Origin of the sequence: Lysobacter capsici, assembly GCF_018732085.1 — a bacterium.
GTDB lineage: Bacteria > Pseudomonadota > Gammaproteobacteria > Xanthomonadales > Xanthomonadaceae > Lysobacter > Lysobacter capsici_A.
This window is the reverse complement of sequence record NZ_CP076103.1, coordinates 1,952,247-2,182,932: the sequence shown is the minus strand read 5'-3', so window position 1 is coordinate 2,182,932 and position 230,686 is coordinate 1,952,247. Positions and strand designations below refer to the sequence as shown.

General features: G+C 66.2%; 209 protein-coding genes, 5 tRNA genes and 6 pseudogenes (2 of these 220 only partly in view). 135 read left to right on the top strand and 85 right to left on the bottom strand.

The window, feature by feature from the left end; genetic code table 11:
- Positions 1-2,339: the 3' portion of a DNA mismatch repair protein MutS gene (gene mutS / locus KME82_RS09095; RefSeq protein ID WP_215498215.1), read on the top strand. 280 nt of this gene lie to the left of the window's left edge; the window shows 2,339 of its 2,619 coding nt (coding positions 281-2,619); the start codon falls outside the window, past its left edge; the stop codon is at positions 2,337-2,339.
- Between the two features lie 362 nt (positions 2,340-2,701).
- On the opposite strand, the pseudogene KME82_RS27085 reads toward mutS, so the two are convergent.
- Positions 2,702-2,791, bottom strand: a pseudogene (locus KME82_RS27085) (DUF6053 domain-containing protein); the annotation flags it as partial.
- 125 nt (positions 2,792-2,916) lie between these two features.
- Between KME82_RS27085 and KME82_RS09090 the strand changes: the two are divergent.
- Complete coding sequence (locus KME82_RS09090; protein WP_252255672.1) at positions 2,917-6,282, top strand: AAA family ATPase; 3,366 nt, start codon at positions 2,917-2,919, stop codon at positions 6,280-6,282.
- A 181-nt stretch (positions 6,283-6,463) separates the two neighbouring features.
- Here the strand turns inward: KME82_RS09090 and KME82_RS09085 are convergent, their stop codons facing one another.
- Both KME82_RS09085 and KME82_RS09080 read right to left on the bottom strand, forming a co-directional pair.
- Positions 6,464-6,685: a hypothetical protein gene (locus KME82_RS09085; protein ID WP_215498213.1), complete on the bottom strand. Its 222-nt coding sequence runs from the start codon at positions 6,683-6,685 to the stop codon at positions 6,464-6,466.
- A gap of 215 nt (positions 6,686-6,900) precedes the next feature.
- A complete protein-coding gene (locus KME82_RS09080) occupies positions 6,901-7,116 on the bottom strand; it encodes a hypothetical protein (RefSeq protein ID WP_215498212.1) in 216 nt (71 codons plus the stop codon).
- Positions 7,117-7,654: 538 nt separating this feature from the next.
- Between KME82_RS09080 and katG the strand changes: the two genes are divergently transcribed.
- Together katG and KME82_RS09070 are read left to right on the top strand one after the other, a co-directional pair.
- On the top strand, positions 7,655-9,835 hold the full coding sequence (gene katG / locus KME82_RS09075) for a catalase/peroxidase HPI (RefSeq protein ID WP_215498211.1): 2,181 nt from the start codon (positions 7,655-7,657) through the stop codon (positions 9,833-9,835).
- A 581-nt stretch (positions 9,836-10,416) separates the two neighbouring features.
- A pseudogene (locus tag KME82_RS09070) lies at positions 10,417-11,109 on the top strand (DUF937 domain-containing protein).
- A 308-nt stretch (positions 11,110-11,417) separates the two neighbouring features.
- Here the strand turns inward: KME82_RS09070 and KME82_RS09065 are convergent.
- The gene (locus KME82_RS09065; protein ID WP_215498210.1) at positions 11,418-12,653 is read right to left on the bottom strand and encodes a trans-sulfuration enzyme family protein; all 1,236 of its coding nucleotides are present in this window, start codon (positions 12,651-12,653) and stop codon (positions 11,418-11,420) included.
- A 90-nt stretch (positions 12,654-12,743) separates the two neighbouring features.
- On the opposite strand from KME82_RS09065, the gene KME82_RS09060 reads away from it, so the two are divergent.
- On the top strand, positions 12,744-13,223 hold the full coding sequence (locus tag KME82_RS09060; protein ID WP_215498209.1) for an Lrp/AsnC family transcriptional regulator: 480 nt from the start codon (positions 12,744-12,746) through the stop codon (positions 13,221-13,223).
- A gap of 12 nt (positions 13,224-13,235) precedes the next feature.
- Here the strand turns inward: KME82_RS09060 and KME82_RS09055 are convergent, their stop codons facing one another.
- The gene (locus KME82_RS09055) at positions 13,236-13,658 is read right to left on the bottom strand and encodes an RNA-binding S4 domain-containing protein (protein ID WP_215498208.1); all 423 of its coding nucleotides are present in this window, start codon (positions 13,656-13,658) and stop codon (positions 13,236-13,238) included.
- Between the two features lie 530 nt (positions 13,659-14,188).
- On the opposite strand from KME82_RS09055, the gene KME82_RS09050 reads away from it, so the two are divergent.
- Positions 14,189-15,733, top strand: a complete 1,545-nt coding sequence (locus KME82_RS09050) for an MATE family efflux transporter (protein WP_215498207.1) — start codon at positions 14,189-14,191, stop codon at positions 15,731-15,733.
- 58 nt (positions 15,734-15,791) lie between these two features.
- On the opposite strand, the gene KME82_RS09045 is transcribed toward KME82_RS09050, so the two are convergent.
- From KME82_RS09045 to ffh, 8 genes are all read right to left on the bottom strand, one after another.
- Positions 15,792-16,157 carry a hypothetical protein gene (locus KME82_RS09045; protein WP_215498206.1) on the bottom strand — a complete coding sequence of 122 codons (366 nt, stop codon included), beginning with the start codon at positions 16,155-16,157 and terminating at the stop codon, positions 15,792-15,794.
- Positions 16,158-16,317: 160 nt separating this feature from the next.
- Complete coding sequence (locus KME82_RS09040; RefSeq protein WP_215498205.1) at positions 16,318-16,722, bottom strand: hypothetical protein; 405 nt, start codon at positions 16,720-16,722, stop codon at positions 16,318-16,320.
- A gap of 196 nt (positions 16,723-16,918) precedes the next feature.
- The gene (rplS, locus tag KME82_RS09035; protein WP_036111591.1) at positions 16,919-17,323 is read right to left on the bottom strand and encodes a 50S ribosomal protein L19; all 405 of its coding nucleotides are present in this window, start codon (positions 17,321-17,323) and stop codon (positions 16,919-16,921) included.
- Positions 17,324-17,448: 125 nt separating this feature from the next.
- Positions 17,449-18,285: a tRNA (guanosine(37)-N1)-methyltransferase TrmD gene (gene trmD / locus KME82_RS09030; protein ID WP_215498204.1), complete on the bottom strand. Its 837-nt coding sequence runs from the start codon at positions 18,283-18,285 to the stop codon at positions 17,449-17,451.
- Positions 18,286-18,351: 66 nt separating this feature from the next.
- Positions 18,352-18,594 (bottom strand): hypothetical protein, encoded by a 243-nt coding sequence (locus KME82_RS09025; RefSeq protein ID WP_215498203.1) that lies wholly within the window; start codon positions 18,592-18,594, stop codon positions 18,352-18,354.
- A 62-nt stretch (positions 18,595-18,656) separates the two neighbouring features.
- On the bottom strand, positions 18,657-19,172 hold the full coding sequence (rimM, locus tag KME82_RS09020; protein ID WP_036111597.1) for a ribosome maturation factor RimM: 516 nt from the start codon (positions 19,170-19,172) through the stop codon (positions 18,657-18,659).
- Between the two features lie 47 nt (positions 19,173-19,219).
- Positions 19,220-19,477 carry a 30S ribosomal protein S16 gene (rpsP, locus tag KME82_RS09015; protein WP_215498202.1) on the bottom strand — a complete coding sequence of 86 codons (258 nt, stop codon included), beginning with the start codon at positions 19,475-19,477 and terminating at the stop codon, positions 19,220-19,222.
- 1,113 nt (positions 19,478-20,590) lie between these two features.
- The gene (gene ffh, locus KME82_RS09010) at positions 20,591-21,958 is read right to left on the bottom strand and encodes a signal recognition particle protein (RefSeq protein WP_046656199.1); all 1,368 of its coding nucleotides are present in this window, start codon (positions 21,956-21,958) and stop codon (positions 20,591-20,593) included.
- 216 nt (positions 21,959-22,174) lie between these two features.
- On the opposite strand from ffh, the gene KME82_RS09005 reads away from it, so the two are divergent.
- The 6 genes from KME82_RS09005 (at position 22,175) to KME82_RS08980 (ending at position 28,930) form a co-directional block, all read left to right on the top strand.
- Positions 22,175-22,966, top strand: coding sequence for a cytochrome C assembly family protein (locus KME82_RS09005; protein ID WP_215498201.1), 792 nt, complete (start codon positions 22,175-22,177; stop codon positions 22,964-22,966).
- Positions 22,967-23,252: 286 nt separating this feature from the next.
- Entirely contained in the window at positions 23,253-23,711 is a 459-nt protein-coding gene (locus KME82_RS09000; protein ID WP_036111610.1) for a MarR family winged helix-turn-helix transcriptional regulator, read from the top strand.
- Between the two features lie 3 nt (positions 23,712-23,714).
- Positions 23,715-25,229 carry an efflux transporter outer membrane subunit gene (locus KME82_RS08995; protein WP_215498200.1) on the top strand — a complete coding sequence of 505 codons (1,515 nt, stop codon included), beginning with the start codon at positions 23,715-23,717 and terminating at the stop codon, positions 25,227-25,229.
- Positions 25,226-26,419, top strand: coding sequence for an efflux RND transporter periplasmic adaptor subunit (locus KME82_RS08990; RefSeq protein WP_215498199.1), 1,194 nt, complete (start codon positions 25,226-25,228; stop codon positions 26,417-26,419). Before KME82_RS08995 ends, KME82_RS08990 begins: the two co-directional genes overlap by 4 nt.
- Before the next feature lie 432 nt (positions 26,420-26,851).
- Positions 26,852-28,426, top strand: coding sequence for a DHA2 family efflux MFS transporter permease subunit (locus KME82_RS08985; protein ID WP_215498198.1), 1,575 nt, complete (start codon positions 26,852-26,854; stop codon positions 28,424-28,426).
- A gap of 285 nt (positions 28,427-28,711) precedes the next feature.
- On the top strand, positions 28,712-28,930 hold the full coding sequence (locus tag KME82_RS08980; protein ID WP_215498197.1) for a hypothetical protein: 219 nt from the start codon (positions 28,712-28,714) through the stop codon (positions 28,928-28,930).
- A 1,091-nt stretch (positions 28,931-30,021) separates the two neighbouring features.
- On the opposite strand, the gene KME82_RS08975 is transcribed toward KME82_RS08980, so the two are convergent.
- A complete protein-coding gene (locus KME82_RS08975; RefSeq protein WP_215498196.1) occupies positions 30,022-31,746 on the bottom strand; it encodes a hydrogenase maturation protein in 1,725 nt (574 codons plus the stop codon).
- 348 nt (positions 31,747-32,094) lie between these two features.
- Between KME82_RS08975 and KME82_RS08970 the strand changes: the two genes are divergently transcribed.
- The 4 genes from KME82_RS08970 (at position 32,095) to KME82_RS08955 (ending at position 33,575) form a co-directional block, all read left to right on the top strand.
- Entirely contained in the window at positions 32,095-32,307 is a 213-nt protein-coding gene (locus KME82_RS08970; protein ID WP_215498195.1) for a hypothetical protein, read from the top strand.
- A 59-nt stretch (positions 32,308-32,366) separates the two neighbouring features.
- Positions 32,367-32,576, top strand: a complete 210-nt coding sequence (locus KME82_RS08965; protein WP_215498194.1) for a hypothetical protein — start codon at positions 32,367-32,369, stop codon at positions 32,574-32,576.
- Positions 32,577-32,847: 271 nt separating this feature from the next.
- Entirely contained in the window at positions 32,848-33,069 is a 222-nt protein-coding gene (locus KME82_RS08960; protein WP_215498193.1) for a hypothetical protein, read from the top strand.
- Between the two features lie 77 nt (positions 33,070-33,146).
- Positions 33,147-33,575, top strand: coding sequence for a glutaredoxin family protein (locus KME82_RS08955; RefSeq protein ID WP_215498192.1), 429 nt, complete (start codon positions 33,147-33,149; stop codon positions 33,573-33,575).
- A gap of 64 nt (positions 33,576-33,639) precedes the next feature.
- Here the strand turns inward: KME82_RS08955 and KME82_RS27080 are convergent, their stop codons facing one another.
- From KME82_RS27080 to KME82_RS08940, 4 genes are all read right to left on the bottom strand, one after another.
- Positions 33,640-33,816, bottom strand: coding sequence for a DUF6053 domain-containing protein (locus KME82_RS27080; RefSeq protein WP_430538810.1), 177 nt, complete (start codon positions 33,814-33,816; stop codon positions 33,640-33,642).
- A 60-nt stretch (positions 33,817-33,876) separates the two neighbouring features.
- On the bottom strand, positions 33,877-34,485 hold the full coding sequence (locus KME82_RS08950) for a hypothetical protein (protein WP_215498191.1): 609 nt from the start codon (positions 34,483-34,485) through the stop codon (positions 33,877-33,879).
- Between the two features lie 125 nt (positions 34,486-34,610).
- A complete protein-coding gene (gene radA, locus KME82_RS08945; RefSeq protein WP_215499023.1) occupies positions 34,611-36,023 on the bottom strand; it encodes a DNA repair protein RadA in 1,413 nt (470 codons plus the stop codon).
- A gap of 1,072 nt (positions 36,024-37,095) precedes the next feature.
- Positions 37,096-37,383, bottom strand: coding sequence for a hypothetical protein (locus KME82_RS08940; protein ID WP_148650303.1), 288 nt, complete (start codon positions 37,381-37,383; stop codon positions 37,096-37,098).
- Positions 37,384-37,723: 340 nt separating this feature from the next.
- Here KME82_RS08940 and KME82_RS08935 point away from each other — a divergent pair, with 340 nt between their 5' ends.
- On the top strand, positions 37,724-38,497 hold the full coding sequence (locus KME82_RS08935; protein WP_215498190.1) for a hypothetical protein: 774 nt from the start codon (positions 37,724-37,726) through the stop codon (positions 38,495-38,497).
- A gap of 69 nt (positions 38,498-38,566) precedes the next feature.
- A complete protein-coding gene (locus KME82_RS26815) occupies positions 38,567-38,692 on the top strand; it encodes a hypothetical protein (protein ID WP_286673209.1) in 126 nt (41 codons plus the stop codon).
- A 286-nt stretch (positions 38,693-38,978) separates the two neighbouring features.
- On the opposite strand, the pseudogene KME82_RS26875 reads toward KME82_RS26815, so the two are convergent.
- Positions 38,979-39,263: pseudogene (locus KME82_RS26875) on the bottom strand (RebB family R body protein); the annotation flags it as partial.
- Between the two features lie 331 nt (positions 39,264-39,594).
- On the opposite strand from KME82_RS26875, the gene KME82_RS08925 reads away from it, so the two are divergent.
- Positions 39,595-40,110 (top strand): hypothetical protein, encoded by a 516-nt coding sequence (locus tag KME82_RS08925; RefSeq protein ID WP_215498189.1) that lies wholly within the window; start codon positions 39,595-39,597, stop codon positions 40,108-40,110.
- Between the two features lie 774 nt (positions 40,111-40,884).
- Here KME82_RS08925 and KME82_RS08920 read toward each other — a convergent pair.
- Positions 40,885-41,169: a hypothetical protein gene (locus KME82_RS08920; protein ID WP_215498188.1), complete on the bottom strand. Its 285-nt coding sequence runs from the start codon at positions 41,167-41,169 to the stop codon at positions 40,885-40,887.
- Between the two features lie 604 nt (positions 41,170-41,773).
- On the opposite strand from KME82_RS08920, the gene KME82_RS08915 reads away from it, so the two are divergent.
- Positions 41,774-42,331 (top strand): hypothetical protein, encoded by a 558-nt coding sequence (locus KME82_RS08915; protein WP_215498187.1) that lies wholly within the window; start codon positions 41,774-41,776, stop codon positions 42,329-42,331.
- A gap of 257 nt (positions 42,332-42,588) precedes the next feature.
- Here KME82_RS08915 and KME82_RS08910 read toward each other — a convergent pair.
- Positions 42,589-42,662, bottom strand: a tRNA-Thr gene (locus KME82_RS08910).
- Here KME82_RS08910 and KME82_RS08905 point away from each other — a divergent pair.
- Both KME82_RS08905 and KME82_RS08900 read left to right on the top strand, forming a co-directional pair.
- The gene (locus tag KME82_RS08905; protein ID WP_215498186.1) at positions 42,648-42,977 is read left to right on the top strand and encodes a hypothetical protein; all 330 of its coding nucleotides are present in this window, start codon (positions 42,648-42,650) and stop codon (positions 42,975-42,977) included. The genes KME82_RS08910 and KME82_RS08905 overlap by 15 nt on opposite strands.
- Positions 42,978-43,178: 201 nt before the next feature.
- On the top strand, positions 43,179-46,025 hold the full coding sequence (locus tag KME82_RS08900; RefSeq protein ID WP_215498185.1) for an autotransporter outer membrane beta-barrel domain-containing protein: 2,847 nt from the start codon (positions 43,179-43,181) through the stop codon (positions 46,023-46,025).
- A gap of 161 nt (positions 46,026-46,186) precedes the next feature.
- Here KME82_RS08900 and KME82_RS08895 read toward each other — a convergent pair.
- The 6 genes from KME82_RS08895 to murJ form a co-directional block, all read right to left on the bottom strand.
- Positions 46,187-46,262 (bottom strand) — tRNA-Thr (locus KME82_RS08895).
- 82 nt (positions 46,263-46,344) lie between these two features.
- Entirely contained in the window at positions 46,345-47,295 is a 951-nt protein-coding gene (gene ispH / locus KME82_RS08890; protein ID WP_215498184.1) for a 4-hydroxy-3-methylbut-2-enyl diphosphate reductase, read from the bottom strand.
- A 102-nt stretch (positions 47,296-47,397) separates the two neighbouring features.
- Complete coding sequence (lspA, locus tag KME82_RS08885; protein ID WP_215498183.1) at positions 47,398-47,925, bottom strand: signal peptidase II; 528 nt, start codon at positions 47,923-47,925, stop codon at positions 47,398-47,400.
- Positions 47,926-48,015: 90 nt separating this feature from the next.
- Positions 48,016-50,829, bottom strand: a complete 2,814-nt coding sequence (gene ileS, locus KME82_RS08880) for an isoleucine--tRNA ligase (protein ID WP_215499021.1) — start codon at positions 50,827-50,829, stop codon at positions 48,016-48,018.
- An 86-nt stretch (positions 50,830-50,915) separates the two neighbouring features.
- On the bottom strand, positions 50,916-51,902 hold the full coding sequence (locus KME82_RS08875; RefSeq protein WP_215498182.1) for a bifunctional riboflavin kinase/FAD synthetase: 987 nt from the start codon (positions 51,900-51,902) through the stop codon (positions 50,916-50,918).
- Between the two features lie 164 nt (positions 51,903-52,066).
- Entirely contained in the window at positions 52,067-53,695 is a 1,629-nt protein-coding gene (gene murJ, locus KME82_RS08870) for a murein biosynthesis integral membrane protein MurJ (RefSeq protein WP_215498181.1), read from the bottom strand.
- A 137-nt stretch (positions 53,696-53,832) separates the two neighbouring features.
- Here murJ and rpsT point away from each other — a divergent pair, with 137 nt between their 5' ends.
- Entirely contained in the window at positions 53,833-54,102 is a 270-nt protein-coding gene (rpsT, locus tag KME82_RS08865) for a 30S ribosomal protein S20 (protein ID WP_036113822.1), read from the top strand.
- A 304-nt stretch (positions 54,103-54,406) separates the two neighbouring features.
- Here rpsT and KME82_RS08860 read toward each other — a convergent pair whose 3' ends face one another.
- The 5 genes and pseudogenes from KME82_RS08860 to KME82_RS08840 all read right to left on the bottom strand — a co-directional run bounded on the left by KME82_RS08860 (position 54,407) and on the right by KME82_RS08840 (position 56,768).
- Entirely contained in the window at positions 54,407-54,622 is a 216-nt protein-coding gene (locus tag KME82_RS08860; protein ID WP_215498180.1) for a hypothetical protein, read from the bottom strand.
- A 539-nt stretch (positions 54,623-55,161) separates the two neighbouring features.
- A pseudogene (obgE, locus tag KME82_RS27075) lies at positions 55,162-55,425 on the bottom strand (GTPase ObgE); the annotation flags it as partial.
- A gap of 188 nt (positions 55,426-55,613) precedes the next feature.
- Positions 55,614-55,874, bottom strand: a complete 261-nt coding sequence (gene rpmA, locus KME82_RS08850; protein ID WP_036113826.1) for a 50S ribosomal protein L27 — start codon at positions 55,872-55,874, stop codon at positions 55,614-55,616.
- Between the two features lie 12 nt (positions 55,875-55,886).
- Entirely contained in the window at positions 55,887-56,207 is a 321-nt protein-coding gene (gene rplU / locus KME82_RS08845; RefSeq protein ID WP_036113830.1) for a 50S ribosomal protein L21, read from the bottom strand.
- Between the two features lie 366 nt (positions 56,208-56,573).
- Complete coding sequence (locus tag KME82_RS08840) at positions 56,574-56,768, bottom strand: hypothetical protein (protein WP_215498179.1); 195 nt, start codon at positions 56,766-56,768, stop codon at positions 56,574-56,576.
- A 751-nt stretch (positions 56,769-57,519) separates the two neighbouring features.
- Between KME82_RS08840 and KME82_RS08835 the strand changes: the two genes are divergently transcribed.
- Positions 57,520-59,598, top strand: a complete 2,079-nt coding sequence (locus KME82_RS08835) for a S8 family peptidase (RefSeq protein WP_215498178.1) — start codon at positions 57,520-57,522, stop codon at positions 59,596-59,598.
- A gap of 223 nt (positions 59,599-59,821) precedes the next feature.
- Here the strand turns inward: KME82_RS08835 and KME82_RS08830 are convergent, their stop codons facing one another.
- Complete coding sequence (locus KME82_RS08830) at positions 59,822-60,274, bottom strand: hypothetical protein (protein ID WP_215498177.1); 453 nt, start codon at positions 60,272-60,274, stop codon at positions 59,822-59,824.
- On the opposite strand from KME82_RS08830, the gene KME82_RS08825 reads away from it, so the two are divergent.
- The 3 genes from KME82_RS08825 (at position 60,273) to KME82_RS26555 (ending at position 65,392) form a co-directional block, all read left to right on the top strand.
- A complete protein-coding gene (locus KME82_RS08825) occupies positions 60,273-61,196 on the top strand; it encodes an OmpA family protein (RefSeq protein WP_215498176.1) in 924 nt (307 codons plus the stop codon). The two genes, KME82_RS08830 and KME82_RS08825, sit on opposite strands and share 2 nt — an antisense overlap.
- Positions 61,197-61,712: 516 nt before the next feature.
- Positions 61,713-64,640, top strand: a complete 2,928-nt coding sequence (gene uvrA, locus KME82_RS08820; RefSeq protein ID WP_215498175.1) for an excinuclease ABC subunit UvrA — start codon at positions 61,713-61,715, stop codon at positions 64,638-64,640.
- 359 nt (positions 64,641-64,999) lie between these two features.
- Positions 65,000-65,392, top strand: a complete 393-nt coding sequence (locus tag KME82_RS26555; protein ID WP_252255781.1) for an acyl-CoA thioesterase — start codon at positions 65,000-65,002, stop codon at positions 65,390-65,392.
- Positions 65,393-65,662: 270 nt separating this feature from the next.
- Here KME82_RS26555 and KME82_RS08810 read toward each other — a convergent pair whose 3' ends face one another.
- Positions 65,663-66,163, bottom strand: a complete 501-nt coding sequence (locus KME82_RS08810) for a copper chaperone PCu(A)C (RefSeq protein ID WP_252255669.1) — start codon at positions 66,161-66,163, stop codon at positions 65,663-65,665.
- 37 nt (positions 66,164-66,200) lie between these two features.
- Between KME82_RS08810 and KME82_RS08805 the strand changes: the two genes are divergently transcribed.
- Together KME82_RS08805 and KME82_RS08800 are read left to right on the top strand one after the other, a co-directional pair.
- On the top strand, positions 66,201-67,754 hold the full coding sequence (locus KME82_RS08805; protein ID WP_215498174.1) for a DUF4139 domain-containing protein: 1,554 nt from the start codon (positions 66,201-66,203) through the stop codon (positions 67,752-67,754).
- On the top strand, positions 67,751-68,509 hold the full coding sequence (locus KME82_RS08800) for an enoyl-CoA hydratase/isomerase family protein (protein ID WP_215498173.1): 759 nt from the start codon (positions 67,751-67,753) through the stop codon (positions 68,507-68,509). Before KME82_RS08805 ends, KME82_RS08800 begins: the two co-directional genes overlap by 4 nt.
- Positions 68,510-68,667: 158 nt before the next feature.
- Here KME82_RS08800 and KME82_RS08795 read toward each other — a convergent pair whose 3' ends face one another.
- From KME82_RS08795 to KME82_RS08780, 4 genes and pseudogenes are all read right to left on the bottom strand, one after another.
- Positions 68,668-69,963: a substrate-binding domain-containing protein gene (locus tag KME82_RS08795; protein WP_215498172.1), complete on the bottom strand. Its 1,296-nt coding sequence runs from the start codon at positions 69,961-69,963 to the stop codon at positions 68,668-68,670.
- 538 nt (positions 69,964-70,501) lie between these two features.
- Positions 70,502-71,353: a sulfurtransferase gene (locus tag KME82_RS08790; protein ID WP_215498171.1), complete on the bottom strand. Its 852-nt coding sequence runs from the start codon at positions 71,351-71,353 to the stop codon at positions 70,502-70,504.
- Positions 71,350-72,206, bottom strand: a pseudogene (locus tag KME82_RS08785) (NUDIX hydrolase). Before KME82_RS08785 ends, KME82_RS08790 begins: the two are co-directional and overlap by 4 nt.
- 193 nt (positions 72,207-72,399) lie before the next feature.
- On the bottom strand, positions 72,400-73,086 hold the full coding sequence (locus tag KME82_RS08780) for an FKBP-type peptidyl-prolyl cis-trans isomerase N-terminal domain-containing protein (RefSeq protein WP_215498170.1): 687 nt from the start codon (positions 73,084-73,086) through the stop codon (positions 72,400-72,402).
- A gap of 234 nt (positions 73,087-73,320) precedes the next feature.
- Here KME82_RS08780 and KME82_RS08775 point away from each other — a divergent pair, with 234 nt between their 5' ends.
- The 18 genes from KME82_RS08775 to KME82_RS08690 all read left to right on the top strand — a co-directional run bounded on the left by KME82_RS08775 (position 73,321) and on the right by KME82_RS08690 (position 90,077).
- Positions 73,321-74,103 carry an enoyl-CoA hydratase/isomerase family protein gene (locus tag KME82_RS08775; protein ID WP_215498169.1) on the top strand — a complete coding sequence of 261 codons (783 nt, stop codon included), beginning with the start codon at positions 73,321-73,323 and terminating at the stop codon, positions 74,101-74,103.
- Positions 74,104-74,153: 50 nt separating this feature from the next.
- Positions 74,154-74,558, top strand: coding sequence for a hypothetical protein (locus tag KME82_RS08770; protein ID WP_215499018.1), 405 nt, complete (start codon positions 74,154-74,156; stop codon positions 74,556-74,558).
- Between the two features lie 320 nt (positions 74,559-74,878).
- On the top strand, positions 74,879-75,511 hold the full coding sequence (gene nth / locus KME82_RS08765) for an endonuclease III (protein WP_215498168.1): 633 nt from the start codon (positions 74,879-74,881) through the stop codon (positions 75,509-75,511).
- 145 nt (positions 75,512-75,656) lie between these two features.
- Positions 75,657-76,949, top strand: coding sequence for an OprO/OprP family phosphate-selective porin (locus KME82_RS08760; protein ID WP_215498167.1), 1,293 nt, complete (start codon positions 75,657-75,659; stop codon positions 76,947-76,949).
- A 267-nt stretch (positions 76,950-77,216) separates the two neighbouring features.
- Positions 77,217-78,236, top strand: a complete 1,020-nt coding sequence (gene pstS, locus KME82_RS08755; protein ID WP_430538807.1) for a phosphate ABC transporter substrate-binding protein PstS — start codon at positions 77,217-77,219, stop codon at positions 78,234-78,236.
- A 522-nt stretch (positions 78,237-78,758) separates the two neighbouring features.
- Positions 78,759-79,847, top strand: a complete 1,089-nt coding sequence (gene pstS, locus KME82_RS08750) for a phosphate ABC transporter substrate-binding protein PstS (RefSeq protein ID WP_215498165.1) — start codon at positions 78,759-78,761, stop codon at positions 79,845-79,847.
- A gap of 184 nt (positions 79,848-80,031) precedes the next feature.
- Positions 80,032-80,355 (top strand): hypothetical protein, encoded by a 324-nt coding sequence (locus KME82_RS08745; protein ID WP_215498164.1) that lies wholly within the window; start codon positions 80,032-80,034, stop codon positions 80,353-80,355.
- A complete protein-coding gene (gene pstC, locus KME82_RS08740) occupies positions 80,352-81,323 on the top strand; it encodes a phosphate ABC transporter permease subunit PstC (RefSeq protein ID WP_215498163.1) in 972 nt (323 codons plus the stop codon). Before KME82_RS08745 ends, pstC begins: the two co-directional genes overlap by 4 nt.
- The gene (pstA, locus tag KME82_RS08735) at positions 81,323-82,228 is read left to right on the top strand and encodes a phosphate ABC transporter permease PstA (RefSeq protein WP_215498162.1); all 906 of its coding nucleotides are present in this window, start codon (positions 81,323-81,325) and stop codon (positions 82,226-82,228) included. The genes pstC and pstA overlap by 1 nt, the downstream gene beginning before the upstream one ends.
- 34 nt (positions 82,229-82,262) lie before the next feature.
- Positions 82,263-83,078 carry a phosphate ABC transporter ATP-binding protein PstB gene (gene pstB, locus KME82_RS08730; RefSeq protein ID WP_252255668.1) on the top strand — a complete coding sequence of 272 codons (816 nt, stop codon included), beginning with the start codon at positions 82,263-82,265 and terminating at the stop codon, positions 83,076-83,078.
- Between the two features lie 148 nt (positions 83,079-83,226).
- Entirely contained in the window at positions 83,227-83,937 is a 711-nt protein-coding gene (phoU, locus tag KME82_RS08725; RefSeq protein ID WP_215498160.1) for a phosphate signaling complex protein PhoU, read from the top strand.
- Between the two features lie 584 nt (positions 83,938-84,521).
- Entirely contained in the window at positions 84,522-85,037 is a 516-nt protein-coding gene (locus KME82_RS08720) for an RNA polymerase sigma factor (protein ID WP_215498159.1), read from the top strand.
- 182 nt (positions 85,038-85,219) lie between these two features.
- Positions 85,220-85,657 (top strand): HvfA family oxazolone/thioamide-modified RiPP metallophore, encoded by a 438-nt coding sequence (locus KME82_RS08715; RefSeq protein ID WP_215498158.1) that lies wholly within the window; start codon positions 85,220-85,222, stop codon positions 85,655-85,657.
- A gap of 39 nt (positions 85,658-85,696) precedes the next feature.
- Positions 85,697-86,581: an HvfB family MNIO-type RiPP peptide maturase gene (locus tag KME82_RS08710; RefSeq protein WP_252255667.1), complete on the top strand. Its 885-nt coding sequence runs from the start codon at positions 85,697-85,699 to the stop codon at positions 86,579-86,581.
- Positions 86,582-86,584: 3 nt separating this feature from the next.
- The gene (locus KME82_RS08705) at positions 86,585-87,379 is read left to right on the top strand and encodes an HvfC family RiPP maturation protein (RefSeq protein ID WP_215498156.1); all 795 of its coding nucleotides are present in this window, start codon (positions 86,585-86,587) and stop codon (positions 87,377-87,379) included.
- A 209-nt stretch (positions 87,380-87,588) separates the two neighbouring features.
- Complete coding sequence (gene rnt, locus KME82_RS08700) at positions 87,589-88,236, top strand: ribonuclease T (RefSeq protein WP_215498155.1); 648 nt, start codon at positions 87,589-87,591, stop codon at positions 88,234-88,236.
- Between the two features lie 54 nt (positions 88,237-88,290).
- Complete coding sequence (locus KME82_RS08695) at positions 88,291-89,292, top strand: hypothetical protein (protein ID WP_215498154.1); 1,002 nt, start codon at positions 88,291-88,293, stop codon at positions 89,290-89,292.
- A 173-nt stretch (positions 89,293-89,465) separates the two neighbouring features.
- Complete coding sequence (locus KME82_RS08690; RefSeq protein ID WP_215498153.1) at positions 89,466-90,077, top strand: glycoside hydrolase family 19 protein; 612 nt, start codon at positions 89,466-89,468, stop codon at positions 90,075-90,077.
- Between the two features lie 82 nt (positions 90,078-90,159).
- Here the strand turns inward: KME82_RS08690 and KME82_RS08685 are convergent, their stop codons facing one another.
- From KME82_RS08685 to rnr, 5 genes are all read right to left on the bottom strand, one after another.
- Entirely contained in the window at positions 90,160-90,603 is a 444-nt protein-coding gene (locus KME82_RS08685) for an acetyltransferase (RefSeq protein WP_215498152.1), read from the bottom strand.
- Positions 90,604-90,801: 198 nt separating this feature from the next.
- Positions 90,802-91,113, bottom strand: coding sequence for a quaternary ammonium compound efflux SMR transporter SugE (gene sugE, locus KME82_RS08680; RefSeq protein ID WP_215498151.1), 312 nt, complete (start codon positions 91,111-91,113; stop codon positions 90,802-90,804).
- 154 nt (positions 91,114-91,267) lie between these two features.
- On the bottom strand, positions 91,268-91,927 hold the full coding sequence (locus KME82_RS08675) for a DUF3592 domain-containing protein (RefSeq protein WP_215498150.1): 660 nt from the start codon (positions 91,925-91,927) through the stop codon (positions 91,268-91,270).
- A gap of 62 nt (positions 91,928-91,989) precedes the next feature.
- Positions 91,990-92,757, bottom strand: a complete 768-nt coding sequence (gene rlmB / locus KME82_RS08670) for a 23S rRNA (guanosine(2251)-2'-O)-methyltransferase RlmB (protein ID WP_215498149.1) — start codon at positions 92,755-92,757, stop codon at positions 91,990-91,992.
- Between the two features lie 670 nt (positions 92,758-93,427).
- Positions 93,428-95,914 (bottom strand): ribonuclease R, encoded by a 2,487-nt coding sequence (gene rnr / locus KME82_RS08665; RefSeq protein ID WP_215498148.1) that lies wholly within the window; start codon positions 95,912-95,914, stop codon positions 93,428-93,430.
- A 421-nt stretch (positions 95,915-96,335) separates the two neighbouring features.
- On the opposite strand from rnr, the gene KME82_RS08660 reads away from it, so the two are divergent.
- Entirely contained in the window at positions 96,336-97,712 is a 1,377-nt protein-coding gene (locus KME82_RS08660) for a trypsin-like serine peptidase (RefSeq protein WP_215498147.1), read from the top strand.
- A gap of 83 nt (positions 97,713-97,795) precedes the next feature.
- On the opposite strand, the gene KME82_RS08655 is transcribed toward KME82_RS08660, so the two are convergent.
- Positions 97,796-98,722: an MBL fold metallo-hydrolase gene (locus KME82_RS08655; RefSeq protein WP_215498146.1), complete on the bottom strand. Its 927-nt coding sequence runs from the start codon at positions 98,720-98,722 to the stop codon at positions 97,796-97,798.
- Positions 98,723-98,932: 210 nt separating this feature from the next.
- On the opposite strand from KME82_RS08655, the gene KME82_RS08650 reads away from it, so the two are divergent.
- Entirely contained in the window at positions 98,933-99,553 is a 621-nt protein-coding gene (locus KME82_RS08650; RefSeq protein WP_215498145.1) for a CGNR zinc finger domain-containing protein, read from the top strand.
- Between the two features lie 23 nt (positions 99,554-99,576).
- Positions 99,577-100,512 carry a TolB family protein gene (locus KME82_RS08645; RefSeq protein ID WP_215498144.1) on the top strand — a complete coding sequence of 312 codons (936 nt, stop codon included), beginning with the start codon at positions 99,577-99,579 and terminating at the stop codon, positions 100,510-100,512.
- 20 nt (positions 100,513-100,532) lie between these two features.
- Here KME82_RS08645 and KME82_RS08640 read toward each other — a convergent pair whose 3' ends face one another.
- Both KME82_RS08640 and KME82_RS08635 read right to left on the bottom strand, forming a co-directional pair.
- A complete protein-coding gene (locus tag KME82_RS08640; RefSeq protein WP_215498143.1) occupies positions 100,533-100,787 on the bottom strand; it encodes a hypothetical protein in 255 nt (84 codons plus the stop codon).
- A complete protein-coding gene (locus tag KME82_RS08635; RefSeq protein ID WP_215498142.1) occupies positions 100,788-102,605 on the bottom strand; it encodes a monovalent cation:proton antiporter-2 (CPA2) family protein in 1,818 nt (605 codons plus the stop codon). It lies immediately after the preceding gene.
- Between the two features lie 249 nt (positions 102,606-102,854).
- Between KME82_RS08635 and KME82_RS08630 the strand changes: the two genes are divergently transcribed.
- From KME82_RS08630 to KME82_RS08615, 4 genes are all read left to right on the top strand, one after another.
- The gene (locus tag KME82_RS08630) at positions 102,855-104,021 is read left to right on the top strand and encodes a tetratricopeptide repeat protein (RefSeq protein WP_215498141.1); all 1,167 of its coding nucleotides are present in this window, start codon (positions 102,855-102,857) and stop codon (positions 104,019-104,021) included.
- Entirely contained in the window at positions 104,011-105,192 is a 1,182-nt protein-coding gene (locus KME82_RS08625) for a polysaccharide deacetylase family protein (RefSeq protein WP_215498140.1), read from the top strand. Before KME82_RS08630 ends, KME82_RS08625 begins: the two co-directional genes overlap by 11 nt.
- A gap of 234 nt (positions 105,193-105,426) precedes the next feature.
- Positions 105,427-105,903: a hypothetical protein gene (locus tag KME82_RS08620; RefSeq protein ID WP_215498139.1), complete on the top strand. Its 477-nt coding sequence runs from the start codon at positions 105,427-105,429 to the stop codon at positions 105,901-105,903.
- Between the two features lie 542 nt (positions 105,904-106,445).
- Positions 106,446-106,913, top strand: coding sequence for a hypothetical protein (locus KME82_RS08615; protein WP_215498138.1), 468 nt, complete (start codon positions 106,446-106,448; stop codon positions 106,911-106,913).
- A gap of 85 nt (positions 106,914-106,998) precedes the next feature.
- Here KME82_RS08615 and asnB read toward each other — a convergent pair whose 3' ends face one another.
- The gene (asnB, locus tag KME82_RS08610) at positions 106,999-108,684 is read right to left on the bottom strand and encodes an asparagine synthase B (protein WP_215498137.1); all 1,686 of its coding nucleotides are present in this window, start codon (positions 108,682-108,684) and stop codon (positions 106,999-107,001) included.
- A 167-nt stretch (positions 108,685-108,851) separates the two neighbouring features.
- Positions 108,852-108,977 (bottom strand): hypothetical protein, encoded by a 126-nt coding sequence (locus tag KME82_RS26805; RefSeq protein WP_286673207.1) that lies wholly within the window; start codon positions 108,975-108,977, stop codon positions 108,852-108,854.
- A gap of 330 nt (positions 108,978-109,307) precedes the next feature.
- Here KME82_RS26805 and KME82_RS08605 point away from each other — a divergent pair, with 330 nt between their 5' ends.
- On the top strand, positions 109,308-111,725 hold the full coding sequence (locus tag KME82_RS08605) for a penicillin acylase family protein (RefSeq protein ID WP_215498136.1): 2,418 nt from the start codon (positions 109,308-109,310) through the stop codon (positions 111,723-111,725).
- Here the strand turns inward: KME82_RS08605 and KME82_RS08600 are convergent.
- From KME82_RS08600 to map, 9 genes and pseudogenes are all read right to left on the bottom strand, one after another.
- Complete coding sequence (locus KME82_RS08600) at positions 111,701-112,303, bottom strand: hypothetical protein (RefSeq protein WP_215498135.1); 603 nt, start codon at positions 112,301-112,303, stop codon at positions 111,701-111,703. The genes KME82_RS08605 and KME82_RS08600 overlap by 25 nt on opposite strands.
- A gap of 223 nt (positions 112,304-112,526) precedes the next feature.
- Positions 112,527-113,687, bottom strand: a complete 1,161-nt coding sequence (gene dapE, locus KME82_RS08595; protein WP_252255665.1) for a succinyl-diaminopimelate desuccinylase — start codon at positions 113,685-113,687, stop codon at positions 112,527-112,529.
- A gap of 1,118 nt (positions 113,688-114,805) precedes the next feature.
- A pseudogene (locus KME82_RS26550) lies at positions 114,806-115,147 on the bottom strand (Spx/MgsR family RNA polymerase-binding regulatory protein); the annotation flags it as partial.
- A gap of 55 nt (positions 115,148-115,202) precedes the next feature.
- On the bottom strand, positions 115,203-115,691 hold the full coding sequence (locus tag KME82_RS08585) for a hypothetical protein (protein ID WP_215498134.1): 489 nt from the start codon (positions 115,689-115,691) through the stop codon (positions 115,203-115,205).
- Between the two features lie 194 nt (positions 115,692-115,885).
- The gene (locus KME82_RS08580) at positions 115,886-116,200 is read right to left on the bottom strand and encodes a hypothetical protein (protein ID WP_215498133.1); all 315 of its coding nucleotides are present in this window, start codon (positions 116,198-116,200) and stop codon (positions 115,886-115,888) included.
- Positions 116,193-116,663, bottom strand: coding sequence for a hypothetical protein (locus KME82_RS08575; RefSeq protein WP_215498132.1), 471 nt, complete (start codon positions 116,661-116,663; stop codon positions 116,193-116,195). The genes KME82_RS08580 and KME82_RS08575 overlap by 8 nt, the downstream gene beginning before the upstream one ends.
- Positions 116,664-116,676: 13 nt before the next feature.
- Positions 116,677-117,591 carry a 2,3,4,5-tetrahydropyridine-2,6-dicarboxylate N-succinyltransferase gene (dapD, locus tag KME82_RS08570; RefSeq protein WP_232526340.1) on the bottom strand — a complete coding sequence of 305 codons (915 nt, stop codon included), beginning with the start codon at positions 117,589-117,591 and terminating at the stop codon, positions 116,677-116,679.
- Entirely contained in the window at positions 117,567-120,287 is a 2,721-nt protein-coding gene (glnD, locus tag KME82_RS08565; RefSeq protein ID WP_215498131.1) for a [protein-PII] uridylyltransferase, read from the bottom strand. Before glnD ends, dapD begins: the two co-directional genes overlap by 25 nt.
- Positions 120,284-121,060, bottom strand: coding sequence for a type I methionyl aminopeptidase (map, locus tag KME82_RS08560; RefSeq protein ID WP_056108818.1), 777 nt, complete (start codon positions 121,058-121,060; stop codon positions 120,284-120,286). The genes glnD and map overlap by 4 nt, the downstream gene beginning before the upstream one ends.
- Before the next feature lie 99 nt (positions 121,061-121,159).
- Here map and KME82_RS08555 point away from each other — a divergent pair, with 99 nt between their 5' ends.
- Complete coding sequence (locus tag KME82_RS08555) at positions 121,160-122,083, top strand: MBL fold metallo-hydrolase (protein ID WP_215498130.1); 924 nt, start codon at positions 121,160-121,162, stop codon at positions 122,081-122,083.
- Here the strand turns inward: KME82_RS08555 and KME82_RS27070 are convergent.
- Positions 122,028-122,198 (bottom strand): DUF6053 domain-containing protein, encoded by a 171-nt coding sequence (locus tag KME82_RS27070; protein WP_430538835.1) that lies wholly within the window; start codon positions 122,196-122,198, stop codon positions 122,028-122,030. The two genes, KME82_RS08555 and KME82_RS27070, sit on opposite strands and share 56 nt — an antisense overlap.
- Positions 122,199-122,565: 367 nt before the next feature.
- Here KME82_RS27070 and rpsB point away from each other — a divergent pair, with 367 nt between their 5' ends.
- Complete coding sequence (gene rpsB / locus KME82_RS08550) at positions 122,566-123,417, top strand: 30S ribosomal protein S2 (protein WP_036113735.1); 852 nt, start codon at positions 122,566-122,568, stop codon at positions 123,415-123,417.
- A 173-nt stretch (positions 123,418-123,590) separates the two neighbouring features.
- Positions 123,591-124,472, top strand: coding sequence for a translation elongation factor Ts (gene tsf, locus KME82_RS08545; RefSeq protein ID WP_215498129.1), 882 nt, complete (start codon positions 123,591-123,593; stop codon positions 124,470-124,472).
- Positions 124,473-124,995: 523 nt separating this feature from the next.
- Here tsf and KME82_RS08540 read toward each other — a convergent pair.
- The 4 genes from KME82_RS08540 to KME82_RS08525 form a co-directional block, all read right to left on the bottom strand.
- Positions 124,996-125,403 (bottom strand): hypothetical protein, encoded by a 408-nt coding sequence (locus KME82_RS08540; RefSeq protein ID WP_215498128.1) that lies wholly within the window; start codon positions 125,401-125,403, stop codon positions 124,996-124,998.
- 42 nt (positions 125,404-125,445) lie between these two features.
- Positions 125,446-125,859 carry a hypothetical protein gene (locus KME82_RS08535; protein WP_215498127.1) on the bottom strand — a complete coding sequence of 138 codons (414 nt, stop codon included), beginning with the start codon at positions 125,857-125,859 and terminating at the stop codon, positions 125,446-125,448.
- A gap of 87 nt (positions 125,860-125,946) precedes the next feature.
- Positions 125,947-126,342, bottom strand: a complete 396-nt coding sequence (locus KME82_RS08530; RefSeq protein ID WP_215498126.1) for a hypothetical protein — start codon at positions 126,340-126,342, stop codon at positions 125,947-125,949.
- 87 nt (positions 126,343-126,429) lie between these two features.
- On the bottom strand, positions 126,430-127,122 hold the full coding sequence (locus KME82_RS08525; RefSeq protein ID WP_215498125.1) for an AIM24 family protein: 693 nt from the start codon (positions 127,120-127,122) through the stop codon (positions 126,430-126,432).
- Between the two features lie 347 nt (positions 127,123-127,469).
- Here KME82_RS08525 and pyrH point away from each other — a divergent pair, with 347 nt between their 5' ends.
- Positions 127,470-128,192, top strand: coding sequence for a UMP kinase (gene pyrH, locus KME82_RS08520; protein ID WP_036113722.1), 723 nt, complete (start codon positions 127,470-127,472; stop codon positions 128,190-128,192).
- Between the two features lie 226 nt (positions 128,193-128,418).
- On the opposite strand, the gene KME82_RS08515 is transcribed toward pyrH, so the two are convergent.
- Together KME82_RS08515 and KME82_RS08510 are read right to left on the bottom strand one after the other, a co-directional pair.
- On the bottom strand, positions 128,419-130,653 hold the full coding sequence (locus tag KME82_RS08515; protein WP_215498124.1) for a M56 family metallopeptidase: 2,235 nt from the start codon (positions 130,651-130,653) through the stop codon (positions 128,419-128,421).
- A 1-nt stretch (position 130,654) separates the two neighbouring features.
- Positions 130,655-131,041, bottom strand: coding sequence for a BlaI/MecI/CopY family transcriptional regulator (locus KME82_RS08510; RefSeq protein WP_036113719.1), 387 nt, complete (start codon positions 131,039-131,041; stop codon positions 130,655-130,657).
- Between the two features lie 191 nt (positions 131,042-131,232).
- On the opposite strand from KME82_RS08510, the gene KME82_RS08505 reads away from it, so the two are divergent.
- The 17 genes from KME82_RS08505 to KME82_RS08425 all read left to right on the top strand — a co-directional run bounded on the left by KME82_RS08505 (position 131,233) and on the right by KME82_RS08425 (position 152,659).
- A complete protein-coding gene (locus KME82_RS08505) occupies positions 131,233-132,372 on the top strand; it encodes a cation diffusion facilitator family transporter (RefSeq protein ID WP_215498123.1) in 1,140 nt (379 codons plus the stop codon).
- A 286-nt stretch (positions 132,373-132,658) separates the two neighbouring features.
- Complete coding sequence (frr, locus tag KME82_RS08500; protein WP_215498122.1) at positions 132,659-133,216, top strand: ribosome recycling factor; 558 nt, start codon at positions 132,659-132,661, stop codon at positions 133,214-133,216.
- A gap of 174 nt (positions 133,217-133,390) precedes the next feature.
- A complete protein-coding gene (gene uppS / locus KME82_RS08495; protein WP_215498121.1) occupies positions 133,391-134,161 on the top strand; it encodes a polyprenyl diphosphate synthase in 771 nt (256 codons plus the stop codon).
- A complete protein-coding gene (locus KME82_RS08490; RefSeq protein WP_215498120.1) occupies positions 134,158-135,030 on the top strand; it encodes a phosphatidate cytidylyltransferase in 873 nt (290 codons plus the stop codon). The genes uppS and KME82_RS08490 overlap by 4 nt, the downstream gene beginning before the upstream one ends.
- Positions 135,031-135,094: 64 nt before the next feature.
- Complete coding sequence (gene dxr, locus KME82_RS08485; protein WP_215498119.1) at positions 135,095-136,333, top strand: 1-deoxy-D-xylulose-5-phosphate reductoisomerase; 1,239 nt, start codon at positions 135,095-135,097, stop codon at positions 136,331-136,333.
- 7 nt (positions 136,334-136,340) lie between these two features.
- Entirely contained in the window at positions 136,341-137,702 is a 1,362-nt protein-coding gene (gene rseP / locus KME82_RS08480; protein ID WP_215498118.1) for an RIP metalloprotease RseP, read from the top strand.
- 128 nt (positions 137,703-137,830) lie between these two features.
- Positions 137,831-140,305, top strand: coding sequence for an outer membrane protein assembly factor BamA (gene bamA, locus KME82_RS08475; protein WP_215498117.1), 2,475 nt, complete (start codon positions 137,831-137,833; stop codon positions 140,303-140,305).
- Between the two features lie 26 nt (positions 140,306-140,331).
- Positions 140,332-141,360 carry a UDP-3-O-(3-hydroxymyristoyl)glucosamine N-acyltransferase gene (lpxD, locus tag KME82_RS08470; RefSeq protein WP_215498116.1) on the top strand — a complete coding sequence of 343 codons (1,029 nt, stop codon included), beginning with the start codon at positions 140,332-140,334 and terminating at the stop codon, positions 141,358-141,360.
- Positions 141,361-141,552: 192 nt separating this feature from the next.
- Positions 141,553-142,008 carry a 3-hydroxyacyl-ACP dehydratase FabZ gene (fabZ, locus tag KME82_RS08465; protein ID WP_036113701.1) on the top strand — a complete coding sequence of 152 codons (456 nt, stop codon included), beginning with the start codon at positions 141,553-141,555 and terminating at the stop codon, positions 142,006-142,008.
- Positions 142,009-142,027: 19 nt separating this feature from the next.
- A complete protein-coding gene (lpxA, locus tag KME82_RS08460) occupies positions 142,028-142,816 on the top strand; it encodes an acyl-ACP--UDP-N-acetylglucosamine O-acyltransferase (RefSeq protein WP_215499015.1) in 789 nt (262 codons plus the stop codon).
- 10 nt (positions 142,817-142,826) lie between these two features.
- Positions 142,827-143,321, top strand: coding sequence for a hypothetical protein (locus KME82_RS08455; protein WP_215498115.1), 495 nt, complete (start codon positions 142,827-142,829; stop codon positions 143,319-143,321).
- 8 nt (positions 143,322-143,329) lie between these two features.
- Positions 143,330-144,562, top strand: a complete 1,233-nt coding sequence (gene lpxB, locus KME82_RS08450; protein WP_252255662.1) for a lipid-A-disaccharide synthase — start codon at positions 143,330-143,332, stop codon at positions 144,560-144,562.
- Between the two features lie 106 nt (positions 144,563-144,668).
- Positions 144,669-145,244, top strand: a complete 576-nt coding sequence (rnhB, locus tag KME82_RS08445) for a ribonuclease HII (protein ID WP_252255778.1) — start codon at positions 144,669-144,671, stop codon at positions 145,242-145,244.
- Positions 145,245-145,536: 292 nt separating this feature from the next.
- Positions 145,537-146,166, top strand: a complete 630-nt coding sequence (locus KME82_RS08440; RefSeq protein WP_215498112.1) for a hypothetical protein — start codon at positions 145,537-145,539, stop codon at positions 146,164-146,166.
- Positions 146,167-147,066: 900 nt separating this feature from the next.
- Positions 147,067-150,588 (top strand): DNA polymerase III subunit alpha, encoded by a 3,522-nt coding sequence (dnaE, locus tag KME82_RS08435; protein WP_215498111.1) that lies wholly within the window; start codon positions 147,067-147,069, stop codon positions 150,586-150,588.
- A gap of 299 nt (positions 150,589-150,887) precedes the next feature.
- Positions 150,888-151,847 (top strand): acetyl-CoA carboxylase carboxyltransferase subunit alpha, encoded by a 960-nt coding sequence (locus KME82_RS08430; RefSeq protein WP_215498110.1) that lies wholly within the window; start codon positions 150,888-150,890, stop codon positions 151,845-151,847.
- Between the two features lie 20 nt (positions 151,848-151,867).
- Complete coding sequence (locus KME82_RS08425; RefSeq protein WP_215498109.1) at positions 151,868-152,659, top strand: transglycosylase domain-containing protein; 792 nt, start codon at positions 151,868-151,870, stop codon at positions 152,657-152,659.
- Positions 152,660-152,680: 21 nt separating this feature from the next.
- Here KME82_RS08425 and KME82_RS08420 read toward each other — a convergent pair whose 3' ends face one another.
- Positions 152,681-153,742, bottom strand: coding sequence for an NADH:flavin oxidoreductase/NADH oxidase (locus KME82_RS08420; RefSeq protein WP_215498108.1), 1,062 nt, complete (start codon positions 153,740-153,742; stop codon positions 152,681-152,683).
- 108 nt (positions 153,743-153,850) lie between these two features.
- On the opposite strand from KME82_RS08420, the gene tilS reads away from it, so the two are divergent.
- The 3 genes from tilS (at position 153,851) to ispA (ending at position 157,216) form a co-directional block, all read left to right on the top strand.
- Complete coding sequence (gene tilS / locus KME82_RS08415; RefSeq protein WP_215498107.1) at positions 153,851-155,155, top strand: tRNA lysidine(34) synthetase TilS; 1,305 nt, start codon at positions 153,851-153,853, stop codon at positions 155,153-155,155.
- 896 nt (positions 155,156-156,051) lie between these two features.
- Positions 156,052-156,327 carry an exodeoxyribonuclease VII small subunit gene (locus tag KME82_RS08410; protein ID WP_036113678.1) on the top strand — a complete coding sequence of 92 codons (276 nt, stop codon included), beginning with the start codon at positions 156,052-156,054 and terminating at the stop codon, positions 156,325-156,327.
- Complete coding sequence (gene ispA / locus KME82_RS08405; RefSeq protein WP_215498106.1) at positions 156,320-157,216, top strand: (2E,6E)-farnesyl diphosphate synthase; 897 nt, start codon at positions 156,320-156,322, stop codon at positions 157,214-157,216. Before KME82_RS08410 ends, ispA begins: the two co-directional genes overlap by 8 nt.
- Before the next feature lie 516 nt (positions 157,217-157,732).
- Here ispA and KME82_RS08400 read toward each other — a convergent pair.
- From KME82_RS08400 to pmbA, 4 genes are all read right to left on the bottom strand, one after another.
- Positions 157,733-158,092 (bottom strand): DUF4870 domain-containing protein, encoded by a 360-nt coding sequence (locus tag KME82_RS08400; RefSeq protein WP_215498105.1) that lies wholly within the window; start codon positions 158,090-158,092, stop codon positions 157,733-157,735.
- A gap of 334 nt (positions 158,093-158,426) precedes the next feature.
- Positions 158,427-159,563 (bottom strand): DUF1501 domain-containing protein, encoded by a 1,137-nt coding sequence (locus KME82_RS08395; RefSeq protein WP_215498104.1) that lies wholly within the window; start codon positions 159,561-159,563, stop codon positions 158,427-158,429.
- A 1-nt stretch (position 159,564) separates the two neighbouring features.
- Positions 159,565-161,118: a DUF1800 domain-containing protein gene (locus KME82_RS08390; RefSeq protein WP_215498103.1), complete on the bottom strand. Its 1,554-nt coding sequence runs from the start codon at positions 161,116-161,118 to the stop codon at positions 159,565-159,567.
- A gap of 587 nt (positions 161,119-161,705) precedes the next feature.
- On the bottom strand, positions 161,706-163,103 hold the full coding sequence (gene pmbA / locus KME82_RS08385) for a metalloprotease PmbA (protein WP_430538806.1): 1,398 nt from the start codon (positions 163,101-163,103) through the stop codon (positions 161,706-161,708).
- Between the two features lie 131 nt (positions 163,104-163,234).
- Between pmbA and yjgA the strand changes: the two genes are divergently transcribed.
- Entirely contained in the window at positions 163,235-163,807 is a 573-nt protein-coding gene (yjgA, locus tag KME82_RS08380; RefSeq protein ID WP_215498101.1) for a ribosome biogenesis factor YjgA, read from the top strand.
- 233 nt (positions 163,808-164,040) lie between these two features.
- On the opposite strand, the gene tldD is transcribed toward yjgA, so the two are convergent.
- The 4 genes from tldD to KME82_RS08360 form a co-directional block, all read right to left on the bottom strand.
- Positions 164,041-165,483: a metalloprotease TldD gene (gene tldD / locus KME82_RS08375; RefSeq protein ID WP_215498100.1), complete on the bottom strand. Its 1,443-nt coding sequence runs from the start codon at positions 165,481-165,483 to the stop codon at positions 164,041-164,043.
- Between the two features lie 718 nt (positions 165,484-166,201).
- Positions 166,202-170,302, bottom strand: a complete 4,101-nt coding sequence (locus KME82_RS08370) for a YhdP family protein (RefSeq protein ID WP_215498099.1) — start codon at positions 170,300-170,302, stop codon at positions 166,202-166,204.
- 210 nt (positions 170,303-170,512) lie between these two features.
- Positions 170,513-172,006 (bottom strand): ribonuclease G, encoded by a 1,494-nt coding sequence (gene rng / locus KME82_RS08365; protein ID WP_215498098.1) that lies wholly within the window; start codon positions 172,004-172,006, stop codon positions 170,513-170,515.
- A 126-nt stretch (positions 172,007-172,132) separates the two neighbouring features.
- Positions 172,133-172,702 (bottom strand): Maf family protein, encoded by a 570-nt coding sequence (locus KME82_RS08360; protein WP_215498097.1) that lies wholly within the window; start codon positions 172,700-172,702, stop codon positions 172,133-172,135.
- Between the two features lie 184 nt (positions 172,703-172,886).
- Between KME82_RS08360 and KME82_RS08355 the strand changes: the two genes are divergently transcribed.
- The 3 genes from KME82_RS08355 (at position 172,887) to KME82_RS08345 (ending at position 174,927) form a co-directional block, all read left to right on the top strand.
- On the top strand, positions 172,887-173,633 hold the full coding sequence (locus KME82_RS08355) for an SIMPL domain-containing protein (RefSeq protein ID WP_215499014.1): 747 nt from the start codon (positions 172,887-172,889) through the stop codon (positions 173,631-173,633).
- A gap of 2 nt (positions 173,634-173,635) precedes the next feature.
- Positions 173,636-173,824 carry a hypothetical protein gene (locus KME82_RS08350; protein WP_215498096.1) on the top strand — a complete coding sequence of 63 codons (189 nt, stop codon included), beginning with the start codon at positions 173,636-173,638 and terminating at the stop codon, positions 173,822-173,824.
- A gap of 437 nt (positions 173,825-174,261) precedes the next feature.
- Complete coding sequence (locus tag KME82_RS08345) at positions 174,262-174,927, top strand: energy transducer TonB (RefSeq protein ID WP_215498095.1); 666 nt, start codon at positions 174,262-174,264, stop codon at positions 174,925-174,927.
- Positions 174,928-175,448: 521 nt separating this feature from the next.
- On the opposite strand, the gene rlmH is transcribed toward KME82_RS08345, so the two are convergent.
- The 10 genes from rlmH to tig form a co-directional block, all read right to left on the bottom strand.
- A complete protein-coding gene (rlmH, locus tag KME82_RS08340) occupies positions 175,449-175,919 on the bottom strand; it encodes a 23S rRNA (pseudouridine(1915)-N(3))-methyltransferase RlmH (protein ID WP_215498094.1) in 471 nt (156 codons plus the stop codon).
- Between the two features lie 468 nt (positions 175,920-176,387).
- The gene (locus tag KME82_RS08335; RefSeq protein WP_215498093.1) at positions 176,388-178,379 is read right to left on the bottom strand and encodes a SurA N-terminal domain-containing protein; all 1,992 of its coding nucleotides are present in this window, start codon (positions 178,377-178,379) and stop codon (positions 176,388-176,390) included.
- A 338-nt stretch (positions 178,380-178,717) separates the two neighbouring features.
- A tRNA-Asp gene (locus tag KME82_RS08330) sits at positions 178,718-178,794 on the bottom strand.
- A gap of 115 nt (positions 178,795-178,909) precedes the next feature.
- Positions 178,910-178,986, bottom strand: a tRNA-Asp gene (locus tag KME82_RS08325).
- A 90-nt stretch (positions 178,987-179,076) separates the two neighbouring features.
- Positions 179,077-179,151: transfer RNA gene (locus KME82_RS08320), tRNA-Val, on the bottom strand.
- A gap of 61 nt (positions 179,152-179,212) precedes the next feature.
- Positions 179,213-179,485: an HU family DNA-binding protein gene (locus KME82_RS08315; RefSeq protein ID WP_036110003.1), complete on the bottom strand. Its 273-nt coding sequence runs from the start codon at positions 179,483-179,485 to the stop codon at positions 179,213-179,215.
- Positions 179,486-179,724: 239 nt separating this feature from the next.
- On the bottom strand, positions 179,725-182,157 hold the full coding sequence (lon, locus tag KME82_RS08310) for an endopeptidase La (protein WP_215498092.1): 2,433 nt from the start codon (positions 182,155-182,157) through the stop codon (positions 179,725-179,727).
- Positions 182,158-183,075: 918 nt separating this feature from the next.
- Positions 183,076-184,365, bottom strand: a complete 1,290-nt coding sequence (clpX, locus tag KME82_RS08305; RefSeq protein ID WP_036109996.1) for an ATP-dependent Clp protease ATP-binding subunit ClpX — start codon at positions 184,363-184,365, stop codon at positions 183,076-183,078.
- Positions 184,366-184,569: 204 nt separating this feature from the next.
- Positions 184,570-185,196, bottom strand: a complete 627-nt coding sequence (clpP, locus tag KME82_RS08300; protein WP_056108935.1) for an ATP-dependent Clp endopeptidase proteolytic subunit ClpP — start codon at positions 185,194-185,196, stop codon at positions 184,570-184,572.
- Between the two features lie 209 nt (positions 185,197-185,405).
- A complete protein-coding gene (gene tig / locus KME82_RS08295) occupies positions 185,406-186,707 on the bottom strand; it encodes a trigger factor (protein ID WP_215498091.1) in 1,302 nt (433 codons plus the stop codon).
- A gap of 818 nt (positions 186,708-187,525) precedes the next feature.
- Between tig and KME82_RS08290 the strand changes: the two genes are divergently transcribed.
- From KME82_RS08290 to KME82_RS08195, 20 genes are all read left to right on the top strand, one after another.
- The gene (locus KME82_RS08290; protein WP_215498090.1) at positions 187,526-189,994 is read left to right on the top strand and encodes a DNA-directed RNA polymerase; all 2,469 of its coding nucleotides are present in this window, start codon (positions 187,526-187,528) and stop codon (positions 189,992-189,994) included.
- A 39-nt stretch (positions 189,995-190,033) separates the two neighbouring features.
- Positions 190,034-190,171, top strand: coding sequence for a hypothetical protein (locus KME82_RS08285; RefSeq protein ID WP_215498089.1), 138 nt, complete (start codon positions 190,034-190,036; stop codon positions 190,169-190,171).
- Positions 190,172-190,258: 87 nt separating this feature from the next.
- Positions 190,259-190,552, top strand: coding sequence for a hypothetical protein (locus tag KME82_RS08280; RefSeq protein WP_036109988.1), 294 nt, complete (start codon positions 190,259-190,261; stop codon positions 190,550-190,552).
- A complete protein-coding gene (locus tag KME82_RS08275) occupies positions 190,549-190,707 on the top strand; it encodes a hypothetical protein (protein ID WP_215498088.1) in 159 nt (52 codons plus the stop codon). Before KME82_RS08280 ends, KME82_RS08275 begins: the two co-directional genes overlap by 4 nt.
- Complete coding sequence (locus tag KME82_RS08270; protein ID WP_215498087.1) at positions 190,682-191,350, top strand: DUF2815 family protein; 669 nt, start codon at positions 190,682-190,684, stop codon at positions 191,348-191,350. The genes KME82_RS08275 and KME82_RS08270 overlap by 26 nt, the downstream gene beginning before the upstream one ends.
- Positions 191,319-191,801 (top strand): RusA family crossover junction endodeoxyribonuclease, encoded by a 483-nt coding sequence (locus KME82_RS08265; protein ID WP_215498086.1) that lies wholly within the window; start codon positions 191,319-191,321, stop codon positions 191,799-191,801. Before KME82_RS08270 ends, KME82_RS08265 begins: the two co-directional genes overlap by 32 nt.
- A complete protein-coding gene (locus KME82_RS08260) occupies positions 191,801-192,178 on the top strand; it encodes an N-acetylmuramoyl-L-alanine amidase (RefSeq protein ID WP_215498085.1) in 378 nt (125 codons plus the stop codon). Before KME82_RS08265 ends, KME82_RS08260 begins: the two co-directional genes overlap by 1 nt.
- The gene (locus KME82_RS08255) at positions 192,175-192,558 is read left to right on the top strand and encodes a helix-turn-helix domain-containing protein (RefSeq protein WP_215498084.1); all 384 of its coding nucleotides are present in this window, start codon (positions 192,175-192,177) and stop codon (positions 192,556-192,558) included. The genes KME82_RS08260 and KME82_RS08255 overlap by 4 nt, the downstream gene beginning before the upstream one ends.
- Positions 192,555-192,719, top strand: coding sequence for a hypothetical protein (locus KME82_RS08250; protein WP_215498083.1), 165 nt, complete (start codon positions 192,555-192,557; stop codon positions 192,717-192,719). The genes KME82_RS08255 and KME82_RS08250 overlap by 4 nt, the downstream gene beginning before the upstream one ends.
- Before the next feature lie 154 nt (positions 192,720-192,873).
- Positions 192,874-194,337 carry a DnaB-like helicase C-terminal domain-containing protein gene (locus tag KME82_RS08245; protein WP_215498082.1) on the top strand — a complete coding sequence of 488 codons (1,464 nt, stop codon included), beginning with the start codon at positions 192,874-192,876 and terminating at the stop codon, positions 194,335-194,337.
- 162 nt (positions 194,338-194,499) lie between these two features.
- Positions 194,500-194,766 (top strand): hypothetical protein, encoded by a 267-nt coding sequence (locus KME82_RS08240; RefSeq protein ID WP_215498081.1) that lies wholly within the window; start codon positions 194,500-194,502, stop codon positions 194,764-194,766.
- The gene (locus KME82_RS08235) at positions 194,763-195,356 is read left to right on the top strand and encodes a hypothetical protein (protein ID WP_215498080.1); all 594 of its coding nucleotides are present in this window, start codon (positions 194,763-194,765) and stop codon (positions 195,354-195,356) included. Before KME82_RS08240 ends, KME82_RS08235 begins: the two co-directional genes overlap by 4 nt.
- Positions 195,357-197,279: a DNA polymerase gene (locus KME82_RS08230; protein ID WP_252255659.1), complete on the top strand. Its 1,923-nt coding sequence runs from the start codon at positions 195,357-195,359 to the stop codon at positions 197,277-197,279. It begins immediately after the preceding gene.
- Positions 197,280-197,598: 319 nt separating this feature from the next.
- Positions 197,599-198,000, top strand: a complete 402-nt coding sequence (locus KME82_RS08225) for a hypothetical protein (RefSeq protein ID WP_215498079.1) — start codon at positions 197,599-197,601, stop codon at positions 197,998-198,000.
- Positions 197,997-198,314 (top strand): hypothetical protein, encoded by a 318-nt coding sequence (locus KME82_RS08220; protein ID WP_215498078.1) that lies wholly within the window; start codon positions 197,997-197,999, stop codon positions 198,312-198,314. Before KME82_RS08225 ends, KME82_RS08220 begins: the two co-directional genes overlap by 4 nt.
- Positions 198,311-198,643, top strand: coding sequence for a hypothetical protein (locus KME82_RS08215; protein ID WP_215498077.1), 333 nt, complete (start codon positions 198,311-198,313; stop codon positions 198,641-198,643). The genes KME82_RS08220 and KME82_RS08215 overlap by 4 nt, the downstream gene beginning before the upstream one ends.
- Positions 198,570-198,818: a hypothetical protein gene (locus KME82_RS08210; protein WP_215498076.1), complete on the top strand. Its 249-nt coding sequence runs from the start codon at positions 198,570-198,572 to the stop codon at positions 198,816-198,818. The genes KME82_RS08215 and KME82_RS08210 overlap by 74 nt, the downstream gene beginning before the upstream one ends.
- Positions 198,815-199,636: a phage exonuclease gene (locus KME82_RS08205; RefSeq protein ID WP_215498075.1), complete on the top strand. Its 822-nt coding sequence runs from the start codon at positions 198,815-198,817 to the stop codon at positions 199,634-199,636. The genes KME82_RS08210 and KME82_RS08205 overlap by 4 nt, the downstream gene beginning before the upstream one ends.
- Positions 199,612-199,809 (top strand): hypothetical protein, encoded by a 198-nt coding sequence (locus KME82_RS08200; RefSeq protein WP_215498074.1) that lies wholly within the window; start codon positions 199,612-199,614, stop codon positions 199,807-199,809. Before KME82_RS08205 ends, KME82_RS08200 begins: the two co-directional genes overlap by 25 nt.
- Complete coding sequence (locus tag KME82_RS08195; RefSeq protein ID WP_215498073.1) at positions 199,806-199,988, top strand: hypothetical protein; 183 nt, start codon at positions 199,806-199,808, stop codon at positions 199,986-199,988. Before KME82_RS08200 ends, KME82_RS08195 begins: the two co-directional genes overlap by 4 nt.
- Before the next feature lie 44 nt (positions 199,989-200,032).
- Here KME82_RS08195 and KME82_RS08190 read toward each other — a convergent pair whose 3' ends face one another.
- A complete protein-coding gene (locus tag KME82_RS08190; protein WP_153018929.1) occupies positions 200,033-200,239 on the bottom strand; it encodes a hypothetical protein in 207 nt (68 codons plus the stop codon).
- Between the two features lie 74 nt (positions 200,240-200,313).
- Here KME82_RS08190 and KME82_RS08185 point away from each other — a divergent pair, with 74 nt between their 5' ends.
- The 7 genes from KME82_RS08185 to KME82_RS08155 all read left to right on the top strand — a co-directional run bounded on the left by KME82_RS08185 (position 200,314) and on the right by KME82_RS08155 (position 204,913).
- Positions 200,314-200,904 (top strand): adenylate kinase, encoded by a 591-nt coding sequence (locus KME82_RS08185; RefSeq protein ID WP_345777990.1) that lies wholly within the window; start codon positions 200,314-200,316, stop codon positions 200,902-200,904.
- A 166-nt stretch (positions 200,905-201,070) separates the two neighbouring features.
- A complete protein-coding gene (locus tag KME82_RS08180; RefSeq protein WP_215498072.1) occupies positions 201,071-201,259 on the top strand; it encodes a hypothetical protein in 189 nt (62 codons plus the stop codon).
- Entirely contained in the window at positions 201,259-201,426 is a 168-nt protein-coding gene (locus KME82_RS08175; protein ID WP_215498071.1) for a hypothetical protein, read from the top strand. Before KME82_RS08180 ends, KME82_RS08175 begins: the two co-directional genes overlap by 1 nt.
- Positions 201,419-202,987 (top strand): portal protein, encoded by a 1,569-nt coding sequence (locus tag KME82_RS08170; RefSeq protein WP_215498070.1) that lies wholly within the window; start codon positions 201,419-201,421, stop codon positions 202,985-202,987. The genes KME82_RS08175 and KME82_RS08170 overlap by 8 nt, the downstream gene beginning before the upstream one ends.
- On the top strand, positions 202,984-203,139 hold the full coding sequence (locus tag KME82_RS08165; RefSeq protein WP_215498069.1) for a hypothetical protein: 156 nt from the start codon (positions 202,984-202,986) through the stop codon (positions 203,137-203,139). The genes KME82_RS08170 and KME82_RS08165 overlap by 4 nt, the downstream gene beginning before the upstream one ends.
- A complete protein-coding gene (locus tag KME82_RS08160) occupies positions 203,139-203,852 on the top strand; it encodes a capsid assembly protein (protein WP_215498068.1) in 714 nt (237 codons plus the stop codon). The genes KME82_RS08165 and KME82_RS08160 overlap by 1 nt, the downstream gene beginning before the upstream one ends.
- Before the next feature lie 107 nt (positions 203,853-203,959).
- Complete coding sequence (locus KME82_RS08155; protein ID WP_215498067.1) at positions 203,960-204,913, top strand: hypothetical protein; 954 nt, start codon at positions 203,960-203,962, stop codon at positions 204,911-204,913.
- A gap of 352 nt (positions 204,914-205,265) precedes the next feature.
- Here the strand turns inward: KME82_RS08155 and KME82_RS08150 are convergent, their stop codons facing one another.
- Positions 205,266-205,736, bottom strand: a complete 471-nt coding sequence (locus tag KME82_RS08150) for a hypothetical protein (RefSeq protein WP_215498066.1) — start codon at positions 205,734-205,736, stop codon at positions 205,266-205,268.
- A gap of 169 nt (positions 205,737-205,905) precedes the next feature.
- Here KME82_RS08150 and KME82_RS08145 point away from each other — a divergent pair, with 169 nt between their 5' ends.
- From KME82_RS08145 to KME82_RS08025, 25 genes are all read left to right on the top strand, one after another.
- Entirely contained in the window at positions 205,906-206,505 is a 600-nt protein-coding gene (locus tag KME82_RS08145) for a hypothetical protein (RefSeq protein ID WP_215498065.1), read from the top strand.
- A 3-nt stretch (positions 206,506-206,508) separates the two neighbouring features.
- Positions 206,509-208,635, top strand: a complete 2,127-nt coding sequence (locus KME82_RS08140; RefSeq protein ID WP_215498064.1) for a hypothetical protein — start codon at positions 206,509-206,511, stop codon at positions 208,633-208,635.
- Complete coding sequence (locus tag KME82_RS08135) at positions 208,632-209,096, top strand: hypothetical protein (RefSeq protein WP_215498063.1); 465 nt, start codon at positions 208,632-208,634, stop codon at positions 209,094-209,096. Before KME82_RS08140 ends, KME82_RS08135 begins: the two co-directional genes overlap by 4 nt.
- Positions 209,097-209,124: 28 nt before the next feature.
- Positions 209,125-209,532: a virion core protein, T7 gp14 family gene (locus tag KME82_RS08130; RefSeq protein WP_215498062.1), complete on the top strand. Its 408-nt coding sequence runs from the start codon at positions 209,125-209,127 to the stop codon at positions 209,530-209,532.
- 39 nt (positions 209,533-209,571) lie between these two features.
- Entirely contained in the window at positions 209,572-211,761 is a 2,190-nt protein-coding gene (locus KME82_RS08125; RefSeq protein WP_215498061.1) for a hypothetical protein, read from the top strand.
- Complete coding sequence (locus KME82_RS08120) at positions 211,761-215,402, top strand: hypothetical protein (protein ID WP_215498060.1); 3,642 nt, start codon at positions 211,761-211,763, stop codon at positions 215,400-215,402. Before KME82_RS08125 ends, KME82_RS08120 begins: the two co-directional genes overlap by 1 nt.
- A 9-nt stretch (positions 215,403-215,411) precedes the next feature.
- On the top strand, positions 215,412-217,568 hold the full coding sequence (locus KME82_RS08115) for a phage tail fiber protein (protein ID WP_215498059.1): 2,157 nt from the start codon (positions 215,412-215,414) through the stop codon (positions 217,566-217,568).
- Between the two features lie 16 nt (positions 217,569-217,584).
- The gene (locus tag KME82_RS08110; RefSeq protein ID WP_215498058.1) at positions 217,585-219,609 is read left to right on the top strand and encodes a hypothetical protein; all 2,025 of its coding nucleotides are present in this window, start codon (positions 217,585-217,587) and stop codon (positions 219,607-219,609) included.
- Positions 219,610-220,071 (top strand): hypothetical protein, encoded by a 462-nt coding sequence (locus KME82_RS08105; RefSeq protein WP_215498057.1) that lies wholly within the window; start codon positions 219,610-219,612, stop codon positions 220,069-220,071. It abuts the gene before it with no gap.
- Positions 220,072-220,341 (top strand): hypothetical protein, encoded by a 270-nt coding sequence (locus KME82_RS08100; protein ID WP_051547564.1) that lies wholly within the window; start codon positions 220,072-220,074, stop codon positions 220,339-220,341. It begins immediately after the preceding gene.
- Entirely contained in the window at positions 220,338-220,586 is a 249-nt protein-coding gene (locus KME82_RS08095; protein WP_215498056.1) for a hypothetical protein, read from the top strand. Before KME82_RS08100 ends, KME82_RS08095 begins: the two co-directional genes overlap by 4 nt.
- Entirely contained in the window at positions 220,586-222,328 is a 1,743-nt protein-coding gene (gene terL / locus KME82_RS08090) for a phage terminase large subunit (RefSeq protein ID WP_215498055.1), read from the top strand. The genes KME82_RS08095 and terL overlap by 1 nt, the downstream gene beginning before the upstream one ends.
- Before the next feature lie 7 nt (positions 222,329-222,335).
- Entirely contained in the window at positions 222,336-222,542 is a 207-nt protein-coding gene (locus KME82_RS08085) for a hypothetical protein (protein WP_215498054.1), read from the top strand.
- Positions 222,539-222,976 (top strand): N-acetylmuramoyl-L-alanine amidase, encoded by a 438-nt coding sequence (locus tag KME82_RS08080; RefSeq protein ID WP_215498053.1) that lies wholly within the window; start codon positions 222,539-222,541, stop codon positions 222,974-222,976. Before KME82_RS08085 ends, KME82_RS08080 begins: the two co-directional genes overlap by 4 nt.
- Before the next feature lie 339 nt (positions 222,977-223,315).
- Entirely contained in the window at positions 223,316-223,756 is a 441-nt protein-coding gene (locus tag KME82_RS08075; RefSeq protein WP_215498052.1) for a hypothetical protein, read from the top strand.
- 2,712 nt (positions 223,757-226,468) lie between these two features.
- A complete protein-coding gene (locus KME82_RS08070; RefSeq protein WP_215498051.1) occupies positions 226,469-227,104 on the top strand; it encodes a hypothetical protein in 636 nt (211 codons plus the stop codon).
- Between the two features lie 9 nt (positions 227,105-227,113).
- Positions 227,114-227,302 carry a hypothetical protein gene (locus KME82_RS08065; protein ID WP_215498050.1) on the top strand — a complete coding sequence of 63 codons (189 nt, stop codon included), beginning with the start codon at positions 227,114-227,116 and terminating at the stop codon, positions 227,300-227,302.
- A gap of 7 nt (positions 227,303-227,309) precedes the next feature.
- Complete coding sequence (locus KME82_RS08060) at positions 227,310-227,501, top strand: hypothetical protein (RefSeq protein ID WP_215498049.1); 192 nt, start codon at positions 227,310-227,312, stop codon at positions 227,499-227,501.
- Positions 227,498-227,800, top strand: a complete 303-nt coding sequence (locus KME82_RS08055; protein WP_215498048.1) for a hypothetical protein — start codon at positions 227,498-227,500, stop codon at positions 227,798-227,800. The genes KME82_RS08060 and KME82_RS08055 overlap by 4 nt, the downstream gene beginning before the upstream one ends.
- On the top strand, positions 227,797-228,045 hold the full coding sequence (locus KME82_RS08050) for a hypothetical protein (protein WP_215498047.1): 249 nt from the start codon (positions 227,797-227,799) through the stop codon (positions 228,043-228,045). Before KME82_RS08055 ends, KME82_RS08050 begins: the two co-directional genes overlap by 4 nt.
- A 57-nt stretch (positions 228,046-228,102) precedes the next feature.
- The gene (locus KME82_RS08045) at positions 228,103-228,405 is read left to right on the top strand and encodes a hypothetical protein (protein WP_215498046.1); all 303 of its coding nucleotides are present in this window, start codon (positions 228,103-228,105) and stop codon (positions 228,403-228,405) included.
- A gap of 69 nt (positions 228,406-228,474) precedes the next feature.
- Positions 228,475-228,939 (top strand): hypothetical protein, encoded by a 465-nt coding sequence (locus KME82_RS08040; RefSeq protein WP_215498045.1) that lies wholly within the window; start codon positions 228,475-228,477, stop codon positions 228,937-228,939.
- Positions 228,936-229,331 carry a hypothetical protein gene (locus KME82_RS08035; RefSeq protein WP_215498044.1) on the top strand — a complete coding sequence of 132 codons (396 nt, stop codon included), beginning with the start codon at positions 228,936-228,938 and terminating at the stop codon, positions 229,329-229,331. Before KME82_RS08040 ends, KME82_RS08035 begins: the two co-directional genes overlap by 4 nt.
- Before the next feature lie 651 nt (positions 229,332-229,982).
- A complete protein-coding gene (locus tag KME82_RS08030; protein ID WP_215498043.1) occupies positions 229,983-230,354 on the top strand; it encodes a hypothetical protein in 372 nt (123 codons plus the stop codon).
- A gap of 17 nt (positions 230,355-230,371) precedes the next feature.
- Positions 230,372-230,686, top strand: partial view of a tyrosine-type recombinase/integrase gene (locus KME82_RS08025; RefSeq protein ID WP_215498042.1) — the beginning only. The gene runs 975 nt beyond the window's last position; only the first 315 of its 1,290 coding nucleotides appear in the window; its start codon is at positions 230,372-230,374; its stop codon lies beyond the right edge, outside the window.

Here is a 230,686-nt window from a genome sequence, read left to right as displayed (position 1 = left end):
AATCGGTGGCGATCTGCGAACAGATCGGCGACCCGGCCCTGGCCAAGGGCATCGTCGAACGCAAGGTGGTGCGCGTGATCACCCCGGGCACGGTCACCGACGAGGCCCTGCTCAACGAACGCCGCGACACCCTGCTGCTGGCGATCTCGCGCGGCAAGCACGGTTATGGCGTGGCCTGGGCCGATCTGGCCGCCGGCCGTTTCCTGGTCAACGAAGTCGCCACCGAAGACGCGCTCGAAGCCGAGATCGCGCGGCTGGAACCGGCCGAGGTGCTGGTCGCCGACGAAGACGGCTGGGCGCCGTTCGTGGCCGAACGCAACGGCATGCGCCGGCGTCCGCCGTGGCTGTTCGATGTCGACAGCGGCCGGCGCCAGTTGCTGCGTTTCTTCGCCGTGCACGACCTGAGCGGTTTCGGCCTGGAAGACAAGCCGCTGGCGATCGCCGCGGCCGCCGCGTTGCTGGGTTATGTGGAAGAAACCCAGAAGCAGCGCCTGCCGCACCTGACCTCGATCGCGGTCGAATCCGGCGACGGCGCGATCGCGATGAACGCGGCCACGCGCCGGCATCTGGAACTCGACAGCCGCGTCGACGGCGACAGCCGCACCACCTTGCTCGGCGTGCTCGACAGCACGGTCACGCCGATGGGCGGACGCCTGCTGCGGCGCTGGCTGCACCGGCCGCTGCGCGACCGCGACGTGCTGCGCCATCGCCACCACGCCGTATCGACCTTGATCGACAGCGGCGCCGGCGACGAGGTGCGCGAACGCTTCCGCGCGCTCGGCGATCTCGAACGCATCCTCTCGCGCATCGCCCTGCGCAGCGCGCGTCCGCGCGACCTGTCGACCTTGCGCGACGGCCTGGGCCTGTTGCCCGACCTCGGCACGATCCTGCGCCCGCTGGATTCGCCGCGGCTCAACGCGCTGTGCGCCTCGCTCGGCGAACACGACGAACATGCGCATTTGCTCGCCCAGGCCATCGTCACCCAGCCGCCGGTGCTGGCGCGCGACGGCGGCGTGTTCGCGCCGGGCTTCGACGCCGAGCTCGACGAACTGCGCACGCTGTCGACCAACGCCGATCAGTTCCTGGTCGACCTGGAAGCGCGCGAACGCGCCAGCAGCGGCATCGCCACGCTCAAGGTCGGCTACAACCGCGTCCACGGCTATTACCTGGAAATCAGCAAGGGACAAGCGCAGAAGGCACCGACCCATTACACCCGCCGGCAGACCCTGAGCAACGCCGAGCGCTACATCACCGAAGAACTCAAGCAGTTCGAAGACAAGGTGCTGTCGGCGCGCGAACGCTCGCTGGCGCGCGAGCGGCTGCTGTACGAGCAATTGCTCGACGCGCTCAACGAACGCCTGGAACCGCTCAAGCGCTGCGCCGCGGCGCTGTCCGAACTCGACGTGCTGTGCGGCTTCGCCGAACGCGCCGCCTCGCTGGACTGGTCGCGACCGGAACTGACGGACGCGCCGGGGCTGCGGATCGAACGCGGCCGCCATCCGGTGGTCGAGGCGGTGCGCAAGGAACCGTTCGAACCCAACGACCTGATCCTCGACGAAGACAACGGCCGCCGCATGCTGGTCATCACCGGCCCGAACATGGGCGGTAAATCGACCTACATGCGCCAGAACGCGCTGATCGTGCTGCTCGCGCACATCGGCAGCTTCGTGCCGGCGTCGCGCGCGCTGATCGGCCCGATCGACCGCATCCTGACCCGCATCGGCGCCGGCGACGACCTCGCCCGCGGCCAGTCGACCTTCATGGTCGAGATGAGCGAGACCAGCTACATCCTGCATCACGCCACCCACCAGTCGCTGGTGCTGATGGACGAAATCGGCCGCGGCACCTCGACCTACGACGGCCTGGCCCTGGCCGAGGCCTGCGCGCGCCACCTCGCCCACGGCAACCGCGCCTACACCTTGTTCGCGACGCATTATTTCGAACTGACCGCGTTGGCCGAACCGGGCAACGGCATCGCCAACGTGCATCTGGACGCGGTCGAGCATCACGACAAGAACGGCGGCGAGCAGTTGGTGTTCATGCACGCGGTCAAGGACGGCCCGGCCGATCGCAGCTTCGGCCTGCAGGTGGCCGCGCTGGCCGGCCTGCCCAAGTCGGTGGTCAAGCAGGCGCGCGGGCGGCTGATCGAACTCGAACAACAAGGCCGCGACACGCCCAAGCCCTCGTTCGCGAAGGCCGCGCTGGACGCGCCGCAGCAGTTCGGCCTGTTCGCCGCGCCGTCCTCGGCGGCCCTGGATGCGCTGGCCGAGGTCGACCCGGACGAGTTGACGCCGAAGCAGGCGCTGGAGGCGTTGTATCGGATCAAGGCTTTGGTCTGATAGGAAGGTTTGATACGAAACAGGGTTTCGACGGTCGGGTTTCGCGAAGTCCGCGCAAGCCGCCAGCGGGCGCGAAACCTCCGCTCGTATCCGCTTTGCTTTTGCTCGTCATCCCCGCGAAGGCGGGGATCCAGAGACTTCGCAGTCCTGCCGCGGTGAAGCCCTGGATCCCCGCCTGCGCGGGGATAACGGCCAGCGAGACGACGGCCTCGGATAGGGCATCTGCAAGATGACCCTTGCTGGAACCCTGGCATCGGCTCAAGGCGCAGGCCCGATCCGAAGCTGCTATCGGGCTGCCACGCCAAGCCGACCGCAGCCCCAGCAAGTGCCCGCGCGCACCCGAGGTCTATTGTGGGAGGGGCTTCAGCCCCGACGCTCTTGTCTCCGATCGCGGCGGAACCGCACTGCATCGCGACCTGAGCGAAAAGCGTCGGGGCTGAAGCCCCTCCCACAACAGACCTCGCGGTTCGTACGCCTCGCCGCAAAGCCGCCCCGGGTCGCAGTGCACTACACCCATCGCACTGCCCACAGCGAGCGACCCGCTAAACTGTCGCCCGGAATGGACACCGGAGCCCCTGTGGAAGCCTTGCTATTCGTCGTCGGCGTGGTCGCCGGTCTGATCCTCGCCCGCCTTTATCGGGCCACGCCCGCGGCCGCGGCCGCCGTTGCCGATGCGTCCCCGCCGCAAGTCGATTCGGCGGCCGATGTCGAGGACAGGAGCGAGGCCAAGGCGCCGATCGAAACCTCTTCGGGCGGCAACGAAACGCCCGCCGATCAACTTCTGCGCTTGATCCGCGCGATCGACGCGGTCGACGAACGCATCCAGCGCCCGCAGGACCTGCTGGCCCTGCCCGAGTTCCACCAGGGCGTCGACCTGCTCGCCGGCGACGCCTTCAGCGCCGAGGAACTGGTTCGCCAGCTCGGCGGCAGCGGCTACGTGCAGCAATCGATGATCACCCGGGTGCTGCCGCGACGCGGCGACATCGCGCTCGATCCGGTGCTCGAACACGTTGGCCAGTTCGGCGGCTACCCGCTGCATTTCCTGATCGAACACCTGCGCACCCGCGGCGATGCGCAAGCGCTGCCGCAGCTGATGCGGCACGCGCAGCCGTGGTGGTGGGACTTCGCGCCGGTGCGCCAGCAACTGCGCGACTACCTGCAGTGGGCGCAGCAGTTCGGCGATGCGCCGGCCGCGCCGGCGCTGGACGAACTCGAAGAAGCCCAGGCCAGCCAGTTGCGCGAGACCCTCAAGCGCTTCGCCTCGCCGCTGCTCGATCCATTGCTGGCGCAGGTCGAACGCGCCGCCAACGCGCGCCGCGAAGGCCGCGTGCTCGGCGCGTTCGGCCGGGTCAACGCGGCGATCAAGCCGCAGACGCGGATCGTGCACGAGGCCCTGGCGCGGCAGCTCGAGCGCGTGCATGAGTTGCTGAGCAACGAGGCGACGACCTCGATCTTGGTCGCCGGCGAACACGGCGTCGGCAAGAGCGTGCTGATCGACCTGCTCAGCCAGCGCCTGCAAAGCGAAGGCTGGCTGGTGTTCGAGGCCAGCGCCGCGGAAATCCTGTCCGGGCAGAGTTACATCGGCGAACTCGAGGAGCGCGTGCGCGAGATGCTCGCCGTGCTCGATCGCAAGCAGGCGCTGTGGCGCGCGCCGGACTTCTTCGACCTGCTGGCCAAGGGCTCGCACTCGCGCGATCCGCGCGGCCTGCTCGACCTGATGCTGCCGGCGATCGAACGCGGCCAGTTGCGGGTGATCGGCGAAATCACCCCGCGTCAGCTCGCTCAGTTGCTGATCGCGCGGCCGGTGATCAAGCACCATTTCGAAATCCTCAATCTCGCCCCGGTCGAACCGCTCGCGCTGGAACCGATCGCGGCCGAATGGGCGCGGATCGAAGCCGAACGTCTCGGCCGCCCGGTCGCCGACGCGCGCGTGCTGGCCGAGGCCGCGCGCATGGCCGCGCAGTACTTTCCCGAACAGCACGAACCCGGCCGCCTGCTGCGATTGCTCGGCGACAGTCTGCAAAGCGCGAGCGCGCAAGAGCCGCCGGCCTTGCCGCTGGACGCCGAAGGTCTGCTGGCGACCATCGCCCAGCGCAGCGGTTTGCCGCTGGACGTGATCGACGATCGACAGAGCCTGGACCTCGACCGTCTGCGCGCGTTCTTCCGCCAGCGCGTGATCGGCCAGGACGAAGCCGTCGACGCCCTGCTCGACCGCATCGCCATGCTCAAGGCCGGCCTGACCGACAACGGCCGGCCGATCGGCGTGTTCCTGTTCGCCGGTCCCACCGGCACCGGCAAGACCGAACTGGCCAAGGCGCTGGGCGAGTTGCTGTTCGGCAGCGACGAACGCCTGCTGCGCCTGGACATGAGCGAGTTCCAGTCGGAAGACTCTGCCTGGCGCCTGACCGCCGACGAAGGCGGTCAGGGCGGCGTGCGTTCGCTGACCTCGCGCATCCGCGAGCAGCCGTTCTCGGTGGTGCTGCTGGACGAATTCGAAAAGGCGCATCCGAAGGTGTGGGACTTGTTCCTGCAGGTGTTCGACGACGCGCGCCTGAGCGATCGCAGCGGCCACACCGCCGACTTCCGCCACAGCATCATCATCCTGACCAGCAACGTCGGCTCGACCATTTCGCGCACGGCCGGGCCGGGTTTCAACTCGGTCAGCGGCGGCTATTCGCGCAGCGCGGTCGAGAAGGCCTTGTACGAAACCTTCCGCCGCGAATTCATCAATCGCCTCGACCGGGTGGTGCTGTTCAATCCGCTCGACCGCAACCTGATGCGCGAGATCCTGCACAAGGAACTGGGCCGCGTGCTGACCCGGCGCGGCCTGCGAAACCGCGACTGGGCGGTGGAATGGGAGCCCTCGGCGATCGAGTTCCTGCTCGACCGCGGCTTCACCCCGGACCTGGGCGCGCGTCCGCTGCGCCGCGCGATCGAGCACTACCTGCTCGCGCCGCTGGCGCGCAGCATCGTCGAACACCGCGCGCCGCGCGGCGATCAGTTCCTGTTCGTGCGCAGCGCCGGCGACAAGCTCGACGTGGTGTTCATCGATCCCGATGCGAACCAGGCACGCGAGGTCACACCGACCGATGAAGCCGCGACTGCCGCCGCCGCCGCGCCGGCGGTGGCCGGCGATCTGCGCGACCTCGTTTATGCGCCCTCCGCCGACGCCGAGGCGATCGCGCGCCTGGACGCGCGCCTGCGCGAACTCGACGCGGCGATCGAATCGGCCGACTGGGTGCGGGCGCGCGAGGACGATTACGCACGCATGAACGAATCCGATTTCTGGTCGGCCGGCGACCGTCACGGCGTGCTCGACCGGATCGAACGTCGCGACCGCATCGAGAGCGCGCTCGACACCGCCCAGCGCATGCAGCAACGCTTGCGCCAGGAGCGCGGCAACGGCGAGTTCGCCGGCCGTATCGCGCAGTTGCTGTTCCTGCTCGGGCTGGCGATCGACGCGGTGCGCGAGCAGCGGCCGCAGGACGCGCTGATCCAGATCGATGCCGGCGACGCCGATCCGCTGCGTTCGGGCGCCGACCTGCGCCTGTGGTGGCAGCAGTTGCTGGCGATGTACCTGGCCTGGGCGCAACGCCGCAACATGCGCGTCGACGTGCTGCGCCAGGATCCGGAACACTGCAAGGCGTGGCTGGCGGTGAGCGGCTTCGGCGCGCTGGACCTGCTGCAGGGCGAATCGGGCCTGCATGTGTTCGAAGAACTCGACGACGGCGTCACCCGGCGCGCGTCGCTGTCGGTGCAGGTCGCCGCCGACCTGCCCGGCCGCGCGCGCGTGGCCCAGGCCGCGCCGGATGGTGAACGCCGGATCTGCCGGCGCTACCGGCAATCGCCGTCGCCGCTGGTGCGCGACGGCGTGCGCGGCTGGCGCAGCGGGCGCCTGGATCGCGTGCTCGGCGGCGAGTTCGACGTGATCCAGGGCGGTTGATTTCAGCTGCCGGCCGGCGTTGCCGGTCGATCGCCGCGGGCACGCTGCGGCGCGATGCTTCACCCACGCGTGCCTTGCCGTCTCCGGCCAGGCGCGCTGTGCGAAGCGAGCGCGCGCCAAGCGAACGCCGCATGAAAACGACAGGCGCCACGCGGGCGCCTGTCGCGTCGCAACGCTTCGCTTAGAACTCGCAGCCGGCCGCGCACTCGCGGTAGGCGCGATTGCAGTGCTGGGTCGAACCGCCGCCGGCCTGGGCGATGCAATCGCGCTTGATCTCCAGGCAGCTGTTGATGCAATCCGGGTCGGCCGCGAACGCCGAGGCGCCCAGGCCCAGACCGAACACCAACGCCGCCGCCGCCGCGATCCGCAGGCCCGCGCTCTTCCCCATCGTGTCTGTCTTCATCGTGTTTCCCTCCGTGGTCGATTGAATGAGCCGTTCGGCCACACGGCCGACGCTCGCGGCGAGTATGGGCCGGCATCGATATGCACAAACGCTGCTGCAAAGCAGCATCCGCGCGCGGATCGGCAAGCCGCGACGCCCGACCGGCGCGTTTGCCACCGCGATCACGAATCGAGCGCGGGCATGCTGCCGCGCGACCCGGGTCGCGACGGCTCGGCTCAATTCACTTCGCAACCCGCCAGACAATCGCGATACAGACGATTGCAATGCTGGGTATTGCCCGGATTGCCCGGAGGCGCCTGAGCGCGACAGTCGTTCATGAGCTCCTGGCAGGTACTCAGGCAGCCCGGGTCCGAAGCCGCCGCCGAAGCGCCGAAGCCCAGGCCGAACACCAACGCGGCCATCGCCGCCCAACGTAGATCGATCCGTTTCATTCCATCTCTCCCTGATAGTGCGCGGACAACTCGTGCATCGTCGTATGAGCGGCGGCCATGCGGCCGGCACTCGCCGTGAGTATAAAAAAGCGACTCGCATGCGCTGCGCCGTGCTGCAAAGCAACAACACGCGCGCAACGTCGACTCGGTCACGGCACGGCCGCATCACCGCCCGCGGGCCGCTGCCATGATCCGCGCGGCCCGCATCGCGACGAGGCCGTATCCATAGTCCAATCCTATCGGTTATGTCGAAAGGATCGATTTAACTTGCGGATCGATCCGACATATCGTCCTTGGGTACCGATGCCACAGCCGATGCGCCCTCAACAACACTCGATCGCAAGGACCGACCCGCCGCCCTCGCCACCTGCCTCCATCGCCCTCGCCGACGGCGTCATGCGTGGTCAGTGCGGGCACTGCGTCACGTCACCGCCAACGTTCCGCGCGACAGTATCGCCACCGTGCCTCCATCGATCCGCGCACCTATCCGCATACCCAGTCGTTGAATCCGTACCGTCAACAACAAGGCAAAGAACCCATGTCAAACACCGAATCGAAGTGTCCGTTCAACCACACCGCCGGCGGCGGCACGTCGAACCGCGACTGGTGGCCGAACCAGCTCAACCTCAAGGTCCTGCACCAGCAGGCGCCGCCGTCCAATCCCGATCCGGACTTCGACTACGCACAAGCGTTCAAGACCCTCGACCTCGCCGCGGTGAAGCAAGACCTGCACGCGCTGATGACCGACTCGCAGGAGTGGTGGCCGGCCGACTTCGGCCACTACGGCCCGCTCTTCATCCGCATGGCCTGGCATAGCGCCGGCACCTATCGCACCTTCGACGGCCGCGGCGGCGCCGGCGCCGGGCAGCAACGCTTCGCTCCGCTCAACAGCTGGCCGGACAACGGCAACCTCGACAAGGCGCGCCGCCTGCTGTGGCCGATCAAGCAAAAGTACGGCAACAAGATTTCCTGGGCCGACCTGATGATCCTCACCGGCAACGTCGCGCTGGAATCGATGGGCTTCAAGACCTTCGGCTTCGCCGGCGGCCGCGCCGACGTGTGGGAACCCGAGGAAGACGTGTACTGGGGCAGCGAAACCACCTGGCTCGGCGACAAGCGCTACAGCGGCGACCGGGTGCTGGAAAATCCGCTCGGCGCGGTGCAGATGGGCCTGATCTACGTCAATCCGCAAGGCCCCAACGGCAACCCCGACCCGGTCGCCGCGGCGCGCGACATCCGCGAAACGTTCGCCCGCATGGCCATGAACGACGAAGAGACCGTGGCGCTGATCGCCGGCGGCCACACCTTCGGCAAGACCCACGGCGCCGGCCCCGAATCGCACGTCGGCCGCGAACCCGAAGGCGCCGACATCGCCGAACAGGGCCTGGGCTGGGGCAACAGCTTCGGCAGCGGCAAGGGCGGCGACGCGATCACCAGCGGCCTGGAAGTCACCTGGACCAGCACGCCGACCCAGTGGAGCAATCAGTTCTTCACCAACCTGTTCGGCTTCGAATGGGAACTGAGCAAGAGCCCGGCCGGCGCGCACCAGTGGATCGCGAAGGACGGCGCGGGCGCGGGCAGCATTCCCGACGCGCACGACCCGAACAAGCGCCACGCACCGACCATGCTCACCACCGACCTGTCGCTGCGCTTCGATCCGGCCTACGAAAAGATCTCGCGCCGTTTCTTCGAAAACCCCGACCAGTTCGCCGATGCCTTCGCCCGCGCCTGGTTCAAGCTGACCCACCGCGACATGGGCCCGCGCGCGCGCTACCTCGGCCCGGAAGTCCCGGCCGAAGTGCTGATCTGGCAAGACCCGGTGCCGGCCGTCGACCACGCGCTGATCGACGAGCAGGACGTCGCCGCGCTCAAGGCCAAGATCCTGGCCTCGGGCCTGCCGGTGTCGCAACTGGTATCCACCGCCTGGGCCTCGGCCTCGACCTTCCGCGGCTCCGACAAGCGCGGCGGCGCCAACGGCGCGCGCATCCGTCTGGCGCCGCAGAAGGACTGGGAGGTCAACCAGCCCGACCAGTTGGCCAAGGTGCTGTCCACGCTCGAAGCCATCCAGAACGAATTCAACGGCGCGCAAACCGGCGGCAAGAAGGTATCGCTGGCCGACCTGATCGTGCTGGCCGGCGCCGCCGGCGTCGAACAGGCGGCGAAGAACGCCGGCTTCCCGGTCAAGGTGCCCTTCGTTGCCGGCCGCACCGACGCGACGGCCGAACAGACCGACGTGGACTCGTTCGCGGTGCTCGAACCGATCGCCGACGGCTTCCGCAATTACGCCAAGGGCAAGTTCGACGTGACCGCCGAATCGCTGCTGATCGACCGCGCGCAATTGTTGAACCTCAGCGCGCCGGAACTGACCGTGCTGGTCGGCGGCCTGCGCGTGCTCGGCGCCAACGCCGGTCAAAGCAAGCACGGCGTGTTCACCCGCAAGGCCGACGCGCTGAGCAACGATTTCTTCGTCAACCTGCTCGACATGGGCACGGTGTGGAAGGCGAACTCCGATGCGAAGGACGTGTTCGAAGGGCGCGACCGCAAGACCGGCGAACTCAAGTGGACCGGCACCCGCGCCGATCTGATCTTCGGCTCGCACTCGCAGTTGCGCGCGCTGGCCGAGGTCTACGCCAGCTCCGACGCGCAGCAGAAGTTCGTCGACGACTTCGTCGCGGCCTGGAACAAGGTGATGAACGCCGACCGCTTCGATCTGAACTGATCCATCGGCGACCCGTTCGCCGACATCGACCGACCCTGTGTGACCTTTATGCCCGGCCCACCTCGGCCGGGCTTTTTTTGTCCGGCGTTCGTGGCCGCAACGGCGGCTAAAAAATCCAAGCCCTGAAAGTATTGCCAGACGAAGACTTCATGACCCATGGCCCGGCGCGACCCACTGTTTGCGGGAGGGTGCTTTTCTTTGTGGGAGGGAGCTTCAGCCCCGATGCTTTCGGCTCAGATCGCGGCGAACTTGCGGCTCGACACAACCCACTCTTTGCGGGAGGGCGCTTTTCTTTGTGGGAGGGAGCTTTAGCCCCGATGCTTTCGGCTCAGATCGCGGCGAGCCTGCAGCTCGACGGCGCTCATCGGACGGATGCCGCGATGGGGCCGAACAGCGTCGGGGCTAAAGCTCCCTCCCACAAAGGCTCCAAGTGCCCAAGTGGCTCAAGTGCCCAATCGCACCGCACCCCCACATCGCATGCACGATCGCGATGCCACCCCGAAAACCGTGACCGCCAGCATCACCCGGCACTCACGATTCGGCGCTAGCATCTGCTTTCCTCGCACCCCGGAACCCCCGCCATGAGCGCCTCGCTGACCGACGATCTTCTCAACCAACTTCAGGGCCAGCCGCTGGCGCAATTGGGCAGCCAGCTCGGCCTGTCGCAGCCGCAGACGCAGAGCGCGGTGAGCGCGGCGCTGGGGGGGGGGGGGGGGGGGGGGGGGGGCCAAAAAGCTCCGCAGATCGCTGAGCAGAGCGAGCGGTGAGCGCGGCGCTGATGCCGTTACGCCAGCCAGCCGCAGGGCGCGCAGGCGCTGTTCGGCGCATTGCAGCGCGACCATGCCGCGCCCGCGGCCAGCAGCGGCCTGGACCTGGGCAGCGTGCTCGGCGCGGTGCTCGGCGGCGGTGGCGGCAGTCCGCAGACCGACGGCGCCGGCATCCTCGGCCACATCTTCGGCGGCCGCCAGGACACCGCCGCGCAGGGCCTGGGCCAGGCGACCGGCCTGGAAGGCGGTCAGGCCAACGCCTTGCTGAAAATGCTCGCGCCCATCGTGCTGTCGTATCTGGCCCAGCGCATGTTCTCCGGCGGCGGCCAGGCCGCGGCCTCGCCGCAGCAGCTCGGCGACGTGCTCGGCCAGGAACATCAGCGCATCCAGCAACAAGGCTCGGCCGGCGGCCTGCTCAGCTCGGTGCTCGACCAGGACGGCGACGGCCAGCTCGGCCTGGGCGACCTGCTCAAGATCGGCGGCGGCCTGCTCGGCGGTCAACGCTGAAATCGCACGGCGCATTCGTCCGACGAACGCGCCGACCCGCAACGATCACGACAACGGCTGCGCTTCGGCGCGGCCGTTGCCGTTTTTGGCGCCTGCAGGAGCGGCGTGAGCCGCGACCGCGACCTCTCGCCCACGACGCAAGCCTGTTTCGCGGTCGCGGCTCACGCCGCTCGTACAGGCGGCTACGACACAACCCGATTTCGTGCGAGGCGCGAGCGTCGGATCGGGGCGAAGCCAATACGCGTCGCAACCGCTATCCGCGCAACGTGCGTGGCGCGGATAGCGCCGACGGCGCAGGCCGACACGACTTACGCCGCCTCGGCCCGTTCCGGCGTCGCCGCCATCGCCCGATCCAACGCCTGCGCCAGATCGGCCCACAAATCCTCGGCATGCTCGATCCCCGCCGACAGCCGCAGCAGTCCCGGGGTAATGCCGTTGGCGCGCCGATCGGCCTCGCTCACCACCCGATGGGTCAACCCGGCCGGATGCTGGATCAGCGTATCGACCGAGCCCAGGCTCACCGCCGGCGTGATCAAGCGCACCGCCGCCATCGCCGCCGCCGCCGCGCCGTGGCCGCCGTGCAATTCGAACGCGATCAGACAGCCGGGCCCACGCATCTGGCTGGACAGCAGATGCGCATTGCGCACCGTGCCCAGCCCCGGGTAATGCACCCGCTTCACCGCCGGGTGCCTCGCCAGGCGCTCGGCCAGGGTCTGCGCATTCGCCTGGGCGCGCTCCACCCGCAGCGCCAGCGTCGGCAGGCCGCGATGCAGCAGATACGCCGCCAGCGGATGCAGCAGCGCGCCGGTGGCCGCGCGCACCGTTCGCAGCGGCTGCGCGCGCGCTTCGTCGCAGCACACCACCCCGGCGATCACGTCGCCGTGGCCGCCGAGGAACTTGGTCGCGCTGTGCAGCACGTAACTCGCGCCCAGTTCGGCCGGGCTTTGCAACAAGGGCGTGGCGAAGGTCGAATCCACCAACACCGGCACCGCCGCGGCCGCGGCGACGACGGCGCGGATATCGACCAGATCCAGGGTCGGGTTGGCCGGGGTTTCGATCACGATCAACGCGGTGTCCGCGCGCAGCCGCGCGCCGATCTGTTCGGCCTCGACGAATTCGGCTTCGAGTCCGCACAGACCGCTGGCGAGCAGATGATCCGCGGTGCCGTACAGCGGCCGCACCACCAATACGTGCGCGCCGTGCTGGCGGCGTTCGAGCAGCACCGCGGTCAACGCCGCCATGCCCGAGCCGAAGGCGACGCAGGCCTGGGTGCCTTCGAGCTGGGCCAGGGCGGCCTCGGTGCGGGCCACGGTCGGGTTGTGCAGGCGCGCATAGATCGGATTGGCGGCCTGCGCCTGGCCGGCGACGAGCGCGTCGAAACTCGCGGTGCCGGCATCCAGGTCGGCGACCGGGTAGGTGGTCGACAGGTCCAGCGGCGGCGCGTGGACGCACAACCGGGCGAAATCCTCGCGTCCGGCATGCACGGCGCGGGTCTCGAAGCGGGTCTGCGGGCGGCTTTCGGGGTGAGCGTCGAAACGGGGCATGCCGGCGATCCTGTCGGAAATTACGCACGATTGTGAAACAGGATTTCCAACGGGATACCCTGACCGAACATTATTTCGAATAACGCCCTAATGAGCGCCCTGGACCGAATCGACTTCGCCCTGCTGCGACTGCTGCGAAAGAATGCGCGGCTGCCGAACAAGGACCTCGCCGAAAAGGTCGGGGTGGCGCCGTCGACCGCGCTGGAACGGATCCGGCGCCTGCGCGAATCGCGCGCCTTGCTCGGCTTCCATGCCGAGGTCGCGCCGGCCGCGGTCGGGATCGGCCTGCAGGCGATGATCGCGGTGCGCCTGACCCGGCATTCGCGCGAGCTGGTCGACAGCTTCCACGAGCACCTGCTGCGACTGGAGGAAGTGCTGGCCTTCTATCACGTGGCCGGCGCCGACGATTTCCTGGTCCATGTCGGCGTGCGCGACAGCGCGCACCTGCGCGACTTCGCCCTGAGCGCGTTCACCGAACGCACCGAGGTGGCGCATATCGAAACCCGCCTGATCTTCGAATTCCGCCGCAATCCCGAACTGCCGGTGTACGCGCGCGAAAGCGACGACTGACCTGGCCTGAGGCTATAGCGCGTCGATATCGCCCAGGGCCTTGATCAGGCGCCGCGCGCGCTTGTCCGGCTTGCCTTCCGGCGCGCGGTAACCGTTGCGCTCGGCGATGCGCGTGGCGCGCAGCTGTTCGCGCGCCAGGCGCGAGGCTTCGGTTTCGGCGTACAGCGCCTGCGCCACGCTGGCCGGACCGCGGTCATTGCTGAGCGCCAGCACCGCGACTTCGAACACTTCCTCGCCGCGCACGATGCGCAGGCCGTCGCCGACCCGCACCGCGCGCGACGCCTTGGCGTGCTGACCGCCGACTTCGACCTTGCCGGTCTCGACCGCCTGCCGGGCGAGACTGCGGGTCTTGAAAAAGCGCGCGGCCCACAGCCACAGGTCCAGGCGGACCGAAGCGGCCGGCGGCGCGGCGGGTGTTTCGGCTTGCTTGCTCATTGCTGCGGACGATAGCGGTGCATTGCCGAAGGATACGACGGGAAGCGCGAACGGTTGGCATGCTTTGGGGGCAGAAGCGAATTCCCCGGTTCCTCTTTTCAAAAGAGACGAAAAGCATCGCAATGCAACACGCCGCGGCGCCACGCCACGCCACGCCACACCACGCGAAAATCATGCCCACTTTGAAAAAGGGGGCAAGCGCCCCGCGCAACCATGCCTTCACCGCGTTGCGCTCGCGCGGGGGATTCGCTTTTGTGCGCAGATCGCCATGCACTGAAAGCAAAAGCCAATCCCCCTGCCCCGTTTTCCAACGGGGGAAAGCGGCATGCCGCGTTCAATAGGTTCATCAGTATTTCCGGGAATACGTCGCGCGATCTCGACCGTCTTCTTCAGCGCCAATCCTCATCCCCACGCCCGCTCGACCAACCCCAAGCAATAATTGACCTCTCCCGCCAAACCCAACACCACCCGCCCACGGTCCGCTCACCCCGCGCGGCGGCATACTGCGCCATCCCTGTCCGGACCCCGCCATGGCCCCCAGCACCCCGCGCGGCAGCCATCTGCTGACCGAAGGCCCGATCGGCCGCACCATGATTTCCTTCGCCCTGCCGATCATGGCCGGCAACGCCGCGCAATCGCTCAACGGCTCGATCAATTCGATCTGGGTCGGCCGCTACCTCGGCGAGGCGGCGCTGACCGCGACGGCCAACGCCAACAACATCATGTTCTTCCTGATCGGCTCGATCTTCGGCATCGGCATGGCCGCGACGATCCTGATCGGCCAGGCGATCGGCGCGCGCGACACCGCCCGCGCACGCCGGGTCATGGGCACCAGCGCGACCTTCTTCGTCGCCCTGTCGGTGCTGATCGCGATCGCCGGCTGGTTCATGGCCGACACCGTGCTGCGCGCGATGGGCACGCCGGCGCCCGCGCTCGCCCTGGCCGAGAGCTACCTGCGGGTAATCTTCCTGTCGATGCCGTTCCTGTACGCGTTCGCATTCTTCTCCGCGGCGCTGCGCGGCGCCGGCGATTCGCGCACGCCGTTCCGGTTCTTGTTGATGTCGGTGGCGCTCGACATCGTGCTCAATCCGCTGCTGATCTTCGGCTGGGGCCCGGTGCCGGCGATGGGCATCGCCGGTTCGGCCGCGTCGACCTTCTTCGCCCAGGGCCTGAGCCTGCTGGCGATGCTGCTGTACCTGCGGCGCAAGCGCCACGTGCTGTGGCTCGGCCGGCAGGACGCGCATCTGCTCAAGATCGACCCGGCGGTGCTGCGCGCGCTGATCGTCAAGGGCGTGCCGATGGGCCTGCAGATGGTGCTGATCTCGCTGGCGATGATCGCCATGATCAGCCTGGTCAACGCGCACGGCACCGGCACCGCCGCCGGCTACGGCGCGGCGCTGCAACTGTGGACCTATGTACAGATGCCAGCGATGGCGATCGGCGCGGCGTGTTCCTCGATCGCTGCGCAGAGCGTCGGCGCCGGGCGCTGGGACCGGGTCGACGCGACCGCGCGCACCGGCACCGGCTTCAATTTCCTGATGACCGGCGCCTTGATCGCGCCGCTGATTTTTTTCGATCGCTACACGCTCGCATTGTTCCTGCCCGAAGGCAGCGCGTCGTTCGAAATCGCCCGCCACCTCAACCACATTTCGATCTGGTCGTTCCTGTTCTTCGGGGTGACGTTCGTGATCTCCGGCGTGGTCCGCGCGACCGGCGCGGTGGTGCCGCCGCTGCTGATCCTGGGCTTCGCGCTGTGGGGCATCCGGGTGCCGTTCGCGACCTTGCTGCAACCGGTGATCGGCACCGACGCGCTGTGGTGGAGTTTCCCGGTCAGCGCGTTCTGCGCGATGCTGATGTCGCTGGCGTATTACCGCTGGGGCGGTTGGCGCCGCTCGCGGATGATGAGCCCGGCCGAACGCTCGGTCGCGCCGATCGCCACCCAGACCATCGCCACGCCGGCGGAAATCGGTGCGCAGCCGCCGGCGCCGGTGGCCGATGCGAGTCCGGAGGAACTCGTCAACGTGGCGCGCGACATTGACGACTCAAAGGCCGAGACCGAGCGCCCCTCGCGCTGACCCGTCGCGCGGCTCGATGCAGGCAACCCGTGGCCGCGTCGCGCGGCCATCGGCGCGCTCAGATGTCCTGCAGCGCCAGGGTGAACACGCCGGCCTCGCCCTTGTCGAACGCCTCGCGCCAGATCCGGTAGCCCTCCAGGTCGGCGTCGCGCACCGGCATGTGGCCGATCACGCGCGGCTCGACCTCGGCCACGCGGGTGCCGACGATCGGGAAGTGGCCGAGCAGGCGCAGCGCCTTGAGTTCGTTGACGTCGGCGACATGCTCGCGCAGCACTTCCTCGGCGGTATGGGTGTCGAACTTGCGCAGCGACAGGGCGTCGCGTCCGTCGGGCAAGGCGTCGATGCGCTGGACCCAGAAGAAGCCCCACGCGCCGTCGCTGCGCTGATAGGTGCAGATATCGCCTTCGGACAAACCCGGATTCACGTTGCGCTCTCCTGCCGCGGGGGCGGCACTGCCGACGGCCGACGCCGCGTCGGGAATCTAGCGCGAACCGGGCGCGGCGCACAGCGCCGGATGCGGCCAGATCGCGGGGCAATCGCGGTCATGCCCGCGTCGCTGCGGACCGATGCGCGCCGATGCGCATCTAGGCCGGCGCGTAGATATCGAAACGTCCGTCCTCGCCGACCTGCACGACGGGGTTCGGGTTCGGCTCGCCGTCCTCGCGCTCGGCGGCGATCAGCATTTCGCGCAAGTCGCCGCTGTCGATCGCGCCGGCGAGAAATTCGATCAACTCGGGCTTGCGCGCGATCGCGAACGCACCGGCGAAGCGGCGCGTGCGGCCCTTGGCGACGACCCGTTTTTGCGCGAGCCAGTAACGCCCGTCGGCAAGTTCGGCCGCGAGCGCATCGAGCGTTCGAGGCGAATGGGTTCTGCTTGGGTTGTGGACGACCGCGAGCATGGCGAAGAAACGCGCGCTCGCCAGTTCGCTGGATACGAGCGCGCTGTCGGCGCAGGCGCGCAGCGCGGCGAATCGGTAGAGATTGCGCATGCCGGGTTCTCCGCGCGGGTATGGGTCGAGGTCGGCGCAATCAACGAATTCGGCGAGGCGGATTCTACGAATCGATTGCAATGCCCCGGGCTCGACTCATCCGGCCGATGCGGCCGCAATCGCCACCGTAGAAACGCAAACGGCCGCCTCGCGGCGGCCGTTCGTGGCATTGCGCGCCGGGCGCGCGATGCGCGAATTACTCGGCGGCGGCGCCCGAAGCGTTCTTGGCGCGCGCGTACGCGGCCAGATCTTCCTTGATGCGCGCCTTCTTGCCCTGCAGACCACGCAGGTAGTACAGCTTGCCGGCGCGGACCTTGCCGCGGCGCTTGACGTCGACCGAGTCGATGATCGCGCTGTGGGTCTGGAACACGCGTTCGACGCCGAAGCCGTGCGAGATCTTGCGCACGGTGAACGAGGAGTTCAGGCCGCCGTTCTTGATCGCGATGACCACGCCTTCATAGGCCTGGACGCGCTCGCGCGTGCCTTCCTTGACCTTGACGTTGACGACGATGGTGTCGCCGGGGCTGAAGTCGGGCAGCTTGCGGGTGATCTGCTCGGCTTCGAAATTCTGCAGCAGCGTGTGGAGCGAGGGCTTGTTCATGGTTACGGCCTGTTGGATTAGTTGTTGCGCGAGTGCACGTGGACCCGCGTCATGGCATCGGTACAGCAAAGGGGTACAGCTAAGCGACTAATTATAACGAGCTTTTTTCCCGCGGCGCTAGAGGCTCAGGGCGTTTCGCCAGCCTGCGGGCCTGGCTGAACGGGCGATTGCGGGCTGGAAACGCTTCCAGCCGCCGCCTGGGCATCTTGCTCAGCTGCCTGGGCCGCGGCCAATTCGGCCCGGTAGGCCGCGATCAGCTTGCGGTCGGCCTTGGACAGCGCGGCCTCGTCGAACAGGTCCGGGCGCCGCTGCCAGGTCCGTCCCAGCGACTGCTGGCGGCGCCATTTGGCAATTTCGGCGTGGTTGCCCGACATCAGCACCGGCGGCACCGAACCCAGTTCGTGTTCGACCGGGCGGGTGTAATGCGGGCAGTCGAGCAGGCCGTCCTCGAAACTGTCCTGGACCGCCGATTCGGCGTCGCCGAGCGCGCCGTCCTGCAGCCGCGCGACCGCGTCGACAATCACCGCCGCGGCCAGTTCGCCGCCGGACAGCACGTAGTCGCCGATCGAGATTTCCTCGTCGACCTCGGCCTGGATCAGCCGCTCATCGACGCCTTCGTAGCGGCCGCACAGCAGGATCAGACGTTCGTGCCCGGCCAGTTCGCGGACCTTGGCCTGATCCAGACGCGCGCCCTGCGGGCTCATGTAGATCACCCGGGCCGGCGCCGGATCGGCCTGGCGCGCGGCGCGGATCGCCGCACGCAGAGGGTCGATCAACATCACCATGCCAGGCCCGCCGCCGAACGGACGCTCGTCCACGCGGCGGTAATTGCCTTCGGCGTAATCGCGCGGATTGAAGCCGTGCAGCGACAACAGCCCGCGCTCGCCGGCCCGGCCGACCACGCCGAACGCCGCGCATTGCGCGACGAATTCGGGGAACAGGCTGATCAGGTCGATACGCATGAGGCGGCTGGAACCGTTGAATTGAGCGGACTGAACAGGAAAGCGAACGCTTGCGCCAAACCGTGCTCAGGCCAAATGCTGAAGAAAATCGTCCACTTCCCGGTCGGACGCCTGCCAAGCCTCACCGCGTATTTCGATCATCGCGATCAAGCCCAACACTTCCACCGGATTATCGGCAAGAAACGAATATCCGTTCTTGCTTGCCAGACAGCAGCCCGGCAACTCGGGATGGCGCTCGACCGTATAGCCTTTCTGCAACAACGCCGAATAAGCGGGAGCCCGGGTATTGCCGGCCATTGCGATGCGCATGTCGACCTCGCGAAGTATCCGGTGGAAGCCGGCGCAGTCGCGCGCGGATCGGACGAACGCGCTTAAAAATCCGGATCCCAATCGACCGTCACGAGGTTGGCCTCGAAGTCGACCGACAGCACGTACTGCGGAATCACGAACGGAATCATGCGCTCGCGTTCGTCGTCGCGGGCGACCAGCACGTCGTTGGCGCCGGTGGAGAACAGGTGCGAGACCGTGCCCAGCGATACGCCATCGACGGTGGCCACGCGCAGGCCTTCCAGGTCGACCCAGTAGTATTCGCCGTCTTTCGGCGGCGGCAGGGCCGAACGCGGAACGTAGATTTCGGTGCCGCGCATGGCTTCGACCGTGTCGCGGTCGCTGACATCGGGAAACGTGGCGATCAGGAATTTGCCGCTTTCGCGGCCACGCACGCCCGACAGCTCGCGCTCGCGGCCCTGCGGGTCGCGGACGATCCAGGGCTGGTAGCGGAAGATCGAGGCGCGCGGCTGAGTCCAGGACTCGAGCTTGGCTTCGCCGCGAATGCCGAAAGCGCCGAGCACCCTGCCCAGCAGGAGGCGGCGCGAGGAGTCGCTCATGGGTGCGTTGGAAGGGCCGCGCGGGCTGACCTGCGCGGCCCGCCGGCTCAGGCGGCCGGAGCGGCCTTGACGGCCTGCTTGTACAGGTCGGCGACCTTGTCGGTGAGCTGCGCGCCCTGGCCGACCCAATGCTTCACGCGATCGAGGTCGAGCTCGACGCGCTTCTCGGCGCCGGCGGCGACCGGGTTGTAGAAACCGACGCGCTCGATGTTGCGGCCATCGCGGGCGCTACGGCTGTCGGTGACGATGATGTGGTAGAACGGACGCTTCTTGGCGCCGCCGCGGGTCAGTCGAATCTTGACCATGGGGTCTGTTTTCCTGTGTTGCCCAGCCGTCGGAATGACGGGGTAAGCCGGAAAGTTTAACCGATTCCGTGGCTTGGGCAAACCCGGGCCCCTGACGGGCCCGGATCCCCGCGCTTCCCTGCCCTGCCGCGCCGTCCCTGGCGCCGACACCCGCTTCCCTCGGATGCCGCCCGGCGGGCGCCGCCGTCCTGTCGCCGCCCGCCTTTGCGCCGGTTCCGCCCCCCGGAACCGGTCTTCCCCGAACCTTCGTTGCCCGCGGCCTGGTGCTCGCGGGTTGCTGCTGTTTGCGGCCCTGCGGATGGCGGCAGGTCGGTCCTGATGGCCCCGGCCTGCTTGAGGCTCTGCGCTTGGATCGGATCGCCCCCTTTTCGTCTATCCGCCCCGTGCCTCGCCGTTCCGTGAGCCCCGCCGTTCCGTGAACACAGAATCGCCCGTCGCCGTCTCTCAGCCCGAGAACGCGCGACGCCGTTTGTCGGCGAGTGGCGGTGCTTGAAAACCGATGCGCCCGGGGGCCGGAGTTGGCTGCTGATTGCGCCGGTTTCGCGCGGCGCTTTTATCGTTGGGCGTGCTTTGCTTTTGCTTTGCCTTTGCCGTGAAAAATGGCTGCGCAATTGGCGAAGTTGCGCGGTCGCGACTCGCGTCGCTCCTACAGGGGGCGATTGGGGGCGCGCGATGATCGGGAGCGCGCGATAGATGGCGAGGTGATGTGCGACTGCGAGAGAAGACGCTTTTGCCTTTCGCTCGTCATCCCCGCGAAAGCGGGGATCCAGGGCTTCACCTGGGTGCGGCATGAAGTCTGTGCGATCTGTTGAATCCACACGATGTTCGAACGTTCGACGATGCAAATGCAAATAAGGTTCGGCGGTGTACGCGGCATCGCGAGGCATGCGCCGGTTCGAAAATGCGCCGACGTGCCTGCGGGTTCGTGCGTTGGGACGGGACGATTCGCCAGGAAAGATCGCGGCGCAATCGGCGTGCTTGCGCGGTCGCGACTTGCGTCGCTCCTACAGGGAGTAATCGGGCATCGCGATGCGGGAAGAATCCGCCTGCGCCCACAACGAAAACGGCGGCCAATGGCCGCCGTTTTTGGTTCCCCCGCAATGCCTGCGAAACTCAGCGGAACGGCATGCCGCCGCGTCCGCCCATCATGCCCTTCATGCCGCGCATCAGGCCCTTCATGCCGCCGCCGGAAAGCTTGCTCATCATCTTTTCCATCTGCTGATACTGCTTCATCAGCTTGTTGACGTCGGCCGGCGTGAGGCCCGAGCCCTTGGCGATGCGCGCGCGGCGCGAGCCATTGAGCAACGCCGGGTTGCGGCGCTCTTTCTTGGTCATCGAATTGATGATCGCGACCATGCGCGGCACTTCCTTGCCGGTGACCTGGTTCTTGACCGCGTCGGGGATCTGGCCCATGCCCGGCAGCTTGTCCATGAGGCCGTGCAGGCCGCCCATGTTCTGCATCTGCTCGAGCTGGTCCTTCATGTCGTTGAGATCGAACTTCTTGCCCTTGGCGACCTTCTCGGCGAGCTTTTGCGCCTTGTCCTTGTCGACCTGCTGCTCGACCTGCTCGACCAGCGACAGCACGTCGCCCATGTCGAGGATGCGGCTGGCGACGCGGTCGGGGTGGAACACGTCCAGGCCGTCGGGTTTTTCGCCGACGCCGATGAACTTGATCGGCCGGCCAGTGACGTAACGCACCGACAACGCGGCGCCGCCGCGCGCGTCGCCGTCGGTCTTGGTCAGCACCACGCCGGTCAGCGGCAACGCTTCGCTGAAGGCCTTGGCGGTGGTCGCCGCGTCCTGGCCGGTCATCGAGTCGACCACGAACAAGGTTTCGACCGGCGAGACCGCGGCGTGCAGCGCCTTGATCTCGCTCATCATCGCTTCGTCGATGGCGAGGCGGCCGGCGGTATCGATCAGCAGCACGTCGACGTAGGACTTGCGCGCATCGGCGATCGCGGCGCGGGCGATGTCGACCGGCTTTTGCGAGGCGTCGGAGGCGAAGAACAGCACGTCGACCTGTTCGGCCAGTTGCTTGAGCTGTTCGATCGCGGCCGGACGGTAGACGTCGGCCGAGACCACCATCACCTTCTTCTTGCGGCGTTCTTTCAGGTGCTTGGCGAGCTTGCCGACCGTGGTGGTCTTGCCGGCGCCCTGCAGGCCGGCCATCAGGATCACCGCCGGCGCCGGCACGTTGAGGTTCAGGTCGGTGGCCTGCGAGCCCATGACCGTGGTCAGTTCGTCGCGCACCACCTTGATCAGGGCCTGGCCCGGGGTCAGCGACTTGAGCACTTCCTGGCCGACCGCGCGCACCTTGATGCGTTCGATCAGCGCCTGCACCACCGGCAAGGCCACGTCGGCCTCGAGCAGGGCGATGCGCACTTCGCGCAGCGACTCGCGGATGTTCTCTTCGGTCAGACGGCCGCGGCCGCGCAGGCGCTCGATGGTGCCGGACAGGCGTTGGGTCAGGGATTCGAACATGGCGTGGTCGGCAGGGCGAAACGACAGGGGCGGCAAGTATAGCCGCAGCCGTCGAACCCCGATCGACCGCGCGCCCTTCCCGATTCCCGATTCCCGATTCCCGATTCCCGATTCCCAATTCCCGATTCCCAATTCCCGATTCCCGATTCCCGAATCCCGAATCCCGATTCCCGAATCCCGAATCCCGAATCCCAACGCTTGTGCCACACTTCGTCGATGACAATCGTTCTCATCGCCGTCGTTCTCTACCTGACCGCGACCGGTCTGCTGATCGCCGCGGTGCGCCGCGAGCGCGGACGCGAGGCGCGTTTGTGGCTGTTGCCGGCCAATCTGGCGGTGCTGCTGCACGGTGCGGCGCACTTCATCGCCTGGCGTATCGCCGGCGGCGCCGACCTGCATTTCTTCGCCGCCCTGTCCCTGGTCGGGCTGGGTATGGCGGTGCTGACCGCGATCTTCGGCGCGGCCGGGCGCATGGCCGCGCTGGGCGTGGTGGTGTTCCCGCTGGCCGCGCTGATGCTGGTGTCGTACCAGTTGTACGGCCACGTCCAGCACCCCGAGCCGCTGGACTGGCGCCTGCAGTTGCACGCCTGGTTCGCACTGCTCGCCTACGCCACGCTGGCGGTGGCGGCGCTGTTCGCGCTGATGCTGTGGCTGCAGGAGCGCGCACTGCGGCGGCGCGAATTCCACGGCTGGCTGCGCGCGCTGCCGCCGCTGGTCGAGCTGGAAAGCCTGCTGTTCCGGACCATCGCGGTCGGTTTCATCCTGTTGACCGCGACCTTGCTGACCGGCGTGCTGTTCGTCGAGAACCTGCTCGCCCAGCACCTGATGCACAAGACCGTGCTCAGCGTGCTGTCGTGGCTGGCCTTCGGCGGCCTGCTGCTGGGCCGCTGGCGCTACGGCTGGCGCGGCGTGGTCGCGGTGCGCTGGACCCTGGCGGCGATGGCCTTGCTGATCCTGGCCTTTTTCGGCAGCAAGTTCGTGCTCGAAGTGATCCTGCGGCGGGTCTGAACGGCGCACCGAAGCGTCTCTGCCCGGGCAACGCAGCTGTCGTCCAGGCACCCAAAAGCCGACCCTGAATCCGGGGAAACACCCGCACCGGCCGCTTTTGGCCGCAAGTGCGGGCGCACGCCGTGCCCGACGCCCGCGCCTCGACGTTCCGGCCCGATCACCTGCAACCCAGGCCAGGCAACGGTCTACACACGTTCCACACGTGGCTGGCGGCTGCCTGAATAGGTGCTTGTTAGAACAATATTTGCATTGACAACTATTGCGCGGGCGAGCAACATGCCGCGCCATGACGACCTCGACCCCCAACCAGCCCTGCTCGACCTCCAACCTCGGCCTGCTGTTCCGCCAGGTGCGCGACGCGATGTGGGCGCAGATGGAACGCGAGCTGGCGCAGGCCGGCCACGACCTCACCTTCAGCCAGTTCATCACCCTCAAGGAACTGGCGATCGGTACCGCCGGGGTCACCGAACTGGCGCGCGCCGCGCAGCTCAATCCCGGCGCCATGACCCGTTTGCTCGACAAGCTGGAAAGCCGCGGCTTCGTCGTGCGCGTGGCCGATCCCGACGATCGCCGCGCGCTCAACATCCACCTGACCGAAACCGGCACCGCGATCTGGGAAGACATCGACCAGTGCGGCAAGCGCGTACGCGAGCGCGCCATGGCCGGCCTGAGCGACAGCGATCGCGATCAGCTGTATCGCCTGCTCGAACAAGTTCGCGACAACCTCTCACTCTCCGGTTCCTGAGCCATGTCCTCTCTCGACCCTCGCCCGCGCCGCGGGCTGCTTTACGTGCTCACGCCGCTGGCCGCCGCGCTGATCCTGGCCGGCTGCGCCAGCACCCGCGGCCTGGAGCCGTCCGGCCACGCGCTCGACGCCGACAGCCTGCAGGCCACCCGCAGCCTCGCCCAGGTGTCGGCGGCCGAATTTCCCAAGCGCGACTGGTGGACCTCGCTCGGCGACGCCCAGCTCAACGCGCTGATCGACGAAGCCCTGACCGGCACGCCCAGCCTCGACGCCGCCGACGCGCGCGTGCGCCAGGCGGTCGCCCAGGCCGGGCTGGCCGATGCCGCGCGCAAGCCGACCGTCGGCGCCGCCGCCCAGTACTCCGGGGTCGAACTGCCTTCGACCCTCGCTCCCGATCCGATCGGCGGCAAGTACCTCGGCGCGCACGTGCTGATGCTCGAATTCAAGTACAGCCCCGACCTGTGGGGCGGCAAGCGCGCGCGCTGGCAGGCCGCGCTCGGCCAGACCCGCGCGGCCGAAGTCGAAGCGCAGGCAGCGCGCCTGACCCTGTCGTCGAACATCGCCCGCGCCTATGTGTCGCTGGCGCAGTCGTTCGAAGCGCTGGATGTGGCGACTTCGGAAAAGCAGCGCTCTGATCGCCTGCTCGGCCTCGGCCAGCAACGGGTCAAGGCCGGCCTGGACAATCAACTGCAGATCCGCAACGCGCAGAGCGCCAGCGCCAGCGCCGATCAGCAGATCCAAGCCGCGCAACAACAGATCGACGCCACCCGCAACGCGCTCGCCGCGCTGCTGGGCAAAGGCCCCGATCGCGGCCTGGAGATCGCCCGCCCGACCCTGCTCGCGGCGAAGAACCCGGCGGTGCCGTCGGTGCTGCCAAGCGAATTGCTCGGCCATCGTCCCGACGTGGTCGCCGCGCGCTGGCGGGTCGAAGCCAGTTCGCACGGGATCAAGGCGGCCAAGGCCGACTTCTATCCGACCGTGAACCTCAGCGCGATCGTCGGCCTCGCTACCGGCCACCTGTCGGACCTGTTCACCAGCGAAGCCAAACTGCTGCAAGGCGGACCGGCCTTCAGCATGCCGATCTTCGACGGCGGCCGTCTGCGCAACAACCTCGCCGACACCGACGCCGAGTACGACCTCGCGGTCGCGAACTACAACCAGAGCCTGATCGGCGCGCTGCGCGAAGTCGCCGACGCGGTGCAGAGCTCGCGTTCGCTCGACGGCCAGATCGTCTCGGCGCAGCAGGCGCGCGACGCTGCGCAGCAGGCCTGGCAGATCGCCAGCAGCCGCTACCGCGCCGGCCTGGGCACCCAGCTCGACGTGCTCTCGGCGCAGCGCCCGCTGCTGCAACTCGACCAACAACTCGCCGGCCTGCGCGCACAGCGCTACGCCGCGCAGATCGACCTGGACCGCGCGCTCGGCGGCGGGCTCGAACTCAGTTCGCCCGACCCGGTCGCGTCCACCGTTCCCAACGAATCCTCCAATACCCAAGTTATCGCGAAGGCCCCGACGCCATGACCACCGAAGTGAACCCTCAAGCCGCGGTCGCGCCGGCCGCGCCGCCGAAGAACAACAACCGCCGCAAGGCGCTGACGATCCTGCTGGCGGTGGTCGTGATCGCCGCGATCTCGTGGACGCTGTACTACATGCTCGTGCTGCGCTGGCATCAGGACACCGACGACGCCTACGTGCAGGGCAACGTGGTCAACATCACCCCGCAGGTGATCGGCACCGTGGTCAGCATCGGCGCCGACGACGGCATGAAGGTCAGCGCCGGCCAGGTGCTGGTGCAGCTCGATCCGAACGACGCGCAGGTCGCCTACGACCAGGCCACCGCGAATCTGGCGAACACCGTGCGCCAGGTGCGCGGTCTGTTCAGCGCGGTCGACGCCGGCCAGGCCGATCTGTCGGCGCGCGAAGTCGCGGTGCAGAAGGCCCGCTCCGACGTCAAGCGTCGCGAAGGCCTGGTCGCCAGCGGCGCGGTCTCGGCCGAGGAACTGGCGCATGCGCGCGACGAACTGGCCTCGGCCGAAGCGGCGATGTCGTCCTCGCGCGGCTCGCTGGCGCGCAATCGCGCGCTGGTCGACGCGACCACCGTCGCCAAGCAGCCGCAGGTCGCCGCGGCCGCCGCGCAACTGCGTCAGGCGTACTTGAACCTGCAACGCTCGGCCATCGTCGCGCCGGTCAGCGGTTATGTCGGCAAGCGCAACGTGCAGCTCGGCCAGCGCGTGCAGCCGGGCACCGCGCTGATGACGATCATCCCGCTCGATCAGGTCTGGGTCGAAGCCAACTTCAAGGAAACCCAGCTCGCCAAGATGCGCATCGGCCAGCCGGTCGACGTGCATTCGGATCTGTACGGCGGCGACGTGACCTACCAGGGCAAGGTCGTCAGCCTCGGCATGGGCACCGGCAGCGCGTTCTCGCTGCTGCCGGCGCAGAACGCCAGCGGCAACTGGATCAAGATCATCCAGCGCGTGCCGGTGCGGATCGAGATCGAACCCAAGCAACTGGTCGAACACCCGCTGCGCCTGGGCCTGAGCATGCACGTCGATGTCGGCATCCGCGAGCAGACCGGCGCGGTGCTGGCCGCGGCGCCGCCGGCCAAGCCGGTGCTGGTCACCGACGCCTACGCTAAGCAACTGCACGAGGCCGACGCGATGATCGAGAAGATCGTGCGCGACAACCTGCCGGGCATGCAGCACGGCTGATCGCTGTTGTTGCGTGCCGCGTTGTGCTGGAGCGCTTCGGCTGTTGTGGGAGGGTCTTTAGCCCCGACGCTTTTCGATCCGACTGCGCGACCTGAGCGGAAAGCGCCGGGGCTCAAGCCCCTCCCACAACAGCCGAAGCCTCTGCCACGGAAAGCGCAAGGCGCTCGCGCAAACGCTCCGACGTTCCACGAGAAAGATTTCAACCCGCAGCAAAGACGAAGCGCCTCCCCCACGTCGTTCTTCGTCTGTCGTTCGCGATGCATCGTTTCGAAGTTGCTGCGCCCGCGCGCGGCTTCGACCTCCCCCCACGATGCAGCGCGAACTCCGAAACCGTCATTGCGGCGCAAGCCGCAATGACGGGGACCGGAGCGCTCCACCTCCGCTCTTGGTTCCGCGCCCACGCGCGGCTCACCCGAACCGACAGGCCGATCGATGTCCGCCACCACCGCCAATGCCGCCGCCGCGCCCGCGCCGCAAGCCGGCTTCCGGCCACCCAATCTCGCATTGACCACGCTGGGCCTCGCGCTCGCCTCGTTCATGCAGGTGCTCGACACCACCATCGCCAACGTGTCCTTGCCGACCATCTCCGGCAACCTCGGCGGCAGCAGCAGCCAGGCGACCTGGGTGATCACCTCGTTCGCGGTCAGCAACGCCATCGCGCTGCCGCTGACGGGTTTCTTCACCCGCAAGTTCGGCGAACGCAAGTTGTTCATGTGGGCGACGATGCTGTTCGTGATCGCCTCGTTCCTGTGCGGCCTGGCCAACTCCATGGGCCTGTTGGTGACCGCACGCGCGCTGCAGGGCTTCGTCGCCGGACCGATGTACCCGGTCACCCAGGCGCTGCTGATCTCGATCTACCCACCGCATAAACGCGGGCAGGCCATCGCCTTGCTGGCGATGGTGACCGTGGTCGCGCCGATCGCCGGCCCGATCCTCGGCGGCTGGATCACCGACAACTACAGCTGGGAATGGATTTTCTTCATCAACATTCCCATCGGCATCTTCGCCTGCCTGGTGGTCGCCAACCAGCTGCGCGGCCGGCCGGAGCGGCTGGAAAACCCGAAGATGGACTACATGGGCCTGGCGATGCTGGTGCTCGGCGTGGCCGCGCTGCAGATCATGCTCGACCTGGGCAACGACGAAGACTGGTTCAACTCGACCAAGATCGTGGTGCTGACCCTCGTCGCGGTGGTCGCGCTGACCGTGTTCGTGATCTGGGAACTGACCGAGCGCGATCCGATCGTCAACCTGCGCCTGTTCCGCCACCGCAACTTCGCCGCCGGCACCGCGGCGATGGTGCTTGCGTATGCGGCGTTCTTTTCGATCAGCCTGCTGGTGCCGCTGTGGCTGCAACGCAACCTGGGCTACACCTCGATCTGGGCGGGCCTGGCGACCGCGCCGATCGGCATCCTGCCGGTATTGCTGACGCCGTTCGTGGGCTTGTACGCGGCGCGTTTCGATCTGCGTCTGGTCGCCAGCGCCGCCTTCATCGTGATGGCCTTCACCAGCTTCATACGCTCGGGCTTCAACCTGGACGTCGACTTCAACCACGTCGCCATGGTGCAGTTGTGGCAAGGTCTGGGCGTGGCGTTGTTCTTCATGCCGGTGTTGACGATCCTGCTATCGGACCTGGAGCCGCACGAGATCGCCGCGGGCTCGGGGCTGGCGACCTTCGTGCGAACGCTCGGCGGCAGCTTCGCCGCCTCGCTGACCACCTGGGCCTGGAGCCAGCGCAGCACCATCCACCACGCGCAGTTGACCGAACACATCGCCGCCAACGATCCGGTCATCCAGCAGACCGTCAACACGCTCGGCAACGGCGATCCCACCCGCGGCGCGTTGGCCTTGAACCAGATGATCTCGCAACAGGCCGCGCAGATCGGCTTCAACGAAATGCTGCATCTGATCGGCATCCTGTTCCTGGTGGTGACCGTGTTCGTGTGGTTCGCCAAACCGCCGTTCAGCGCCAAGGCCGGCGGCGGCGCGGCGGCGGCGGGCGGGCACTGATCCGCGCATCGCATTCGATCCGGGTCTGATCGGACCGGGATCGAGTGCGGCATTCATCGCATCGGATCGAAAAGCGTCGGGCCTGGAAGGCCCTCCCACAAGAGACCTCGCAGGCGGCGAAGTGTCTTGTGGGAGGGCCTTCCAGGCCCGACGCCTTTCGCTCGGACGCCTCGCCCCTGCGAGCGAGCGCGTACTCGTCACACTCTTCAACTTCGTACATTGACCGGCGTTCGCGAAGCTTCGCATGATGCACGCGCCCCGCTCCGGGGCGAGGAGGACGGCATCATGAGCAAGAAATCAAGGAAGCTCGGCATCGGCGCGCTGGTCGCGGTGTGCTTCGGCTTTGCCCTGTCGCTGAGCGCCACGGCCGGCGGTTCGTGCGACCAGTGCTGGCGCACCTGCGAGATCGAGTATGCCGAGTGCATGCAGGTGGTCGGCGATGACTACAAGTGCGGCGTCAACTATCGGTCCTGCGGTATCGCCTGTGGTTGCGAAATTCCGTGATCGCGACGGGATGATCGAGGGCGTGGCTAGCGCGTAGGGCGCTGGCCACGTTTTGGTTTTGGTTTTGACTTTGGCAGTTTCGCCTCAGCCAAATGCAGGCATCACCGCCGATGCCGTAAAGCCCATGAATCGCGCTACCGCGCGCACCTGAAGCACGATGCAGCGCGGCGTCATGGCCTGCCTGTAGGAGCGACGCAAGTCGCGACCGCGTCATCGCGACAACATCGAGATTTACGCGGTAGTCGTGTTTTCGCGGTCGCGGCTTGCGCCGCTCCTACAAGGAGGCCATGTGGCTTTCGCCTGAAGTCAGATTTCACTCCCAGCGCTGCGAGGCATGTAACTCGCGTTAGCAAAAGCACACCCGGAGGGCGGTGTGCAGGATGCACGCCGTGCGCCACCGGGACATGGATGTCCCGTGTGGCGCATGCCTGCGTATGCTCCGCACTTGCGGGCCCTTGATCCACAAAAAAGCGTTTTTCTTTGGTTACCTTTCTTTTGTCGCTTTTGACAAAAGAAAGTAACTCGGCCGCTTGCGGACGAAAGCCGTTGCCTTTGCCTCAAAGGCTCTAGAGCTTCAAAGCTCTAAAGCTTTAGGAGCTACAAGCAGGATCAAAAGCTTCCGCCACTAAAGCGGCGGGTCACTTTCTTTTGTCAAAAGCGACAAAAGAAAGGTAACCAAAGAAAAACGCTTTTCTGTGAATCAAGAGCCCGCAAGTGCGGAGCATACGCAGGCATGCGCCACACGAGACATCCTGTCTCGGTGGCGCACGGCGCACATCCATGTGCGCCGCCCTCCGGGTGTGCTGTTGTTCGCGCGAGTGAGCTGCCTCTCAGCGCTGGATGAACTGCAAGACTTCAAGCTAAAGCCGAATGGCCTCCCTGTGGGAGCGGCGCAAGCCGCGACCGCGAATTACGGCTACGGCGCAGGCCATGTGCGCCGCCCTCCGGATATGTTTTCGTTCTAGCGAGTGAGTCGCCTCGCGGCGCTGGATGAACTACGCGAATTTTGGCTTGGGCTTGGGCTTGGGCAAGGCAAGGCGACACTGTGCTCGGCCATATGGCCGCGCCCCCCAAGAATCAACCCATTCGACCTAAGCCGTAGCCCGATCCCGATCGACCACCACCTCAACCGGCGCAACCTCGCAACCCGGCGCCACGCAACACTTATGCACGAACCGATGCCGCGCCTCGTGATAACTCCGGTCACTGCCGAAGAAGTTGCGATACATATGCGCCAACTCCTCCGCCCCATAACTCTCCAGCGGCTTGCGGCGCTCGTCGATCGCGCGGCGCCGGCGCTTGCTCGCCAGCGCCTTGCGCACGCTGGCCGGATCGGTGGCGCGCTCGGCGCGCTGTTCGACGTGGGCGACGAAATCCGCGCCGCTGGCGCCGAACGTCGCGTCGATCAGGCCGATGCGCTCGGCGCCGGCCGTGCCGATCGGGCGCAGGCCTTCGGTCAGTTCCTGCGCCAGCGTCTCGCCGACCCGGCGCGGCAGCAGGTAGGTCCAATACTCCGAACCGTACAAGCCGCCCATGCCCTTGTAATGCGGGTTCATGACCGCGCCGCGCCGCGCCCACACCTGATCGGCCGCGAGCGCGAGGATCACCCCGCCCGCGCCCGAATTGCCCTGCATCGCCGAGATCACCAGGTGCGAATCGGTCAGCACGATCTCGCGCACCAAGGCATTCATCGCCAGGATGTTGCGCCACGATTCCAGCGCCGGATCGGCCGCGGCCTGGATGGTGTTGAGGTGGATGCCGTTGGACCAGATATCGCTGCCGCCCATCAACACGATCGTGCGGGTCGGCCGCCGGCGCGCCTGCAAAAACGCGGTACGCAGTCGGTCGCATTGCGCGGTCGACATCGCGCCGTTGTAGAAATCGAAATGCAGATAACCCACCGCGCCGATTTCGCGGTAACGGATCTGGCGATAACCGTGATCGCGCCGCCCGGCCACCGAAGTCGCGGGTTTCGACGCTCGCGCCACGATGCCGTGCAGGCGCTGTTCGCCCAGCACCCGCGTCGCCGGCAGCTTGATGCCGTCTTTCTCGCGCAGATGACTGAGCCATAGCGCACCGTCGCCGGTGGCGATGCAGACCGCGCCGTCGCGCTGTCCCAGCAATTCGCCCGGTCGGCCGCGCAGCGAGGGTTCGACATGCGCGCCGAACACATGGCAGCGCAGGCCGGCGATCTCGCCGCGCGCGCCGGGCGAACTGTCGCCGCTGCGGATGCGCGCAAGCAGCGTCGCGTCGTCCATCGCCCAGTCCAGGCTGCGATCGGCCGGACGCATGCTCGCGCGCAGGCGGCCGCGCACGTCGGCGCGCGTGTAGTCCAGCGGTTGCGGCCGATAATCGCCGGATTCGAAGCGCTCCACCGCCTGCAACAACGCGCGCACCGCCGCGTCGGTGACTTCGTGCCGGTACAACTGGCTCTTGGACGCGCCGCGCATGGCGAAGCCCGCGCTGGCCCAGATGTCGCCGGCGTCCATCTCGGCCGCCGCCTGCAGCACGGTCACGCCCCAATCGGGTTCGCCTTCGACGATCGCCCAGTCCAACGACGACGGGCCGCGATCGCCGACGATGCCCGGATGCACGATCAGGCAGGTATGCCGGGTCCAGATGTCGTCCGGGATCGCCGACTTCAGCATCGGCGCGACGATCAGCTGCGGCCGTTCGCGCGCGACCGCGGCGCGCATGGTGTCCGGATCGGACGCGACCTGCACCGCGATCTGGTGGCCCAGTTCGCTCAACTCGGCCCAGGCGCGTTGCGCCAGTCCGTTGTAGGCGGTGCACAGGAACAGGATACGCAGCGCCATCGCACGCTCCTTGTCACGAGGGTTGTTACGGCCAAGGGCTCGAATGTGTGCCAAGGCGTGTTCATAAACCTGAGCGGAGATCACAAATTCCTGCTGCACCGCAGCGGAATTGCGTTTTTTCGACGGCTATCGCCGTTCCGTCAACGCAGCCGATTCCGGCCCGATTTCGGTGGCCGTTGAGTGCGCTGTACTGCGTTGGATCGAGCCGCCGACGCAAGCCGGGCATGCTCGCCACACGATGCATCGCTCTACGCGACGCCCCTGGACGCAGGCTTCGCGCATCGCATCGGCGTCCATCGCCACACGCTCACGACGAGCGTGGGTTTCACCAGACCAAGGAGACGTTAGATGTCGATCAGCAAGAGCAACCGAGTGATGGCCGCCTGTGCGTTCTGTTTCGGCCTCGCATTTTCGATGAGCGCGTTCGCCGCCACCTGCGAGGAATGCTGGCAAGGCTGCTTCGCCCAACGCCAGGCCTGCCGCGCGGCGGGCAGTCCCGCTTCGGTCTGCACGGCGAACTACAACGCCTGCGGCCGTCGCTGCGGCTGCCAGATCCCGTGATACCGCCGACAACCCACCGTGCACCGATCGTCACCGATCCATCAAAGGAGAGCATCGCCATGTTCGACAAGCGCAACCGCATTTCCGCCACCATCGCCTTCTGCTTCGGCCTGGCCTTTTCGATGAACGCATTCGCCGCCAGCTGCGCGGACTGCTGGGACGGCTGCTTCGCCGAGCGCCGCGCCTGCCGCGCGTCGGGACAACCGGCCAGCGTGTGCCAGGAAAATTTCAACTACTGCGGCAATATCTGCGGCTGCCCGATTCCCTGATCCGATCGAGCCCATCCGGAGGAGCTCACGCTCCTCCGGAACTCGCGCCATCGCGCGCAGATTCGTGCCGCAGTGCAGCGAATCGGCGGCCTGCACGCGTCGCCATGGCGCGGTCGGCCCTCGGGCGAATCCACGAGCGGCATCGCAACGACCCGTGGCACCGGATTTCCGCAACGCCGGTCACATCCGCCATGACTTCACCGCGGTGGCTCGGCACCGCGCCGGTGATATAACCCTAGCGGCCCAGTGACGGGCACAAGGAGGAACAGTGATGTTGAGACTTACCACGCGCCGGCTGTCGATCGGCGCCGCGTTCTGCTTCGGCCTGGCGATGTCGCTCAGCGCCTTCTCCAGCGGCAGCACGCCCGAACAATGCGCCCGCTGCTGGGACGATTGCATCGCCGCTTACGACCTGTGCCGCGCCGAAGGCGGCGGAGCCACTTGCTTCCGCGAACGTCAGGCCTGCGTCAACCGCTGCGGCTGCCGGGGCTGAGCTCGCTCTCATTGTCGCGACCGCTTGGCACGAGCGGTCGCGACGCTTCATGACGCACCACTCAAAGAGGACAAGGAATGAATTTCAAGTCGATCCTGACCACCATCCTGGTCGTGGCCCTGGCCCTGGGCCTGGGCGTAGGCGCGGGCTATCTGGTCCGTAACAGCGGATTGATCGGTGGCGGCGGTGGCGGCGCGCAAGTGACCCAAGGCGACTACTCGGCGGTCTACGCCAACGCCAAGGCCAGCGGCGGGGAAGTGGTGATGTACACCTTGTCGACCTGCCCGTTCTGCGTGAAGGCCAAGGCGCTGCTGGAAAAACAGAACGTGCGTTTCGTCGAGCGCGTGATCGACAAGGACCAGACCGCGCGCAAGGAAGCCGACGGTTTGAAGATCAACAGCGTCCCGGTGATCTACATCGGCGACAAGAGCATGCAGGGCTTTGATGAAGCCAAGCTGGTCGAGCTGCTCAATGCGCATGCCAAGGCGGCCAAGCCGGCGGCGTAACGCGGGGCTTCCGGGGCTTTCAGGCGCTCCCGGATTTGCGGGTATTGCCGGATCCGTGTGGTTTCTAGCGGCCTTTACGATCCGGTCTTGTTGCATCCAACAAGGCCGGATCAGATACCGTCTGATCGAGCCCCACGAAGTCTTTTGTGGGAGGGGCTTCAGCCCCGACGCTGTTCGCTCCGGCGCGGTTGAACTGCCAAGCGATCTGATCGGAAAGCATCGGGGCTGAAGCCCCTCCCACAAAAGACCTCCTGCAGCACAAAGACTTACTGCAACGAAATACAGTCGAAGTCCGCGCGACTCACCCTGCCCACACCCGCAACGCCAACGCGAACACCGCCCCCAACACCGTGCCGCCGATCACCTCGGCCGGCGAATGCCGCGCCATGCGCAAGCGCGCCCAAGCCAGCAGCGGCAATGCGCACGCGGCCGCGATCCCGGCCACCCGCCACAGCGCCAGCAGCGACACCGCCGCGAACGCCAGGCTGGCCATGTGCAGCGACAACTTGATCCAGCGATTGAGCACCGCCGCCGCGACCAGCATCGCCGCGACCGCGACGATGCCCTGCGCCAGCGGTGCCGCCTGCCCGCGCATCCACCACCAGCACACCGCGAGAATCGCCAGCAACACCGCGTACAACACCGGCCGCTCGCTGGCGTGAGAGGCATCGACCGTCGACCAATGCCCCGCGCGCCGCCGCTGCAACACGAACGCCCAGCACGCCAGCACCGCCGCCGATACGCCGATCAGCGCATGCCCCAAGGCCTGCGGCGCGAGCACCCGCACGCTGACGAGGGTCAATGCGATAAACACCGCGAACGGATGCAACGCGATCGACACCCAGCGCGCGAACGCACGCCCCGCCGTCGTCGGCGCGGCGCCCGGCTCCTGCTGCGACTGAAGCGGCATTCGCGATTACTGCCTTATGCCGGCCGACGACCGTCGCGGCAGCGACATCGCCCTTTCGCCGGCGCGCGCAGCATCGACCATGCCGCGCCGATTCCGGCATTGCGCATGCCGTGCATCCACCCCGATCACGCCGCTTCCAGCGCTTCCGACAAGCGCTCGACCGCGATCACTTCCATCTCGCCGATCTTGCCGCCGCGCGGCGCGTTGCCCTTGGGCACGATGGCGCGCTTGAAGCCGTGCGTCGCCGCCTCCTTCAAGCGGTCCTCGCCATTGGGCACCGGACGGATCTCGCCCGACAGCCCGACCTCGCCGAAGGCCACGGTCTGCTCGGCCAACGGCTGATCGCGCAACGACGACAGCACCGCCAGCAGCAGCGGCAGATCGACCGCGGTTTCCTGCACGCGGATGCCGCCGACCACGTTGACGAACACGTCCTGGTCGCCGACCGAGATGCCGCCGTGCCGGTGCAGCACCGCCAGCAGCATCGCCAGGCGATTTTGTTCCATGCCGACCGCGACCCGGCGCGGGTTCGACAGCGGCGAGGAATCGACCAGCGCCTGCACTTCGACCAACAGCGGCCGGGTGCCTTCGCGGGTCACCATCACGCAGCTGCCCGGCTGCGGGGTGCGGCTGCCGGACAGGAAGATCGCCGACGGGTTGGGCACTTCGCGCAGGCCCTTGTCGCTCATCGCGAACACGCCGAGCTCGTTGACCGCGCCGAAGCGGTTCTTGAACGCGCGCAGCACGCGGAAGCGGCTGCCGCTCTCGCCTTCGAAATACAGCACCGCGTCGACCATGTGCTCGAGCACGCGCGGGCCGGCGATGCCGCCTTCCTTGGTGACGTGGCCGACCAGGAACACGGCCGTGCCGGTCTCCTTGGCGTAACGCACCAGCCGCGCCGCGCTCTCGCGCACCTGGCTGACCGAGCCCGGCGCGGCGGCGAGTTGTTCGGTCCACAGGGTCTGCACCGAGTCGGCGACGATCAGCGCCGGCTTCATCCGTGAGGCGTGTTCGAGAATGCGTTCGACCCCGGTCTCGGCCAGCGCATGCACGCCGTCCAGCGGCAGGCCCAGGCGCGAGGCGCGGCCGGCGACCTGCGACAGCGATTCCTCGCCGGTCACGTACAGCCCGGGCAGGGTCTGGGCCATGCGCGTGATCGCCTGCAAGAGCAGGGTCGACTTGCCGATGCCCGGGTCGCCGCCGACCAGCACCACCGCGCCGTGCACGAGGCCGCCGCCGAGCACCCGGTCGAACTCGCCGATCCCGGTGCTGACCCGCGATTCCTCGCTGTGGCTGACGTCCTTGAGCGCGGTCACCGCCGGCGCGTCGGCGCGCCCGGCCCAACTGCTGCGTCGGCTCGCCGCGACCCCGCCCGCGCCGGCCTTGACCGCCGGCTCGACCACGAACTCGCTGAGCGTGTTCCAGGCCCCGCATTCGCCACACTGCCCTTGCCACTTGGTGTAGTCGGCGCCGCATTCGGAGCAGACGTAGGCGGTGCGGGCCTTGGAGGCGGCGGATTTGCTGGACGACTTGGACAGGCTGGACACGGGCGAGAGCACTGCGAACGGAGCGGAACCGCACTGTAGCGGCTGCCGGTCGCATCGTGCGAGACGGCAGGGCCGGTCGCGGCAAAGTCCTACCGCGGGCCGGGCCGCCCCCTCGCCCGAGCCTGACCGTGCGCTCGGCTCCGGCTGTAGGAGCGGCGTGAGCCGCGACCGCGACCTCCTGCATACGACGCAAGCGTGTTTCGCGGTCGCGGCTCGCGCCGCTCCTACAGGAGGCTGCCCATCACCTAAGCGTCGTGCGCGATAGCAACACGCTGTCGCTGCACCGTCCTGCGACCGGCCGCGACCAATCCAACCCAAGCTACCTGTAGGGGCGGCGCAAGCCGCGACCGCGACCTCCCGCATACGACGCAAGCGTGGTTCGCGGTCGCGGCTCGCGCCGCTCCTACAGGGGGCTGCCCATCAGCTAAGCATCGTGTGCGATGGCAACACGCTGTCGCTGCACCGTCCTGCGACCGGCCGCGACCAATCCAACCCAAGCTGCCTGTAGGAGCGGCGCAAGCCGCGACCGCGACCTCCCGCATACGACGCAAGCGTGGTTCGCGGTCGCGGCTCACGCCGCTCCTACAGGGGCTGCCCATCAGCTAAGCATCGTTTGCGATGGCAACACGCTGTCGCTGCACCGTCCCGTGACCAGCCGCGACCGATCCAACCCGTGCTACCTGTAGGAGCGGCGCAAGCCGCGACCGCGACCTCTCGCATACGACGCAAGCGTGTTTCGCAGTCGCGGCTCGCGCCGCTCCTACAGGGGCTGCCCATCGCCTAAGCGTCGGGTACGGCGGCAACACGCCACCGCTGCACCGCCCTGCGACCGGCCGCGACCAACCCAACCCAAGCTACCTGCAGGCGCGGCGCAAGCCGCGACCGCGAAACACGCCTGCCATGCAGGCCGAGTCCGCCATCGCGGCTTACGCCGCGCCTACCTGTTGTCGAGGTTAAATCGACGCATCCGACCCACCGCGTTCATCAACGCCCCACAGCTCGAAGCCGCGCCAGGCCAGGATTGACCAGCCAGCGGCCGCCGCACGCACCCGCCCCCGCCGCTTCACGCCGCAATCGGCCGATGCTGTTCGGGGTAGATCGCATACAGCGTCTGCTGCGGCTGCGCCAACAGCCCGCCGACATCGTCGCTGGCCACGATGCTGTAGCCGCGCGCATCGATGTCCTTGGCGATCGCATGCCAATCCAGCTTAGGCATGGCCATCGCGGTGTCGATGGTCCAGCCGAAGCGCAGCGCGCCGAGCGCCTTCATTTCGTCCAGCGGCAGCCAGCTGTCCGCCGGCGCCACCACATACCCTTCCTCGTTGCCTACCACGAATACGTCTACGCGCATTTTCGTCAGTGCCTTCGCTGTTGATGCGTTTGCTGTTGATCCGCAAGCCGGCGCATGGTGTCGATCGGCCCGATAAAAAATAGTGAAGAAGGAATGGCGAATTGGTGAAGACGCCGCCGATGCGCAGTGTGGGTTCACGTTCTATGCACGCAGATGACAAGCGCCGCGGGCACAGGACATAGTGATCCGACCACGTCGCATCGAATGCGACTGATACCCTGCCCGCCGGCTCACGCCCGGGAAACGCCCCCGCCTGACACGAAGCGGCAACACACATGACGCCCTCCCAGGCAGCGCACGGCCCCACCCGACAATCGAGCTACATTCTCGACCCGCACACTTGGTCTCCAAGCAGATGCCCGCCCCTCCCTCGATCGGCAAGCAACAACTGGAAACATTGACGAACGTCATCCTGGCGTTTCGCCATGCACCGTTCCTGGCGCCCGCCACCGCCGTTCCGTTGGACGAGCGCAAGCAAATCGCCGGCAATCTGCTGTCGTTGGCCGATCTCACTTCACCCGCGTTCGCGATCCATTCCGCCCCCTGGATCGTCGCCCGCTACGCCACGCTGCGTTTCGCCCAAAGCGCCAAGAACGGGGCGTTCCGGATCACCACCGAACAACTGCGCAGGGACCTCGCCAAGTTGCGCAATGCCGACACGCGCGACGCTTGCACCATCGAGGAAATACTCGCCGCGATATCGCCGCAGGCCAGGGATCGGCTTGCACAGAGCCTGCTCAAGGCCAGCGTGGCGATCCCTGGGTCGAGCGCCCAGGACCTGGCCAGGGTCGATCCACGGCTGTTGGCGCAAGCCGCAGCCGATGCACTGGAGCATCCACATCTGCAAAAGCACGCGCGCGGGCGCAAACCCGACCGGGCCGGCGATGCGCTGATCGACAGCGTACGCAGCGCATTCAAAACCTTGTTCGATGAGCCGATCACCATCTGGGCCGATGGCGTATCGGTCAGTCGCTTCGTCAGCATCGTGCAGTTGTTGTTCGCCCTGGCCGGAGACCCGCGTTCGGAGGCTACCTTGCGCGACCGATGCCGCACGGCTTTGAAGCGTCCACCGCCGCGACCGCCATGGGAAGGCGTGATCTTCGGGCGGAACTGAAAATTTCCCCTCCGGGCATCCGGCCAGCGGCCTGCTCTAATCCACCCAACGTCCAACCTGGAGCAGCCCATGCAAGCCCTTATCGACGCCGTGCTCGACGCAGGCGCACTCGGAGCGGTCACCCTGATCGCGCTGGCCGCCTTGTCGGTGGCCTATAAGGCGCTCGACTCGACCGGAAAGAGCAGCCGCAAATAGTCCGGTCAACGCGCCGGTCCACGACATCGATCCGAAGCCGCGGCCGCCCTCCGCACCGCGCCGCTCAGGCCAGGGTCTTGATCGTGTCCAGCAATTCGCCATAGACCTGCGCGTTCTCCGGCGAGCGCAGTGCGCCCTCGACGCAAGCGGCCATGGCGGCCAGCTTCAGCGCCTGCAAGCGCTTATCGTGGCCGGCGGCGTCGGCTTGATCGCCTGTTTCGCTCAATGCCTGCGCGAAACGGCTGATCGCGGTGGTCGCATCGATCCGCGCGGCGGCGGGATCCGGCGCCGTCGCGCCGGCCGCGAACGTCTGGATCGGCGCGCCCGCGGAGGCGGTGAATCTGCCGCCCATGTCGCCGACCTGCATCACGCTGCGCTGCACGGCCGCAAGTCCGAGGGTGTTCTGCTGTTGCTGCGCCGCGACCGCATTGTGGAACATCAAGCCGATCGCATGGGCCTGGGTCTGGTACACCACCCCCAATGCGAATGCGGGCGATTGCCCGAGCACGGTGATGTTGGATTGGGTGATCGCGTCGGTGATCTGGCTGTTGACGGCGGTGGGCTCGGCCATGGAACGGCTCCTGGAAAATTTCGCTGCGCGGATACGAGCAAAGCGAGCGGCATGCATCGGCATGGGCGATGCTCAGTGCTCGGCCGATGGACTGAGCGTCGAGACACGACCGTTCCTCCCGAGCATTACGTGGTTCAAGCCGCGACTCGGCCAAATACGGCACCGCTGCAAGATGACCACCGAAAACAGGCTCCTGTGCCCGTGCTGCCGCGCGCGGCGCCAGTTGGCAAACGCAGCCACGCGCCCTACCCGATGTGCGCAACAATCTGCCGAACGGCGCTACATTACGACGCTACCGTTGCACGCATACCGACCGATCGGAGCTGGGTTCATGGGCGAAATTCCTCTGCATGCAAGCAATCGCGACCGTGCTTGGCGCGGTGATCGCCCACGGCCCGGCGCGCGGGTGTTTGTCGCTCGGGCCGCAACGCTCGTTTGGACTCTCGCCGTGGGCGCCGCGCAAGCCAGCGGCCACCTGCCCGGCATGCCGGTCCCGCCGCGCGATTTCGCCGACTACGCCGCCTGCAAGGCGCACCTGCAGGACTTGCACCGCACCGACCTGGCCTCCGCCACCGACACACCCGAGGAAATCCGCCCCGGCGTGACGCGGCAGATGCTGGTGGACACCGACGGCGTGGTCGAAGCCGGCCCCGAGCAGGCGACGTATTCCTCGCGCGTCGGCGCGCAGATCCGCAGTCGCGACGAGGAGCGCGGCTACATCCAGACCAATTACTCGTACAACGAGAAACAGTACACGTGCAAAGGCCGGACGCTGACGGGCACCGATGGCGGCGGCGGGTATTACTTGCCGGGGTACGAGAAGATCGAGACGAAGCCGACGCCTTGAGCCGGGTGTGATGCGACGCGGCCGTCGCTTGCCGTGGTCGCCGGTCGCCTCGCGCAAAGCAGAGTTGCGTGGCAAGACGCGGACGGCCCGAATGCCTGGGTCGGATACTGGACAACGACGCCACCGGCCTGAGGAGACCTCGCAGCCCCTGCGAACCCCGACGACGCAGCTCGGAGGTTCGCGCGCAAGGCTCAAAGCCCCGGCGGCCACCCTTTCGGCTTGCGCGCAAGCCTTTCAGCGTTGCGATCGCAAGCCTATTTGCCTTGCGTGCCAGGCGAATGGCTTCGCGCGCAAAGCGCAACGCCCGGCGAGCGAGGCCGCGGGACCGCACGCAAGGCATTTTGCTTTGCGAACGCAAGCCTCGGAGGCTTGCGACCGGAACAATGCCGCTTGCGCGCAAGCCTTGGAGGCTTGCGAGCGGAGCAATGCCGCTTGCGCACGGGCCTCACAGGCTTGCGAGGCGAGCCTCGCGGCTTGAGCGCAAGGCTCCGAGCCGTTCGAACCGGCCTCGACCCTGGGCGGCCGAAGCTCAAAGGCGTGCGGCGGGACCTCCACGGCCCACATCCCACTGGCATAGGCTCAAGACCGGGGCACGAAACACGCCCCCTCGCGATCGCGACCCTGCGCGCCCCGTATCGAACCCATCGTCTGCCCCGCGGCACCTGCCCGGCCGGACTCAACGCATAGCGCGTGCATCGCCCCGATCCCCCGCCGCCGCAGTCGACACCGCCCGCGTCGGCGACCGCCCTCCCCCCACGGTCTGCCCGCACCGACTCAATGCAGACGAGGCGTACCGGCCAGCCCACCGTGATCGTCGCCGTCCGGCGTCCACACGCAGGCCGCCACCACCGGCGCCAGCGATGTTGCGAGCGCGGTGAAAATGTCGCGCAAGACTTGTTCGTCCATCGAATTGCGATAGCCGATGGCCAACAACACCTCGGGCTGCAGCGTGCGCACGATGCCGTGCAACTGCTGCTGGAACGCATGAAGCTGTTCGAACGCTTCCACGGGCATCACCACCCCTTCGCGGGGGATAGCGGCTTCGGTCTTGCGGGGCATGCGCAGCACTCCTGTCCATGAGCGGTAACCCGCGCTGCGTCGGTTGACGCAGGCGGGGTGTCGGGAGGCTCTAAACCGCACAAAGCCGGCGGGCGTATTCCCCTTTCGGGTGTTGTATTAGCCGCCCTCCCGACGCAAGACGCTGCGTCGGCATGCCTATGCAACAGGCAAGAAAAACCCACCTAGTTATCGGAGGTGGGCACCGCTTTGTGCGGAGTTTAGAGGCTCCTTGAGCGCGACTTTGCTATTCGTCAAAGCAGTCGTCAACGAAAAAACGGCGCGCGATAAAAATAAAAAGGAAAGTCCGTATTCCTTGCACCCACGCATGCACAAAACGCGCGTATCAACGCGTATGTCATCGCAATGCGCGCGCAAACCGGCGCGTTCGGCCGCAGTCACGATGACGATCAACGATCGTTATCCACGATGAAAAGCCATCTGCAAGGCATCGTGCGATGCGGCAAATGTCGGCCACGCACCAACCACTCGCGTCTATTCCTGACAGGCCGTTCGGTGGTCGTCGGGTCGTAATCGCGCACCGCCTCATCGCCGTGTCGGCGCCGGTTGCCGGGCCGGCCGGCACCCAGCAGAATCCACTCACCACATGAACAAGGGAGGTTCTATGGAGTTCTGTCCGCAGGCGGTTGAGTGGGGAAACGTCGCCGATTGGGCCACCGTGGGGGCTACGATCTTTGTCGGCATCGTTGCGGCGGCATTGACCCGGGCCGCCAATCGAATCGCCACCGAAACCCACGCTCTCAACACCACCCGGGAAACAAACGCGCGCCGGCAACTCGAGTTCGAGCTGCTCAAGGTTTTCAGCGACCTTGGACACGCCGCGAACAAGGCCGTACATGCACTGAGTAACCGTGGGGCGTTCACTGGCGCGGTTTACCGTGAGTACGCCCTGACCGATCTCGCGAAGTTCAGCACCGAGGGCGTTTTGCGTCTCTCCGAAAAATTCCCCATCCTCACTACCGAAGCCAGCAGAGCGGCGCAGCTTGTTCAAATGCACATGGAGTACGCGATGGATTCCGCCAATAGGGTGCTAGGCAAGGACGATCCGTCGCAGATGCATCTCGACTTGCTCGAATTCAACTGCAACAACCTGATCGATTCGGTGAAAACCTCTCTGGAAAGCATGGGGTATCGAGGGCTGTGAGCCGGTCGCCGGCCGATGTCTGTGCGATCGCGCTGCGATCGATCGGCGAATAAAAAAGGCCTCGCGGATGCGAGGCCTTTTCTTTCCGGAAGATTGCCGGCCGTTGGATCGTTGGCCGGGCGGTTGTTTCTTCTCGGGGTGAAGTTGCGATTGATCCGAAAACAAAAAAGGCCTCGCGGGTGGCGAGGCCTTTTCTTTCCGGAAGATTGCCGGCCGTTGGATCGTTGGCCGGGCGGTTGTTTCTTCTCGGAGTTACGTGGTACCGGAAATAGGAATCGAACCTACGACCTACGCATTACGAATGCGCCGCTCTGCCATGGACTATTCCAACGGGGACGGCAAACCCAGGCAGGGGAACCTGGACGGCCGGGTAGAACGCATCCAGTTTTCAAGCTTGGCACGCCGTGCCGTTTTGGTCGGCCAGGGCTGCGTGACGGATGCCATGGCCGCGCGCGGAGCAGTTGCGAATTCGCTGTACCGCGCCCAGTTTCCTCAAAGTCTTCGAACATTTTCTGTTGCCCTGCAGTCGATGCGCGGCCTGGCTGATCCAAAGAAAAAAACGAATAGCGAACTCGTAAAAGCGAACCCATCCAGTGGCGCGGTCCGCGCCAATCTCATCGATCGCGATCCGCCGCGGGTATCTTGAACTTCGTGGCGAACCGCAAGGAAGCCGACCATCAAATGCGGCTTCATACGATCGTCGCGGTAAGCGTTGCGGACATAAGGTTCGTGCGTTTCATGGCGGCCTGCTGGTCCATGGAAATACATTGCACATAAGTTACAATAATGAAAAATTAACGTCGCCCACGTCCGTGAGGCGACTGCGTGTGAACTAAGGAAGGTCATCATGCCCAGAGTTATCGCTTCGCTTTCCCACCCCAGCGATCGTCCACACCACGGACTCGGCGCGTGCATCGCCTCGATCCTGCGGATCGGACCCAACCCGAGTCGTCAGGCCATTTGCGCCGCGGCATTGCTACCACTGCTGTTCGTCGTCCCCATGACCGGACGCAGCCAGACTTCGCTTTATTGGGACGGCGGCAACCCGGCCTTGCATGACAACGGCAGCGTCGACACGGGCCCGGGCACCTGGGACAGCCTCAGTCGCAGTTGGACGCAAGCCGATGGCGCGGTCAATAGCTCATGGACGCCCGGTGCGATCGCGGTGTTCAGTCCCTTCCAGAGCGCCGACATCAACGGCGAACAGATCGTCGCAGGCTTGCGTTTCATCGGCCCTCAAAGCGACGCGACCAGTCAGTTTCTTCGGTCCAATCCCGGCGGTTCGCTGCGCTTCGACTCGCCGGGCTCCACGCTGGAGCTCAACGGCAGGTCCGTGGAGATCAGCGCGACACTCACCGGCAATGGCGATGTGACTATCTCAAACGGTACGCTCGCCCTGTATGGAATCAACACCCTCAGCGGTGGCATGACGGTTCGCAACACGACTTTGTCGATCAGCAACGGCGCCAGCCTGGGCGCCGCATCCAATGTCGTCACGTTCGACGGATCGATCCTCAGAGCGCCGATCGGTGCTGACATCGCCGCGGTGAGGAGCGATCAGCGCCTGGTTCTGGCCTCGTCACTTTTCGTCGATGGCAACCTGGTACTCAACGGCGATATCTCGGGCCCAGGCGGTCTGGTGAAAGGCGGAACCTTCCCGCTCAGCACCGTCACGCTCAATGGCCATAACACCTATACAGGCGGAACCATCGTCGCGAGCGGCACGCTCATCGGCAATGCGTCGTCGATTCGTGGGCCGCTGGAGGTGCGGGATTTGCCGAGGAGCCCGGCACGCGTGATCTTCGATCAAGCCGAAGACGGCGTTTACGATGCGGAAATCGTCTCCTCCAATAACATGTCCGGTCCCGACGCCAGCCTCAATAAGCAAGGCGCCGGCAAGCTTACGTTGACCGCACGCAGCACCGGCTTTTGGGGGATATCTGCAGGTACGCTCGTGGCCGATCCGGAAAAAATGAAAGGTGGCGCCCGCATCGATCCGCAAGGCACGCTGCGTTTGGAAAAAAATGGCGACGGTGTCTTCTCTGGAAGCGCGCTGATCGGCAGCGGCCGGCTCGAACTCGCCAGCACCGGCATCATTACCCTGGCCTCGAATCTATCTCGATTCGGAGGAACCGCCTACGTCGAAAAGGGCGAGACCCGGCTGGGCGGCACCCAGGTTTTCGGTGGCAATCTGCTCGTCGGCCCCGGCGCGAAGTTCGCCGGCCCTGGACTCATTCTGGGCAGCATCGAGAACCGCGGCGTGATCGCTGTCGGTCAGGATGGCCGTGCTTTGACCATCAACAACGACTACACCCACCTCGACGGCGCGAGCTTCGATGTGACCATCGCGGCCGAAGGCGCCGGAAGCCCGGAAAGCGTGATGAAAGTGTTCGGCAAAGCCGTGGTGCAAGGCGGTGATGTCCGCGTCACCAAGGTTCCCGGCCAATACGCCGATAGCGCTCGCTACATCCTGATCGAGGCCAACGGCGGGCTCCAAGGCCAGTTCAAGACGCTCGCTCAGGACATGCCTTTTCTTAATCTGCAACTGGCGTACGACAGTCATTACGCCTATCTCGATATCGTACGCAATACGACCGATTTCAGCGACGTTTGCAGCACCTTCAATCAATGCGAAATGTCTCGCAGCATAGACGCCATCAGCCGCAGCTCGGCGCCCGGATCCGATCTGAAGACCGTGCTTCGTGAGTTCACGACACTTAGCGTGCCCGCGGCATTGGCCGGCCTGAATTCTATCTCCGGTGAAACGCATGCCAGCGCGGCGAGTCTTGCGCTGGAGAACGAAAGTTCGATCGCGATGACGATGAGCAATCGCATCATCGCGGCGCACCGCGCACCTGTATCCCGGGACAAAAATCTGTGGGTACACAGTTTCGACGTCGACTCCAAGATCGACGGCGATGCCAACGCGAGTGGCGCCGACAACCGGCTGCATGGCCTCGGCATCGGCGTGGACACTTGGCTGGGGGAGCGCTGGTTCGTGGGTGCCAGCCTGAGCACCAGCCGAGCCAAGACCGATATGTCCAATGGAGACGACGGCAAAGTCGACAGTAAAGCGCTATCGCTCTACACGGGTGGACGCGCTGACCTGGCTTACTGGTACGGCGGCCTGAGCTATTCGCGTAGCGACAACAAATTCGAACGACGCATCCAGGTGGGCGATATCCGACGCCGGGCGGATTCCGATTACGATGGCGATCGGATCGGTATTTACCTGGAAGGTGGTCTCGACTTCCGTGTCGGCAATTCATTCTTGACGCCGCTGATCAGTATCGAACGCGCCCGCGTCAAAACCGATGGGTTCCGCGAAGTCGGCGCTGACGATTTGAATCTGGTTGTGAGTTCGCATCACACCCGTCGCACGACAGTGTCCGCGGGGCTCGCGTGGACCGGTAGCTTTGCGCGCGGCGGCTGGACCTTCGAACCAAACGCACAACTTCGCTGGTTACACGGAATAGGCGATCTGCACGCTCAGACCGAGGTCGCGCTCGCCGGCGCGCCCGACTTCCCGAGCCGGGCGAGAGGCGTGAGTTGGCCGAAGAATCGGGGCATGGCCGGTCTTGGCATCACTGCACGCCAAAACGAAAAGCTCGATGTGTCTCTTGAGTATGGCTATCAGCACTCCGATCGGCTCGAGTCAAATAACTGGAACGCGAGCTTGCAGTATCGCTGGTGACTGCGGAACGGCTGGAGGTCGATGCTGCGCTGAAAGGTACGCGGCGGTTGATCGGCAAACAAAAAAAAGGCCCAGCCGCGAGGCTGAGCCTTTTGTTTTTTCCGGGAAGCTTGCCGGCCGTTGGATCGGTGGCCGGGCGGTTGTTTCTTCTCGGAGTTACGTGGTGCCGGAAATAGGAATCGAACCTACGACCTACGCATTACGAATGCGCCGCTCTACCAACTGAGCTATTCCGGCGAGGACGGCAATTCTAGGCGGGACGGGGCCGGGCGGTCAATTCGATCCGGTCCGGTCCTCCATCAACTCAGCCGACCCGTTCTCAGCCGACCAGCTGCAGGCGCAGTTCCTTGGGCAGGGCGAAGACCATGTCCTCGCGCTCGCCGTCGAGTTCGCGCACGCCCTGGGCGCCCAGTTCGTGCAGGCGGTCGATCACCCCGCGCACCAGCACTTCCGGCGCGGAGGCGCCGGCGGTGACGCCGATGCGCTTGCGGCCGCGCACCCATTCGGGGTCGATTTCGACCGCGCCGTCGATCAGGTGGGCTTCCACGCCCTCGCGCTCGGACAGCTCGCGCAGGCGGTTGGAGTTGGAGCTGTTGACCGAGCCCACCACCAGCACCAGGTCGCACTGCGCGGCCAGTTCGCGCACGGCGTCCTGGCGGTTCTGGGTGGCGTAGCAGATGTCGTCGTGGCGCGGGCCCTGGATCGCCGGGAACTTGGCGCGCATGGCTTCGATCACGCTGCGGGTGTCGTCCACCGACAGGGTGGTCTGGGTGGTGTAGGCCAGGTTTTCGGGCTGGTCGACCTGCAGGGCGGCGACGTCGGCGGCGTCCTCGACCAGGTAGATGCGGCCGGTGCCGGCTTCGCGCCGCCACTGGCCCATGGTGCCTTCGACCTCGGGGTGGCCTTCGTGGCCGATCAGGATCACGTCGCGGCCGGCGCGGCAGTGGCGCGAGACTTCCAGATGCACCTTGGTGACCAGCGGACAGGTCGCGTCGAACACCTTGAGCGCGCGTCGTTCGGCTTCCTGGCGCACCGCCTTGGACACGCCGTGGGCGCTGAAGATCACGGTGGCGCCGTCGGGGACTTCGTCGAGTTCTTCGACGAAGATCGCGCCGCGGCGCTTGAGGTCGTCGACGACGAAGCGGTTATGCACGACTTCGTGGCGCACGTAGATCGGTGCGCCGAGGGTTTCGATCGCGCGCTTGACGATTTCGATCGCGCGATCGACGCCGGCGCAGAAGCCGCGGGGGTTGGCGAGCAGGACGTCCATGGGACGCGATTGTACTCCTGTGGCGGTGGCGGCTTGGTGTGACGCAGGGCGGCCCGGATCTGGCTGAATACCGCGCCCCGACCGGTGGAAACCGTGGTGGGCCTAGGCTTTGCCCTGCCCCGGCTTGGGCTCGGCCGGCTTGCCGCTGAACAGCCCGTACACCGCGATCCCGATCGCCCCGGCCACGATCGCCGAATCGGCGATGTTGAACGAGGGCCAGTGGTAGTCGCGCCAGTACCACTGGATGAAGTCGACCACGTGGCCGTGGACCATGCGGTCGATGACGTTGCCGATCGCCCCGCCGATCACCAGCGCGTACGGCAGCGCGGTCTTCCAGTCGCCGCGCTCGGTGCGCGCCAGCCAGGTGGCGAGCAGGCCGCTGATCCCGACCGCGAGGATCAGGAAGAAATACTTCTGCCAGCCGCCGGCGTCGCTGAGGAAGCTGAAGGCCGCACCAGTGTTGTAGCTGCGATACCAGTTCCACACGCCGTCGATCACCGGCACCGCGGTGTACTCGGGCAACGAGGCCAGCACCCAAGCCTTGCTGAGCTGATCGAGCGCGATCACCACGATCGAGACGATCAGCCAGGGCAATGCGTTGCGGCCGGGTTTGCTTGCGTTATCGGTCATCGTGGCTCGGATCAGTACTTGCGAAAGGGATGGCGCGAAGAAAACCGGATCGATGCGCGCGGCGCGATACCGCGCGCATCGATCGGAGCATCAGAACCAGCGACGGTCCTCGCCGTCGCCGGCGATGTTGTCGACGCAGCGGCCGCACAGGTCCGGATGCTCGGCGCTCACGCCGATGTCGGCGCGGTAATGCCAGCAGCGCACGCACTTGCGCTTGCCGGTCTTGACCGCGAGCACGGCGATGTCCTGGATCGCGTCGTCGGCGACGACTTCGACATCGCCGCTGATGAACAAGAAGCGCAGTTCATCGGCCAGCGGCGCCAGCCAGTTCTGATCGGCGACGCCGCAACGCAGCGAGATCTCGGCTTCGAGCGCGGCGCCGATCTGGCCGGCGGCGCGCATCGGTTCCAGGGTCTTGGCCACGTCGTCGCGCAGCGCCAGCAGGCGCTTGAAGTCTTCCGACGACAAGGCCGCGTCGGGCGGCAACAGGGCCAGGCCGTCGTACCAGGTCGCGAACAGCACGTTGTCCTCGCGCGGGCCGCTTTCGGTGGTGACGGGCAGATGCCGCCACATTTCGTCGGCGGTGTAGCTCAGGATCGGCGCGATCCAGCGCACGAACGCCTCGGCGATGCGGTACATCGCGCTCTGCGCCGAACGCCGGCCGCGCGAGTTCTCCTGCATCGTGTACAGGCGATCCTTGGTCACGTCGAGGTACAACGAGCCCAGGTCGACGCTGCAGAAGTTGGTCAGCAGCTGCACGATCTCGGCGAAATCGTAGCGCTCATACGCCGAGGCGATGCGGTCCTGCAACTCGGCGGCGCGATGCACGATGCAGCGATCGAGCGCGACCATGTCGTCCAGCGCGACCAGATCGCGCGCCGGATCGAACCCGCTCAGGTTGCCGAGCAGGAAGCGCGCGGTGTTGCGGATGCGGCGGTAGCCTTCGCCGTTTTGCTTGAGGATCTTGTCGGACACCGACATTTCGGCGCTGAAGTCGGTCGAGGCGACCCACAGGCGCAGCACGTCGGCGCCCATCGCGTCGATCACGGTCTGCGGCACGACCACGTTGCCGAGCGACTTGGATTGCTTCTTGCCGTTTTCATCGACGGTGAAGCCGTGGGTCAGCACCTGCCGGTACGGCGCCGCGCCGTCCATCGCCACGCCGCTGAGCAGCGCGCTGTGGAACCAGCCGCGATGCTGGTCGGAGCCTTCCAGGTAGAGGTCGGCCGGCTTGCGCAGGCCGTCCTGCGGGCGCTGCGCGAGCACGCATTCGTGGCTGACGCCCGAGTCGAACCAGACATCGAGAATGTCGGTGGCCTTCTCGTACTGCGCGGCTTCCTCGCCGAGCAGTTGTTCGGCGGTCATCGCGTACCAGGCATCGACGCCCTCGCGTTCGACCACGTCGGCGACCTGGCGCATGATCTCGACCGAGCGCGGATGCGGCTCGCCGGTTTCGCGGCTGAAGAACAGCGCGATCGGCACGCCCCAGTAGCGCTGGCGCGAGATCGTCCAGTCCGGGCGGCTCTCGATCATGTTGTAGATGCGCGCTTCGCCCCAGCCCGGGATCCAGGTGACGCCGCCGATCGCGGCCAGCGCGTCGCGGCGCAGGCCGGCCTTCTCCATCGAGATGAACCACTGCGGCGTGGCGCGGAACACCACCGGCGACTTGTGCCGCCAGCAATGCGGATAGCTGTGCTTGAGCCGGCCCGAGGCCAGCAGCACGTCGTGCGCCTTCAACACTTCGAGGATGATCGGATCGACCTTGAAGATATGCACGCCGGCCAGCGTGTGCTGATCGGCCGGCGGCGTCGACGGCAGGTACAGGCCGCGGCCGTCGACCGGGTTGATCTGCGCGGCGGTGTACTGATCGAGCAGGCCGTACTTCAGGCCGACCGCATAGTCTTCCTGGCCGTGGCCCGGCGCGTTGTGGACGATGCCGGTGCCGTCCTCGGCCGACACGTAGCTGTCGACCAGCACCGGCAGTTCGCGCTCGGCGTAGAACGGATGCTGCAGGCGCTGGCCTTCGAGTTCGACGCCGCGCGCGCGGCCATGCACCACCACCTCGTCGACGCCGTAGCGCTTGAGCGCTTTCTCGGCCAGCGATTCGGCGATCACCAGCAGGCGACGGCCGCCGTCGGCGCGCTTGGGGCCTTCGACCAGCACGTAATCGAGTTCGGGACCGACCGTCACCGACAGGCTGGCCGGCAGCGTCCACGGCGTGGTGGTCCAGATCGGCATCGCGACGATCGTGTCGTCGTCGATCGCCGCGCCGAACAGCGCCGCGAGCCCGCGCGCATGCTTGGCGACATAGCCTACGTCGATCTGGGTCGATTCCTTGTCCTGGTATTCGATCTCCGCCTCGGCCAGCGCCGAGCCGCAGTCGAAGCACCAGTGCACCGGCTTGGAGCCGCGCACCAGATGGCCGCGCTCGACGATCTTCGCCAGCGAACGGATGATGTCCGCCTCGTAGCGGAAATCCATGGTGAGGTAGGGATTTTCCCAATCGCCGATCACGCCCAGACGCTTGAAATCGCGGCGTTGCAGGTCGACCTGGCTGGCAGCGTATTCGCGGCACTTGGCGCGGAACTGGGCGGCGTCGAGCTTGTCGCCGACCTTGCCGTAGGCCTTCTCGACCTTGGTCTCGATCGGCAGGCCGTGACAATCCCAGCCCGGCACGTAGGGCGCGTCGAAGCCGGCCAGCAGCTTGGACTTGACCACGATGTCCTTGAGCACCTTGTTGAGCGCATGGCCGATGTGGATCTCGCCGTTCGCATACGGCGGGCCGTCGTGCAGGATGAAGCTGCGCTCGCGCTGCCCGACCTTCTCGCGAATTCGCTGATACAGGCCCTCGCTCTCCCAGCGCGCCAGGGTTTCCGGCTCGCGCTTGGGCAGATCGCCGCGCATCGGGAAATCGGTGGCCGGCAGCAGCAGGGTGGCCTTGTACGGATTGGCGGGTGCGGATTGGCTCGAATCGTTGGTCACAGCGGGTCTCAGGCAGTTTGGGTCGCGTCGGCGCCCAGGGCTGGCGACGCGGTCGGGCGTCGCGGATCGAGTTGCAGCAGTTCGCGCGCCTGTTCGGCGTCGCGGTGCATTTGCACGGTCAGTGAATCCAGATCGGGGAACTTGAGTTCGGCGCGCAGGTGGGCGACGAATTCGACCTCGATGCGACGACCGTACAGGTCGCCGTCGAAATCGAACAGGTGCGCTTCGAGCAGCGGTTCCACCCCGGCGACGGTTGGGCGCGTGCCCAGGCTCGACACCGAGGCGCGCGGCTGATCGCCGATGCCGTGGACCCAGGTCGCGTAGATCCCGGACAGGGCCGGGGTCTTGCCGCCGAAGCGCAGGTTGGCGGTCGGAAAGCCCAGGGTGCGGCCGAGTTGCTTGCCATGCACGACATGGCCGCCGATCGCGTAGCGCCGCCCAAGCAAACGCCCGGCGCTGGTGAAATCGCCAGCCAGCAGCGCTTCGCGGATGCGCGTGCTGGATACGCGCTGCCCGTCCAGATGCACCGGTTCGATTTCGTGCGCGCTGAAACCGGCCTGTTCGCCGAGCCGGCGCAGCAGCGCGATGTCGCCGCCGCGCGCCTTGCCGAAGCGGAATTCCGGGCCGACCCAGACTTCGCGCGCGGCCAGCCGGTCGACCAGCACGCGCTGCACGAACTCTTCCGCGCTCAGCCCGCTGAGCCGGCCGTTGAAACGCAGCAGCCCGACCTGGTCGGCCTCCAGCGCCAGCAGCCCTTCGGCCTTGGCCCGCGGCAACAGCAGCCGCGGCGGCGGCGCCTGCGGGGCGAAGAATTCGCGCGGCAAGGGCTCGAAACTCAGCGCCACCGCGGACAGATCCAGCGCGCGCGCACGCGCCACCGTATGGCGCACCAGCGCGCGATGCCCGAGATGCAGGCCATCGAAGGCGCCGATGCAGACCACACTGCCGTGCGGGCACCGCGGCCCGCCCTCGACGTCACGAAACAGCCTGCTCATTGGGTCGGTAATGGAAACCCGGACGGGCCGGGCCTGCTGAAAGGATGAATAAGGAAGTATAGCCGCCGCACGCGAGTCTCAACGGCATCCAACCCCGCCGGTTCGATGCCGTTGCGATGGCGATGGCGACCGCCGGGCCTCGCGTTTACCGCGAAGCCTCGCCGTCAATGCCCGCGCAGATCGCGCGGACGGATGCCCTGCAGCCACAGCGCCGCACCGTAGACCGCGCCGCCGGCGCCGACCACCACCGCCAGCTTGAGCAGGCGCTCCCACCACGGCCAGCCGGTCCAGCCCTGCCATAGCCACAGCAGGCTCAGCACCACCGCCGCCATCGCCACGCTGGCGACCGCGATCTGGCGCAGGAACCGACCCCAGCCCGGCTGGCGCCGGTAGACCTTGGCCCGGCGCAGATACCAGGCCAGTTGCAGGGCATTGGTCCAGCCGGCGATCGCGATCGCCAGCGCCAGGCAGGCGTGCGCACCGGGCACTTCGCCGAGCGCCTCGCGCAGGTCGCCGGTGCGGGCCAGCGCGGCCTGGCCGACGTCGGTGAGGTATACCGCCGCCAGCAGCAAGGTCAGCGTCGCGACCAGATTGACCACCACCGACACCACCGCCGACTTGACCGGGGTCTTGGTGTCCTGGCGCGAATAGAACGCCGGCGCCAGCACTTTCACCAGCAGGAAGGCCGGCACCGCGGTCGACTGCGCCATCAGGCTCAGGCGGATCATCGCGGTGTCGTTGGGCGTGAGCTTGCCGTACTGGAACAAGGCCGCGATCAGCGCCTCGGCGCACAGCACCAACCCCAGGCAGGCCGGAATACCGATCAGCAGGCACAGGCGGAAGCCCCAATCCAGGCCCTTGGAATAGCCGTCGACATCGGTCGCGGCATGGCGCTTGGACAGATGCGGCAGGATCACCGTGCCGATCGCCACCCCAAACATGCCCAGCGGGAATTCGAGCAGGCGGTCGGTCAGGTACAGCCAGCTCACGCTGCCGACGATCAGGAACGAGGCCAGCGCGGTGTTGAGCAGCAGATTGACCTGGGCCACCGAGGAGCCGAACAAGGTCGGCACCATCAGCCGCAGAATCTTGCGCACGCCCGGATGCGCCCCGCCCCAGCGCGGCCGCGGCAACAGGCCGAGCTTCTTCAACGCAGGCAACTGGAACGCCAGTTGCAGGATGCCGGCGAAGAACACGCCCCAGGCCAGGGCCAGCACCGGGTTCAACCCCAGCGGCTTCATCAGCGAGCTGCCGCACACCGCCGCGGCGATCATCGAAATATTCAGCAGCACCGGCGACAAGGCCGGGATCGCGAATTTCTCGTAGCTGTTGAGCACGCCGCCGGCCAGCGAGGCCAGGGAGATGAACAAGGCATACGGGAAGGTGATCTGCAGCATCTCCACCGCCAGCGCGAACTGCTCGCCGTTGGGGTCGAACCCCGGCGCGAACAGGCGCATGACCGGCTCGGCGGCCAGGATCACCGCGGTGGTCAGCACCAGCAGCGCGGCGGTCAGGGTGCCGGTGACCCGGTCGATCAGGTCCTTGACCGCGGCGTGGTCGTGACGCTCCTTGTACTCGGCCAGCACCGGCACGAAGGCCATCGAGAACGAGCCCTCGGCCGACAACCGGCGCATGAAGTTCGGGATCCTGAACGCGACGAAGAACGCGTCCATCCACGGACTGGCGCCGAAATGCCAAGCATAGACCTGGTCGCGCAGCAGCCCGGTGACCCGCGAGATGAAGGTCATGGAGCTGAAAATCACCGATGAACGCAGCAAACCGCCCTTGCTCATCGGCGCGTCTCCGGCCAGTTGACGCAACCCACTGAATCGGCCATACTTTTCGGTCTGATTTTCCGTAATTTCGTTTCTAGCAGCATCTCTTCGTCCAGTTCCATTAACGCTTTCAACCAAAATTCCAGGAATCCACCGTGGCAAACATCAAGTCCGCCAAGAAGCGCGCCAAGCAGACTGTCGTGCGTAACGCCCGCAACGCCAGCCAGCGTTCGATGCTGCGTACCGCCGTCAAGAAGGTGCTGAAGGCCCTCGGCGAGAACGACGCCGCGAGTGCCAAGTCCGCGTTCGACGTCGCTCAGCCGATCCTCGACCGTTTCAGCTCCCGTGGCCTGATCCACAAGAACAAGGCCGCCCGTCACAAGAGCCGCCTGTCGGCCCGCATCAAGGCCCTGGCCGCGGCCTGAGTCTTGCGACGACCTACCGTCGCGCACGATCGAAAGATCGCTCGCGACGGCATGCAAAAGCCCGGCTTCGGCCGGGCTTTTGTTTGGGCGCAAGGAAATGTCGCCCAAGGCATGGCCGCGAAGGACATCGGCGGACGCATGGTCGCTGGCGCATACGCAGGGCATGCCGCGCATCATCGAGGCGACCGGTGAAGTCAGCTTGAAGTCGGCGCGCGAATAGGCGCGAGAGTTGGCGCGCACACGCCGGCCGCGCCGCATCGCGCGGCGCCCGGGGATTGCATTCGAATACCGGTGAGCCCGCGGCTCAGGGCACATGGTCGCCGGCGGCATGCGCGGCTTCCAGCGCCTCGGCGCGCTGACGATCGAAGAAGGCCATCACGTCCCATGCGATCGGAAGGTGCCAGTCGCGGCTGAGGTAAGCGATCCTTGCTTCGTCGATTCGCTGCTGCTTTTGCGGCTGGCCTGAGATCGCCAGCAGCACGGCCTCGAATTCCGGCGCACCACCCCAGCGCGGCGGCATGGCGAGGATCAGTGCCCTCGATCGGGCAGGATGTGAGGAGCTGCTTTTCCGCTGACCACGCGGTTTCCAGCGAGAAGTTGCGACGCTTCGGCGTGGCTGCGAGTTGCCGCGCAGAAGGCGCGTCCGCGGCGTTTGCTTGAGCTGAGCGATGTTCGGATGGTGGAGATAGCGCGACCAGCAGGCGGTCGCCGTGCGCGAAGGCTGTGACGTCGGTTTTACGTGGTCGGTTGAGGTACGATGAGGATGTTTTGAGCGGGATTGGCGGGCGCGGATTCTGCGTGGCGGGTGGTATGACGTTTTCGTTGGCGACCAGCACACACTGCCGCGCCCTTGCGCCGCCGCCGCGCGGAATGACCGCCGCGCGACCGAGCAGTCGCCGTTGCGTCGGCCACATTGCCGGCGATCACTTTGATTTCTGCTTCGTCTACGAGTTTCGACGATGGGATTCGGGGGTGGGATTGGCAAAAGCTGAAACGCCGGTTGCCGCCGTGGCGAAAGGGTCGCCGTGGCGACCATCCCGAATTCGTCGGTTTTCTTGGCACCATCCCCGGCCCACTGCCGCCCGCCGCCGCCGTGGCGGTGCCGCTCGGCCCGCGCTGACGGGCGCGGAACTGCTTCTGGTGGCGGAAGTCGACCAGGGTATTGACGTTTTCGTTGGCGACCAGCCACACACTGCCGCCCGCGCCGCCATCGCCGCCGTCCGGCCCGCCGAGCGGAATGAACTTCTCGCGACGGAAGCCGATGCAGCCGTTGCCGCCATTGCCGGCGATCACTTTGATTTCTGCTTCGTCTACGAGTTTCATAAGAGCCGGGATTTGGGATTCGGGATTTGGGATTGGCAAAAGCTGAAAAACGGGGCCACCGAGGATTGTAGCGGGAGTGGCGAATCGGGTTTTCGCTGTTGCGAATCCCGAATCACCAATCCCGAATCCCGGCCCCCAAACGAAAAGCCCCGCCGAAGCGGGGCTCCTCGTACAGCGTGGCGGCGCGATTACTCGGCGACGACGACGCTGACGGTGCGACGCTTCTTCAGGCCCTTGGTCGAGAACTCGACCTTGCCGTCGACCAGCGCGAACAGGGTGTGGTCGCGGCCGAGGCCGACGCCGGCGCCCGGATGGAACTGGGTGCCGCGCTGACGCACGATGATGTTGCCGGCTTCGATCGACTGGCCGCCGTAGATCTTCACGCCCAGGTACTTCGGGTTGGAGTCGCGGCCGTTGCGGGTGGAACCTACGCCCTTTTTATGTGCCATGGCTGCTGCTCCTTACTTGTTGTCACCACCGGCGATGCCGGTGATTTCGATTTCGGTGTAGTGCTGACGGTGACCCATCTGCTTGCGGTGGTGCTTGCGGCGGCGGAACTTGACGATGCGCACCTTGTCGGCGCGGCCGTGGCCGACGACCTTGGCGGTGACGCTGGCGCCCTTGAGCGCGTCGCCGAGCTTCACACCTTCGCCGTCGCCGAGCATCAGGACGGTGTCAAACTTGATTTCGCTGCCGGCTTCGACATCGAGCAGCTCGACGCGAAGCGTCTCGCCTTGCATCACGCGGTATTGCTTACCGCCGGTGACCAGTACTGCGTACATGACCAGATTCCTCTGTAGTTATTTTTGGTCCTGCCGCACCCGAACCGGGCGGACAGAAGCGGAATTTTAGGGGATTCAGCGGGTTACGGCAACTATGCCCCCTGGCCGGACCGGCTTGGGGGCCGCGGCGATGGTGAAGCGTCCCGGTCGAATCCGCAGCCACCGGGTCATTTTTCCATAAAAATTAATAATTTAGGCGAATCTTGCCCCGCCGCGCCGTCCCGTATCCCCCCTGTAGGAGCGGCGCGAGCCGCGACCGCGACCTCGCGGGGGCGACGTTGGCGTGAGGTCGCGGTCGCGGCTCGCGCCGCTCCTACAGGGGCCAGCCCGGGGCCCACGCCGGACGGCGTCGCACCGCGCCATCGTTCAATCGCTTTCCGACGCCGCCTCGCCCTCGCCGCCCTCATCGGATCGGCGAGAAAATTTCAAACGAGCGATCGCTGCGCGACGCGACTCGAATACGCCGCGAATCAAAACGATTTGCGCGAACGGAAATATCGCCGCGCATTTGCGCAACCAGGTCGCGAACACGCGGCGCGACCCGATGTTGCGAACCTGCAACAGCGAAAATCGCCGAAAACGATCGAGCCTGCATCGGCGCGAAGTCGCACCGCGTCGCATGCACGGCGAAGAATCGTGCGGCAGTTCATGCAAATCGCGCGCGACGCAGCGAAATATAGATCGACCCAGTTCACAGTTCCGAAAGAAACTTGGTTCGAAGCGAAAATAGTCGCGGTGTCTTCGACGATCGCGCCGGAGCCTGAAAATCCCTGCATTCGCGGGCGCTGACGCCAACCTCCCTACCCTCGCCGCCGAGCTGCATCGCGCGTGTTTGTGCGCTCAGTCGCATTCATGTCGATATCACAGCTTTGATGACACTTGCATGCGATGGGTGCGCTCATTTAGCTTCGGTTATGAGCGACTTGCAGGGGGTCGCGCGACAAGGAACGGCGACATCGAGGCGCAACGCGTGCGACGCAGGCGCGCAACGATGAAGCGGTCGCGTTGTATCCGGGGGCTCCGTGCATGTGGTTCGCAGTCGTCAGTTCACACCGTTTTTCCGCGCAGAGGGTTCGCCTTCGCGCATCAGCCGCATTCCTCTCCTCGTCCGTGCAGCGCTTCGCGCACGGAGACGGCGGTGTGCGCCTGTCACAGCACCCTGCAGTCCGGCCGCGTCGCGATTCGCGCGCGGCGGACTGCGCAAGCAAGTCCCGCGACGGTACGACGGCACAGCCGTGGCGGACCTAAGGCCCGACGCTAAACAGGGGATGCGAAGGGGATCATGCGCAACGAAGGATCAAGGATGTTTGTCATGACTCGCAAAGCACGTTCATTGAAATGGACCGCACTGGCCCTCGCGACGGCCGTAGTCGTCGCGCCGGTGGCCTATTCGGGCAGCAAATTGCAGACGTTCTCGAAGCTGCACACCGCCAGCGTCGCGACCTCGCCCAAAGCGGTGAAAGCGGCCGCGGCCGAGAAGAGCAACCGCTTCATCATCACCCGCGCGCCGGGCGCCGCGGCCAAGCTGGCTCCGGCCGCGCTCAACCAGCAGTACGCGAAGGCCGCGACCACGCTCGGCGTCGGCATCCTGCCGCTGCGCACGCTGTCGACCGGCTCGAGCGTGATCAAGACCGATACCGCGCTCGACAAGGCCGCCCAGAAAGAGCTGGCGATCGAGCTGATGAAGCTCGACCCCAGCATCATCGAAGTCAGCGTCGACCGTTTCTACAAGCCGATGATGGTCCCCAACGACCCCGGCTACGCCCAGCAGTGGCACTACAAGAACGGCCCGGGCGGCCTCAACGCCGAACCGGCCTGGGACCTCGCCACCGGCGACGGCATCGTGGTCGCCGTGCTCGACACCGGCATCACCCCGCACAGCGATCTCGACGCCAACATCGTGGCCGGCTACGACTTCATCGTCGATCCGGAAGTCAGCGTCGACGGCGACGGCCGCGATGCGGATCCGAACGATCCGGGCGACTGGCACGACGGCGAGTGCAACATCTTCGGCATTCCCGAGGACAGCAGCTGGCACGGCACGCACGTGGCCGGCACCATCGCCGCGATCGCCAACAACGCCAAGGGCGTGGCCGGCGTCGCGTTCGGCGCCAAGGTCCAGCCGGTGCGCGTGCTCGGCAAGTGCGGCGGCTACGAGTCCGACGTCATCGACGCGGTGACCTGGGCGTCGGGCGGCACCGTCACCGGCGTGCCGGCCAACGCGACCCCGGCCGAGGTCATCAACCTCAGCCTCGGCGGCAGCGGCGCGTGCAGCGCGGCCGAACAGCTCGCCTTCACCGCCGCGCGCGGCCGCGGCACCACCGTGGTGGTCGCCGCCGGCAACGCCGGCGCTGATGTCTCCGGTTACTCGCCGGCCAGCTGTAACGACGTGATCGCGGTCTCCGCGGTGGGCCCGACCGGCGCCCTGGCCGATTACTCCAACTTCGGCGAAAAGGTCGACGTGGCCGCGCCCGGCGGTTCGGGCGCGAATCCGGCGGCCGACAACATCCTGTCGACCCTCAACCTGGGCCTGCAGGGCCAGGAAGGCGAAGGCTACGCGTGGATGGCCGGCACCTCGATGGCGTCGCCGCACGTGGCCGGCGTGGTCGCGCTGATGCAGTCGGCCGCGCCGACCCCGCTGACTCCGGCCCAGATCGAGAAGATCCTGGTCAATACCGCGCACGTCGGCGGCCAGCCGGGCGGTTGCAGCTTCAGCAACTGGTGCGGCTCGGGCATCGTCGACGCGCGTTACGCCGTCGCCGTGGCCAAGGGCACCGAAGCGCTGCCGCCGGACCCGCAGGCGCCGGAACCCGAGCCGGCGATCGAGCTGGAGAACGGCGTTACCGTCACCAACATCGAAGTCGCCGCCAACGGCGTGATCAAGTACCAGTTGCTGGTTCCGAACGGTGCGTCCAACCTGCTGCTCGCGCTGTACGGCGGCACCGGCGACTCGGACATCTACGTCAAGTACGGTTCCGAGCCGACTAGCACGTCCTACGACTGCCGTCCGTTCACCTCGTCCAACAACGAGACCTGCTTCTTCCCGACCCCGCAGGGCGGCGTGTGGTACGTCCAGGTCAAGGGCTATCGCGCGTCCGCCGGCATGTCGCTGTACCCGAGCTTCGTCGACGCCAACTATCCGCGTCGCCTCGAAGCCAAGGCCAGCGCGCTGCCGAATCACCGCACCTCGGTGAACCTGTCGTGGGAGAAGGGCAAGAAGAACATCGACGTTTACCGCAACGGCGCGATCCTCAAGACCGTGCGCAACACCGGCGCCAACACCGATACGTTCCGCATCATCGGCAGCGGCACCATGACCTACAAGCTGTGCAACAACGGTACGCAGGAATGTGCTGATCCGGTTTCGATCACCTACAGCTCCAGCCGCTGATCGCAGCGTTCGCGTGAACACGAGGGGCCCGGTTGCCGGGCCCTTCGTTTTTGTGGGGCTCGACGATGCGACTTACGACTACGACTGCGACTGCGACTGCGACTGCGACTGCGACTGCGACTTATGATTTTCGCTTCGCGCTTTTTTCTCGTCATTCCCGCGAAGGCGGGAATCCAGTGACGTTAGCGCAAGGTTCAATCGCGACTCCTGTCTGACGAAGTCGTTACAGCAACATGTTGAGTTTTTCAGCTTTCTTGCAGCGACGCTCAAAGTCACTGAATTCCCGCGTTCGCGGGAATGACGTTCTGGAGGAATAACGCTGAAGGCTCTGGATTCCCGCCTTCGCGGGAATGACATCCTGGAGGAATGACGCTAAAGGCTCTGGATGTTCGGCTACGCCGAAGTACAGCAGAGCCCGCCTTCGCGGGAATGACGTCCTAGCGAGATCACGATCTGCGATCTGTTCGGCGCATGTCCAAGACATGAGCGATCGATCGGCAATCATCGCCATCACCGCAATCGCAGCAACCGGGAACTCCACCGCACAACCGCACTCCATTAACCGCCGACGCATCGCCATGCCCCGCAATACATCGCCCGGCCCCGACACGCTTTGCCCAATCTTGACCCGCGCCGCACCCTCACGATCCCGATTCCCACCCAGCGGAGAATCCATGCGCACCATCCCGCCCGCCTCGCGCGCCAACCCGCCCGCCCTCGCCTTCGGCCGCCATCGCGCCGGCCTGCTGTCGCTCGCCCTCGCCGTGGCGCTGGGCGGCGGCCTGAGCGCCTGCAACCGCGACGCCGCCTCCCCCGATGCCGCGTCCACCACGCCCGCCGCCGCCGCGCCCGCGCCGGTCGTGCGTTTCGACGCCAAGCTCAGCCTGGTCAACAACAACGGCGCGATCCGCTACGACGGCACCCTCGACACCGAGGCCAACCGCAAGGCGCTGAGCATCGCCCTGGCCCAGGCCTACAGCGGCCAGATCAGCGGCAATCTCAACGTCGACAAGGCCGCCAAGCCGGCGCCGTGGCTGGACAAGCTGCCGCAGTTCGCCGCGGCGCTGAGCATGTCCGGCGCGGCGGTGAGTTTCGAAGGCGAGAAGATCGAACTCAGCGGCCAGGCCTCCGACGCCGACCGCGCGGTCCTGCTGGAAAAGGCCAAGACCCTGTTCCCGGGTTACCAATACGGCGGCCTGTTCGAAGGCGTCGGCGGCGCGGCGGCCTCGTCCGACGCTGCCGCGCAGGCGCTGGCGGCGCTGCAACCGGGCAAGGCCGGTCCCGCCGAGATCGTCAAGGCGCTCAATCAGATCAATCTGCGCTTCGACGACGGCGGCGCCCGCATCGCCCCGGCCAGCCTGGACATCCTCAGCCGCGCGGCCAAGGCGATCCAGGCCGGGCCGGCCGACGCGCGCTACGAGATCGTCGGTCCCGGCGGCGGCGCGGGCCAGCCCAGCGACAACGAAACCCTGTCGCGCCAGCGCGCCGAGGCGGTCAAGGTCCAGCTGATCGTCGCCGGGGTCAATCCAGGCGCGCTCGACACCAAGGCCGCGACCGGTGCGGCGACCACGCCGCTGCAGTTCAACGCGGTCAAGTGACCTCCCGGGCGCGGCGACGCGCCCGGACCTGAACGACATCGGCCTCTTGCTGAAGCGGCTGTTCTCGTGGGAGCGGCCGCTCTCGTGGGAGGGGCTTCAGCCCCGACGCTTTTCGATCCGGCGCGGTGATCTGAACGAAAAGCGTCGAGGCTGAAGCCCCTTCCACAAGATATAGCCCTTCCCACCGTTGCATCGGCCGCCATCGCGGCGCCCGGCGCCTGTCCCGCGCGACCGTCGCCGAAACCGGCCCGACCGCTACTCCACCCGACGCGGCACCGCCCCGTCGCTTCGCGCACTCGGCTTTGCCGAAGCGGGCCACCGCATCGGGCCCCGCTTCGGCCGCGCTCCCCGCGACCGCCTGAACCCCAAGCCCCACGGGCCTGGGATGACATCCCTCATGCCCGCCCCGGGCGCTTTCGTTTCCGGGATTTGCCCCCACCTTCCCCACTCGATACGCTCCCCTGTTCGCCGTCGCGTTTCGCGAAGGCGGCTCTACCTCCCCCTTGCAGGCACCCGATGGCGCTGGACTACATCCGCATCCGCGGCGCGCGGACGCACAACCTCAAGAACATCGATCTCGATCTGCCGCGCGACAAGCTGATCGTGATCACCGGCCTGTCCGGGTCGGGCAAATCCTCGCTCGCCTTCGACACCATCTACGCCGAAGGCCAGCGCCGCTACGTCGAATCGCTCTCGGCCTACGCCCGCCAGTTCCTGTCGGTGATGGAGAAGCCCGAGGTCGATCACATCGAAGGCCTGTCGCCGGCGATTTCGATCGAGCAGAAATCCACCTCGCACAACCCGCGTTCGACCGTGGGCACCATCACCGAGGTCTACGACTACCTGCGCCTGCTGTACGCGCGGGTGGGTTCGCCGCGGTGTCCGGACCATCACTACCCGCTGGAAGCGCAGACCGTCAGCCAGATGGTCGACCAGGTGATGACCCTCGACCCCGAGCAGCGCTACATGCTGCTCGCGCCGGTGATCCGCGAACGCAAGGGCGAGCACGCGCAAGTGTTCGAGCAACTGCGCGCGCAGGGCTTCGTGCGCGTGCGCGTGGACGGCGAGCTGTACGAGATCGACGCGGTGCCGCCGCTGGCGCTGCGGGTCAAGCACACCATCGAGGCGGTCGTCGACCGCTTCCGCCCGCGCGAAGACATCAAGCAGCGCATGGCCGAATCGTTCGAGACCGCGCTCAAGCTCGGCGACGGCATGGCCCAGGTGCAGTCGCTCGACAACGCCGAAACCGCGCCGCTGCTGTTCTCGTCCAAGTACAGCTGCCCGGTCTGCGACTACTCGCTGCCCGAACTCGAACCGCGCCTGTTCTCGTTCAACTCGCCGGTCGGCGCGTGCCCGACCTGCGACGGCCTGGGCGTGGCCGAGTTCTTCGATCCCGCGCGCGTGGTCGTGCATCCGGAGCTGTCGCTGTCGGCCGGCGCGGTGCGCGGCTGGGATCGGCGCAACGCGTATTACTTCCAGTTGATCCAGTCGCTGGCCAAGCACTACAAGTTCAACGTCGACACGCCGTGGCAGGCGCTGACCGCGGCGCAGCAGAAGGCCGTGCTGTACGGCAGCGGCGACGAACAGATCAGTTTCAACTACATCACCGAAAGCGGCGGCCGCAGCCAGCGCAAGCATCGTTTCGAAGGCATCGTGCCGAACCTGGAACGGCGTTACCGCGAGACCGAATCGGCCGCGGTGCGCGAAGAACTGGCCAAGTTCATCAGCCAGCGTCCCTGCCCCGACTGCGGCGGCGCGCGTTTGAACCGCGCCGCGCGCAACGTGTTCGTGGCCGAGCGTCCGCTGCCGGAACTGGTGGTGCTGCCGGTCGACGAAGCGCTGAACTTCTTCAAGACCCTGGAAATGCCGGGCTGGCGCGGCGAGATCGCGGTCAAGATCGTCAAGGAGATCGTCGATCGCCTGCGCTTCCTGGTCGACGTCGGCCTGGATTACCTCACCCTGGAACGCAAGGCCGACTCGCTGTCGGGCGGCGAAGCGCAGCGCATCCGCCTGGCCAGCCAGATCGGTGCCGGCCTGGTCGGGGTGATGTACGTGCTCGATGAGCCGTCGATCGGCCTGCACCAGCGCGACAACGAACGCCTGCTCGGCACGCTCACGCGTCTGCGCGATCTGGGCAACACGGTGATCGTGGTCGAACACGACGAAGACGCGATGCGCCTGGCCGACTACATCGTCGACATCGGCCCCGGCGCCGGCGTGCATGGCGGCGAAATCGTCGCCCAGGGCCAGTTCGCCGACATCCTGAAAGCGCCGCGTTCGCTGACCGGCCAGTACCTCAGCGGCAAGCGCAAGATCGAGATCCCGAAGACCCGGCACAAGCCGAACCCGAAGACCACCCTGCATCTGCGCGGCGCGACCGGCAACAACCTCAAGGATGTCGATCTCGCCATTCCCGCCGGGCTGCTGACCTGCGTCACCGGCGTGTCGGGTTCGGGCAAGTCGACCCTGATCAACGACACCTTGTACGTGATCGCGGCCAACGAATTGAACGGCGCCTCGCAGACGCCGGCGCCGTACAAGTCGGTGGAGAACATCGAACTGTTCGACAAGGTCGTCGACATCGACCAGTCGCCGATCGGCCGCACTCCGCGTTCGAATCCGGCCACCTACACCGGCCTGTTCACGCCGCTGCGCGAGTTGTTCGCGCAGGTGCCCGAAGCGCGCGCGCGCGGCTACTCGCCGGGCCGCTTCAGCTTCAACGTGCGCGGCGGGCGTTGCGAAGCCTGCCAGGGCGACGGCCTGATCAAGGTCGAGATGCACTTCCTGCCGGACGTGTACGTGCCCTGCGACGTCTGCCACGGCAAGCGCTACAACCGCGAGACGCTGGAGGTGTTGTACAAGGGTTACAACATCAACGACGTGCTCGAGATGACGGTCGAGGCGGCGTTGAACCTGTTCGAAGTGGTGCCGACCATCGCGCGCAAACTCGAAACCCTGATGGACGTGGGCCTGAGCTACATCAAGCTGGGCCAGAGCGCGACCACCTTGTCGGGCGGCGAAGCGCAGCGCGTCAAACTGTCGAAGGAGCTCTCGCGCCGCGACACCGGGCGCACCTTGTACATCCTCGACGAGCCGACCACCGGCCTGCACTTCCACGACATCGAACATTTGCTCGCCGTGCTGCACCGCCTGCGCGACGACGGCAACACCGTGGTGGTGATCGAACACAACCTCGACGTGATCAAGACCGCCGACTGGGTCATCGACCTGGGTCCGGAGGGCGGCCATCGCGGCGGCACCATCCTCGCCACCGGCACGCCGGAAGAGATCGCCGCACTGCCGCATTCGCACACCGGCCACTTCCTTGCCCCGCTGCTCGGCACGCCGAAGAAAGCCAAGGCGCCCGCCGAGCCGGCGAAGAAGAAACCCGCCGCCAAGACCGCCGCGCCAGCCGCGCGTGCAAAGAAGAAATCCGCCGCATGACCGATCGCAACAAGAAGAAAACGCCGGCAGTGGAAGCCACTGCCGGCGAGGCCATGCCGGCGCCGCGCAAGCAACGCAATTCGCGTTCGCGCAAGTCCGCCGGCGCCGCGACTGGCGCCGATGATGCGTCGGCCACGCATGCCGATTCGAAGCATGCCGACGCAAAGCCTGCCGATTCGAAGCGAACTGGTTCGAAAGGCCGTGGTTCCAAGCCATCGGCTGCGCAGCATGCGGCCGCAAAACTCGACGCAGTAAAGCAACCAGCCATCGCGACACAGGACCATGGCCCGGCCGGCAGCGGCAACGCCGCTGCGCCGCAAGCGCCGGCGGCCACGCCCGAACCGGCGCCGAACCCCGCCTTGATCCGGGTGCCGCTGTCGGTGCGCTGGCGCGATCTGGACGCGTTCAACCACGTCAACAATTCCAAGTTCCTCAGCTATCTGGAGGAAGCGCGCCTGCGCTGGATGGTGACCCTGCCCGGCCACGGCATGGACGATCACGTCGCTCCGGTCGTCGCGGCCGCGCATCTGAACTACCGCCGCCCGATCGAATGGCCGAACGAACTCGACGTCGAACTGTTCGTCGAACGCCTCGGCACCACCAGCCTGAGCATCGGCCACCGCATCGTCGACGCGAACGATTCCAGCGCGCTGTACTGCGACGGCAACGTGGTGCTGGTGTGGATTCATCGCGAAACCGGCCAGCCCGCGGCGCTGCCCGAACCGGTCCGCGCGGCCTGCTCGGCCGGCTGAGCCTCACACGGACGGCGTACATCGCCGTCCGCAAATAACCGATCGCAACGCGCGGGCATCACACGCGGTTTAACTACGTGCGCCCCTGTAGGAGCGGCGCGAGCCGCGACCGCGCAACCACGCTCACACCGCAAGCGACATTCGCGCGCGGGGCATCGCAACCTGCGTCATAGGCGATGTTTCGCGGTCGCGGCTCGCGCCGCTCCTACAGGGGCGAGCGCGAGATTCGACGCGGCTTGCTTCAAGATTGCTTTGGGCGAAACGCCGGAATCAAGGCGCAGCCTTGCGCACCTCGAACTCGCCCAGCAGCGAACCGCCGCCCTTGAGTTCGAATTCGATCGCCACCCGGCTGCCCTCCTTGAGCGGCGCATGCTGCTGCATCAGCATCAGATGCATGCCGCCGGGCTTCAACACCGCCGCGCCGTCGGGCGCGATGCGCAGCTCCGGCAACGCGCGCATCTTGCTGACGCCGTCGACGATGCGGGTCTCGTGCAGCGACACATCGGCGAACGCCGCGCTCTTCGCCGCGACGATCACCACCGGCGCCGCGCAGCGGTTCTCGATCCGGCCGAAGCCAGCCATCATCGGCATCTGCATCGGCGGCAATCGCACCCACGCGTCGCGGATCTTGACCTGGCCCTTGGCGATGCACGCACTCGCCGCGGTCGCGGCCGGCGGCGCGGGCACATCCTTCGCCGATGCGTGAAATGCGCACGCCGCGCCCAGCGCGGCGGCGAGCGTCAACCCCATTCGGATGGCAGATACGTTCATCGCCTTATCATACCCCCGAGCCTCCATGGAGTTGACGATGAAACAGTCACTGAGCCTGCTCGCCCTGGCCTGCGCATTGGCCGCCTGCTCCGCCGCGCCGTCAGGCACCGACAACGCCAAATCCGCCGCTGCCGACACGCCGTCCGACAAGACCGGCACCGCCGCCGGCGCCAGCACCAAACTCACCGTCTACAGCGGCGGCTACGAAGCGCTGGCCGGCACCCAGGGCGCCAGCGTCGGCATGCCCGGTTATGCGCTGGTCGAACGGCCGCTGCGCTTCAAGCTCAACAGCGGCCGCAACGACGTGTCGGAACAATCGCTGCCGCCGGCGATGGACGTGGAAGCCGCGCTGCTGCAACCGCAAGACGGCAGCGTGAGCGTGGTCGGCCAGCGTTACATCTCCGCGGTCGCGGGCGCGCAGAACGTCATCGTGGTCGCGATCGGCCGCAAGGTCTCGGTCGAACACACCGCCGGCGGCGCCAAGCAGACCGACAGCGGCGTGCTGATCTCGGCCAACAACGGCCTCACCCTCGCCCTCGACGACGGCCGGATCAAGGTGATCCGCAGCTACGACAGCTTCAGCCTGATCGACAACGACAACCTGCTGCCGCGCCAGTCCTCGCTGCAATGGACGGTCAACGCCGACAAGAGCGGCGACGCCGAATTCGTGCTGTCGTACCCGATGGGCGGCATGGCCTGGCGCGCGGAATACCTCGCCACGCTGGCGCCGGGCGGCGGCTGCAAGCTCGCGCTCGACGGCGCGGCATTGGTCGCCAATCGCTCCGGCGGCGCGTTCAACGATGCGCGCCTGAGCCTGGTCGCGGGCGAGCCCAATCGCAGCCGAGACACGGTGGCCGGCAATTTCGGCTACATGGCAGCGGACATGTCGGCCGAAAAGGTGCAGATGGCCGCCGCACCGCCGATGCCGGTCGAGCGCGCCGCCGGCGAGTACCACGCCTACGATCTGCCGCAAGCGGTGACCCTGGCCAACGGCAGCACCGAGCGCATCGCGCTGTTCCCGCGCAACGGCGCGGTCGCCTGCGAACGCATCTATTCCTTCGAAAGCGCCGACAACGACTGGCAGCCGCCGACGCCGCTGATCGAGCGCGATTACCACGGCCAGGTCGGCGACCTGCCGGTGATGTCCAAGGTCGAGTTCAGCAACGACAAGGCTTCCGGCCTGGGCCTGCCGCTGCCGGCCGGGCGCGTGCGGGTATTCGACGGCAGCGATTTCCTCGGCGAATCCGCGCTCGGCCACACCCCGGCCAATGCGCAGATCAAGCTCGAACTGGGCAAAGTGTTCGACCTGAGCGGCAAGCGCGAGGCGACCGCATTCAAGCTGGACCGTACCGGACGCACCATCACCGAATCGTTCGCGATCACCCTCAAGAACGCGAAGAAGAACCCGGCCACGGTTCGGGTCACCGAGCCCTTGCCGCGCTGGGCCGATTGGGAGATCGTGTCGTCCAGCCAGCCGTCGAAGAAGAAGGACGCGCGCCATGCCGAGTTCGACGTGGCGGTGCCGGCCGACGGCGAAACCAAGCTGACCTACACCGTGCGTTATCGCTGGCCCCAGGACGTCAAACCATGAATTGCGTAGAAACCATCCACCACGGCGACATCGTCGAAATCAAGCTGGCGCGCGCGCCGGTCAACGCGCTCGATCCCAAGCTGTGCAACGCCGCGCGCGAGGCGCTGGAAAGCGCGATCCACCATGGCGCGCATGGCATCGTGCTCAGCGGCGGCCCCAAGATCTTCTCGGCCGGCCTCGATGTGCCCTACCTGCTCTCGCTCGGCGAGCAGCGCGATCACTTGCTGCTGGCGTGGCAGTCGTTCTTCGGCCTGGCGCGCGCGTTGGCGTCCTCGCCGGTGCCGGTGGTCGCGGCGATCGGCGGACACTCGCCCGCCGGCGGTTGCGTGCTGGCGCTGTGCTGCGATTACCGGGTCATGGCCTCGGGCAACTACCGCATCGGCCTCAACGAAACCCAGGTCGGCCTGGTCGCGCCCGAAGGCATCCAGCGCCTGATGCGACGCGTGATCGGCCATTACCGCGCCGAGCGGTTGCTGATCGCCGGCGAACTGGTCGATGCCGACACCGCGCTGCGCATCGGCCTGGTCGACGAGTTGGCCGAGATCGACGCGGTCAGCGAACACGCACGCGAATGGCTGGCGCAGCTGCTGACCCTGCCGCGCAGCGCGATGCTGCAGACACGTTTGCTGGCGCGCGCCGATCTGGTCGAAGCGCTGCGTCCGGAACACATCGAACTCGATCGTTTCGTCGACGCGTGGTATTCGCCCGATACGCAGGGCGCGTTGAAGGCGTTGGTGGCGAAGCTCGGAAAGTAAGCGACCGGCGCCGACGTTTGGATTCTAGACTTGCGTCGTCGTTGTAGATTCGCGGTCGCGGCTTGCGCCGCTCCTACAGGGACCTCATGTAGGAGCGGCGCGAGCCGCGACCGCGTAGTTTCAGGCACCGCGAACCCGACACGTCGGCCCGCCCCGCATCACAACAACCACACCTCGACCCGCTCATTGCGATAACGCGCCCCCGCGTTGCGACTCGCGGTCACCGGCAGCGCCGTGCCCATGCCGCGCGCCTGCTGCACTTTCAGCCCGCGCGACATCAGTTCCTGCGCGACCAGGTCGGCGCGGTCGTTGCTCATCATCATCGCGGCCATGCTCGAACCCGCGCTGGCGTCGGCGAAACCGATCACCAGCAAACGCCGGCCGCGATTCGGCGGCAACTGCATGAACGCACGCAGGCGATCGAGATCGCGCACCGCGCGGCTGTCGTAGACGCTCGCGGCGACGCCGGCTTCGCCGGCGCCGTTGAAGTTGAAACGCAGGCTCAGCGGCAGGCGCACCGCGCCTTCGACCAGTTGCCGGTACTCGATCGGCCCGGCCGTCGTCGCACGCGCGCGGCCCGGCACCAAGGTCACCGCGACGTGACCGCTGCGCGCGACCGCGCGCTGGCCGGCGCGCGTCATCGCATACAGCGCGAAGCTGCGGCTCAACGCGCCCATCATCTGCCCGCCGTACAGATACAGGCGCCGGCTCAACGGATAGTCCTCGCCGAGCACCTCGGTGCGGGTCGGCACGATCGCGCGGCCGCCGTCGGCGATCGCCAGCGGGCGGGTGCCGTCGCCGTAATGTTCGCCGATCGGAATCAGCCCGATCGCGAGCGGATCGGCCGCGACCGCGGCGACGAGTTCGCGCGCGCTGGCGTGCAACTGCGCTTCGGCGAACGCGGCGCCGCGCATCACCCGCTCATTCATCAGGTCGCGCACCGCGCCGGCGTTCGGGTCCAGATGCACGCGCACTTCGCCGGCCGCGCCGCCGAGTTCGCTCCAGTCGCGCGACTGCCCGGAAAACAGCTTGCGCAGTTGTTCCAGATCCAGGCGCAGCACCGGGTTGCGGCGATTGACCACCACCGCGACCCCGTCGAGCGCGACCACGAACTCCTGATCCTGCGAACCCAGGTCGCCGAGTTGCCAGCCGGCATCGAGTTCGGCCGCGTTCGGCCGCCGCGTCATCATCGCGATCTGCGCTTCGCCGTCGACCAGATCGGTGAACCCGCGCGCCGAATCGCTGGCGTCGATCTCCACCACCAACGGCAGGCCGTCGCGACTGGCGTGGATTTCGGTCAGCCCCGCGCGCGGACGCGAGGTGCGGATGCCGGTGTAGCCGATATCGCGCAGCCAGGCCTCGGCCACGCCGGGCACCAGCGCGTGAGCGAGCGTGTTGGAACCGTGGATGCGCACGCGCTCGGCGTCCTGGGCCATCGCGGGCGCGGCGAACATGGACGACAGCGAGGCAAGCAACAACACAAATGGCAAAACCACGGCACGCAACATGGTGCGCACTCCCCCTGTGCGAATTTCGCGCAAGGATGGGTGCGGCCTGTGACGCCGCCATTACGCGATGCGCGTCACTTCAGTAACGATACGGAATTGGCACATTGCGCAAATTGCGCAAATTGCATGAGCGCTGGCCAGCGCGGATTTCGCGGTGCGCGAGCGACATCCTGCATGGATCTGCTTTGGTAACGAGCCGATACCGACGCAGCACCTACACACATGCGTATCGAAACGGTCTGCTGGCAACTCGAATCCGGCGCGCGACCCGTTCCAGACTGTAGGAGCGGCGCAAGCCGCGACCGCGAATCTGCACCGACGATGTAAACCGCTATCGCGCAATCGCGGCGATCACTTTCGGCCAGTGACGGCGCGATCGGCCGCATGACGGTCGCGGCTCGCGCCGCTCCTACAGGTAGCGTTCGTCGCAACAATGGAACTGGCAGATCACTTTCGATCGGATCGCAGCGGTACCGATCCCTGCTCAGCTGTCGCCGGTGGCAACCGGCCGCTGCGGGTCCTCGATCCAACCGCTCCACGACCCGGCGTACAACGCCGCCCCGTCGAACCCGGCATGCGACATCGCCAGCAGATGATGGCAGGCGGTCACGCCCGACCCGCACATCGCCGCGACCTGCGAAGGTTCGCGGCCATCGAACAAGGGCGCGAACTCGGCCGCCAGCATCTGCGGCGACTTGAAGCGGCCGTCGGCGAGATTGAGCGCATAGGCGCGGTTGCGCGCGCCGGGCACGTGGCCGGCGACGCGATCAAGCGGCTCGACCTCGCCGCGAAACCGTTCGCCCGCGCGCGCATCGATCAACAGCCCGCCCGAATCGAGCAGGCCGCGCACGTCCTGCGCGTCGAGCAGACGGCGCGCATCGAAACTGGCCTCGTACTGGGTGGCTTGCGGCGCGGGAATCTCGGCATCGCTCGGCAGGCCCAGCGCGCTCCAGCGCTGCCAGCCGCCGTCGAGCACGGCGACGCGGCGATGACCGAGCACGCGCAGCAGGAACCACAGCCGCGACGCGGCCAAGGCGCCGTCGGCGCTGTCGTAGACGACGACCTGATGCTGCGGGGTGATGCCCCAGCGGCCGAGGGTCGCGGTGAAATCGGCCGCGTCCGGCCACGGATGGCGGCCGCCGGTGGTCTTGCGGTGATCGGACAGGTCGCGATCCAGGTCGGCGTAACGCGCGCCGGGGATATGCGCCTGGCGATAGGCCTGCTCGCTCGCGGCGCGATCGGTCAGCGAGGTGCGCGTGTCGACGACGATCAGATCGTCGCTACCCAGCGCAGCGGCCAGTTCCTCGGCCGATACCAGCGTGGTCCAGTCGCTCATCGCGTCGCCTCCAGTCGTTGTCGCAGATTCAACAGCATCGACGCCGTCGCGCCCCAGATGCGCTGGGTCGGATAGCGGTACTCCAATACATGCCGTGCGCGGCCCTTGTAATCAAGGGTACGGGTGGTCAGGTTGGCCGGATCGAGCAGGAAATCGAGCGGCACTTCGAACACTTGCGCGACTTCGTTGGGATCGGGCCGCGCGACATAGCCCGCATCGATCACCGCGACCAGCGGCAACACCCGGAACCCGGTGATGGTCACCAGCGGATCGAGAAAGCCCAGCGGCGCGATCAACGCCGGCGGCACGCCGATTTCTTCCTCGGTCTCGCGCAGGGCCGCGGCGACCGCGTCTTCGTCGTCGGGCTCGATGCGGCCGCCGGGAAAGCTCACCTGGCCGCCGTGCTGGCGCAAGCCGTCGGTGCGGCGGGTCAGCAGCACCTGCACGCCGTCGCGGCGCGGCACCAGGCCGACCAGCACCGCAGCCTGCGCACGCAGCGCGTCGGCCGGCAGCAGGTCGGTCAGATCGTCGAGGTTCCAGCCGTCGCTTTCGGGCGCGGCATCGAGCGGATGCAGCGCGGCGATCAGGCGGGTGCGCGCGCGCGAATCGCCGTCGAGGAAATTCTTGTCGAACACGGCCCCGCCGAAACCGGCACCGGATGCGGCGTCGCTCATCGAACCCTCGACTCGCGCAGCGGCAACACATCCTCCATCAGGCGCAGTCGCTCGTCGTCGTTCATCTGCGACCAGCGCGCGATTTCCGCGGTGGTGCGCAGGCAGCCCTCGCACAGGCCGTCGTCGCCGAGTTGGCAAATGCCGATGCACGGGCTCAGCACCGCGCGAAAAGTCGTCATATCGTCCACCGAGGCCATGCCGCCATTTTGCCTGGCGACGCGGCGGGGTAAAGCCTTACCGGCACGCCGGCAAGCAGATCGGAATATCGGTGCGATGCGCGAGCGGATCATCGCCCGCACACCGCCAGACCCCAGAAACGACTTGCGCCGGACAAGCCGGCGCAAGCGCATCACACTTTCGTTCGCGCCGGTCTTACTTGACGCTGACCAGCTTGATTTCGAACTGCACCGCCACGTTCGGCGGATACGGGGTACGCGGGTCGGCGCCGTAGGCCTGCGCCGACGGCAGGGTCACTTCCCACTTCGCGCCGGTCGGCATCTGCAGCAGCACTTCGCGCATCGCCGCCATTTCGATCTCGCTGACCTTGATCGACGGGATCGCATTGGCCGGACGCGCCTGCGCCGGACGCTCGCCGAACGGGAACGGGCCCGCGACTTCAAGCGCGACGGTGCTGGCCTGGGTCGGCTTGGCGCCGGCGCCCGCGTCGATCACGCGGTACTGCACGCCGCTCGGCAGCACCTTCACGCCGGCCTTGGCCTTGTTGGCGTTGATGAAGGTGTCGCTCTTGGTCTTGTTCTCCGCAGCGGCCTTGTCCCACTCGGCCTTGGCCTTGTCCTGCTGGCGCTTCTGCATGTTCTGCACCGCGGTGCGCAGCTGATCGACCGGCACCGACGGCTGCTTCTTCGCATAGCCGTCCTGCAGACCCTTGACGATCGTGTTCACATCGACTTGTTCGCCGCTTTCCACGGCATTGCGGCCGAGGTCGTAACCGAGCGCGTAGCTCAGCTTGCCCTTCTCGGACGAAGTGTCCTGCGCGACGGCGTTGCCGGCGGTCAGTGCCAGGGCTGCGACGGCGGCAGCAATCAAACGCAACTTCATTCGGTGGAATCTCCGGTGGTGGCACGGAAGGCGCGGGGCCGTTCCGATCAGCTGGGGGCCGTTTCCAAAGCCCCGATAAGTAAAGCCCTGTTCGGTCGTAAGGCCGCAACAGGACGGGTTAGGATACCGGCGGCAGCGCTTAACCGCCACTGACGCCCCCGGATCTGACCGCGCCCCAGGCCTGGAGTTCCACGGCGATCACATCCCCTTTCCCAGACATCCTACGGCCATCACATGACCGAATCGCCCCTTCTCGTCGCCGATCGCGGCGCCGTGCGCCAGATCACCGTCAACCGTCCGGACAAGCTGAACGCGCTAAATGCCGCGACCCTGGACGCCCTGCTGGCGGCGTTCGACGCCGCCGCGAACGACCCGTCGGTGCGCGCGGTGATCCTCACCGGGGCCGGCCCGAAGGCCTTCGTGGCCGGCGCCGACATCTCGGAAATGAACACCCTCAGCCCGGTCCAGGGCCGCGATTTCTCCCTGCGCGGGCAGAAGCTCATGCGCCGGATCGAGAAAATGCCCAAGCCGGTGATCGGCATGATCAACGGTTTCGCCCTCGGCGGCGGGCTGGAGCTGGCGATGGGTTGCCACCTGCGCATCGCCGCGGACAGCGCCAAGATCGGCCAGCCGGAGATCAACCTCGGGCTGATTCCCGGCTTCGGCGGCACCCAGCGCCTGCTGCGCCTGGCCGGGCGCGCGGCGACCCTGGAGCTGTGCCTGGTCGGTGCGCCGATCGACGCCGCACGCGCCAAGGAACTGGGCATCGTCAATCGCGTCGTGCCCGCGGCCGATCTGGAAACCGAGACGTATAAGTTGGCCGAGCAGCTCGCCGCTTCGGCGCCGCTGGCGTTGCGCGGCGTGCTCGACTGCGTCGCGGTCGGCGGCGAATGCGGCATCGAGGAAGGCCTCGAATACGAAACCGCGCAGTTCGGCCTGATGTTCTCGACCGACGACATGCGCGAAGGCACGACCGCGTTCCTGGAACGCCGCAAGCCGGCCTTCAACGGCACCTGAGTCCCGCCGTGACCGTCGCCCCTGCGATCTGTGCCTGCGGCTGCGCTGACTTGAGCGGCGCGGCGGCTCACGCGATCGCGATCGCGCTGGCGGCGGACGATCTGGATCGCGCGATCACGCTCGGCCTGTTGCAGGGCGAGCACGCGCCGGTCTGCGCGCATTGCGCACCGCAATGCAGGCAGGCCATGCGCGAGGCGCGCGAGCAACGGCTGCGCGCATTGGCCGCGCGCGAACGCTACCGCGCACGCGATGCACGCCTGCAACGGCGCGCCGACGAACGCGCCGCACAACGCGCGGCCGCGCCGGCGGCCGTCGCATCCGTCGGCATCGCAGCGGCCGACGACCTTATTAGTGTGGCCAACGACGCGACGCCGCCGCGTCCCGCCCTGCCCTCCGCGGCCGCGGCTGCGCTCGCGCGCGCCAAGGCCAAAGCCGCGCAACGCGGACCGACCTGAGCCTACGAACCCGCATGCCCAAGCCTTTGCCAGCCAAGTCGCCAGCCAAGCCAACCTCGTCCGCCGCACGCACGGCCGGCAAGAAAGCCGCGGCGAAAAAATCCGCGGCGACGACGGCTACCGCACCGACGTCGGCGACGGTTGAATCCGCCGCAAACAAATCCACAGCCAAAAAATCCGTCGCGAAAAAACCGGCGCGTGCTGTCGGCGGCGCCTCGTCCGGCAACGCTGCAAGCAAACCGGCGAACAAACCCGCGGCCAAGACCCCAGCCAAACGCGAAAAACGCAGCGCGCGCCTGAGCCCGCCGCAGATCGAGGACATGTTCTCGCGCCTGCAATCGCTCAACCCGCATCCGACCACCGAACTCGAATACAGCACGCCGTACGAACTGCTGGTCGCCGTCGCGCTGTCGGCGCAGGCCACCGACGTCGGCGTCAACAAGGCCACGCGCAAGTTGTTTGCGATCGCCAATACGCCGCGGCAGATCGTCGCGCTCGGCGTCGACGGCCTCAAGCCCTACATCGCCACGATCGGCCTGTTCAACACCAAGGCCGCGAACGTGGTCGCGCTGTCGCAGCAACTCATCGACCTGCACGGCGGCGAGGTGCCGCGCGAACGCGCCGCGCTCGAAGCATTGCCCGGGGTCGGCCGCAAGACCGCCAACGTCGTGCTCAACACCGCCTTCGGCGAGCCCACCATCGCGGTCGACACGCACATCTTCCGGGTGTCCAACCGCACCGGCCTGGCGCCTGGCAAGGACGTGGTCGCGGTCGAACAAGGCCTGCTCAAAGTCGTCCCGCAACGCTACCTGCAGGACGCGCATCACTGGCTGATTTTGCACGGACGTTACGTTTGCAAGGCACGAAAACCCGATTGCCCGCATTGCGTCATCCGTGATCTTTGTCGCTTCCCGGACAAGACGCCAGGCGATCCCGAGCCCGTAGCGGCTTGATTTTCAACGCGTTTCGAACCGACACGCCGCGGTTGCGCGAGCGTCATCGCGCGGTCATGCCTGCGAAATAAGTCAGTTCTGTCACATTTACGCAACTTTCACACCCTAGCCTGCGCGCCATCACTCCACGCCTCAGGGCTAGACCATGAAACTGTCCCGCACCACCCTTGCCGTCGCGTTGTTCGCCGCTCTGGCAGCGCCCGCCGCGCACGCTGAAATCGCACTCGACGTCATCGGGGACTCGGAAGTCACCTTCGAAGGTCTGCTCCAGGGCGATTACAACGACTTCAACAGCGACGTGCTGAACCTCAACGGCGACGTGCCCGACGGCAAGGATTCCGACCAGGAACTGCGCCGCGCCGAACTGGTGCTCAAGGGCAAGGGCCCGGGCAACTTCGAATGGGTCGCCGGCTACGACGCCAAGGCCGACAAGTTCCTCGACGTCAACATCAAGTACAAGCTCGGCGGCGACGCCAACCACTACCTGCAGTTCGGCCAGTTCAAGCAGCCCAACAGCCTGGAAGAGCTGTCCTCGACCAAGAACAACGACTTCATCTCCAAGGCGATGGTGACCAACACCTTCGGCATCGCCCGCCGCGTCGGCGTCGCCTACAGCTACGGCACCAACGACTGGGGCATCACCGCCAGCTACTTCGGCGACGAGCTGACCCGCAACCAGAAGCACGGCGCCGGCTACGGCCTGCGCGGCACCTTCGCCCCGATCAACGAGAAGGGCAACATCCTGCACCTGGGTCTGTCGTACGTGAACCTGGAAGCGGAGCTGGAAGGCAGCACCGGCGTGCTGTCCGACACCTCGCGCATCCGCACCCGCCCGCAGGCCGACCTCGCCGCCGGCCGACTGGTCGACAGCGGCACCCTGACCAACGTCGACCGCCAGGCCATCATCGGCGCCGAAGCGATGTACGTGCATGGCCCGTTCAAGCTGCAGGCCGAGTACATGCGCAGCACGCTCGACCGTTACCAGACCCGCACCCTGACCGGCAAGGACTACACCAGCGACAGCTTCTACGTCAGCGGCGTGTGGAACGTCACCGGCGAGACCTGGGGCTACAAGGCCGGCGTGCCGACCACCCCGCTGCCCGACGCACCCGCCAGCGGCATGTGGCAGCTCGCCCTGCGCTACGACAAGATCGACCTCAACGACGGCTCGCTGCGTCCGGGCGCGACCCCGACCGCCGCTCCGATCGTCGACGGCGTGCTCGGCGGCGAGATGGACGCCTGGACCGTCGGCGTGAACTGGTACTGGCGCTCGAACTTCAAGTTCATGCTCGACTACTCGATCGTCGACAGCTCGCGCTACATCGGCCGCACCAGCGCGACCTACTCGCAGAACCCGGTCTACAACAACCGCACCTTCAACCGCGTCGTCGACGACAGCCCGAACATCCTGTCGGCCCGCTTCCAGTTCTACTGGTAAGCCGCACCGTCACACCGCATCAGACCGTACATCTCTCCCCCTCGATCGGCACCGATCGTTCAAGGGCGCGGCCGGTGCCGCGCCCTTATTTTTCCGACCGCCGCGCATCGCCCGGCCCGCCCGCCGCCGATCGCGCGACGAGCGCGGATCGGATCGGGGGAGACAAGTCACGCGTTTGTCATGTTTCCGACCCGCGACTGTCATCGAACCGTTATGCAATGCGCCACAACGGATTCGTGCCAGCCGTCTCTCTTCAGGAGCCTCATCGTGTTCAATACCCGTTCGTTCCGCGTGACCGCGCTTGCACTGGCTGCCGCCTTCGCGTTCAACGCGCAGGCCGCCGACGTGACTGGCGCCGGCGCTTCCTTCGTCTATCCGGTGATGTCCAAGTGGTCGGCCGACTACGCCAAGGCCACCAACAAGAAGGTCAACTATCAGTCGATCGGTTCCGGCGGCGGCATCGCCCAGATCAAGGCCGCGACGGTCGACTTCGGTTCCTCCGATGCGCCGCTCAAGCCCGATGAACTGGCCAAGTTCGGCCTGGCCCAGTTCCCGTCGGTGATCGGCGGCGTGGTGCCGGTGCTCAACGTCCCGGGCGTGGCGTCCGGCGCGATGAAGCTCGACGGCGAAACCCTCGCCAACATCTTCCTCGGCAAGATCACCATGTGGAACGATCCGGCGATCGTCGCGCTCAACGGCGGCGTGCCGCTGCCGGCGAAGAAGATCACCGTCGTCCACCGTTCCGACGGTTCGGGCACCACCTTCAACTTCGTCAACTACCTGTCCAAGGTCAGCGGCGAGTGGAAGAGCTCGGTCGGCGAAGGCACCGCGGTCAAGTGGCCGATCGGCATCGGCGGCAAGGGCAACGAAGGCGTGGCCGCTTACGTCAAGCAGATCCAGGGCGGCATCGGCTATGTCGAGCTGTCGTACGCGCTGCAGAACAAGATGGCGTATTCGCGCTTGAAGAACGCCGACGGCAAGTATGTGCTGCCGACGGACGAAACCTTCGCCGCGGCGGCTGCCAGCGCGCAGTGGGCCGATGCCAAGGACTTCTACCTGGTCATGACCAACGCGCCGGGCGAGAACTCCTGGCCGATCACCGCGACCAACTTCATCCTGATGTACAAGCAGCCCAAGAACGCCGAAGGCGCCAAGAACGCCAAGGAATTCTTCCGCTGGGTGTACGCCAACGGCGACGCGCAGGCCAAGGCGCTGGACTACGTGCCGCTGCCCGACGCGCTGGTCAAGCAGATCGAGACCTACTGGACCACGAGCATGAATTACTGATCCGACCGATCGTCGGATCCGGGGGGATCCTTCAGATCGGGGGAGATCGGTTTTTGATTGCAGTGATCGGATGAAACGGGCCTTCGGGCCCGTTTTTTTTGGGGGCCTCGTCCGCCTCGCGATCATGAGGTCGTCATCCGAAGGCGGGCATCCAGGGCTTCACCGCGACATGGCTCTGAAGTCTCTGGATCCCCGCCTTCGCGGGGATGACGGTGGGAGGAGACGCGGTGACTGGAAGGATCGGCACTCGCCCTGGATGGAGCTGTCGACCGACCGAATCCTTCTCACGCTCGCGGAAGAAGGCGGTCCGAAGGGCCGGATGAGGGCCCTCCCCGAACCCGCTGATCGCGCGTTTGTTACCGCCCGCGCCGCCGAAACCCCGCAAAACCGCGACCTCCAGCACCCCGTCCGGCCTTTCACTACAGATTCGTGACGAATCCGTGTCATAGCCGTGTAACAAAAAGATCATCAAATGGCGCCAGCCCAGCCGGCGCCCAGCCGGCCCCCTTCATGGAGCACCGCATGAAATCGTCGCCGGCCCGTATCGCCGTCCTCTCCCTCGCCATCACGCTGGCCGCCGCCGCGTGCGGCGGCAAGCAGAACCCGGCCCCCGCCGCCGGTGAAGCCAAGACCGACGCGGCCGCCCCCGCCGGCGACCAGGTCGCCGTGCAGATCACCGGCGCCGGCGCCACCTTCATCTACCCGCTGCTGTCGAAGTGGTCCGACGACTACAACAAGTCGACCGGCGCCAAGGTCAACTACCAGTCGATCGGTTCGGGCGGCGGCATCGCCCAGATCAAGGCCGGCACGGTCGACTTCGGCTCCTCCGACAAGCCGCTGCCGAGCGACGAGCTCGCCGCCGCCGGCCTGGGCCAGTTCCCCTCGGCGATCGGCGGCGTGGTGCCGGTGGTCAACGTCGACGGCATCGACGCCGGCAAGCTGCGCCTGACCGGCCCGCTGCTGGCCGACATCTTCCTGGGCACCGTGTCGAAGTGGAACGACCCCAAGATCGCCGCGGCGAACCCGGGCACCACCCTGCCGGATCTCAAGATCAACATCGTGCACCGCTCCGACGGTTCGGGCACCACCTTCAACTTCTCCAACTACCTGTCCAAGGTCAGCCCGGACTGGAAGACCAAGGTCGGCGAAGGCACCTCGGTGCAGTGGCCCGGCGGCGTCGGCGGCAAGGGCAACGAAGGCGTGGCCTCGTACGTGAAGCAGATCAAGGGCTCGATCGGCTACGTCGAACTGGCCTACGCGCTGCAGAACAAGATGGCCCACACCCAGCTGCAGAACGCGGCCGGCCAGTTCGTGCAGCCCAGCGCCGAAGCCTTCCAGGCCGCGGCCTCGACCGCCGACTGGGCGAGCGCGAAGGACTTCAACCTGGTGATCACCAACGCGTCGGGCGAGAAGTCCTGGCCGATCACCGCGACCAATTTCATCCTGATGTACAAGCAGCCCAAGGACGCCAAGCGCAGCGCCGACACCCGCGGCTTCTTCAAGTGGGCGTTCGAGAACGGCCAGGCGCAAGCGCAGGCGCTGGACTACGTGCCGCTGCCGCCGGAGCTGGTGAAGCAGATCGAGGCGTATTGGGCGGCTGAGTTCAAGTGACGCATCGGCCCGTGCCTGCCATTGGCGGGCACGGCTTTGCCGGTTCGTCATTCCCGCGTAGGCGGGGTGAGCGGATGCGTTTGCGAGCCACTGGCTCGCGCATCCGCGAACGCCAGGGCGGCCAGCCCTGGCCGGGGTCGCCAATGAATCAAGTGCGATACCAGCTACTGAAAGAAAGGTCGCGATGAAGCCCTGGATCCCCGCCTTCGCGGGGATGACGGCGAAAGCGAAAGCAACAGCAGCAACGGCGACACCGCAAAGCTTCAAGTCGCTGGATTCCCGCGTTCGCGGGAATGACGAGAAAAAGACAAACAGCCGCTCGCAGCCTCGCCTCACGAACCACTCGCGGCCTCGCATCACAAATTGCTTGCAACGCCGCATCACGAACTGCTCGCAACACCGCATCACGAATTCGCAGCATCCGAGCATCCAAAGCACCACCCGCCCCACGCGCAGAACCAAGCCCGCCACCGCAAGCCCGGCCACGACGGACCCCATCTCGCAATGAACGCGACCGCCCTACCCGCCCATACCGGCAGCAACAGCCGCGACGGCAAAGATGCGCGCAACGATCGCCTGTTCCGCTACGTACTGACCGCCACCGTCGTCTTCGTGTTGATCGCGCTGGCCAGCGCGGCGCTGTCGATGCTGTGGGGCGGCCGCCACGTACTGGCCGAAGAAGGCATCGATTTCTTCATCACCACCGAATGGAACCCGGTCGAGAACCACTACGGCGCGCTCGTGCCGATCTACGGCACCATCGTCACCGCGCTGATCGCGATGGTCATCGCCGTGCCGATCAGCTTCGGCATCGCCTTCTTCCTCACCGAGGTCGCGCCGCGCTGGGCGCGCGGTCCGATCGGCACCGCGATCGAATTGCTTGCCGGCATTCCCTCGATCATCTACGGCATGTGGGGCCTGTTCGTGCTGGTGCCGGTGATGACCGAGTACGTCACGCCCTGGCTCAACGACCACGTCGGCACGCTGCCGGTGATCGGCTCATTTTTCCAGGGGCCGCCGCTCGGCATCGGCATGCTCACCGCCGGCATCGTCCTGGCGATCATGGTGATCCCGTTCATTTCCTCGGTGATGCGCGAAGTGTTCCTGACCGTGCCGACCCGGCTGAAGGAATCGGCGTACGCGCTGGGTTCGACCAAGTGGGAAGTCAGCTGGGACATCGTCCTGCCCTACACCCGCTCGGCGGTGATCGGCGGCGTGTTCCTCGGCCTGGGCCGCGCGCTCGGCGAGACCATGGCGGTGGCGTTCGTGATCGGCAACTCGGTCAACTTCTCGACCTCGCTGCTGGAACCGGGCACCACCATCGCCGCGCTGATCGCCAACGACTTCGGCGAAGCCACCGAGACCTACCGCTCGGCGCTGCTGCTGCTCGGCTTCGTGTTGTTCATCGTGACCTTCGTCGTGCTCGCCGCGGCGCGCTTCATGCTGATGCAGCTTTCGCGCAAGGAGGGCAACTGATGAGCGCCGTCGCCAAGACCATCGATGCCGAAACCCAGCGTCGCCATCGCGTCGCCGATTCGCTGTACGGCCGCCGCCGCATCGTCAACACCGTCGCCGTCATTCTCGCCTGCGCCGCGGCCGCGTTCGGCCTGTTCTTCCTGGGCTGGATTCTCTACACCCTGCTCGCCAAGGGCCTGGGCGGCATCAACGTCGCGCTGTTCACCCAGAACACGCCGCCGCCGATGCAGGAAGGCGGCTTGCTCAACGCCTTCTTCGGCAGCGCGGTGATGTGCCTGATCGCGATCGTGATCGGCACGCCGCTCGGCATCGCCGCCGGCACCTGGCTGGCCGAATACGGCGCCGGGCGCAAGATCGGCACGGTGGTGCGCTTCGTCAACGACATCCTGTTGTCGGCGCCGTCGATCGTGCTGGGCCTGTTCGTCTACACCCTGGTGGTGATGCAGAGCGGCGGCAATTTCTCGGCGCTCGCCGGTGCGATCGCGCTGGCCTTCATCGTGCTGCCGGTGGTGGTGCGCACCACCGACGAAATGCTGCGGCTGGTGCCGGCGCAGATGCGCGAAGCCGCGCTGTCGCTGGGCGTGCCGCAATGGAAGGTGATCGTGCAGGTGCTGTACCGCAGCGCCTCGGCCGGCATCGTCACCGGCGTGCTGCTCGCGCTGGCCCGCATCAGCGGCGAAACCGCGCCGCTGCTGTTCACCGCGTTCGGCAACCAGTACTGGAGCCACAACGTGATGCAGCCGATGGCCAGCGTGCCGGTGGTGATGAACCAGTTCGCCGGCAGCCCGTACGAAACTTGGCAGACCCTCGCCTGGGCCGGCGCCCTGGTGCTCACCTTCTTCGTCCTCGTTGTCAGCCTGCTCGCCCGCGCCCTCGTGTTGCGCAATCGGATCGCCAATGACTGACCTCTCGACCCAACCCGTTGCCCGGACCCCGGCCATGAACGATGCACGTATCTCCGTCGCCACCCCCGACCGCGCCGCGGCCGTGGTCGGCGCTTCGCCGGTCAAGCTCGCCGCCCGCGGCCTGGACTTCTATTACGACAAGTTCCACGCGCTCAAGTCGATCAACCTGGAAATCCCGGAGAAGCAGGTCACCGCGCTGATCGGCCCGTCGGGTTGCGGCAAGTCGACCCTGCTGCGCATCTTCAACCGCATCTACGCGCTCTACCCGAAGCTGGAAGCCAAGGGCGAGGTGATCCTCGACGGCGAGAACATCCTCGATCCGCGCTATCCGATGAACCGGCTGCGCAGCAAGGTCGGCATGGTGTTCCAAAAGCCGGTGCCGTTCCCGATGACGATCTTCGAGAACGTGGCCTACGGCATCCGCCACCACGAAAAATTGTCGAAGTCGGAAATGAACGATCGCGTCGAACACGCGCTGCGCCAGGGCGCGCTGTGGGACGAGGTCAAGGACAAGCTGGGCCAGAGCGCGCTGGGCCTGTCCGGCGGCCAGCAGCAGCGCCTGTGCATCGCGCGCGCGGTGGCGCTCAAGCCGTCGGTGCTGCTGCTCGACGAACCGACCTCGGCGCTCGACCCGATCTCGACCAGCCGCATCGAGCAACTGGTCGAAGAGCTCAAGAAGGACTACACGATCGCGATCGTGACCCACAACATGCAGCAGGCCGCGCGCGTGTCCGACTTCACCGCCTTCATGTACCTGGGCGACCTGATCGAACACGGCCCGACCGAACAGATCTTCTCGCAGCCGACCAAGCAGCAGACCGAGGATTACATCACTGGCCGCTTCGGCTGAAGCGGCCGGGAATCGGGAATGGAGAATGGGGAATCGTCAAAAGCGAGCACCGTTTCCGTCGTTACCCACCCCAGCCGTACCGTCGTCGCCATTGCTGTTGCCTTCAACGATTCCCGACTCCCCATTCCCGATTCCCGGCCTTACGCCCATGAGCACCCAAATGCACGACCACATCGTCAAAAGCTACGACGACGAGCAGCGCCGCCTGCTCGACGAAACCCTGCGCATGGGCGAGATGGCCGCTTCGCAGTTGGAAGCCGCGCTCGACGTGGTCCAGCGCCGCGACGACAAGGCCGCCGAGCGCATCATCGCCAACGATGAAGCGATCGACGCGCTCGAGCAGGAAATCAGCCACGACGTGATGAAGCTGGCGCTGCGCGGGCCGATGGCGCGCGACCTGCGCGAGATCCTGGCCGCGATCCGCATCGCCTCCGACATCGAGCGCGTCGGCGACTACGCCGCCAACGTCGCCAAGCGTTCCACCGCGCTGAACCTGTCGCCGCCGCTGCCGCACGTGGCCGGCCTGCACGCGCTGGGCACCCTCGCGGTCAAGCAACTGCGCGACGTGCTGACCGCCTACCGCGACAACGACATCGAGCTGGCGCAGAAGGTGCGCGCGCGCGACGCCGAGATCGACACCGCCTACACCGGCCTGTTCCGCGAGCTGCTGACCTACATGATGGAAGACGCGCGCAGCATCACCGCCTGCACCCATCTGCTGTTCATGGCCAAGAACATCGAGCGCATCGGCGACCACGCCACCAACATCTCGGAGAATGTGTGGTTCCTAGTCAAGGGCGAAGAACTGCTGCCGCCGCGCGAAAAGCGCGACGACACCAATACCACCGGCGCGCTGTAAGCCGCACGGCGGCGGTGTCGTGCAAACGGCACCCGCCTCGACACGGCTGCTGGTGAGAGAGATGCCCCGTCCCGCCCCGACGCCGATGCTGTTGTGGGAGGGGCTTCAGCCCCGACGCTGTTCGATCAGATGGCATGGTGATCCGGGCGATCTGAGCCAAAAGCGTCGGGCCTGAAAGGCCCTCCCACGGATTGCTCCGGTGACGCTTCCCCGTCGCGATGCCCGGCGACTTACCGCGCGACGCGCCCGCGATCGCCGCGGACCTGCGCTTGCCGCGCACCCGTTTTCGCGCACGTTGCAGTGCAGCAACCTCGCCTCGCCCGCTCCGACCGGCGACGACCTTCCCAGGCCGTTCGACCGACCCAGGCCCGCGCGCCGCGCCGCGGGGCATCGACGCACCGGCGCGCGGCCCTTGCCACTCAAGGCTGCAAACGGTTACAGCCGAATCCGGCTTAACCCGTTCTAAACAATTCAGACGCGTCGTCGCGCAAGCGCGAATCCGATCGCCTCCTCCTAAACTCTTGGTACATGTCCGCAGCCCCGCGCTGCAGTGTATTTTTGGGAACTCAGGAGGACAGCCCGGCATGACGCTATTGATGGCCAACGGTGATCTGGCAGCCGCCCGCTCGGGCGACACGGCCGCATTGGAACGGGTGCTGGCGCATTCGCGCCAGGACCTGCGCCGTTATGCTGAGTACCACTGCGTCATCAACGATGTCGAGGACGCGGTCCAGGAAAGCCTGTTCACCGTATCGCGCAAGCTGCGCGACCTGCGCGTGCTCGAATGCTTCGTCTCGTGGACCTTCCGCATCGTCAAGCGCGAATGCAACCGGCTCAAGCGCGGCCGGCGCATGCTCAGCGGCGACGCCATCAGCGAGGAGATCGCACCGGTGGTCACCCCGGAGCCGGCCGAGTGGCGGCATGATGTCGCCGCCGCGCTGGAATCGCTGCCCGCGCATTACCGCCGCATCATCCTGCTGCGCGACCTGGAAGGGCTGACCATCGCCGAAATCGGCGAACAGCTCCAGATAACCCGCGAAGCGGTGAAGTCGCGTCTGCACAGGGCGCGATTGCTCGCACGCGAATACCTCACCTGTTGACGGCGGCGCCTGTCTACCGCCACCGCCCTTCTGCATCCACGTTCGCATCGAAGTCGTATCACCCAACAACTCGGCCGCATCGATCGCGTTTCGAGCACAACCCGATCTGACGGAACCCGGCACACTGGGCCGTTATTCCAACGGCGGACCATCCTCCGCCCTCATCGCCACAGGAGTCATCCATGTCCAAGCAAATCAACAAGCCCCTCGCCCTCGCCCTCGGCGCCACCCTGATCGGCGGCCTGAGCCTGTCGGCGTCCGCGTTCGCGATGAGCGATCTGTCGCAGGGCTACCTGCTCGGCGCCCAGGCCGCGCAGACCGCCGACAAGGCCGCCGACGCCAAGGCCGCCACCGCCGATGCCAAGCATGCCGAAGGCAGCTGTGGCGCCGACAAGAAGGCCAAGGAAGGCAGCTGCGGCGCCGACAAGAAGGCCGCCGAGGGCAAGTGCGGCGAAGGCAAGTGCGGCGCCGACAAGAAGAAGGCCGCCGAAGGCAAGTGCGGTGAAGGCAAGTGCGGCGCCGACAAGAAGGCCGGCGCGACCAAGCCGGTCAAGACCGGCGAAGCCAAGAAGGCCGGTGAAGGCAAGTGCGGCGAAGGCAAGTGCGGCGGTTCGGTCTGATTCGTTCCGACTTCTCACTGAGCTGACACGATGGACGGCATGCGCAGTCTGAAATCCGATGCCGTCGGTCTCGGCCTGCGGCGGGCTCTGTTGAGCCCGCTGCAGTCCGCGCCGACCGGCGAGGGCGAACGCGATTTCGATTTTCTCGAATGCGCGCCGGAAAACTGGATCGGCATCGGCGGCCGCTTCGGCGAAGCGCTGCGCGATCTGTCCTCGCGCCACCGGCTGGTCTGCCACGGCCTGTCCCTGTCGCTGGGCGGCACCGAACCACTCGACGAAACCTTCCTGGCCCGCGTGCGTCGTTTCCTCGACGAACACCGCGTGGCCTGCTACAGCGAACACCTGAGTTATTGCAGCGACGACGGCCACCTGTACGACCTGCTGCCGATTCCTTTTACCGAAGAAGCCGTGCATCACGTCGCCGCGCGCATCCGCCGCACCCAGGACATCGTCGGCCGCCGCATCGCGGTGGAAAACGCGTCCTACTACGCCGCTCCGCACCAGGAGATGAGCGAGATCGAATTCACCCGCGCGATCCTGGCCGAGGCCGATTGCGACCTGCTGCTCGACGTCAACAACGTCTACGTCAATTCGATCAACCATCGTTACGACGCACGCGAATTCATCCAGGCGATGCCGCACGAGCGCATCGCCTATATCCATGTCGCCGGCCATTACGACGAAGCCGACGACCTCAAGGTCGACACCCACGGCGCGCCGGTGAAGAACGAAGTCTGGTCGCTGCTCGGCGACGCCTACCGCATGTTCGGCGCGCGCCCGACCCTGCTCGAACGCGACTTCAATTTCCCGCCCTACGAAGAACTGGTCGACGAACTGTGCATGGTGCGCCGGGTGCTGAGCGAATCGACCCAGGCTGCGACCAGCCCGGCCGCGGCCAGCCCGGCCCGCCGCGCGCGCGCCTGAGCCATGAACGACGCACCCTCGCGCCTGCGCGCGCAGCAGTTCGAACTGACCCGGCATCTGCGCGATCCGCAGGCCAGCCCCGCGCCGCGAGGCATCGAGGAGCGGCGCCTGGGGATCTATCGCGATCTGCTGTTCAACAACATCCTGGGCCTGCTGACGGGCAATTTCCCGGTCATCAGCCAGTTGCTGGGTGAGCAACGCTGGCAGCGGCTCGTGCGCGATTTCTACCGCGACTACCGCTGCCGCACCCCGCTGTTCGCCGAGATCGCGCGCGAGTTCCTGCGCTACCTGGACGATCTCGACAGCGACGGCCCGGGCAGCGACGCCATCCCGCCGTTCCTGCCCGAGCTCGCGCATTACGAGTGGGTCGAACTGGCGCTGCAACTCAGCGACGCGGCCGCGCCGCACGACGACGCCGCGATCGGCGACGACGAACTGCTGGAGCAGCGCCCGCAACTGTCGCCGCTCGCGTGGCCGCTGGCCTATGCCTGGCCGGTGCATCGCCTCGGCCCCGACTACCAGCCCGAACAACCGCCGGCGACGCCGACCCTGGTCCTGCTGCGCCGCGAAGCCGACGGCGACGTGCGTTTTTCCGAACTCAGCCCGCTCGCCTATCGCCTGGTCGAACGCATCGGCGAATCGCCGCAGCTGTCCGCGCGCGAACAGTTGCAGGCCCTGGCCCAGGAGGCCGGAAGCGACGACAGCGCCGGCTTCCTCGCGCTCGGCGATGGCTTGCTGCGGCAGATGCGTGCGAGCGGCGTGGTCTTCTTTTCCCGCGCCGCGAATCCGCCGGCCTGATCGCACCAGAGCCAGCCCGCGCCGGATCGTCCCAAACTGTAGGAGCGGCGCGAGCCGCGACCGCGCAAACACAACCACGCCGCCACTGAAGCCCTGATCACCGCCTCAGACCCAGATCGTTGGCCCTGCCCACGACAAGCCGACAGCCCCGCAACCCCGGTTCAGCCCGCCGCGCCAAAGCCATCGCCCCAACCTGCTAGGCTTTCGCGATGACCGAAACCGGCCCAACCGCGACCGCGTCCCCCGCGGCGCCCTTCCCCACCACCCTCGCCAACCGTTTCCGCGGCTACCTGCCGGTCGTCGTCGACGTCGAAACCGGCGGCTTCGACTGGAACAAGCACGCGCTGCTGGAAATCGCGGTGCAGCCGCTGGAACTGGATGCCGAAGGCCGGATCGTGCCCGGCGAAATCGCCAGCGCCCACGTGGTGCCCGCGCCCGGCACCCTGATCGACCCCAAGTCGCTGGAAATCACCGGCATCGACATCGACCACCCGTTCCGCGACGCCAAGCCCGAGCGGCAGGCGCTGGAAGCGGTGTTCGGGCCGGTGCGCGAGGCGGTCAAGCGCCACGGCTGCCAGCGCGCGATTCTGGTCGGCCACAACGCCCATTTCGATCTCAACTTCCTCAACGCCGCGGTCGCGCGCAGCGGCCACAAGCGCAATCCCTTCCATCCCTTCAGCGTGTTCGACACCGTGACCCTGGCCGGTGTCGCCTACGGCCAGACCGTGCTCGCGCGCGCGGTCCAGGCCGCCGGACTGTCGTGGAACGCGCAGGAAGCGCATTCGGCCGTCTACGACACCCAGCGCACCGCCGAGTTGTTCTGCAAGATCGTCAACGCGTGGCCGCGCGGCGGCTGAGATGTCCGCGGACAGTCTTCGCGTGCTGCTCGCACATCGATCGGCCATCGCGTCATGAGCGAAAATCTCGCGACATCGCCCTACTTTTGGGTGCCCGGCATCGGGCCATCGGCTCAGGCACTGCAACGTCTACGCGCGCTAGTGCGCCTGCCTCGGCGAGCCATGGGCGAAGCCTGGTTCATGAGCGAAGAACGCCGCCTGTTCTCGGGATTGATGGACGAGGACCCGCTGCGGTGGCGGCAAGACGAGCTCGACTCCGCGTTATTCGAACTGTCCTCGGGTCCCGGCTCGTTCGGCGCCAGACGCGAGTGGCTCGTGTGGTTCGGCTTTTTGCTGCCGCGCGCGCAAACCCTGATCGGCGACGGCAAAGCGCCGTGTTTCTCCGGGCGTTGGCTGCACGGTGCGTTGGCGACGGCGACTTTCGTACATTGCCCCGATCCCGGTTTTCCGAATCTGCCGTTGCATGTCCGACGCGACCTGCTCGATACCTTGGCGAGGACCTTGTTCGCGGCGCAGCACTGGAATCATGGGCGCGTTGCGCCCAATCCATTTTTCCAGCCGCTGGGCAACAGCCCGCATCACGGCTTCTATTTCGACGGCGGTGATGCCCTGGCGGCATCGTGTCTGCTGGTTTTGAAATACCTGGATGCCGAACTGATCGATGGCTGGCTTGTCAGCGCACTGGGTATCTCAGACCCCAACTGGCGGGCGGCTTTCGTCGTCTGGCTCGCCGGATCGGCACCGTTGATTGTGGACGCGGCGTATCCGGGTCGGTTGAGTCACAGCGATCAGTATCCAGCGACCTGGCAACACGATCATCTGATCCATGCGCCTACGTCGCCATCGACATCGGACAGCGCGGAAATTTCGTTTATCGACCCGCAGCGTCGCCATGCCTTCCTATCGGCGCTGCGGCGTCAGCTCGATCGCAGCCGCCTGCGTCGTTGGCAACAAGAACTGACCGCATCGAGCGACCTGCTGCACGGCTTTGATTACGCGCGCCGGCAGTACGAAACCGCCGCCGAGCTCGTGATCGAACGCTACGGCCTGAGCTGATCCGACTCCGCCCAAGTCCGCGCTCGAATGTTTCAGCCATGAAACACCTTGCATTGACCGTGCCTGTGCGGCGCCCGCGTTGATTAAGCATCGAGCGGCACGTCGCGGCCAGGATCGGCCCGACGCGCGACCGCTTTCGCGTAGCCGTGGCGCTGCGCACGCAGGAGGACAGGATGTTCGCTTTCGACGACGAGCAGTTTCTCGATGGCTACCGCAAGCGCTTCGGACCGTTGCGCGACGACCTCGCGCAGGCGCTGCGCTTCTTGATCGGACGCATCGAGCAGGACGCCAGTTTCAATTCCAATCCGGTGCATCGTTACCAGATTGCCTATTGCCTGGCGACGTTCAAGTGGGAAACCGCGCATACCCTGCGGCCGATCGACGAGTTCGGCGACGACGCGCGCTTCAACCGCCTGTACGGCCCGGACACCCGCGTGGGCAAGATGCTCGGCAACACCCGTCCCGGCGACGGTGCGCGCTTCCATGGACGCGGCTATGTGCAGCTCACCGGCCGCGCGAATTACGAGCGCGCCGGCAAGCTCCTCGGCATCGATCTGCTGAGCAAGCCCGACGATGCCAAGAAGCCCGAGATCGCCTACGCGATCGCGATGGAAGGCATGAAGAAAGGCTGGTTCACCGGCAAGAAACTCGACAACTACTTCAAGCCCGGGCAACTACCGAGCTACGAGGAAGCGCGGCGCATCATCAACGGCCAGGACAAGGCGCAGACCATCGCCGACATCGCGCGCCGGTTCGACGAGCTGCTGGTCAACGCCTTGCAGTGAGCCGACGCTCCGACGCAATCGGTGGCCTCGATGAGGCTGCCGTCGCCGCAGCGAGCGGCCGATCGGAACGACGCGCGCCGGCTCAGCCCACGCCGCGCAGCGCCATGTGGATCAAGGGAAACGGCCGCCCCTGACTGTCGGTCGGCGAACGGCCGACTTCCGCGAACCCGTAGCGCCGATAGAACCCATGCGCACGCGGGTTTTGTTCGTTGACGTCGACAGTCAAGGCGCCGCGCAGTTCGCGCGCGTGATCGAGCAGCCGCGTGCCGATGCCCTGCCCGCGCCAGTCCGGGTCCAGAAACAGCATTTCGACCTGCGCGCCCGCCAGGCCGATAAAACCGAGCAGCGTACCGTCGAGGCCCTCGTAGACCCACACCTCGACCGCATCGAGATATTGATCGCGTACTTGCGGCAATAATTGCGCGATGTCGTCCTCGCTGAGGAAATCGTGGGTCGCGCGCACCGATCGATGCCACAGATCGAGCAGGATCGGGTTGTCCGCATGGATGCGGGCACGGATGCTCATTCATCCCTCCTGGATGGAAACGGCTTGAGTGTCTGGAAAAAATAACCGGCGGCCGGATCGTCGATCCAGCCGGCGGCCGGGCTTTCGTCATTGCGCTTTCATCATCGCGGCCATGGTCGCGACAGCGTCCGCGCGATCGAACGACGGCACGACGCGGAGGATCAATCGCGCCGCGCAGGGTCGAACTTCAAGCCCGACTCAGGCCAGCTTCAAACCGACCAGCCCGGCAACGATCAACACCACGCTGACGATGCGCAGCGCATTGACCGGCTCGTTGAACAGCACGATGCCGAGAATGACCGTGCCGACCGCGCCGACGCCGACCCAGATCGCGTAGGCCGTGCCGACCGGCAGCGACTTCATCGCCAGGCCGAGCAAGCCCAGGCTGACGATCATCGCCGCGACCGTGCCGACGGAGGGCCACAGTTTGGTGAAACCTTCGGTGTACTTCAGACCGATCGCCCAGCCCACTTCGAACAGGCCGGCGAGTACGAGCAAGATCCAGGACATGACTGACTCCAGGTTGGCGATGGGGCCGTCCCCGGATGCGATTGAAGCAGCAGGGTCGTCCCTGCCTCGTGATGCGTAGTTTCTCACGCGCCCCGGGGCGGTCGATGACCGGGATGTAACCCCGCGTCGCTTCGTCGCGGCGCGGCCGATGCGCTTACGCCAGTTCGGGCAGGAAACGCGTGTCGATCCAGTAGCGCTTGGGCTGGCCGGGCCGGATCAATACGCTGATGCGTTCGCCGAGATAATCGCTCGGGTCGAACCAGAGCATGTCGCTGCGGAACAGGTGGATCTTGCCACTGTCCGGATCGCGCCATTGCGCGTGGATTCGCCACGGCGAGCGGCCGTTTATCTTGAACGAGGTATCGCGCGCCACCTCGACCACGTCGGCCTGTATCGCGACGCCGGTCGCGCGCAGTTCGGCCGCGATATGGCGCCGACGCAGGCCCGGCACGACCAACGCCAGACCGATCATGAGAAACACGCCGCCGATCGCGCCCACGATCATCGCCGCGAACCATCGGGTCAGGAACGAATCGATCCTGGCGTCGTGCGGATCGCCCTTGCGATACAGCACCGCCACCGTGTCGCCGACATTCTCGGCGCGGGGCCGCGAACACACGCCACCGATGAATTCGATCTGTTGCCCGTCGGCATCGGTGAAATGCACCACCGGGCAATAGGTGCCGCCGCTGCCGGAGCTACTCGAATCGTCGGAGCGGCTGTAGCTGTGATCCACCACCACGCCCTGCGCATGCAGCGCATGCATCCGGAACCGCTGCTGCACCACCGCGATCGCGATCGCGCCGAGCAGCATTGCCGCGCCGATGGCCGGAAACAGCCAGCCAGTTCATGCCGCGGCCCAGCGACAACTTCATCTCAGGCCGCGCCCGCACCGCGCTGGCGTACCGCTTCGAACAAGGTCACGCCCGAGGCGACCGACACGTTGAGGCTTTCCACGCCGCCGGCCGCGTTGCCGCCGGGCATCGGGATCTTGACCAACTGGTCGCAGTTTTCGCGGGTCAGGCGGCGCAGGCCGTCGGCTTCGCCGCCGAGGACCAGGGCTACGTTGCCTTTGAGGTCGATCGAATACAACGACGCATCGGCTTCGCCTGCCAGGCCGTAGATCCACACGCCCAGCTGTTGCAGGTCGCGCATGGCGCGGGCCAGGTTGGTCACCGGGATCACCGGGATGCTGTCGGCCGCGCCGGCCGAGGTCTTGCGCACGGTCGCGTTGACCTGCACCGACTTGTCCTTCGGGATGATCACCGCGGTCGCGTTGGCCGCCGCCGCGCTGCGCAGGCAGGCGCCGAGGTTGTGCGGGTCCTGCACGCCATCGAGGATCAGGATCAGCGCCTTGCCTTCGGCGGCTTCGACCAGCCCTTCGAGTTCGTTCTCGTTCCAGGTCTTGGCCGCGGCGTAGCGCGCGACCACGCCTTGATGGCGCAGGTTGCCGACCACGCCCTCGAGCGCAGTGCTCGCGACCCGTCGCACGTCGATATCGGCGCGGCGCGCGGCGGTTTCGATCTCGGTCAGACGCGGGTTCTTGGCGCCGGCCTCGATCAGCACCTCGCGCACGTTGGACGCATCGTGTTCGATCGAAGCGGCGACGGCGTTGATGCCGGCGATCCATTGTTTCTGGCTCATGGGGATTCCGTGGGGCGGTCGTGGCCGGGGCGCCCGCGCGGGCGCGCGAGGCCGGGGCTGGATCTGGGGGATGAATTCTAAGCTACCGCCACGGCTGGGGCGGATGGCGGGAGGCCAGGTGGCGGTTTGCGGCGGCTGCGGCGGCGGCGCTTTGTGGTATTTGCGGCGGTTTGTGGCGGAGGCCGCCCACTGGCAACTGGCAGCCATTTGCGGCGCGGCCGAAACCTCCCGCCTGCCCTCGAAACCCACCCGAAGGATTCCCCCCTTTGAAAAAGGGGGGCCAGGGGGGATTTGCTCTTTTCCGCCCGCAGCAACGCAACCAGCCGGAGGAAGAGCAAATCCCCCGCGCTGGAGTCAGTCGCTCGAATCGCAGTTGCGCCGGGCGCTCGCCCCCGTTTTCAAAGTGGGCGACTCATTAACGCGCCCGAGCTGCGGTCAAGGGTAACGCGGGTCGCCGCCAAGCCACGAGGTCTTTTGTGGGAGGGGATTCATCCCCGAGGCTTTCCGATCGGGTCGCGGTGGATTCCCGGCGATCTGAAACAAGAGCGTCGGGGCCAGAGCCCCTCCCACAAACGACCTCGTAGCCGCCACGGCCAACGTCCGGCACGCATACCGCCAAGGTGGTTCCAGGCGCGATCAGGTAATTCCCCAACCGCGCGCGCCCCGTGCCTCAATACTTCTGTTTGGCCCGCTTCGCCGGCTGCCCGCGCGGCGGCAACGGCTTGGCGCCGCGCTCCTCGACCAGGCGGAAGTCGATCTTGCGGTCTTCCACGCTGGCCTTGAGCACCACGATCGCGACCCGGTCGCCGAGCCGGAATTCGCGGCCGGTGCGTTCGCCCTTGAGCGTCTTGCGGATCGGATCGAAGTGGTAGTAGTCGTGCGGCAACTGAGTCACGTGGACCAGGCCGTTGACCTTGGATTCGTCGAGTTCGATGAACAGGCCGAAGCTGGTCACGCCGCTGATGGTGCCTTCGAACTCGCCGCCGACATGCTGCTCCATCCACGCCGCGCGGTAGCGCTCGTCGACCTCGCGCTCGGCCTCGTCGGCGCGACGCTCGCGTTCGGAACATTGCAACGCCAGCGCGGCCATCTGCCGGGGCGAATAACCGTAGGCGCTCGGCTTGGCGCCGCTGAGCGCGTGCTTGATCGCGCGATGCACCAGCAAGTCGGGATAACGCCGGATCGGCGAGGTGAAGTGGGCGTAGGCGTGCAGCGCCAGACCGAAGTGACCCACGTTCTCCGGCGCGTACACCGCCAGGCTCTGGCTGCGCAGCAGCACCGATTCGATCAGCGCCGCATCCGGACGCTCGCGGATCTTCTTCAGCAGCGCGGTGAAATCGCGCGGCTCGACCTGGTTCCAGGCCGGCATGCGCAGCTTGAATTCCTTGAGGAACTCCTGCAGATCGGCGTACTTCTGTTCCGGCGGCCGGTCGTGGATGCGGTACGGCGCCGGCACTTCCTGCGCGATCAGGAACTTCGCGGCCTCGACATTGGCCGCGATCATGCATTCCTCGATCAGCTTGTGCGCGTCGTTGCGCTGGAGCATGCCGGCCTGGGTCACTTCGCCGTTGCTGCCGAGCACGAAGCGCACTTCGCTGGATTCGAATTCGATCGCGCCGCGCTTTTGCCGCGCCTTCAGCAGCACGTGGAACAACTGGTGCAGGCGCTCGATGTTGGGCAGCAGCGAGCCGATCTGCGCGTGCGCCTCGCTCTTCAATTCTTCGGGCACGTCGCCGACCGCGTTCCACACCGTGGTGTAGGTCAGGCGCGCATGCGAGTTCATCACCGCTTCGTAGAACTTCGACTCGCTGACCTGGCCCTCGCGATCGATCTGCATGTCGCAGACGAAACACAGGCGGTCGACCTTCGGGTTCAACGAACAGATGCCGTTGGACAAGGTCTCCGGCAGCATCGGCACGACGAAGCCGGGGAAGTACACCGAGGTGGCGCGCTTTTGCGCCTCGTCGTCCAGCGGCGTGCCCGGGCGGACGTAATGCGACACGTCGGCGATCGCGACCACCAGGCGGAAGCCGTCGCGGTTGCTTTCGCAGTACACCGCGTCGTCGAAGTCCTTCGCGTCCTCGCCATCGATGGTGACCAGCGGCAGCTTGCGCAGGTCGACGCGTTGCGCGGCCACCGACTCGGGCACGGTCAGCGGCACCGCGGCGGCTTCGTCGAGGGTTTCCTGCGGGAACACGTCGGGAATTTCGTGGCCGTGGATCGCGGCCTGCACCGCCAGCGAGGCGGTGAGCTTGTCGCCGAGCACCGCGAGCACGCGGCCGATCGGCGGACGCTTGTGATCGGGCGCCTGGACTAGTTCGCACACGACCAACTGGCCGTTCTGGGCGTCCATGCGCGCGTCCGGCGGGATCTGCACGTTGCGCTGGATACGGCGATCGTCGGGCACCACATAGCTGATGCCCTGCTCGACCGTGAAGCGGCCGATCAAACGATTGAGCCGGCGTTCGAGCACTTCCACGATCGCGCCTTCGCGGCGGCCGCGGCGGTCCATGCCGGTGACGCTGACCAGCACGCGGTCGCCATGCATGGCCTTGCGCATTTCGTACGGCGGCAGGAACAGATCGTCGCCCACGCCGCTTTCCGGGCGCAGGAAGCCGAAGCCGTCGGGGTTGGCGATCACCACGCCGGGGATCAGGTCCATCTGCGCGGCGGGAGCGAAATCGCCCTTGCGGTTACGGATCAGCTGGCCGTCGCGGATCATCGCGCCCAGGCGCTTGCCCAGCGCGTCGGCGCGGTCGGGCTCGCTGAGTTTGAGCTGTTCGGCCAGGGTCTCGGCCGACATCGGGCCGTCGGCCGCGGCCAGGGCCTGCAGGATCAGTTCGCGGCTGGCGATCGGCTGCTCGTAGCGCGAGGCTTCGCGGTCGGCGTAAGGATCGTGGAAAGGGGGCGCTTTGGTCGCGGGCCCTTTGACGGCGGGGCCGGGAACCTGCGGGAGGAAGCTGGCGGGGCCGGACGCGGCCTTCTTGCGCGGGGTCTTGCTGGCGCCGTGCTGGAGGTTGTCGGGCAACCAGGGCGGTCGCGCCGCGGGCGGCTTCGCGCCGCTTTTCTTGCTGGGACCGGGGCCGGCACCGGTGGTGGATGAGGTCTTGCTGCTGCCGGGCTTACCGGTCTTCGTATTCTTCGTTTTTTTGGTCATGGCCTCTATGGTCTCACATCAGCATGAACGCGGTGTCGGGGCGATGGACCGCCCGTCGCGCGCTCCACGCTTCCCAGACAGCGGCCCCGACGCGGGATCGCGGGCAAAACACGCCGCGGCCGGGCCGTGATATCGAACGCGCCGGCGATCGACCGCGGCGCGGTTTGCCGCCACCTGCGAGTGCTTGCGCTGCCGGTGACCGCGTTGTGCATCGATCGCGAGCGGCATGCATATCCGTGATCGCCGGCACGCTTGACCGCAACGGTTTCAGCCGCAACGGCTTGTACTTTCGCGGCTTGCCAGAAGCCCCGAAACGCTCACAAAACCAAGCGTTTTTGCCGCTTAGCGTGAAGCCCGCTCGCTGCGCGCGAGCCTCGGCGCCATCGCGGCGCCGCTCCCTTCGCACTCAAGGAAACGCACGATGATCCGCAAGAACGCACTTTGCCTGGCGCTCGTCGCCGGCCTGTCTTGTTTCTCGATCCACGCGTCCGCCAAGACCGCCAACGCCGAAATGGATTCCGCGCCGGTCACCGAAACCCCGTTGGCCGGCGCCATGGGCGCTGCCGATTTCGCGATCTCCGCCAAGGCCGCCGCGCCGCGCCTGGTCAGCCTGGGCCAGCCGACCAGCCTGGACGTGTCCGCGCTCAAGGACCGCCGGGTCCGCCAGGACAAGCACGGCGAACCGCTGGAGATCGGCTACGCGCGCACCATCGCGCGCAGCCGGATCGACCTGAAGACCTTGAACTGGCTGCCGCTGGCCAACGGCGGCAGCGCCGCGCGCTTCGAAGTGTCTTCGGCCGGCGCGGTGGCGCTGCGCGCGGGCCTGTCGTTGCGCGGCGCCGGCGCCAGGTCGGCGGTGCTGCATTTCGCCGGCAACGACGGCCGCGTGTTCGAACAAAGCGGCGCGGACTTCGCCGGCAACGAACTGGGCTGGTCACCGGTGGTCGCCGGCGACACCGCCACGGTCGAAATCGTCCTGCCCAAGGGCGTGAGCGCGAAGTCGCTGTCGCTCAACATCCCGCAGTTGTCGCACCTGGACGTCAGCCCGGCGGCCAGCGAGAAGGCGTTGCAGAAGGCCATCGGCGACAGCGATGCGTGCGAGAAGGACATCGTGTGCCGGGTCAGCCCGCCGTCGGGTTTCGTGTCGACGGCCAAGTCGGTCGCGCGCATGACCTTCACCACCGGCGGCGGCACCTACCTGTGCACCGGCACCTTGCTCAACAACAACTACTCGCCGAAGAAGCGCCTGTTCTGGACCGCCGCGCATTGCATCAGCACCCAGACTGTCGCCAACACCCTGCAGACGTACTGGTTCTACGACGCCACCACCTGCAACGGCTCGGTGGTGAATTCGGCCTACACCACGCTCAGCGGCGGCGCGTTCCTGCGTCACGCCAACACCACCCGCGACACCTCGCTGCTCGAACTCAAGACCGCGCCGCCGTCGGGCGCGGTGTATGCGGGTTGGTCGAGCGCGGCGATCGCCGCCACCGGCACCGCGATCGAAGGCATCCACCACCCGGCCGGCGACGTGAAGAAGTACTCGCTGGGTTCGGTGACCGGCCTGTCGACCTCGATCGACGGCAAGTCGCCGCTGTACCGCGTGGTCTGGAACACCGGCGTGACCGAAGGCGGCTCCTCGGGTTCGGGCCTGTTCACCGTGACCAGCAGCGGCGGCTATCAGCTGCGCGGCGGCCTGTACGGCGGCACCTCGTACTGCAGCGCGCCGCGCGATCCGGATTACTACTCGCGCTTCGCCGACATCTATTCGAGCGTGTCGAGCTATTTCAATCCCTGATCACTCGGTCTGGACATGGCTGAAAAACGCGGGCCGCTGCTGATGCAGCGGCCCGTTTTTTGCGCGCGACAACCCTCGTGCGCTTACGGCCAGGGCATTTCCTGCTTGGCGACCTTGGCGCTGATGTCCAGGGACAACTCGCCTTCCAGTCCCGGATAACGCCGCTTCATCGCCGCGATCAAGGTTGTCGAATCCTTGGCCTTCGCCGCTTCTTCGTCGAACGCGCGGATGTAGTCGGCGCTGAAACGCACCGCGTCCAGGGTCTGCGCCGAACCGGGCGCGAAGTGGCCGGGCACGACGACTTCGGGCTTGAGCGCTTCGATCTTGTGCAACGTCGCCAGCCAATCCAGGTGCGATTGCGGCGTGGGCGTATCGGCCATGAACAGATGTTCGCCGGCCACCACCGGCACGCCGCCGGCCACGGTGCGGATCGAAGGAATCCAGACCACGCTGCGGTCCGGCGTCGGGCCGTCGAGGCCGACGATCTGCAAGGGCTGTCCTTCCAGTTCGATGCGGTCGCCCTGCAAGGGCTCGGGGACCACGATGCGCTTGGGCGCGTCGGCGCCGAGCTTGGGGCGCCAGTAGGCGAGTTTCGCCGCCTGGGTCGCGCGAATGTGTTCGACCGTCGGCGGCGTCGCCAGGATCTTCGCCTGCGGGAAGGCGTCGTGCAGCGTGTCCAGGCCGAAGTAGTAGTCCGGGTCGCCGTGGCTGATGTAGATGGTGGTGAGGGTCTTGCCCGACGCCTTGATCCGCTCGACCAGTTCGCGCGCCTGCGCCGCGCCAAACTGCGCGTCGATCAACACCGCCTCGCGCGCGCCGGTGACCAGTACCGAGCTGACCTGGAACAGGCCGTTCTTGCCCGGGTTGTAGACCTGCGTGTGCAAGGGCTGCGCGGCCGGTTCGGCGGCCGGAGCGCTGGCGGCGGACGCCGACGGCGCGGCGGCGACCGGCGCGGGCGACGACGCCTCAGGCCGATTGCAAGCGGCGAGCCCCAGGGTCAGGCAAGCCATCGAAACTGCGACAGACAATCCGGAGGGACGCATAGCGGGATTCTCCAACGATATCGGCGGACGACGGTGGCGGTCAGGGTGAACCAGATCCGGCGCAGATCGCGTGATGGCGTGCGCGTGCGCATGCCGCCCATCGGAAAGCCGCCGATGCCGCATTGCGGCCCGGACGAAGATCGACATAACCTTTAAAACAAATTTTAAAGGTGAAGCATGCAGCTCGAATCCCATGCCTTCAAACCGGCCGACCTGGTTGGCGGCGATCCGGCCCTGGACCTGGTCAACACCGTCACCGCGCGCGACACCCAGCCGCGCGACTGGCTCGACGACTACGCCGGGCTGCTGCGCTGGGCGCGCCAGGGCGAGGCGTTCGCGCGCGGCGATCTCACCGCGCTGGACGCGCTCGCCGCCGAATCGCCGGCCAAGGCCGCCGCCGCGTTGGCGCGCTGCAAGAGCTTGCGCGAAGCGCTGTGCGAGGCCTTGTACGCCCTCGCCCACGGCCGGCAACCCGACGACGCGACGCTCGACAGCCTGGATCAGGCGCGGCTGTCCGCCTCGCGCGCCGCGCGGCTGATCTCGCGCGATTCGCGATTGCAGACGCAATGGTCGGTCGAACGCTCCGGCCTGGACCTGATCGCGCACGTCATCACCGCGTATGCGATCGAACTGCTCAAGGACGCGCGCCTGGACCGGCTGCGCGTGTGCGACGGCAACGATTGCGGCTGGGTGTTCATCGACACGTCCAAGAACGGCCGTCGGCGCTGGTGCGACATGGCCACCTGCGGCAACGTCGCCAAGGCGCGGCGGTTCCAGCAGCGCCAGCGCGACGACTAGCGGCGCGCGCGGAGAACGCCATCGTGAACCCAACGCCGCCGCGTCCTGCCGACCCCGCCGTGTACTGGCTGGCCAGCGCGCTGCTCGCCGCGACCTGCGCGACCGCCTACGCCATGGCCTACCACCGGCCCGCGGCGCACGCGCCCGAGCCGCGGCGCTGGGCGCCGCCGAATATCAGCAGCGACCAGTACGAGTCCTCGCCGACCTTCACCCCCGACGGCCGCGAGATCTATTTCATGCGCAGCGACCGGCAATTCGCCAACTGGCGGCTGCTGCATTCGCGTTGCGAAGCCGGCGGCTGGACGACGCCGGACGCGCCGGCGTTCGCCGCCTCCAGGCCGGGCCTGGATGCCGACCCGTTCGTGACCGCCGACGGCCGCCGTCTGTATTTCGTATCCGCGCGCCACGACCCCAAGGGCGAAGACCTCGACATCTACCTCGTCGAACGCACGCGCGACGGCGATTGGGGCGCACCGCAACGCCTGCCCGAACCGGTCAATTCGAAGGCGTCCGAACTGCTGCCGCGCGCGATGGCCGACGGCCGCCTCTACTTCGGTTCCAGCCGCGACGGCGGCCACGGCTCCGGCGATATCTACCTGGCCACGCCGCAGGCCGATGGCGCCTGGCAAGTACGCAATCTCGACGCGCCGGTCAGCACCGCGGCGAACGAGTACGAAGCCGAGGTCTCGCGCGACGGCCGCCATCTGATCGCGGTGATCGACCGCGGCGACCGCTCGCATCTGTACCGTTTCGAGCGCAGCGGCGACCGGTGGCTCGAGCGCGATCGCATCAAGGCGCGCGGCGAGGTGTTCCAGGTCGGGCCGTTGTTGTCGCCGCGCGGCGACCGACTGTTGTTCGCACAGGCCGATGGCGAACGCTCCGGCGAATTCTTCGTGGTCGATCTGACGGCGTCGCCCGATAAACGCTGGCCGCCGGATTGCGCCAGCGCCACACGCTGATTACGCCCGCAACGCCAGCTTCAACCGCCAGCCGCGACCGCGCCGCCCTGCAGCAAGGTGCCGCTCCCCAGCACCGCCGCGAACGCCGATCCGAACATCGCCATCGCCACGCCGGTGATGCCCAGCGCCCCCCACATCGCCACCACCTGCTCGACGTCTCGCTGGATCACCGCCCAGGTCGCGGTTTCGGCCTCGGGCGCGGGATTTTCGATCGACAGTTCGACCACGCCATCGACGATTCCTCCTGTGAACGCGTCGAATGCGTCCGCACTCATTCAAGCCGAAATGCCGGGCGCGTGTTCTTCCTCGTGGTCCTGTCGCGACGGCCGCGGCTTGGGCGCGATCAGCGGGGTCTGCTGCATGTTGCCGTACAACAGCGAGGTCCCCGCGCGCACGCCGCCGACCAGTTCGAGTTCGAAACGTTCCGCGTCGCGGCGGCGGATGTCGGCCACCACCTCGGCGGCTTCGTCGACCGGCACGCCGAGTTCGACCAGCGCCGCTTCGCCGAAGCGCATCGCCGATTCGAAGGTCTCGCGCACCTGCAGGTCGACCCCGGCATGCACCAGCTCCAGCGCGTGTTCGCGGTCGAAGCTGCGCGCCAGCAAGCGCGCCTGCGGAAATTCGTGCTTGATCAGCTGCGCGGTGACCGTCGCCGCGGCGCGGTCGTCGATGCAGATCGCGATCAGCTGGGCGCTGTCGGCGCCGGAGGCGTGCAGCACGTCCAGCCGGGTGCCGTCGCCGTAATAGACCTTGAAACCGAAGGTCTGCGCGCTTTCGATCATCTCCACGTCGGTATCGATGATCGACACCTCGACCCCGCGCGCGAGCAACGATTGCGACACCACCTGTCCGAACCGGCCGAAGCCGATCAGCAGCACGCTGCCGCTGAGCCCGTTGGGTTCGTCCACGCCTTCCAGCGACAGCGCGATCTTCGGCGACAGCTTGCGCAAGGCGATGATCGCCAGCGGGGTCAAGGTCATCGACAGCACCACGATCGCGGTCAAATTGGCGTTGATCTCGGCGTCGATCAATTGGGCCGCGGCGGCGGCGGAAAACAGCACGAAGGCGAATTCGCCGCCCTGCGCCATCAGCACCGCGCGGTCCAGCGACTCGGTGTGGCAGGACTTGAGCAGGCGCGCGACGATGTAGATGCACAGCGCCTTGACCACCATCAGCGCCAGCACGCCGCCGACGATCAGCGGCCAGTTCGCCGCGACCACGGTCAGGTTCAGCGACATGCCCACGCTGAGGAAGAACAGGCCCAGCAGGATGCCGCGGAAGGGTTCGACATCGGCCTCGAGCTGATGGCGGAAGGTCGACTCCGACAGCAGCACGCCGGCCAGGAACGCACCCATCGCCATCGACAGGCCGCCGATCTGCATCAGCAGCGCCGCGCCGAGCACCACCAGCAACGCCGCCGCGGTCATCACCTCGCGCGCCTTGGCCGCGGCGAGCACGCGGAACAGCGGGTTCAGCAGCCAGATGCCGGCCGCGAGCAAGGTCGCCAGCGAGGCCATGGCGATACCGATGTCGAGCCAGCGCGAATGGGTCGCGCCGCTCGCGTCCGGCGGCGCCATCAGCGCGACCAGCGCCAGCAGCGGCACGATCAGCAGGTCCTCGAACAGCAGGATCGAGACGATCCGTTGCCCGCGCGGCAAGGCCAGGTCGCCGCGTTCGCCGAGGATCTGCATCACGATCGCGGTCGAGGTGAGCACGAAGCCCATCGCGCCGATGAAAGCCACCACCGGCGGAAAACCGAACAGCAGCCCGACCCCGGTCATCGCCGCCGAGCACAGCGCGATCTGCGCGGTGCCCAGGCCGAAGATCTCGCGGCGCAGGCTCCACAGGTGCGAGGGCCGCATCTCCAGGCCGATGATGAACAAGAACATCACCACGCCGAGTTCGGCCACGTGCAAGATCGCCTGCGGGTCGGCGAACAAGCCCAGCCCGAACGGCCCGATCGCCAGCCCCGCGGCCAGATAACCGAGCACCGAACCCAGGCCGATCCGCTTGAACACCGGGACCGCGATCACGCCCGCCGCCAGCAGCACCACCACATTGACCAGTTCGCTGCCCTGCGCTTGAGCTGCCATCGCGCCTCTCCCGTGTTGCCGTTGCCGTTGATCGATCGCGCGGACGGGGCAATGGCCAGGGTGTGAACCCGATCCGGCCACCGCCGCCGCGCCGCTACAGCCTAACAGGCGCGGTGACGCGGACCGCCGCGCGATGCACGTTCCAGGCAGCCAAAGCCACCCAACCCGATGCCGGCATTGCGTATCATCGCCACGATCATCGCCCCCTCGCCCCGCCGCCCCAGGACCGCAACCAGGATGTTTCGCCGCATGGCCGCGCCCGTCCTCGCCTGTGTGATCGGCCTCGCCTCGACGGCCGGGCCGGCGCATGCGCAGAGCGACCGCGTGCAGGTGGTCAGCGCCATCCTCGCCGACCGCCCCATCGACAATGCGACGGTGAGCCTGCAACGCGCCGACCGACCCTCGCTGATCGCGACCACCGACGCGCAAGGCCGCGCCACGCTCGATCCGGTGCTGGCGCGCGACCCGCAATCGCGGCTGGTGATCGGCAAGGCCGGCTACGCCGAGCTGATCGTGCAATGCCCCTGCGATGTCCCGGCGTATGCGCTCAGCCCGGTGATGCACAACCTCGACGGCATGCGCGTGGTGCTCAGCTGGGGCGACACCCCGGCCGATCTGGACGCGCACCTGAGCTATCCGGGCAATCACGTCTATTTCGAACGCAAGAGCGGACGCGACGCCAGCCTGGACCTGGACCACAGCGGCCAGCGCGGCCCGGAAACCATCACCGTGCAGCGCCGCCATCCGGGCGAGGCCTACACCTTCGCGGTCCACGACTTCGGCCATCGCGACCAGGCCGACAGCCGCGCGCTCGCGCGCAGCCAGGCGCAGGTGTTCGTGTACGTCGGCGAATCGCTGGTGCGCAGCTACCGAGTGCCGCAGGATCGAACCGGCAATCTGTGGACGGTGTTCCGGGTCGATGGCGAAGGCCGCTTCGACGACCTCAATGCGATCAGCGCGGTCGCGGTCGGCGCCGAACGCATCGGCGACGAGATCGCGCGCGTCGGCGGCCGAGGCGGCGACGAGCCGGTCGGCAGCGAAGCCGGCGACGCCGCGGTCGCGACCAACCTGCGCGGCGAAGCGGCGTATCGCAACGGCGATCTGCGCGGCGCGGTGGCGCTGTACCAGCAGGCGATCGAACTCGATCCCGCGCATGCCTTGAGCTACAGCAATCTGGGCCTGGCCTACGTCAAGCTCGGCCGCGCCGCCGAAGCGATCTGGGCTTCGCGCAAGGCCATCGCCCTGGCCAAGGGCGCGGGCGCGGCGACCATCCGCGCCGGCGCGTACTACAACATCGGCAAACTGTACGAAGAAGACGGCCAGTACGAACGGGCCATGTCGAACTATCTGGCGGCCAAGCGCGAAAAGCCGGACAAGACCTACGATCAGGCATTGGAGCGTGTCAGTGGCTATTGAACATCCGCGCGGCCAACGCGCGCGCCTGCGCCGTCCGATGTTTTTCGCGCTGTCGCTGCTGTTGTGCGCGGTGCTGACGACCGCGCAGGCCGCCGGCCCGTCCGAAGTGGCCAGCGCCGATCGCGCGACCTGGCCGCAGGCATTGAATTCGCCGGCCGCGTTCGACCGCGCCTCGCGCGCCGAGATCCTCGCCTTCGGCCACGAACTGGCGCTCAGCGAAACCCTCGACGACGCGGCCCTGACCCAACGGCTCAAGCTCAAGCAGATCGACCGCGCATCGCTCGACAAGATTCGCGCGCGTTTCTGGCAGCGGCTGAGCACGAACTACCGCCTCGCCGCGCGCGCCTGCGCGCCGCGCGAAACGTTCTGCCAACCCGCCGCGGACACCGCCGCATTGCGCGCGCTCGCGCTCGCCTTCGTCGCCGCGCCCGAGCCGGCCTACGCCGCCTGGCGCAGCGACGCGGCGCGTTTCCATCGCATCTATCTCGACGAACAACTGCGCCTGGCCGCATTGTTCCCGCGCACCAGCAGCGAGATCGACACCTATTCGGCCGACGAAGTCGACGGCAGCGAACTGCCCGACCGGCAGTTCCTGCTGACCTTCGACGACGGCCCGAGCGCGGCCGGCGGCAACACCGACAAACTGCTGCGCGTGTTGCGCGAACACAAACTCGATGCGACCTTCTTCCTGCTCGGGCAGTCCTTGCAGCAGCAGGTCGCGGCGAATCCGAAGCTGAGCACCGCGCAACGCTACGCCGGGATGTGCGTGGCGTCGCATGGCTGGGAACACCAGTCGCATTCGCGCTGGCCGCAATGGCAGGATTCGGTCCTGCGCAGCGCCGCCTTGATCAAGGTCCAATCCGGCACGCTGTATGTGCCTTTGTTCCGCCCGCCCTACGGACAGCGCCTCGCCGACAGCGGCGGTTTCTTCCGCGAACGCGGCCAGCGCGTGGTGCTGTGGGGCATCGATTCGCAGGACTGGAACGCGAAGATGACCCCGACCGACATGCAAGGCCGACTGTTGAGCCTGATGCTGTTGTGGCGGCACGGCACGATCCTGTTCCACGACATACACGACAAGGCACGCATTGCGTTGCCATGGGTGTTGCAGCACACCCGCGGCGCCGGCGTGCGCTGGATCGATTGCAAGGATTATCCGTTGCGCGGCTGATCGTCGCGCGCGAATTTCGCTCGCCGCTCGCGCGGTTTCGTCGCCGCGAGCCGCGCTTCATCGCAAACTTGTCCGAGGCGTATTCACGCCGGATGCCGCGTGCGCCACATTCGGCGCGACGCCGCCCGAGGCGGTGTCGTCCGCGCAGTCCGAGCGTACTTCCGATCGGATGGGACGCCCAAGGGGACACGACTGCGCGGACTTCAGTCCATCGTCATCCAAGGAAGATTCGCCATGCTCAAGACCCACACCCCCTGCGCGCTCGCCGCCGGATTGCTCTCGCTGATCCTGCCGTTGGCCGCGTTCGCGTCCGATCCGCCCAGCGTCCTGGAAAACCAGTCCGCCTGCAGCGGCAGGTACTCGGCCCGGCTGCAACTGGATTTCGGCCAGACCGGCACCACCGCCACCGCCCACGCCGAAGCCAGCCTGGTGCGCCATCCCTTCGCCCACGGGTCAATTACGCCCCCGCCGTATTTCGTCGCCGAGAGCATGGTGATGCGGCGCAATGCGGTCAATCCGAACTGGGTGAGCGACACCCACAGCAGCGAATACCACAACGAATTCTCGACCGCGGCGGTCACCGCGAACGGCATGTTGTTCAAGGACGCGGGCTGCGAATTGATCGCAAGCACCATCGTCGTGGTGCATTGCCCCAACGGCACTCAGGAGACCAAGCAACTCACGCGTAACTGGATCGGTTGCGGTTTGTAAGCGGTTCGACGGCCGCGCGCGCTGAAGCGCGGCCGCGTGCTCGGTAATGCATCGGCCGATCTTGCGATGCGATACCCGGCGTTGGTTACCGCGGTGAATACGCGGGCGTGGTCGGCTGGATACGCAGCCGACCACAGCGCCGCGATTGCGCGGCCTGGATCGACCCGACGACCAGCGCAAAGCGATGGCGTCCGTCCGAGCTGGAATACCTCGCCTGCACGCACGCTCGACGCCATGCACGACGCCTGGCCTCGAGCATGCCGTCATGCACTGCGTCACGACCTTGCCGGACGATGAGCCGTTGTTCCCGCGGATTGCGAGTAACCCTAGGCGCACGAAGGATTTCGCGCGCCCGCGCCGCTCACCGCAAGGAGGAACCACGAACAAACCGCATCGTCTGCCGGCGCTGCCCGCCGGCCTGCCTGCGGGTCGGCGACCGTAGCCGACGCACCGACGCCTTCGGCGTTGTGTCGAGGCCGACGACACCGGCTACGCCCACGCCGTCGCCTTCATCGATTCAACCCTCAAACAAGGAACGTTCCATGCGCAAGATTCGCTCGATCGGCCTGTTCGGCACCCTGGCCGTGTGCCTGCTCGCTTCGCTGCCCGCCGTCGCCACGCCGCCGCCCGATGTCGACACGTTGGTACCGCTGTGCAACGGCGCCTACACCGGCCGCTTCACCTTCGACTTCGGCAACACCACCTCCACCGCGACCGTCGTCGTCAACACCACCGTCCTTGCGAACAACGCCGTCAGTCCGCCGGTGCCGCGCTACACCTTGCGTTCGCAGGCGGGGCATCGCAACAGCCCGAACGATCCGTGGACCTTCGAGACGACCCAGCGTCAAGGCGAAAATCAATATCCACCGGCGCCGGCCGAGGCGATCAAGTTCGTCGGCCGCAGCTCGACGTGCGAACTGAACGCATTCGCCATCATCGACGTGGTTTGCCCGAACGGCACGGTCGACAATCGCAGCAAGCAACAGAACTGGATCGGTTGCGGGCTTTGATCGCTCGGCGAACGTCTGACCGCAAACCGGATGCCGCGATCGCGGCATCCGGTTTCTTCGCGCGCTGCTGCCGCGCAGGATCGAGTCAAGCCAACGCCGCCTGATGCACCCCCGCGATCGCACGGCCCGACGGATCGGCCGCATTGGCGAACGCCGCATCCCAGGCGATCGCCGCGGGCGAGGAACAGGCGATCGATTTGCCGCCAGGCACGGTCTCGGCGCAGGCGGTGCCGGGAAACAGGCGTTCGAACAGGCCGCGGTAGTAATACGCCTCCTTGGTCTGCGGCGTGTTGATCGGGAAGCGGCTGGCGGCGGTGGCGAATTCGCGATCGCCGACCTGCACTTCGGCGTGCGCCTTGAGCCCGTCGATCCAGCCATAGCCGACGCCGTCGCTGAACTGCTCCTTCTGCCGCCACAGGATCGAATCGGGCAGGTAGCCTTCGAAGGCTTCGCGCAGCACCGCTTTCTCGATGCGTCCCGTCGCCTTGTCGACCATCTTGGCCTGGGCATCCATGCGCATCGCCACCTCGATGAACTCCACGTCCAGGAACGGCACCCGCGGCTCCACGCCCCAGGCCATCATCGACTTGTTGGCGCGCAGGCAATCGAAGCTGTGCAGCGCATCGAGCTTGCGCACCAGTTCTTCGTGGAACTCGCGCGCGTTCGGCGCCTTGTGGAAATACAGATAGCCGCCGAAGATTTCGTCCGAGCCTTCGCCCGACAGCACCATCTTCACGCCCATCGCCTTGATCCGGCGCGCGAGCAGGAACATCGGCGTGGACGCGCGGATCGTGGTGACATCGTAGGTTTCGATGTGCGCGATCACGTCGGGCAGCACGTCCAGGCCTTCTTCGAAGGTGTAGGTGAAACCGTGATGGACCGTGCCGAGCGCGGCCGCGGCGATCTCGGCCGCGGCCAGGTCGGGCGAGCCTTCCAGGCCGATCGCGAACGAATGCAGGCGCGGCCACCAGGCCTCGGCCTGATCGTCCTCCTCGATGCGCCGGCGCGCGAAACGCGCCGCGCAGGCCGCGACGAGCGATGAATCCAGACCGCCCGACAGCAGCACCCCATACGGCACGTCGCTCATCATCTGCCGATGCACCGCGCGCTCGAAGGCTTCGCGCAGTTCCTGCTTCGACACTTCCACGCCTTGCGTCGCCGCGTAGTCGCGCCACGGACGCTGGTAGTACTTCACCGGCACGCCGACATCGCTGTCGTAGTAGTGACCCGGCGGGAACGGCGCGACGTCGTCGCACAACCGCGCCAGCGCCTTCATTTCCGAAGCCACCCACAGACGGCCGTCGGCGTCGTGGCCCCAGTACAAGGGACATACGCCGAACGGATCGCGCGCGATCACGTAACGGCCGCGCGCCGCATCCCACAGGGCGAAGGCGAAGATGCCGTTGAGGCGGTTGAGCAGTTCGCCCAGGTCGGCGGTTTCGCGGTACAGGGCGTTGATGACTTCGCAGTCGGACTTGGTCTGGAACGCGTACGGCTGGGTGAGCTGCTGCTCGAGTTCGCGGTGGTTGTAGATCTCGCCGTTGACCGCGAGCGCCAGTTCGCCGTCGGCCGAACGCAGCGGCTGCGAGCCGCCGGTGGGATCGACGATGGCCAGGCGCTCATGCACCAGGATCGCGCGCGGTTCGGCGCTGACCCCGGACCAGTCGGGTCCGCGATGGCGCTGCTTCGCCGACAGGGACAGGGCCAACTGCCGCAGCAGCCGCACATCGGCGCCGGGGCGCAGGTCGAACAAACCAAGGATCGAGCACATCGACAAATCTCCGGTGGGGGTTATACGGCTCTTTTTTAAATCCCCGGCCAAGGATGGCCGGGCTCTTGTTCAAGGACGAACACACGTCCGAATACATGACCCAAAAACAAGAAAGCCCGCACTTCGCAGTGCGGGCTTCCTGAGCGATTGAGCGTGTGTTGCGCGCGCTAATCGCCGGCCCGCGGGAGGCTGGCGTTATTGCGATTATTATTGTTGACCCGTACCGCAGCCGCGCGCGCGCGGCCGGCGAAGGCGGCGCTGCGGGCGATGGCGAGGGCGGGATCGAAACTCATGGACCGATCGTGCTTGAGGACGCCGCCGGATGCAAGCGCCCCGGAGCCGGACCAGCGCGACGGCCGTCGCGGTCCCGCGATCCGGTCACCTCCCCCGCCCATGCCAGTCCCGAAGTCTCTGTGGAGGGCCTTCAGGCCCGACGCTTTTCGATCAGGCAGCGGGTTTGTCGCGACGGAGCGAAAAGCGTCGGGCCTGAAGGCCCTCCCACGAGGTCCCGCGTCATTCCGTGGCGACCCGAGCAAAACCGTTCCTCGATCGACCCGCCACTTCATCCCAGCTTCGCCGAGCCGCCGCAGACTTCGGCTAAGCTCGCCCTACGGAGGACCTTCATGGCCAAATGGATCAAGCGCGGTGTGCTCGCGCTGCTTTGCCTGTTCGCGATCGCCGCTGTCGGCGCCTGGTGGCTGCTGCGTGGCAGCCTGCCGCAATTGCAGGGCGAACTCGCCCTGCCCGGCCTGTCGGCACCGGTGACGATCCAGCGCGACGCGCTCGGCGTGGTCACCGTCGAGGCCGCCAACGAAACCGATGCGATGCGCGCGCTGGGCTATGTCCACGGCCAGGAGCGTTATTTCGAAATGGACCTGCTGCGACGCACCGCCGCCGGCGAGTTGTCGGCGCTGTTCGGCGAACGCGCGCTCGATTACGACCGCCGTCACCGCGTGCATCGCCTGCGCAGCCGCGTGCAACACGAACTGGCCGCTTTCGCCGCCGACAAGACCGCGCTGCTGCAAGCCTATAGCGACGGCGTCAATGCCGGCCTGCAGGGGCTGTCGCGCAAGCCCTGGCCTTATTTGCTGCTGCAAGCCCAGCCCGAGGCCTGGACGATGACCGACTCGGCCCTGGTCGGCTACGCCATGTATTTCGACCTGCAGGACGGCAGCAACGCGCGCGAATTCGGCGACTGGCAACTGGGCCATTCGCTGCCCGCGCCGCTCTACCAGTTGCTGACCCACGCCGGCACCAGTTGGGATGCGCCGCTGTTCGGCGCGCCGATCGGCGATGCGGTCCTGCCCGGCGCCGATCAGGTCGACCTGCGCAAACTGCCCACGCCGGCGCCCGGCGGCCTGCTGCAACTGCCGTTTCCCGATGAAATCGGCAGCAACAATTTCGCCGTCGCCGGCAGCCTCACCGCCGACCGCCGCGCGATCGTCGCCGACGACATGCACCTGGGCCTGCGCGCGCCCAACCTGTGGTTCCGCGCACGCCTGCGCTACGCCGACGCGCGCGTGCCCGGCGGCCGCATCGACGCCAACGGTTTCACCCTGCCCGGCCTGCCGGCGCTGGTGGTCGGCAGCAACGGCCAGGTCGCCTGGGCGTTCACCAACAGCTACGGCGACTGGGCCGACTGGTCGCTGGAACCCGGTTGCGCCAGCACGGCCAAGGCCGGCGGCTGCGCCGGCCTGATCGAGCATGAGGAACTCATCGCGGTCAAAGGCGGCGCGGCGCAGAAATTCCTCGTGCGCGAAACCGCGTGGGGCCCGCTGATGCACGACAACGCCGACGGCAGCGCGCTGGCGCTGCGCTGGTCGGCGCACTTGCCCGGCGCGCTCAACATGGGCCTGTCGGAACTGACCCGCGCGCAATCGGTCGACGACGCGATGAACATCGCGCGCGAGGTCGCGCTGCCGGTGCAGAACCTCGTTGTGGGCGACCGCAACGGCAAGATCGGCTGGCGCCTGCTCGGCCCGATTCCCGAACGCGAAGGCGATTGCACCACCACCGTGGCGGTCGAGAACGCGGACCCACGCGGCCAAGCGGTCACGCCGCCGACCTGCCCGCCATGGACGATCCAGACCCAGGACGCGCCGCACCTGATCGCGCCGCCATCGGGCCGGCTGTGGACCGCGAACACCCGCACCCTCGACGGCCTGGAACTCGAGCGCATCGGCGACGGCAACTACGTGCTGGGCGCGCGCGCCGGACAGATCCGCGACGGCCTGTTCGCCAAGCAGCGTTTCAACGAACGCGATCTGCTGGCGATCCAGCTCGACGATCGCGCCTTGTTCCTGCAGCGCTGGTGGAAACTGCTGCAGGATCAGGCCGCGCGCACCGGCAAGACCGGCAACAACCACGCCACCGCGCTCAGTGCGATCGCCGCCGCCGCGCAACACTGGGAAGGCCGCGCGGAACCCGGTTCGGTCAGCTATCGATTGGTCCGCAACTGGCGTCGCGCCGTGCACACGCGCATCGCCAACGGCCTGACCGCGCCGGCGCAGGTCGCCTTGGGCAAGCAATTCGAGATGCCCGAACTCAAGCAGCTCGAAGGCGTGGTCTGGCCGCTGCTGGAGCAGCGTCCGGCGAACCTGCTGCCGCGCAACGAAGCCTCGTGGGACGAGCTGCTCGAACACGCCGCGCGCGACGTGCTCGACGACTTCGGCATTCCGCCCGGCGCGAACGCTTCGGCCGCACTGGCCAAACACACCTGGGGCGAGCACAACACCGCGCGCATCTGCCACCCGCTCGCCTCGGCCCTACCCGGCTTCGCCAAGCGCGCGCTGTGCATGCCGTTCGACCAGCTCCCCGGCGATGCCGCGATGCCGCGCGTGCAGCGGCCGGACTTCGGCGCGTCCGAGCGCATGGTGGTCTCTCCCGGTCACGAGGTCGACGGCATCATCCATATGCCCGGCGGCCAAAGCGGTCATCCGCTGTCGCCGTTCTGGGGTGCGGGGCATGACGATTGGGTGCAGGGGCGGCCTACGCCGTTCTTGCCGGGGGCGGCGCGTTATACGTTGACGTTGAAGCCGTAACGGTCGCTCGGCGGCGCGGCAACGATTGCGCGTATCGGATGCTTGCCGTTGCTGTTGCTGTTGAAGCATGGCTTCGGCTTGAGTCCGAAGCCGCGCAGTTCATCCAGCGCCGCGAAGCCACTACCTCGCGTTAGCAAAAGCACACCCGGAGGGCGGCGCACATGGATGTGCGCCGTGCGCCACCGAGACAGGATGTCTCGTGTGGCGCATGCCTGCGTCAGCACCGATCGTGCGGCTCTTGATTCGAAACAGGAACGCCTTTTTCTTTGGTGACTTTCTTTTGTGGCTCTGGACAAAAGAAAGTTACCCGCCGCTTTAGTGGCGGAAGCTTTTGATCCTGCTGGAAGCTTTAAAGGCTTTAGAGCCTTTGAAGCCGAAGGCAAGATCAACGGCTTTCGTCCGCAAGCGGCCGAGTTACTTTCTTTTGTCAAAAGCGACAAAAGTCCGTCTGGATTCCCTTCGGTCAAAAGGTAACCAAAGAAAAACGCTTTTCTTTGAATCAAGTGCCCGCAAGTGCGGAGCTTGCGCAGGCATGCGCCAGACGGGACATCCATGTCCCGGAGGCGCACGGCGTGCATCCTGCACGCCGCCCTCCGGGTGTGCTTTTGCCAACGCGAGTTAGCGGCCTCGCAGCGCTGGAAGCCATGACTGAAACGCGGCGTAAGCCAAGCTGAGCTGAGCTGAGCTGAGCTGAGCTGAGGCCGATGTAGCGCCATCTACCTGTAGGAGCGGCGCAAGCCGCGACCACGAAAACACAACTACAGAGCACGCCCCGACACTTCCACGCGGGAACAAACCCAATCAACCAACCATCAACCGCTCAATCAACGCCAGATACAACCCCGGCAACGCCTCAAGATCCGCCACCAGCACATTCTCATCGACCTTGTGAATGCTCGCATTCACCGGCCCGATCTCGATGCACTGTGCCCCCAGCGGCGCAATGAAACGCGCATCCGATGTTCCACCGCCGGTGCTCTCCAACGGCGCCGCGCCAGCGAACATCGCCAACACCTCGCGCGCCGCCGCGCGCAGCGGGCCTTCCGGGGTGTAGAACGGCTCACCGCCGCGGAACCAGCGAATTTCGTATTCGAGCCCATGCGCCTGCAAGACCGCCTCGCATTCGCGCTCAAGACGTTCGGCGTTCCAGCTCGGGTTGAAGCGCAGGTTGAACAGCACCTGCAACTCGCCCGGAATCACGTTGTTCGCGCCCGTGCCGGCGTGGATATTGCTGATCTGCAGCGAGGTCGGCGGAAAGGTTTCGTAGCCATCGTCCCAACGCCGCCCGGCCAATTCCGACAGCGCCGGCATCGCCTGATGGATCGGGTTGCGCGCCTTCTCCGGATAGGCGACATGGCCCTGCACGCCGATCACCTTGAGCGTCGCCGATAACGTGCCGCGCCGGCCCACCCGCAACAGGTCGCCGAGTTTCGCGGTCGAGGACGGCTCGCCGGTGATGCACCAGTCGATGCGCTCGTCGCGCGCGCGGAAGGTGTCGGCGACGCGGCGCACACCGTCGATCGCATCGCCTTCCTCGTCGGAGGTCAGCAACAACGCGACGCGTCCGCCATGGTGCGGATGTTTCGCCGCGAACTGCTCCAATGCAACCACGAACGACGCCACGCTGCCCTTCATGTCGGCCGCGCCGCGCCCATACAACACGCCGTCGCGGATCTCCGGCAGGTACGGATCGCTGGCCCAACTGTCGACCGGCCCGGACGGCACCACGTCGGTATGGCCGAGCAGCACCAGGGTCGGCCCGTCGCCGTCGCCATGCACCGCCCACAGATTGTCGACCTCGCCATAGCGCAGGTGTTCGCAGGCGAACCCGGCGCGACCCAGGCGCTGCGCGATCATCGCCTGACACCCCAGATCGTCGGGCGTCACCGACGGCCGCGCGATCAGATCGCAGGTCAGCGCGAGCACCACCGCTGCAGTTCTCGGTGCGATGCCGCCGCTCACGTGCCGATTTGCCAACGCTGTTGATGCTGCGCTGCAGCGCTGACAGCCCCGGACCTACGCGGCGGAGCAATGAGCGGGTCGCACGGCTTCTTTCTGCGGCCGGCTACCGCATCACAGACGCACGGGCCGCTACACAGACAAAAATACAACTACGATTCAACAAAACAAAACCCAATCGACAAATTGCGTGACTCGCACCCCCCCGCCCCCCCCCCCCCAGTGTGAGGCCGGGTGCATCCCTCAACGGAGTGCTTGCGCATCGAAAGCGTCCATGAGTGGAGACGCGAAACCGATGAATCAACTGATCGTAGCGTATGTACAGCGGCGCAAGCCTGCAGCCAGTGAAACCAGGAAACCACACAAATGATTCGTATTCTGAAGAACCCAAGTTGCCACCCTAAGACCGTTGCAGAATCGAGCGGATTGAACACACATCGCCAAACCTTGTGAATATGGGTGGGGAAAAGGAAACGACAGAAAGTTCGAAGCCCAAGTTGGCGCGGAAAATCGAGCCGATCACACGTCCCAGCGCCGCGCGCAACGGAGAGTGGAGGAGCGCGCGATAAGACGTGCCGCGGGGTGAGCCATGCGACTAGGTCGGTCGGAAAGGTGCGCCGGAGACACGGTGAACTGCGCGTGGGAGCCGGATCGGGGTTGGCGGTCGGGTATGTGCTAGCAGAATTGACACGAACCATGCGACGGCTCGTCGCTCGGGGGGAGTTCGAGAAGACGACGCGGCGCGCCGTAGAACCCGCATCGCTCGGGACGGTCAGCAACAACGAGCGCGCCTCACGCCAGACTTCGGGGCGAGATGTTTGGCGCGAGTGCCCAATCGATCCACGCCCGTCGGAGCGAGGTTCGTCGGTCGGAGCCGCGCGCCCAATCAAAGAATGGGAGGGGTTTCGGGGCGTCAGATGATACGACGCACGGTTGGCCCAATGTCGACCGGCGCGGGAGGCAGAGGGATTGCAGAGCACCAGGAAGGACCGTCGCGAAGAGGAGTGTCGCGAGGTAGTGAACGAACAGGTAGTGCGCGATATCGTGATCAGCGTGGAAGGGGCGGCGTGGAGAAGCAGGTCAGCGTGAGCTGCTGCGTTCGGTGGTGGCGAACGAGCGATCCGCTGCTTGAAGCCGTTGTCGCTGAACCCTTGCGTGACCTTGCCGTCGTCGGTCACCACCACCGGCCGGCGGATCAATTGCGGGTATTCCTTCAACAACAGCTTCCACTCCGCATCCGACGCCGGCTCCTTGCGATTGGGCGGCAAGGTGCGCCAGGTGGTCGAAGACTTGTTGATCAACGACTCCCAACCGCCGAGCTGGTTCTTCCACTCAACCAGCGTCTCCGGCGCCTGCCGGTTGTCGCGGTAGTCGACAAAGGCATGCGCGATCTCAAAGCGGTCCAGCCACTTGCGCGCTTTCTTGCAGGTGTCGCAGTTGTTCAAGCCATAAAGCGTCGTCATCTCGACCTCAATGATTGTTTTCGAACCGATACAGACTCGTGCCTGGTTGAGGCGCTCAGCCGGAGCCGCGGATGCCATCGGCACCGACGAACTCATCATGGATTTTCTTCAGCGCGATACGCTGCCTGAGTTCGACCACCACCGCGCTCTCGACATACATGCCCAGCCAATTCTGCCGCGGAATGAACGAAACACGGTCGCCCAGGCGTCCGGGCCGACGCAGCCGCAACGTCACCCGGGCTGGCCGAAACGCATGATTCGTCGATATCGTTTCGATATCGGCGATCGGAACACCCTCTTCGATGCTCCCGCGCCTTATCCGCAGATGATCGCCGTGATCGACGACTTCATCGGCCAGCTTCCCCATGATCATGCTGTGCGCCGCGGCGACCGTGGTGGCAGCCGCGAACAACGCCCAGGCGTACCAAGGCCATGCCCCGCCCGATTTGCTCCACTGGACTGAAGCAACGACCAGAAGCAGCAGCGTCATCGCCGGCGCAATCCATTTGTAGAAAACGATCGATTGAACTGAAATTCGCTTCATGGTCCGTCTCTTAGTCAGCCGATTCACGCAGTACCGCGTAACCGCCCAGCCACATGTTGGCGCTCGCACAGCTATCGCAGTTACCGCGCCCACCCAGCGTCGTCATGAACGATCAACCTGATACCGACAAATGTTGAATCGACCAACCTGGATGCGCCCTGCCTGCTCACGCTGCAACTGCGCCCCGCGTTGGTTCAAGTGTACTTGCGCAGGCGTTCGGCCCGCGCACGCAACTGTTCGGCCATGGGATGCTCGCCAAATAACCGCCACACGAAGCCCTTCGAGATGAACACGACGCGATCGCCAAGCCGGTTCGGCCGACGCAGCCATAGGCTCAGACGAGCCGGCCTGGTATTGCCGCTATAGCTGACTTTTACTACGTCGCGCAACATCACTCGTTCTTCGATGCGACCCTTGCGTACGCGCAGATATCCACCCTCGTCCACGACCTCGTCGGCGAGGTCCCAGACCAGCAACCACATCAATACCGTATTGACGATGCTAGCCATCGACAGATTCACCCGACGCGCGCGAACCGATGCGCTGCGACAGATCCGCCGCCACCCGGCTTTCGCCATAAGTGCCGAACGCGGAATTCGGGCGTGGAACGAAAATGATGCGCCGGCCGAACGCGCCGGGCCTGCGCAGCGATAAAACCACCCGTAGCGGACGGATCGCATATTCCGCCGACACCTTTTCGATGTCGGCGATCGCCACCGTTTCCTCGATGCTGCGACGCCGCACGCGCAGATGATCGCCATGATCGACGACCTCATCGGCGAGACTCCAGGTCGTCGCCACCTGGGCCACGAATGCCACGATCGCTGCGACCGGTAACAGCCATTTCATCCACGGAGCCAACGAGGACGCGACGCTATTCCAAATCGGGGCGATGACCGTGAACAACAACAGACTCGACGCAGGCAGCACCCATTTGTAGGCGACCATCATGCCGGCCGAGATCCGCTGCATCGGCGCGCGTCCGTCAGTCCGCCAACCCGCGCAGCAGATCGTTGATGCTGGTCTTCGAACGCGTCTTCGCATCGACCTGCTTGACGATCACCGCGCAGTACAGCGAATGCGATCCGTCCTTGGCCGGCAACTGGCCGGACACGACCACGCTGTACGGCGGCACCGAGCCGTAGCTGATCTCGCCGGTCGCACGGTTGTACACGCGGGTGCTCTGGCCGAGAAACACGCCCATGCCGATCACGCTGTGGTGGCCGACGACGAAGCCTTCGACCACTTCCGAACGCGCGCCGATGAAGCAGTGGTCTTCGATGATGGTCGGCGAGGCCTGCAGCGGTTCGAGCACGCCGCCGATGCCGGCGCCGCCGGACAGGTGGCAGTGCTTGCCGATCTGCGCGCACGACCCGACCGTGGCCCAGGTGTCGACCATCGTGCCTTCGCCGACGTGCGCGCCGATGTTGACGAAACTCGGCATCAGCACCACGTCCTTGCCGATGTAGGCGCCGCGACGGGCGATAGCGCCGGGCACGATGCGCGCGCCGAGCTTGCGGAAATCGGCTTCGCCGTAGCCTTCGAAACGCGCCGGCACCTTGTCCCAGAACGGCGCCGGGTCGGCTTCGACCACCTGCATCTCGTTGACCCGGAAGTACAACAGCACGGCCTTCTTGAGCCATTCGTTGACGCTCCAGCCGCCCTTGCCGTCGGGCTCGGCGACACGGAACTCGCCCTGCTCCAAGCCGTCAATCACGCGTTCGACGGTCGGACGGGTCGAGCCTTCGATCTCGTCGGGGGTCAGCATGCTGCGGCGCTCGAAGGCGCTGTCGATCATGAACTTGAGTTCGTCGATGCCCGGGGCCTCGTTGCTCTTCTTCTTCGCGGTCTTCTTGGTGGTCTTCTTGGCGGGGCTCATCGACTGTCTCCTTCGAGGCAGGCCAGCAGCGCGTCGCGCAGGGCCTGCTGTTGCGTTTGATCGAGCGGGCGATCGTGCCCGTCGCTGTTGACACTGGTGATCTGGAACACGTCCTCGGCGCGTTCGCCGAAGGTGGCGATGCGCGCGTCGTGCACGCGCAGGCGTTGCTTGCGCAAGGTCTGGGCGACGTCGGCGAGCAGGCCGGGGCGATCGGTGCAGACCAGGCTCAGCACGCTGCGCGGGCTGAGCGCATCGGGCTTGGTGTAGGCGGCGAATTCGATCTGTGGCGCGATGCGGAAGTGGCGCAGATGGCGCGGTTGCGCGCGACGCGCCGGCTTGATCCGTTCCAGCGATCCGGACAGCGCGGTTTCCAGACGCCGTTCGACTTCTTCGGCGCTCGCCGGCTGGCGCGGATCGGTCGGCACCACTTCGAAAGTATCGAAGATCGCGCCGAGCGGGCCGTCGAGCACGCGCGCCTGCTGGATCGCCAGACCCAATCGATCCAGCGTGGCCACGATCGCGGCGAACAGGCCGTCGCGATCGGGCGAATGCACGAACACTTCCAGCGCGCCGGCATGCGCGCCGCCGTGCGCGCTGACCGGCCGGGCACGCACGCGCGTGTCGCCCAGGGCCACGCCGCGCAGCGAGGCGGCCTGCCAGGCGATCTGATCGGGACGTCCGCGCTGGAATGCGATCTCCGGCATGCGCGCGAACAACGCGGCGATTTCCTCGTCGCGCGCGCCGAACGCGGCAAGCATGGCCTGCGCGGCTTCGCGGGTTTCCGCGGCGCGTTCGGCGCCGGCCACCGGATGCTCCAGGCCGCGCCGCAGCGCGAGCCGGGTCGCGGTGTACAGGTCAGCGAGCAAGCGGTCCTTCCACGCGTTCCACAACTTCGGCGAGGTGCCGGCGATGTCGGCGCAGGTCAGCAGGTACAGGTGATCGAGGTGCTCGCGATCGGCGACCTTGCTGGCGAAACGATGGATCACCTCGGGATCGGCGATGTCCTGCTTCTGCGCGGTCACCGACATCAGCAGATGCTGGCGCACCAGCCATTCGACCAGCGCGGTGTCGGACTCGCTCAGGCCCATGGTGGCGCCGAACACGCGCGCGTCCTCGCCGCCGAGTTCGGAATGATCGCCGCCGCGGCCCTTGGCGATGTCGTGGAACAGGCCGGCCAGCAACAGCAGTTCCGGTTTACGCAGGCGCGGCCAGACTTCGTGGGCGATGCTGAAACGCTCGTCGGCCACGCCCGAAGCGAAGCGCGCCAGATTGCGCAGCACCGCGAGCGTGTGCTGATCGACCGTGTAGACATGGAACAGGTCGAACTGCATGCGCCCGGAGACTTTCGAGAACGCCGGAATCCAGCGGCCGAGCACGCCCAGGCGCGCCATGCGTTCGAGCGCATGCACCGGATGCGGGCCGCGCAGGATCTTGAGGAAGCGTTCGCGCAACGTCGGTTCGGCCTCGACGAAGCTCGGGATCTTGCCCAGCGCTTCGGCCAGGGTGCGCGCGGTCTGCGAATGCAGGCCGCGGATTTCGTCGTGGCTGGCCCAGGCCGCGAACAGCGCGAACACGTCGGCCGCGTCGCGCGGCCAGTCGGCGTCGCCCGCGGCGCCGGCTGTACGAGCAGCAATGTAGTCGCGGCGCAGTTCGAAGGCGTCGTAGGGCGAGGACAGCGGCACAGGCACCGCTTCGCCCTCGATCTGTTCCTCGAAACGTTGCAGCAGGCGTTCGCCGATGCGCAGCACCAGCGCGGCGCTGCGGTAGAAGCCCTGCATCATCTGTTCGACGGCGAGGTTGTCGGCGTTGTCGACATGGCCCAGGCGTTCGGCGAGCAGCTTCTGATAGTCGAAGCGCAAGCGCTCCTCGCGCTTGCGCGCGACCAGGTGCAGCCCGAAGCGCAGACGCGACAGCGCGCGGCGTTCGCGCTCCAGCGAGGTCAGTTCGTCCTGGCCCAACTGGCCGATCGAGACCAGCGACTCCAGATCGGAGGTGCCGATGATGCGCAGCGCCATCCAGTGCAGGGTCTGCACGTCGCGCATGCCGCCGGGGCCTTCCTTGAGATTGGGCTCGAGGTTGTCGGCGGTGTCGCCGTAGCGCGCGTGGCGCTGGCGCAGTTCGTCGCGCTTGGCGATGAAGAAGTCGCGCGCCGGCCAGACCTGCGACGGCGATACCGCCACCTGCAAGGCCATCTGCGCGACCGCGTCGGCGACGATCGGGCGCGCTTCCAGCATCGCGGTGAGCACGGTCAGGTCGGACGCGGCTTCGGTGCATTGCGCGGCCGAACGCACCGCGTGGCCGACCGGCAGGCCGGCGTCCCACAACGAAGCGAAGAAACAGCCCAGTTGTTCGGCCTGCGCGGTCTGCGCCTGCGGCTCGGCCAGGATCAGCAGGTCGATATCGGATTGCGGAAACAGTTCGCCGCGGCCGTAGCCGCCGACAGCGAACAGCGCCAGCGGCGCGCCGTCGTCGATGCAGGCGCGCCAGGCCGCGCGCACCTGGGTGTCGACCGCATCGGTGCGCGCGCGCAGCAGGCGATCGATGTCGGCTTCGGCGTCGCGGTCGAAACGTTCGGCGAGCGCGGCATCGACCGCGGCCAGCGCGGCGCGGATCGCCGCGGGGCTGCCAGGCGGCGGCGCATCGGCCGCGGGCTCAGCCGCCGCAGCGGGCGGCGCCGAGGGCGTCGCCGATGGGTTATCGGCGACGGGGCCGGTCATAGGTCGTTGTCGTCGCCCGGCACGCGGGTCAGGATCTCGACCCCGTCGTCGGTGACGGCGATGGTGTGCTCCCACTGCGCCGACAACTTGCGGTCCTTGGTCACCACGGTCCAGCCGTCGGGCAGGGTCTTATGGCGATAGGTGCCTTCGTTGATCATCGGCTCGATGGTGAAGGTCATGCCCGGCACCAGCTTGAGGCCTTCGCCCGGATGGCCGACATGCAGCACCTGCGGGTCTTCGTGGTAGATCCGGCCGATGCCGTGGCCGCAGTAGTCGCGCACCACGCTGAAGCGCTCGGCTTCGGCGTAGGTCTGGATCGCGTGGCCGATGTCGCCCAGGGTCATGCCCGGCTTGACGATGCGGATCGCGCGGAACATCGCTTCGCGGGTCACCTCGACCAGGCGCTTGGCCATGACCGACGGCGTGCCGGCGTAATACATGCGGCTGGTGTCGCCGTGCCAGCCGTCCTTGATCACGGTGACGTCGATGTTGACGATGTCGCCGTCCTTGAGGATCTTGCTGTCGCTGGGGATGCCGTGGCAGATCACGTTGTTGACCGAGGTGCATACGGTCTTCGGAAAGCCCTTGTAGCCGACGTTGGCGGGGATCGCCTTCTGCACGTTGACGATGTGCTCGTTGCAGATGCGGTCCAGCTCGCCGGTGCTCACGCCCGGCTTCACGTAGGGCGCGACGACCTGCAGCACCTCGGCGGCCAGGCGGCCGGCGACGCGCATCTTTTCGATGTCTTCGGGGGTTTTGATGGAAATGGCCATGGCCGCATTATCGCTCATTCACGTTCGCCTATCATCGCGCCGAACGCACCGCTGCGTATCGGCCGGCATGCGTCGGTCGGCGAGCCCCTGGAGAACCCGATGAATCTGCGTACCGCCGCGATCGCGGCCGGCCTGGCCGGGTTGTTCATGCTGCGTCCTGCCATCGCCGCGGCGCAGGGCACGACGCCGGCCGCGCCACCCGCCCCGCCCGCGCCGGCCTTCGTCGAACTCGCCCCGGGCCTGTCGGTGTTCAAGGGACCGGCGACCACCGTGCTGCTGGCCGAATCGGCGGACGCCGCGTTGCTGGTCGACAGCGAACTGGGCAAGACCGCGCCGGCGCTGCAACAGGCCCTGCAAGGCCACAAACCACTGCGCTACGTGGTCAACACCCATTGGCATCTGGACCACGTCGGCGGCAACGAGGCCCTGGCCGGCCGCGGCGCGAGCGTGATGGCGCACGAAAACGCGTACCGGCGCATGGCCCAGGACACGTATCTCAAGCATCTGAACCGGGTCATGCCGGCCCTGCCGCCGGCCGGTCGCCCGAGCGTGACCGTGCTCGGCGACGGCCGCCTGCGCCTGGGCGAGCTGGAAGCGCGGCTGATCCATGTGCCGGCGGCGCATACCGACGGCGACCTGCTGGTGCATTTCCCGGCCGCCAACGTGCTGCACATGGGCGACTGCTTTTTCAACGGGCTGTATCCGATCATCGACACCGGCACCGGCGGGACCGTCGACGGGCTGATCGCGGCGCTCGATCGCGGGCTGGCGCTGTCGGATGCGCGCACCCGGATCGTCGCCGGACATGGGCCGGTCGGCGACCGGCGCGATCTCAAAAAAGCGCGAGACATGCTCGCCGAGGTGCGCGACCGGGTCGCCAAGCTCAAGCGCGCCGGCAAGACCCGCGAGCAGACCCTGGCCGCGGCGCCGACCCGCGACTTCGACGCGGCGTGGGGCCAGGACTGGGTCAAGCCGGCGCAGATCGTGGGCTCGGTCTACGATTCGCTGCCTGCGCGGCCCTGAGCCCTGACGAACGCTCGAGGTCTTTTGTGGGAGGGCCTTCAGGCCCGATGCTTTTCTTTCCGGCGCGGTTCGACCTCATCTGAGCGAAAAGCATCGGGCCTGAAGGCCCTCCCACAAAAGACCTCACGCCCTCGCGGCCGGTGGGTGCCTAGGGCAACTCCAGCCCGCCAAGCCCCTCAACAGTTGCCCCAAACCCCCGTCCCGGCTACACTTCGCCGGCTTTGCGGCTGGAGCGTTCGTCCTTCGAACCCCTTCCGCGGCCGCCCACGCCGGGCGTCACCGGCGAATTCACACCTGCCGCCACAGCCCGTGCCGGGGTGCCGCGTGCCAGTCGGGAGCCCAGGCTCCACGACCGGACAAGCGGTTCGGACACGGAAGCGACAGGGAGGCCCAACCCCGGAACCACTCGCCTCGGAGCCCTGCTCCGGGCCGAAACGCCATCACTCATGCGGCGTCGGTTCCACTGCCTTCGGAGTAATGCAATGCCCCAGATCACCATGCGCCAGATGCTGGAAGCCGGCGTCCATTTCGGCCACCAGACGCGCTACTGGAATCCCAAGATGGGCCCGTACATCTTCGGCGCCCGCGGCAAGATCCACATCATCAACCTCGAGAAGACCGTTCCGCTGTTCAACGACGCGATGAACTTCATCTCGGCGATCGCGCAGAAGCGAGGCACCATCCTGTTCCTCGGCACCAAGCGTTCGGCGCGCGAATCGATCCGCGAAGAGGCCGAGCGTTGCGGCATGCCGTTCATGACCCAGCGCTGGCTCGGCGGCACCCTGACCAACTTCCGCACCGTCAAGCAGTCGGTCTCGCGCCTGAAGGAACTGGAAGCCGGCGAAACCGACGGCACCTTCCAGAAGATGGTCAAGCACGAAGTGCTGGGCCTGCGCCGCGAGCGCGACAAGCTGGAAGCCTCGCTGGGCGGCATCAAGGAAATGAACCGTCTGCCCGACGCGCTGTTCGTGATCGACATCGGCCATGAAGACATCGCGATCAAGGAAGCCAAGAAGCTCGGCATCCCGGTGATCGCGGTGGTCGACACCAACTACGATCCGGAACTGGTCGACTACGCCATCCCGGGCAACGACGACGCCATCCGCGCGGTGCAGCTGTACGCCCGCGCCGCCGCCGACGCCGTGCTCGAAGGCAAGGCCGCCGCTCCGCAGGTCGGCAACGTGCGCGAAGAAGATTTCGCCGAAGCCGAAGGCGAAGCCGGCAAGGACGACCGCAAGGGCGCTCCGCGCGGCCGCGCTCCGGCCAAGAAGGGCCCGGCTCCGGCCGCCGCCAAGAAGGCCGACGGCGAAGCTCCGGCTCCGGCCGCCGAGTAATCGCGACCGTCGTCAGCGCTCGGTAACGCGGCCGCGTCATAGTGCGCGGCTGCGATACGCACCATCCAACCTCGCAGAAGCGGCGCAAGCCGCGCTCGTCGCCGCATCCCGGCGATGCCAGTCGCGGCTTGCGCCGCTTCTGCGGGGCAACACGTATACCTGAGGTAACCCCAATGGCTGATATTTCCGCTTCCCTGGTCAAGGAACTCCGCGAGCGCACCGGCGCCGGCATGATGGAGTGCAAGAAGGCGCTGGTCGAAAACAACGGCGACATCGACGCCGCGGCCGAATGGCTGCGCAAGTCGGGCCTGGCCAAGGCCGACAAGAAGGCCGGCCGCGTGGCCGCCGAAGGCCGCATCGCGGTCGCCCAGGACGGCGGCAAGGCCGTGCTGGTCGAGATCAACTCCGAGACCGACTTCGTCGCCAAGGACGCGAACTTCCTGTCGTTCACCGACACCGTGGCGCAAGCCGCTCTGTCCTCGGGCGCGGCCGATGCCGAAGCGCTCAAGGCGGTCAAGCTGGCGTCCGGCGAGACCATCGAAGAAACCCGCGCCGCGGTCATCGCCAAGGTCGGCGAGAACCTGCAGGTGCGTCGCCTGATCCAGATCGACAGCGCCAACAATGTCGCGGCCTACGTGCATGGCGGCCGCATCGGCGTGCTGATCGAGCTCAAGGGCGGCGATGCCGACCTGGCGCGCGGCCTGGCGATGCATGTCGCGGCGATGAACCCGCCGCACATCAAGGCCAGCGACGTGCCGGCCGACTTCGTGGCGAAGGAAAAGGAAATCGAACTGGCGAAGATGTCCGACAAGGACAAGTCCAAGCCGGCCGACATCCTGGAGAAGATCATCGGCGGCAAGATCGCCAAGATCGTCAACGAAGTCACCCTGTACGGCCAGCCGTACGTGCTGAACACCGATCAGACCGTCGAGCAGGTGCTCAAGGCCGCCGGCGCCGAGGTGGTCAGCATGCAGCGCATCGCGGTCGGCGAAGGCATCGAGAAGCAGGTCGACGATTTCGCGGCCGAAGTCATGAAGCAGGCGGGTCTGGCGTAAGCCATTTCGCGGGTTTCAAGCTGTAGTACGAGAAAGGCCGCGAAGTTCGCGGCCTTTTTCTTTGGGGGGAGATTTGGGAATCGGGAATCGGGAATCGGGAATCGGGAATCGGGAATCGGGAATCGGGAATCGGGAATCGGGAATCGGTTAGAGCGTAGCGCTCCATCCCTGCTCGTTGCGCAAGCTGTCCGAAGCAACGTGCTCCCACGTCCCAACGTACTTCCCTACCGTCATTCCCGCGAACGCGGGAATCTAGTGCCTTTCGTGCGAGAACGCTTGAAGCCACTGGATTCCCGCTTTCGCGGGAATGACAGCCTGGAAGAATGACGCTGAAGGCTCTGGATTCCCGCATTCGCGGGAATGACGTTCTTGAAGGATGATGCTGAAGTCTCTGGATGTTCGGCTACGCCGAATTAAAACAGAGCCCGCCTTCGCGGGAATGACGCCTGGTCAGATCACGCTGAAGCCTCAGGATGTTCGACTGCGCCGAAACAAAGCGGAGTCCACCCTCTGCGCCATCACCTCAACCCGCCATCACCACAACCCAAGCCGACCTGACCCAGCCGGCCTTGCACGGCCCGCGATAGACCTGCTTGCGGGCGATCGGCGAACCGACCTCGCACTTCATCCCCGGCGCGGTGGGATAGACGATCGCAAGCCACCGATCGCCGTCGGCGCTATCGCACAGATACACCTCGCGGCCGTTGCCGAGCTTGTCGAGCATCGCGTACGCCGCGCCCGGTCCGGCGCGCACCGCGAGAAAACCATCGCCATCGGCCTTCAAGCCGGTGACCTGCGCGAACGAACCGCAGGCATCCAGCACCTCGTTGCCGCCGACCCGCACCGGCACCGCCGCGGGCGCCCTCGCCTGCGCGAACGGCGCAAGCAGCGCCACGGCCAGCATCGATCCCGTCCACATGCGCTTGCTCATGCTCAATCTCCTGTCGTCGCCCGCTGTCGAGCGCGCGCGGCCTCAGCCGGCAATGATTTCGATCCAGCTCGAATGCACCCAGCCCGACTTGCACGGCCCTGGGTAGACGCGGGCCTTGGCGATCGCCGAACTCACGCCGCAACCGGCCTCGCCGGCGTTCGAGTCCGCGGCCGCATACACAATCGAGATCCAGCGGCCGCGCGTCGCGCACACATACACCTGCCGTCCGTTGCCGAGCCGATCGAGCATCGCGTAGTCGGCGCCGGGGCCGGCGCGCACCGCCAGGAAGCCGTCGCCGCCGACCTTGAGTCCGCGCACCTCGCCGAGCGAACCGCAGGCGTCCCATTCCGCGCTGCCGCCGACTTCCACCGGCACCGCGCGCGGCGGCGCGGCGCCGATCGGCACGGCTGGCAGAATCAGCGCGATTGCCAGCGGCGCCGTCTTGATCCATTTCATCGCAAAGCTCCTTCTCGCATCCAAACTCCCTCGCACGTCCGCGGCCAAACCGCCGCGACGCGAACGCACCGACCTCCGCGCCTAATCTCAACCGGCGATGATCTCGACCCAGGTCCAATGAACCCAACCGGATTTGCACGGGCCGCGATACCCGCGCACATCGGCCGACTCGGCGACGCAGCGCATGTCTTTCGCCCCCTTGTCGGGATACAGCACCGACACCCATCGTCCCTCGCCGCGGCACAGGTAGACCCGGCGGCCGTTGCCGAGCTTGTCGACCAGCGCATGCTCGCTACCGGGACCGGCGCGCACCGCCAGGAAGCCCGCGCCGCCGGCCTTGAGCCCGCGGACTTCGCCGATCGATTCGCAATGGCTGCCGGCGCCGATGTCGCCGACCGGCGTCGACGACGGCGGTTCGGCCGCGACCGAAACCGCCAGCGATAACCACGCGGCGCCAAGGCACAAGCGCATCGCTTCCTTCATCCCTGCGCTCCTTGCAGATTCAATGCGACCCACGATTACCCAAGCGCGCGCCGCCGGAACGACGCGCGCCAGTCCACGCCGTCGCGATCAGCCGGTCTGCTGGAAATACACTTCCTCGTACGGCTGCACCACCACCCAGCCGGTGCCGGAGAACTTGAGCTGGATGCTCTCGCCCGAGCCGCGGCCGAACAAGGTGCCCAGCGAGATGTCGGTGACGATGTCCGGGCTCAGGCCGCCGGACCAGGCGACGGTCGCATTCGGGTCGGTGAACACCGGCTGGTCCGGGGTCACCGCCAGGGTCAGCGGTTCGTAATGCGAGGTGATCGCGACCACGCCGCTGCCGCTGAGTTTGATGTTGAACAAGCCGCCGGACATCATGCCCGAGACCTTGCGCATCATCTTGATGTCCGACTGCACGCCGTCTTCGTAGGCGAGCACGTCGTTGCCGTTGACGAAGATCGACTCGCCGGCCAGGCGCAGCAGGGTGATCTTCTTGCCGGCATCGGCGATGTAGACCCGGCCCTGGCCTTCCATCTTCATCAGCTGGGTGCCTTCGCCGCTGATCGCCTTCTTCAGCAGGTTGCCCAGGCCCTGCTCGAGCATGCCCTGGCGCACGAACTTGACGCCGCCGCGGTAGGCGACCATCGAGCCGGATTTGGCCCAGACGCGGCCGTTGAGCTTGACTTCCAGCAGGTGCGAGCTTTCCAGTTCGAAGGCTTCCTGGCTCAGATCCTTCTGCTTGGACGCTTCGACGAATTCGTTGAGGTTCTTGATCGACACTTTCCATCTCCTTGGGTAATGCGCGGCGGCGGCCTCACGGTGGACGCGCGCGGCGGCGGTTCCAGTGGCTGGACCGGCGGCCGGATCATACCCGGTCCTCCCATGTCCGCCTTGTGCATCACGGTTTTCGAACGCCGCGCGCAGCCGATCGCCGCATGCCGCAAACCGCCGCGATCGGCGCGATTGCGGCGCCCCGCTCCGCTGCATCCGGCCGATCCGCGGCCCGAGCCGGCCTGGACAGGTGCGGCGCCGACCCGGCCATCGCGCAGCGGCCCGTTCGCGCATGCCTGCGCGCGTGGCGCTTGAGCTACAATCCGCCACGTTTTCCGCCTCCCCCGAGACCGCCCATGTCCCAGCTCGTGTATCGCCGTGTCCTGTTGAAACTCTCCGGCGAAGCATTGATGGGCGATGAGGACTACGGCATCGACCCCAAGGTGATCGGTCGGCTCGCGCGCGAAGTCATCGAAGTCCAGCAGGCCGGCGCGGAAATCGCGCTGGTGATCGGCGGCGGCAACATCTTCCGCGGCGCGGGTCTGGCGGCCGGCGGCATGGACCGGGTCACCGGCGACCAGATGGGCATGTTGGCCACCGTGATCAACGCGCTGGCGATGCAGGATTCGCTGGAAAAGCTCGGCGCCAAGGTGCGGGTGATGAGCGCGATCAAGATCAACGACGTGTGCGAGGACTACATCCGCCGCCGCGCCATCCGCCATCTGGAAAAAGGCCGCCTGGCGATCTTCGCCGCCGGCGTCGGCAGCCCGTTCTTCACCACCGACTCGGGCGCTGCGCTGCGCGCGATCGAGATCGGCGCCGACCTGCTGCTCAAGGCGACCAAGGTCGACGGCGTGTACGACAAGGACCCGAAGAAGCACAGCGACGCGGTGCGCTTCGACAAGCTCAGCTACGACGAGGTGATCACCCGCGACCTGCAGGTCATGGACACCGCCGCGTTCGCGCTGTGCCGCGACAGCGAACTGCCGCTGCGCATCTTCGACATGGGCCAGCCGGGCGTGCTGCTGAAGATCCTGCGCGGCGAGAATATCGGTACGCTGGTGCAGGGTCGCGGCTGATCGCGCGTCGGCGTCGAACACGCGCCACCCGGAGCACGGCTTTCGGCGTCCGGCGATCGATCGCCGCTATCTGAGGCCCGATGCCCGAACGAAAAGACCCGCCAGCGGCGGGTCTTTTTTGTACGACCTCCGACGGCTCCATCGTCGCGGCCACGCTTGCGTGCAAGCCTGGTTCATGACGTGGCGCTGGCGGTTCATCGCGTCGCCGAGCAGCCACCCGACACCATCAGCGCCACACCTGCTCCCGTGCTTCGCGCTTGGCCTGCTCGGTGATGCGCGCAATCTCGGCCGGACTCATCGCGTAACGGCTCGCATCGCGCTTGGCCTGCTCGGTGATGCGCGCGATCTCGGCCGGGCTCATCGCGTAACGGCTCGCATCGCGCTTGGCCTGCTCGGTGATGCGCGCGATCTCCGCCGGGCTCATCGCATAACGGCTCGCATCGCGCTTGGCCTGATCGGTGATGCGCGCGATCTCGGCCGGGCTCATCGCGTAACGGCTCGCGTCGCGCTTGGCCTGATCGGTGATGCGCGCGATCTCGGCCGGGCTCATCGCGTAACGGCTCGCATCGCGTTGGGCCTGCTCGGTGATGCGTGCGATCTCCGCCGGGCTCATCGCGTGGCGGCTCGCGTCGCGCCTGGCCTGTTCGGAGATACGCGCGATCTCGGCCTTGCTCATCGCATGGCGACGGGCGTCGCTTCGGGCCTGCTCGGCGATACGGCGGATCTGCGCTGCTTCCGGCGCGGACAGCACCGCGTCGCGACGCGCCTGGGCAGCGTCGCGCCGGGCCTGTTCGATGTCGCGCCGATATTGTGCGCTGTCGAGCCCGTGCTGGCCGGCGTCGCGCCGCGCCTGCTCGGCATCGCGCTGGGCCTGCTCGGCGTCGCGGCGCGCCTGGGCGGCATCGCGTCGCGCCTGCTCGCCATCGCGCTTGGCCTGATCCGCATCGCGTCGCGCCTGTTCGCCATCGAGCCTGGCTTGCTGCCCGGCATCGCGCGCCGCGCGCTGAGCCGCGACGCTCGCCGCCTGCGCCTGGCGTTCTGCGTCACGCCCGGCGCGTTCGGCATCGCGTGCCGCGCGCTCCGCCGCGACACCGGCGGCCTGCGCATCGCGCTGCGCTTCGCGCCCGGCGCGTTCGGCCTCGCGACCGGCCTGCTCGGCGGCGCGCCCGGCTTTCTCCGCTTCCACGGCCGCTTGCCGCGACTCGTCCATGCGTTGCCGCAGGCGCGTGCGGGTCGCCGCGTCGGTCACCGGCTGGTAAGCGCCGTCGGCGCTCACCTTGTAGTACTGATCGCCCTTGACCGCCCAGACCAGCGGGTCGCCGCCGTTGTTGAGCTCGGTGATGCGGGTTTCGCCGCTCTTGTCGGAGGAATGGATCGACACGCTGCGCGATTGCGATTGCGGCGCGCGTTCGCCGGCCGCCGCGGTCACCCGGTACGGCACTAGGCCGACCAGGACGATGGCGGCGGTCAGGATCAGCCCGCCCAGGTGCGAGGACGAAGTCGCGTTCTGCAACATGATGAGTCTCCTCTTCAAAATCGTGTAAGTGGGGGATGCGCTGGCGACACCGGCCGCCGGACGCGGCGCGACGCCCAGACGCAGCAACAGGCGCCCGTAGTCGTGGGCGGCATAGCGACGGCTGTCGAGCACGGCCGCGTCGCAGGCCGCTTCGCGCGCGATCGAGTACTCGCGGGCGATCACATGCGCGAGCGGATGAAAGAAGAACAGGTGCTGAACCAGCGCCGGCACCCAGCCCCACCACAGATCGCGGCGGCGGACGTGGACCAGTTCGTGATGCAGCGCCATCGCCAGTTCGTCGCCGCTCAGATGCGGCAAGCGTTCGCGCGGCAACAGCACCGTCGCCGGCGGGCCGATCAACTGCGGCGAATCGATCTGCGCCGACACCCGCAGCGGCGGCAGGCGATTCAGCCCCAGGCTGGCGCCGAGCGCGCGATAGGTGGAGAGCACTTGCGGCTGTTCGCACGGCCGCGATGCGGCGATGCGGCGGCACGCGGCGGCATAACCGCGCACGCTGGCGAAAGCGACCAGCAAAAACCCGGACAGCCACAGGGCGGCGAAGACCAGCGGCCACGACAACCAGTCGGGGGTCAAGTAATGCGCGGTGGGCGCGGTTGCGGCGGCGACCGTGGCGTCTGTCGCGCCCTTCGTCACGAAGAACGGCAGTTGCGCCGCCGACGACAGCTGCGGTGCCGCCGCCGCGACGTTCGCGGCCTGGCTCGCCCGATCCCACGACGCCGGCAACAACGGCAGGCTCAACGGCGTGGGCCACAACGCGCCGAGCAACAACTGCAGCGCGGCGCACCACCACAACCAGCAGCGCAGCGCGGCGCTCAGGCGCAGGTAACGGCACAGCAGCCACACCGCCGCGACCACCACCAGCGATTGCAATCCCGCCGCGAGCAAACGCGGCAGCAGGACGTCGCCGATCCAATCCAGAGTCATCTCAATCCTCCTTGCGTCGCGATTGCAGATCGGCGACCAGGCTTTCCAGTTCGGCCAGTTCGTCGTCGCTGACCTGCGCGCGCTGCGACATCCACGCCACGAACGGCGACACCGAACCTTGCAAGGTGTTGGCGACGAACTTGCCGACCGCCGAACGCATCACGTCGTCGGGCTGGGTGGCGGTGGAATAGCGGTACACGCCGCCGACCTTGCGCCGGCGCAGATAGGCCTTGGCGCGCAGGCGCTCCATCATGGTCAGCACGGTCGAACGCGCCAGCCCGCGCGGTTCGCCGTAGCCGCTGGCGACTTCGCCGACCGAGGCGTCGCCCTGCTCGGCCAGGTATTGCAGCAGCGCCAGTTCCTGGTCGCCGATGGATTTGCGGTTCATGTCGCCCCTAATGGCTACAGCTGTAGTCATAGTTGCCTTGACTACACAGGTAGTCAACGTGCCTGAAGTCATGCCGCCCTCGTCCGCGGCGACATCCGGCCATGGGATTCGCCGACGCCGGTCATGGTTTAAACCGCCGGCGCGATGGCCTGTAATAGTGTTCGCGGGCGCGGCCGTGACAGCATTCGTCCATGCACTCGCACAGTCACCACGGCCACCACCACGGCGTCAGCGGCACCCGCGCATTCGCCGCGGTGACCCTGATCAATCTGGCCTATACCGCGCTGGAAGCCGGCTACGGCTTCATGACCAATTCGCTGGCGCTGCTGTCGGACGCGCTGCACAACTTCGGCGACGTGCTCGGCCTGGCCCTGGCCTGGGGCGCGGCGGTGTTGGCCAAGCGCACCCCGACCGCGCGTCACACCTACGGCTGGCGACGCGCGACCTTGCTGTCGCCGCTGGCCAATTCGCTGCTGCTGGTGGGTTTCTCCGGCGCCTTGGCCTGGGAAGCGATCCGCCGTTTCAACGCGCCGCCGGAAATCCCCGCGCTGCCGGTGATCGTGGTCGCCGCGCTCGGCATCGCGGTCAATCTCGGCGCGGCCTGGCTGGTGCGCGACGGGCACGATCACGACCTCAACCGCCGCGGCGCGTTCCTGCACCTGATGGCCGACGCAGCGGTGTCGCTGGCCGCGGTGCTGGCCGGCGCCGGCATGTGGCTGACCGGCTGGGAATGGCTGGACCCGGCGATCGCCTTGCTGATCGGCGCGGTGGTCGCGGTCGGCGCCTTCGGCCTGCTGCGCGAAGCGTTCAACGCGGCGATGGATGCGGTGCCGCGCGGCATCGACCGCGGCGAAGTCGAGAGCCTGCTGCGACAACAACCCGGGGTGCAGGCGATCCACCATCTGCACATCTGGTCGCTGGGCGCGGGCGAAATCGCGATGACCGCGCACATCGTTCGGCCCGACGACCACGACCACGACGTCTTCATCGATCGCCTCAACCGCGAACTCGATCGCCGCTTCGGCATCAATCATCCCACCCTGCAGGTCGAGCACGGCCGCGCCTGCGAGCACGACCGCCACGACCGCGCGCCGCACGGCGAGCACGCGCATTCGCATGCACATGGGCACGACGGGCCTGGGCACGATGCGCATGCGCCGGATCATTCGCACGATCACGGCCACGCGCACCATGACCATGACCATGACCACGGCCATGATCCGCAGCATGACCATGACTCCAGTCATGGTCACGACGGCCACGCTCAAGACGGCCACCCTCACGAAGATCACCCGCACGACCGCCCGCGCCAGCACAGCCATCGCCCCTGAGCGCCGCATGCTGCATCGCAGCGAAAGCGCCGCCCCACCCCGCCGCTCGCGTGGCCGAGCCTGAACGCAACGGCTCCGATCCCGCGCAAAACGTGATCCCCGGCGACGCACAGGCCGCATTGGCGATGCGCACCATGCTGCGCGGCATCCGCTCGAACGACCGCGAACGCTCGCCAATTCCGCCGATCCGGGCCGCCGCGGGCGTCCGCGCCGGGACCCCGTGGCCCGCAAAACCCGCCCGAGCCCATATAATCCCGCGATTACCGCTACTGGAACGGAGCCGGCGATGCTCAACGACATCAAGAAAGACTCTCAGAACCGCATGGCCAAGAGCGTCGAAGCCTTTCGCCACGATCTGACCAAGATCCGCACCGGGCGCGCATCCACCGCGCTGGTCGACCATCTGAAAGTGAACTACCACGGCTCCGAAATGCCGCTGGGCCAGGTCGCCAGCGTGCAGGTCAGCGATGCGCGCACCCTGACCATCACCCCGTGGGAAAAGCAGATCGTCGGCGCGGTCGAGAAGGCCATCCTCGCCTCCGACCTAGGCCTGACCCCGAACACCGCCGGCACCGTGATCCGCATCAACCTGCCGGCGCTGACCGAAGAACGCCGCAAGGAACTGACCAAGGTCGTCCACGCCCAGAGCGAGGACGCCAAGGTCGCGATCCGCAACATCCGCCGCGATGCCAACCATCAGGCGAAGGAACTGCTCAAGGACAAGAAGGTCACCGAAGACGAGCTGCGCAGCTTCGAAGGCGATATCCAGAAGATCACCGACAGCTCGATCAAGGACGTCGACGGCGTGGTCAAGGCCAAGGAACAGGAACTGATGGCGGTGTGAACCGCCGGGCCCGCGCGGGCGCTCGCCGAGTTCATACCACTGAACTTCTGCGCGGCGTGCGGGTCCAGCACTGGGCTCGCCTCGATCGAGCCCGGCCCAGTGCGTCGCTCCACCCGTCCCCCTCCGCCGATCCCGCCGTTCCATCCGCAGCCTGAGGTCTTCATCATCGGCGCCATGCCCTCCGAGCCCGCCCACGCCGCGCCCGCACGCATCCCGCGCCACCTGGCCGTCATCATGGACGGCAACGGCCGCTGGGCCGAACGGCGGCGCCGGCCGCGCATCATCGGCCACCGCGCCGGCGCGCGCGCGGTCAACGTCTGCATCGATTTCTGCATCGCCCGCGGCGTCCAGGCGCTGACCCTGTTCGCGTTCTCCAGCGAAAACTGGGGCCGGCCCGAGGACGAGGTCGGCGCGCTGATGAAGCTGTTCCTCAACGCGCTCGAACGCGAGGTCGAGGAACTCGACCGGCGCGGGGTGCGGGTGCGCTTCATCGGCGAACGCGAACGCTTTTCCGACAAGATCCGCGAGCGCATGGCCGCGGCCGAGCGCCAGACCCGCAACAACACCACCTTGCACCTGAGCATCGCTGCCAGTTACGGCGGCCGCTGGGACATCGCCCAGGCCGCGCGTTCGCTGGCCTCGGAGGTCGCCGCCGGCACCTTGGCGGTGGAAGCGATCGACGAACGCCTGCTGGCCTCGCGCATGTCGCTGGCCGACCTGCCGGCGCCGGACCTGTTCATTCGTACCGGCGGCGACACCCGGATCAGCAATTTCCTGCTGTGGCAGCTGGCCTATACCGAACTGTGGTTCACCGAAGCGCTGTGGCCCGAACTCGACGCCACCTTGCTGCAGACCGCGCTGGACGATTTCGCCAGCCGCGAACGCCGCTTCGGCCTGACCGGGGCGCAGATCGCTCTCGCCCAGCCCAACGAGACTGTTGAATGACCCGAACCCGCCTGCTTGCCGCGCTGGTCATGGCGCCTGTCGCGATCGCGGCGATCCTGCTGTTGTCGACGCCGTGGGTGATCGCGCTGACCGCGGTGCTGTTCCTGATCGGGCTGTGGGAATGGTTCGACCTGGCCGAGATCGAGGACACCCTGTCGCGCACCGTGCTGCTGGTCGTGCATATGGCGTTGATGGTGGCGATCGTGTGGGCCTCGCGTACCAGCGGCCTGGGCGCGGCGCAGGCGCCGTCGATGGTGCTGTTCAAGATCGCCTCGCTGGTCGGCGTGGTGTGGTGGCTGCTGGCGCTGCTGTGGCTGCAGCGCTTCGACTTCGCCAGCGATCACCGCACCTATGCGCGCATGTTCAAGCTCGCCGCGGCCGCGCTGAGCGTGATTCCGGCCTGGTGCGCGATGGCCTGGATCCACGCCGAAGGCCCGATCGGCCTGGGCGGCCTGCCGGTCGGTCATTGGTGGCTGCTGACCGCGCTGGCGGTGGTGTGGGCCGCCGATTCGGGCGCGTATTTCGCCGGGCGCAAGTTCGGCATGCTCAAGCTCGCGCCGCGGGTGAGCCCCAACAAGACCGTCGAAGGCCTGGTCGGCGGCGCCATCGCCGGGGTCGCGGCCGGCGTGGGTTTCTCGTTGCTGGCCGGCGCGACCACCGCGCAGCTGCCGTGGGTGGCGCTGGTATCGCTGGTGGCGATGCTGTTCTCGGTGGTCGGCGACCTGTTCGAGAGCCTGCTCAAGCGGCATGTCGGGGTGAAGGATTCCGGGCATCTGATTCCCGGACACGGCGGCATCCTGGATCGCATCGACGGCGTGCTCGCCGCGTTGCCGGTGTTCGCGCTGGGCAAGGCGATTTTCGGGTTTTGATGATGAGCCTTGTCGACCGTCGTGGAGCAACCACTCCGAGCGAACACATGCCCGGAGCCCGCGCATGACCGCCCCCGCCCGCCACGTCGCCGTCCTCGGCGCCACCGGTTCGATCGGCACCTCGGCGCTGGACGTGATCGCCCGCCACGGCGACGCCCTGCGCGCCACCGTGCTCGCCGCCGGCGGCAAGGTCGATGCGCTGCTGGCGCTGTGCGAACGCCATCGTCCCGACCACGCCGTGATCGCCGATCCGGCCGGCTTTGCGGCGTTGCGCGACGGCCTGCGCGAGCGCGGCCTGTCCACCGCGGCCCATTGCGGCGACGACGCCCTGGTCGAACTGGTGTCGTCCGATGCCTGCGACACCGTGGTCGCGGCGATCGTCGGCGCGGCCGGGCTGTCTTCGACCCTGGCCGCGGCGCGCGCCGGCAAGCGCCTGTTGCTGGCCAACAAGGAATCGCTGGTCCTGGCCGGCGAGTTGCTGATGCAGACCGCGCACGAATCGGGCGCCTGCATCGTGCCGATCGACAGCGAACACAACGCCATCTTCCAATGCCTGCCGGCGGCGCAACTGCGCGTGACCGCGCACGGCGCCGCGCAAACCGGCGGCGCACAGCCCGCTCACCCGGCCTCGCAGCCCGGTCTGAAGCGGATCCTGCTGACCGCGTCGGGCGGGCCGTTCCGCGGCCGTACACGTTCGGACCTGGGCCAGGTCACGCCCGAGCAGGCGGTCGCGCACCCGAAGTGGTCGATGGGCCCGAAGATCTCGGTCGACTCGGCCACGCTGATGAACAAGGGCCTGGAAGTCATCGAGGCGCACCACCTGTTCGCGGTCGGCGGCGATCGCATCGAAGTGCTGGTCCACCCGCAAAGCCTGGTCCATTCGCTGGTCGAATTCGTCGACGGCTCGACCCTCGCCCAGCTCGGCCTGCCCGACATGCGCACCGCGCTGGCGGTAGGCTTCGGCTGGCCGCAGCGGATCGAATCGGGGGTCGCCGGGCTCGACCTGCTGGCCCACGGCCGGCTCGATTTCGAACGCCCCGACCTCGACGCCTTTCCCTGCCTGCGCCTGGCCTTCGAAGCCCTGGCCGCCGGCGGCACCGCCCCGGCGGTGCTCAACGCCGCCAACGAAGTGGCCGTTTCAGCCTTTCTTCAGCGGCGCATCGGTTTCCTAGCGATACCCGCGCTGGTCGAGGACACCCTCGCCGCGCTCCCGTCCACCCCGGCCAGCTCGCTGGCGGCGCTGCGCGAGGCCGATGCCCTGGCCCGCCGCCACGCCGAGCAGGCGATCGGTCAAAGAGCCTGAGGCAGCCATGAGCGAAATCCTGGGCTCGTTGTGGTGGCTGATCATCAGCCTCGGCGTGCTGGTCACCTTGCATGAATTCGGCCACTTCTGGGTCGCGCGTCGCTGCGGGGTCAAGGTGCTGCGGTTCTCCGTGGGCTTCGGCAAGCCGCTGTGGATGCGCACCGGCAAGGATGGCACCGAATACGCGATCGGCCGCATCCCGCTGGGCGGCTACGTCAAGATGCTCGACGAGCGCGAGTACGAAGTCGGCGAAGCGCTCGCGCCGCAGGCGTTCAATCGCAAATCGGTGTGGCAGCGCATCGCCATCACCGCCGCCGGCCCGGCCGCCAACCTGATCCTGTGCGTGCTGTTCCTGTGGGGCATGTTCGTGATCGGCCGCCCCGACTTCGCGCCGGTGGTCGGCAGCGTCAGCGGCATCGCCGCCGAATCGGGCCTGCGCCGCGGCGACACCGTGCTGCAGATCGGCGAGCGCGCCACTCCGACCTGGAGCGAGGTGCAGATGGCGCTGATCCCACACGCGCTCGACCGCGACGACGTCGCGGTGCAGGTGCGCAGCGAAAACGGCAGCCTGCTGACCCGCCACCTGCGCCTGTCCAAGCTGCCGGCCTCGTTCGACGAGCGCCGCGCGGTCGAAGTCATGGGCCTGAGCGGCCGCCACCAGCTGATTCCGGCGGTGATCGGCCGGATCACCCCCGGCGCCGCGGCCTGGCGCGTGCTCGCCGAGGGCGACCGCATCACCGCGATCGACGGCGACCCGATCGCCAGTTGGAACGACGTCGCCCCGGCGGTGGTCCGGCTGGGCGAACGCGGCGGCAACGCGATGATCGAAGTCGACCGCAACGGCGACCGCCTGGCCCTGGAAATCGCCCCGAAACGCATGAAGCGCGAGGACGGCGAGGAGTTCTGGGCCCTGGGCGTGCTGCCGGCGCAGATCCGCGAGCCCAAGCGCGACGCGCTCCTGCGCTACGGCCCGATCGACGCGGTGCCGGCGGCCTTGCGCGAAAGCGTCCACCAGACCCGCGAGCTGTTCGCGATGATCGGCCGCGCCTTCACCGGCCGGGTCTCGATCCAGAACACCGTCGCCGGCCCGGTCACCATCGGCCGCGCCGCCAACGCCTACGCCAACAACGGCCCGGCCTGGTACCTGCAGCTGCTGGCGATGCTGTCGCTGAGCCTGGGAATCCTGAACCTGCTGCCGATCCCGATCTTGGACGGCGGACACCTGCTGTATTACCTTATCGAGCTGGTCAAAGGCAGCCCGGTCAGCGAACGCGTCATGGCGGCCGGACATTTCGTCGGCCTGGCGTTGATCGCGAGCCTGATGGGCCTGGCGTTCTACAACGACATCTTGAACAACCTGGTGCGCTGATGCCGGCCTGACGCTCGAACGAACGCTTTGCTACATCGCCTGCCTTAATCTACCCCGCCTAACCGGCCCGCTTCGCCCCATGCCCGCGTGCATCCACGCTGGCAGACCAGCCCCCAACGGACGTAATGATGACGCGAATTCCTAATCGCCGCCTGCTCGCCCTCGCCCTTGCCACGGCAATGACCTCGGCCCCGGCGATTCCCGCGTTGGCCCAGTCGGCCGATCCGTTCTCCCTCGGGGGCAGCGCGCCGAACGCGCCCGGCCCGGGCTCGTTCACCGTCAGCGACATCCGCATCGACGGCCTGCAACGCATTTCCGCCGGCACGGTGTTCACCTACCTGCCGGTCGAGCGCGGCGACACCATGGACACGGCCAAGGCCGGCGACGCCATCCGCGCGCTGTACAAGACCGGCTTCTTCGAAGACGTGCAGCTCGATCGCCAGGGCAACATCCTGGTGGTCACCGTCACCGAGCGTCCGGCGATCAACAAGCTGACCCTGACCGGCAACAAGGACATCAAGTCCGAGGACCTGCTCAAGGGCCTGAAGGAAATCGGCCTGGCCGAAGGCGACACCTTCGACCGCCTCGCGCTCGACAAGGTCACCCAGGACCTGGCGCGCCAGTACAACAACCGCGGCAAGTACAACGTCGAGATCACCCCGTCGGTGAACCGCCTCGACCGCAACCGCGTCGACATCACGATCAACGTCAAGGAAGGCAAGGCGGCCAAGATCCGCCACATCAACCTGATCGGCAACGACAAGTTCGAACAGAAGGACATCGTCAACGGCTGGGAATCGCGCGAGCACAACTGGCTCAGCTGGTACCGCCGCGACGACCAGTACTCGCGCGAAAAGCTCTCCGGCGACCTGGAAAAGCTCAACTCCTATTACCTCGACCGCGGCTACGTCGATTTCAGCATCGACTCCACCCAGGTCTCGATCAGCCCGGACCGCCAGGACATGTTCCTGTCCGCCGGCATCACCGAGGGCGAGCAGTACAAGGTCGCAAGCGTGCAGGTCACCGGCGACACCGTGCTGCCGAAGGACCAGATCGAGAAGCTGGTCATCGTCAAGCCCGAACAGATTTTCTCGCGCCGCCTGCTCGAGGTCAGTTCCGAATCGATCACCGCCGCGCTCGGCAACGTCGGCTACGCGTTCGCGCAGGTCAATCCGATCCCGGACGTGAACCGCGAGAACAAGACCGTCGGCATCAACATGCAGGTCGTGCCCGGTCCGCGCGTCAACGTGCGCCGGGTGGTGTTCAAGGGCAACACCCGCACCGGCGACGAAGTGCTGCGCCGCGAAATGCGCCAGTTCGAAGGCACCTGGTACTCGCAGGCCGCGATCGACCGTTCCAAGATCCGCCTGCAGGGCCTGGGCTATTTCGAGACGGTCGACGTCGAGAGCAAGCCGGTCCCGGGCACCAACGATCAGGTCGACATCGTCTACAACCTGAAGGAAACCACCTCGGGCAGCTTCGTGTTCGGCCTGGGCTATTCGCAGCTCGGCAAGCTCACCACCCAGGTGCAGCTGTCGCAGAACAACTTCCTCGGCAGCGGCAACCGCGTGTCGGTGCAGGCGCAGCGCAGCTACTACCAGTCGCGCTACGACTTCTCCTACACCAATCCCTACTTCACCGACGACGGCGTGTCGCTGGGCTACAACCTGTCGTGGCGCGAGCTGGATTACTCCGACTTCAACACCGCGCAGTACTCGACCACCAGCGGCACCGGCCAGGTCGTGCTCGGCATTCCGCTGACCGAGACCGACTCGGTGACCGGCCTGATCGGCATCGACAGCAACGAAATCCTCGCCTTCGAAGGCACCGCGCCGGAAAGCATCATCGATTACCTCGATGCGCTCGGCCAGCGCACCTTCCACGCCTGGCGCGCGCAGATCGGCTGGGGCCGCAACAGCCTCAACCACGCGCTGACCCCGACCGCCGGCACCCAGCAGCGCATCTGGCTGGAAGCGACCCTGCCCGGCTCGACGGTCGAGTACTACAAGATCAACTACAACTTCTCCAAGTTCTGGCCGCTGTCGCGCCACCTGGTGCTCAACACCCGCGCCGAACTCGGTTACGGCGACAGCTACGGCAAGGACGTCAGCCGCGTGATCGATCGCGACGGCCCCAACGGCCCGTTGCCGCCGAAGGTCATCACCGCCAGCGGCCTGCCGTTCTTCGAGAACTTCTACGCCGGCGGCGTGCGTTCGGTGCGCGGCTTCACCGACAACACCCTGGGTCCGCGCCAGGCCGCGACCGCGACCAGCACCTTCGCCCAGCCGCTGGGCGGCGCGTTCAAGACCACCGGCTCGCTGGAAATGTACTTCCCGACCCTGCTCGATACGCCGGCCGCGCGCGTGTCCGCGTTCCTCGACTTCGGCAACGTCTACAAGGACTACGACGCCTTCGACGCCGGCGAACTGCGCGCCTCGGCCGGTATCGCGCTGATGTGGCGTTCGCCGATGGGCCCGATCTCGATCAGCTACGCGTTCCCGTTCAAGAAGCAGGGTCCGATCTACAGCGCCGACGGCGCCACCAAGCTCGACCGCGGCGACGAACTCGAGCGCCTGCAGTTCACCTTCGGCGGTACGTTCTGAGCGCGGTCTGCGGACCGCAAGGCGACGTGGACGAACTCAGTTACTCAGCTCAGGAATTGGCCGAGCGCTATGCGCTCGGCCTGCACGGCAACGCCGACGCGCGGGTGAGCGGCGTGGGCACGCTGGCCAAGGCCGGCCCCGGCCAGCTCGCGTTCCTGGCCAATCCCAAATACCGCGCGCAGCTCGCCGACAGTCAGGCGAGCATCGTGGTCATGCGCGAGGACGACGCCCGCGAGCACGCCGGCACCGCGCTGATCGCGCGCGATCCCTACTCCGCCTTCGCCAAGATCTCGGCGCTGTTCGACCCCAGGCCGGTGCGCGAGCCCGGCATCCACGCCTCCGCCGCGATCGATCCCAGCGCCCAGGTTTCGCCCGACGCCCACATCGGCCCGTTCGTCAGCGTCGGCGCGCGCAGCCGGGTCGAGGCCGGCGCGATGATCGGCCCGGGCTGCGTGATCGGCGAGGACTGCGTGGTCGGCGCCGGCAGCGAGCTGATCGCGCGGGTGACCCTGGTGACCCGGGTGCGGCTGGGCCAGCGCGTGCTGATCCATCCCGGCGCGGTGCTCGGCGCCGACGGCTTCGGCCTGGCGATGGAAGCCGGCCGCTGGCTCAAGGTGCCGCAGCTCGGCGGCGTAGTGATCGGCGACGATTGCGAGATCGGCGCCAACACCACCATCGACCGCGGCGCGATCGAGGACACCGTGCTCGAGGAAGACGTACGCCTCGACAACCAGATCCAGATCGGCCACAACGTCCACATCGGCGCCCACAGCGCCATGGCCGGCTGCTCGGCGGCCGCGGGCAGCGCCCGGATCGGCCGCTACTGCCTGATCGGCGGCGGCGCCGGAGTGCTGGGCCACCTGGAAGTCTGCGACAAGGTCACCATCACCGCGATGAGCCTGGTCACCAGCTCGATCCGCGAGCCTGGCGAATATTCCTCGGGCACGCCGCTGATGGACAACCGCAGCTGGCGCAAGAACGCCGCGCGGTTCAAACAGCTCGACGCGATCGCGCGGCGCACTGCGCGCACGCGCGAGGACGGCGACGCCGGCTAGGGGGCTGGCCGACGGGTAGCCGAGGGACAGCGTCTCCATACGGTGCCGCCCCACCCGCCGGGGAATCTGCGGGACAATAGGCACACGCACGCTTCGACCCGGCGCGCGCAACCAACGATGGGGCCGCACACCGACGCGGGAAGGGATGCACGGCGCGGTGCTGCAACAGATGCGACATAGGACGAATTGAAGATGAGCCAGACCCTGCAACTCCCGCTCGACGTGCCGGCGATCCAGAAGCTGCTGCCGCACCGCTATCCGTTCCTGCTGATCGACCGGGTGGTCGAACTCGAGCCGCACAAGCGCGTGCTCGCCTACAAGAACGTGAGCTGCAACGAGCCCTTCTTCAACGGCCATTTCCCCGGCAACCCGGTCATGCCCGGCGTGCTGGTGGTCGAGGCGCTGGCCCAGGCCGGCGGCCTGCTGACCCAGATCTCGCACGGCGGCGTCGCCGCCGGGCGCTCGTTCTACCTGGTCAAGATCGACGGCGCGCGGTTCTCGCGCATGGTCGTGCCGGGCGACCGGCTGGAGCTGGAGGTCACGCTCAAGCGCATGATCCGCAACATGGCGATGTTCACCGGCGTGGCCCGCGTCGACGGCCAGGTCGCCGCCTGCGCCGACATCATGTGCGCCGAGGCCAAGGACTGATTCGATGAGCGCCCACTCGATGAACACGAACGCGAGCGTCCATCCCACCGCCTTCGTCGAACCCGGCGCCGTCCTCGGCGACGGCGTCGTGGTGGGCGCGTTCGTCTACATCGGCAGCGAGGTCGAAGTCGGCGACGGCACCGTGTTCGGTCCGCATTGCGTGGTCCACGGCCCGACCACGATCGGCCGCAACAACCGCTTCTACGCCCAGTGCGCGATCGGCGGCGACCCGCAGGACAAGAAGTTCGCCGGCGAACGCACCGCGCTGCACATCGGCGACGACAACGTGTTCCGCGAGTTCGTCACCGTCAACCGCGGCACCGGCAACGGCGGCGGCGTCACCCGCATCGGCAACGGCAACTGGCTGCTGGCCTATACGCACGTCGCCCACGACTGCCAGGTCGGCAACGGCTGCGTGTTCTCCAACAACTCGACCCTGGCCGGCCACGTCGTGGTCGAGGACCAGGTGATCATGAGCGGCTTCTCCGGCATCCATCAGTTCTGCCGGATCGGCGCGCACGCCTTCATCGGCATGGGCGCGCTGGTCAACGGCGACGTGCCGCCGTTCGTGATGGTCGCTCAGGACGGCTACGGCCGCCCGCGCGGGATCAACAGCGAAGGGCTCAAGCGCCGCGGTTTCGACGCCGATCGCATCAGCGCGATCAAGCGCGCGTACCGCACCTTGTACGTGTCCGGCGCGCCGCTCGACGAAGCGCGCGTCAAGCTCGAAGAGCTGGCCGCCGACAGCCCGGACGTGCGCGCGTTGCTGGACTTCATCGGCAACGGCGAGCGGCCGCTGCTGCGCTGAGCACGCTGCGATGACGACGGTCCATCGGCTGCGCATCGGGCAATCCGTCGCCGAGGACCTGATCGACAAGGTCCCGCATCGCTGGGACGTGACCGAGATCTTCATCGACGATCGTCCGCTCGCGCACTGGCTCGGGATCAAACGCGACCTGGGCAACTACGGCAGCGATCTCGATCCGGCCCAGTCGCCAGCGCTGCGCGCGCGCGGCCTGGCGCTGTTTCTCGGCCGCGAACCCTCGTGCAACCAGAACGGCAGCGGCCGCCACGTGCTCTACCGTTGCCACTGCGGCAGCGACTACTGCGGCGTGATTTCCTGCGTGCTGGAATTCGACGGCGATCACGTCGTGTGGCAGCAAATCACCTTCGAGGACGAGGCAGGCCCCATGCTCGCCCCTCATCCGGGCGAAAATCCGGCACAAGGCGCCTTCCCCCCAGGCGCGCCGCTGCGATTCGTATTCGATCGCGCGCAGTATCAAACCGAACTGGAACGTCACTACGCCCCATGACGAGCCCCATGACCCCGACCAATCCGATCGACGACATCTTCCCGGCCGCGCCCCCTCCGCCGCCGCGCTTCGCCCTGATCGCCGGCGAAGCCTCCGGCGACCTGCTCGGCGCCGGCCTGATCGAGGAACTCAAGCGCCGCTACCCGGGCGCGGAATTCGTCGGCATCGGCGGCGAGCAGATGCGCGCGGCCGGCATGGACACCTGGTTCGACGCCGGCGAACTGGCGGTGATGGGCCTGGCCGAAGTGCTCAAGCACCTGCCGCGCCTGCTGCGTCTGCGCCGCGACGTGCGCCAGCGCGTGCTCGACTGGAAGCCCGACGCCTTCATCGGCATCGACGCGCCCGACTTCAATCTCGGCGTCGAGCGCTGGCTCAAGCAGCGCGGCGTGCGCACCGTGCATTACGTCAGCCCGTCGGTGTGGGCCTGGCGCGAGAAACGCGCGCAGAAGATCGGCCTGAGCGCCGACCGGGTGCTGTGTTTGTTCCCGATGGAGCCGCCGATCTACGCCAGGCACAACGTCGACGCGCGTTTCATCGGCCATCCGCTCGCCGACGCGATGCCGATCCATCCCGATCGCGACGATGCACGCATGAACCTCGGCCTGGACGACGAAGCGCCGGTGCTGGCGATGCTGCCGGGGTCGCGAGTCGGCGAAATCGAGCGCCTGGCCGGCGACTTCATCGCCGCCGCCGCGCTGATGGTCGCGGCGCAGCCGCGCCTGGGCGTGGTCGCGCCGATGGCCAACGCGGCCTCGCGCGCGGCGTTCGAACGCATCCTCGCCGCCCATCCCGACGGCGAACGCCTGCGCCGGGCGCTGCGCGTCGTCGATCGCGGCGCGCGCACGGTGATGGTCGCCAGCGACGTGGTCCTGCTCGCCTCGGGCACCGCCACCCTGGAAGCGATGCTGGCCAAGCGGCCGATGGTGGTGGCGTACAAATTGTCGGGCGCGACCTATTTCATGGCCAAGCGCATGGGCATGCTCAAGGTCGATCACTACGCGCTGCCCAACGTGCTGGCCGGCGAGGTGCTGGTGCCCGAACTGATGCAGCACGACTGCACCCCGGAAAACCTCGCCGGCGCCTGCCTGCGCTGGCTGCGCGACCCGGCCGCGAGCGCGGCGCTGCTGCCCAAATTCCAGCGCATCCACCTGGAACTCAAGCGCGACGCCTCGGCGCGCGCGGCCGACGCCATCATCGAGCTGATCGGCGAGAATGCGGCTGTCGCTTCGCCGTCGCCTTGAGCCCGATCAGACCGTGGACAGCCTGTTTTCACCGCCGGATGCACCGCCCGCCGAGCCGCAGCGCCCGGCCGACGCCGCGGCACGCCCAGCGCGCGCCAGGCCGCGCCTGATCGCCGGCGTCGACGAAGCCGGACGCGGCCCGTTGGCCGGCCCGGTTTCGGTCGCCGCGGTGATCTTGAACCCGCGCCGCAAGATCGACGGCCTGGACGATTCCAAGAAACTCAGCCACGCCCGGCGCGAGGCGCTGTATCCGCTGATCCTTGAACGCGCGCTGGCCTGGCGGATCGAATTCGTCGAGGTCGAGGAGATCGACCGGGTCAACATCTTCCAGGCGACCATGCTCGGCATGTGCCGCGCGGTGGTGGCGCTGGCGCCGCAGGCCGACCTGGTCCGGATCGACGGCAACCACCTGCCCAAGGGCCTGCCCTGCCGCGGCGAAGCGCTGGTCGGCGGCGACGCGCTGGAGCCGTCGATCATGGCCGCCTCGATCCTGGCCAAGGTCGCGCGCGACCGCGCCATGTGCAGCCTGCACGAACGCTTCCCGCATTACGGCTTCGACCAGCACAAGGGCTACCCGACCGCCGCCCACCTGGCCGCGCTGAGCCAGCACGGCCCCTGCGTGCATCACCGGCGCAGCTTCACCCCGGTGCGGGTCGCGCTGGAGAATCTGCCGCTGTTTTGAGGATCAGACCGCGGCCTGCGCGGCCGATGTCCTGAGCGCTGGCCGCGGCCGCGCGGCCGATGTTCCAAGCGTCGGTTACGCGGTGCATGCCACCGGCGAGTTCCATTCGCCGCGACCCTTGGTCGGCTGAACGCGCGACCCGTGCCATGGGTCACAGCGACTTCAAGCGCTCGCGCTCACACTTGCGCAAGCCCACAGTCGCAGCGTGACTCCGTACCGGTCCGCGTCGCCCTCCCGGCCCGCGACACGTACCGCCGCCATCCATCGGCCGGACGCGAGGTGTTCCATGCGCATGCCTCATCCCACCCCGACGCCCGAACCGCTGCCGTTCGAACGCGACAGCGCGCTGCCGCGCTACGTGCAGCCGTACGAGCCGGCGATGGCGATCACCCCGGCGGCGATCGCCGCGTTCGACGCCCTGGTCCACGAACTCAACCCCGATGCCGCGCGCGTCGACGCCTCGCGCCTGCAACGCCTGGCCGGCTGGCTCGCCGCGTTGCCCGCGAGCGAAGCGCGGCGGGTGATCGATGAACGCCTGCAATGCCTGCAGGACCTGCGCGCGATGGCCGCCGACGAAGCCTGGGACTGCGATCCGGCCCTGCGCCGGCGCCTGGATCAGCTGTTCGCCTACGTCGACGACGGCGAGGACCTGATTCCCGACCGCGTGCCCTTGCTCGGCCTGCTCGACGACGTGCTGCTGATCGAACTGGCCTGGCCGGCGTTCGCCGCCGAAGCCGAGGATTTCCGCGATTTCTGCGCGTACCGGCGGATCGAACATCCCGCCGGCGATGCGGCGCAGCAGCGCGCGGCGTGGGTGCGCGATCGCTTGGCCGAACTGGCCTTGCTGCAACATCAGGCGCGGGTCAGCGACAGCCATTACGTCAATGGGCGCACGCCGGAGCCGGTGTTTCGGGTGGCGTGATGCGCAAGACGAATTGCGTTGGTCCTCGCAAAGCGGATCGAACGCAGATCGAACGCCAGCGTCGATCCATCGCGCTCGCGTTCGCAACCTCGCCCGCTCGAAACCGCATCAACTCGCCCCCTTTGACAAAGGGGGCCAGCGCCCGGCGCAAGCCCGATGTCTGAACCGTCGTTGCGGCGCGGGGGATTGGCTTTTGCTTTGGCTCTTCGCAGCGCGAGCAAAAGCAAATCCCCCCCTAGCCCCCCTTTTTCAAAGGGGGGAACACAGGCGCATCAATTCGCCCCCTTTGACAAAGGGGGCCAGCGCCCGGCGCAAGCCCGATGCCTGAACCGTCGTTGCAGCGCGGGGGATTTGCTTTTGCTTTAGCTCTTCGCAGCGCGAGTAAAAAGCAAATCCCCCCTAGCCCCCCTTTTTCAAAGGGGGGAACACAGGCGCGTCAACTCGCCCCCTTTGACAAAGGGGCCAGCGCCCGGCGCAAGCCCGATGCCTGAACCGTCGTTGCAGCGCGGGGGATTGGCTTTTGCTTTGGCTCTTCGCAGTGCGAGCAAAAGCAAATCCCCCCTAGCCCCCCTTTTTCAAAGGGGGGAACAGATTCGCAGCGGGAACAGATTCGCAGCGGGGAACACATTCGCAGCGGATCGGCGTGCAGTCGCAATCACGCAGGAGAATTGATTCGCTACCGATCAGCGCGCCGCCGCAGCGGCGCCTGCTCAACCCGAGATCCGCGCAATCACGCGACCCCGGGCTTTTCGCCACGAGCCCGAATCGCCGCCGCGGCGCCAATCCCGACCTGTCAAGGCTTGTCCCGGGCCGCCGGGCTGATACCCTGCAAGCCGGCTCGCACGCCGCTTGCCGATCACGGCTTGAGTCTCCTCCGGCACGGCCGCAGAACCGGTACGCATGTCCGCTCCATTCGTTCATCTCCACCTGCACAGCGAGTACTCGCTGGCCGACTCGACGATCCGCATCGGCGATCTGGTCAAACGCTGCGTCGCGCTCGGCCAGCCGGCCGTCGCGCTGACCGACTTCGACAACCTGTTCGCCGCGGTCAAGTTCTACAAGACCTGCGAAGGCGCCGGGATCAAGCCGATCATCGGCGCCGACGTGCATCTGGCCGACGGCAACGAAGCCGCCTCGCGCCTGACCCTGCTGTGCCGCGATCGCGGCGGCTACCTGACCCTGTCGCGCCTGCTCAGCCGCGCCTGGATGGAAGGCCACCGCACCGAAGGCGTGGTGCTGCGGCCGGAATGGCTGCGCGAGGACAACGCCGGCCTGTTCTGCCTGGCGGGCCGCCACAGCCTCGGCGGACGCCTGGCCGCGACCAACCGCCACGAACTCGCCCACGCCTGGCTGGTCGACTGGCAGGGCGTGTTCGGCGACCGCCTGCATCTGGAAATCACCCGCACCCAGCGCGACGGCGAGGAACTGTTCAACGCCTTCGCCATCCAGGCCGCCGGCAAGCGCGGCCTGCCGCTGATCGCCAGCAACGACGCGCGCTTCCTCGACGCCGAAGGCTTCGAGGCGCACGAGGCGCGCGTGTGCATCGCTTCGGGCCGCGTGCTCGACGATCCCAAGCGCCCGCGCGACTACAGCGCCGAGCAATACCTCAAGTCCAGCGAGGAAATGCGCGAGCTGTTCGCCGACGTGCCCGACGCGATCGACAACGCGCTGGCGCTGGCGACGCGCTGCAACGTCGAGCTCAAACTCGGCGAATACGCGCTGCCGGATTTCCCGGTGCCCGACGATCACACCATCGAGTCGTGGCTGCGCGCGCAATCGCGCGAGGGCCTGATCAAGCGGCTGGAAAAAAATCCGATCGCGCCGGGCAAGACCCGGCAGATCTACGACGAGCGCCTGGAAACCGAACTCGACGTCATCATCAAGATGGGGTTCCCCGGTTACTTCCTGATCGTCGCGGACTTCATCAACTGGGCCAAGGATCACGAGATCCCGGTCGGCCCGGGCCGCGGTTCGGGCGCCGGTTCGCTGGTGGCCTGGGCGCTGGGCATCACCGATCTGGACCCGTTGCCGTACGACCTGCTGTTCGAGCGATTCCTCAATCCCGAACGCGTGTCGATGCCCGACTTCGACATCGACTTCTGCATGGACCGCCGCGACGAAGTCATCGACTACGTCGCGCGCAAGTACGGCCGCGACCGCGTCTCGCAGATCATCACCTACGGCACCATGGCGGCCAAGGCGGTGGTGCGCGACGCCGGCCGCGTGCTCGGCCATCCCTACGGTTTCGTCGACGGCATCGCCAAGCTGATCCCGCTGACCCTGGGCATCTCGCTCGACGACGCGCTCGGCGAATCCGAGGCGGCGACCAAGAACCCGGAACTCGCGTCCAGCGAACTGATCGCGCGCTATCGCAGCGAAGACGATGTGCGCGACCTGCTCGATCTGGCGCGCGAACTCGAAGACCTGACCCGCAACGCCGGCAAGCACGCCGGCGGCGTGGTGATCGCGCCGAGCCCGCTGTCGGACTTCTGCCCGCTGTTCGCCGAACACGACGGCGAAGGCCGCGGCAAAAGTCCCGTCACGCAATTCGACAAGGACGACGTCGAAGCCGTCGGCCTGGTCAAGTTCGACTTCCTCGGCCTGCGCACGCTCACGATCATCGATTGGGCCGTGCGCGCGATCAACAAGCGCCGCGCCAAGGAAGGGCACGAACCGCTCGACATCACCGCGCTGGAGCTGACCGACAAGCCCACCTACGAACTGTTCGCGCGCGGCGACACGGTCGCGGTGTTCCAGTTCGAATCGCGCGGCATGCGCGAGCTGCTCAAGCGCGCCAAGCCCGACACCTTCGAAGACATCATCGCGCTGGCCGCGTTGTTCCGTCCCGGCCCGCTGGGCTCGGGGATGGACAAGGACTGGGTCGACCGCAAGCACGGCAATGCCGAGGTCACCTATCCGCACGACTCGCTCGAGCCGGTGCTGGGGCCGACCTACGGCGTGATCGTGTACCAGGAACAGGTGATGCAGATCGCCCAGGTCCTGGCCGGCTATTCGCTCGGCGGCGCGGACATGCTGCGCCGCGCGATGGGCAAGAAGAAGCCCGAAGAAATGGCGAAGGAGCGCGCCAAGTTCGAGGCCGGCTGCGCCGAGCGCAACATCCCGGCCAAGCAGGCCAGCCCGATCTTCGACTTGATGGAGAAGTTCGCCGAGTACGGCTTCAACAAGTCGCACTCGGCCGCGTATGCGCTGGTCGCGTACCAAACGGGCTGGCTGAAGCGTCACTATCCCGCCGAATTCATGTCCGCGACGTGTTCGTCGGACATGGACAACACCGACAAGGTGGTCAACTTCCTCGACGAAGCGCGGGTCATGGGCCTCACGGTCCTGCCGCCGCACGTCAACGAATCGGACTACATGTTCGAGGCGATCGACGCCACCACCATCCGTTACGGCATCGGCGCGGTGAAGGGCGTCGGCCGCGGCGTGTGCGAGGCGATCGTCGATGCGCGCCGCGCCGGTCCGTTCGTGGACTTGCTGGATTTCTGCAAGCGCGTGGACACCGGCAAGCTCAATCGCCGGGCGATGGAAGCGTTGACTCACGCAGGCGCGCTCGACGGCCTGGGGCCGAACCGCGCCAGCCTGATGCTGCAGTTGCCCGAAGTGCTCAAGGTCACCGACCAGTTGGCCAAGGAACGCGCCGCCGGCCAGGTCTCGCTGTTCGGCGGTTTCGAAACCGCCGCGCCGGCGCTGCACCTGGACCTGCCGCAAGCCAACGAATGGCCGCTGAGCCAGATCCTGCACGGCGAGCGCGAGACCCTGGGCCACTACCTCAGCGGCCATCCCTTCGATCCGTATCGCGACGAATTGCGCGGGCTGGTCGGCATGGACCTGGGCGAACTCGAAACGATCTGGGAAAAGCGTCCGGAAAGCGCGCGCAGCGGCTGGCGTCCGGAACTCGACATGATCGTCGCCGGCCAGGTCGTCGGCCTGCGCAAGAAGGGCGACAGCCAGATGTTCGTGCAGATCGAGGACGGCCGCGGCCGCCTGGAGTGCGCGTTCTTCTCCGAGACCTACAGCGAATTCGCCTCGATGCTGGCGCGCGACCGCCTGTTGGTGATCCAGGGCGGCCTGCGCGAGGACGCCTTCAGCGGCGGCTTCGCCCTGCGCGCGGCGCGCTGCTGGGACTACGCGCAGATCTGCGCCAAGCACGCGCAACGCCTGGCCCTGCGCCTGGACCTGCGCGTGCCGGGCACCTGGCAACGCGTGGACGCGCTGCTGGCCAAACAGCGCCCCGGCCCGACCCCGATCCGCCTGGACCTGCTGCGCCAGGGCGCGGCCGGCATGCTCGACCTCAACGGCCCGCAGTCGGTGCGTGTGGACGCGGACCTGGTCGGACTGCTGCGGTCGCAGCCTGGGGTGAAGGCGGTGCGGTTGACCTTGGGCAAGCCCTGGGCGAATTGAGATCGCGGCTTGCACCTCCCTCTCCCGCTTGCGGGAGAGGGCCGGGGTGAGGGCCAGCCCGGTGCGACAGACTCCAGCCGCGAGCAAGCCAAAGCGCCCTCATCCCAACCTTCTCCCGCAAGCGGGAGAAGGAGCTGATCCTCCCCAACCCGATCGAAGCGCCTCCCATCGAAACCGTCCTTCTCCCACCAGCGGGAGAAGCAGCTTGATCCGCTTCTCTTCCAGACTCTGCCATCCCCCTCGGTACGGTCCACCCCTCTGGGCTAGACTGTCCGTTGACCAAGGCCCACGGCCCCCGAATGAATCCGAATTACCTCGACTTCGAGCAGCCCATCGCCGACCTGGAAGCCAAGATCCAGGAGCTGCGCCACGCCAGCAGCGGCCCGGCCGTCGACATCGACGCCGAAATCCACGCCCTGCAGGACAAGCTGCGCCTGCGCACCGCGCAGATTTTCCGTGACCTCTCGTCCTGGCAGATTTCGCAGTTGGCGCGCCATCCGGCCCGTCCCTACACCCTCGATTACATCCGGGTGATGTGCGACGAGTTCCAGGAACTGGCCGGCGACCGCGCCTTCGCCGACGACAAAGCCATCGTCGGCGGCCTGGGCCGCATCGCCGGTCGCAGCGTGGTCATCGTCGGCCACCAGAAGGGCCGCGACACCAAGAGCAAGATCAAGCGCAACTTCGGCATGCCGCGTCCGGAGGGCTACCGCAAGGCGCTGCGCCTGATGAAGCTGGCCGAGCGCTTCGGCCTGCCGCTGATCACCTTCATCGACACCGCCGGCGCTTGGCCCGGCATCGACGCCGAGGAACGCGGCCAGTCCGAGGCGATCGCGCGCAACCTGCTGGAAATGGCCGAGCTGAAGATCCCGGTGATCTGCACCGTGATCGGCGAAGGCGGTTCCGGCGGCGCGCTGGCGATCGGCGTCGGCGATCGCACCTTGATGCTCGAGTACAGCACCTACTCGGTGATCACGCCCGAAGGCTGCGCCTCGATCCTGTGGAAGACCGCCGAGAAGGCCAAGGACGCGGCCGAACAGCTCGGCCTGACCGCCAAGCGCCTGCACGAGCTGGGCCTGATCGACAAGATCGTGCGCGAACCGATCGGCGGCGCGCATCGCAACCCGAAGCAGATGGCCACGCGCTTGAAGGCGGTGTTGCTCAACGAGATCGACGCGCTGGAGAACGTGCCGGTCAACGAACTGCTGCAACGGCGTTATGAGCGGTTGCGCGGTTACGGCGCGTACGAAGCCGCCTGAGCTTCTAGGCAAACACGGACATGGACGTCCTGCTCAAGCGAATCGCCGCGGTGCTGGCGACCGTCGTCGCCCTGTTCTTCCTGCTGCTTCAGGGCGTTTATTGGTACGGCGCGTACGACCTGCCCAAATCATTGCCGGCGCCGCGCCAGGAATACCCAGACCATGCGCGTGCATTGCTATGGGCGCAGCACGGTGGCCAGGGCGAAATCCGGATCAGGCGATTGAGCAGCGTCGGCATGCCGCTCGCGGGCCTCGGGCACGGGTTGCGGTGTTTGCTTGTGTGGAAGATGAGCGACGCCGATACCGGCCACGATGCGGCCTGCATGGATCCGCCGGATGCCCGGGTGCTGAGGGTTGCCGCAAGCGATATTTCGTTTTCGCTGATCGCCTCCGCCGAACCACGCCGTATCGCCAAAGACGGCGCTGGCAATGCAGAAGCGCTCAGGCGCCATTCGAATCGTTGGCGGTTCATGGAGATGTCGATCGCCAGCCGCCTGAGCCAGGAATGGCCGGCCAAACGCATCATCGACTCGATTCTCGACTCGGCAAGTTTTGGCCTCCAAGCCAAAGGGCTGGAGCACGCCGCGCAGTTCTATTTCGATCGGCCCGCGGCGCGGCTGACTCCATCGGAAACCGCCGCGCTGCTCGTGATTTCGATGAGCGCCTCGTACTACGACCCGGCCTGCAAGCCCGACGAATTCCGTCGGGCTTATGTGCGCTTGATGCTCAAGACCGACTACACCGTCAACCTGCGCGATCCCGACGCCGATCTGACCCGAATGAAGCAGCTGGCCTGCACAAGAAAGTACTGAGCGAGCATCTCAGCTGCACGCTCACCACGCCCGCTGATACTGCTCCGGCACATGCACGTTCGCGCCCAACTCGTGCGCGGCGCGCAGTGGGAAATACGGATCGCGCAGCAGCTCGCGCGCGAGCAGCACCACGTCGGCCTCTTCGTCGGCGACGATCTTCTCGGCCTGCGCGGCGCGGGTGATCAAGCCTACCGCGCCGGTGGCGATGCCGGCCTCGCGACGGATGCGCGCCGAGAACGGCACCTGATACCCCGGCTCGACCGGAATGCGCACATGCGGCACCAGGCCGCCGCTGGACACGTCGATCAGGTCGACGCCGAGGTCCTTGACGATTCGCGCCAGCTCGACGCTCTGTTCGATATCCCAGCCGCCGTCGGCCCAGTCGGTCGCGGAAATGCGCAGCCACAACGGCAGGCGTTCGGGCCACACCTCGCGCACCGCGACCAGCACCTCGCGCAGCAGACGGGTGCGGTTTTCGAAGCTGCCGCCGTAACGGTCCTCGCGTTGGTTCGACAACGGCGACAGGAACTGATGCAGCAGATAACCGTGCGCGGCGTGGATCTCGACCAGCTGGAAACACGCGTCGAGCGCGCGCTGCGCGGCCGCGGCGAAATCGTCGATCACGTTGCGGATGTCGATCGGCTCCAGCGCGCGCGGCTGCGGCGAATCCTCGCCGAACGCGAGCGCCGACGGCGCCACCGGGGTCCAGCCCCCGTCCTGCGCGGCCACGCCCTTGCCGCCGAGCCACGGCGCCGCGACGCTGGCCTTGCGCCCGGCGTGCGCCAGCTGCACGCCGACCGCGGCTTCGCGCGAGCGCAGGAAGCAACTGATGCGATGCCAGGCCTCGGCCTGCGCGGCATTCCACAGGCCGGTGTCGGCCGGGGAAATACGCGCCTGCGGCGAGACCGCGCAGGCCTCGGTCATGACCAGGCCGGCGCCGCCGACCGCGCGGCTGCCCAGGTGAACCAGGTGCCAATTGTTCGGCACGCCATCCACGGCCGAGTACTGGCACATCGGCGAAACCACCAGGCGGTTGCGCAAGGTCAAGGAGCGTTGCGACAGCGGAGCGAAAAGCCGGGACACGACGCGTTCTCTGCATTACCCAAGGAGAAGTCAAGGTAATGGCGGCCCAGCGCGTGCGCAGCATCATCCATGGGTTGCTGCGTCCCGCGGTCGTGGCACCATGCCGGCATGTCGGTATCAAACTTCGATGCGATCGCCGCCGCGCTGCGCGAACTGCCGGCCACGCCGTTGTGCGTGGGCTACAGCGGCGGGCTGGATTCGAGCGTGCTGCTGCACGCCTTGGCGGCGTTGCCGCAGGCGCGGCGGCAAGGTCTGCGGGCGTGGCACGTGCATCATGGCTTGCATGCGCAGGCCGACGACTGGGCGCGGCATTGCCAGGATTTGTGCCGCCTGAGTGACCTGGAATTGACCGTTTCGCGGGTGTCGGTTGCGCGCGACGCGGGCGACGGCCCGGAAGCGGCGGCGCGGCGCGCGCGTCATGCCGCGTTCGAGGCCGGCCTGGGCGCCGGCGAAACCCTGATCCTGGCCCATCACCGCGACGATCAGGCCGAAACCCTGCTGCTGCGGCTGCTGCGCGGCTCGGGTTCGACCGGGCTGGCGTCGATGACGCCGTGGCGCGCCTGCGGCGAAGGCCGGCTGTGGCGGCCGCTGTTGTCGGTGCCGCGCAGCGCATTGCTCGCCTATGCGCACCGCCACGGCCTGCGCTGGATCGACGATCCCAGCAACGACGACGATCGCTACGACCGCAATTTCCTGCGCAACCGGGTCATGCCCTTGTTGCGCGAGCGCTGGCCGCAGGCGGATGCGAGTTTCGCCCTGTCGGCGCGCTTGGCCGGCGAGTCCGAACGCCTGCTCGACGAGGAAGATGCGCTGGCCCTGGCCGGCGTGCGCAGTCTCGATCCGCAGGCGCTGTCGCGCGCAGCCTTGCGCAGCCTGCCGGTCGCGCGGCGCGCACGGGTGCTGCGGCGCTGGATCGCCGGCCTGGGCTTGCCTGCGCTGCCGACCCAGGGCGTGATCCAGATCGAATCGCAATTGCTCGACGCGCGCGCCGACGCCGAAGCCGAATTCGCCTGGCAGGGCGCGGTGGTGCACGCCTGGCGCGACTTGCTGCACGCACAGATGCAGCGACCGGCGCTGGCGATGGAGTGGCAGGCGCCCTGGGACGGACGCACGCCGCTGGCCCTGCCCGACGGCGGCGAGTGGCGGCTCGAAGGCGCCGACGCCTTCGATGCGCCCGGCGTGGTGCATGCGCGGCGCGGCGGCGAACGCATCGTGCTGCCCGGCCGCGCGCACGGCCACATGCTGCGCAAGGTGCTGCAGGACCTGGGCGTGCCGCCGTGGGAGCGGCGCCGGTTGCCGTTGCTCAGCTCGGCGCAGGGCGAAGTGCTGGCGGTGGGCGATGTGGCGGTGTCGGCGCGGATGGATGCGTGGCTGCGGGGGCGTGGGGGGCGGTTGACGTTGGTGGAGGGTTGAATTTTCAGTGGCGAGCAGGATTGCCCGCTACGTTCTTGGCTCAATACACGCATCGGCGTCCGTTGTTTCTGCACGTAGCGCGCTCTGCAATTCCCTGCGCGCATAGCGATCCGTTGTTCCTGCGCGAATCGCGCTTATTTGTTTTTTTATTTTTTTTTTTGTTTTTTTTTTTTTTTTTTTTTTTTTTTTTTTTTTTTTTTTTTTGTTTTTTTTTTTTTTTTTTTTTTATTGTTTTTTTTTTTTTTTTTTTTTTTTATTTTTTTTTTTTTTTTTTTTTTTTTTTTTTTTTTTTTTTTTTTTTTTTTTTTTTTTTTTTTTTTTTTTTTTATTTTTTTTTTTTGTTTTTTTTTTTTTTTTTTTTTTTTTTTTTTTTTTTTTTTTTTTTTTTTTTTTTTTTTTTTTTTTTTTTTTTTTTTTTCTTTTTTTTTTTTTTTTTTTTTATTTTTTTTTTTGTTTTTTTTTTTTTTTTTTTTTTTTTTTTTTTATTTTTTTTTTTTTTTTTTTTTTTTTTTTTTTTTTTTTTTTTTTTTTTTTTTTGTTTTTTTCCCTCCTGCGCGAATCGCGCTTATTTGTTCCCGCGGACGTCGCAGTCGTCTCATTTCGACGTCATCCCCCCAGATCGTCATTCCCGCGAAGGCGGGAATCCAGGGCCTTTCGTGCGAGAACGCTTGAAGTCTCTGGATTCCCGCGTTCGCGGGAATGACGTTCTCGTGGGATGACGCTGAAGTCTCTTAGATACCCTACTCCGCAGAACCAAAGCAGAACCCGCCTGCGCGGCAACGGCGACTTCAAACAACCCAAGCCTCCCAAAGAGAAAACACACCAACCCAAGCCCTTCCACCCCTGCGCGCCCCCGCCGCATTGACCCCGCCCCGCCCCCGCCGCACACTTCCCCCATGCCTCGTAAAACCCCCACCGAAGCCTCGCCGGTCGCCGATTTCGAACAGTCGCTCGATGCCCTGGAGCAACTGGTCGAGAAGATGGAACACGGCGAGATGAGCCTGGAAGATTCGCTCGCCGCCTATGAGCGCGGCGTGGGTCTGTACCGCCGCTGCCAGTCCGCGCTGGAACAGGCCGAACTGCGCGTGCGCCTGCTCACCGACCCGCAGGAACCGGCCAGCGCCGAGCCGTTCGGCAATGCCGGCCCGCCGGGCAGCGAAGTCGATGCGTGAGGCGGCCGGGCTGGACGACCGGCTGAGTCAATGGCGCGAGCGCGCCGACCGCGCGCTCACCCACGCACTGCCCGCCTCCGACACCGCGCCGCAGCGCCTGCACCAGGCGATGCGCCATGCGGTGCTGCTCGGCGGCAAGCGCATGCGCCCGCTGCTGGTGCATGCCGCCGGCGCGCTGTTCGAGGTCGCGCCGGCGGTGCTCGACGCGCCGGCCACCGCGGTCGAACTGATCCACGCCTATTCGCTGGTCCACGACGACCTGCCGGCGATGGACGACGACGCCCTGCGCCGCGGCCAGCCGACCGTCCACGTGGCCTTCGACGAAGCCACCGCGATCCTCGCCGGCGACGCGCTGCAATCGCTGGCGTTCGCCGTGCTGGCCGACACCGACAGCGACGACGCCACCCGCGTCGCCCTGCTGCGCACCCTGGCCCAGGCCGCGGGCGTGGCCGGCATGTGCGGCGGCCAGGCGCTCGACATCGACGCCACCGGCACCGGCGTGCAACTCGACGTGGCCGCGCTGGAGCATCTGCATTCGCTCAAGACCGGCGCGCTGATCCGCGCCAGCGTGCGCATGGGCGCGCTGTGCGGCCACGCCGACGCCGCCGCCCTGGACGCCCTGGACCGTTACGCGCAGGCGCTGGGACTGGCCTTCCAGGTCCGCGACGACATCCTCGATGTCGAAGGCGACAGCCAGACCCTCGGCAAGACCGCCGGCAAGGACGCGGCCCAGGACAAGTCGACCTTCCCCGCGCTGATCGGCCTGGACGCCTCGCGCGCGCGCCTGGACGAACTGGCGCGCGCGATGGACGCCGCGCTGGAACCGTTCGGCCAGGGCGCCGATGCGCTGCGCGCACTCGGCCGGCTGGCGATCGAACGCGATCGCTGAGCCGCGAAGCCGCGCCGACCTAGGACTCCATCGCCCCCGCACGCCAGTGCGAGGTCTGTTGTAGGAGGGGCTTCAGCCCCGACGCTCTTCGCTCAGATCGCGCATTGCCTGCATGCAATTGGCGCAGCGACGGCCTCGGTACGACCGCGCCCGCATCGCACGCATTTCGGAACCGACGCGTTTCGTGCGGAGCCGACGCGCTGCGCGCACTCGGACAGCTGGCGATCGAACGCGATCGCTGAGCCGCGACACCGCACCGACCTCGGACGTTCGTCACCGTCGCGTGCCAGTGCGAGGTCTGTTGTGGGAGGGGCTTGAGCCCCGACGCTTTTCGCACAGATCGCGCATTGACTGCATGCAATTGGCGGCAGCGACGCCTCTGTGCCACCGCACCCGCATCGCACCCATTTCGAACCAACGCGTTCCATGCGCCACGAAAAAGGGCAGACCGAAGTCTGCCCTTTTCGTTTTCCCCCTGACCGGCCGCAAGCGACCGGTCGCGATCCTGAGTCCGACTCAGGCGATCAGGCGCAGAGTCAGCGGATAGCGGTAACGCACGCCGTCCTTCGCCTTGAGGCCGGCGATGATGAAGAACACCACCGACACCAGCCACACCACCGGCGACAGCAGGCCGGCCAGACCGAAGGTCACGAACGACAGCACCGTCAGCGCGATGTACACGATGAACAGCGAGATGGTGAAATTCAGCGCTTCCTTGGACTGATCGGTCAGGAATTCCTTCTCCGGCTTGTCCTTGTTGATCAACCAGATGATCAGCGGGACGATGAAGCCGAAGATGATCGCCGAGAGGTGGGTGATCATCGCCAGGGTGCGATCCTCGCTGCTGCCGGACGCCTGTTCGTTCAAATCGTTCATTCCTTGTTCCCCTTTCCTGTTCGTGATGTGAGTCCGATGGGCCAGCACCGGGCTGCCCAACCGCGTCACTGTCGGCCGTGAGCGTCCATGCTGTCAAGGTAAATAGGGTATGGCTGCCGCACTTTATCTGTGTTCGGCATGCCCGGGCGGCCGTGACCGGCGGCTTGGCACGCCGCTTGCAATCGGGCTGTCACAGTCGCCGTCGCCCGAAACGATCGAACGCGCAAGATCGGCATCGACGGCCAAGCGGGCGCTCGGGCCCTCGTTGCGGCGCAAACCGCCGGGATCGGGTCATCGAACCGCAGGATTCGAGTCACGCGCAGCCGCAAGCCGTCTACGTCGCGCGCCAACCCGCCATCGGCGCGACCGCGCGGCTGGCCGGAAACACCCGCGACTCGACCGCCGATTCGGCCAGACCGATGTGTTCGGTCAGCACGCTCTTGAACAGCCCGCGCAGATCGCGGGTCGCGCGCAGATCGCGGCCCTGGTTGAGTTGCGCCGGGGCCAGGCCCGGCCAGTCGCCGCCGATGCGGCCACCGCGCACCGCGCCGCCGCACAGCAGGGCCATGCCGCCGGTGCCGTGATCGGTGCCGCCGGTGCCGTTGATCGCCGCGGTACGGCCGAACTCGGTGACCACCGCGATCACGGTGCGCGGCCACGCCGCGCCGAAGCCTTCGCGCGCCGCGGCCAGGCCCTGATCGAGTTCGGCCAGCTTGCGCTGCAACAGCGGCGCCTGATTGCGGTGCGTGTCCCAGCCGCTGTCCTCGACGAAGCCGATGCGCGGGCCGTCGACGGCGCTCATGCGCTGCGCGGCGATGCGCATCGCTTCGGGCAGCGCGAACGCGCCCTTGCCGTCGCGCGTCATCGTCGCGGCGTGGGTGGAGCGCTCGAAGGTTTCGCTCAGGCGCGGATCGGCCGCGTACAGCGGCTGCAATCGCTGCAACAGCTGTGGATCGACATCCTTGGGCAACGGCGGCCACCAGTTGCTGGCGCGCTCGCTGCCGCGCAAGGCCAGCGGCATCACCGCGGCGACCGCGAAACCCGCGCCGCCCGGCATCGCCTGCACGCAGCGGCCGAGCCAGCCGTCGCGCGCGCCGGTCGGCGAAGCGGTGCCGTTTTCCAGGCAATCCTGCGCGTCGAAATGCGAGCGCTCGCGATACGGCGGCGCGATCGCCACGATCGGCATCAACTCGCGTGCCCGGTACATCGTCGCCGCCTGCTGCATCGCCGGATGCAGGCCGAAGCTCGCGTCGATGCGGATCGGATCGTCCACCGCGCCCTCGCCGCGCAAGCGCGCATAGGCCGGATCGGCGTACGGCGGCAGCAGATGCAGACCGTCCAGGCCGCCGCGCAGCAACACCAGCAGCAAACGCGTGTCGTGTCCGGTCGCGGCGCGGGTGGCGCCGGGAAACAGCGTCAGCAGCGCGCTGGCGCCGAACGCGGCGAGCAAGCCTCGTCGTTGCGCGTCCATCTCAGCACCTCCACTGGAACGCGGGGCTGGCGAACAGCAGCGAATAGCCTTCGCTGGCCGAACCCGCGCGGCGCAGGCCGATCGCGAAGTCGCCGTTGACCGCATCGCTGCCGAGCACCGACAAGGCGCGCTGATACGGCGTCGACGCCTGCGCATCGATGCGCGCGGCGAACAACTGCGCGGCCTGGATGCGCTTGTACAAGCCGTCGGGATTGCTCCAGTCGGCCGCGGTGTCGGGAAACCCGGCCGGCGAGCGCGGCGTGAACACCGGTTGGCCGAGACTGGCGAGCAGCCCGATCAGCGCGCGCGCTTCGTTGCCGACCGGCAATTCGCCCGCGCGCAGTGCCGAGATCACGAAATCGTTGGGGGTCTTGAATTTGCGCGCGGCCGGCGACCACGCCTCGTCGCTTTCGATCAGGCTGCGGTACAGCGCGCGCAGGTCGCCGTCGTCGCGCAGATAGGCCTGGGCCATGCGTTCGACCAGCGCCGGCGGCGGCTCGTCGGCGACGAAATGACGCGCGAGCTTGAAACTCAGATGGCGCGCGGTGGCCGGATGCCGGGCCAGATCGGCCAGCACCGCGCGGCCCTGTTCGACCCCGCCTTCGGCATAGCTGCGGCCGAGCACTCGGCGCGCGCCGGGTTCGTGGGCGTTGGCGCGGAACACGAACGAGGCATCGAGCGTCTGCGCGTCGCGCGGGCCCGGCGTGCTCCAGCCGGTGATCGCGCGCGCGAGTTCGATCACATCGTCCTGGCGATAGCCACCGTCGACGCCGAGGGTGTGCAGTTCGAGGATCTCGCGCGCGAGGTTTTCGTTGAGCCCTCGCCGCGGCTTGTCGCCGTTGCCGCCGCCCATGCGTTGCGCGCGCTGCGCCGCGCGCGAGTCGTCGCCGATCGATACGGCGTTGTCGAGATAACGCAGCATCGCCGGATGGCTTTCCACCGCCAGCAGCAGATCCTCGAAGCGGCCGAGCACGTGCGGCCGGATCGCCTCGCGCTCCATCGATCCGGCGTACAGGCGGGCGTTGCCCTTGTCGATGGAGACGGCGAAATGGTTCGACCAGAACTGGGTCAGGCGTTCGACGAACGGCGCGTCGGTGGACGCGGCATGGCGATAGCGCGCGGCGAACTCGGCCAGTTGCTGGCGGCGCAGTTCGCGGCGCAGGGCTTCGGCGGGAGTGGCCGGTTCGCGGTCGGCCGGATCGTTCGGCGTGGAGGCGACGCGGTCGGCGGCGGTGCGTCGGCGGCGCGCGGATGCGGCGTCCGTGCCGGGCGCGGTCATGGTCGATTCCGGCATGGATTCGGACGACGCGGCCATGCCTGGCTTGCGCGACTTCGGCGGTGCATCGGCGTTTCGGTTCGCGCGATTGGCGCGCTGTTGTTCGTATTCGCGCTGCAAGGTCGCGGCGCTGCCGGGCAAGTCGCGGAATTCCGCCTGCGACGGCGGCTCGCGCAATTGCGCGAGCAGGATCTGCCGGCCGTCGCCGGCCCGGTCGAGTTCGCCGGGGCGTGCGCCGAGTCCGAAACGATTGGCGGCCGTGGCCTTGCTTGCGCTCATCGGGCTCTCCGGGCGGGGACTAGGCCAGAGAACGGGTGACGATGCGGCGGGTTGACAGGGGTCGATGCCTGTTCAGTCGGCGAGGCGCGGATTCGCAACTGCGGTCAAGAAACGGTGCGCTTGAGGGTCGGCTCGAAGTCGGTTGCAGTGGGGTTTGCGCGCACAGGTCAGTGATCCGCTCGCGCCGACGTTTTCGCCGCTGCGGATCGAAAAGCGTCGGGGCTCAAGCCCCTCCCACAAGAGACTTCGGGCTGCCGTCGGCGGTTGCCTGATTGCCTGATTGCCCGATTGTCGCGCTGTCTGGCTCCCGCGGTGAATGCCGCGAGGTCTTTTGTGGGAGGGGCTTGAGCCCCGACTGTCGAAGCGGTGCCTCGACACGATGGCAAGCAGCGATCGTGACGAGTCGAAGCTTATGGCCGCGTCACAAAGACCTCGACACCTCGCGCATGCGAATGCAACAACGCGTCAGATCGATCAAGGGTTTACCCGATCGATCGCATCGCCGCCAATCCGATTGCGCCGCAACGCAATCGCAATCCCACTCGCCCATCGCAGCCACTCACCTATTCCAGCGATTCGCGCCGCGCTCAATCCTCGGCGCTTTCGCCCGCCACCGTCATCCGCCCGATCAATATCGAACCGGTGCGCACATGCGAGCGCTCGTCGACGTCGGTGCCGACCGCTTCGATCGCCGAGAACATCGAACGCAGATTGCCGGCGATGGTGATGCCGTCGACAGGGTACTGCAGCTCGCCGTTCTCGACCCAGAAGCCGGCCGCGCCGCGCGAGTAATCGCCGGTCACCGCATTGACGCCCTGCCCCATCAGTTCGGTCACCACCAGACCGCGCCCCATCTGCTTGAGCAGCGAGGTGTAATCGCCGGCGTTGGCCGCGACCTGCAGGTTATGCACGCCACCGGCGTTGCCGGTGGTCTGCAGGCCCAGCTTGCGCGCCGAGTAGCTGCTGAGCACGTAATGCTGCAGCACGCCGGCGTCGATCAAGGCCGACTCGTGGGTGGCCACGCCTTCGCCGTCGTAGGAGGTCGAACGGTAGCCGCGACGCAGGAACGGCTGTTCGTCGATGCGGAACCACGACGGAAACAGCTGGGTGCCGGCGCTGTCGACCAGGAAACTCGCGCGCCGGTACAAGGCGCCGCCGCTGATCCCGCCGAGCAGATGGCCGATCAGCGAGCGCGCGCTTTCGGCCGCGTACAGCACCGGGTATTCGCCGGTGGCGATCTGTCGCGGGGCCAGCCGCGCGACGGTACGCTCGGCGGCCTTGCGGCCGACGCTGGCGGCCGTTTCGAGTTCGTCGGCGGCCATCGCCGAGGTGTACCAGCCGTCGCGTTGCATGCTGTCGCCGCGGCCGCCGATCAGCGCCACGCCCAGACTGTGCTGGGTGCTGCGCTCGCGGCCGACGAAGCCGTGCGAATTGGCGTAGACGCCCAGGCTGGCGCCGGTGCCGACCGAGGCGCCGTCGCTGTTCTCGATGCGCTTGTCGAAGTCGCGGCCGGCGCTTTCGCAGGCCAGCGCCAGTTCGATCGCGCGGTCGGCATCGATATTCCACGGATGCCAGGTGTCGAAATCGCGCAGGTCGGTCGCCATCAAGGCCGCGTCGGCCAGGCCGGCGGCTTCGTCGTCCTCGGTGTAGCGGGCCAGCGCGCAGGCCTGTTCGACCGTGGCCTCCAGGCTTTCCTCGCGCAGGTCGGCGGTGCTGGCGCTGCCCTTGCGCTGGCCGAAGTAGACGGTCATGGCGATGCCGCGGTCGCGGGTGGATTCGACCGTTTCGACCTCGCCCATGCGCACGTTGACGTTGAGGCCGGCCTCTTCCGAGCACGACACTTCGGCCTGGGTGGCGCCGCGCGCGCGCGCGGCGGCGAGCAACCGCTGCGACAGATCCACGAGCACGTCCAGGCGCGCTTCGGGGTCGGCGAAGGTGTGGGCCGGGGCGGCCGCGATGCCGGAGCTGGGGGCTAACACGTTCAATGGCTTATCCTTGGTGCCGCGGCGCGTGGGCGCCGCCGAGTTGGCGGTGGCGCGCAGGCGCCGCTGGAAACGCAAGCGGCGTCGTTGCGACGCGATATTGTTCAGTTTGACGGTACACGAGGTGTTTTGCGATGCGCGGCAGAGATGAGGAAACCGGCGAATTCCTGAGCCCCAGCCGGAGCCAGAACCGGCGCGAGGCGCTGGAAACATTGGCCCTGGGCGAAAAACTGGTGTCCCTGACCGAGGCCCAGCTGGCCAAGCTGCCGGTGCCCGAGGCGTTGCTGCCGCATATCCGCGACTGCAAGCGCATCACCGCGCACGTCGCCCACAAGCGCCAGCTGGCGTTCCTGGCCAAGCAGATGCGCCGCGAGGACGATGCGGCGATGGACGCGCTGCGCGACGCGCTCGACGAAAACGGCGAGACCGCGCGGCGCGAGATCGCCGCGATGCACCGCATCGAGACCTGGCGCGAACGCCTGCTCGACAACGGCGACGCGGCGCTGGCCGAACTGCTCGACGAACACCCCGGCGCCGACCGGCAGCGCCTGCGCCAACTGGTGCGCAACACGCTGGAAGAACGCAAGCGCAACAAGCCGCCGCATGCGTTTCGCGAGTTGTACCGCGAGTTGCGCACGGTGTTGGCCGGTCCGGGCGATGCGGGCGACGATGACGACGGCGAATTCGCCGACGACAGCCAGGACTGAGACCGATTGCTTTTGTAGCCCCTCTCCCGCTGGCGGGGTGAGTGGGCGCTGCTTGCGAGCGACCGGCTCGCGCGCCCGCGAACGCCCAAACGCCATGCGTTTTGGCCGGGCTGGGGTTGGGGTGAGGGAGTTGCAGATCGCGTCGTTGCTTGCGATCCCGCACGCCCTCATCCGGCCCTTCGGGCCACCTTCTCCCGCTCGCGGGAGAAGGGACACTTGCGCCACACGCGCCATCACGCGCTGGTGCCGCCCACCGTCAATCCATCGATCAGCAACGACGGCTGGCCGACACCGACCGGGACGCTCTGCCCGTCCTTGCCGCACACGCCCACGCCTTCATCGAGCGCCAGATCGTGGCCGATCATTCGCACCTTCTGCATGGTTTCCGGGCCGTTGCCGATCAGGGTCGCGCCCTTGACCGGCGCGGTGATCTTGCCGTCCTCGATCAGGTAGGCCTCGGTCGCCGAGAACACGTACTTGCCGCTGGTGATGTCGACCTGGCCGCCGCCGAAATTGACCGCGTACAGGCCCTTCTTGACCGAACGGATCATGTCTTCGGGATCGTCCTTGCCGGCCAGCATGTAGGTGTTGGTCATGCGCGGCATCGGCAGATGGGCGAAGGATTCGCGACGGCCGTTGCCGGTCGGCGTCATGCCCATCAGGCGCGCGTTGAGGGTGTCCTGCATGTAACCGACCAGCACGCCGTCTTCGATAAGCGTGGTGCAGTTAGTCGGCGTGCCTTCGTCGTCGACGTTGAGCGAACCGCGCCGACCTTCCAAGGTGCCGTCGTCGACGATGGTGACGCCGGGCGAGGCGACGCGCTGGCCCATGCGGCCGGCGTAGGTCGAGGTGCCCTTGCGGTTGAAATCGCCTTCCAGGCCGTGACCGACCGCTTCGTGCAGCAGCACGCCGGGCCAGCCCGAGCCGAGCACCACCGGCATGATCCCGGCCGGCGCGTCGACCGCGTCGAGATTGACCAGCGCCTGGCGCAGCGCTTCGCGCGCGAACTGTTCGGGTTTGTCGCCGGCGAGCAGGTCGGCGTAGCTGTAACGGCCGCCGCCGCCGGAATAGCCGCTTTCGCGGCGGCCGTTGTGTTCGACGATCACCTGCACGTTCAAGCGCACCAGCGGGCGCACGTCGGCGGCGAGCACGCCGTCGCTGCGCGCGACCAGGATGGTGTCCATGGTGCCGCTGAGGCTCACCACCACCTGCTGCACGCGCGGATCGGCCGCGCGCAGCAGCTTGTCCAGCTTGCGCAGCGCTTCGACCTTGCTTTCGTTGCCGATCGAATCGATCGGGTCGTCGCTGGGATACAGCGAGCGTCCGCCGCCGCGGACCAGACTGCGCGCGTTCTGCGAACGGCCGTCGCGGGCAATCGCGCGCGCCGACTTGGCCGCGCCGAGCAGCGCGTCGCTGTTGATCTCGTCGGAATAGGCGAAGCCGGTCTTCTCGCCGCTGATCGCGCGCACGCCCACGCCCTGCTCGATCGAATGCGAGCCGTCCTTGACGATGCCGTCCTCGACCGTCCAGCTCTCGCGGCGCGAATGCTGGAAATACAGGTCGCCGAAATCGATGCCCGGCCCGAGCAAGGTGCCGAAGCTGCGTTCCAGGCCGCCGGCGTCCAGCCCGGCGGGCAGGAGGAGGCGGGTTTCGGCGATCTGCAGGGGAAGGGTCATGTGGGAACCAGGCAAGAGGTGAACACGCGGAAAGCCCATCTTAGGCGGGCCGGCGGCGCTTGGGTGGGCTGCGCGGCCGATTCCGGCGGCTTGCGGCCGTGGAAATCGGAGGGCGCAGCGAGCGCTCGCAGTCAGGAAATAGTGGCGCGCGGGCAGTCGATCAATGGCTGCGGCTTGCGCAATCAGGCGGGGTTGGGGGATGTAGGGCTTGGCGCGTAGGTGCGCGGGTGGCTGCGGCCTTGCGGCCGGGGCTGGGGTACACCGCGGATTTCATCGCGGCTGAGACGAAAGCATCGGGCCTGAAGGCCCTCCCACAACAGACGGCGAAGCCCACGAGGTCTTTTGTGGGAGGGAGCTTTAGCCCCGAAGCTCTCCTGTCCGGCACAGCGGATTTCATCACGACTGAGACAAAAGCGTCGGGCCTGAAGGCCCTCCCACAACAGACGGCGAAGCCCACGAGGTCTTTTGTGGGAGGGAGCTTTAGCCCCGACGCTCTCCTGTCCAGCACAGCGGATTTCATCGCGGCTGAGACAAAAGCGTCGGGCCTGAAGGCCCTCCCACAGAGACTTCGAAGCCGGCGAGGCATTTTGTGGGAGGGAGCTTTAGCCCCGAAGCTCTCCTGCCCAACACAGCGGATTTCATCGCGGCTGAGACAAAAGCGTCGGGCCTGAAGCCCCCACAGAGATTTCGATGGATGTCGCCACACGCGATCGCCGCCCTACCCCGCCGGCGGCCCCGGCGGGTTCGCCGCGCGCGTTTCCTGCCGGCTCAGCACTTCGACCTTGGGCTCTTTCCACGGCCCGGTGACCCGATAGGTCTTCGAAGCCAGGCTGCCCAGCGGCTTTTGCAGCACCGCGTTGGCGGCCGCGCCGATCGCCGCGCCGACCGGACCTGCGGCCAGCGCGCCGACCGCGGTCAGCACGTTGGCGGCCTTGGGCCGCACTTCGATGGTCTGGTCGTAACTCTGCGCGCGCAGATCGGCGGCGCCGCGGATCGCGATCGCCGCGGCCGGGCCGTCGATCACCAGGTTGTCGCTGCGCGCGCTGCCGTTGCCGAAGCGCACGGTGCCGGCGACGCGGTCGAAGGCGAACCCCTTGGCGAACAGGTCGCGGAAATCCAGGGTCAGCCGGCGCGGCAACTGCGCCACGCTGAGCAGGCCGAGCACGCGGCCGGCGCCGGGATCGACTTCGATCAGGCGGCCGTCGCGCAGGTCCACGACCAGGCTACCTTCCAAGGTGCCCAGGGCGAAACCGGCCGGGCTGCCGGGCCAGCCGGCGTCGAGCTTGAGCTTGCCCTTGCCGCCGCCGACCTGGCCGCCGATGCCGAAGCCGCCGAGCAGCGCGCCCACATCGCCGCTGTCGAGCGCGGCGCTCAGATGGGTGCGCGCGCCGGTGCCGCGGCCGGTCCAGTCGCCGCTGACGTCGATCGACTGCTTGTCGGCGCGGGTGGTGAACTGGTCGATGCGCATGCCGGCCGGGGTCGGCCGGGTGCGCAGGCTGGCGTTGCCGAGCGCGGCGTCGCCGATGTGCAGGTCGGCGATGTCGAGGGTCAGCGCCGGAATCTTGGCCGGGTCGATGGTGTCGTCGAGCGCCGGCTTGGTCGCGGCCTGCACGGTGTTGGCCGCGGCGGCGGTGGAGGCGTGGACGCCGTTGCTGCCGGGCGTGAGGGTGGTGGGATTCGCCGCGACCGGGCCGGCCGGCGCGCGCCAGTGCACGCGCGCGAAACGGCCGGCGATCGCGCCGTCGCTGGGAATCAGCAGCGCGCCTTCCAGCGCCGCGCCTTCGGCGCGCACCGCGGTCGCGCCCTGCGGCGCCGGCGCGACGATCACCCGGGTGTTGGGAAATACGCCGCCGAGCAATTGCAGCTTCTGCGCGGTCACGTCGATGCGCTGCAAGGCCACGCCTTCGCCCGGACCGCTGCCGCCGCGCGCGATCGCGATCCAGTCGATCGCTTCGAGCGTGTCGGCGCGGCCGGTCGCGACCAGGCCGCTGGCCGGCGGCAGGTCGTCGACCCGGTTGGCGCCGAGCACCACCCGCACGCCGGTCTTGCCGTTGGTGGTGCGCGCGCGCAGCGCCAGGGTGTTGCCCAGCGCCACGCGCACGTCGCCGCTGCCCAGCGGCAACGGCGTTTCGATGGTGGTCGCGAGCGCCGCGCCGGCGGCCTTGTTCAACGGCGGCGGCAGGGTCAGGGTGGTGCCGATCAAGTTGGATCGCAGCTGCAACAAGGCCGGCGTCGACACCGGTGCGCCCGGTTTCGTCGCTCCCGCCGCATGCACCGATTTCGGAATCGAAATCCCGACCGTCCACAACGAACGCCCGTCGAGATACGACTTCAACCACGCCAGTTCGTCCGGCCCGCGCGCGATCAATTCGTCCGCGCCCGACATCGCATCGAGCCCGGCCTCGAACACATTGCCGCGATCGCGCACGAAATTCTCGCCCGCGCGCAGCGACAGCTTGCCCGGCGCACCGTCGTGCAGCACCGCCAGATCCTCGGCGCGGAACCCGCCGCGTCCGTACTCGGCGCGGCCGCGCACTTGTTCGAACGCGATCTTCCAGCGCGGATCGGCGAGCTTGGCGTTGTCCAGGTCGACCGTGCCGGCGATCTGGGTGGTGGCGCCGTGGACCAGCGGCAGCTTCATGTCGAAGCCGACCGTCGCCGCGCCGCTCGCGCGCAGGTTGTCGAGGGTGTCGGCCTGATCCTTGTACAGCGGGCTTTGCTTGAGCATCGCCTGCAACTGCGCGGCATCGGCGGTGGTGTCGGCGGTGACGCTGAGGGTGCCGTCCTTGTAGTGATCGATGCCCGCGCCGATCCGGCGGATGCCGACCCCGCCGATCTTGCCCACGCCTTCGACGCTGAAACCGTCGGCGACGAAACGCACGTCTGCGTTCAAGCTGTCGACCGCGGGCCACTCGGGCTGGAATTTCACCACCGCGCCGTCGAGATGCGCGCTGGCTTCGAACAGGCCGTTGTTGCGGTTGAACGGCCAGTCGTCGAGATCGCCCGACACCACCGCATGCGCATTGCGCAGCTTGCCGCCGGCCAGCGCGGTGTCGAGCCATTGGATCAGGTTCGGCGACATCCGGTTGCGGATCCAGAAGCCCTTCGCGACCGGCACCGGGGTGTCGTCCAGATCGGTGGCGATGTCGATCCATGGCCGGGTGCCGTCGTTCTGGAACCACATCCCGCCGCGCGCGACCAGGCCGAAGTCGGTGTCGATGCCGCGCACGCGCAGCGAGGTGGTGCCCACGCGCCAGCCGTTGCCTTCGCGCCAGCCGCCGACCCGGCCCTGCAGCTTGACCGTGTGGACCACGCCGAAGCCGGTCGGCCAGTCGAACCGCATCGGCGAATTTTCATCGAGCTCGATCGCGAAGCCGTCCGCGTCGCCTTCGATCGTGCCGGCCAGGCCCTGCAGGCCCGGCGAGGTGCCGACCGCATCGAAGCCCAGCGCCTCGATCCGCGCGCTGGCGAACATCGGGCCGCCGCGGCGTCCGTTGAGCGCGATCGCGCTGAGCGACACCCGCGGCCTGGCGGTTTCGAACCAGTGCCGCAGCCGTTCGGGCACGGCATCGCTGAGCGCGGCGACCGCGATCAGCGGGCCGGCGTCGATGCGGTCGGCGCGCAACGCATAACGCTCGCCGCCGGCCACGGCCAGGCCGTCGAGGGTCTGCACGTTGGTGCCGCTGCCGATGCGCAAGGTGGGCGCGTCGAAGCGCCAGCCGTTGTCGGTCAGGCGCCAGTGCGCGAGGGTTTCGACGTGTTCGAATTCGACCCGGTCGGGGCCGCTGGGAACGGGCGGCGCCGCTGCAGTTGGTGCGGGGGCCGCGGCCGATGTTGCAGCGGTGGCGCTCGAAGCGTTGTTCGAAGTCGCGCCGGCGGTCGCGGCAGCCGTCGTGGATGCTGCGTTCGCGGGCGCCACATTCGCCGGCGCTGTATTCGCCGCGCCATTGCTGACCGGCACCGGACGCTCACCGCGCAACCCGACCCGGTCCAACGCGGCCGACACGGTCACCGCGGCGACCAGATGCCCGCGCAGATCGGCCCAGGCCTCGGCGCGGCCCTGCCCGGATTCGACCCGGATGCCGACGATCTTGAGCAGCGGCGCCCAGCCGGCCAGATCGGCGCGGGTCGCGCCGGCATAGGCGCGGCCGTCGCCGCGGCGGCGATCGAAATCCAGCACCGCGTCCAGCGGCGTCGACGGTGCCCCGGCGACACCGACACTCGGCCACGCGCGCACACCCGCGCGCAGGCGCGACCCGTCCACGCGCAGGCGCAAGTCGATCTTGGGAATGCGCGCATCGATCCCGAGCGACGGCGCGATCACCGCCAGCTTGCCGTCGATCACCTGCAATTCGCCGAGCCCTTCCAGCGCCGACAGCGGATCGCTGTTGTCGGTCTGGGTCTGCCCCGGCAGACCGCGCACCTTCCAGCGTCCGTCGTCGGCGCGCTCCAGGGTCAGGTCCAGGCCCTTGAGCCGCAATTCGGAAAACGATTGCCCCGGCAGCAGGCCGGCGTAGATCGACACCAGCATCTCGGCGTCGCCGATGGTGAACGCCTGCGCGCCCTCGCCGACCCGCAGCCCGTCCAGGCGCAGCAGCGGACCGCGCCGGGTCCATTGCGTTTCGACCTTGTCGAACGCGACCGGCCGCCCGGCGCGCTTGCTCAGCCACTGCGCGACCTGCTCGGGATGGCTTTCGGCCAGCGGCAGCACCTGGCTGGCCGCGGCGAGCAGCAACGCCACCAGCACGAGCACGAGCGCGGCGCCATAGAAGGCGCCACGACGGGCCATGCGCAAGCGGCGGCGCAGCGGGGTGGGCATCAGTGGCGCGCTCCGCGCGTCACTGACGGGAATCGGGAATGGGGAATCGGGAGTCGGAAAGTCAAAAGCGGCGCGCCGCTTACATGACTCCCACTTTCCGATTGCCGACTCCCAGCTTCCGTCGCCGACGTGAATCGGGAATAGCGTCGGAACACCGAAAGCGTCGAACCGCTTCTACGATTCCCGATTCCCGATTCCCGATTCCCGGCTTCAGAGCAGCACGACATCAAACTGCTCCCCCCCCCCCCCCCCCCCCCCCCCCCCCCCCCCCCCCCCCCCCCCCCCCCCCTCCAGCTCGGCCACCGCCGCGGACTCTTCGTCGGTGATGCGCGCCACCACTTTCGGCGAGGCGATCACCAGCAGGCGCGCGGCGTCGAACTGGCGCACCTGGCGGACGATGTCGCGGAAGATTTCGTAGGTCACCGTCTCGGGGGTCTTCAAGGTGCCGCGGCCGCCGCATTCGTGGCAGGCCTCGCTGAGCTGGCGCTCCAGGCTCTCGGTGGTGCGCTTGCGGGTCATCTCGACCAGCCCCAGCGGCGAGAACTCGTACACCGTGGTCTTGGCGTGATCGCGGGTCAACGCCTTTTCCAACTGGCGCAGCACCTGCCGGCGGTGCTCCTGGTCGGTCATGTCGATGAAGTCGATGATGATGATTCCGCCCAGGTTGCGCAGCCGCAGTTGCCGGGCGACCGATTGCGCCGCCTCGAGGTTGGTGCGGTAAACGGTTTCCTCCAGATTGCGTTGACCCAGGAAGGAACCGGTGTTCACGTCGATGGTGGTCATCGCCTCGGTCTGGTCGATCACCAGGTACCCGCCGGACTTCAATGGCACCTCTTTGTCGAGCGCGCGCTGGATCTCGTCCTCGACCCCGTACAGGTCGAAGATCGGCCGCGCGCCGGTGTAGTGCTCGATCTTTTCGGCCAGGCCCGGCATGTACTGGGCGGCGAAGCTGCGCAGGCGTTCGCAGGTCTCGCGCGAGTCGACCTTGACCTTCTCCACGTCGCGGCGGATCAGGTCGCGCACCGCGCGCAGCGGCAGGCTCAGGTCCTCGTAGACGCGTTCGCCGACCTTGCAGCTGCCGGACTTCTCGGCGATCAAGGCCCAGGCCCGGCTCAGATACCCGATGTCCTCGGCCAGCGCCTCCTCGGGCTGGCCTTCGGCGTTGGTGCGCACGATGTAGCCGTGGTGGTCGCCGCTCGGCGCCAGAGTGGTGACCAGCGACTTCAAGCGCGCGCGCTCGGACTCGTCTTCGATCCGCGCCGACACGCCGACCACGCGGGTGCGCGGCAACAGCACCAGATAGCGCGAGGGAATGCTCAGCTGGGTGGTCAGGCGCGCGCCCTTGCTGCCGATCGGGTCCTTGACCACCTGCACGATGATGTCCTGGCCTTCGCGCAGCAACTCGGCGATCGGCCGGGTCGGGGTCGGCGGCAGCGGCGCGGCGTCGCCCTCGCCGTCGCCTTCGCTGAGCTGATTGAACTTGACGATGTCGGCCGCGTGCAGGAACGCCGCGCGTTCCAGGCCGATCTCGACGAACGCCGCCTGCATCCCCGGCATCACCCGCTGCACCTTGCCCTTGTAGATGTTGCCGACCACGCCCCGGCGCCAGCCGCGCTCGATGTGCAGCTCCTGCAGCATGCCGTTCTCGACGACGGCGACGCGGGTTTCGCGCGGAGTGACGTTGACCAGGATCTCTTCAGTCATGAGGCGGCGCGGGTCCTAAGTCAGACGTGATGGATGGGACGTACTGGATGGGAAGCAGGCGCGGCACCTTAAGTTCCACGTTGTCGAGGTATTGTCATGCACGGCGCCCACGCCGCGCCCGTGCCGTCAGGCGCCGTAGCCGAATTCGCGCAGCAGCCGCGCGGTTTCGTGCAGCGGCAGGCCCATCACCCCGGAATAACTGCCGGCCAGGCGGGTCACGAACACCTCGGCCCCGCCCTGGATCGCATACGCGCCGGCCTTGCCGTCGGGTTCGCCGCTGGCGACGTAGCGCGCGATCGTGGCCTGGTCGAGTTCGGCGAAGCTCACTTCCGAGATCGACACCGCCTGCGCTTCGCGCGCGGGCGAGACCACCGACACCGCGGAAATCACCTGATGGGTGCGGCCGGACAGGCGCCGCAGCATGGCCGCGGCATCGGCCGGATCGCGGGGCTTGCCGAACACTTCGTCGTCGAGCACGACTTCGGTGTCCGAACCCAGCACCACCGCGTCGGGATTGCCCATCACCTTGAGCAGGCCGGCGCCGGCCTTCTCGCGGGCGACACGGCGCACATAGTCGAACGCCGGCTCGCCGGGCTGACGGTGTTCGGGGACATCGAGTTCGAGCAGGCCGAATTCCAGGCCGAGGCGGCTGAGCAATTCGCGTCGCCGCGGCGACTGGGAGGCGAGATAGAGCATGCGCAAAAGCATAACCCGGGCTGACTGAGCGCCAGCCCACGCCATTTGGAGCAAACCCCGCACCGAATCACGGTTCGTTAACCTGTTCAGCAAGACCCTAGCCTCGTCCACCAAGGAGTTGCACATGACCCGGTCGTCGTCCACGTACACCGTTGCCCGTTCCCGCTCCATCGGCAACGCATCCATCCGCAACTCGCTGCGCCCGCTGGCGCTCGCCGCCGCCCTCGCCCTCGGAGCCGCAACCGCCATGACCGCTTCCGCCCAGACCCCGTCCGGCTATGTCGCCAGCGACAGCACCCTGCTGTCGGTGTCGGCGACCTCCGACGCCAAGCGCACCCCGAACATCGCCACGATCTCGACCGGCGTGGTGACCCAGGCCGCCGACGCCAACGCCGCGATGCGCGCCAACGCCGAGCAGATGGCCAAGGTCGTCGCCGCGATCAAGGCCGCCGGCATCGCCGAGCGCGACATCCAGACCAGCGGCATCAACCTCAGCCCGCAGTACCGCTACGTCGAGAACCAGCCGCCGGCGATCACCGGCTACCAGGCCAACAACAACGTCAACCTGGTGGTGCGCGATCTGTCCAAGCTCGGCAAGATCCTCGACTCGCTGGTCGCTACCGGCGCCAACCAGATCAACGGCCCGACCTTCGACATCGACGACAAGGAAAAGGACGTCGCCTTCGACGAAGCGCGCCGCGGCGCGATCGAAAAGGCCCAGGCCCGCGCCGAGATGTACGCCAAGACCCTCGGCATGAAGGTGCGCCGCATCGTCAGCGTCAGCGAAGGCGGCCGTTTCGCCCCGCCGATGCCGATGCCGATGATGGCCATGCGCATGGAGAAGGCCGGCGCGGCCGCCGACACCTCGGTGTCGCCGGGCGAAAACACCTTGTCGATGAGCCTCGACGTGGTGTTCGAGCTGGGCAAGTAAGCGTGGCCGGCCCCGACAAGACCACGCCGCCGGCGTCCGACCCCAAGCCGGGACGCAACCCCGGCTACCCGGAACCGCAGCCGCGCGATCCCGACGACGCGCACCAGCCGCATCCGCGCAAACCGCCCAATCCCGACGAGGGCGGCCTGGAACGCAAGCCCGGGGCCGATCAGGACCCGGCCGGCGCGTAGTCACGACCGGCGCCGCCATCGATGATTGCAGACGAGACCCGCGCAAGCGGGTCTTCGTTTTTGCGGTGCGGCGACGAAAGTTACCGCCGCAACGATCGCGGCGATCGGGCTCGCGCAAGTGGCCAAGCGCATGCCGCTCACACCTTCGTTGCCGTCCGTTCAGCGATACGCCACGTGCGGATTGCACATCGGCCACGCGCGCCGAATCGGCCGACCCGCGAAAAACCCCAGCGAAATCCCGCAACGCCGCCGCGCCGATGCCAGCGCCCGTGGCGCTTGGCCGGGTGCCGTCAGCGACCAAAGTCGCAAACGAGAACCGCTTGCATTGCCGCCCCGCGCCGGCGCAACTTTGTGACACGAGACCGCTTTCTGATTCGACCCCGTTGGCGGTATCCAGTCGTTGTCTGTGATGTGTAGACAATCCAAGGAGGCAGCACATGGTTCGCGCGATCCCTTCCCACTCCACCCAACTGGACGGCACCCGCATCGCCGCCAACGCCGGCGCCATCGCCTTCAACGCGGCCATGCTGATGTTGATGCTGGTTCCGCTGAGTGCGCCCAAGCTGATTCAACAGCCGCTGGAGACCGTCACTCAGATCGTGATCGTCAAACCCGACAAGAAGATCGAACCGCCGCCTCCGCCGCCGGTCAGGATCGAACGCGCCGTGCGCGATCCCGCCCCGACGCCGGTAGTCCAGCAAACCCAGACGATCGAACCGCCACCGGTGGTGATCAACGACACCCCGCAGATCGGCGACGTGCTCGGCTCCGACACCGTTGCCGCGTTCACCCCGCCGTCGATCGACGTCGGCCCGCAGGTCCTCACCGGCGCATCGCTGCAGGCGCTCAGCAGCCCGCCGCCGTCGTACCCGCCGCAGGCGGTGCGCGAAAACCTCACCGGCGTGGTCGAGCTGGAGATCCTGGTCGGCATCGACGGCAAGCCGATCGACGTCAGCGTGGTGCGCAGCAGCGGCCATCGCCTGCTCGACCAGGCCGCGATCCGGGTGGTCAAGTCGCGCTGGAAGTTCCAGCCGGCGATGAGCAACGGCCAGCCGGTCCAGGCCCGCGGCCGCGTGCCGATCGAGTTCAAGCTGGAGCAGTAAGGTTTTCTTTCGCGCGTTGAACCAAAAAAGGCCCGGGCCTTGGCCCGGGCTTTTTTTGGTTCGGGAATTGGGAATTGGGAATTGGGAATTGGGAATTGGGAATCGAGAATCGGATGTCGGCGATTGCGGTGGCGCTGCGGCAGTTTGGCGTTCTTGAATGGCGGCCGATGGTGGCTGATGGCTGATCGATGGCTGATTGATGGCTGATGGCTGATGGCTGATGGCTGACGCTAAACGCCAACGGCCAACGGCCGGTACCTAGTGCCTCATATCCCGCACTCGGTACCCGACGTCTGACGAGACATCCTCGCCCCTGCTCGTCATCCCCGCGAAGGCGGGGATCCAGAGACTTCAGAGTCACGCCTGGATGAAGCCCTGGATCCCCGCCTTCGCGGGGATGACGAGCAAAAGCAAACTCGGCAAAACCCTCCCGATTCCCGATTCCCGATTCCCGATTCCCGATTCCCGATTCCCGATTCCCGATTCCCGATTCCCGATTCCCGATTCCCGATTCCCGAGCGTCAAGCCCGGTGATACGGATGATTCACCAGCAACGCCGCCGCCCGGTACAACTGCTCCGCCACCACCAGCCGCACCAGCATATGCGGCAAGGTCAACGGCCCCAGCGACCATTGCTCGTCGGCGCGCGCCAGCACCTCGGGCGCATGCCCTTCCGGTCCGCCGATCAGGAACGCGAGATCGCGCCCCTGCCCGCGCCAATGCTCCAGGCGCTGCGCGAGCTGTTCCGAGGTCCACAAGCGCCCGCGTCCTTCCAGCGCGACCACGCACGCATTCTTCGGCAGCGCGGCGAGCACGCGCGCGCCTTCGTCCTGGGTCGCACGCACGGCGTCGCGGCCCTTGCCGCGCAAGCCCGGTTCGATCTCGACCAGTTCCAGCGGCAGCCAATGCGACAGGCGCTTCTGGTACTCGCCGAAGCCTTCGGCGACCCAGCGCGGCGCGCGTTCGCCGACGGCGATCAATCTGCTTTTCATGCGCGCATGGTAGCCAAGCGCCGGCCATGACGCCTCAACCAGGGCCGAACCGCCTCGCCGATCAACATCGACATCCTGCCGACACGCCGCACCGCCAGGATCATCGATACCCTCCCACCGGCCGTCGTCAGCACTTCGTGCCGACGAGCGATACGGCATACAGCGCCGGCAAGCCGCAGGTATCGCGTTCACCCGCAGACCGGTACGCGCCGCTGCTCGCGAGTCGTCGCGACGCACCGTCATCGGGTTTCGCGGAAGCGAATGTTCGCAACGATGAACCACCGAAGCGGCCATGGCACCGACGACGCCTCGACAGCGACGCGCGCTTCAACATCATCACCGATGAAGCCGGGTCAGCCGGCACCGTGCAAACTTCGATGCCGGCGTCATCGAGGCGCGATCGACACCACGGCATAAAAAAAGCCCGGCGATCGCCGGGCCTTTTTCAATCGCGATCTGTCGCGACGATCAACGCAGATTGTCGTCCATCACCTTGATCTGCATGCGCTTGCGCAGCGCCGAGGTCAGCTCGCGGCTTTCGTCGAGACCGCCCATCTGGGTGAGCTGGGTACGCAGCATGTCCATCTGCGTCGCCGGGATATCCGACGCCTTGCCCGGCACGACCTTGTTGATCGCGAACAACACCATGCGGCCATCGGGAAGATTGGCCTTGCCGGCCGCGACCTTGCCCGCGGCCGGCGCCTTGACCAGGAAGATCGCCTCGCTGACTTCAGGCGTCGGCAGCGGCATGCCGCGGGCGACGTCGGGCACCGTTTCCGGAGCCGGCAGTTGCTTGGACGCGGCAACCGCGGCGATGGTTTCGCCGCCGTTGATGCGCGCGACCAGCGCGGCAGCGTCCTTTTCGGCGGTCTTGGCGGTGCGATCGGCGCGCACCGCGGCGATCACCTTGTCGCGGACCTGGGCCAGCGGCAGCGCGCGCTCGGGCGTATGCGCCACGACCCGGATCAACACACTGTGGTCCGGACCGATATCGATCGGATCGCTGACCGTGTTGTCCTGGATACGCGCCTCGGAGAACGCCGCGCGGATCACCGCCGGGTTCTTGGCGATGCCGGTGTTGCCGGCGGCGTCGCGGGTGATCGGGCCGAGCTTGAGCAGCGGCAGGTTCATCTGCTTGGCCGGGCCTTCGAGCGTGGTCGGGTTCTTGTAGACCAGATCGACCAGCTTGCCCGACACGTCCTTGAACGCGTTCTCGCGCAGCGATTCGGTTTCCTCGCGCACCAGCGCCTCGCGCACCTGCTCGAACGGCTGCTGCTGGCCGCTCTTGATCTCGCGCACCACGATCACGTGCCAACCGCTTTCGTCCTTGACCGGCGCGCTGACCTCGCCGACCTTGAGCTTGAACGCGGCCGCGTCGAACGCGCCGGGAATCGCACCCTTGCCCACCCAGCCCAGGTCGCCGCCGGCGGCCTTGGAACCCAGGTCGTCGCTGTTGGCGCGCGCCAGCGCGGCGAAATCGGCGCCCGGCGCCTTGGCCTGCGCGGCGATCTGGTTCGCCTTGGTTTCGGCGGCTTTCTGCGCGGCGGCATCGGCGCCGGCGGGCACGTTGATCTGGATATGCGAGAGCTGGCGCTGTTCTTCGGCGAGGAAGCGCTTCTGCTCGCTCTTGTAGCGCTCTTGCAGCGCCTGTTCGGTCGGCGGCGCCGGCGGCGGCAGGTTCGCGCCGATGACCTCGACGTACTCGATGTTGACGCTCTCGGGCGCGCGGAAATCCTTGGCGTGGCTGTCGTACCACTTCTGGATATCGGCGGCGGCGACTTCGGAGGTATCCGCGGCCGGCGCCGGCAGCATCACCAGGCTGACGTCGCGTTTCTCGCCCATCAGCTTGACCAGACGATCGATCTCGCTGTGGGTGAGGAAGTTGCTCTGGCCGACGCCGCTGGTCAGCAGGCCTTCCATCAGCCGCTCGCGCACGAACTGTTCGAACTGCGCCGGCGTCTGCGGCGGCTGGCGCATCTGCAGGCCGAGCACGTAGCGTTCCTGGTTGAACTTGCCGTTGCCGTCCTGGAAGTCGGGAATGCTCTGGATGGTCTTGATCACCAGCGCATCGCTGACCGCCAGGCCGTCGACGTCGGCGGCGAGCTTGCGCACGCGTTCGTCGATCAGGATTTCCAGCACTTCGCGCTTGCTTTCCAGGGTCTCGAACTCGCGTGCGTCGAACTGCTCGCCCTGCTGGGCGCGGCGACGTTCGCGTTCCTGCTGGAAACGCTCGTCGAATTGCGAGCGATCGATCGACTCGTGCTTCCACAGCATCGAGGCGGGCCACCACGACGGCGCCGAACGCCACCACGACGGCGCGATCTCGATGCGCGCGACCGCGCTGTCGACGCGCTGCACGAGGTATTGCTCGATGCCGACGAAGGCGAAGGGAATGATCAGCAGTCCCAGGATCACCGTGGCGATCCAGCCAGAGGTCTTGTCGCGAAGTGTCTGCAGCATTGTCCGGGTCGCGTTCAGTCGTAAGCCGGACAGTTTAGCGCGGTTCCGGGCCGCGGGCGGGAGGGGGCGACGTCGGTCGCACTCGCGGGGACCGCCCGCGCCTGGACACCCGGGCGACAGGGGCGACAGGCCGGGGTCGGTTTGCCAGGGCCGGGCCGGCGGATTCGCCGTGCTGCTGCCCTGCCCACCCGATCCGTACCGGGCGCCGTCACGGCAATCCCGAGGCGAGAAAAAAGGCGCCCGTTGCGGGGCGCCTTTTTAAAACGCAGGCGCCGTTGCCGGTGCCGCGCAAAACCTGGAAAAAACAAAGGCATCGTTGCCGATGCCTTTGGAGAAACTGGCGGAGTGGACGGGACTCGAACCCGCGACCTCCGGCGTGACAGGCCAGCATTCTAACCGACTGAACTACCACTCCGCGCTTTGAAACTTTTGCAGCAGACCCTGAATCCACCGGCCGGGTCGCGACCGAAAAAACAAGGCTCTCACTTATATAAAAACAAAGGCGCCGTTCCCGGCGCCTCTGGCAAAACTGGCGGAGTGGACGGGACTCGAACCCGCGACCTCCGGCGTGACAGGCCAGCATTCTAACCGACTGAACTACCACTCCGCTGCTTTGAAACTTTCGAAGTACGAACCCGACTCGCGTCTTGCTGGGCATCCGTGTTCAGGCGGATGTCGCGGCAGAAAGACCAGAGTCTGGTGGGTGCTGAGGGTTTCGAACCCCCGACCCTCTCCGTGTAAAGGAGACGCTCTACCGCTGAGCTAAGCACCCGAGCATCTGGGTTCGTTGCTTCGATTCTGCCTTCGATGCGTTGGCATCGTCGGCGAGCTGCTTAGTTTACAGCATCCTTCAGCGCCTTGCCAGCCTTGAAGGAAGGATTCTGCGAAGCCGCGATCTTGATGGTCTCGCCGGTCTTCGGGTTGCGGCCCTGGCGCGCGGCGCGCTGGCGCACCTGGAAGGTGCCGAAGCCTACGAGCGTGACAGTGTCGCCCTTCTTGAGCGCCTTGGTGACGACGTCGATCAGTGCATCGACGGCGGCGGTAGCGTCGGTCTTCGACAGCTCGGCGGTTTCGGCAACGGCGCCTACGAGTTCGGCCTTGTTCATTAGTTTCTTGACTCCCTGTGCGGTGTGACCGCGTGTTCTGAGAATCGGAACGAACGCCGCAGGAGGCGAACGTTCCGATCAAGTGTGCCGTTCTGCAGATTTGTTGTGGGGATGCTGCAGCGCGGTTGCGGTCGTTATACCAGCGGCATTTTGGGGGCGCAAGCTTGAAAGCTAGCTGTGGCGCGGCTTTCAGCGATTTTTATTGCCCCTTGACGATGGATTCCGACCAGCGGCCCGAGTCAGTGCTTGACGTCGGGCTGCGGATTGCTCTTGTTGTTTTCGCGAACCGGAAGTTCGCCTTCGCCGGCGGGCGGCGTCGGCGTGATCGGACGTTCGAGCGCGAGGCCGAGCACCTCGTCGATCCAGCGCGCCGGCACGATGTTCAAACCCTGGGTCACGCTCTTGGGCAGGTCGACCAGATCCTTGCGGTTCTCTTCGGGAATGATCACGGTGCGGATGCCGCCGCGCAGCGCCGCCAGCAATTTTTCCTTCAAGCCGCCGATCGGCAGCACGCGGCCGCGCAAGGTGATCTCGCCGGTCATCGCCACGTCGGCCTTGACCGGATTCTTGGTCAGCATCGACACCAGCGCCGTCGCCATGCCGATGCCCGCGCTCGGGCCGTCCTTCGGCGTCGCGCCTTCGGGCACATGCACATGCACGTCGTGCTTCTGCAGGAACTCCACGTCGATGCCGAGGTGTTCGGCGCGCGAACGCACCACCGACAACGCCGCCGACGCCGATTCCTTCATCACGTCGCCGAGCTGTCCGGTGAGGATCAGCTGGCCCTTGCCCGGCACCAGCGTGGCTTCGACCTGCAACAGATCGCCGCCGACTTCGGTCCAGGCCAGGCCGGTGACCAGGCCGACTTCGTTCTGCTCTTCGGCGCGGCCGAAATCGAAGCGACGCACGCCCAGATACTTCTCGAGGTTCTTCGTGCTGATCGTATGCACGCCGTCCTTGCCCTTCTTCGGCTTCGGACCGGCCAGCGCGATTTCCTTGACCACCTTGCGGCAGATCTTGGAGATCTCGCGCTCGAGATTGCGCACGCCCGACTCGCGCGTGTAGTAGCGCACGATGTCGCGCACCGCCGACTCGACGATCTTGATCTCCTCGACCTTCAGACCGTTGGCCTTGATCTGCTTGGGCAGCAGATAGCGCATCGCGATGCTGAGCTTCTCTTCCTCGGTGTAACCCGGGATGCGGATCACTTCCATGCGGTCGAGCAAGGGGCCGGGAATGTTGAGCGAGTTGGAGGTCGCCACGAACATCACTTCGCTCAGGTCCAGATCGACTTCGAGGTAGTGATCGTTGAACGAGTGGTTCTGCTCGGGATCGAGCACTTCCAGTAGCGCCGAAGACGGATCGCCGCGGAAATCCATCGACATCTTGTCGATTTCGTCGAGCACGAACAGCGGGTTCTTGGTGCCGATCTTGTTGAGGTTCTGGACGATGCGGCCCGGCATCGACCCCACATACGTACGGCGATGACCGCGGATTTCGGCCTCGTCGCGCACGCCGCCGAGCGACATGCGCACGAACTTGCGGTTGGTGGCCTTGGCGATCGACTGACCCAGCGAGGTCTTGCCGACACCCGGCGGGCCGACCAGGCACAAGATCGCGCCCTTCATGTTTTTCACGCGCGTCTGCACGGCGAGGTATTCAAGGATGCGCTCCTTGACCTTCTCCAGGCCGAAGTGATCGGCGTCGAGCACGTCCTGGGCGGCCTTGAGGTCCTTGCGGATCTTGCTGCGCTTCTTCCACGGCACGCCGAGCAGCCAGTCCAGGTAGTTGCGCACGACCGCGGCTTCGGCCGACATCGGCGACATCTGCTTGAGCTTGTTGAGTTCGGCCTTGGCCTTGGTCTCCACCGGCTTGGGCATGCCGGCTTCGGCGATCTTGCGCGTGAGTTCGTCGATGTCGTTGGGCGCATCGTCGATCTCGCCGAGCTCTTTCTGGATCGCCTTCATCTGCTCGTTGAGGTAGTACTCGCGCTGGCTCTTCTCCATCTGCGACTTCACCCGGCCGCGGATGCGCTTTTCCAGTTGCTGCACGTCGATCTCGCCGTCGACCAGGCCGACCAGCTGCTCCAGGCGCGCGCCGATGGCGTGGGTCTCCAGCAGCTTTTGCTTGTCGCCGATGCGCACGCCCAGGTGGGCGGCGACGGTGTCGGCGAGGCGGCCGGGCTCGTCGATGCCGGCGAGCGTCTGCATCAGCTCCGGCGGCAGCTTGCGGTTGGTCTTGACGTATTGTTCGAACAAGCCCATCAGCGAACGCGCGATCGCCTCGATCTCGCGTTCTTCGCGATCGAGGTTCGGCTCGACGATGACGGCCTGGCCGGACAGCGCGCCGTCGCGCTCGATCACCTCGCTCACCGCGACGCGCGAGACGCCTTCGACCAGCACCTTGATCGTGCCGTCGGGCAACTTGAGCAATTGCAGCACCTGCGCGAGCGTGCCGATCTCGTACAGATCCTCGGCGGCCGGGTCGTCGGTCTCGGCGGACTTCTGCGCGACCAGCAAGATGCGCTTGTCGGATTCCATCGCCTGATCGAGCGCGCGAATGGATTTGTCGCGTCCGACGAACAGCGGGATCACCATGTGCGGGAACACGACCACGTCGCGCAGCGGCAGCACCGGCAATTGCAGGATTTCGTGTTCGGTATGGTCTGACATGCGGACTCCAGATGAATACGATCTGCGGCCACTACGGCCGCCATGACCGATTTATGGGGTTGCCGCCTGAGCGATGCAAGCGCGGCGTGTGCAGCGGCGGTCCGTTGTCCTTTAAAACCGTTGTTAATCAGTGGATTGAAGCGTTTTCGGCATGCAAAGTTCCAGCCTTGACCCTAGTCGGCGCGGGCGGGCCGGCAAGCGGCCGGCGGCGCGGGCGCCTGATTCGCACCTTACGCCGTTCTTGACTGAACACACGCCGATCCGGGCGCGGATCGGACAGGTCGGCTGGGGCGGGTTAACCGCGGTTCCGGGGGGACTGCGCGGCTTACTGTGGCGGTCCTGGCAGTGCCTGGCGGCGGCTGGCGGCGGCCGGGCTGCGCCGCCTGGGACCTGTTTAACTGGGGCTGGGCGCGGCGGTGGCGCGGATACCCCAACAGGCCTCGCAGCGTCGAAATCGTATGCAGGAGTGCTTGAGCTGGACGCTTTCAGCGGGATCACCGCGATCTGAAACAAAAGCGTCGGGCTTGAAAGCCCTCCCACAAAAGACCTCGTGGCATCGGAAGCTTTTGTGGGAGGGGCTTCAGCCCCGACGCTTTCGGCTCAGATCACCGCGACCTGAAACAAGAGCGTCGGGCTTGAAAGCCCTCCCACAAAAGACCTCGTGGCCCCGAAATCTTTTGTGGGAGGGCTTTTCAGCCCCGACGCTTTCGGCTCAGGTCGCCGCGTGATCTGCAACCAAAAAGTCGCGGGCCGCCTCCGCCGTCGAGGCGATGCAACCCAAGTCCGAGGCCACCGTGCGAAGCGGGCCGCGCGCAACTCATCGCATCAATCCATCCCACAACGAAAAAGACCAGACGCGAGCGCCTGGCCTTTTCGTTGATGCCTCGCAATGGCCGCAGCCTCGCGCGATGCCGCGGCTTACTCGGCCGCGGCGACCTTCGGCTGCGCCGGCGGCGTCTGATAGATCAGATACGGCTCGGACTTGTGTTCGATCACCGACTCGTCGACCACCACCTTGCTGACGTTTTCCAGCGACGGCAGTTCGTACATCGTGTCCAGCAGCACCGATTCGACGATGGTGCGCAGGCCGCGCGCGCCGGTCTTGCGCTTGAGCGCCTTGCGCGCGATCGCCGCGAGCGCGTCGGGACGGAACTCGAGCTCGACGCTCTCCATCTCGAACAGCTTGCGGAACTGCTTGGTGATCGCGTTCTTGGGCTCGGTCAGGATCGAGATCAGCGCCGCTTCGTCGAGCTCCTCGAGCGTGGCGACCACCGGCAGGCGGCCGACGAACTCGGGGATCAGGCCGAACTTGATCAGGTCCTCGGGCTCGACTTCGGCCAGGATCTTGCCGATCTCGACCTTGCGCTCGCTGCTCTTGACCTTGGCGCCGAAACCGATGCCGCCGGCTTCGGTGCTGCGCTGCTGGATGATCTTGTCCAGGCCCGCGAACGCACCGCCGACCACGAACAAGATGTTGCGCGTGTCGACCTGCAGGAACTCCTGCTGCGGATGCTTGCGCCCGCCCTGCGGCGGCACGCTCGCGACGGTGCCTTCGATCAGCTTGAGCAGCGCCTGCTGCACGCCTTCGCCGGACACGTCTCGGGTGATCGAGGGGTTGTCGCTCTTGCGCGAGATCTTGTCGATTTCGTCGATGTAGACGATGCCCTGCTGGGCCTTCTCGACATCGTAGTCGCACTTCTGCAACAGCTTCTGGATGATGTTCTCGACGTCTTCGCCCACATAACCGGCTTCGGTCAGGGTGGTGGCGTCGGCGATCGTGAACGGCACATTGAGCAGCCGCGCCAGCGTTTCGGCCAGCAGCGTCTTGCCCGAACCGGTCGGGCCGACCAGCAGGATGTTCGACTTCGACAATTCGACGTCGTCGTTCCTCTGCCGGCTCTCGATGCGCTTGTAGTGGTTGTACACGGCCACAGCAAGCGTGCGCTTGGCGCGCAGCTGGCCGATCACGTATTGGTCCAGCACCTCGAGGATCTCGCGCGGCTTGGGCAGATGACTGCGTGCCGACTGCGCCTTTTCCTCGAGTTCCTCACGGATGATGTCGTTGCAAAGCTCGACGCATTCATCGCAGATGAAGACGCTCGGACCCGCAATCAGCTTGCGGACTTCGTGCTGGCTTTTACCGCAGAACGAGCAATACAGGATCTTGTTGCTGTCGCCCGTGCTGCGTCCTTGTCGATCGTCGGTCATGCTTGGTGGGGTCCGTTGCTGCTTAGTGTGAAGCTTGGTTCTTAATATGCCCAAAAAGCCTTGGCGGCAAGCGCCGCCAACGCTGATTCAGTTATGCCGGCCCGAGAATAACACAGCGTCCCCGGCCCACCCCGTAGCGTGGGCCTCGCCCTGGATTGCCAGTGCGATCAAGGATTTGCGTCATTACCGGGCCTGCGGCCGGACTCAGGACGGCTGCACCGACTCTTCGGGGCGACGGTCCACGACCTGATCGATCAGGCCGTATTCGAGTGCGGCTTGGGCGCTCTTGAAGTTGTCGCGCTCGGTGTCGCGGGCGATCGTGTCCAGGTCCTGGCCGGTGTGCTTGGCCAGAATCTCGTTGAGGCGCTGACGCAGGGTCAGGATCTCGCGGGCGTGGATGTCGATATCGGTCGCCTGACCCTGGAAGCCGCCGAGCGGCTGATGGATCATCACGCGCGAATTCGGCAGCGCCAGACGCTTGCCCTTGGCGCCCGAAGCCAGCAGCAAGGCGCCCATGCTGGCGGCCTGGCCGATGCAGATCGTGCTCACGTCGGGCTTGATGTACTGCATGGTGTCGTAGATCGCCATGCCGGCGGTGACCACGCCACCGGGCGAGTTGATGTAGAGGCTGATGTCCTTTTCGGGATTTTCAGCTTCCAGGAACAGCATCTGCGCCACGATCACGTTGGCGACGTGGTCGTCGACGCCGCCGACCAGGAAGATGATGCGTTCCTTGAGCAGGCGCGAGTAGATGTCGTAGGCGCGCTCGCCGCGGCTGGTCTGTTCGACCACCATCGGCACCAGGTTCAAGGCTTTGGTTCGGTTGTCCATGTTCAACGGCACCTATTGGCTGACGTAGAAGTGCGCTGATAAACGCAGCGCGGTCCGGCCAACTTGGGGCCGGCCGGACCGCAGCGCAAGAGGCGCGATTGCTAAAAACGTTTTGGCGGCTGCTAACACCGGTTGCCGACAGCGTCCGCAACGTGGGCGGCAGCGCCGGCGCGAGCGATCGCGCCGGCCACCGGCTGGGCGGAACCCGCTCAGTTCGGGCGGATCGCCTCGCTGAACGACAGCGGCTGCTCGGTGTGCTGGGCGCGCTCGGCGATCCAGTCGATCACCTGCTCCTCCATCACCCGGTTCTGCAGGCCGGCCATCAGCTGCTGGTCGTTGCGGTACAGGTCGATCACCTGCTGCGGCTCCTCGTAGGTCGAGGCGATCAGGCGCAGGGTCTCGTTGACGCGCTTGGGCTCCAGGCGCAGCTCGTTGCGGCGCGCGATCTCGCCGACCAGCAGGCCGACCAGCACGCGCTTGCGGGCGGCGTCCATGTAGTTCAGGTGCGCATCGGCCGGGGCTTCGATCTGGCGGCCCTGGCGACGGGCCTGCTCGACGGTCTGCCAGACCATGTCGCGGGCTTCGTTCTCGACCAGCTTGGGCGGCATTTCGACCGACTCGTAGGCGGCGATGAGCTGCTCGCCGACTTCGCGGCGCAGGCGGGTCATCAGCGCGCCCTTGAGCTCGCGCTCCAGGTTGGTGCGGATGTCGTTGCGGAACTGCTCGGCATCGCCGCTCTTCACCCCGAAGCTCTTGATGAAGGCCGCATCGACCTCCGGCAGCACCGGCTCGGACACGTGGTTGAGCTTGAGGTGCACGCTGGCCTTCTGGCCGGCCAGCTGCGGCGCGCGCCAGTCGGCCGGGAATTCGACCTCGGCGACGGTTTCCTCGCCAGCCTTGACCCCGATCATGGCGTCTTCGAGCGGCTTGAACATCGATTCCGAACCGATCTGGGTGCTGCCGTACTCGGCGCCCTCGGCCGGCAGGCGCTCCTCGCCGACCTGGCTCCAGGTTTCCAGCTCGACCACGTCGCCGGCCTGGGCCGGGCGCTCGACGGTGGTCAGGGTGCGGCGCTGCAGGCGCAGGTTCTCGATCATCGCGTCGATGTCGGTGTCGGTCACTTCGGCGGTGTGGCGAAGGACCTGCAGCTTGCTCACGTCGATGTCGCCGAAATCCGGCACGACTTCGAAGGTGGCGATGTACGACAGCGTTTCGCCGCCTTCGGCGGCCGGCTCGATGCGCGGGTTACCGGCGATCTGCAGCTTTTCCTCGCGCACGGCGTTGCTGAAGCTCTCGCGCAGCAGGCCGTCGAGGATTTCGGCGCGGACCTGGGCGCCGAAGCGCTGCTCGATCACCTTGGTCGGCACTTTGCCGGGACGGAAGCCCTTGATCTTGGCGTCGCGCGCGATTTCGCGCAGGCGGCCACCGACCTGGGTTTCCAGATTTTCGGCGGGGAGGCTGAAGGTCAGACGGCGTTCCAGCGAGCCCAGCGATTCGAGCGAAACTTGCATATCCACTCCTGCGACCGCGGCACCTGCCGCGGCGACGATGTTGATGATCCTGTCCGGCCGCTGGCCTGGGCGGCAGCAGTCCCGGTCAGCGGAACTTACTAGTTTGGCCGATAAAGGCCGCCGCTGCCAGCGTCAACGGCCGCCGAATCGGCCTTGGGCGGGGTTTTGCGGGCGATTGGTCGCGTTTTGGCGATCGGATCGGGGGTTTGGGCGTCGCGGAGGTCCCGAAGACAGGCGCCGATGCGATTCGGGCCGTCGGTAGCGGGTCCACTTGCCGGGACAAGCCTCGGGACTGTCGCGGTCGCGACCGGGGTCGCCGCTACGGCGTTGCGGATTCACGAACCGGTTGAAACCCCGGCCGGACCGCCGAGCCATTGAGACATTCACGGCGGATGGCCTTCAGGCCAGCCGACGTGGTGCGAAAGGCGGGACTCGAACCCGCACGGGGGTTACCCGCTGGAACCTAAATCCAGGTTCCGGCCACGTCACCATTAGCTCTCCGCGATTTGGTGACGCCCGCGGTGACGTATTAGGTGACACGGTGCCGCGCCTGGTGACGGCGAATAAAACAGTGGCTATAGACAGACGACCCGGCGAGCGGCGCGATCTCACTTAAAGAGAACCCGAAGCCACACCCTGCCCTCACAGCCGCAGCTCAGCAGGTCGCGCCCACCGCGGCCCCCGCGAAGTCCATCGGCGACGCCCGCAGCGCCAACCCCGCGGAGTCGCCCTCTTCGGTTGCCACCCATCAACACCCCGCTTCGGCGGGGTGGCTTTGCTTTGTCTACTCCATTCCACATCCGGGACGCATTTCTATTATGCAATCTTCCTCCCAGCTCTTTGAACGCCAGATCGAACTCGAACGCGAATCAACTTCGCTAGGCATCGTCCGCTACGCGAAGGCTCAGGCCCGCGCCGACGAAGCCGACACCGGCCCAGGCCGCAGACTCGTACTTGCCGCCGTGGCTGATACCGGGGCCGCGATCAGAGCCTTCGTGGCTGACGCCGACACCGGTCGCCCCGGGAAACGGCATGCGGCCGTGAAGTGGCTAAGGGAGATGGACGCCGACGCTTGCGCCTACCTCACCGCCACCATCTGCGTGAACGCCCTGACCGGAAAGAAAGCCCACGTCACCGGCGTCGCGCGCTCGGTCGCCTCGGCGCTGGCCCAAGACATCAACTACAAGCTGCTGCGCGACACCCACAAGGGCCTCTACCGGGTTGTCCAGGAGCAGCTCAAGAAGTCCACCTCGGCGCACCACGCGACCGGCGTGATGAACCACACCCTCGTGAAGGCCAACGAGAAGGCCGCCGCCGATCGCGCGGCAGGCAAGCAGGATGCGAAAGCCGAAATGCCCATCCTGACGTTCGATGCACGCACCGAGGTTACGATCGGTATGAAGCTAATCGAACTCTTCATCCAGGCGACCGGGCTTGCCGAACTTTATGAGTATCGATCTGCCGCCCGCTCGTCGCTGACCGTGCTTCGCGGCACTCCGAAGATCATGGAGTGGCTTGAGAAGGCGCATGACAGCGCGTCCATGTTCTTGCCCGTGTGGTTGCCAATGCTGGTTCCGCCGCAGCCCTGGACGACCCCTACCGACGGTGGCTATCTCACTGACATCGGGGGTCGGGCCGACCTGGTGCGCACCCGCAATCGTGCGTATAAGGCCGAACTGGCAAATGCTGACATGCCCGAGGTCTACCGCGCCCTCAACCTGATCCAGGGGACTGCGTGGAAGATCAACAAGGCCGTCCTCGAAGTCATGCAGCAGGCGTGGGAAGCTGGCGGCCTCATTGGCGGCCTGCCCGACCGAGAGCTGACCGCCCTGCCCGATCAGCCGGCGTTGCTCGCTGAAAACCCCGAGTTCTACCGCGAGCACCACGCGGACGATTTCAAGGCGTGGAAGCGCAGCCGCGCGGCGGTGTACGAGCAGAACGCCCGCAGCGTCTCTCAGCGCGTCGCCGCAGCACAGAAGATCGACCTCGCCCTCAAGTTCAGAGACGAGGCGGCGATCTACTTCCCGCACAACCTGGACTTCCGCGGCCGGTGCTATCCCATCCCGTCGATCCTTACGCCGCAGGGCGACGATCAGGCGAAATCCCTGCTCACGTTCGCGAAAGGTGAACGGCTCGGCCCCAATGGCGTCTTCTGGCTCAGCATCCACCTCGCGAACTGCTTCGGCGTCGATAAGGTCAGCTTCGAGGACCGCGTGGCGTGGGTGATGGCAAACGAGGACGCCATTCTCGACTCGGCTCTCAATCCGCTCGACGGTGAGCGCCTGTGGTGCAAAGCCGACTCACCCTATTGCGCACTCGCCGCGTGCTTTGAGTGGCTCGGCTACCGCATCAACGGCGAAGACCACGTGTCGCACCTGCCTGTCGCACTCGACGGCTCCTGCAACGGTCTACAGAACTTCTCCGCGATGCTGCGCGACGAGATCGGCGGCGCCGCGACGAACCTGATCGCCCATCCGAAACCGGCCGACATCTATACAGAGGTGTTGACCCTTGTCGCCGCCCGCGTAAGGACGGACGCCGAGGCGGGAATCCCTGCAGCCCTTGTGCTCGACGGCCGGCTGTCGCGGAAAATCGTGAAGACGCCAGTTATGACGCTTCCCTACGGCGTCACGAAGTCCGGTATGCGCGCTCAGGTACTCGACGCAGCGTCGAAGGAAGGAATCAAGCTGGACTGGGACGCGGCCGAGTATCTGGCGGAACTACTGTGGAAGTGCATTGGCGAAGTCGTGATCGCCGCTCGACACGCGATGGACTGGCTCAAGGCCGCATCTAAGGTTGCATCGGCGGGCGACCTGCCGATCAGCTGGACCACACCCGCCGGCTTTCCGGTGCTCCAAGAGTACCGCGAGGACAAGGGCAAGCGCCTGCAAATGCACGTAGGCGGACGGGTGATGGATATAACAGTGGCTATAGACGGTACAACCCTCGATCGCCGTCGCCAGGCTCTCGGTATCAGTCCGAACTTCGTTCACAGCTGCGACGCATCGCACATGATGCTCACCGTGAATGTGGCGGCGGACAACGGGCTGGACAGCTTCGCGATGATCCACGACTCCTACGGCACACACGCCGCACACACCGGGGTCATCGCCGCAGCGCTGAGGCACGCCTTTGTGCAGCAGTACGAGGGGGACGTGCTGGGAGCGTTCCGCGATGAACTCGTCGCGCAGCTCCCCGTAAACCTCGGCGAAAAAATCCCGCCACTCCCGCCCACCGGCAACTTGGACCTGACGGCAGTCAACGACTCCAGGTACTTCTTTGCCTAATTCATCCCACATTTGCAACATAAACCACAAAGGAACCGCATGAGCATCAACTTCAACCACCAGCTCGGAACCTACGTCGCGCAGGACAGCGTGGGCCAAGTCGTCGGCATCTACAGCCCGCAGGAATACGGCGACATCGCCGGCTTCCGCAACGCGATGGCGCGGCTCAACGACTGATGAGCGCGAAGTTCAACCACAAGCCCCCCTCGCCGTGGCCTGTGCCGCGGCTGTGGCTTCCCCCGCAACGCACGCCGACTCCGCTCTATGCACGCTGAGCCGCGCCTTCGTCGCCACGTCCTGTACTCCCGCAGCGCCGAGGCCGCCTCGCAAGGGGCGTTCGCGGTCATCAACGGGATGCAGGGCATCGAGCACCCGGCCGATCAGCTGATCGGTCTGGCGTGCGCACTCAAGTACACCGCGGATGCCTGCGGGCACGACCCGCTCGACCTGATCGTTCTCGTCGAACGCATGGAAGCCGACTGCCGGTTCCGCGAAGTGAACACCCTCTCGGCGGTCGCGAAGTACGCCGACATCGAGATCGCGGGGAAGCTGCAATGAGCGGCTACCTCGACACCCTGCACGCGATCCGCGAGTTCCAGCTGGAAACCACTGGCCGCGCGGACGCCGCAATCGAGGCACGCCTGATCGAGGCGGGCCACATCATCAATCCCCTCTACGAGTTCAACGATGACGCAGAAGAAACCGGCACGTAAGCGTTACGTGTCGCCCAAGGGCACGGCCATCTGGCCGCGCTTGAACCAAGCCGATACCAAGTTCGACGCCGATGGCGTCTACAGCGCCAAGCTGGCGTTCGAAGGCGACGACGACGCAGCCAACAAGCTGATCGCCGAACTGACCGCCGTTCGCGAAGCGGCGTTCAAGCAGTACATCTCGGAGAACCCGAAGTTCAAGAAGGTCGCGAAGCAGGTGGACTTCTTCTCGGCCGAGCTGGACGACGAGGGCGAAGAGACCGGTCGCACGCTCATGAACTTCAAGATGAAGGCGAAGATCACCGCCAAGAAGACCCAAAAGGTCTACTTCATGAAGCCGGTGATCCTCAACGCCAAGAAGGTCGTCCTCAAGAACCCGCCCAACATCGGCGGCGGTAGCCAGCTCAAGGTCTCCTTCGAGGTCGCACCGTACTTCAACGCGAAGGACAAGGAATTCGGCCTGTCGCTGCGCTTGGTCGCGGTGCAGATCATCGACCTGGTGGAATTCGGCGGCGGCGCGGCCGCGGCCAACGACTTCGACGACGAGGACGGCTTCGACGGCGGTGACGGTGCCGACGAGAGCACCGAAGACGCCGAAGACGAAGAAGAAAGCGGTGACGCCGAAGAAAGCAGCGGCGATTACTGATTCGCCGGCCGGGGAGACGCAACTCTGCGTCTCCCTGGTTTTTCCGATAGAGCCCCTGCCCGCCTCGCGTCCGCGCGTGACCAAGTGGGGAACCTACATCGCTAAGCCGTACAAGGGCTGGCTCGCGGAAGCGGCCAAGTACCTCAAGACCGTCAACGCCGTGGTCCCCGAAGGCCCGCTCGTTGTTGTGGTCGAGGTCGTCTGCACGAAAGCGCGGACCTCAAAGCTCGTGACGCCGAAGGGCGACATCGACAACTACCTCAAGGCTCCGCTCGACGCCATCACCCACGCGAAGCTGTGGGAAGACGACAAATGGGTCACCACGGTGATTGCCAGCAAGCGCTTCGCCGCCACCGGCGAGGCTGCACACACTTCCGTTCGTATCTACGCAACGGCCCAGCAAACCGTATTCGCTCGCGCTTGCGAGTTCATCGGGTCGCTCTTCCGCTGATGCGCCTCAAGAAGATGGCATCGGCTGAGCTGCTGTACGTGCTGGCATCCATGACGCGTCCGACCCACGAGGTCAACGCGGCCGAGCTGGCGCGCATCCACCGCACGCAAGGCTTCTCGAAGATCGCAGTCCACTACGTCATCGAGCGCGACGGTTCCGTACATACGGGACGCGCCTCGGACGAACCCGGCTGCTTGGCTCCTGGCTCAAACCACCGCGCATTGCAGGTGTGTCTGATCGGGGGCCTTAGCGAAGCCCTCGTTCCCGCCGACACATTCACTTCGCAGCAGCGATCCGCGCTCCGGGCACTGGAGAAATCACTCCAACTCCCCGTCGTGTTCGACCGCGCCTGCATCTGCCTCCAGGAATCCACATGAAAGTTTCCAAGCAAGCCGCGCTCGTGCGCAACCACCTGTTCACCGAAGCGCACCTCACGAGCTGGCAGGCCGAGGGCGTCTACCGCATCCGCCGCCTGGCTTCGCGAATCAGCGAACTCAAGAACGCCGGCTATGAAATCGAGAAGGCGCGCTGCACGGACGCCACCGGTCAGCCGTACACGCGCTACTCGTTCTCGAAGGCGCAAAAGCGCACCCGCCGGCCGCGGAACGCGCCGGTGCAGTCGCAGCGTCGCTACACGGTCGCCGAGCTGCAAGCCGGCTATGCCGACTACGCGATGAAGCAGGACTACTTCGACGAGCGCTCCTTCGCGGAGAACGACGCCCACGACTTCGCCCGCTACATGGAGACCCACGCATGAACACCGCCAACGCGATGCGTACCGCATTCGACGCCGCCACGACCAACACCCCGAAGACCCAGCGCACCCGCCTGTACGCGATGGTGCGCAGCGCACTCAACCGGAAGATCGGCCTGACCTTCCACCGCTCGGCGTGGTCCATGCTGCGTGGAAAACGGTGAGTCTCAGTTCGTAGCCAAGGAGCCGTGCCCGGAGTGTGGATCGCGAGACAACCTCGCGCGCTACGACGACGGGCACGGCCATTGCTTCGGCTGCGGGCACCACGAGAAGGGCGACGGAACTTACTCGCCCTCTCCATCAACCACCAAGAGGCGCATGACTGACTTCGTAAGTGGTGAAGCACAGGCGCTCGGCGCACGTGCGCTCACCGAAGAGACCTGCCGGAAATACGGCTACTGGGTCGGAAAGAACAAAGACGACAAGACCTGCCAGATCGCGAACTACCGCCGTGACGGGCAGATCGTAGGACAGAAGCTCCGCTTCAAGGACAAGAAGTTCGCGTTCCTCGGCGACTCGAAGCAATCCGGCCTCTTCGGCCAACACCTGTGGCAACCCGGGCGCCGCCTAGTCATCACCGAAGGTGAGATCGACTGCCTCTCGGTTGCACAGGCCCTCGGCCTCAAGTGGCCCGTGGTGTCCCTGCCGAACGGCGCGCAAGGCGCAGTGCAGGCGATCAAACGCGAGATCGAATGGGTCGAGGGCTTCGATGAAGTCGTCCTCATGTTCGACATGGACGATCCCGGACGCGAAGCCGCGGAAGCGGTCGCCGAGGTGCTCACGCCGGGCAAGGCGCGCATCGCCCAGCTCCCGCTGAAAGACCCGAACGAGATGCTCGTGGCGGGCAAGGAAAGCGCGATCGTGAGCTGCATCTACGAGGCGCAGACGGTGCGCCCGGATGGCGTGGTCACCTTCGGTTCGCTCAAGGACCGCGTACTCGCCCCCTTACAGATGGGCCTGCCATGGCCCTACCCGGAGCTTACGCGGCTGACACACGGCCGCCGCTATGGCGAGGTCTACGCGTTCGGTGCGGGCACAGGCATAGGCAAGACCGACCTCTTCATGGAAGTCGTCGAGTTCACGGCGATCAACCTCAACGAGAAGTGCGGCTTGTTCTACCTGGAGCAACCGCCTACGGAGACCGGCAAGCGCCTCGCGGGCAAGCATGCGAACCGCAGGTTCCACGTGCCGGGCGCCGGGTGGACGCAGGAAGAACTCGCGGAGACCTTCGACAAGATCGAGGCCACCGGCAACGTGTTCCTGTACGACCACTTTGGTTCGTCCGACTGGGAAGTTGTCAAGGCCAAGATGAAGCACATGGTGCTCGTCGAGGGCGTCAAGCACATCTTCCTCGACCACCTGACCGCGTTCGCCGCAGAGGCCGACGACGAGAAGAAGACGCTGGAGTCGATCACCGCTCAGATCGCGAAGTTCGCCCAGCAGTACAACGTCTGCTTCTACTTCATCTCCCACCTGGCGACGCCCGAGGGCAAGCCCCACGAAGAAGGTGGTCGCGTCATGATCCGCCACTTCAAAGGCTCCCGAGCGATCGGCTTCTGGAGCCACTTCATGTTCGGTATGGAGCGGGACCAGCAGGCCGAAGACCTCACGGTCCGCAGCACGACCACGTTCCGCATCCTCAAGGATCGCTTCACCGGCCAAGCTACCGGCCACTGCCTGTATCTCTGCTACGTCGCAGAAACCGGGCGGCTCGTGCAGGGCGCAGAACCGCAGCACGACGACAACGGCTTCGCCGATGAATCCGGCGGCACCGATTACTAGCCGCACTCACGTCGGCTACATCCCCATCGACGCTCCCCTCGCCTTCGCGGCGAGCTTGGCGTTGCCCTACGAACTCCCGAAGACACAAGCGGCTTGCGTTTCCCGATTCGGGGAGCCAGGCCGTCGCGTGGTCATCCACATCACACCCGAGGAATTACCCGAATGAGCAACTCCAAAATCGCCACCGCCATCACCGCCGGCCTGCGCGCGATCCTGCTCTACATCCGCCCGGCCGAGAGCGTCGAGAAGATCGCGGCACAGCTGCATGCCACCCACGGCCGCCTGCTGGACGCCCGCGAGCGCCACAACGCCGAAGCCAAGGCCGCCGAAGAGAAGGCCGCCGTGATGATCCGCAAGGCGATCTCGATGCGCGCCGAAGCCGGCCGCGCCCACCGCGTCGCTTCCCGTCTGAACGACCTGCTGTCGTGACCTTCCGGGCCTACGCCGCGGCGATCCTGGCGGTGCTTCCCAAGGGTGCTCGCGAGGTCTCGATCCTCGCGGGTGGTGCCCTTCGTGCCTACTACGACAGCACAACGGTCAAAGACTACGACCTGTTCTACCGCAACCCCGAGCATCTCCGTCGCGCCGCGCTGGCGCTCGCGGAGAACGGCTTCCAGTTCATCCGCGCGGTGGGCGGCTCGGCCGTTTGGCTTTCCCCCTGCGGCCGGGAGTTCAACCTAGTCTCGCTGGTGTTCGGCGAACCGGAAGACCACGTGGGTCGTTTCGACTTCCGCTGCTGTCAGTTCGCGGCGTACTACGTGTTCAACGCGGGCGGGATTCGCGGCGCGACGGCCTTGCGCACTCTCAAGGTGAACCAGGCTCGCGTCGATTGCCGCAAGAAGCGCATCAAGTTACAGAACAACAACGGCACCGAAAGGACCGCCAAGCGCATCGAGCACTACGAGAACGACTACGGCTACAGCCTCATGGGCATCAAGCTGTCGCCCAACGCTCGGTCGCGACGCATCCGCCGATACGTCGCACGTCGCCCGATCTCCGGCACCGGGCACGAGTCGTAAGTGATCGAAGGCTACGGCTTCGATTGTGAGACCGATGGCCTGCTCGACGAACTGACGAAGATTCACTGCATCCATCTTCGTAAGGTGGCCCTGGACGGAACACCGACAGGGCCGCCGATCAAGGCGAACAACGTCAACGGCGACATCACCATCGCCGCGGCCGTGGAACTGCTGCGCAACGCGGAGTTCGTCACAGGTCACAACATCGTCGGGTTCGACATCCCCGCAATTGCGAAGGTGTTCCCCGGCTTCCGCGTCAAGCGCGCCATCGACACCCTGCTCCTGTCCACGCTGATCTACCCCGACCTGCGCGATCGGGACTTCAACACCCTCAAGAAGAAACCCGGCCGCCTGCCGGGCCAGATGGTAGGCCGCCATTCGCTCGAAGCCTGGGGCTACCGCCTCGGCGAGTGGAAGGGCGACTACTCGGAAATGATGAAGGCGAAGGGGCTCGACCCCTGGGCTGCGTGGAATCAGGAGATGGACGACTACTGCGCTCAAGACGTGGTGGTCACCCTGCTGCTCTACGCGCTGCTCATGTCGAAGGGCCTGTCGGACGAGGCCATCCACCTCGAACACTCCATCGCTCCGATCCTGACCAGGCAGACGCGGTACGGCTTCCTGTTCGACGCAGCCCGTGCGCATAAATTGGAACGAGAACTGCTGGAGAAGCGCGCCGAGATCGCAAGCGCCCTATCCAAGGTCTTTGTGCCGTGGGAAGAACTCGGCGCCGAGAAGATCGCCAAGCGCAACGACAAGGTGCGCGGTCGCGTCAAGGGCGAGCCGTATCGGGTCGTCAAGAAGTACGTCTTCAACCCCGGCTCGCGCGACCACATCGCCAATCGCCTCAAGACGCTCTACGGCTGGAAGCCTACGGTGTTCACGCCGGAAGGCAAGCCGAAGATCGACGAAGAGGTGCTCAGCGAACTCAAGTTCCCCGAGATCGCGCTGCTGCTGGAGTACCTCACGGTCGCCAAGCGGTTAAGCCAGTGCGCCACGCCGGCACCGAAGATGCTCAAGAGCGGTCAAGCCAGCAAGGCGAAGGCCAAGAAGTCCGAAGCGTGGATCGATGCGGTCAGCAAGAAGGACGGGCGCATCCACGGCCGTGTGAATCAGAACGCCGCGGTCACCGGGCGCATGACTCACAGCGGTCCGAACATGGCGCAGGTGCCGAAGGTTCAGCACTGCAAGAAGCGCGGCGTGCTCATGGGTTTGGAAGGTGGCTGGGGCTACGAATGCCGCCAGCTGTTCACCGTACCCAAGGGCAAGAAGCTGGTCGGCGCCGATGCGTCCGGCCTGGAGCTGCGCTGCCTCGCTCACTTCATGGCGCTCCACGACGGCGGCGCTTACGCACGCATCCTGCTCGAAGGCGACATCCACACCGTCAACATGGAAGCGGCGGGTCTACCGAACCGCGACGCAGCCAAGACCTTCATCTACGCCTTCCTGTACGGCGCGGGCGACGGAAAGATCGGCTCGATCATCGGCAAGGGCCGCAAGGCCGGCGGCATTCTCCGCAAGCAGTTCCTCGCGGGACTGCCGGCTCTGCGCAAGCTCGTTGCCGGCGTCAAGAAGGCCGCAGCGAAAGGCTGGATCAAGGGCCTCGACGGTCGCCGGCTGCACATCCGCTCCGACCACGCAGCGCTCAACACCCTGCTGCAATCGGCTGGCGCTCTGGTGATGAAGAAGGCGCTGCACATTCTCGACACGCGCTTACAGGAACTCGGGCTTGTCCCGGGCGTGAACTACGAGTTCGTGGCGAACGTACACGACGAGTGGCAGATCGAGGTCGATGAAGAGCACGCCGAGCTGGTCGGCCGAACCGCTGTGGAATCCATCACCGCGGCCGGCGACTACTTCGGCTTCCGCTGTCCTTTGGCCGGCGAATACAAGATCGGCAACAACTGGGCTGAAACCCACTGAGTAAACAACGCAACACGAATCCTGCAGGCGTCCTAGTGCGCTCTGCAAAACGTCGGGCATTGAAACGCGGGCTTCCATTCGACCTCACAACCGAGGACGTGGAAGTGCCGCGTTTCTGCCCTGCGCTAGGTATCCCCCTCTACCGAGCGGCGGGAGCCGCTGCGCAGGGGCCGAATTCTCCGACGCTGGATCGAATCAAGCCCGAACTGGGCTACGTGCGCGGCAACGTGCGCGTCATTTCTTCACGCGCGAACCAAATCAAATCCGATGCGACCCCTGCGGAACTTCTGCAAGTCGCTTGCTATTACCAGGAGAATTCATGATCAAGCACTTCAAGCCCGGCGATCTTGTCGTCCGGCTCAAAGACAGTGCAGGCAAGGGCCGCGCCCAGCGGGGCCAAGTCGCGCACGTCGTCTCCGTCTCGCGCCGGTCCGTGATCGTCTGCTACCCCGGCAAGTTCCGCGAGTTCTGGCTCGCGGACAACGCCGAGCTTTATGCCGCGCCTGCGAATACCGCGCCGGACCTCAAGTGGACCGAGCTGCGCGGCGAAATCTCTCGCACCTATCACTTCTCCGAAGACCAGCGGATCAAGGTCGTCGGCGTGGTGCGCCTCTGCGTGCGCCCGTCGGGTCACCGCCTGGAAACCGAATCCGGCAAGAAATTCATCATCCCCGGCAAGTTCACCGCCATCGAAATCGTCGCGAAGGAGTGGAGCGCATGAGGATTCCCAAGCTGAGCGCGTGCTGCGAGATCGACATCTTCGGCACCCACGAACGCGACCGACACTTCCGTGGCCCCGGCGTCGCCCTGCGGATCAGCGCCCGCATCAACGGCCAGGTGTACGCCGTCCATCACGAGCTGCGCTCGGAGATGCTCGACGACAACAGCTACGGCGAGCACGTCATCTGCCAGCTGGAGCGTCAGATCGGTCGTGAGATCGTCCGCGGCAACACGCCGGACGACCCGCGGCGCCGCGTCGAGTACGTCATGGCTGACGCGCCGAGCTTCAATGACGAAGTGCGCCGCACCCGATGACCCCGCTCGCCCAACTCAAGCTCGTCGCCTGCGCCGTGCTGCTCGCGGTCCTGGCGTATCTGATCTACGACTACACCACGCTCAGCAGCAGGAACGACAAGCTCGCCGAAGAGAACCGCGAGACGAAGGACCAGCTCGCCGACGTGTCCCGCCGCCTGGAAACCGTCTCCGAAGAGATGGTGACCCGCGCCGAGTTCGACGCCGGTGTCCGTAAGCGCCGAGCGCAAACCCACTCCAGAATCAACGAGGTCTCCAATGAAGCATCGCCTGCTGGCGATTATCTGCGCGAGCGTATTCCTGACGGCGTGCGTGAGGCATACCGCCAGTAATCCGTTCCTGCAACCCTGCGTGATCGAGGGCGACCACGCGTCGCTCGTCGAGGTCATGCTCGATCCCACGTCCACCACGAAATCCATCATCAACTTCGCAGGCCAAGCCGAAGACGCTGTTACCCGCTGCAACGGCCAGTTGGAGAGCGCTCGTAGGGTCGAAGGCGCACAGTGAAGCGTAAGCCGCTTACGCTCCTGATCGACGCCGACGTATTCCGCCACCAGCTCGCCTACGGCAACACCAAGTCGATCGACTGGGACGGCGACGGAGACGTGACGGAAATCCTCGACTACGACCGAGCGCGCGACGACCTTGACGGCGAGATCGACAACCTGGTGCGCAAGTTCAAGGCCACCGACTTCGTGCTCGCCCTGTCCTGCCCGGAGCACAACTTCCGCAAGGACGTGCTTAGCTCGTACAAGCAATCCCGGCACGAGAAGCCGCGGCCGACCTTGTGGCACTTCGTGGACGAATGCATCCGCGAGAAGTATCAAGACAAGGTGGTCATGCGCCACTCGCTCGAAGGCGACGACATCCTCGGCACACTCGCGACACATCCGGCGCCCCGCCGCGCACCGCACGCCCGAATCGTGGTCTCGATCGACAAAGACCTGCGCACCATCCCGTGCCGCCTGTTCAATCCACAGAAGCCCGACCTCGGAACGCTCACGATTTCCGAGCACGACGCGAACCTGTTCTGGATGAAACAGACGCTCACCGGCGATAGCACCGACGGATACATCGGATGCCGTGGCATCGGCCTGGACAAGGCCGACAAGGCACTCATGCCGGTCCACGAGCAGTACCGCGATGCGCCCGTCGAGGAACACCTGGCCGCCCTTTGGGCCGCTGTGGTGAAAACCTACGAGGCCAAGAAGTTCACGGCCGCCGACGCACTGACTCAAGCACGCCTCGCTCGCATCCTGCGGCACGGCGATCTCAACTACAAAACCAACGAGGTTCTCCTGTGGAAACCATCTTCGCTTTCCTGACGGTCATCGCCGTCATCGTCGCCTTGATCTACACCCTGGTGTGGTCGGCCACGTGGTTCACCATCGTCCGCCTGCCCGGCTCCGCCGCGGTGATTCTGCCGGCCATTAACTGGCCCGCCTACTGGGTTCCGTTCTTTGCCTGGGTGTGGCTCGCCGTGAGGTTCTTCGCATGAAGGCCCTGACCCTGACCCCGCAGCAGGCGCTCCTGCTCCGCGGCATCGCCGATCAGCCGACGCTGATCGACTCCAAGAACCCCGCCATCCCCGTCGACGGCGGCCTGGCCTACGCCTCGGGAGTACGCGACGGCGAAGCGCAGCTGGCCCGCCGGTTACTGCAAGCGGCCGGTAAGTAATCCCCGGACTACAAAAAAATCCGGGGATCGGCAAGCCTAGATGACTAGTCAGATTTTCGGTCCGTGAAGCGGACCTGTGGCGGCGGAACTTGAGCGATGGAGCCGTCGTCTTTCTCGACGTACACGACTGTTGAAACTCCAATGGGGTGATTGCCGTCATCCGTTTCGAGAATCTGACCGAACTGCAAGAACCTCGCGCGGTATTTAGATATGCCGTTATTAACTTCAACTGGCCGCTTCTCGTCGTCCATGTCTAGCTCCTTCTAGTGGTGTTAGCCCGGTCATCGGGCTGCCTTGGATTATGCCCCATTGAGCGCCTATTGGCCTGCTCTACATAGAGCCCGCGCAGGCGTGCTTACCTTTATTTGATAGGAGTCCCCTACTGAACATCATCGGTATCACCGGCCGTGCGCGGTCGGGCAAAGACACCCTGGCCGACTACCTCGTGGAGCACCACGGGTTCGCCAAGCTCTCGCTCGCCGGTCCGATCCGCGGCTTCATCGCGCAACTCACCGGCCTGAGCGTCGAAGAGCTGACCGACGGGCCGCTCAAGGAAGAGCCGCTGACTTGGCTTGGCGGCATCACCCCGCGCCGCATGATGCAGACGCTCGGCACCGAATGGGGCCGGCAGACCATCTGCAACGAGCTGTGGCTGATCGTCGCCCAGCGCCGTATCGAACGCGCCAAGCGCGAGGGCAAGACCGGCGTGGTGATCTCGGACGTGCGCTTCGACAACGAAGCCGAGTTCGTGCAGAACCTCGGTGGTCGGGTGGTCGAGCTGGTCCGACCCGGTTCGGCCGTCGTGGAGCAGCACGTGAGCGAGGCCGGCGTGGACCGGAAGTGGGTCAGCGCGAGCTACACCAATGACGGCCCGCGGCATCAACTGGCCCACTTTGCGGCAGTCCTGGCGGGCTGAATATAACGGTGGTTCTAGAGGGGAAGCCGTAGGCTTCCCCGTTCTAGTTACACCTAAAGTGAACCTCAGTGCCCGCCTGCGTGGTGGCGCTGCCGGTCCGAATAAAACAGTGGCTCTAGAGGGGAACCCGAAGGGTTCCCCATTCTAGTTACACCTAAGGAGAACCTTGGAATCCATTCCCCTCACCGCCGATGAACTGATCGACCAACTGGCCGAGCAGTACCCCGAGGTCATCTACGACCCCGGCCAGGATCGCGACGAGTTCCTGCTGAAATCGGGGGAACGGCGCCTGGTATTGCTCCTGCTCACTCGGCGTCGGCTCGACCTCGAAGCATCCCGCGAAGGTCGTAGCTGATGTGCAGCACCCCGAAGGCCAAGGCGACCCCGACGCCTGACCTGCTCATCACCCGCCGCGACGGCGAGGCGTCCAACCAGGCCGCTGCCAAGCGCAAGAAAGGCGACATGCGGCTGGATCTCAACTCCCCGCAGCAGTACGCCGGTCTGACGATCCCGCGTGGCTGAGTCGCAAGGCTTCGTTTCCGCGAAAGAACGCTACACCACCCTCAAACCCAAGCGCCAAGACGCCGAGTCGCGCGCCAAGCGCTGCGCGGCCGTCACGATTCCCGCGCTCTTCACCGATCCGCAGCAGAAGAAGTCCAGCTACGTGACGCCCGTCCAGGGCACCGGAGCGCGCTGCGTCAACGCTCAAGCGTCCCAGCTGCTCCTTGCGATGCTGCCGGTCGCCATTACCCCGTTCAAGATGGCGCCCGATCTGGCCGTCGCTCAAAACTTGATGGACGAGGCCGGCATCCAGAAGGGCGAACTGGAGACGGCGCTGTCTGAGGTCGAGCGATCCGTCATGGACGAGATCGAGACCGAAGCAGCCGTCCGCTCCACCCTCGCCGAGGGCCTCAAGCACGGCGTCTACTGCGGCAACTGCACCCTCTACATCCCGGACGCAGGCCCGTCGAAGCTCTACCCGCTCACGTCCTACGTTGTCGATCGGGACGGCCTCGGAACCATCCTGGAGATGGTCACCCTCGACATGATCGCGCCGCAGGTTCTCCCCGAGCCGGTCCGCAATCAGATCATGCAGGGCGTGTCGGAAACCGAGCGAATCAAGAAGCTCTCCGAAGACGTGGAGCTGTATACCCGCATCTACCGCGACGAGCAGAACGCGAACTGGCTCGTGTATCAGGAAGTCGAAGGCGTGATGGTCCCCGACTCAGAAGGCCAGTATCCCATCGACGCGTGCCCGTGGATCACCATGGCATTCCCGCGGTCCCCCGGCGACGACTATGGGCGCGGCTTGATCGAGGACTTCCGCGGCGAATTCGAGACGCTCGAAGCGCTCCGCAAGTCGATCCGCAAGGCCGCCGCAGCAGCCGCGAAGATTCTGTGGATGCTCAAGCCGAACTCGACCCTCAAGGTCGAGCAGTTCACGAAGGCCGAATCCGGCGCCGTGATTCGCGGCACCCGATCTGACATCGAAGCGCTCACGCTCGACAAGTACCAAGACCTCGCGTTCGTCCGGCAAGAAGCTGCGGACACCGCGAAGGCGCTTGAGCTGGTCTTCGGCGTCGGCACCGCGATCCAGCGCAGCGGCGATCGCGTGACCAAGGAAGAGATTCAGTACCTCGCCCGTGTCCTCGAAGACAACCGAGCGGGCATCTACTCGGTCCTCGGGCCGGAGATTCTCGCGCCAATCGTGCGCCGCATCTTGGCCCGAAAGCAGAACGACGGCTCTGTGCCGCAGATGCCGAAGGGCCTCATCAAGCCGCGCATCACGGTGGGCACCGCCGCACTCGGCCGCGGCCACGACTTCGAGAAGCTGGTCCGCTTCGGTGACACCGCGAAGGGCGTCCTGGGCGAGCAAGAGTTCAAGCGCCGTATCGACGCTGGCGAATGGCTGTCGCGCCTCGGCGCCGCAGCGGACATCTCGACGAAGGGCCTGGTGCTCGATCCCGAGACCGTCGAAGCGAACGATCAGAGCGCCGCAATGCAAGAAGCCGCCGTCCGTGCCGCGCCGAACATGGCGAACGCGATGGCGCCCCAACTACCCACACCACAGGCCCCCGCATGACCGACAAGACCGAAAGCACCGCCGACGCCAAGCTCGAAACGCTGGTGAAGCCGACCAAGACCGCGAAGGCGGAACTGCCGGCCAACGTCGTCAAGACCGAACTGGCGCACGGCACCGTGCTGCTCAACGCCACCGCGGTCGAGCGTAACTGATGTCCACCGCCGACACCGGAAACACCCCGCCGAACGACGGCACCACGACTCCCCCGGCCGACGGCGGCAACACCACTCCCGACTACGCCGGCTTCGCCAGCGTCGAAGAGCTGGTCGCCGCGCACAAGGCGCTCCAGAAGCCCACCGAACCTGCCAAGAACGCCGACCTGGCGATCAAGCCAAAGGGCGAGGAAGGCGACGCGGGCGTCAAGAGTGTGCTCGCCGCGGCCGGTCTGAGCCAGGACGACTTCACCAAGGAATTCGCCGAGACCGGCGACCTGAGTGAAGAGTCGCGGGTCAAGCTGGAGAAGGCCGGTTTCGACCGCGCCACGCAGGATGTCTACCTCGACGGCCTCAAGGCCCGCCGCAGCTCCTACGAGACCCAGCTGTACGAGGGCACGAAGGGCAAGGACGGCTATGCCGCGATGACCGCCTGGGCCAGCCAGAACCTCAGCGTCGCCGACATCGACGCCTTCAACGCCACGATCAGCTCGGGCAACGCCGCGCAGGCGAAGCTCGCGATCTCCGGCCTGGTTGCCCGCATGAACGCCGGCAAGGCCACCTTGCTCAACGGCAAGACCGGCTCCGCAAACGGCGTCACGGGCTACGCCTCGCAGGCCGAAGTGCGAACCGCGGTGAACGATCCGCGTTACCGCACCGATCCGGCGTACCGCAAGGCGCACGAAGCCCGCCTGATGGCGTCCACGTTCTAAGCCACAACTGGAGCGCCGGCTACCCCGGCGGCGCTCCGACCCAAACCCAAGACCTGCGAGACCGCGGGCACCCGCGTCAAACATCCCTTCTACTACAAGAGAACTAAATGGCAGATTCCATCCCGTCGCGTCCCGGCCAGATCAACAAAGCGGGCGACGACTGGGCGTTGTTCATCAAGAATTACACCGCAGAGGTCGATGCGGCCTTCGTGGAAGCGTACAAGCTGGAAGGTCGGATCATGGTCCGAACCATCGAGCAGGGTAAGTCGGCCTCGTTCCCGGCCATCGGCACCATCGGCTCGCGTTACCACGTGCCGGGCACCGACATCCTGGGTCAGACCGTCGATCACAACGAGCGCATCCTGACGCTCGACCCGATGCTGATCTCGGACGCGTTCATCGCGAACATCGACGAGGCCATGAATCACTTCGACGTGCGCGGCGAGTACACCCGCCAGCAGGGCTACGAGCTGGCCCGCAAGCGCATGATGAACGAGCTGCGCTGCGCGATCCGTGCGGCCCGAATCACGACCTCGGTCGTGGAAGGCCAGCCGGGCGGCGCCGTCATCAAGAACACCACCATGGCGACCAGTGCCACCGTCCTCGCCGCGGCGTTCCGCACCGCGCGCCAGGTGTTCGACGAGAAGAACTTCTCCGACAACCCGGCCGACTACACCGGCGCCCTGCGCCCGGCTCAGTATTACCTGCTGACCGAGAACAAGGACTTGATCGACAAGGACATCAACACCGACTCGAAGGGTAGCTACAACGACGCCACCATCGCTTCGGTCGCCCGCCTGCCGATCGCCAAGATCAACTGCGTGCCGAACACCAACGAGACGGCAGACACCAACGTCCTGTCGAAGTACCGCGGCAACTACGCGGACACCGTGGGCACGATCTTCCACCGCTCCGCGGTTGGCACGCTCCAGCTGCTCGGCCTGTCGGTCGAGGACGTGTACCAGGGCAACAAGCAAGGCACCTTGATGCTGTCCAAGTACGCGCTGGGTCACGGCGAACTTCGCGGCGACGGCGCCATCGAGCTGTCCAAGGCCGCGTAACGCTCAGCCTGTTTCACCCCAAGGGTGCCCCCAGTAAACCGGGGGCACCCTTTTTTTTTCCCTGGCAGGCTCGACGACGATTGGCTCAAACGCGATAACCGCCAATGACAACGCCATTGATGCAAATGGCCTTGGCATTGACGGGCAGGACGCTGTAGGTATACTGGAGACGCCGGAGATTTGTGCCCCCGGCGCCTTGGTTATACGCTTACCATTAACAATGTGGCGTGGTAGCTAAGCATTATCCTGAACTCCTAGTCATGGTCTGAACCGCCATGCTCGGGCGCCGGCCTCCAACCAGCACTGACTTACTGAACAGCCCTGTCGCTGCAACGCCAGGGCTGTTCTTCGTTTACGGGCTTGGTTTCAACGCCCCTTTAAGCGCCCATCCAAGTTTTCGACTCGCCTCGAACCGCTCGTCCTTAGACAGGATTGCGGACAAGGCCAGAACGCGGTCTTTCCCGCGTATGACGATGCCTTCGTTGTCCAGCCTTTTGAGAAGCGCGGCTGTTTTCTCACGAGAACCGTCGCTCAGATAGCTGGCCACTCGATCCGAGGCACTGGCTTTAACGCTTTGATGCGGAACTACATTTCCCAAGTCATCCCTGAACTGCACCAGCGGCGCGGGCCGCGCCGGGAGCGGTGGCGGGAGCGGTAGCGGGGGCTTCGGGTCTACGGCCAATCCAAGCTCGTTAGACAGCTCAATGAGCTGAACAACCTTTTCACGTCGCGCAAGCAAGGTCGTCAGTTCATGCCGGAGCTTCTGGACTTGCCCATCGATCTCCGCCAGGAGCTCCTGAGGCTTCTTCGAGTACGTGATCATGGGCGCCATGCTGCCTGATCATTGGCTTGATTGTCAATAGCCCCGACCCATCTAGCAATTGCTAGCTAGAAGGCATAGCAAGCGCTAATCAATAATTTGAGACGCCGGCACTGTCGGGCTGAGGCGGCTTATATGGGCGCATTCGCCAATCCAACCACCTATGGAACACATGACACTCCCGATCGTTCTCACCACGGAACTCGATGCGGTAAACGAGATGCTGGGCGCAATAGGCGAAATGCCCGTGAGCAGCCTAGATACCGTCGGCAACACCGACGCGGCCATCGCCATTCGGACACTGCACGGCATCTCGCGCGAGGTGCAGTCGAAGGGCTGGTGGTTCAACGAAGACGCCAGCTTCACCTTCACGCTCAACGTGGACAACAAGGTGCCGCTGGTCGCACAGATCATTCGAGTCACGCCCCTCGGGCGCGGCGCGGTGCGCATCACGCATCGAAACAACTTCCTCTACGACCTCAGCAATCAAACCGACGTGTTCGACCCCGAGTCGCCACCGGTCGCGAAGGTGACCTGGTTCTACGAGTACGAGCTGCTGCCGGAAACGGCGCGGCGGTACATCGCCATCCGCGCAGCTCGCATCTTCCAGAAGAACGTGCTTGGTAGTGAGGCGCAAGACCATTTCACCGAAGAGCACGAGAGCACCACCTACGCGCTCCTCGCGTCCGAGCAGGACGACTTCGAGTTCGCCCTCGGCCGCAACTTCATCAACGACGACGCGGACACTTCCGCAATCGGGAATCGCAGCTAAGCAATGGCATTGACCACCGGCCGCTACCCGTCGTTCCTGGGTGGCGCATCGCAACAGGACGATTCCGTCCGCAGTCCGAACCAACTCACCGAAGCAATCAACACCTGGCTGCACACCGCGCTCGGCACCGGCAAGCGTCCGCCGGCCGAGTTCGTCAAGGTGCTCGCTGACAACCTCGACCCGATGGGGCACTACCACTCCATCGTGCGTGACTCCTTCGAGCGCTACGTGGTGGTCATCGGCAACGGCTCCATCCGTGTGTTCAACCACATGACCGGCTACGAGTACGACGTGGTGCCGACCGGCAACGCGCTCCAGTACCTCACGACCGCGCTACAGCCGTGGTCCGTCTTCAAGACGATGACGCTGGCCGATACGACGTTCGTCGTCAACACCGAGCGCGTCGTCAAGATGGACACGGAACTCTCCCCCGGTGCGCTTACGGGTTCCGTCCAGACCTTCACCGACCTGCCGAAGCCCACCGGTAGCGTCCAGGTTCCCACCGGCGCGATCTACGAGATCATCGGAGCGTCCGGCAACGACTTCGACAACTACTACGTGCAGCGCGCTGGCGTAGGCGTGTGGCTGGAAGTTGCTCGGCCTGGAATCCAGCATCGGTTCGATCGCAGCACCATGCCGCACCTGCTCAAGCGAATTCCAGACCCTGTTCACGGCGACGGCTTCTACTTCTCGTTCGGTGCTCCCGATTGGGAAGGCCGGCTCGCTGGTGACGCGGCCACGAATATCCCGGCATCCTTCGTCGGCGAGAAGATCGTAGACGTGTTCCATCACCGCAGCCGCGTCGGGTTCCTCTCGACGGAGAACTGTGCGATGTCCGAGACGGACCGTCCGTTCAACTTCTGGCGCACCTCGGTCACCCAGTTGCTCGACACCGATCCCGTGGACTTCGCGGTCAACACCGATGGCGTCGCCTCGCTGCGCCATGCGATCTCCTACGAGTCCTCGCTGATCCTCTTCGGCGACCGCGCCAACTTCCAGATGACCGCAGACCCCTTCCTGACGCCGAAGACGCCGAAGGTCGATCCACTGGTGAACTACGAGTGCTCGCGGTACGTGAAGCCGGAGAAGCTCGGCGACACGCTCTATTCGGTAACCGACGCCGCCGCGTTTGCGATCCTGCGCGAATACTTCATGGACGACGTGAGCATCACCGGCGACGCCGCTGACGTGACGAGCCATGTCCCCCGCTACATCCCGGGACGCGTCCGCGCGATGGCCGGAGCGCCCGAGGCGGATGTGGTTGTGCTGGCGCAGGAAAGCGCGCCGCACCAGCTCTACGCTTACTTCGTCCGCTGGGCCGGCACCGATAAGGTGCAGTCCGCGTGGTGCAAGTGGGACATCGCAGGTGTCGGCAAGGTCGTCCACCTCAAGGTGATCGACGGCTACCTCTACGTGCTCGCGCGAAAGCTCGGGTCGGCTACCGGCATCGAGATGCTGCGCATGTCGCTCAGCCTCGCCACTGCGGACAGCGACTTCACCGAAGACTACAGCTTTATGCTGGACCGCCTTGCCGTGCTCCAGCCGACGCACTATCCGTTCGGCAACTACACCGACGTGAACCTGCCCTACGCCTTCGGCTCCATGACGAACGTCGTGGTCGCGAAGACGGACGACTGGGCGGACGCCGGCACGCTGGTAGACCTGCAAGGCGCCTCGCTCGCCAACGGCGGCATGACCTTGCGATTCCCGGGCAACCTGGCCGCGGGCAAGCTCGCCGTGGGCCTGAACTACGTCACGCGGGCGGACCTTACGAGGCCATACCTGCGCGATCGAAACAACGAAGCCATCACCGTCGGCCGGCTCCAGGTGCGGGACATCACCGTCGCCTACAAGGACGCCGCCTACTTCGAGGTCGAGGTCGCCACCCGCGGGCGCACCACCGATCCGCAGACGTACCTCGCAAGCCACGCCGGCCTGTTCACCGCACGCACGCTCAACGACTCCACGTTCCGCCTCAATGCCCCGCTGTTCCACTCAGGCGAGCAGCGGTTCCCCGTGCAGTCCCGATCGGACCAGGTGCGCATCTCCCTCGTCAATCGCCTGCCCTACCAATGCTGGTGGCAGTCCGCGCAGTACCGCGCCCTGTTCTCTTCCCGGAGCCAAGTGTGACCGAAGTAACCTACCGCTCCCCAACGGTCGATGACATCCAGTCGGTCGCGGAGCGCATGCGGCTGTCCGATGTGCTCGAAGTCGCTGCCTCGCACGGGCACACGCCGCACAACGCACTGTGCGCCGCAGTGGCCGCATCCACGATCTCGTTCACTGCCGTCATCGACGGTGTGCCCGAGGGCATCTTCGGCGTCTCGCACCATGGCGGCATGTCCGCTGCGGTGTGGATGCTGGGAACCGACGGCCTCACGAAAGACCCGAAGGTGTTCTTCGCGGAGACCTCTCGGATCATGGACGGGTGGCTTGAGCAGTTCGCCATCCTGCACAACTTCGTGGACGACGAGAACGAGGTGTCGAAAGCCTGGCTACTGAAATCCGGCTTCACGCTCGGCGAGCCTGTTCCATACGGCGTTTCGCAGCTGCCGTTCCGCTACTTCTACCGGGTCGGCACGGGTGTGTGAACCGGTAACGATCGCCACCGCGGCGGTCATGATTGCCGGTGCCGTCTACGCCAACGGTGAGCAGAAGAAAGCAACGAAAGAAGCACTCAAGGTCCAGCAGTCCGAGATCGACGCATCCGCGGCGACTCAGAAGAACGAACGCATGGAAGAGGCTCGCGCCCTTCGTGCAACCGCCCGCGCCGCAGCGGCCGAAGCCGCCATCGGCGGTAACTCCGTGGACGCGATCAGCATCGACGTGATGGGCCAAGCCGGCCGAGACGTTGCGCTGATCGAGACCAATCGCCGTAACGGCACGCTCGCCAGCGCGGCGGAAGCCAACGCTCGCATCCGCAGCGCAAACGCTGAGATGGTCCAGGGCATCGGGAACGCCGCCACGACCGGCGCGGCCGGCTATCAGAACTACATGATCCGACGCAAAGGGGCGACCGGGGGTTAATCCCCGGCGTCCTTCCCCTCACCTACCAGGAGACCGCGCATGGCGCGCTTCAAGAAGCAAGAGATCACGCGGCGCACCGTAACCGCGCAGCGGAACTCCGACGCGCCTAACCTGCGCGTGCAGGCCGACCTCGACTCATCCCGCGGCTATTCCGCCATGGGCTCGGTCGCGTCGGATGTATTCGGACGCCTCGGCGCCGCTGCATCGCGTCTCCAGACCGACCGCGCGGTCCGCAAGGACGCCGAGGATCAGACGCAGGGGCAGACGGATCGCACCGTCGAATCCCTCAGTGGCACCGCGGCACAGCCGGCCGAGACGCTCGCGGACAAGACCGCAGGCTACCGCCGCGGTTACTACCTGACGGAAGCCGCTAACCGCATCCACACCACCAAGCTCGAACTCGCCAAGGCGACGGCGGGCTTGCGGCCGGGCGAGGACATCGCGCCGATCATGCAGGAACGCATGGCCGAGATGCTCAAGTCCCCCGAGTTCCAGGACGCGGCGATCCTCAAGGAGATGCAGCCGGCGATCCAGAAAATGCAGGAAGGCGTGGTCGAGTTCCGCCAAAAGACCGAGCTGGCCGAAATCTTCGACAGCCAGGCCGAGAATCTGCGCCAGATCGCGCGCGATGGTGTGCAGGACGGCTCGCTACTCACCGCCGAGGGCGTCAACAACTTCCGCGCCGCGCTCAACACCGAGGCGTTCGCTTATCTCGACGACGATGACGCCGACGACATCCTGTCGGGCGCCTACATTGACCTGATCGAGACCGGCCAGATCGACCCGGAGAACGCGAAGGCCGCACTCCAGAAACCCATCGGTTCCGCTAAGGCCGCCCTGTGGGATCGCGCCGGCTGGGGCGAGAAGTTCGAGACCGCGGTGTCCGCCGGTTCCACCGTGCGTGCCCGCAAGTTCGAAGAGGCGCAGGCCGAGATGCTGTCCGGCATGGAGTTCCAGCTCCAGGGTCGAGCCTCGAAGGGTCAACTCGCAATCGGCGACATCAATGCACTGGCCGATAAGGTTGGCATGCACGGCAAGGACCGGCTGTCCTTCGTGCGTCGCTGGATTGATCAGAATGACGCCGGCCTCAAGCACATGCAGAGCGAGGCGAACCGCGCCAAGGAGCACAAGCAGGTGATCGCCGCGATCAACGCAGGCAATGCCCTGTCGCTGACCGACTCGCAGCTCAACAAGTCGGCCGAGAAAGAATGGGCCGCAGCGGTGACCGGCGGTGATCGCAAGGTGCAGCAGGCGGTCATCGAACGCTACACCCGCGCCGGCATCGTGATCCCGCAGCTCAAGGACATGCTGGGTCGCACGACCTCGCGCAACCTGACCGCGAATTACAACCTGTACGCCGAGCTGGTGAAGATCGACCCGATCGCTGCTGATCGCTACCTGTCGGAGAGCAACGCAACTCTGTTCGCTCAGCACCACGACAACGTGTCGAAGTTCGGCATGACGCCGGAAGAGAGCATCCAAGCTCTACCCACCGGTGCAACGAAGGGTCGCCGCGTGGATGTTGCTCGCGAGATCGGACAGGCAACGACCCAATTCTACAAAGACCGCCCCACCCTTCCCAACGGCTCTGAACGCACGCGCGAGGTGAAGGCGCAGATCGAGCAGCGGGCAATCCGCCTTGCACTCGCGAACCCGAACGCTTCGCCCGAAGACAACCTGGCCGTGGCCGAGCGTCGAGTGCTGGGCGATCTGATCGAGGTCAACGGCCGAATGGTTCCCCGGGGCGGCGCACGCCCGTCCGCGCAGCCGGGCATCGACGCATTCGTTCGCGAAGGTGCCGACGACTTGGCGAAGACCGGTGTGATCTCGCAGGAGCTAAAAGCAGGCGTCTACGCGGCGCCCCTTCCGGATCAACCGAATCGATTCGCCCTAATGCTGCCGAGCGGATACCCCGTAGCGCACCCGAAAACCGGCCGTCCGATCACCTTCGACCCGCTGGAAGTGGCACAGGCCCGAGCCGAGTACGACTCGGAGCGCAAGGAAGCGGAAGTGCGCGCGTCCGCCAAGTTCAAGCAGCAGGTCGGCGCCGAGCGCGCCGGCCTGACGCCCTGGTATGACGGTAAGCGAGGCCCGTCGCTGATGACTACCGACGAGATCGAAGCATTCAATAACCGCTCCAAGCCCATCACCGAGGACGGTAAAGAGTTCCCGTCATTCATGAACTTCCTACAAGAACACCGCACCGCGCGGAAATCAAAAGGACAGTAATGGCAACGCCCATCAGCATCCTCGACCTGGCCGATGACTCGCCCGCCCACGCGCCGGATATCAACCAGCAAGTCGCAATCGCGACTCAGCGTAACGAAGGTGGCTCAACGGCCCGCGCGCAGGCGACACAAGCGCGCCAAGCGGAAGCAGAGCGTGTACGCGAGAACTCGACCGTCGGTGATCTGATCGGCGCCGCGCAGGCACAAGGCGGTATCGGCACCCTGCACCGCATGTGGCAGGAAGGCTCCGTGATGGAGCATGCCAAGGAAGACTACCGGCTCCCGGAAGACTTCGCCGAGCGCATGCAGGAAGCCGGCATCGGGCAGGAGCAGTGGCTCCTATTCGACCGCGCCACCAGCGACGAGCACTTCGAGCTGCTCCAGTCGTTTGCCTTGCAGAACCAGGCCGCCTCGGAGACGCAGGCTCAGTTCGGACTGGCCGCGAATATCGCGGTCGGCCTGACCGATCCTGTAGCCTTCGCCGCCGACGCCGCCACCGGCGGCCTCGCTCGTGCCGCCCGTGCCGGCCGCCTGGTCAACGGCGTCCGCGCCGGTATCGCCGCGGGTGCCACGAACGCGGCGCTGACCTACGGCGCATCCGCGTTCAACCCGGAGATCGGCGACGACGACATCGTGCTCGCTGCCGGCGCCGGATTCGTCCTCGGCGGCGCCCTCAACCTGCGCAACGGCGATCAGTTCGTCAACGCAAAGGCAGTACAGAGCATCGTGAAGCGCGACATCTCTGGCTCCTACGAGAGCATCGGCGCCGCCAAAGTCCACGGTATCCCCGACGAGCCAACCCCTGGCCTCTCGCGGAAGCCCCTGAGCGACACGATGGAAGACATCAAGGACGCTGGCGTCGAGAACATCGAGCTGCGCCCGGCCTTCGCCAACATCCGCCGATCCCTCGCGGCGCGCATGGGCAACATGAAGTCGCCGACGGTGCGCGAGATCAGCCGCAAGCTGTTCCGCGACGGCGTGGGCTACAACGACCGCAATCAGGCCGTGGAGCAGTCCGCAGGTGAGTTCGCGGGGATGCACCGGGCGCGCTTCGAGACGGCGCTCCAGCGCGGCTACAACGCCGCCTGGCGCGACGAGCGAGCAGCCCGCGGCCTCAGCATGTGGGACCGAGCGGCAGAGCTGGAATGGAGCGGCCAAGTCGCTCAGGCGCTCCGTGGCGTCGAGGTCGAATCCCCGGCGGCCAAGGCTGCTGCGGCCCGGGTGCGTAAGGTGCTCGACGAGGCGTTCGACACGGGCGTCCGCAACGGCGTGCTCGACCCTGGCTCGAAGAATGAGAGCTACTTCCCGCAGATTCAGTCGAAGGCCGCCTACCAGCGCATCTTCGGCGAGATGGGTCTGTCCGAGGACCAGGGCATCGACATCTACAAGCAGGCGATCCTGTCCGACATGCGCAAGCGCGCCACGGCCAACCCGGCTTCTGCGGATAACGTCGCCAAGTTCAACGAGCTGGAAGAGAACTACCGCGGCACCTCAGAGGCCGCCAAGCGTGCCCGGGAGCGCGCCGACGAGATCAACGCCGACTTTGCGCTACGCCAGCAGGCAGTGCGCGACGCCGAAGCCGCCGTCGCCGAAGACCTCGGGACCGGCAAGCGCGCCGACATCTCCCGCCGCGCTCGCCAACGCAAGCTCGAAGACAGCCGGCGCCGCCTCATGCGCCAGGAAGAACGCCTCAAGGGCGCCAAGGAGAAGCTCGCAGACGCCCTCAAGCGGGAGGCAGACTCCGACTACGCCCGCACGCAGGCCAAGCAAATCGCCGACGACGGCGGTATCGACGAAGACCTGGCCGAAGTTTACGCCCGAGCGATCATCAACCGCGGCAAGAACCAGGTCCACGGCGAAACCGAGAACATGGTCCGATCGCTGGACCTCGACGACCTGGAGCAGCTCAAGCTCGCACTCGACGACGCCGGTGTCTCCGTGGAGAAGGCCGCCTCGATCCTGCACAAGTACACCCGCAAGGCGGCCGAAGACGCCAAGATCAGCCCCGCCAAGCGCCGCATCTCGCTCGACCCGTCCTTCCGCACGGTCGTCAAGAACCGCAACGGCGCCGACGTGGAGATCGGCGTGACCGACTTCATGGACAGCGATGTCTCCCGAGTGGTCACGGCCTACACCCGCGACATCTCCGGGTGGTCCGCGCTGTCGCAGAAGCTCGGCGTCAAGAACCAACGGGAACTCGAAGCGCTCCGACAGCTGACCAAACGGGAAGCCGACATCGCTGGCGATGACACGGACACGGCTCTGCGCATGTTCGACATCGGCGTCCGCAGCATCATGGGACGCTCGACCGAGGTCAACCCGAACTCTGGTGGTGCGCGCATCGCGCGCGCCCTACGCGACACCCAGTTCCTACGGGTGATGAACCAGGTCGGCTTCACACTGTTCACCGAACTCGGCCCGGTGGTGGCCCACGCCGGGCTGCGTAATACGCTGTCGTCTATCAGCTTCATTGGCGACTTCATGCGCACCGCGGCGGACGGCACGCTCAAGAGCGGCACGGCGCGCTACCTCGACGAGCTGATCGCGACCGGTACGGAGCACCTGCGCAACCCGGTGTACCTACGCCTGGAAGACGATGCGTTCGCATCGCCCACCTACGGCAACAGCAAGATCGGGCGAGCGTATGAGAACCTGCAAGGCCAGGCGCAGCGCGTCACCAGCGTGATGTCGGGCATGGCTCCGATGAACACCATGCTGCAACGCATCGCCGGCCGCGCCACGCTGATGAAGCTGCTACAGCTGGCGAACGACAAGCGCGCTCTCGCCGGCCCGATGCTTCAACGCCTGCGTTCCTACGGTCTCGACGAAGAAGCACAGAAGGCGCTGTTCGACTCGCTGCGCGGGATCAAGAAGGTGGACGACATCACCGAGGCCAAGCTGTCGCTGGCCGACCGTGAACGCGTCGCGGCCTTCATGTACCGCGTGACGCGCCAGCAGGTGCTCGAAGGTGACGCATCCGACTCGATCATGCTCATGCACAGCTCAGGCGGTAAGCTCGTGACCCAGTTCCGCAGCTTCATGGCGTACAGCTACGAGCGCCACCTGCTCAACTCGGCGTATCACTGGAAGGATTGGCACACGTGGCAGATGGTCACGTTGTCGTCGAGCCTCGCGGGCCTGCAATGGGCTGCGCGCAGCTACATCAACACCGCTGGAAACGAGGAGAAGCGCAAGGAGACCCTCACGCGCGCCAACTTCCTCAAAGCGGCGGTCGCGCAGTCGTCGTGGGGTTCGGTCATTCCCGCCCTCACGGACACCCTATTGGGCGTCGCCGGTGAAGAGGCGGTGTTCGCCAACACCCGCTCGACGGGCCTGTCCAACAACCTGCTGAGCGGCATCCCGTCGGTTGACTTCGTGACCCGCGCCGCGGAAGCCGCGAAGTTGCCGGTGCAATTGATCCGTGACGACCAGGAGATTACCCGCAAGGAGCTGGAGAACTTCTCGAAGCTGTTTTGGTTCCAGAACATGACCGGCTGGCAGAACATCCAGCGCGAAGGGTTCGATTGGCTGGAGCAGGAAGGGATCATCGAGAAGAAGAGTGAAGTCGAATCCGAGGCTCGAAAGGAGCGCAACGCGGAGAAGAAAAAGAAGACCTGGCTGGACAATCCCATCTTCAACTAACGAGACCCAATGATTGAATTGGCCCGCGGCCTGTCCTTCGTGCGCTACAAGTACGAAGGCGGGCCGCTGCGTTTCACCGTTACATTCCCGTACCTCAAGCAAGAACACGTCCGCGTGCTCGTAGGCGATCCCGCCTCGCCGCGTTTCGTTCTCGGCAAGTGGATCAACGCCACCACCGTAGAAATTCCCGATCAGACGCCGCACCTCACCGCGCCTTACGCCGTGGCGCTGCGTCGGGTCACCCCTATTGCGGACCTCGCGATCGAGTACCAGGGCGGCGCGATGCTGCCCGAGAGCCACCTCAACACGTCACTCAAGCAATTGCTCTTCGCGCAGCAGGAGAACCGCGAGTTCCCCGGCGGTGGCGCCGGCAGTCCCGGCGGTGGCGACAACTCGCTGATCGACATCCAGACCCTTATCGATCTCGTCACGCAGTCGCCGGCCTTCCTGATTCTCCAAGAGAAGATTCCCGACGTTGATGCGAACGCCGAACTCATCATCGAAGAGCTGCTGCGGTCGAATGCGTTCTTTGACCTGCACCGCGACCACGGCGACAAGATCAACACGGCGTACACCCGTATCTCCCTGACCGAAGACGCCACGCAGGTTCTCGCCGAGCAGTACACCGAACTGTTCACCCGGATCGTCACCAGCGAATCGAGCATCTCCGCTCAGTTCCTTCAAGTGAACCAGGCGGTCGTCACCGAGCGCAACGCCCGTGTGTCGTCTATGACCGACCTGCACGCGCAGATCACGACCGAGCGGGACACCTACGTTGCACAGGCGGTGTCCAACGTGACCGCCCTGGTTGACGCTGTGGAATCCCGAGTGGACTCCGTTGAAGGCACTGTAGCTACGCACGGGACTTCCATCGCGGCGACCAACGAGGCGCTCACCACTGTCGCCAATGCCGGCGGCGCAAACACCACGTGGCGCCAGCTGTTCTCGGCGCAGTTCGGCGGCAACGGCGCAAGCGGAACGTCTGTAGCCGCAGCCGTGAAACAGCAGATCGACACGAAGGTGACGCCGACCGAGGCGCAGTCAATCGCCGACACCAGCGTCACCGCGTTTGCAAACGGTACGTTCGCCGCGCTACAGCAGTCCTACAACGCCTACGTCAACTCCAACGATGCCAAGTGGTCCGGCACCTGGTCGTTGCGCATCAACGGCGGCGACCCGGCCAACCCGATCATCGCCGGCATCGCGCTCAGCGCCAACCCCAACGGCTCCGACTTTGTGGTCCAGGCGGACCGCTTCGCCGTCGTCTCGCCGACCAACTACGGCGTCCGCCGCGTCCCGTTTGTCGTCGGCAACGTCGGCGGCGTGAGCACCGTCGGCATCACGGGCGCACTGCTGGTGGACGGATCGGTCACGGCCGGAAAGATCACTGCGAACTCACTGTCCGCGATCACGGCCAACGCCGGCACCATCAACGGCGGTACGTTCAAGACGCACAGCCTCGACGCCGCAGGCAACGTCTATGACCCGAACGAGTTTCGGGTCGAGATGTCCAACGTCGGTAGCTGGCCTCTTTGGGTGGGCTCGGGCGTCAAGAACGAGAACAACGCTGTCTTTTGGGTTGATCGCTCTGGCAATGCAGGATTCGCCGGAAAGGTCCGGGCTCCCAACATCGTAGGCGCATTTCAGCGCGCCACCGCGGTTAGCTGGACTGGCGCGATCTACGTCCCATTGCAAGGCCCGGGCGCTGGCCAGAACAACCCACTGGCGGTGACGAATACTGCGGACTTTACGCACATCCACCAATTCAGCCTTGCGCCGCCTGAGCTTCCCGGCGAATCGCATGTCCCTGTTCTTTCCATGACCGTCACCCACGCACCGATGCCGGGCATAGAGATCATCGTGGAAGAACTGCGGACCTCTGTGTGGATTGAGATCGGTCGGTCCGGTGGCGGCAGTGTGATTAGTGGGTATGGCAGGCACGTAGCGGAGTCGTACTCGTGGGTTCGCTCGGTGTCGGACCTGGTGACACGCAACACTCAGGTTAACGCCGTCGGCCAAGCCACCGCGAGCAGCCGGACGTTCCGCGTCCGCGCCCGTGCAATGACTCTTCACGAACTCGATCTCAACGGCTACGTCGTATCAGGCGGCGAGCCGGCCACGCCCTACGTCACCGCCATCACCGGGTACGCATTCGGCATTCGATAGACAACTCAAGGAATCAATGGCAATCACGAACTCCGACCTGGCGCTGCGAATCGCGGCGATGGTCGATCGTTGGAACACCCGAGAGAACCAGCTGCGCCTGATGCTTACCCAGCCGACCGGGACGGTCATCGTCACCGACGGGCTGGAGCAGAACCACGTACTCCCGTCGTTCCCCCAACTGCAACTTGATGTGACCCGTTTGGTCTCCGAAGCCGGTGGCGGCGTCGCCGAGGCATACGCCCACGCCAACACCGCTCTCCAGCATCGGAACGCGGCAGGTCAAGCCGCAGACGCCGCAAGTGCATCCGCGATTGCCGCCGAGCGGACTGCCCTACACGCTGCTGAGGACGCTGCCGCGGTGATCGTTACTGTCACTGCGGCGCGAGATGCGGCTGCGGGTAGCGCTACCGCAGCATCCGGAAGTGCAACCTCAGCGGCTGGCAGTGCCCAAGAGGCCGCCGCCAGCGCCGCCACGGCGAACACGCACCGTGCCGCTGCGGCCCTCAGCGCAAACGCTGCCGCGGACAGCCAGTCCGCAGCTAGTGCATCCGCGACCGTGGCCGATACGCAAGCAGGCATCGCCACCGCGGCGAAGACTGCCGCAGAGAGCGCGCGGGACAAAGCGAGATTGTGGGCGAACGCGCCCAGCGGCACCCCGGTTGAGCCAGGCGAGTACAGCGCGAAGCACTGGGCGTCGCAGGCCGCCGCAGCCGTAACCGGCACGTTGGTCTACATGGGTGGTTGGGATGCGTCCTCGGGCGCTTACCCGTCCCCCGCTCAGAAGGGCTACTTCTACAAGGTAACGACCGGCGGAACTCACGGCGGCTACGAGTTCAACGTGGGCGATCAGATCGTCAACAACGGCGCGAGCTGGGATGTCATCGACAACACCGAAAGGGTCGCCTCGGTGAACGGTAAGTCCGGCGCTGTGGTGCTGGTGGCCGCAGACATCGGCGGGCTGGGAGCACTCGCCACCCGCAACACCGTGAGCTGGCTTACGGATGTCACGAATCGCCCGGACACCATGGCGCCGTCGCAACACAATCACCCGATCAGCGAAGTAACCGGACTTACGACCGCGTTGGATGCGAAGGCGCCAATCGCGAATCCGTCTTTGACGGGCCTCGTGACCGCTGCCGGTGGGCGTGTTCTGTTGACCGCCCCGGCCGGACAGAACTCCCTGGTCCAGCTGGCCGATCAGACTGGCTTGAACAAAGGCGCGGTGTTTTGGAGCCGATCGGACGACTCGATCCGCATGCGGCGCTATAACGCTGCCGGCGACGACGCGGCCGAGGAGTTCTCAGTCCTGACCGGCGGCTTCCGCTTCAACGCCAACGTGACCAATCGCCAAGCGGCTGCGAGCTACAACGCGCTCTCTTGCCAGAACGTCAATGGCGTTGAAGTCCAGCTGGTCGCTAACGCGAACTCCGAAGGCCGGGTGATGGTCACGACCAATCACGACCTCGTGTTCTATACCAATAGCTCCGAGCGCATGCGGATCGCCAGTGATGGTCATATCCGAATCATCAAGAACAACGCCGCGATCAGCAACAACTCGTTCGGCAACGGGCACCTTGAATTGCGAACGGACGACCTCTCGTTCCCTTCCATCGGCTTCCACAGGTCCGGCGCGGATGCGTCCGTGATCTACTGGAACGGCTCGCGTTACCGAACTCGCAACAACTCCAACGTTGACCGACTCATCGCCGAAGAGGGCACAGATGCCTCGTTCCGCGACCTGATTGCGAATCGGGACGGACTCACCGGCGTCGTATTTCTTGGCCCACCGTCCGGGGGCCGCTATCTCTTCTTCAACGGCACCAGCTACGAGCTGGCAGGTGCGGGCCTGCGGATCGCTGGCGGCCCTAATCTGACCGCAGAAGGTGGCGTCTTCCGCATCGAAGGCCAGGCGCGCGCGTTCAACCGATACCAAACCCTCGCCGCAAACGGCGCCGCCTGGGTCGACCAGCCGCGCACCTTCGTGTCGTCGGGCGATCCCGGCGGTCAAGCGCAAGACGGCGACGTTTGGATTCAGTTCTGAATGGCGACGCTGCGAGTCAAATCCGGTGGCGTTATGCGCACCCCGACTGCCGTTTGGGTGCGCTCAGGCGGTGCTTGGCATAAGCGCGCCATGTACGTCCGCATTGGTGGCACGTGGCACCAGGCGTGGACGCCTGTCGTTCCGATCACGATCACTGTATCCGGCAATAGCTACGGCTCGGCGTTTGCAAATGAGCCAGCTCCGGGATCGATGAACGTAGGCGCCGGCAACTACACCGTGTCCGGCGCTGGCGGCACCGGCGCCCTCAGCTACTCCTGGGCGCGAATCGGCGGAGAGGTAATCAATATCTCTAGCACGACCGCACAAACCGTTTCGTGGTCAGCTTCGGTCCCGAAGAACACCTCGAAATCTGCAACCTACCGCTGCACCGTCTCCGACACCGCGGGACAGAGTGCATTCCACGATGTCACCGTCTATCTCGACTACTTCACGGACCTCTGAATGAACGAAGACTTCAAGCTGCTGGCTGCGCTCGGCGCGGCCGGCGGTCTCATCGGCATTGCCAAAATGCTGTCCTCGAACGAAAAGCTCAAGCCCCGCCAGATCGTCGGCCGGGCCATCCTCAGCGGCGCTCTCGGCGTCGCCGCGGGCGCCATCGTGCTGCTGTTCCCCGGCATCGGCTTCGTGCCGCAGATCGCCGTCGCCTGCATCCTCGCCAGCCTCGGCGTGTCCGCGTTGGAACTGCTGTTCAACCGGTTCCTCAATAAGTGAGCAAGGCCGCGTCGAAAGACGAACTCGTAAACGTCCACATCAAGATGTCGCAGAAGGCCGAGGAAATCCTCGACCTCATCGACGTTGAGACGAAGGGCGGCGCGGCGTGGTTCAACGCGATCCGGCAGTTCCTCAGCGACAACGATGTGACCGCCGATGCCGTGCCGGGTTCGCCGCTCGGCAAGGTCGCCGAAAAGGTGGCCCAGTACCCCTTCGATCCCGCTGAGGACGCCCGAGCGCACTGATGTCTGCGGAACTCGAAGGCGCGATCGCTTACGCACTAGATGCGGACGTGTCGCTCCAGGGCGTTCCAGTTGGGCCGGTGACGAGCATCCACGCTCGTCACCCCTTCGACGTGTTCAAGAACTTCGCGTGGCACATCTGGAAAGAGCTGGGTCTGCCCACACCGACCCCGCTCCAGTACGACATCTGCGACTACCTACAGCACGGCCCACGGCGCCGCATCATCATGGCGTACCGCGGCATCGGCAAAAGCTGGCTCACCGCCGCCTTTGTCTGCTGGCGACTGTGGAAAGACCCGCAGCGCAAGATCATGGTGGTCTCTGCGAGCAAAGAGCGCGCCGACGCGTTCTCCGTATTCGTCAAGCGGTTGATCGAGACCATCCCGGAACTGGCGCACCTCAAGCCGCGGCCGGGCCAGCGCGATTCGAACCTCGCGTTCGACGTTGGCCCCGCGACGCCCGATCAGTCCCCGTCGGTGAAGTCGGTCGGCATCACCGGCCAGCTCACCGGCTCTCGTGCCGACGACATCATCGCGGACGACATCGAAGTCCCCAAGAACTCCATGACTGTCGTGCAGCGCGAAAAGCTGTCCGAACTCATCAAGGAGTTCGACGCCGTGCTCAAGCCCGGCGGCGTGGTCACCTACCTGGGCACCCCGCAGACCGAGGAATCGCTCTACTACAAGCTGCCGGACCGCGGCTACGCGATCCGCGTGTGGCCCGCTCGTTACCCGAAGGACGCGAAGCAACGGCAGGCCTACGGCGAGAACCTGGCGCCGATCGTGGCCGCAGTTTACGACGCCGATCCGAGCGTCGCCTGGACCAACGTCGAACGCGTCCGGTTCTCCGACGAAGATCTTCTTGAGCGCGAGGCGTCCTACGGGCGCTCCGGCTTCATGCTCCAGTTCATGCTCGATGCGTCGATGGCCGACAGCGAGCGTTACCCGCTCAAGCTGTCCGACCTCATCATCATGGACGTGGACCGCGAGGTCGCCCCAGTGCGCACCGTGTGGGCGCGAGTGCTCGGCAACGTCATCAACGAGCTGCAATCCGTGGGTTTTACCGGCGACCGCTGGTATTCCCCGATGTACGTCTCGCCCGAGCTGGAGCCTTACACCGGCTCCCTGATGACCATCGACCCGTCCGGTCGCGGCGACGACGAAACCGGCTACTCGGTGACCAAGATGCTGCGCGGCATGATCTACCTGCGGCGCAACGGCGGCCTCAAGGGCGGCTACGACGACACCGTGCTGGAATCGATCGCGCACATCGCGCGGGCCGAGAAGGTGCAGCTGATCCTGATCGAGTCGAACTTCGGCGACGGCATGTTCGCCAAGCTGCTCGCACCGGTGCTCCAGCGCATCTACCCCTGCACCGTCGAAGAGGTCCGCCACAACACGCAGAAGGAACGGCGGATCGTGGACACGCTGGAGCCGGTGATGAACCAGCACCGCCTGGTCGTGGATCGCTCGGTCGTCGAGAACGACGCCAAGACCGAGAAGCTCTACCACCAGCTGTTCTACCAGCTGACCCGCATGACGCGGGAGCGCGGCGCCGTCAAGCACGACGACCGCATCGAAACGCTCGCGATGGCGGTGACCTATTGGTCCGACCAGCTGTCGCGCGACGTGACGCAAGAAGAGCAGCGCCGCGAGGAAGAGCTGCAAGAGAAGGACTACCTGGAGTTCATTCAGTCCTTCACGCAGGGCATCGCGAACGACCCCAACTACTACGACAACTTCTGAGGTCTCAATGAACAACACGCTGGCCGCGGTGATCTTCGTGATCGCCGCGCTGTACCTGGTTTACAAGCTCATTCACCGCAAGCCGGGCACCGGCACCGGCCCCACCAATGGCGAAGGCGTCGAGAACCCCGGCATCGCCCGGTGCGCCTGCGGCCTCTGGACTGAAACCGAATGCGCCGAGCGGCGCGCTTGCTTTGCAGAGAAGGCCGAATGAGCATCAAGCGCTCCACGGCCCCGATCAAGTTCCTCACGATCCACTGCGCGGCGACGCCGGAAGGCCGCGCCAATACCGCCGCCGAAGTCACCCAGTGGGACATCGACCGTTTCGGTCAACCGTCCTATCACTGGGTCGTCGATCTGTTCGGCCGCGCCGTCCGCACGCTGGATGACGACCAGATCGGCTCCCACGTCGGCGGCAAGAACACCGGCAACATCGGCGTCTGCTACGTCGGCGGCCTGACGAAGGACTTGAAGGCACCGAAGGACACCCGCACGCCGACCCAAAAGATCGCCCTGCGCGACCTGGTGCTCGCCTACAAGCGCAAGTATCCCGGCCTGGTCATCCGCGGTCACCGAGAGTGGCCTGGCGTCCGCAAGGATTGCCCGTCTTTCGACGTGTCCGCATGGCTCAAGGCGGAAGGGCTGTGAGGCGCAAGCAGACGGCCTTCCAGGGCCTGCTGTTCGCAGTGGAGACCACCGCAGCGCTCTTGGCTGCGCTCGCACTGTGGCGCGTCCTGTGACGTTCCTGCGCGCCTTGCAGCGGCGAGCCGCCCGCGGTTCCTATGCGACCTACCTGCTGTGGGCGTGGCTCTACTGCGCGCCTGTCATGTGCAGCTATGCCGTATACCTGGGGGTGGGCCAAGCGCTCGACTTCCTCGGTAACGCCTGGCGGATGCTGTGGCCGACCCTGTGCATGCCGCCCGCCGCATGGCGGGTCAAGCGAGACGTCTTGGTCCCGTGACCACAATCGCGTTCGACGGCCGGTACATGGCCGTGGACTCGCAGCTGACCCAAGGCGACACCAAGTACACGACCCGCAAAGCCTTCGAATTCGAGACGCCTGAGGGTGTTCGGACCGTGGTGATGGGCTGCGGCACCTGGGCGGACGTGCAGGACGCAGTGAAGGCTCTCGAAGGGGGCCTTCTGCTCCCCAAGGGCGACTATTCGCTGCTCGTGTGGGCCGACGGAGACGGCGTGAGCGAGTTCTGCGGGCCTTCCAAGGCGTCCCGCGTGTACCTGGAGCACTACGCCAACGGAAGCGGCGCACAGGCGGCCCTAGGAGCGCTCAAGATGGGTGCTTCCGCGGCTCGTGCGGTCGAGGTTGCGTCGGAAATCGACGTTTCGACTGGCGGGCCGGTGGTCGTGTTCGACACGAAGGTCCGTCGCTTCACAAAACCTCGTACCCGGAGACGCTCAGGGCTATCCTGAGCGTCTTCCAGGGGACATTGAGGGAACAATGCGCAACCCGACCGACCTTGAGATTCTGGCGGCCATTCACACCGCAGTGCAGGCTACCGCTGATGCTGATCCGCAGAGCACTAACTCGTTGATTGAGTGCGACATGAGTGCGGTTGCATCGACTTTAGATACTACTGCTGCGCGAATAAGAGGACGCCTAGCCCACCACCTCAACTCCGTTTATGAGGAACGGTACGGCGGAAGCGGGAGGCTGTTCATCCCCGGAATAGCGGGAATGAACACACGCGACAAGGTGCATTTCCACCGCCTGTCGGCCTTATACGCAGAGCTAAAATCGACGGAATCCCACCAGGATCGCAGTTTTTTAGTCTCTCTACTCGCTGTGGTTGTAGCTGTGGCGGCCTTACTCGTGCCCCTGTTCGCCAAAGATAAAGTTGAGGTGCATGTCGTCTCGCAGCCCGCCGCACCTGCTCCAACCGCAGGGGGAATCGCTTCTTCGCCCTCGCCTGCTCCAAGCCAGCCGTCCCCGGGTTCATCACCCACGCGTGCGGCGCCGTCGAGTTCAAAGCCATAGCCTCAAACAGCGCGGACATACGTCCTCATCTGACCACCCTGAGGGTGTTGACAGGGCTGGTATCATAGATAGAAACCTTAGGTGTACTTTAAAGTCCATCTTAGGTATCTACCTAAGGTCTTATATTTAGGTTCTACCGTATGTGGATCACTTAGGTAACACCTGAGGTACTCCACCGGTTCTCCTGAGGTTCTCTTGTGCTACCCCGCTCCGTCATCCTCTTCGCCACCGCCCTGCTAATCCTGACCTCTTGCACTCAAGAGGCGCCGAAGGCGACCGCGGCGACTCCAGGCGGGACCACGATCCTTGACCTGGCTGACGACTCGCCGGCCAAGCCGCCGAATATCCTTGAGCAAGTTGCTGAGGCCGAGAAGCGCAACGAGGGCGGTTCCGCTGCTCGATATAACGCTGAGCGGAAGAAGCGCGAGCAGGCCAAAGCTGAGGCGCACTGAGAGCCGCTACGCGCGCCGCCGAGGCTCGTCCGCTACACGCACAGCTCCGCGGCGAGTACGCCCGCTGTGGGTGCTCCTGCTGCGACCCTGAGGTGTCTTCGAGTGTCCTGAGGGGCCTCGAATATTTCACCGCAAATTTCCGTGGGGGTGTTTGACCAAGAAAGGTCAGCGCGTGTCCCCCGCCCACCCCTCGCGCCCCACGCACAGCCGCCTAAAGCGCCTCGCGCGCGCCTGCGTTTCCTTTCCGCGTCACCCACGGCGTCACCTGATGTGCTAAGTCGTTGACGCAGCAGGCCCTATCGCTGGATTGCTTATCCAGTTGTGCCATGTGCGCGCACACCATGCGCACCGCAAGCGCACCGATGCTTGACCGCATGCGTTCGTGTGCATGCGCGTCTGTCTGTCCCTATCTGTAGTTTTGGCCTGGACGCACACACCTACGGTCCACCTGCCGCGCACTGCCCGCTCACCTGCCGGCCTGGCCCTGCCGTCCACCTAAAGCGCACTGCATGCCATTTGCACTATTTCCCGAATTTGGGACTTGACGCGAATCAGGGATTATGCCAATCTATGCCCACGGTCGAACACCGACCCACCCGAGCCTCTCAGCGAGGCGCTAGGGGAAGCGATACGAACCAATCGACTCCGGCCCGTGCATCGCGCTACCGGAGCGGCACCCAAAGGGCCAGCGACTACGCCACTAGGCAAGCGCTGGGGAACCAAAGGGAGCCTAGCGGGATGAACTCCCGGCGATACGTGGGCGCTCCCGGGTTGCTGTAGCTGCATCGTCCCACATCTGCAACACGTAGCAAACGCAACACTAAGCGATTGACCGCCTGCTAACGAGACGGCGGAACCTGAGAAACAGGGTGGACGGTCCCATGACCGCCACAAGGCACTGTGAAGGTGCCAAGCGCGTCGGAAAGGACCGTGACGAACGGCCCGACCGATGAAACAACCGCAAGGCTAGACGCCCCGCGCCACTCACGGACACCGCATCGTGAGAACTGGCAATCACACGGGGTGAGTCTAGCCAGTGAAGCGGCTCTGAGGGTTGTCCGACCTCTCCCCAACTCTCGGGGCCGCTTCACTGGCTTGATTCCACTAACGCTGTACTCACCACGACAAGCGAGGCCCACATGGATGCTCAACCTCATCGCAGCTCAACCAGAAGAAGAACGACGGCGAAGCTTTGCCCAGTGCATCCCGAATTCGGGATCAATGCGGCATTGGCACAAGTCCTAGACGTGGTGGGAGCGCGTCTTATGGCGGCTATCGCCGTCGGGGCTTTCGTCTCGGTCGCTTACTGCGTGGGGCACGGCCTGTGATCCCCATCCGAATCACACGACAACGCGTCGGCGGCGTCACCTTCGTCCGCATCTGGATCGTCGGGCGCTCGTTCGTTCTCTCGGGGTGTCGCACGAAGCGCCACCACGTGCTCGCAGCCTGAGCGCTTACACACACACACAAACACACCACGACACGGCCGCCGGAGTGCGGCCTTTTTCATGCCCAAGGATTGCCCATGAAACACACCCACAGAGAACGACAGCCGGCCGCTGAGACGGGTCGAGGTGAGCACGCGGAGCTGTCTGCCGACTCCCTCATTCAGCGGTCGGCTTCGAGCTGGCGCGATGTCGCGCTGGTCGCTTTCGGTCTCGCTGTCCTCTTCGCCTACTGCTACGGAGCCACGCCATGAGCAACGACCGCGCCAACGCCGAAGCGCACGACTACACACCCGAAGAGGCACGCGCCGCAGTCGTCGCGATCCTCGCCGAGTCCCCTACGGTCACGATGCGGGTCACGTTCGTTCCGTTCGAGCATTCACGCAACCGCGCCGAGCAGCACCCGTCGCTCAACTATCAGGTCGCGATCCTCAGTGATGGTCGGCCCGTTCTCGACACGGATTACATGATGGGGTCAGGGTACTGTCCAGCGAACAAGCTCACGGCGAAACAGCTCGATCCGCACGTGGGCAAGGAAAACAGCTACACCGCCCGGCTGCGCCGCGAAGCGATAGCCCACGAGTGCGCAACGGGCCGCGAAGTACGGCTGATTAGGACCATGAACTCCAACCCTACCGGCGTGAGTCGCGGCGCTGGTCGGGCGATCCTGCCGGAACTCGCGGACGTAATTTTCTCCCTCGCGATGGACGCGTCCGCGCTCGACTTCGACACTTTCGTCGACTGGGCCGACGACTACGGCTATAGCTCCGACAGCATCAAAGCGCGCGAGACCTACGAAGCGTGCCGGGAGCACGGGGCGAAGCTCCGGCGCGCAGTGGGAGCCGATCGATTCGAACGGCTTCGCGCTGCCGCAAGCCAAATGTGAGGCCACGCCATGAGCGCATTCAGCAACAAGGAACGCGACGCGATCCTGGCCGGCTTACGGCTCCTGCAATTCTCCCTCGACGCCGGCACCGTGACACCGAACGACGGCGACGTGGGCGACATCCTCACGTGCAGCGGCGAGCACGCCGGCATGACAGCCGAAGAGATCGATCTTTTCTGCGAAGAATTCAACTACTGAGGTCCGCATGGTCATCACCTACGTCACTCGTTGCGCGGGCACCGGCCTGCGCTTCCGCAATCGCGCCGCACACGTCGCCAGCGTGACGGACGAACCCTATCCGCCCGGCGGCACCCTGCGCGTCATCCGCGATGCACAGGGGCGCGTGTTAGGCGGCCCGCTGGTGTCTGAAATTGAAAGCTGGGAGATCGAAGTATGAAGCCTGACCAACTGCGTATCGAACCGCTGGCCGCGACGCACGGCGCCGACATGGCCCTCTGCACCGACGCAGGGGTCATCGCCATCATCCAACACGACCCCGACATTCAGACGGTTGACGACCCGGACTTCGATTCGGTCGTCTGGACCGCACAAGATCACGCCAACGCGCAGCGCCTCGTTGACGGCTGGAACGCAATTGCTCAGGTGCGCGCATACGACGAAGCCATCAACGCGGCTGAGCGCGTTCCCACCGCCGACGACTACAACGAAATCCTGAGCATCCTGGGGGTTGCATGAAGCGCAACCTCGAAGGCTGGAGCAAGCCGTACTTTGGCGTGCAGCACTTCGGAGCCGGCGGGTCGAACTCGTTTTGGGCCACGGTCCACGACTACAGCCGATTTGCGATCTCTCTCGTGTGGACGCCCGGCTGCGGGTTCTCGCCTATCGAGACGCAACACGACAACGCAGACGAAGCACGCAAGCACGCTGAGTCGCAGCTCTTCGTGCTGACCCGGGGACAGACGGGCGCAGACCATCGCTGAACCGTTAACCCGACGGGCGGCTCACGCGCTGAGATTCAGGCGCCGTAGCCTTCCCGCATGGAAGTCCCCGACCGCGAACACACGATCCTCGCCGCGCCCTACTCCTGGCTCGACGCCCGGGCCTTGACTGGATCGGTCGTGCTCCGCTTCAACTGCTCAGCGGTCGCCGTACTCCGCCCCGACGAGCACGGCGTGGGCATCATGATCCACACCAGCAAACACCACACGCTGTACGCCCGCGACCGCAACGTCCGCCGGGCCTGCTACGGCGTCGAGCGGTGGATTGACGCGTTCTACGGCACCGCCGACGAGAGAGCTAAGCGAAGCGCTGAGCGCCGAGCTGCACGCGCTCCGAAGTAGCAACCACACAACCCGAGTTCACACCCGAGGCGACCGCGAGGTCGCCTTTTTCATTTCTGGAGATGACCGATGAACACCGAAAGACTCACCACCCTCGCCCAGTGGCTCGAAGCCGGCGCGAAGCACGAGAAGATCACGTTCGACATCACGCGCGGCATCCTGGTCAAGAACATCGACGAGTTCGACCCGTCGAAGCCGACCGAGTGTCAAACCACGTGCTGCATCGCAGGTGCGTGCGTGCAGTTCTATGGCGACATGAGCGATCTCGTCGAGGAAGCCGATGATCGGACGTATCGCAACGGCAACACGCCGGTTCCGGCCGAACTGACCTGGCGCGATGTGCGCGATCAGGCCGCACAACTGCTCGGATTGTCCGACTCGACCGCGATGCGACTGTTCAGCCCGGAGCTGTTCTTCGGTGGCGACCTCAAGGACTACAACGATCCGGCCTGGGCCGCTCGCACCATCCGCCACTTGATCGCCACCGGCGAATCCGACTGGACTGCGACTCGCGCACAGGCGGTGATCGCATGAACGCCTTCCGCGAGTTCTCCGACGCGATCCGCGCGCTCGATCAGCAGGGCTGCACCTGCCTCAGCTTGGTTCCGCAGACTGGGTGCTCTTCCTGCCACGGGCAAGTCGCCCTGTTCGACTTCGGTCCGCGCAGCGCTCTCTCGCGACGCTGGGCGATCCGCTACGAGGGCGCCAACGGCGCCGCCGAGTACGGCCCGGACTGCAAGTCGCCGTTCTGTGCGGTGCTCACCGTGCTTCCGTGGGAAGGCCGGCAGGTGACCGCGCTGATGCTCGACGGTCGCGCGTTCAAGCTGACGCCAATGTCGGGCGCGCAGCTGTGCCTGCGGCTCCGAGAGAAAGCGCAGGCCGCGCTGGAAGCGTTCGAAGCGGCCAGCTCACCTGCTGAGACGTGACCGGCTGAGAGTGCAGAAAGAGCGCCTATCCATCTCACAGCCCTGCGAGCCACGCGGGGCTTATGTCTTACACAGGGAGACTCCCAAGTGGTCACATTGATTGCCGATCAGTACGGCCGCCCGCTGCTCTACCAGGACAGCACCGGGCATCTCTTCGATCCCTTCGACGACACGGATTCGTGGACGTGAAGGGGTTCCTGGAAACCACATTCATCCGCCTCGGACAGGCGATCTTCCTCGCGATGCTAATCGGGGGAGTGGCACTGCTATGCGGTGGTTGGGTCGCACTCATTTGGAGCGCCTAGAACCCGTGGTGGCGAGAACCGACGGCATGTTGCGCAAGACCTGGGGCACAGTGAATTGCATGGCAGGTTGAACACAGATTCGTGCCATTTCTCCCCACCCCGTAGCGCAACTTGGCCCACATTAGAGACGTAGGAATCGGCAGTGTTATACATCCCTTTTTTCAGAGTCACCCTGCACTTCTGCCGCCCTACGCCCTGGCAAAAAGGGTTCTGGCGGGACCGTATCGATAACAGAAGAACTGTGATCGGTCTCGGTATTGCAATTGTCTCAATTGAGGGACATATTTCACATATTGGCTGAATCCAGTGTGGGTTCGGCTGTCCCACATCCACGGATTCCTACGCCATGACCCAGCTCACTTCGGATGAACTGCTGCGGGTGCTGCACACCGCCTTAGAAACGTTCCGGGAAGAAGTAGACGGCGACATCATCGCCCACAAGATTCTTACCCTCGTTGCTACCGCGCGTAACCCTGGCCTACAGCAGATCGACGTAGCGCAGCACGTAAAGGGCCTCACAACTTCCAGCATCTCTCGCAACGTAATGGATTGGAGCGAGCTGGATAAGAATCGAAAGCCGGGAAAGGACTTCATACAACAGCGGCCTGATCCCGAATACCGTCGCCGCAATCTGCTGTACGTCACCCCGAAGGGCTCGCAGTTCATCGAGCGCCTCACCACCCAAGTCAATAAGGCCCTGGAACCGAAGGGCCGTTAAACCCTGAGGAATCCAATATGCCCCTGCGTCTCAAGGGCGAGCGCCCGAGTGCGGGCGAAGCTGACCGCCGCGTCTACATGATCGACGTGCAGTCCGGCCATCGCCGCGAGCGGCTCTCATCCGGCACGCGAGATAAAGCACTGGCTCTACGCCGCGAGCAAATAGTCCTAGATGCGATCCAGGCCGACCCGTCGGTCACTAAGCAAGAACTAAAGGCGTTGATCCGCGGCACCGCCTACACCACCATCTCAGCCCTTCGCCGCGCGAACGAAACAGCCTGGAACTTCAAGCAGGCGTGCGACCTAACCCTCGCGGATCGCAAGGGACACGGT

Excerpts from the sequence above, each read along its gene's own strand:
- KME82_RS09085 (WP_215498213.1), bottom strand. The coding sequence starts at position 6,685 with ATGAAGACAGACACGATGGGGAAGAGCGCGGGCCTGCGGATCGCGGCG.
- KME82_RS09080 (WP_215498212.1), bottom strand. The coding sequence starts at position 7,116 with ATGAAACGGATCGATCTACGTTGGGCGGCGATGGCCGCGTTGGTGTTC.
- katG (WP_215498211.1), top strand. The coding sequence starts at position 7,655 with ATGTCAAACACCGAATCGAAGTGTCCGTTCAACCACACCGCCGGCGGC.
- KME82_RS09065 (WP_215498210.1), bottom strand. The coding sequence starts at position 12,653 with ATGCCCCGTTTCGACGCTCACCCCGAAAGCCGCCCGCAGACCCGCTTC.
- KME82_RS09060 (WP_215498209.1), top strand. The coding sequence starts at position 12,744 with ATGAGCGCCCTGGACCGAATCGACTTCGCCCTGCTGCGACTGCTGCGA.
- KME82_RS09055 (WP_215498208.1), bottom strand. The coding sequence starts at position 13,658 with ATGAGCAAGCAAGCCGAAACACCCGCCGCGCCGCCGGCCGCTTCGGTC.
- KME82_RS09050 (WP_215498207.1), top strand. The coding sequence starts at position 14,189 with ATGGCCCCCAGCACCCCGCGCGGCAGCCATCTGCTGACCGAAGGCCCG.
- KME82_RS09040 (WP_215498205.1), bottom strand. The coding sequence starts at position 16,722 with ATGCGCAATCTCTACCGATTCGCCGCGCTGCGCGCCTGCGCCGACAGC.
- rplS (WP_036111591.1), bottom strand. The coding sequence starts at position 17,323 with ATGAACAAGCCCTCGCTCCACACGCTGCTGCAGAATTTCGAAGCCGAG.
- trmD (WP_215498204.1), bottom strand. The coding sequence starts at position 18,285 with ATGCGTATCGACCTGATCAGCCTGTTCCCCGAATTCGTCGCGCAATGC.
- KME82_RS09025 (WP_215498203.1), bottom strand. The coding sequence starts at position 18,594 with ATGCGCATCGCAATGGCCGGCAATACCCGGGCTCCCGCTTATTCGGCG.
- rimM (WP_036111597.1), bottom strand. The coding sequence starts at position 19,172 with ATGAGCGACTCCTCGCGCCGCCTCCTGCTGGGCAGGGTGCTCGGCGCT.
- rpsP (WP_215498202.1), bottom strand. The coding sequence starts at position 19,477 with ATGGTCAAGATTCGACTGACCCGCGGCGGCGCCAAGAAGCGTCCGTTC.
- ffh (WP_046656199.1), bottom strand. The coding sequence starts at position 21,958 with ATGTTCGAATCCCTGACCCAACGCCTGTCCGGCACCATCGAGCGCCTG.
- KME82_RS09005 (WP_215498201.1), top strand. The coding sequence starts at position 22,175 with ATGACAATCGTTCTCATCGCCGTCGTTCTCTACCTGACCGCGACCGGT.
- KME82_RS09000 (WP_036111610.1), top strand. The coding sequence starts at position 23,253 with ATGACGACCTCGACCCCCAACCAGCCCTGCTCGACCTCCAACCTCGGC.
- KME82_RS08995 (WP_215498200.1), top strand. The coding sequence starts at position 23,715 with ATGTCCTCTCTCGACCCTCGCCCGCGCCGCGGGCTGCTTTACGTGCTC.
- KME82_RS08990 (WP_215498199.1), top strand. The coding sequence starts at position 25,226 with ATGACCACCGAAGTGAACCCTCAAGCCGCGGTCGCGCCGGCCGCGCCG.
- KME82_RS08985 (WP_215498198.1), top strand. The coding sequence starts at position 26,852 with ATGTCCGCCACCACCGCCAATGCCGCCGCCGCGCCCGCGCCGCAAGCC.
- KME82_RS08980 (WP_215498197.1), top strand. The coding sequence starts at position 28,712 with ATGAGCAAGAAATCAAGGAAGCTCGGCATCGGCGCGCTGGTCGCGGTG.
- KME82_RS08975 (WP_215498196.1), bottom strand. The coding sequence starts at position 31,746 with ATGGCGCTGCGTATCCTGTTCCTGTGCACCGCCTACAACGGACTGGCG.
- KME82_RS08970 (WP_215498195.1), top strand. The coding sequence starts at position 32,095 with ATGTCGATCAGCAAGAGCAACCGAGTGATGGCCGCCTGTGCGTTCTGT.
- KME82_RS08965 (WP_215498194.1), top strand. The coding sequence starts at position 32,367 with ATGTTCGACAAGCGCAACCGCATTTCCGCCACCATCGCCTTCTGCTTC.
- KME82_RS08960 (WP_215498193.1), top strand. The coding sequence starts at position 32,848 with ATGTTGAGACTTACCACGCGCCGGCTGTCGATCGGCGCCGCGTTCTGC.
- KME82_RS08955 (WP_215498192.1), top strand. The coding sequence starts at position 33,147 with ATGAATTTCAAGTCGATCCTGACCACCATCCTGGTCGTGGCCCTGGCC.
- KME82_RS08950 (WP_215498191.1), bottom strand. The coding sequence starts at position 34,485 with ATGCCGCTTCAGTCGCAGCAGGAGCCGGGCGCCGCGCCGACGACGGCG.
- KME82_RS08940 (WP_148650303.1), bottom strand. The coding sequence starts at position 37,383 with ATGCGCGTAGACGTATTCGTGGTAGGCAACGAGGAAGGGTATGTGGTG.
- KME82_RS26815 (WP_286673209.1), top strand. The coding sequence starts at position 38,567 with ATGCAAGCCCTTATCGACGCCGTGCTCGACGCAGGCGCACTCGGAGCG.
- KME82_RS08925 (WP_215498189.1), top strand. The coding sequence starts at position 39,595 with ATGGGCGAAATTCCTCTGCATGCAAGCAATCGCGACCGTGCTTGGCGC.
- KME82_RS08920 (WP_215498188.1), bottom strand. The coding sequence starts at position 41,169 with ATGCCCCGCAAGACCGAAGCCGCTATCCCCCGCGAAGGGGTGGTGATG.
- KME82_RS08915 (WP_215498187.1), top strand. The coding sequence starts at position 41,774 with ATGAACAAGGGAGGTTCTATGGAGTTCTGTCCGCAGGCGGTTGAGTGG.
- KME82_RS08905 (WP_215498186.1), top strand. The coding sequence starts at position 42,648 with ATGGACTATTCCAACGGGGACGGCAAACCCAGGCAGGGGAACCTGGAC.
- KME82_RS08900 (WP_215498185.1), top strand. The coding sequence starts at position 43,179 with ATGCCCAGAGTTATCGCTTCGCTTTCCCACCCCAGCGATCGTCCACAC.
- ispH (WP_215498184.1), bottom strand. The coding sequence starts at position 47,295 with ATGGACGTCCTGCTCGCCAACCCCCGCGGCTTCTGCGCCGGCGTCGAT.
- lspA (WP_215498183.1), bottom strand. The coding sequence starts at position 47,925 with ATGACCGATAACGCAAGCAAACCCGGCCGCAACGCATTGCCCTGGCTG.
- ileS (WP_215499021.1), bottom strand. The coding sequence starts at position 50,829 with ATGCGCGGCGATCTGCCCAAGCGCGAGCCGGAAACCCTGGCGCGCTGG.
- KME82_RS08875 (WP_215498182.1), bottom strand. The coding sequence starts at position 51,902 with ATGAGCAGGCTGTTTCGTGACGTCGAGGGCGGGCCGCGGTGCCCGCAC.
- murJ (WP_215498181.1), bottom strand. The coding sequence starts at position 53,695 with ATGAGCAAGGGCGGTTTGCTGCGTTCATCGGTGATTTTCAGCTCCATG.
- KME82_RS08860 (WP_215498180.1), bottom strand. The coding sequence starts at position 54,622 with ATGCCGCCGCGCTGGGGTGGTGCGCCGGAATTCGAGGCCGTGCTGCTG.
- rpmA (WP_036113826.1), bottom strand. The coding sequence starts at position 55,874 with ATGGCACATAAAAAGGGCGTAGGTTCCACCCGCAACGGCCGCGACTCC.
- rplU (WP_036113830.1), bottom strand. The coding sequence starts at position 56,207 with ATGTACGCAGTACTGGTCACCGGCGGTAAGCAATACCGCGTGATGCAA.
- KME82_RS08835 (WP_215498178.1), top strand. The coding sequence starts at position 57,520 with ATGACTCGCAAAGCACGTTCATTGAAATGGACCGCACTGGCCCTCGCG.
- KME82_RS08825 (WP_215498176.1), top strand. The coding sequence starts at position 60,273 with ATGCGCACCATCCCGCCCGCCTCGCGCGCCAACCCGCCCGCCCTCGCC.
- KME82_RS08830 (WP_215498177.1), bottom strand. The coding sequence starts at position 60,274 with ATGGATTCTCCGCTGGGTGGGAATCGGGATCGTGAGGGTGCGGCGCGG.
- uvrA (WP_215498175.1), top strand. The coding sequence starts at position 61,713 with ATGGCGCTGGACTACATCCGCATCCGCGGCGCGCGGACGCACAACCTC.
- KME82_RS08810 (WP_252255669.1), bottom strand. The coding sequence starts at position 66,163 with ATGAACGTATCTGCCATCCGAATGGGGTTGACGCTCGCCGCCGCGCTG.
- KME82_RS08805 (WP_215498174.1), top strand. The coding sequence starts at position 66,201 with ATGAAACAGTCACTGAGCCTGCTCGCCCTGGCCTGCGCATTGGCCGCC.
- KME82_RS08800 (WP_215498173.1), top strand. The coding sequence starts at position 67,751 with ATGAATTGCGTAGAAACCATCCACCACGGCGACATCGTCGAAATCAAG.
- KME82_RS08795 (WP_215498172.1), bottom strand. The coding sequence starts at position 69,963 with ATGTTCGCCGCGCCCGCGATGGCCCAGGACGCCGAGCGCGTGCGCATC.
- KME82_RS08790 (WP_215498171.1), bottom strand. The coding sequence starts at position 71,353 with ATGAGCGACTGGACCACGCTGGTATCGGCCGAGGAACTGGCCGCTGCG.
- KME82_RS08780 (WP_215498170.1), bottom strand. The coding sequence starts at position 73,086 with ATGAAGTTGCGTTTGATTGCTGCCGCCGTCGCAGCCCTGGCACTGACC.
- KME82_RS08775 (WP_215498169.1), top strand. The coding sequence starts at position 73,321 with ATGACCGAATCGCCCCTTCTCGTCGCCGATCGCGGCGCCGTGCGCCAG.
- nth (WP_215498168.1), top strand. The coding sequence starts at position 74,879 with ATGTTCTCGCGCCTGCAATCGCTCAACCCGCATCCGACCACCGAACTC.
- KME82_RS08760 (WP_215498167.1), top strand. The coding sequence starts at position 75,657 with ATGAAACTGTCCCGCACCACCCTTGCCGTCGCGTTGTTCGCCGCTCTG.
- pstS (WP_215498165.1), top strand. The coding sequence starts at position 78,759 with ATGAAATCGTCGCCGGCCCGTATCGCCGTCCTCTCCCTCGCCATCACG.
- KME82_RS08745 (WP_215498164.1), top strand. The coding sequence starts at position 80,032 with ATGAAGCCCTGGATCCCCGCCTTCGCGGGGATGACGGCGAAAGCGAAA.
- pstC (WP_215498163.1), top strand. The coding sequence starts at position 80,352 with ATGAACGCGACCGCCCTACCCGCCCATACCGGCAGCAACAGCCGCGAC.
- pstA (WP_215498162.1), top strand. The coding sequence starts at position 81,323 with ATGAGCGCCGTCGCCAAGACCATCGATGCCGAAACCCAGCGTCGCCAT.
- pstB (WP_252255668.1), top strand. The coding sequence starts at position 82,263 with ATGAACGATGCACGTATCTCCGTCGCCACCCCCGACCGCGCCGCGGCC.
- phoU (WP_215498160.1), top strand. The coding sequence starts at position 83,227 with ATGAGCACCCAAATGCACGACCACATCGTCAAAAGCTACGACGACGAG.
- KME82_RS08720 (WP_215498159.1), top strand. The coding sequence starts at position 84,522 with ATGACGCTATTGATGGCCAACGGTGATCTGGCAGCCGCCCGCTCGGGC.
- KME82_RS08715 (WP_215498158.1), top strand. The coding sequence starts at position 85,220 with ATGTCCAAGCAAATCAACAAGCCCCTCGCCCTCGCCCTCGGCGCCACC.
- KME82_RS08710 (WP_252255667.1), top strand. The coding sequence starts at position 85,697 with ATGCGCAGTCTGAAATCCGATGCCGTCGGTCTCGGCCTGCGGCGGGCT.
- KME82_RS08705 (WP_215498156.1), top strand. The coding sequence starts at position 86,585 with ATGAACGACGCACCCTCGCGCCTGCGCGCGCAGCAGTTCGAACTGACC.
- rnt (WP_215498155.1), top strand. The coding sequence starts at position 87,589 with ATGACCGAAACCGGCCCAACCGCGACCGCGTCCCCCGCGGCGCCCTTC.
- KME82_RS08695 (WP_215498154.1), top strand. The coding sequence starts at position 88,291 with ATGAGCGAAAATCTCGCGACATCGCCCTACTTTTGGGTGCCCGGCATC.
- KME82_RS08690 (WP_215498153.1), top strand. The coding sequence starts at position 89,466 with ATGTTCGCTTTCGACGACGAGCAGTTTCTCGATGGCTACCGCAAGCGC.
- KME82_RS08685 (WP_215498152.1), bottom strand. The coding sequence starts at position 90,603 with ATGAGCATCCGTGCCCGCATCCATGCGGACAACCCGATCCTGCTCGAT.
- sugE (WP_215498151.1), bottom strand. The coding sequence starts at position 91,113 with ATGTCCTGGATCTTGCTCGTACTCGCCGGCCTGTTCGAAGTGGGCTGG.
- KME82_RS08675 (WP_215498150.1), bottom strand. The coding sequence starts at position 91,927 with ATGCTGCTCGGCGCGATCGCGATCGCGGTGGTGCAGCAGCGGTTCCGG.
- rlmB (WP_215498149.1), bottom strand. The coding sequence starts at position 92,757 with ATGAGCCAGAAACAATGGATCGCCGGCATCAACGCCGTCGCCGCTTCG.
- rnr (WP_215498148.1), bottom strand. The coding sequence starts at position 95,914 with ATGACCAAAAAAACGAAGAATACGAAGACCGGTAAGCCCGGCAGCAGC.
- KME82_RS08660 (WP_215498147.1), top strand. The coding sequence starts at position 96,336 with ATGATCCGCAAGAACGCACTTTGCCTGGCGCTCGTCGCCGGCCTGTCT.
- KME82_RS08655 (WP_215498146.1), bottom strand. The coding sequence starts at position 98,722 with ATGGCTTGCCTGACCCTGGGGCTCGCCGCTTGCAATCGGCCTGAGGCG.
- KME82_RS08650 (WP_215498145.1), top strand. The coding sequence starts at position 98,933 with ATGCAGCTCGAATCCCATGCCTTCAAACCGGCCGACCTGGTTGGCGGC.
- KME82_RS08640 (WP_215498143.1), bottom strand. The coding sequence starts at position 100,787 with ATGAGTGCGGACGCATTCGACGCGTTCACAGGAGGAATCGTCGATGGC.
- KME82_RS08635 (WP_215498142.1), bottom strand. The coding sequence starts at position 102,605 with ATGGCAGCTCAAGCGCAGGGCAGCGAACTGGTCAATGTGGTGGTGCTG.
- KME82_RS08630 (WP_215498141.1), top strand. The coding sequence starts at position 102,855 with ATGGCCGCGCCCGTCCTCGCCTGTGTGATCGGCCTCGCCTCGACGGCC.
- KME82_RS08620 (WP_215498139.1), top strand. The coding sequence starts at position 105,427 with ATGCTCAAGACCCACACCCCCTGCGCGCTCGCCGCCGGATTGCTCTCG.
- KME82_RS08615 (WP_215498138.1), top strand. The coding sequence starts at position 106,446 with ATGCGCAAGATTCGCTCGATCGGCCTGTTCGGCACCCTGGCCGTGTGC.
- asnB (WP_215498137.1), bottom strand. The coding sequence starts at position 108,684 with ATGTGCTCGATCCTTGGTTTGTTCGACCTGCGCCCCGGCGCCGATGTG.
- KME82_RS26805 (WP_286673207.1), bottom strand. The coding sequence starts at position 108,977 with ATGAGTTTCGATCCCGCCCTCGCCATCGCCCGCAGCGCCGCCTTCGCC.
- KME82_RS08605 (WP_215498136.1), top strand. The coding sequence starts at position 109,308 with ATGGCCAAATGGATCAAGCGCGGTGTGCTCGCGCTGCTTTGCCTGTTC.
- KME82_RS08600 (WP_215498135.1), bottom strand. The coding sequence starts at position 112,303 with ATGCACGCCGTGCGCCTCCGGGACATGGATGTCCCGTCTGGCGCATGC.
- KME82_RS08585 (WP_215498134.1), bottom strand. The coding sequence starts at position 115,691 with ATGAAGCGAATTTCAGTTCAATCGATCGTTTTCTACAAATGGATTGCG.
- KME82_RS08580 (WP_215498133.1), bottom strand. The coding sequence starts at position 116,200 with ATGGCTAGCATCGTCAATACGGTATTGATGTGGTTGCTGGTCTGGGAC.
- KME82_RS08575 (WP_215498132.1), bottom strand. The coding sequence starts at position 116,663 with ATGCAGCGGATCTCGGCCGGCATGATGGTCGCCTACAAATGGGTGCTG.
- glnD (WP_215498131.1), bottom strand. The coding sequence starts at position 120,287 with ATGACCGGCCCCGTCGCCGATAACCCATCGGCGACGCCCTCGGCGCCG.
- map (WP_056108818.1), bottom strand. The coding sequence starts at position 121,060 with ATGGCCATTTCCATCAAAACCCCCGAAGACATCGAAAAGATGCGCGTC.
- KME82_RS08555 (WP_215498130.1), top strand. The coding sequence starts at position 121,160 with ATGAATCTGCGTACCGCCGCGATCGCGGCCGGCCTGGCCGGGTTGTTC.
- rpsB (WP_036113735.1), top strand. The coding sequence starts at position 122,566 with ATGCCCCAGATCACCATGCGCCAGATGCTGGAAGCCGGCGTCCATTTC.
- tsf (WP_215498129.1), top strand. The coding sequence starts at position 123,591 with ATGGCTGATATTTCCGCTTCCCTGGTCAAGGAACTCCGCGAGCGCACC.
- KME82_RS08540 (WP_215498128.1), bottom strand. The coding sequence starts at position 125,403 with ATGAGCAAGCGCATGTGGACGGGATCGATGCTGGCCGTGGCGCTGCTT.
- KME82_RS08535 (WP_215498127.1), bottom strand. The coding sequence starts at position 125,859 with ATGAAATGGATCAAGACGGCGCCGCTGGCAATCGCGCTGATTCTGCCA.
- KME82_RS08530 (WP_215498126.1), bottom strand. The coding sequence starts at position 126,342 with ATGAAGGAAGCGATGCGCTTGTGCCTTGGCGCCGCGTGGTTATCGCTG.
- pyrH (WP_036113722.1), top strand. The coding sequence starts at position 127,470 with ATGTCCCAGCTCGTGTATCGCCGTGTCCTGTTGAAACTCTCCGGCGAA.
- KME82_RS08515 (WP_215498124.1), bottom strand. The coding sequence starts at position 130,653 with ATGACTCTGGATTGGATCGGCGACGTCCTGCTGCCGCGTTTGCTCGCG.
- KME82_RS08510 (WP_036113719.1), bottom strand. The coding sequence starts at position 131,041 with ATGAACCGCAAATCCATCGGCGACCAGGAACTGGCGCTGCTGCAATAC.
- KME82_RS08505 (WP_215498123.1), top strand. The coding sequence starts at position 131,233 with ATGCACTCGCACAGTCACCACGGCCACCACCACGGCGTCAGCGGCACC.
- frr (WP_215498122.1), top strand. The coding sequence starts at position 132,659 with ATGCTCAACGACATCAAGAAAGACTCTCAGAACCGCATGGCCAAGAGC.
- uppS (WP_215498121.1), top strand. The coding sequence starts at position 133,391 with ATGCCCTCCGAGCCCGCCCACGCCGCGCCCGCACGCATCCCGCGCCAC.
- KME82_RS08490 (WP_215498120.1), top strand. The coding sequence starts at position 134,158 with ATGACCCGAACCCGCCTGCTTGCCGCGCTGGTCATGGCGCCTGTCGCG.
- dxr (WP_215498119.1), top strand. The coding sequence starts at position 135,095 with ATGACCGCCCCCGCCCGCCACGTCGCCGTCCTCGGCGCCACCGGTTCG.
- rseP (WP_215498118.1), top strand. The coding sequence starts at position 136,341 with ATGAGCGAAATCCTGGGCTCGTTGTGGTGGCTGATCATCAGCCTCGGC.
- bamA (WP_215498117.1), top strand. The coding sequence starts at position 137,831 with ATGACGCGAATTCCTAATCGCCGCCTGCTCGCCCTCGCCCTTGCCACG.
- fabZ (WP_036113701.1), top strand. The coding sequence starts at position 141,553 with ATGAGCCAGACCCTGCAACTCCCGCTCGACGTGCCGGCGATCCAGAAG.
- lpxA (WP_215499015.1), top strand. The coding sequence starts at position 142,028 with ATGAACACGAACGCGAGCGTCCATCCCACCGCCTTCGTCGAACCCGGC.
- KME82_RS08455 (WP_215498115.1), top strand. The coding sequence starts at position 142,827 with ATGACGACGGTCCATCGGCTGCGCATCGGGCAATCCGTCGCCGAGGAC.
- lpxB (WP_252255662.1), top strand. The coding sequence starts at position 143,330 with ATGACCCCGACCAATCCGATCGACGACATCTTCCCGGCCGCGCCCCCT.
- KME82_RS08440 (WP_215498112.1), top strand. The coding sequence starts at position 145,537 with ATGCCTCATCCCACCCCGACGCCCGAACCGCTGCCGTTCGAACGCGAC.
- dnaE (WP_215498111.1), top strand. The coding sequence starts at position 147,067 with ATGTCCGCTCCATTCGTTCATCTCCACCTGCACAGCGAGTACTCGCTG.
- KME82_RS08430 (WP_215498110.1), top strand. The coding sequence starts at position 150,888 with ATGAATCCGAATTACCTCGACTTCGAGCAGCCCATCGCCGACCTGGAA.
- KME82_RS08425 (WP_215498109.1), top strand. The coding sequence starts at position 151,868 with ATGGACGTCCTGCTCAAGCGAATCGCCGCGGTGCTGGCGACCGTCGTC.
- tilS (WP_215498107.1), top strand. The coding sequence starts at position 153,851 with ATGTCGGTATCAAACTTCGATGCGATCGCCGCCGCGCTGCGCGAACTG.
- KME82_RS08410 (WP_036113678.1), top strand. The coding sequence starts at position 156,052 with ATGCCTCGTAAAACCCCCACCGAAGCCTCGCCGGTCGCCGATTTCGAA.
- ispA (WP_215498106.1), top strand. The coding sequence starts at position 156,320 with ATGCGTGAGGCGGCCGGGCTGGACGACCGGCTGAGTCAATGGCGCGAG.
- KME82_RS08400 (WP_215498105.1), bottom strand. The coding sequence starts at position 158,092 with ATGAACGATTTGAACGAACAGGCGTCCGGCAGCAGCGAGGATCGCACC.
- KME82_RS08395 (WP_215498104.1), bottom strand. The coding sequence starts at position 159,563 with ATGGACGCGCAACGACGAGGCTTGCTCGCCGCGTTCGGCGCCAGCGCG.
- KME82_RS08390 (WP_215498103.1), bottom strand. The coding sequence starts at position 161,118 with ATGAGCGCAAGCAAGGCCACGGCCGCCAATCGTTTCGGACTCGGCGCA.
- yjgA (WP_215498101.1), top strand. The coding sequence starts at position 163,235 with ATGCGCGGCAGAGATGAGGAAACCGGCGAATTCCTGAGCCCCAGCCGG.
- tldD (WP_215498100.1), bottom strand. The coding sequence starts at position 165,483 with ATGACCCTTCCCCTGCAGATCGCCGAAACCCGCCTCCTCCTGCCCGCC.
- KME82_RS08370 (WP_215498099.1), bottom strand. The coding sequence starts at position 170,302 with ATGCCCACCCCGCTGCGCCGCCGCTTGCGCATGGCCCGTCGTGGCGCC.
- rng (WP_215498098.1), bottom strand. The coding sequence starts at position 172,006 with ATGACTGAAGAGATCCTGGTCAACGTCACTCCGCGCGAAACCCGCGTC.
- KME82_RS08360 (WP_215498097.1), bottom strand. The coding sequence starts at position 172,702 with ATGCTCTATCTCGCCTCCCAGTCGCCGCGGCGACGCGAATTGCTCAGC.
- KME82_RS08345 (WP_215498095.1), top strand. The coding sequence starts at position 174,262 with ATGGTTCGCGCGATCCCTTCCCACTCCACCCAACTGGACGGCACCCGC.
- rlmH (WP_215498094.1), bottom strand. The coding sequence starts at position 175,919 with ATGAAAAGCAGATTGATCGCCGTCGGCGAACGCGCGCCGCGCTGGGTC.
- KME82_RS08335 (WP_215498093.1), bottom strand. The coding sequence starts at position 178,379 with ATGCTGCAGACACTTCGCGACAAGACCTCTGGCTGGATCGCCACGGTG.
- KME82_RS08315 (WP_036110003.1), bottom strand. The coding sequence starts at position 179,485 with ATGAACAAGGCCGAACTCGTAGGCGCCGTTGCCGAAACCGCCGAGCTG.
- lon (WP_215498092.1), bottom strand. The coding sequence starts at position 182,157 with ATGTCAGACCATACCGAACACGAAATCCTGCAATTGCCGGTGCTGCCG.
- clpX (WP_036109996.1), bottom strand. The coding sequence starts at position 184,365 with ATGACCGACGATCGACAAGGACGCAGCACGGGCGACAGCAACAAGATC.
- clpP (WP_056108935.1), bottom strand. The coding sequence starts at position 185,196 with ATGGACAACCGAACCAAAGCCTTGAACCTGGTGCCGATGGTGGTCGAA.
- tig (WP_215498091.1), bottom strand. The coding sequence starts at position 186,707 with ATGCAAGTTTCGCTCGAATCGCTGGGCTCGCTGGAACGCCGTCTGACC.
- KME82_RS08290 (WP_215498090.1), top strand. The coding sequence starts at position 187,526 with ATGCAATCTTCCTCCCAGCTCTTTGAACGCCAGATCGAACTCGAACGC.
- KME82_RS08285 (WP_215498089.1), top strand. The coding sequence starts at position 190,034 with ATGAGCATCAACTTCAACCACCAGCTCGGAACCTACGTCGCGCAGGAC.
- KME82_RS08280 (WP_036109988.1), top strand. The coding sequence starts at position 190,259 with ATGCACGCTGAGCCGCGCCTTCGTCGCCACGTCCTGTACTCCCGCAGC.
- KME82_RS08275 (WP_215498088.1), top strand. The coding sequence starts at position 190,549 with ATGAGCGGCTACCTCGACACCCTGCACGCGATCCGCGAGTTCCAGCTG.
- KME82_RS08270 (WP_215498087.1), top strand. The coding sequence starts at position 190,682 with ATGACGCAGAAGAAACCGGCACGTAAGCGTTACGTGTCGCCCAAGGGC.
- KME82_RS08260 (WP_215498085.1), top strand. The coding sequence starts at position 191,801 with ATGCGCCTCAAGAAGATGGCATCGGCTGAGCTGCTGTACGTGCTGGCA.
- KME82_RS08255 (WP_215498084.1), top strand. The coding sequence starts at position 192,175 with ATGAAAGTTTCCAAGCAAGCCGCGCTCGTGCGCAACCACCTGTTCACC.
- KME82_RS08250 (WP_215498083.1), top strand. The coding sequence starts at position 192,555 with ATGAACACCGCCAACGCGATGCGTACCGCATTCGACGCCGCCACGACC.
- KME82_RS08245 (WP_215498082.1), top strand. The coding sequence starts at position 192,874 with ATGACTGACTTCGTAAGTGGTGAAGCACAGGCGCTCGGCGCACGTGCG.
- KME82_RS08240 (WP_215498081.1), top strand. The coding sequence starts at position 194,500 with ATGAGCAACTCCAAAATCGCCACCGCCATCACCGCCGGCCTGCGCGCG.
- KME82_RS08225 (WP_215498079.1), top strand. The coding sequence starts at position 197,599 with ATGATCAAGCACTTCAAGCCCGGCGATCTTGTCGTCCGGCTCAAAGAC.
- KME82_RS08220 (WP_215498078.1), top strand. The coding sequence starts at position 197,997 with ATGAGGATTCCCAAGCTGAGCGCGTGCTGCGAGATCGACATCTTCGGC.
- KME82_RS08215 (WP_215498077.1), top strand. The coding sequence starts at position 198,311 with ATGACCCCGCTCGCCCAACTCAAGCTCGTCGCCTGCGCCGTGCTGCTC.
- KME82_RS08210 (WP_215498076.1), top strand. The coding sequence starts at position 198,570 with ATGAAGCATCGCCTGCTGGCGATTATCTGCGCGAGCGTATTCCTGACG.
- KME82_RS08195 (WP_215498073.1), top strand. The coding sequence starts at position 199,806 with ATGAAGGCCCTGACCCTGACCCCGCAGCAGGCGCTCCTGCTCCGCGGC.
- KME82_RS08190 (WP_153018929.1), bottom strand. The coding sequence starts at position 200,239 with ATGGACGACGAGAAGCGGCCAGTTGAAGTTAATAACGGCATATCTAAA.
- KME82_RS08175 (WP_215498071.1), top strand. The coding sequence starts at position 201,259 with ATGTGCAGCACCCCGAAGGCCAAGGCGACCCCGACGCCTGACCTGCTC.
- KME82_RS08165 (WP_215498069.1), top strand. The coding sequence starts at position 202,984 with ATGACCGACAAGACCGAAAGCACCGCCGACGCCAAGCTCGAAACGCTG.
- KME82_RS08160 (WP_215498068.1), top strand. The coding sequence starts at position 203,139 with ATGTCCACCGCCGACACCGGAAACACCCCGCCGAACGACGGCACCACG.
- KME82_RS08155 (WP_215498067.1), top strand. The coding sequence starts at position 203,960 with ATGGCAGATTCCATCCCGTCGCGTCCCGGCCAGATCAACAAAGCGGGC.
- KME82_RS08150 (WP_215498066.1), bottom strand. The coding sequence starts at position 205,736 with ATGATCACGTACTCGAAGAAGCCTCAGGAGCTCCTGGCGGAGATCGAT.
- KME82_RS08145 (WP_215498065.1), top strand. The coding sequence starts at position 205,906 with ATGACACTCCCGATCGTTCTCACCACGGAACTCGATGCGGTAAACGAG.
- KME82_RS08140 (WP_215498064.1), top strand. The coding sequence starts at position 206,509 with ATGGCATTGACCACCGGCCGCTACCCGTCGTTCCTGGGTGGCGCATCG.
- KME82_RS08130 (WP_215498062.1), top strand. The coding sequence starts at position 209,125 with ATGATTGCCGGTGCCGTCTACGCCAACGGTGAGCAGAAGAAAGCAACG.
- KME82_RS08125 (WP_215498061.1), top strand. The coding sequence starts at position 209,572 with ATGGCGCGCTTCAAGAAGCAAGAGATCACGCGGCGCACCGTAACCGCG.
- KME82_RS08120 (WP_215498060.1), top strand. The coding sequence starts at position 211,761 with ATGGCAACGCCCATCAGCATCCTCGACCTGGCCGATGACTCGCCCGCC.
- KME82_RS08115 (WP_215498059.1), top strand. The coding sequence starts at position 215,412 with ATGATTGAATTGGCCCGCGGCCTGTCCTTCGTGCGCTACAAGTACGAA.
- KME82_RS08110 (WP_215498058.1), top strand. The coding sequence starts at position 217,585 with ATGGCAATCACGAACTCCGACCTGGCGCTGCGAATCGCGGCGATGGTC.
- KME82_RS08105 (WP_215498057.1), top strand. The coding sequence starts at position 219,610 with ATGGCGACGCTGCGAGTCAAATCCGGTGGCGTTATGCGCACCCCGACT.
- KME82_RS08100 (WP_051547564.1), top strand. The coding sequence starts at position 220,072 with ATGAACGAAGACTTCAAGCTGCTGGCTGCGCTCGGCGCGGCCGGCGGT.
- terL (WP_215498055.1), top strand. The coding sequence starts at position 220,586 with ATGTCTGCGGAACTCGAAGGCGCGATCGCTTACGCACTAGATGCGGAC.
- KME82_RS08085 (WP_215498054.1), top strand. The coding sequence starts at position 222,336 with ATGAACAACACGCTGGCCGCGGTGATCTTCGTGATCGCCGCGCTGTAC.
- KME82_RS08080 (WP_215498053.1), top strand. The coding sequence starts at position 222,539 with ATGAGCATCAAGCGCTCCACGGCCCCGATCAAGTTCCTCACGATCCAC.
- KME82_RS08075 (WP_215498052.1), top strand. The coding sequence starts at position 223,316 with ATGGCCGTGGACTCGCAGCTGACCCAAGGCGACACCAAGTACACGACC.
- KME82_RS08070 (WP_215498051.1), top strand. The coding sequence starts at position 226,469 with ATGAGCAACGACCGCGCCAACGCCGAAGCGCACGACTACACACCCGAA.
- KME82_RS08065 (WP_215498050.1), top strand. The coding sequence starts at position 227,114 with ATGAGCGCATTCAGCAACAAGGAACGCGACGCGATCCTGGCCGGCTTA.
- KME82_RS08060 (WP_215498049.1), top strand. The coding sequence starts at position 227,310 with ATGGTCATCACCTACGTCACTCGTTGCGCGGGCACCGGCCTGCGCTTC.
- KME82_RS08055 (WP_215498048.1), top strand. The coding sequence starts at position 227,498 with ATGAAGCCTGACCAACTGCGTATCGAACCGCTGGCCGCGACGCACGGC.
- KME82_RS08050 (WP_215498047.1), top strand. The coding sequence starts at position 227,797 with ATGAAGCGCAACCTCGAAGGCTGGAGCAAGCCGTACTTTGGCGTGCAG.
- KME82_RS08045 (WP_215498046.1), top strand. The coding sequence starts at position 228,103 with ATGGAAGTCCCCGACCGCGAACACACGATCCTCGCCGCGCCCTACTCC.
- KME82_RS08040 (WP_215498045.1), top strand. The coding sequence starts at position 228,475 with ATGAACACCGAAAGACTCACCACCCTCGCCCAGTGGCTCGAAGCCGGC.
- KME82_RS08035 (WP_215498044.1), top strand. The coding sequence starts at position 228,936 with ATGAACGCCTTCCGCGAGTTCTCCGACGCGATCCGCGCGCTCGATCAG.
- KME82_RS08030 (WP_215498043.1), top strand. The coding sequence starts at position 229,983 with ATGACCCAGCTCACTTCGGATGAACTGCTGCGGGTGCTGCACACCGCC.